The sequence below is a fragment of the Paenibacillus sp. FSL W8-0439 genome (assembly GCF_038008995.1).
In the GTDB taxonomy this organism is placed as follows: Bacteria; Bacillota; Bacilli; order Paenibacillales; family Paenibacillaceae; genus Paenibacillus; species Paenibacillus polymyxa.
Genome location: NZ_JBBPAK010000001.1, coordinates 1 through 230686 on the forward strand (window position 1 = coordinate 1; position 230686 = coordinate 230686).

Here is a 230686-nt window from a genome sequence, read left to right on the forward strand (position 1 = left end):
GTGGACAGCCATACCTCTGAACTATGGCAGCAAATTCTATCCATCATACAAACCAAGCTGAGTAAGCCGAGTTACGACACTTGGTTTAAGGCTACCAAGGCAGCGAAACTAAATGACCACTCCATTGTGATTTCTGCACCGACAACTTTTGCCGTGGAATGGCTTGAAAGCCGCTATACCAAGTTAGTCGGAGCAACGGTTTATGAGATTTTGGGCAAACATTTAGAGGTCAAGTTCGTTATTGAAGAGAACAAGCCCGCCGAGGTCGACCTTCAGCAACAACCTCAGCAGCAGCCGGTCGTTCAAGAAGAAGCTGTATCCCATATGCTGAATCCCAAATATACATTCGATACATTTGTCATTGGATCGGGGAACCGTTTTGCCCACGCGGCATCGCTGGCCGTCGCCGAGGCGCCGGCCAAAGCTTACAATCCGCTGTTTCTATACGGTGGTGTAGGTCTGGGGAAAACGCATCTGATGCATGCTATCGGTCACTATATTTTGGAGCATAATCCGACCAGCAAGGTCGTTTATTTATCGTCGGAGAAGTTTACGAACGAGTTCATTAATGCCATCAGGGACAACCGCGGAGAGAGTTTCCGGAATAAATATCGCAACATTGATATTTTGCTCATTGATGATATTCAATTCATTGCGGGCAAGGAATCGACGCAAGAGGAATTTTTCCATACGTTCAACGCGCTTCATGAGGAACGCAAGCAGATTATAATCTCAAGCGATCGACCGCCTAAAGAAATTCCAACGCTGGAAGAACGGCTACGCTCTCGCTTCGAGTGGGGACTTATTACGGATATTCAACCGCCGGATTTGGAGACGAGAATTGCTATTCTTCGGAAAAAGGCGCGGGCAGAAAACCTGGATATTCCTAATGAGGCCATGATGTATATTGCAAATCAAATTGATACAAACATCCGTGAGCTGGAGGGGGCGCTCATTCGCGTTGTCGCTTATTCTTCCTTAACCAATCAGGATGTATCAAGCCATCTCGCGGCTGAGGCGTTAAAGGATATTATCCCATCCAGCCGTCCAAAAATGATCACGATTCAGGATATACAGCATCAAGTCGGGGAATTTTATAATCTACGGCTAGAGGATTTTAAAGCGCGTAAGCGGACGAAGGCTGTAGCTTTTCCACGGCAGATTGCCATGTATCTTTCCCGTGAGCTAACCGACTATTCCTTGCCGAAAATCGGCGAAGCTTTTGGTGGACGTGATCACACGACTGTCATTCATGCTCACGAAAAAATCTCCAAATCCATTCAAGTGGATCAGGATCTATTTAAAGTTATCAACAACCTAATAGAAAAAATCAAAAATCCAACCTGAACAAGTTCAGAGCCTATACACAATTTATACACATGTGGATAGGCTTGATTTTATTAGGGTTACAGATAGTTATCCACATATTCAGTGCGCCTATTACTATTACTAATATATTTTAAAGATATACATCACCTATATAAGGCCCGCGTCAACGCGTGCTTGCAGGATTAAAACCCGTAGGAGGAACTTATGAAGATTAGCATTCTGAAAAACGTTTTGAACGAGGCTATACAACATGTATCCAAAGCGATATCCAGTCGGACCACCATTCCAATTCTGAGTGGTATTAAGCTGGATGTGAATCACCAGGGAGTCACACTGACCGCCAGCGATACAGACATCTCTATTCAATCCTTTATTCCGATGGAGGATGGTGACCAAACTGTCGTTCAGATCGAACAACCTGGCAGTGTAGTGCTGCCCGCTAAATTCTTTGTCGAAATTATTAAAAAGTTGCCGTCTCAGGAGATCCGCATGGAGGTAAAAGACCAATTCCAAACCTTTATCTCATCCGGTGCTACTGAAATTCAAATCGTTGGTTTGGACCCTGAGGAATTCCCGGTGCTGCCCAACATTGAAGAAAATCAAGTCATCTCTGTGCCAGGTGATTTGCTTAAAAATATGATTAAACAGACGGTATTCTCCATCTCTACCCATGAAACGACACCTATTTTGACGGGTGTATTGTGGAATCTGGCTGAGGGTGAATTGAAATTTGTCGCCACGGACCGCCACCGCCTTGCCACCCGCAGCGCTCATTTGGAGACCTCTGAAGGCTTGCGTTTTAGCAATGTTGTCATTGCAGGTAAAACGCTCAATGAGCTGAGCAGAATTATTCCGGATCAAAATATGCTTGTGGATATCGTCGTAGCGGACAATCAGGTATTATTTAAGGTGGATCGCGTGTTATTTTATTCCCGCATCTTGGACGGCACCTATCCTGATACTTCTAGAATTATTCCGACTTCCTACAAAACAGAACTGGTTGTGGACACAAAAAGTTTGAGCGAGTCTATTGACCGTGCTTATTTGTTGTCCCGTGAGGAAAAAACGAATATTGTAAAAATGCAATCGTTGGAAAACGGTGATCTAGAGATTTCCTCCAGCTCATCTGAGCTTGGTAAAGTGCGTGAGGAAGTAAATGTGTCTAAATTTGAGGGAGAGCCACTCAAAATCTCGTTCAACTCCAAATATATGCTCGACGTGCTGAAGGTGATTGACAGCGAGCAGCTGACGATTGCTTTTACTGGCATTATGAGCCCCATTATTTTAAAACCGGCAGATTCCAGCAATGCGCTGTACATCATCCTGCCATATCGCACAACCAACTAGCGTCACCCACCCGAACAAGCGAAAGGATGAACAGGCCTTGAAACCAATATCTATACAGACCGAATACATCAAGCTCGATCAATTTTTGAAATTAGCCGATTGTGTATCCACAGGAGGCATGGCTAAAGCCCTGCTGCAGGAGGGACAAGTCCGCGTTAATGGTGAGCCAGAAGAACGTCGGGGGAGAAAATTGTACCCAGGCGATACCGTAGAAGTAGAGGACATTGGACGTTTCGAGGTTACGGCAGGAGCATGATCGCCTGAACGGCAAGGACTCCTTTTAGGTGCGGAATAACAAGGGGGACCCTATGTGTTTGTGAACAACATTGTTTTGCAGCAGTACCGGAACTATCAACAGCTGGAGCTGAATGAATTCGGGCCCGTTAATTTGCTGATCGGACAAAATGCGCAAGGCAAAACGAATCTGGTTGAGGCGATTTTTGTATTGGCTTTAACTAAAAGTCACCGAACGTCCCGCGATAAGGAATTAATTTCTTTCGGGGCTACTTCCACCCATCTAGCTGCCGATGTGGATAAAAAATACGGGAAAATCAGATTGGATCTCTCGTTATCCACACAAGGCAAAAAAGCAAAGATCAACGGGCTAGAGCAGCGAAAGCTGAGCGATTTTATCGGTTCGTTAAACGTGGTCATGTTTGCGCCCGAAGATCTGGAAATTGTCAAAGGAACACCGGGGGTTCGCCGCCGGTTTCTTGACATGGAAATCGGACAGGTTGCGCCAGGATATTTGTATCATTTGCAGCAATATCAGAAAGTGCTGGTTCAGCGAAATAATCTGCTCAAGCAAGCTTGGGGTAAAGATATGGCGTCCGTGCAGCTGATGCTGGAGGTATGGAATGAGCAACTTGTTGAGCATGGTGTTAAAATTGTAAAAAAGCGGAAACAATTTATAACAAAGCTACAAAAGTGGGCCCAAGCCATTCATGAAGGGATTGCAGGGGGGACAGAAGAGTTAAAATTAACCTATGTTCCCTCCTTCGGTGAGCCAGAGGAAGAAGATGAAGCTGTCTTATTGGAGCGATTTATGATAAAGTTATCCCAAATGAGGGAACAGGAAATCCGCCGTGGCATGACTTTGGCGGGACCCCATCGTGATGATTTGGCCTTTGCCATTAACGGCAGAGAAGTGCATACGTATGGCTCTCAGGGGCAGCAGCGGACGACGGCCCTGTCTTTGAAGCTGGCCGAAATAGAATTAATTCATGAGGAAATTGGGGAGTATCCTATCCTGCTACTGGATGATGTATTGTCTGAGCTGGACCCCTATCGTCAGACTCAACTGATCGAGACTTTCCAAAGCAAGGTACAGACCTTTATCACGGCAACCGGGATTGAGACGTTGAACGCAGAACGACTTAAGGGTGCCCATATTTATCACGTCCACGACGGGCATGTGGAACACTAAGGAGTGAGTGACTGCTATGTATATTCATCTGGGTGGAGAAAAGATCATCCGCTCGTCCGAGCTTGTGGCTATTTTCGATATCTCGATTGAAAAATCCTCTAAAATCTCCAAACAATACGTGAACCACGCCCAACAGCAAAAGCATGTCGAGATGATTGGCGAAGAGGAAGCCAAGTCCATCGTAGTGACTCAGAATACGGTGTATTATTCCCCCATCTCCTCAACAACACTCAAAAAGCGGGCAAACCAGTTTGTTGCCAATGCTTAACCATAGAAATCTATAGAAGTAGGTGAAAGGCATGTCTATGAATCAACCGTCTTATGATGCGGGCGAGATTCAGGTCCTCGAAGGCCTGGAAGCGGTTCGGAAACGTCCCGGGATGTATATTGGCTCCACGAGCGCCAAGGGGCTCCATCATCTGGTCTGGGAAGTTGTGGACAACAGTATTGACGAAGCGCTGGCGGGTTATTGTAACAGCATTCAAGTTGTCGTTCACAAAGATAATAGCATTACCGTTACAGATAACGGCCGCGGTATTCCGGTAAGTGAACACGCCAAAATGAAAAAATCAGCGCTGGAAGTCGTAATGACCGTACTTCACGCAGGTGGTAAATTCGGAGGCGGAGGGTACAAGGTGTCTGGTGGTCTGCACGGGGTTGGTGTATCCGTGGTGAACGCGCTCTCCAGCAAAATGATTGTTCATGTTAAACGGGATGGACATGTATATGAGCAGGAATACCATCGTGGTGCTCCACAGTATGATGTCAGAGTCATCGGTGACACTGAAGAGACAGGTACCCAAACGACCTTCTATCCAGACGAACAAATCTTTACCGAAACGACCGTATATGACTATGATACGCTGCAGACGCGGATTCGTGAGCTGGCTTTCTTGAACAAAGGCATTGCAATTAGCTTGACCGATGAACGGACAGGCGCCAGCGATACATTCCACTATGAGGGTGGAATCAGTGAGTATGTGCAGTTTCTGAATCAAAAAAGAGAAGCCCTGCATGAACAGCCGATTTATGTCGAAGGCTCTCGTGACATGATTCAAGTCGAAGTTGCATTGCAATATAACGACAGCTATACCGAGAATATTTATTCTTTCGCCAACAATATCAATACTCATGAGGGCGGAACTCATGAATCAGGTTTCAAGAGTGCATTAACCCGGATTATTAACGATTATGCACGCAAAAATGGCTTAATTAAGGACAACAATGCCAATTTGACTGGTGACGATGTACGCGAAGGTTTGACAGCGATTATCTCCGTCAAAATTCCTGAACCACAGTTTGAGGGTCAGACTAAAACAAAGCTTGGCAACAGTGAAGTTCGAGGAATTGTCGAGTCCCTGTTCGCAGAGAAACTTCAGGAATTTCTGGAGGAGAACCCGTCCGTCTCCCGCCGTGTAGTTGATAAATCGTTACAAGCAGCTCGTGCCCGGGAAGCAGCACGCAAAGCGCGTGAACTTACACGTCGCAAAAGTGCGCTGGAAATCAGTTCGCTCCCAGGTAAGCTGGCGGATTGCTCCTCTAAGGATGCTTCGATCAGTGAACTGTACATCGTCGAAGGTGACTCAGCAGGGGGATCGGCCAAGCAGGGGCGTGATCGTCACTTTCAAGCGATTTTGCCAATTCGCGGTAAGATCCTGAATGTGGAAAAGGCACGCTTGGACCGTATTTTGTCCAGTGATGAAATACGGTCAATGGTAACAGCAATGGGTACAGGGATTGGAGATGATTTTGACATCAGCAAAGCCCGTTACCACAAGGTTATTATCATGACAGATGCCGATGTCGATGGTGCTCATATTCGCACATTGTTGCTGACATTCTTCTATCGCTACATGCGCAAAATCATTGATGCAGGCTATATATACATTGCTCAGCCACCACTATTCAAAGTTGAGCGTAACAAAGTTGTGCGTTATGCGAACTCTGAAGCGGAACGTGACGAGATCATCAAGGAATTTGGAGAAAATGCGAAGTACAATGTACAGCGCTATAAAGGTTTGGGTGAGATGAATGCGACCCAACTTTGGGAAACCACGATGGACCCAGAGAGCCGTACAATGCTGCAGGTAACTGTCAGTGACGCGATGCTGGCTGATACACTGTTCAATACCTTAATGGGTGACAATGTAGAGCCTCGCCGTGACTTTATCCAAGAACATGCGAAGTACGTGAAAAACCTAGATTTCTAATGTGTGTTATTCCATCCTGATGGCTATGTTATCTGTTCATTAGGGTTGTATAAGCAAGAGTGTACAAGGGGCGCCCAAATGGGCGTCCCTTTTCTTGTCATTAACCAGCCCGGATGGATTTGAATATTTAATTTCAATGTTTTAGGCCTTTTTCTTAGAGCGTACAGGTTTACCTGTGGATGCCGTATACCGGCCGTAGCCTACTGCATATCTGAATATTTTATGATAGAGGCTTTTATTTGGGAGGGAAGCGAACACTTTGATGGCTGGTCTTGTATTGACCTCCAAAATCCATGGATAGTTTTGCTGGTCCAATCCCACATCTAACCCGATTTCCCTTAAACGAGGGTATCTTTTTTGTAGCTGCCAGGCTACTCGCTCTCCCATTTTCGATAATTTTTGCTCCAGTCGTACGGCTTCCTTTACATCCATATATGGAGCCACCAGTTCATTGAAAAAACGCGTTGTCCCACCGCTGTGATGATTGGTGACGACTTTGTCAGGAGCAGCTACACGTCCTACAATAAGCGTTGTTTCCCAGTGATGTCTCAAGTTCATCTGGGTCAATACCCTCAGATCGAAGGGACGGGCTTCATGCTGAAGAAGAGGAATTCCGCGCTGTATCAGATATGGACGTTTCTTTATACGAGAAGAAACCACCCTATGCAGCTCATCCAGGCTTTCAAAGGTGAGGATATCTACTTCATAGCGAAGTACATACCAAGTTCTCTCCTCGATGATTCCTTCTTCTGTCGGCGGAAGCTGCTCTGTCTGCCTTTCTGCACGCATAACCCCTTTGCCGTAGGTACCATTATCCGGCTTAATATAGACAGTTCCATACACCGCCAACATTTCATTCAGATGCTCAAACGTGTACAAACGTGTTTCCGGTATATAAGCGGCCAATGTCGGATGGGGAAGAATGGCATTTGTTTTGGCCCACTTACTGGATACTCGCTGAATAGACAAGTATTCTCATCCCTTTCTTTTCGAATTATGAGTCATGTACCTGGAATTCACACCCTTTAACAAAACAAGGGAAACTAAAGGACAAGCGCGTAAAACAATGATATAATAGAGAAATACGGCGTTTTTCGGAATTTTGCTAAGTAGAACCCTGACCGTATACGTATTGTATGTGGAAAAGGCCCTTAGGGTGGGGGCTAATCCCCAGTTCAGGGGAATTTGTTATAATCAGGGCTTGTAAGTTGTACAAGAAAATAGCAATCTGCTACAGGCAGAAGGGGAATGACGAGGGTTTTACGCTGTAAAGAGGACAAATGCGTTTAATTGTGCTCTTTTTGTGAAAGTAATATAATTATACAGATGAGGATTTCAGCCAAAATCCTGCGCAAGGAGCGGAGTATATAGGCAGTGTCTTGTTAGGCTTTTCACATAGAGAGCGCTGTATTGAAGGATGAGAAGGAGGACCAGCATGGCGGATCAAAATAACTCGCAAATCATCAATAGGGATATCGGAGTGGAAATGCGCGAATCCTTTATGGATTATGCCATGAGTATTATTGTTAGCCGTGCCTTGCCTGATGTGCGGGACGGACTGAAGCCGGTACACCGTCGTATTCTGTACGCGATGTCCGAGCTAGGCATGTCGCCAGATAAGCCTTATAAAAAATCGGCAAGAATCGTCGGTGAAGTTATCGGTAAGTATCACCCTCATGGTGATACGGCTGTATATGATACGATGGTGCGGATGGCGCAGGATTTTTCCTTGCGTTATATGTTGGTGGATGGACACGGTAACTTTGGCTCCGTGGATGGAGATATGGCAGCAGCAATGCGTTACACTGAAGCACGGCTGTCCAAGATTGCCATGGAAATGCTCCGTGATTTGAACAAAGAGACCGTTGATTTTATGCCTAACTACGATGGTGAAGAGAACGAGCCTGTCGTATTGCCTGCACGTTATCCTAACTTGCTGGTTAACGGTGTCGGCGGGATTGCAGTTGGTATGGCAACCAACATTCCTCCGCATAACTTGGGAGAGGTTATCGATGGTGTACAAGCACTGATCGAAAACCCTGACATTACGCCGATGGAACTTATGGATTACATTCAAGGGCCCGATTTCCCGACAGCAGGTTATATCTTAGGTCGCTCAGGCATTCGTCAGGCGTACCAGACTGGCCGCGGATCTGTGACTATGCGTGCGAAGACCACCATAGAGGAAATTGGCAATAAAGCACGGATTATCGTGCATGAGCTGCCTTACCAAGTGAATAAGGCTCGTCTGGTCGAGAAAATTGCTGAACTAGTACGTGACAAGCGTATTGAGGGCATTACGGATCTTCGCGATGAATCCGACCGTACGGGTATGCGTATTGTGATCGAGTTGCGTAGAGATGTGAACCCGAACGTCGTTCTGAATAATTTGTTTAAACATACGGCCATGCAGTCCAATTTCGGTATCAATATGCTTGCGATTGTAAACAATGAGCCGAAGATTTTGAACCTGAAAGATGTCTTGTATTATTATCTCAAGCATCAGGTTGAGGTTATTCGTCGTCGGACAGAATTTGATCTGAAAAAAGCCGAAGCTAGAGCACATATTCTGGAAGGCTTGCGTATTGCTCTTGACCATCTGGACGAAGTTATTTCCTTGATTCGTTCTTCCCAAACTGCAGAAGCAGCCCGTGAAGGACTGATTGAGCGTTTCTCACTGACTCTTGAGCAGGCTCAGGCTATTCTCGATATGCGTCTGCAACGCTTAACCGGTTTGGAACGTGAGAAGATCGAGAACGAATATAACGAGCTAATTCAAAAGATAATGGAATACCGCGAAATTTTGGCGAATGAGCATCTGGTACTCAACATCATTAGCGAAGAGCTGAATGAGTTGAAAGGACGCTTCGCCGATGAACGTCGCACTGAAATTACAGTGGGTGAAGAAAGTATTCTGGATGAGGATCTCATTCCGCGTGAAGACGTTATTATTACTGTAACCCATACTGGATATATCAAACGCCTCCCTGTTACTACGTATCGTAGTCAAAAACGCGGTGGTCGTGGTGTAGTAGGTATGGATACCAAAGATGAGGACTTCGTAGAGCATCTGTTCATTACGAATTCACATCATCATTTGTTATTCTTTACGGACAAGGGCAAGGTATACCGGATTAAGGCCTATGAGATTCCGGATTTAAGCCGGACAGCTCGGGGGACACCGATTATTAACCTGATTCAGATTGAGCAGGGTGAGTCGATCAATGCAGTAATTCCAATTGAGGAATTTGTGGAGGATAGTTATCTATTCTTTGCGACCCAACATGGGATTATTAAGAAAACACCTCTTGATGACTATGCGAATATCCGCAAAGGCGGCCTAATTGCCATTAACTTGCGTGAAGATGACGCCCTGATCGAAGTGAAGCTGACTGATGGACAGCAGGAAATGATTATCGGTACAGCACAAGGTATGTCTATCCGTTTCCCTGAAAGTGACGTACGATCTATGGGGCGTAGCGCTACAGGAGTTAAAGGGATTAGTCTTGACGAAAGCGATGCTGTAATCGGCATGGATATCGTCAATACCGACCTGGATATTCTGATCGTAACGGCCAAGGGTTATGGCAAACGTACCCCTGCTGTGGATTATCGTATCCAGAGCCGTGGAGGCAAGGGGATCAAGACGATTAACGTTACCGATAAAAATGGTCCAGTGGTCGGCCTCAAGGTAGTAAAAGCGGAAGAGGACTTGATGATTATTACAGCTAGTGGCACCTTGATCCGGACTAGCATGGGGGAAATCTCCACGATGGGTCGGAATACGCAAGGGGTAAGATTGATTAATATTCGCGATGATGATTCGGTTGCAACGGTTTGTCGGGCGAACAAGAATGAGGAGCAAGATGAACTGCTTGAGGATTTATTAGAGGATGGAGGAACTGGTGAGGAGCCAACTCTGTCATCTGCTGAACCAACTCTTGGAGCGAATGCAGAAGATACGGAAGGTAACGGTTCAGAATCTTCTGGGGACGAATAAGCCCTGAATATAGAAGCAACACATTTAGATTGAAGAGACTCTCTGGCTATTTGGTCAAGAGAGTCTTTTTTTCTTGTTCAGGTTGACCAATTCAGACTAGCACGTTTTAAATGGCATAAAATGAATGTACAGGATCATTTCCAAGTAATATAATGACATCATAACTGGCAGCTGGAGCAGCTGTTGTGAGAACAGAGAGGTTGACCATGACAACTGTACCCGTATCCGAATTAAAAGCAGGACTTAAATTGCAAAGCGACGTTTTTACTGAAATGGGCAGCTTGCTGCTACCGAAAGGTCGTATTTTGCTACCACGTGACTTAGAGATTTTAGAGGCGTTCCTGATTCAACAAGTAGAGGTAGGGACGGATGATATTGCAAAATCCAGTAGCGAGCCTGCCACTGTTCGATCTGGGACAGCTGAATCGCAGGGAGTTTCGTTAGATGGGCGAGATGAAGCCGAACAATTCCAGGATGAGTATGACAAAATGGTGATGCTTGTTAAGAATGCGTTTCAATCCGTACTTGTCTCTAATTTATCTATATATGAGTTACGCGGACAACTGGAGTCCTTGCTGGCACATATCCAACGCTATAATGTAATGACCTATACTCCGCCTGCTATGATCGAAGTGGACTATATTTTTCACAATGCCGTGCTAACCTCCCTTACCTCTTACTCCATTGCACAATGGATTGGGTTGCCTCAAAAGGATTGGATGCAGGTGGCTTTTGCCGGATTGCTTCATGATATAGGGAATGCTAAGATGGACCCGTCCATTCTGTACAAGCCCTCCCAACTAACACGAGAAGAGCAAGAAGAAGTACGCCTCCATACATCACTAGGATACCAATTGCTTAAAAATGTGAAGGCTATTAACGAAGGTGTACGTTTGGCAGCTCTTCAGCATCATGAGAAAGTGGACGGTACTGGATATCCATTGCGCCTTAAGGGAGAGCAAATCCATATATACGCTAAAATCGTAGGGGTGGCTGATGTATTCCATGCCATGACTCTAGAAAAAACATACCGACCTGCCCAATCGCCTTATCTGGTTCTAGAGCAAATTAAATCAGAATCATTTGGAAAGCTGGACCCAAGTGTCGTGCAAGTCTTCATACAAAAGTTAACCCAATTTAATAATGGAACCAAGGTGCGTCTGAATGATAACCGTACAGGGGAAATTATTTTTGCTGATCGAGATCACCCGACTCGTCCGTTGATTCAAGTAGAGGGGGAGATCATTAACCTTATGCTTCAAAGAGAGCTTTATATCGAGTGTATTGTTACTTAACTGGGTCTTTTCAAAAAAAAATAGTTGCGCAATATAGTGAAGATATGATATATTCTTTCTTGTCGCTTCAAGTGTTGAAATAAAGAAGCGAAAAACACTTTTAAAAAAAGTGTTGACACAAACCTGAATAGCATGATATACTATAAAAGTTGCTGAGGGGAACGAGAGTTACTCTAAGGCAAACAATGAATGTTTGATCTTTGAAAACTGAACAACGAGTGAGTAAAATGATTTTGTTCGCAAAATCAAACAATGAGATATTTTATCTCGTCAGTTTCAAAATGAGCTAATCGCTCTTTCTATAACCAACTTCGGTTGGTCTTTAATGGAGAGTTTGATCCTGGCTCAGGACGAACGCTGGCGGCGTGCCTAATACATGCAAGTCGAGCGGGGTTAGTTAGAAGCTTGCTTCTAACTAACCTAGCGGCGGACGGGTGAGTAACACGTAGGCAACCTGCCCACAAGACAGGGATAACTACCGGAAACGGTAGCTAATACCCGATACATCCTTTTCCTGCATGGGAGAAGGAGGAAAGGCGGAGCAATCTGTCACTTGTGGATGGGCCTGCGGCGCATTAGCTAGTTGGTGGGGTAAAGGCCTACCAAGGCGACGATGCGTAGCCGACCTGAGAGGGTGATCGGCCACACTGGGACTGAGACACGGCCCAGACTCCTACGGGAGGCAGCAGTAGGGAATCTTCCGCAATGGGCGAAAGCCTGACGGAGCAACGCCGCGTGAGTGATGAAGGTTTTCGGATCGTAAAGCTCTGTTGCCAGGGAAGAACGCTTGAGAGAGTAACTGCTCTTGAGGTGACGGTACCTGAGAAGAAAGCCCCGGCTAACTACGTGCCAGCAGCCGCGGTAATACGTAGGGGGCAAGCGTTGTCCGGAATTATTGGGCGTAAAGCGCGCGCAGGCGGCTCTTTAAGTCTGGTGTTTAATCCCGAGGCTCAACTTCGGGTCGCACTGGAAACTGGGGAGCTTGAGTGCAGAAGAGGAGAGTGGAATTCCACGTGTAGCGGTGAAATGCGTAGAGATGTGGAGGAACACCAGTGGCGAAGGCGACTCTCTGGGCTGTAACTGACGCTGAGGCGCGAAAGCGTGGGGAGCAAACAGGATTAGATACCCTGGTAGTCCACGCCGTAAACGATGAATGCTAGGTGTTAGGGGTTTCGATACCCTTGGTGCCGAAGTTAACACATTAAGCATTCCGCCTGGGGAGTACGGTCGCAAGACTGAAACTCAAAGGAATTGACGGGGACCCGCACAAGCAGTGGAGTATGTGGTTTAATTCGAAGCAACGCGAAGAACCTTACCAGGTCTTGACATCCCTTTGACCGGTCTAGAGATAGATCTTTCCTTCGGGACAGAGGAGACAGGTGGTGCATGGTTGTCGTCAGCTCGTGTCGTGAGATGTTGGGTTAAGTCCCGCAACGAGCGCAACCCTTATGCTTAGTTGCCAGCAGGTCAAGCTGGGCACTCTAAGCAGACTGCCGGTGACAAACCGGAGGAAGGTGGGGATGACGTCAAATCATCATGCCCCTTATGACCTGGGCTACACACGTACTACAATGGCCGGTACAACGGGAAGCGAAGCCGCGAGGTGGAGCCAATCCTAGAAAAGCCGGTCTCAGTTCGGATTGTAGGCTGCAACTCGCCTACATGAAGTCGGAATTGCTAGTAATCGCGGATCAGCATGCCGCGGTGAATACGTTCCCGGGTCTTGTACACACCGCCCGTCACACCACGAGAGTTTACAACACCCGAAGTCGGTGAGGTAACCGCAAGGGGCCAGCCGCCGAAGGTGGGGTAGATGATTGGGGTGAAGTCGTAACAAGGTAGCCGTATCGGAAGGTGCGGCTGGATCACCTCCTTTCTATGGAGAATCGTTTCCTGCAATGGAAACGTTCAAATCAGCAGGTACATGTACCTGCGACCGGATATTCAATTCGGTTCATCACGTTCGTGTGAATGAAATGGATATCCTGAACTTACTCACTCGTTGCTCAGTTTTGAGAGTTCAAACTCTCAAGTTTCGACGAATGTTTCATTCACACATCGTGTGGAACCGAAATATTCATCGGGCTTCGCTTCGATGAAGCGAATTGCACCTTGAAAACTGGATACCGAAACGAAATTGCGTTTTAGAATATTCCTTTAAGCTGATCTTGTGTAAACAAGTGAAATAAAGGTAGCAGATATCGACATTTTCTTTTTATGAAAGAAAAGTCTAGGTTAAGCTACAAAGAGCACACGGAGGATGCCTAGGCGCCAGGAGCCGACGAAGGACGTGGCGAACAACGATAAGGCCTCGGGGAGCTGTAAGCAAGCTTTGATCCGGGGATGTCCGAATGGGGAAACCCGGCTGTCTTCATCGACAGTCACTACTCACTGAATTCATAGGTGAGTGAGAGGCAGACCAGGGGAACTGAAACATCTAAGTACCCTGAGGAAGAGAAAACAATAGTGATTCCGTCAGTAGCGGCGAGCGAACGCGGATTAGCCCAAACCAAGGAGCTTGCTCCTTGGGGTTGTGGGACGTCTCACATGGAGTTACAAAGGAACCGGTTAGATGAAGAGGTCTGGAAAGGCCCGCCAGAGAAGGTAAAAGCCCTGTAGTTCAAAACCCGTTCCCTCCGAGACGGATCCCGAGTAGTGCGGGGCACGTGAAACCCCGTATGAATCCGGCAGGACCATCTGCCAAGGCTAAATACTCCCTGGCGACCGATAGTGAAGCAGTACCGTGAGGGAAAGGTGAAAAGCACCCCGGAAGGGGAGTGAAATAGATCCTGAAACCGTGTGCTTACAAGAAGTCAGAGCCCGATCTATGGGTGATGGCGTGCCTTTTGTAGAATGAACCGGCGAGTTACGTTCCCGTGCAAGGTTAAGGTGAAGAGCTGAAGCCGCAGCGAAAGCGAGTCTGAATAGGGCAAATGAGTACGTGGACGTAGACCCGAAACCGGGTGATCTACCCCTGTCCAGGGTGAAGGTGCGGTAACACGCACTGGAGGCCCGAACCCACGCATGTTGAAAAATGCGGGGATGAGGTGGGGGTAGCGGAGAAATTCCAATCGAACCCGGAGATAGCTGGTTCTCCCCGAAATAGCTTTAGGGCTAGCCTCGGAAAAAAGAATCGTGGAGGTAGAGCACTGATTGGGTGCGGGGCCCGCAAGGGTTACCAAGCTCAGTCAAACTCCGAATGCCATAGATTTAGTTCCGGGAGTCAGACAGTGAGTGCTAAGATCCATTGTCGAAAGGGAAACAGCCCAGACCATCAGCTAAGGTCCCCAAGTGTGTGTTAAGTGGGAAAGGATGTGGAGTTGCACAGACAACCAGGATGTTGGCTTAGAAGCAGCCACCATTGAAAGAGTGCGTAATAGCTCACTGGTCGAGTGACTCTGCGCCGAAAATGTAACGGGGCTAAACACACCACCGAAGCTATGGCTTGATGCTTGCATCAGGGGTAGGGGAGCGTTGAATGCGGGTTGAAGGTGTACCGGAAGGAGCGCTGGACTGCATTCAAGTGAGAATGCCGGTATGAGTAACGAAAAGATCTGTGAGAATCAGATCCGCCGAAAGCCTAAGGGTTCCTGAGGAAGGTTCGTCCGCTCAGGGTAAGTCGGGACCTAAGGCGAGGCCGATAGGCGTAGTCGAAGGACAACAGGTCGAAATTCCTGTACCACCGTAATCCGTGATGAGCGATGGGGTGACGCAGTAGGGTAGTGACGCGGACTGATGGATGTCCGTCTAAGCAGTGAGGCTGATGTGTAGGCAAATCCGCACATCGTAAGGCTGGGCTGTGATGGGGAGCGAAAATTATAGTAGCGAAGGTCATGATCTCAGACTGCCAAGAAAAGCCTCTAGCCAGGAGAAGGTGCCCGTACCGCAAACCGACACAGGTAGGCGAGAAGAGAATTCTAAGGCGCGCGGAAGAACTCTCGTTAAGGAACTCGGCAAAATGACCCCGTAACTTCGGGAGAAGGGGTGCCTCGGTAGGGTGAATAGCCCGAGGGGGCCGCAGTGAAAAGGCCCAAGCGACTGTTTAGCAAAAACACAGGTCTGTGCGAAGCCGCAAGGCGAAGTATACGGGCTGACGCCTGCCCGGTGCTGGAAGGTTAAGGGGAGTGGTAAGCCTTCGGGCGAAGCTATGAACCGAAGCCCCAGTAAACGGCGGCCGTAACTATAACGGTCCTAAGGTAGCGAAATTCCTTGTCAGGTAAATTCTGACCCGCACGAATGGCGTAACGACTTGGGCGCTGTCTCAACGAGAGATCCGGTGAAATTTTAATACCTGTGAAGATGCAGGTTACCCGCGACAAGACGGAAAGACCCCATGGAGCTTTACTGCAGCTTGATATTGAATTTGGGTACGATCTGTACAGGATAGGTGGGAGCCGTTGAACCTTGAGCGCCAGCTTGAGGGGAGGCATCCTTGGGATACCACCCTGATCGTATCTAGGTTCTAACTTGGTACCGTGATCCGGTACGAGGACAGTGTCAGGTGGGCAGTTTGACTGGGGCGGTCGCCTCCTAAAGAGTAACGGAGGCGCCCCAAGGTTCCCTCAGAATGGTTGGAAATCATTCGAAGAGTGCAAAGGCAGAAGGGAGCTTGACTGCGAGACCTACAAGTCGAGCAGGGACGAAAGTCGGGCTTAGTGATCCGGTGGTACCGCATGGAAGGGCCATCGCTCAACGGATAAAAGCTACCCTGGGGATAACAGGCTTATCTCCCCCAAGAGTCCACATCGACGGGGAGGTTTGGCACCTCGATGTCGGCTCATCGCATCCTGGGGCTGAAGTAGGTCCCAAGGGTTGGGCTGTTCGCCCATTAAAGCGGTACGCGAGCTGGGTTCAGAACGTCGTGAGACAGTTCGGTCCCTATCTGTCGTGGGCGTAGGAAATTTGAGAGGAGCTGTCCTTAGTACGAGAGGACCGGGATGGACGTACCGCTGGTGTACCAGTTGTTCCGCCAGGAGCACCGCTGGGTAGCTATGTACGGAAGGGATAAGCGCTGAAAGCATCTAAGCGTGAAGCCCCCCTCAAGATGAGATTTCCCAGTATGTAAGACCCCTTGAAGACGACGAGGTAGATAGGTTGGGGGTGGAAGTGCAGTAATGCATGGAGCTGACCAATACTAATCGGTCGAGGGCTTATCCTAAAGATAAAACGCAATGAAGTTTCGGATCCAGTTTTCAAGGTGTAACCTTGAAGGTATGTAGAAGTACATACAACAAGCGTATAGCTATTCATTCACACGATCCGTGATGAACCGAATAACCTTACGGAAGAATTTGCGAGGCAAATTCATGTTTGGTGGCGATAGCGGAGGGGTTCCACACGTACCCATCCCGAACACGACCGTTAAGCCCTCCAGCGCCGATGGTACTTGGACCGCAGGGTCCTGGGAGAGTAGGACGTTGCCAAGCAACAAGTAAAGAGGACCATGATCTTATTGAGATTATGGTCCTCTTTTTCGCATATAGATGTAATTTAGAAATATCCTTACAAAAGGAAGGTAACATTTTTGTTACGGAATGTAAGAGCAAACCCTGTATAATATAGGTATTGAATCCCATACACATACGCTGCTATATTGCAGAATTATGCAAACTCCATTATAGGATTTTGTATAGTCAATCAGGCTGGTAAGGAGGGAAGATCATGCGGCGAAATAAATGGCTTGCTCTATTGGTGCTATTCAGTGTCGCTGTCGCGATTCTTACCGGGTGCGTGGAAGAGGAGCCTTCTTGGACATCGTTTGAGGGTGCTGCTAACGAGAAGACGTTTCCAGTTCCCAAAGAAGCTAGTAAAACCGATCGGGCCAGCAGCAATTCGGACATGGACTATGTACGCTATGCACTGCCAGCGTTGAAGGAAAGCGATAGCCTACCTGCTCCTTATCTGGAGGAGATTGCAGCCTGGGGCTGGACTGAGGAACCGAATTTATCTACCTCGAATCAAAAGGTGTTCCAGAAAAATAAACACATGGTGCATTTGTCTGTGCATGATGGTTCTTTTACCGTATTGGTTCCAAAAGACAGAAAAGCTACTGTGAAGAGTAAAAGTGTAGACCTTAATTAAGAGTGCGATTTTCACTCAAGTATGCAACAAAGGATGTATTGTAAGGTCATAATTAACTCATAGCGTATTGGTTGCTGTGCGTATAATGATGAATGATAAGATGGGGAAGCACTTGAAACTGCCGTTGTGTAGAAAGTGACTTCCTTTTGTATATTTGTGTATAGATCGGTTTACTACTTTTATGACATAGATAATGTGGGTAAATCCTATGTGGGTAAAGTTATTTAATGAGAGAACTAAGGGAATATAATTGCTAAATTATAAAAAAGGAGCAACCCGACCCGGGTTGCTCTTTTTTATTGTTTTAAGGCTGGAGCGTTGGGGATGTATTAATTGAAGTTTCGATCTGTACAGATGGGAAGTGAATTGATTTACTGTTGATAGTAGGAGGCTTCTTCATCGGTGAACTTCAACATGCCGTCTTTTCTTTCGCCTATAAGCCGACTCAAGACGTATAAACGCGGTGCAATGAGCCATAGGTGCCAGAAGAGTAAGGATACGGTAAAGGCTGGCGGAGACCAGAGAATGAATACGGCTGAAAAGCAGATACCAATCCAGAGTGTATGTATGTGCACACGACGAAAAATCCTATAGCCTATGTATTGGTCTGTCATATAGCCTAGCCAAGGCAACCTGCGATGGAACGCCCAGCGTTTGCGGAAGGCTGTCCCACCACCTATGTATAGGACAGATCGCGAGATTACGAAGTGTACCCATAAGGTTAGGAAAAGGGCAAGAGCAAACAAAAATACACTAGTCCAGGAGAAGGCTAGAAGCAGAAAGAGAAGCATAATAACAGGCAGTGTGAGGTGACTCCATATCAGCTGACGTGGTATATTGATTTTTTTGATGAGCTTGTAGTGATAGTAGGTAGCTTTGGTTCCGGTTTCCTCTGTCATGCGAACAGTCCTTTCATTAATCTACTGCATCACAAGTGGCTTCCCGTCCACAGCCGGAAAAAGGGACGGTACTTCGCTCATGCGGCTTTAATAAGCATCAATTATTTTTTTGTAATAGTATAGAGCAAGGACATCTAGCGTTAGCTAACCTATTCTATAATTACAGGAAAAGCTCTCACTGATGAAGTGTGCAAAGGCTCCAATGAAAGGGCATCCATACATAGAAGCTTTTCTTATTATATCGGCATATGCGGCTGTTTTTTTAAACATACGGGGTACAAACACCATAATAGCCCAAGGGGAATATATATAGAGTATATCGTCGAATTGGGCTATGAAAAGGTTTAAAATACTAGAAAGTGACCCATACTAATAGTAAAAGAAACAAGGTGGGATGGATATGCATGATCAAGGTGACCACCGCTGCATCATATGCGGACAACACAAACATGAAGGCATTTTTATCGTTTCCGAGTTTATCTGTGATGCGTGTGAAGCCGAAATGGTGCACACGGATGCAACTGACGCCAAATATCATTTTTTTATTGATCAACTAAAGCAAATTTGGGTTCAGAAAAATGCATAATATCCTTCGCTAGCTAGCGTTTGAAGGATGGGCATTCCAAGGTCTGTCGATACGGGCCTTTTTTTCTGTGAGTAAAAGTAGGATTCCGCTTGATTTTACGATAAAATAGGGTAGATATAAAGCTTTGTTTGGAAGGATTGCAGAATGATGGGGAAAAAGGCGGTTCATGCACCATTAGTGGAAGCTCTAATACGTTACAGGTCTCAGGGAAACGCTTCTTTTCATGTACCCGGTCATAAAAACGGGCAAGTCTATAGGTATGAAGAAATGGCATCTCTGTTGCAAGAGGTGATGTCTATTGATGCGACTGAAATTACCGGACTGGATGATTTGCATCACCCAGAAGACGTGATTCGTGAAGGTCAGGAGCTGGCTGCGAAGTGCTTTGGTGCAGAAGAGAGCTTTTGGCTTATTGGAGGCAGCACGGTCGGTAATTTGGCCATGATTTTGACCGTATGTACGAAGCCGGGAGATGTACTACTGGTACAGAGGAATGTACACAAATCTGTTCTGAACGGTCTCATGTTATCGGGAGCCAAGGCCGTATTTCTAGATCCGGAAATAGATACACTAAGCGGGCTGGCGGTTGCTCCATCGACAGACACGATAAAGGCTGCTCTCAAGGCCTATCCATTGGCTAAAGGAGTATTACTTACGCTCCCTAACTATTATGGGATGGGGCATGATCTGACTGCTACAGCTAAAGTTTGTCATGCAGCCGATGTGCCGTTGATGGTAGATGAGGCACATGGTGCTCATTATGGACTGCATCCTCGTTTGCCAGTCTCTGCTCTTTCCTGTGGTGCTGATATAGTTGTCCAATCGACACATAAGATGCTTCCAGCTATGACCATGGGAGCCATGTTACATGTGCAAGGACAGAGAATTCATCGGGAGCTGCTCCGTCAGCGGTTGGCTATGGTGCAAAGCTCCAGCCCTTCGTATCCATTAATGGCCTCGCTCGATTTGGCAAGATGGTATATCGATGCTTATGGCACGGATGCCTTTACAGAGGGCCTAGCAGCAGCAGACGCTTTTAGAAAGGGGCTGGCGCAGCTCCCACGCTTTCGCTTGGTAGAACCTACACAGCAGGCAAGTGAACAGTGTGGCGCTCAGAAGGGGATCTCTGAGGCTCTGGAAAGGGCCGAGAAGAGAAGTGATGGGTACTCAACTCAGGATCCTTTTAAAATGGTGCTATATGATACATGGGGTGTATTAGATGGCTTTGGATTAAAACGTGAGCTGGAGACTTACAGTTGTATCCCAGAGATGAGCGACGAGAAACATGTGGTTTTATTGTTTACGTTAGGCTCTACAGCTAGGGATGCGAGTCACCTGTTGCAGGCTCTTGTGCATATAAATAATGATATAAGGTTTAAGTGGACGACTGATAAGCCGGAGTTAGCGGGGATAGAGCAGCAGAGACTAGAATTGGATTTTTCCACGTGGAACAATGAGGGAATGAAGGCTTACTCCAGTCCGGTGCAGTTTGGGCTTCAACCGATTAATCCAGATCAGATGGAGATCGTGCCTGTGGAGGAATCAGCTGGCAGGATAGCTGCTGAAATGATTATCCCGTATCCTCCAGGTATCCCGCTGCTATATGCAGGGGAAATGATCACAGAAGTGATTGCTCTACGGATGATTCGTCTACGTGAGCTAGGAGCTAAATGGCAAGGGATAGCAGATGAAAGTATGCTTACGATTCGGGTATTCCGTTTACAATAAAGATTAGATACTAGAGAATTAACAAATACAGAAGACTGGATAAAAGAAGCATACGCAGCCTGTGGATGACTTTTATTTTTCAGGCAGGAAAGCAGGGAATAACATGAATCGCAAAGGCATTTTTATTACGCTGGAGGGGGGAGACGGCTCCGGTAAAACAACCATGATCCAACGACTGGCGAAGTATATAGAGGAAGAAGGCTATCCAGTCGTCACGACGAGGGAACCGGGCGGCATTGAAATTTCTGAAAAGATTCGTTCTATCATTCTGGACCCTGCTCATACCAGTATGGATGCCCGAACAGAGGCGCTTTTATATGCGGCGGCGCGGCGCCAGCATTTGGTGGAGAAGGTAAAGCCGGCTATTGAGCAAGGAGCTATCGTATTGTGTGACCGTTTTGTGGACAGTAGCCTGGTCTATCAAGGGTTTGCAAGAGGCATTGGCATTGAAGAGGTAGCTTCGATTAATCGCTTTGCGGTGGATGATTGGGAGCCGGATGCCACGTTCTATCTGGATATTGAGCCCGAGTTGGGATTGGCAAGAATCAATGCGTCACGAGGAGAGGAAATGGATCGCCTAGATATGGAGAGCATATCGTTTCACCATAAGGTGCGAGAGGCTTATCTGGAGCTAGCTCGCGAATTTCCGGAACGAATTACGATTGTGGATGCCTCTCCCGCACCTGAACAGGTAGAGCAAGTATTGAAGGATTTGCTGAAAAAGCGGTTTATTCAGAATTTTAGCGTATAATTGTCGAAGGATATACGGTAAAATTGAGCTAGGGACAAGGCTGTCTCTAATATGACTTGAAGGAGGAATACAGGATGAAGCTGATTATTGCGATTGTACAGGATAAGGACAGTAATAGATTATCCAGCGGACTGGTGAAAGCTAATTTCCGTGCTACCAAATTGGCCAGCACAGGGGGATTTCTGCGTGCAGGTAATACGACATTTATGATTGGTGTCGATGACAATCAGGTAGACTCGTTGATGAATGTCATTCGCAGCAGTTGCAAGGTACGTGAACAGCTGGTCACACCCGTCACCCCTATGAGTGGGACGACGGACTCTTATCTGCCGTTGCCTGTTGAAGTGCAGGTGGGTGGAGCGACAGTTTTCGTGATGCCTGTAGACCGTTTCGAGCATTTCTGAATCTACACAATAGAACCTATTTTGCCGATATGATAGTGGAAATGCCTGTTTCTCGCTCATACGATGAGAATGAGAAGCAGATCCACTAAAACGGCAGCGCTACAGCGCAGCCCCCGGAAAGCCGAAGAGACTCCCGAGTTCTCTATTGAACTGTTCGTTGAGGCAAAGGAAAGCATCCGGGGAGAAAGCAGGTTTATATGAAAATAAATCCGGGCTACCGCCCTTTACACAGTACATTGTCTACAAATGAAACGAGTGCCAAGCCAATTCAGCCGAAAAGCTTCTCCGATGTTATGCAGCAAAATGGGGAGCAGGCTTCGAAGGAGGAATTGAACCGGCGCTTTAAGGAAATTCAAATGCAGGGAGATCGTCTTGCTCGCTCAATGACGATTCGTGAGTTGAAGGCTTATAAGATGCTGGTTAAACGGTTTTTGGAAGATACGGTTCGGCGGGGCGTGTCTATGAAGGATACAAAGGGATGGGATCGTCGGGGACGCAGCAAGCGTTATAAGCTGATTGATGAAGTGGATGAGCTATTGCTCAAAATGGCAGATGAGCTGCTCGATACCGAGCAAGGGAAGATTGAGCTTTTGCAAGGAGTCGGTGAGATTAGAGGCTTGCTGATTAATCTCTCATTTTAATGCAGTCTTATGTTATAAATGAATACAGACGGGCTGTTGCCACGAAGAAATAATCTGCTTGCTGATCATGCTGGCAGATTATTTTTGACTATGTACATGTGGGCAAACGTAATATGCGAATAGCGGCACAGCTATACTGAAGAACCATGATTTGAGGGTGAGAGCATCACAACATCAACAAACTCGCCCGGGAAAACAATGATTTGCTGATGATTCATCGTTGTTTTCAGTGGAGAAAGTGAGGAAATATGTCTTTCCAACATATATTGGGGCAGGATGTAGCCAAAAAAATGCTGCAAAGTGCATTGCGGAATCACACAGTCAGCCATGCTTATGTTTTTAGCGGACCGCAGGGAAGCGGACAGATGAACATGGCACAGACCTTTGCCAAGGCTTTATTCTGTGAAAAACAGACGGATGATGCATGTGGCGAGTGCTTGTCATGCCGCAAGGTAGAGCACGGGAATCACCCGGACTTGCACATTGTGGAGCCTGATGGAGCAACGGTTAAAATTGATCAGATTCGCGGGCTTCAACGAATATTTTCATACAAATCTGAAAGCTCCAACCCGAAGGTATATATCATTCGACAGGCGGATACCATGACAGTGCAAGCTGCTAACAGCTTGCTTAAGTTTTTGGAGGAGCCTCAGATTCCCGTGGTCGGTATACTCATTTCAGAGAATGGACAGGCGTTGTTGCCTACGATTCAATCGCGGACACAGCAGGTGCCTTTCCACGCTTTACAGCCGGAAATGATGATGCAGGTGTTAATTGGGGAAGGCTATACGGCAGGACTTGTCCGGTCAGTGGTTCATATGGCTTCAGGACTGGAATCATGTAGAGAAATTCTCCAGCAGAATTGGTTTGCAGAAATTAGAAACGTAGTGTTACAATTAGTGAAGGAGTCCATGAGCCGGGGGAGTTCGTCGATTATTCTGGCTCAACAGAAGATTTTTAAAACTGGACTTTCTGAACACCTGGATATTCTGTTTCATCTGTTTCATTTGTGGTTTAAAGATATGCTTCATTTCCGTTACGGAAGGCACGAAAGCATTGTTTTCATAGATCATTTGGAGTCCGTCTCCAAATTGGCAATCACCCGCAGCACGGAACAATGGGTCTCTTATATGGATTTGGCCGCGAATTGCAGGAAGAAGCTCCGTTTTCACGTCAACGGACAATTATGCGTGGAGCAGCTTCTGATTGGGTTGTCCGATACAAGCGGTTCTATCACCGGCTAACAGGAAGGCGCGCTTGTTCCACTCTGCACAATCCGCGACGCCAGGTTCCCGGTTTGTGCGACAGTGAGACTTCAATTGCGGCCATTCTTACAATGTCGGCTACAAATGAGGTTTAGTGGCATACAAGGGGGTTAATTTTTGTATAGTGTAGTGGGTGTCCGTTTCAAGAAGGCGGGCAAGACTTATTATTTTGATCCGCTGGACCTTCCAGTGGAGAAAGAAAACTGCGTCATAGTAGAGACCGCTCGCGGTATTGAATATGGCAAGGTTGTGGTGGGCAAAAAAGAAGTAAATGATTCGGATGTTGTCCTACCCTTAAAAAAAGTCATTCGTATTGCCGGAGATGATGACGCTCTTGTTGTAGAAGAGAATAAATTGGCGGCCAAGGATGCATTCGGTACGTGTTTAAATAAAATTAAAGACCATAACCTTAAAATGAAGCTGGTAGATGTGGAATTTACATTTGACCGCAATAAGATCATTTTTTATTTTACGGCTGAGGGTCGGGTTGATTTTCGAGAGCTTGTAAAGGATTTGGCCAGCATTTTTCGTACACGAATTGAGCTGCGGCAGATCGGAGTACGGGATGAGGCTAAAATGCTTGGTGGAATCGGACCTTGCGGACGTATTCTGTGTTGTTCCTCATGGCTGGGGGATTTTGACCCGGTATCTATTAAGATGGCGAAGGATCAGAGCTTGTCGCTGAATCCGACGAAAATTTCCGGGTTGTGCGGAAGATTGATGTGCTGTCTCAAATTTGAACATGATAACTACGAGAGCATGCGGGAAGAGCTGCCTCAGGTAGGTAAGATGGTTATCACCTCTCTGGGAGAAGGAAAAGTGGTAGGTGTCAATGCAGGCCATCGTACGGTACATGTTCAACTGTTTGAGATCAGTAAGGTCAAGGAACTTCCAATGGACGATGTAGTCGTCAAGTAAACCATTAGGTTGCTTCGGGGTGGAAACTTGGATAAATTAAATGTTTTTGCGCGTATTCACGAAATGGAAACCCAAATGGGACAGTTGCATAGCGATCTGGGTGAATTGAAACTGGCAGTAAAAGAGCTGCTGGAGGAAAATCAACGACTAACGATTGAAAACGAACAGGTGCGCAAGATGCTCAAACGTGAAACCTCTGGAGAAGAAAAGACGGCAAGCAAGCCGAAGCTTCCTCCTCCGATCGTCGTTAAGAATGAAGAGGAGACGGGTGAGGTCGTGGGCGAAGGCTACGACAATCTGGCAAGGCTGTATCATGAAGGATTTCATATATGCAACGTGTATTACGGACATTTGCGAACAGAAGGCGATTGCCTCTTCTGTCTGTCATTTTTGAATAAATAAAAACAAGCCGTAGGAGCAAGATGCCTACGGCTTTTTTGTAAGGAAGTATGAGTAAAAAGCGATTTAGGTTATAGGATAGGAGAGCATTATGTACGAAAATGAAAAGAAGTCTGAACGAATTGATGATCTGCTTTCACATAATCTGCGTATTATTCAGAGTGATGAAGTGTTCAGCTTTTCGATGGATGCGGTCTTGCTGGCACGGTTTGCTGGTATTCCGCTTCAGCGTGGTAAGATTCTCGATTTGTGTACGGGCAATGGGGTTGTTCCCATACTGTTGACGACACGCACCAAAGCATCTATTGAAGGAATTGAGATTCAACCACGCCTGGCAGATATGGCTAGACGGTCTGTCAGTTTGAATGGATTAGAATCTGCAATTGAGATTCGGGAAGGAGACTTGCGTGAGCTGGTTCAAATCACGGGACATGGCGTGTATGATGCGATTACCGTGAATCCTCCCTATATGCCGCTAAATGGTAGCGATATCAAGCTGAATCCTCACCAGGCCATTGCTCGTCATGAAGTGAACTGTACACTGGAAGAAGTCATCCAGGCATGTTCTCGGCTTGTCCGAAATGGGGGGAAAGTATCGATGGTTCATCGCCCACAGCGCCTGGGTGAGATTATATCCTTGATGCGCAGTTATAGCCTGGAACCCAAGCGGATACGTTTTGTTCACCCACGGATTCATATGGAAGCAAATATGGTACTTGTTGAAGCAATGCGTGACGGCAAACCGGAAGTTCGTCTATTACCCCCACTCATTGTATATCAGGAAGATGGGAACTATACTCAGGAAATAAGGGAAATCTATGGAGAAGTAAGCAAGGGGGATTCAGTGTGACAGCAGCTGTACAAAAAAGCTTTAGTAACCGTGAAGAGGAACGGGGAAAGTTATATCTCGTTGCTACCCCGATTGGCAATCTGGACGATATGACCTTTAGGGCAATTAACACCCTAAAGTCATGCAATATTATCGCTGCTGAGGATACGCGACAGACACGCAAATTGCTCACACATTTCGACATCACGCCGGAAATGCTCTTCAGTTATCATGAACATAATAAAGCTGCCAGCGGGCCTGAGCTGATACGTTATATAATAGAAGGAAAAAATTTGGCACTGGTTAGCGATGCAGGTCTACCGGCCATTTCTGATCCTGGTTCGGATCTAGTCAAGCTGGCACTTGAAGCAGAAATCAGTGTTATTCCTATCCCAGGGGCAAATGCTGCACTATCCGCTTTAATTGCCTCAGGACTGGATACAGAGAGGTTTACCTTCGCTGGATTTCCACCAAGGGAGAAAAAGGACCTAGAGAAGTTGTTACAATCATTTCAGGTATCCCATGGCACGATTCTTTTTTATGAGTCGCCCCACCGTATTGTAAAGACATTGACAGTAATAAAGGAAACATTAGGATCACGCAACGTAGTACTTGCCCGTGAACTGACCAAGCTGCATGAGGAATGGGTGCGTGGAACGGTGGAGCAATGTCTTGCAAAACTAGAGGAGAATCCACCGATTGGTGAATATTGTCTGGTCGTTGAGGGGAAAAACGAAGAGGAAGAGGAACAGGAGCGTCAGGCATGGTGGCAGGACTTATCTTTGGAGTCTCACGTCGCGCATTACGAGTCAGAGGGGCTTACGCGCAAGGATGCTATGAAGCGTACAGCTACAGACCGTTCAATTTCCAAGAGGGATGTATACAACGCACTCTTATGAGTACGTGTGTAAACAAAAAAGGGCCTTCCAACGGTTGGGTTCAAACCGTGGAAGGCAACAAGGAGTATATATGAAAAAGGTTAGAATTAACAATCTCTGATAAGTCTATTATATACTAAAATTCTCAGTTTGTCACAGGTGTTGGGATTTCGGAAATACAATCTTGGCAAACAATTTTCCCTTTGAAGTAAATTACGTTCTCAGCATTGCCGCAGAAGATACAAGCAGGCTCGTATTTTTTAAGCATGATGCGCTCACCATCAACGTAAATTTCCAAAGCGTCTTTCTCTCCGATTCCCAGGGTACGGCGCAATTCGATTGGAATAACAACACGTCCGAGCTCGTCAACTTTTCTTACAATACCAGTGGATTTCATCATAATAAATCAGGCTCCTCTCGCCGTTTAAAATAATATAAGTGTCATCATTCGACAAAATTTTCTCTTTTCTGATATTTACTATACCAACGATTCCCAAAACAGTCAACCTTAAAAAAGTAGTAACAGCCTAATTATGCAAAAGTATTTAGAACAAAGAGCTTTATTCATGTGAATTACCTTATTTTACGGATGATTTGTCTTGTGTGTCGATTTGGAAATGTCGAAAAGTGATAATTCGACATATTACGACAAACAATGTCGAATAAGGGAGGACGTTTAGGATTTTATTGTATTTTAATCCATTATTCCGAATATTAAAGGAGCTGATATCTTGCACCAGCCACTCAGTGAAGAAAAAGTTTTTAAGGACCCGGTACATAATTACATCCATGTTCAGGATACTGCGATATGGCGATTGATCAATACGCCGGAGTTCCAACGTTTACGACGCATTCGGCAGTTAGGCACATCTTATCTTACGTTTCATGGAGCGGAGCATAGCCGGTTTTCACATTCACTGGGCGTATACGAGATTACGAGACGCATCATTTCCCAATTTGAACGTGGAGACTTTCCCGACTGGCCAAAGGAAGAAAGACTGGTTGCTCTGTGTGCTGCTTTGTTGCACGATGTGGGGCACGGTCCATTTTCTCATTCCATTGAAGAAGCCTTTCATATGAACCATGAGGATTGGACATGCCGCATTGTACTGGGCGACACGAAGATTAACGCTGTGCTACGGCAAGTGGATGAGATGCTGCCCCACAAAGTCGCGGCGGTTATAGCCAAAACGTATGATAAGCCGATTGTTGTCAACCTGGTAACAAGTCCGCTCGATGCTGACCGTATGGATTATTTGTTGCGGGATGCTCATTCGACAGGTGTTAACTACGGAACGATTGATTTGGATCGTATTTTACGTTTGTTGCGTCCTCATAATGGGAGAATTGTCGTAAAAGAGTCGGGTATGCATGCTGTAGAGGATTATCTAATGTCACGCTATCAGATGTACTGGCAAATTTATTTCCATCCTGTAACACGCAGCTCGGAAATCCTGTTACGTAAAATTTTTAAGAGAGCAAAGGAATTGTTCAAAAACGGATATGAGTTTGGTTTTCTGCTTGATCCGCTGCCCGATCTGTTAAAAGGAGAACTAACAGTGGAGCAGTATTTGATGCTGGATGAGTCTTTGATTCAGACGGTATTTGGCCAATGGAAACGAGAAAAGGATGAAATTTTAAGTGATTTGAGTAGCCGTTTTATGGATCGTAGATTGTATAAATATGTAGAGATTGAAAATATGGATACAGATACCGTTGACCATATTCGAGAGGCTTTGAAAGAGGCTGGATTGCATCCTGAATATGATCTTGAAATTGATTTTCCAACAGATCTTCCTTATGATGTGTTTCGGCAGGGCGGCTCAACGGACAACCAGATTTTACTGCTTGGACGTCAGGGCGAGGTGCGGGAAATATCCGAAGTTTCGGAAATTGTGCGCTCAATAAGTGGCATTCACCGAGGAAAATATCACATGTATTTTCCCCAAAATAAATTGAATGGGGTAAAAGACAGGCTTCCTGCCGAAATAAGGAATTATTTTGTCAAACAATAGACAAATATATAGAAATGTAAGTAAAAAAAGGAGATGAAAACCTTGGATTTATTCGACACTCATACTCACCTGGATGCCCCACAATTTGACGAAGACCGTGAAGAAGTTATAGCACGTGCTGTCGAATCAGGAGTAACACGGATGATCAATATCGGATTTAATCGTGAGACCATTCCATCCACCATGAAGCTGGCTGAGACGTATGATTTTATTTATGCGGCCGTTGGATGGCATCCGCAGGATGCCATTACAATGCAGGAGGGGGATTTAGAATGGATTGCATCGTTATGCAGTCATAAAAAGGTTGTAGCGATCGGAGAGATCGGTCTGGATTACTATTGGGATACATCACCAAAGGATGTACAGCAGCGGGTGCTTCGAAACCAAATTGGTCTGGCACGTGAGCTCAACATGCCAATTGTTATCCATAACCGGGATGCGCATGAAGATATTGTGAGAATTTTACGTGAGGAAAAGGCGAGCGAGATTGGCGGAGTTATGCACTCCTTTTCTGGGAGCTGGGAGACCGCTAAAATGGTGCTGGATATGGGCTTTCACCTTTCCTTTGGCGGGCCCATAACGTTCAAAAATGCCAAGCAGCCAAAAGAGGTACTGGCCCAGGTTCCGCTGGATCGTCTGCTGATTGAAACGGACGCGCCATACTTGACGCCTCATCCGTTTCGCGGGAAGCGAAATGAGTCGGCCCATGTGAGATTGGTGGCAGAGGCAGCTGCCCAAATTAAGGGAATTAGAGTGGAGGAATTGGTATCCATTACGACCCAAAATGCTTTGGAACGATTTGACATTCAGTGAAAAAGCGAAGAAATCAATCAAAATAAAGAGATAGACGGAGCTAATTATGATTTTGTTGCAGGAAACTCAAGAATATTACAATTTTTTAACCGAATATTTTAAAAAATGTACTTGAAACCTGCTTTACAACATGCATGTAAACAGGATATCATCTTTTCAGTGAATTGTTGTTGAGTGTAAACATCAACAAATCATTTCATGAACCAGTCTCGCTGAGTCCCTTTTGCAGGGAACGGGGGAACCGATATGGCTTACAGTACGTCCGGCGTATGTGCAAGAGAGAATGTCTCTTCAGCAGCCGGCTCAACCGAAATTCATTTCCCGAATGGGATGAACAGGTAGAGAAGCCGTATTTCGATTTCTTTCTGGGTCTTCGGGGTGAATGTGAAGGCGACCGCCATGAGCGGTTGACCTAAGCTAGGGCGACTCTCTACGTCCGAACCCGACAGCTAACCCCGTAAGCGTAACAAGAGAGAAGCCATCTCGTGCATGAGTTTTCCCGCATATTCACACATGTCGGAAGCCACGAAAGAGCTCTCTAGTCTCTTTCTTTGGCTTTTTTTGTTGTGAATAAAAGAAAATCTGTCATCATACTGTGGTTAAACAGGGGAGGACAGCATGCCGCGAAGACGGGTACATGGTGCAGGACAGTCGCAGTACGGGCTTGTCTTGTAGAAAATCTGTTATAGTCACGTCAACGATCAACTATGTCTTACTCCAGACGGCGGGCTATGTAAGGAGGACGGAGGAAATGGGCATTTTCCGAAAAGAGGAGACCCATGAGTCACGCTCATCCAGCATGTCTTACGTATTACGTTGGAAGCAAGAGAATGTGCGCCAGGCTGCTTTGGTTGCTATTTTTCTAATCGCACTAACGATTATGATTTCAATTCTGATGTACACGCAATCTAAAAAACAAGTCTTTTTTGTCATCGATGGTAAGGCATCTGCGGTAGAAACCCGGGAATCCAAGCTCCAAGATTTGCTCAATGAGCATTCTATTTCACTTCAGCCGCATGATACAATTTCCATGCCGCTAAATGGGGCAGTACAGGATGGGGATCGCGTAGTCATTAAACGTGCCAATCAGGTTAAAGTATCCTCAGGCAATAAGACGAAAAAGCTGTACACAACAGAAAATACAGTAGAGGGTGCCATTCGCACTTCGGGCTATAAATTATCATCAACGGATAAAGTTTACCCTGCGTTGGATGCCTCTGTTTCAGCTAACATGGACATAAAAATCGTCCGTGTGAAGAAACAGCAGGTCGAACAGAAAAAACAAGTGCCTTATCAGGTCATCAAAACGGCAGATCCAAGTCTCTATAAAGGCGATAATCGAGTCATTCAAAGTGGCAAATCGGGTGTGGTAGTCCAGCATGTTCAAAAAGTATACCATGATGGAAAGTTGGTATCCAAACAGCTGGTCAACAAGGAAGTCGCACAGAATCGTGTGGATAAGGTAATTGCGGTAGGAACGAAGAAGAAACCGGTCGTTCTAGCTGCTTCCATCGGCCCTAAAGATGCGGTTAAGGCTACAAAGGTTAGTTCGGGCAGTGCTGTCCGTAAAGCAGGTATTAATTTTAATTATAGAAAAGTTTTACAAAATGTCTCCATGACGGCGTATTCCGCACAGGAGCCAGGTATCGGTACACGTACCGCCTCCGGCACGCGTGTCACGGAAGGACGCACCATCGCTGTCGATCCGAGTGTAATCCCAATCGGGTGGTGGGTGTATATTGAAGGGGTGGGCTTCCGCCGTGCGGAGGATACCGGTGGCGCGATTAAAGGCCACAAAATCGATGTGTATTATGAGAGTTTGAGCCGGGCCAACCAATTTGGTCGTAAGCACGGTAAAACCGTATATGTTATCGGACCTGTAAAGCCGGAAATCAACTAAAACAGGTTGTGTATGTTGAGGACAATGCGATAGTATTAACAACATAGTTATGCCATGCTAAGAAGAGGATACCCTCTTCTTATTTTGTTTTCAAAAGCAGGGAAAGATAAATATATGTTGCTGTGTAGCAGTGGAGGGAAACGAAGATGATCAAGGAAGTGATCGTGGTGGAAGGCCGGGATGATACGGTAGCCATTCGCCGTGCTGTCGAAGCAGATACGATAGAAACTGGCGGTTCAGCCATTAATAAAATGACGCTGCGGAAAATTGCATTGGCGCAGGAACGGCGGGGGGTCATTATTTTAACTGATCCCGATCATGCAGGGGAGCGTATCCGTAAAATCATCGCCTCCAAGGTACCAGGCTGCAAGCAGGCTTTTATACCTGAGGCAGAGGCGACGCGCAAAGGGGATATTGGCGTAGAGAATGCCTCCCCGGAAGCCATCAGACACGCTCTCGCGCGGGTACATACGACAGTGGAAGGTGCCGAACCGCTGATTGAATGGGCGGACCTGATTGACGCTGGACTTATTACCCATCCCAATGCTGCTGCACGCCGTATGGCCTTGGGGAATGTACTGGGTATTGGCTATTGTAACGGAAAGCAGCTACATAAGCGGCTCTCTGTATTTCAGATCAGCCGTGAGGAATTTGCCAGTGCGCTGGCACAAATCGAAAGTGAAGGATTGTGATATCCGTATGACAGGGATTCAAGATATAGCAACACCGCGGCGTACGAAGGAAATTATTCAAAAGCACGGTTTTTCGTTCAAAAAGAGCTTGGGACAAAACTTTTTGATTGATCAAAATATTCTGAGCAAGATCGTAAATGCTGCCGGTTTGGATGATACAAAGGGTGCGCTTGAGATCGGTCCGGGGATTGGAGCTTTGACTGAAAAATTGGCGCAATCGGCTAAGGCAGTTACCGCTGTCGAGATTGATCAGCGGCTGCTGCCCATTCTTGAAGAAGTGCTGGCCCCTTACGATCACGTAAAGGTTCGTCATGGAGACGTATTGAAGCTGGATTTGCGTGAGGTGTTCGCAGTCGATTTTGCAGACGTGAGCAAAGTGAGTGTCGTCGCTAATCTGCCGTATTACGTCACTACACCGATTCTGATGCGTCTACTGGAGGACAAGCTTCCTTTGGAGAATATCGTCGTTATGATTCAAAAGGAGGTGGCTGAGCGCATGGCTGCGTCTCCTGGTACGAAGGATTACGGCAGCTTAAGCATAGCCGTGCAATATTACAGCGAGCCTGAGTTGGTCTGTACGGTGCCGAATACAGTATTTATTCCTCAGCCGAATGTTGATTCGGCAGTTATTCGGCTGCGTGTACGAGAAGTTCCTCCGGTGGAAGTGGTGGACGAGAAGCATTTCTTTGAAGTGGTTCATGCCGCCTTTGCCCAACGTCGTAAAACCATTTCAAATAACCTAAAAAGCCGCTTCTTCACTAAAGAGAACAGGGACACGCTGGAGCCGCTGTTGCAACAAGCTGGTATTGAGCCTTCCCGTCGAGGGGAAACGCTGAGTATCGAGGAATTTGCGCGTCTCAGCGCCGTGCTGTTAGAGGCTGGAATATCCTAAATTGGAACCAAACTGTGCATTCACCCATACGATATAGGAGGGGTGATACAGTGTGATGAGTTTAGGAGACTTGGTCGTTCGGAAATCGTACGGCGGTGATGTCACGTTTCGCGTTGAGGACATCCAGCGGGATAAAGCGATCATTAAGGGGACGGAATTTCGGCTACTGGCTGATTCCCCGGTGAACGATTTGGTCAGAGTGCCGGCAGACCAGGTTAGCGGTAAGACTCAACAGGCCCACATTAAGGCCGGGGAGTCTCTTAATCTTTTGCAACGGGCACGCCAGCAGCAAGCTGCCCGTAGCCAGGCTGCTCTGATTGGAGAGTGGAGTGATCCGGTGGAGTCAACGTATTTTGAAATGCCAGGAAAGGTTCTTCATCTGGATGGAGACCCTGGCTATTTAAGGAAATGCCTCAGTCTATATGAACAGCTCCGTGTTCCCGCAGAGGGACATCACGTTCACGAATCGGCAATGGCGGATACGTTATACCGACTGCTTCCCCGCATTCGTCCTGATATTGTAGTCATCACTGGACATGATGGTGTGCTAAAGCAACCGCAGCCTTATGATTTGTACAGCTTGAAAAGCTACAAGAATTCGCAAAATTTTGTGGCAGCGATTCAGGTAGCGAGACAATATGAGCGTCATCTGGATTCACTGACAATTGTAGCGGGTGCGTGCCAGTCCCATTTTGAGGCGCTGCTGCGTGCGGGAGCCAACTTTGCCAGTTCCCCAGGGCGTATCTTGATTCACGCTCTGGACCCCGTTTACGTGGCTGCCAAGGCCGCATTTACTTCAATCCGTGATACGGTCAATATGGGAGACTTGTTTCACCAGACCATCAGTGGCAGCCGCGGAGTGGGTGGAATTGAAACAAGAGGAAGCTACCGCATCGGTTTGCCGAAGCTTGAAAATTTGTCAACGCTTAAAGTAACGCCTTCAGCGATCTGAGATTCAAATGTGCCTAATAGGATTTATCTGAACAAAAGCCTCTTTTTAGAGGCTTTTTGTCATTTTTTATGTATATTATTCCTGTTCGCAAAAAATTAAATTGACAACTTATTTTTCGTGTTGTTATAATATTTAGCTTGATTTGACAATCCCTCTAAAATTCGTTATAATGGACAAGGAAAGAGGTGGTCGTTAGGCAATGGCTAAAAATACGCTGTTGGAAATCAAACGCAGTCTCGACGCACATGTAGGGCAAAAGATTTTGCTGCGGGCTAACGGCGGACGCCGTAAGACCGTCGAACGAACTGGTGTCTTGGAAGAAACGTACCCTTCTGTTTTTATCGTCAAGCTGGATCAGGAGCAACAGACGTTTAAACGTGTCTCCTACAGCTATGCTGACATTCTTACCGAGTCGGTGGAGGTCAGTGTATATGATCCCGACTCTCACACAAGTGTAGTCGAATATTTCGAAACACCTTAATTCTTTTTTACGTGATTTATACCAGCTTTGCAGGTTTAACGGCGACCTCGTCATTTTTAATGGCGGGGTCGTTTTGTATTTGCAGAGCAGGATGAAGCATGATATCTCTGCACATACTAAGGCGGGAATGATCTTCCTTATTCCATTGCCGAAGGAGGCGTATGCATGAGCCGAAGAAGACGGAGTGTTATGTCGGAAGAGCTAAAGTACGAACTAGCCAAAGATCTGGGGTTTTACGACACGGTCAAGGAAGAAGGCTGGGGAGGCATTAAAGCCAAGGATGCGGGCAATATGGTCAAGCGGGCCATTCAGCTTGCGGAGCAGGCGGCTTCTCGCAAATCGTAGCTCTCGGTGGTGCTGATAAAAAGCGGGGATATCCGGGGTCATACCGGGGCATCTCCGCTTTTTTGAACCTCATGACTTGACAGGCTGAGTCTGATATAATATGTTAAGCTGTCTTGAGGGAAAAGTTGAAGGTGGGTGAACGCCTTGAAAATATATGAAAAAGCACCGGCGAAAATTAATTTAATGCTTGATGTTCTACGTAAGCGGGATGATGGTTATCACGAGGTCGAAATGATCATGACTATGGTTGATCTATCCGACCGATTGACGATGTCCGAGTTACCGCGTGATACCATTATCATTTCTAGTCAAGCCGGGTACATACCATTGGATGAAAAGAACTTGGCTTTTCAGGCTGCGCGTCTAATCAAAGAACGTTATAACGTGTCTACAGGCGTCCATATCCATCTGGATAAGCATATCCCGGTGGCTGCAGGATTAGCAGGAGGAAGCAGCGATGCTGCTGCAGCATTGCGTGGACTGAACAAGCTGTGGAAACTCGGTATCTCGGATGCGGAATTAAGGGTACTGGGTGCTGAATTGGGTTCAGACGTACCTTTCTGCATTACAGGGGGCACAGCTTTAGCGAGCGGGCGCGGAGAACTGCTCAAGCCACTGCCGAATCCGCCACAATGCTGGGTGATTCTCGCCAAGCCGCCGATTAATGTTTCGACGGCTGAAGTGTATGGTCGTGTCAAAGCGGATCAGATTACGCAGCACCCGTCTGCCCAGCAGATGGAACAGGCGATTCGTAACGCTTCTTTTACCGATGTATGCAACGCCCTGGGTAATGTACTGGAGGATGTGACATTAAAGCTGTATCCAGAAGTGGAGCATCTTAAAAACTCCATGATCCGTTTAGGAGCAGATGGCGTGCTGATGTCAGGCAGTGGACCTACAGTGTTCGGGTTGGTATCTAAGGAAGCCAAAGTGCCACGGATCTATAACGGACTAAGAGGCTTTTGTAAAGATGTATACGCAGTACGACTTTTGACCTGATTTTAGATATTTTCTTCATATTATAGTGGTAATTGTTGTACAAATACGTACGAAGATGATATATTTACTATTAAATATTCGGATTTTACTATATCACTTACATTCCGCCAGCAACCGGCCAGTCCGCCGGTGCTTTATTGTACGAAGCGGGCGGCAGGAGAATAGATCGCGAGGAATTGTTGTGAAAAAACTTAAAAGAAGCTCACGATTGGTGGAAATGACACAATTTTTGTTGTCACGGCCGCATACATTGGTGCCTCTTACTCATTTTGCAGATCGATACGGGGCAGCTAAGTCGTCGATAAGCGAGGATCTAGCTATTATCAAAGAAGTATTTGAGGATGAGGGTACTGGCGAGCTTCTGACACTGGCGGGAGCTGCAGGGGGCGTCAAGTTGATCCCACGGCTCTCCAAGCAGCATGCGCTTGCGTTTGCGAACGACTTGTGCGCGCAACTGGAGCAGCCTGATCGTATATTACCGGGAGGGTACCTATATTTATCCGATTTGCTGGGCCAACCAGCGATGATGAACGAAGCAGGTAAAATATTTGCGACCGCTTTTGCCGATCGTCAGATTGATGTGGTTATGACTGTAGAGACAAAGGGCATTCCGCTCGCATATGCAACCGGAGCACAGCTTAATTTGCCAGTCGTGCTTGTACGACGTGACCATCAGGTGACAGAAGGCTCAGCTGTAAGTATTAATTATGTTTCTGGATCACAAAAGAGCCTGCATACGATGTCTTTATCCAGACGTGCAATGCGTGAGAAATCGCGTGTGCTCATCGTAGATGATTTTATGAAGGCTGGCGGCACGATACAAGGAATGGTCGACTTGTTAGCAGAGTTTGATGCTGAGGTAGCTGGTGTCGGTGTTCTGGTAGAGTCGGGCGAGGTGGAGAACGAAGAGCGCCTGTTGCACGATTATATTTCACTGGCAAATCTGACCGCAGTCGATTCTCGAAGCAAGCAAATTACAGTCAAGCTGGGTAATTATTTTGATGAGTTAACAGGGCAGTAAATTGTCACAATTCATCATAAAATACCTAAATATGTCGAAAAGAAATCTTTTCAAAAAAATTACCTGAATTTAGGATACGAATTGTCCAAAAAAAGAAGGAATTCGAAATGCTGTGTGGAATGTATACACCAAGTCCTATTTGGAAAAAGGTGGTGAAACACACATGCAGATTACGGATGTTAGACTCCGCCGAGTGAACTCAGAAGGAAGAATGAAGGCGATTGCATCCATTACAATTGATAACGAGTTTGTTGTTCATGACATCCGAGTTATCGACGGTAACAACGGGATGTTCGTAGCTATGCCAAGCAAACGAACCCCTGACGGAGAGTTTCGCGATATCGCTCACCCGATATCTTCAGGAACTCGTGAAAAGATTCAAGCTGCTGTATTGACTGAGTACGAACGTGCAGCTGTTGATGAAGAAGTTGCTATTGAAGAAGGCGCTTAATTCGCCTAAAGCAGGATTGGGGTACAAAAGAAAAAGAGAGCCACTAACTGTGGCTCTCTTTTCTTTTTGTCTGGAATGAGATATATTCTTTAGTGAGTTAACAGTCAGTTTTAAGGCAACTTGGAGCCATCCGGGCTGCCGAAGCGGCTTTTTCATAAGACAGGGACTAGGCAGCGATGCGTCCTGGGGATGAACGTCCAGCACAAGCTGGCCTGAAAAAATAGCCATTAACCAAAGGTTCGCCGTTATTTTTCAGGAGGATTGTGAAAAGTTAAGCAAAATCTGATCTGGGAATTAACGTTTTAGCCGAGGGGTAACTGTTATTTTCAGGATAGGAGGTTGGACTTGTTGGAAAGGTTGGCAGTCATTCTTGCCGCAGGGCAGGGAAAACGTATGAAATCCAAATTATATAAAGTTCTGCATCCGGTGTGCGGAAAACCGATGGTCGGACATGTGCTCGACACGGTTCGTGCAATCGGTGTGTCCCGCAGTGTAGTCGTCGTGGGTCACGGAGCAGAGGCGGTACAGTCTTATTTGGGACCGTCGGCAGAATATGCGCTTCAGGCAGAGCAACTGGGAACGGGCCATGCTGTCAAGCAAGCCAAGGACCTGCTTGGTCAGGAGCAGGGCACCACAATTGTCATTTGTGGAGATACTCCTTTGATCACAGCTGAAACGCTGGAAGGTTTGGTGAAACTGCACGAAAGCCGCGGAGCGGCTGCAACGATTCTGACCGCCGAGTTGGACGACCCGAAAGGATATGGACGAGTTATTCGTGATACTTCCGGGGCCGTGTTTAAGATCGTGGAACAGAAGGATTGTTCACCTGAGGAAGATGCTGTCCGTGAGATTAACACAGGAACGTATTGTTTTGACAATGCCAAGTTATTTGCAGCGCTGGACAAGGTAACGAACGCCAATGCACAGCAGGAATACTACCTGACCGATGTCATTGGTATTTTGCATGGCGAAGGTGAGAAGGTTGAGGCGTATTTGACAGATGACGTGTCGGAATCTATCGGTGTAAACGACAGAGTTGCTTTGTCGGTTGCTGAAGGCTATATGCGCGAGCGTATCGTTCGCAAACATATGCTGAATGGTGTCACCGTCATTGATCCGTCTTCTACCTACATCGGAAGCGATGTTGTCATTGGTTCCGATACAGTATTGTACCCAAATACATGGCTGCATGGTCAAACACAAATCGGAGAAGATTGTGTGATTGGTCCGCAGGCAGAGATCCAGAATACGATTATCCACTCAGGAGCAACAGTGAAACATTCGGTGTTGAACGAAGCGGAAGTGGGAAGCAGTACATCTGTAGGTCCGTTTGCTTATCTGCGTCCAGGCGCGAAGCTTGGCGAACATGTGAAGATTGGTGATTTTGTAGAGGTGAAAAATGCGACCATTGGAGATCATTCCAAGGTGTCTCATTTGAGCTATGTCGGTGATGCCAAGGTGGGTACAAACGTAAATATTGGCTGTGGGGCAATAACGGTTAATTATGATGGATATAATAAATCCATTACAGAAATTGAAGACGATGCCTTTATTGGCAGCAATGTGAATCTGATCGCCCCGATTAAGATTGGAAAAGGTGCTTATGTTGTCGCAGGCTCCACTGTAACACATGCTGTCCCTGATAACGACCTGGCCATTGCCAGACCACGTCAAGAGAACAAAGCCGGATATGCGGACAAAATCCGCGCGCGTGCCAAAGCAAAGAAAAAAAGATCGGAATGACCTTAATCAGCAAGCTGTTGAATCTGTAATGAATGAACCAGCACGGAGGGTTTCTATTAATGACTTATTGCGATTCCAAACTCAAAATATTTACTTGTAACTCCAATCCGAAGTTAGCCCACCAGATTGCGGACTACATCGGAATCCCAATGGGGGAATCCCATACCACATCGTTTAGTGACGGTGAAATTCAGGTTAAGCTGTCGGAAAGTGTTCGCGGCTGCCATGTGTATATTGTACAGTCCACTTGTCTGCCAGTTAACGACAACTTGATGGAGTTATTGGTTATGATTGATGCACTTAAACGCGCTTCTGCCAAAAGTATCAATGTTGTTATGCCATATTACGGTTATGCTCGTCAGGATCGTAAGGCTCGTTCGCGTGATCCAATCACGGCGAAACTTGTCGCTAACTTGATTGAAAAGGCGGGGGCTCACCGCGTAATCAGTATGGATTTGCATGCGATGCAGATTCAGGGATTCTTTGATATTCCAGTTGATCATATGCTGGGAGCGCCAATTCTGGCCCAATATTTCCGTTCCAAGCAAATTGAGAACCCGATTGTCGTTTCACCCGATCATGGTGGGGTTGTTCGTGCGCGCAAGCTGGCGGACTTCCTGAGTGCGCCGCTCGCTATTATTGATAAGCGTCGTCCAGAGCCAAATGTCAGTGAAGTGATGAATATCATCGGGAACATTGAGGGTAAGACGGCTATTTTAATTGATGATATCATTGATACAGCCGGAACGATTGTATTGGGTGCAAATGCGCTTAAGGAAGGCGGCGTAAAAGATGTGTATGCATGTTGTACACATGCCGTGCTGTCCGGTCCTGCGATGGAAAGACTGGAGAATTCGCCATTAAAAGAGGTGGTTGTGACGGATACGATCCCGATCGTTCACCCAAATCCGACAAGCAAGCTGAAGGTACTGTCTGTGGCTCCATTAATGGGAGAAGCCATCATCCGTGTGCATGAAGAATTGTCGATCAGCAAACTGTTTGAAATCGAATAAGCGCTGGCTCATTAAAAAAGGGGTTGCTTTTTCCATATGGAAAAGGTAACCCCTATCAGCATGTCAGGCTAAAAGCCTGGCCGAGATATGAATGTGAAGCGTTGACGATTGTATAGTGTGTCCTCGATTTCGACGAAATGCTCATTAAAACGCGCAACGATGCCAATTTGAACATGTACATTCCCGTCATAAATTTGGACAGGAACGGAATGTTTTAAATGATATAGAAAATGGCTGTCATATAAGAGGATATCACCTTGATTGAGCATATCGGCACGCACCTTCCTGTTCACTAAAACTATTTTACCAAAAAATCAAGACTTCGAAAGAGGTGTCAAGGCTAATGAGGTGGATTGTAGGATTGGGCAACCCCGGTCCCCAATACGAGAAAACGAGACATAATGTCGGATTTATGGCCTTAGATGCACTTGCCTCACGCCATAATATCCAGATTACCCAAAGCAAATGTAAGGCATTGATTGGTGAGGGGCACATTGGTGGCGTGAAAACGGTATTGATTAAGCCTATGACATATATGAATCTCTCAGGCGAGTCTCTACGTGCATACATGGACTACTATAAGGCCGATATGGAAGATCTGATTGTCGTTTACGATGATCTGGATACAGAGGTCGGTAAAATAAGACTGCGTTATCAAGGTAGCGCAGGCGGGCATAATGGCATTAAATCGATCATTCAGCATACAGGGACGCAATCCTTCAACCGGATTCGCATGGGCATTTCCCGCCCAGAGCCTGGACATGCTATTGTCGATTATGTTTTGGGCACCTTTCCAAAGAAGGAAAAGGAACTATTGACCGGAATGATAGAAGATACGTGCAACGCTTTAGAATACAGTCTGAATCATCCGTTTGAGCGGACGATGGCTGAATTCAACAAGTAAGTTCTGACGTAGATAGACGGGCTTAAATGGAAGATTGTTGGACATACTGAAAGGTATAGAAAACTTTCAGGAGGCATATACATTACATGGTTGTTAATTATGTATGCAGACATTGTCGAACTTTCTTAGGGCGAATTGACTCCGCTGCAATAACCGAAGAAAGGTTGGGCTTCCATTCCTTGACCCCTGCTGAACGTAGAGATATAATAGCGTATAATTCGGGTGGTGAGGTGACCGTTAAGGTCATTTGCGAGCATTGCAGTCAGGCACTGGAGAATAATCCGGAGCTGAGTCTGCTCGTAAACCCGCTCCAATAACAGGTATTCAACTGGTCTTATGTACCAGCTTGAGAGGTGAAGCGGCAATTCCGCTTATGGAGCCTTGGCAGCATTGCTGAGGCTTCTTTTTCGGTTTACATGTAACTATTTATAAGCATAAAGGGGTGCCTTTTTTGTTACAAGCACTTATTCAGGCTTTTACGAAGGATGCTGATTATGCATCCATTGCGGCAGGTATTTCCTCAGGCATGAAGGAACAGCTGATATCAGGCTTGTCAGGCTCTTCAAGACAGGTCCTGATGGCCGCACTTGCTGAAGATACTGGACGGCCGTTAATGGTCATGACGCACAATATGTTTGCCGCTCAAAAGATAGCAGATGATTTGCAGGAAGCGCTTTCTCCTGATCAGGTTTTATTGTATCCAGCTAACGAGTTGGTAGCTGCTGAAGCAGCCATATCCAGTCCAGAGACGTTATCCCAACGAATTGATGTATTGATCCGATGTGCCCAGGGTTTTCGTGGGGTTGTTGTCGTGCCGTTTTCTGGAGTCCGGCGTCTACTACCAATCCCGGAAACATGGCGTGAGGCTCGTGTTGAGCTGAAAGAGGGAGAAACGATTCAGCTGGAAGCATTTTTGCTGCATATGGTGGAGATGGGATACCAGCGTGTAGAGCGTGTTGAATCCCGCGGGGAGATGAGTGTACGCGGGGGAATTGTTGATTTTTATCCAATGACAACCCGATGGGGCTATCGTGTGGAGTTGTTTGATGATGAAATTGACTCCATCCGTATGTTTGATCCGCAAGATCAGCGTTCGGTGGAAAAGGTACAGGAAGTTACTGTAACGCCATGTAAGGAAGTTATTGCAAGCCACCAGCGTATGGATCAAGCTGCTGATGCCGCTGCTCTGTTGTTGGAGGAACAGCTGGACAAAATGACAGATCGTCAGGCTAAGCAGCATCTGAAAGAGGAAATTCATCGTGAAATTGAGCTGCTGCGGGAGCATGTGTATTTTGACGAAATCTATAAATATATCTCCCTGCTGTATCCTGAACGCAAAACCTTGGCTGATTATATGCCGGAAGATACGATTCTAATCATTGATGAACCAGCACGGATGCTAGAAACAGCCAGGCAGCTAGAGCGGGATGAGTCTGAATGGAATTTGCATTTGCTTCAAAACGGTAAAACTCTACCGCAACTGGAGCTATCGGATAACTCGGATAATCTGCTGTATAATCGGAGATTTCAAACGCTGTTCCTGTCGATCTTTCTTCGCCAGGTTCCGCATACACAGCCGCAAAATATTTTGAATTTCATCTGCCGTGGCATGCAGGATTTCCACGGTCAAATGAATGTACTCAAGGCAGAGATGGATCGTTGGCGCAAGGCAGGCACACAGGTTATGATGCTGGCGAGCGGAGATGAACGTCTGGATCGGATGCGGCGAGTGCTTCAAGACTACGGTATTGATGAGCCGACGATGGCGATTGGTAATCTGCAAAGCGGTTTTGAGATGCCGTCTATTCATCTGGCGGTGATTACCGAGGGTGAGATGTTCTCCCAGAAGCAGCGGAAAGCACGTAAGCAGGGGCGACATGTAGACAATGCAGAGCGGATTAAGAGCTATAGCGAGCTGAAGGTGGGCGATTATGTCGTACACCAAAATCACGGAATCGGGAAGTACATGGGAATCGGTACGCTGGAGGTTGGCGGTATCCATAAGGATTACATGCATATCCTCTATGCGGGCGGAGATAAGCTGTCTGTACCGATTGAACAAATTGATCTGATTCAGAAGTATGTGGGCTCCGAGGACAAGGAACCCAAGATTTACAAACTGGGCGGCAATGAGTGGACACGTGTTAAAAGTAAGGTGCGCAGCTCGGTTCAGGACATCGCAGATGACTTGATCAAGCTATATGCGGAAAGACAGTCAGCACCAGGCTTTGCTTTTGAAAAGGATTCACCAGAACAGCAGGAATTTGAGGATATGTTCCCGTATGATGAGACACGTGACCAGATTCGGGCTATTGAAGAAATTAAAAAGGACATGGAGCAGAGTCGTCCGATGGATCGTTTGCTGTGCGGTGACGTAGGCTACGGCAAGACTGAGGTGGCTATTCGTGCTGCTTTTAAGTCTGCTATTGAGGGCAAACAAGTGGCTGTGTTGGTACCGACGACGATTTTGGCACAACAGCACTATGAGACTTTCCGTGAGCGCTTTTCCGGGTATCCGTTCAATATTCAGGTATTGAGCCGTTTCCGTTCGCGCAAAGAGCAGAATGAGACGACCAAGGGAGTTCGACAAGGTACGGTGGATATTGTCATTGGTACTCACCGTCTACTTTCCCAGGATCTGGTGTTCAAGGATCTGGGGCTGCTTATTGTCGATGAAGAGCAACGTTTTGGCGTAACGCACAAAGAAAAGCTGAAAAAACTGAAAACGAATGTAGACGTGTTGACACTAACGGCTACACCTATTCCCCGTACGCTGCATATGTCCATGCTGGGTGTACGTGATTTGTCAGTTATTGAGACGCCACCAGAAAACCGTTTTCCAGTGCAGACCTATGTAGTTGAGCATAGCCAGACTCTAGTTCGCGAGGCCATTGAACGCGAGATGGCACGTGGAGGACAGGTGTACTACCTGTATAATCGCGTACAGGGGATTCAGGAGATGGCTGCCGAGATCAATGCACTTGTCCCAGACGCCAAGGTGGGCGTAGGTCACGGACAGATGTCTGAAACGGAACTGGAGAAAACCATTTTGGATTTCCTAGATGGTGAATATGATGTACTGGTTAGCACGAGCATTATCGAAACCGGTGTGGATATCCCCAATGTGAATACACTCATTGTGCATGATGCTGATAAAATGGGGCTCTCCCAGCTTTATCAGCTGCGTGGGCGTGTAGGCCGTTCCAACCGGATTGCCTATGCTTATTTCACGTACCAGCGAGATAAGGTGCTTACAGAGGTGGCGGAGAAGCGGCTTCAGTCTATCAAAGAATTTACGGAGTTGGGTTCTGGGTTCAAGATTGCAATGCGTGATTTGTCCATCCGTGGAGCGGGTAACTTACTTGGCGCCGAGCAGCACGGATTCATCGCTTCCGTTGGTTTTGACCTTTACTCGCAAATGCTGGCTGAGGAAATCAACAAACGTAAAGTCAGTGTGCTTGGAGAAGAGGATCAATCCAACCGGAATTGGAGTACATCGATTGATTTGGGTGTCGATGCTTACCTGCCGGGAGATTATATTTATGACAGCATCCAGAAGATTGAGATTTATAAGAAGGTTGCAGCGGTCAGTACCTTTGATGAGGCTTCCGAACTGGAGGACGAACTGGTCGACCGATTTGGCGATCTGCCAGAGGCTGTTCGTCATTTGCTTGCCGTGGCTCGTCTTAAAGTATATGGACGGATGTATGGAATCGAGTCCATTGTGCAGCGGGATGACAATATAGTGCTGAAATTCCATGAAGGTCGTCAGCACGCGGTTCAGACGGCCAAACTTGCCGAGATTGGCAATCGCTTTGAAAGACGTGTACAATTTGAACAGGGCACTTCTATGAGCGCACGCATAAAGGGCAAAGGTCTAAATGATCCACAGTTGCTAGAACTGTTGGAGCAATTTTTGAGTGCATTGAAAGAAGCATTCACATTGAAGGAGGAACTGCAAAATGCCACAACTAAATAAAAGAAAACCTTGGAGAATGCTCTCCTTGGGCATGGCAGCGTTGCTAGCTATATCGGTGCTGGCAGCATGTACAAAGCAAGCGGATGAGAATAAGGTCAAGGATGAGCCGAAAGACAACAGCAAGATTGTCGTGACCTATAAGGGTGGAACGATTACCGAAAATGAGTTCAACCAAGAAATCAGCATGATGAAATTTCTGTACCCAGAGTATGAGGCTGCTTTAGCTTCTGATCAGGTACGTGAGCAAATTGTAAAGCAGGAAGTAGTGTACAAGCTTTTGGCGGCCAAAGCGGACGATAAAGCCAAGGAAGAGGGCGCCAAACAAGGAAACGAGCAGTTGGAGCAGTATAAAAAGTCGGTCGGCGAAGATAAGTTTAAGACATTTCTGAGTGATCAGAAGCTGACCGAACAAGGTGTGAAAGATTACTTCACGCGTGTCATGACGGTAATCAACAGCGAAACCAATAAAGTAACGGATGATCAGCTGAAACAGGAATTTGAGAAAAATAAAGATCAATTCACGACAGCAACCGTGCGCCATGTATTGATTAATTTCGAAGATCCAAAAACAAAGAAACAGCGTACAAAAGAGGCTACTCTCAAGCTCGCCAAAGAAGTAAAGACGAAGCTGGACGGTGGAGCGGATTTTGCGACGATTGCCAAGAAGTATTCGGAAGACCCAGGTTCCGCATCTAATGGGGGGCTGTATGAGAATGCATCTGTAGCACAGTGGGTACCTGCTTTTAAAGAGGCTGCCGAGACTCAACCGATTAACAAAATTGGTGAGCCTGTGGAAACAGAATACGGATATCATGTGATCAAAGTGGAGTCCCGCAATGAGCCAACATTTGATAAATTGAAGGACAACGAGAAGGCTGCCCTGAAAAATAAATTGGCAGGGGAAAGTATCCAAAACTTTACCGAAAATGATTTGGCGAAGCTTGATTTGAAAATCAATCTGCCGAAGGCACCTGCTACGCAAGAGAAAAGTGGTGCAACGTCCGGTGCGGGCAGCACAACTACACCGAGCGGAACAACAAGCGGTACGGGCGATAGTAAAGCTGGAACAGCCAAAGATGGAGCTGCAAACGAAGGTAAATAACTGAACATGCATAAGGAATTGGGAACAGATGAATACTATGGTCAGATATCACCATAAACACCATGACCGCGACGTTCTTCGTGACCGCTTCTGGGGGAGTGGAAGCGTCTTTCGATACCGTCAGTAGTTTACTAAATTCTTCTTGAGAAAGTGGGGCAACATGTGAAATGAAAGCTACTGGTATTGTTCGCCGTATTGATGATCTTGGGCGGGTAGTTATTCCAAAGGAAATTCGCCGCACCTTGAGGATTCGTGAAGGAGATCCGCTTGAGATTTTTGTGGATCGTGACGGAGAAGTCATTTTGAAAAAGTATTCACCTATTGGTGAACTTGGTGATTTCGCCAAAGAATATGCTGAGTCCCTGTTTGAAAGCACAGGCCATATTACGATGATTACCGATCGTGACACCATTATTACGGTGGCTGGAGGCTCGAAAAAAGAGTTTCTGGACAAGCAAATCGGTAGCATTATCGAAGGTAGCATGGATAATCGCAAGACTGTGCTGGAGACAGCCAGCGGCTCTTATGAGCTGACGCGAGACCACGAAGAAACACTCTCGTCCTTTGTGACGGCTCCCATTGTTTCGGGTGGTGATCCCATCGGATCTGTTATATTGTTGAACAAGGATGAAAATGTAAAAATGTCCGAAATGGAGGTCAAGATGGCTGAAACAGCCGCTGGCTTCCTGGGCAAACAAATGGAACAGTAACACCCCGTTTCACCCCTGTATGACGTACAGAACGGACAAAGCCGTTCAACGTTGTACAGGGATTTTTTTCTTTCCGGGAGAAGAGACGGTATAATAGGACTCATAAAAATGCTTATCCAGGTGGGAGTGGAGACGGAGAATGCAGGAAAATCGCGCCGCTTCGCGGCTGCTACGGGGTGCTGTCATTTTGACAATGGCAGCGGTAGCAAGCAAGCTGATCGGCACATTGCAAAAAATCCCGCTGCAAAATATTGGCGGCGACGGCGTGTTTGGCATTTATAATACGGTTTATCCTTTTTATACGCTGTTTATTACCATTGCAGCTGCTGGATTCCCGGTGGCCGTATCCAAATTTGTAGCTGAGTATGAGGCTGTGGGAAACCGGGCAGCAGGGCAACGTGTTGCCCTGCTATCTTCGCTTGTATTGGGCATCTTCGGACTGATTCTGGGGCTGCTGATGTATACGTGTGCGCCGCTAATTGGCCAGTGGATCGACAATGCTCACGTCATTCCATCGGTGAGGGCGGCGGCGGTTGCCTTCTTGTTCGTGCCGGTTATGGCGGGACTGAGAGGCTATTTTCAAGGTTTGCAAAATATGATTCCAACGGCAGTCTCTCAAGTGACGGAGCAGGCGATACGGGTAAGCGTGATGATCATATTGTTGCTGTTCATGCTGTCACAAGGAGCAGGGGCGGATATGATAGCCGCTGGAGCAGTGTTTGGCTCAGCAGCAGGCGGAGCAGCGGGCTTGGTGATCATGCTGTTGTATTGGCGAGGTCACAGAAAGAGACTTAGGCGGCAAGAGACGGCAATGACAACAGTGCAAGCCCAGACTGGTGAGCTTCACCCAGCGGAAAGCAACGGCGCTTTGCTAAAGGCGCTGCTACGTTATGCCTTACCTGTTTGCCTTGGAGCGCTAGCCGTTCCGTTAATTAACCTGGTAGATACATTTACCGTCCCTCGCTTGTTAAAGCAGGAGGGCTTGGACGATACGGCGGTTATGGTGGCCTTCGGCGTGTATAACCGGGGGCTTCCGCTAGTACAGCTGGTCATGATGTTTGCCACCACATTGTCGGCATTGTTCATACCCTCGCTGGCTGAGGCTCGGGTAACCGGAGGTACGGAGTTGGCACGTCGTCAGTGCGAGCAATCGCTGCGCTGGTTTTGGCTACTAGGACTAGCCGCTGCGACAGGCTTGATCGTGCTGGCCGTGCCCGTCAATGTGATGCTGTATGCAGACGATACCGGCAGCACGGTGATGCGCTGGATGGCGCTGACCGCCGTAGGAGGTACGCTCAGCATCATCTCGGCTGCGCTACTGCAAGGGCTTGGCGCGGTTCGTGCGCCAGCTCTGGCGATGCTCGCGGCCGCAGCAGCCAAGGCGCTGCTAAACTGGCTGCTCGTGCCGCAGCTAGGCACGGCTGGTGCCGCCATTGCGGGGGCTGTCGCCTATCTGCTGGCGGCAGTGATCAACATCGCGCTGCTGGCCCGCTTGGTGGGGCTGCGCGGGAGCTGGTCCGCCAGTGTACTCAAACCGGCGGCATTGCTTGTCGCCTTGGCTGGTGCAGCCGGGGCGGCGATGTGGGGCACCAGTGCTGTGCTGGGTGCCTTGGGATGGGCTGCCGGAGGTCGTGCCACGGCAGCGGTGGAGAGCCTGCTGGGAGTAGCAGCAGGCGCCGTGGTGTTCGTGATCGGCCTCGCACGCTTGAGGTTGATCACGGAAGCCGAGCTTGTGGCAGTGCCCAAGCTCGGACGCCCGCTGGCAGCCGTGCTGCGCAGACTGCGTGTACTGGCTTAGCCGGGGTTATACGACTTGCCGCGCGACAGCTGCGCAAGCCATTTTATGAGCCTATACAACTTTGTGGTATAGTAAATGCCAAAGCAAAGGAAGCGGAAGCTGGATTGGATTGCGCCGGGTGTTTTTTCCGAGCATGAATCCTGCTTTTGCGGAACGGAGGATTGGATATGAGCGTAACATTAACGATCGTAGGTCTGGGCTCGGGAGATCCCGATCAGCTTACGATAGGGATATTGAACAAAATGCGGGGGGCTTCAGCGCTATATCTGCGAACCAAGGAACATCCGGCGGTTCAAGTGCTGGATGAGTTTGAAGTGGCCTTTGAGTCATTTGATGCGGTATATGAGACAAAGGAATCTTTTCCAGAGGTATACGAGGAAATTACCAGTCAATTGATGGCAACAGCTGCTAAGGCGGCAGACGGAAGCGAAATCGTCTATGCGGTTCCCGGTCACCCGATGGTGGCGGAAGCAGCGGTGCAGTTGCTCAAGGAGCGTTGTCCTGCGCAAGGGATTGAACTAAACATCTTGGGGGGCGAAAGTTTCCTGGATGAGGCTTTTGTGCGTCTTGGTTTTGATCCGATTGAGGGTTTCCAGCTGTTGGATGCAGGTACACTGGATGCGAGCTGGCTCCAGCCTCAGTTGCACACGCTGATCGGACAGGTATATGACACCTTTACGGCTTCCGATGTGAAGCTGTGCTTGATGGAGCGGTATCCTGACGATTATGAGGTGTATGTCGGCCACGCGCTTGGGGTAGAAGGTGAGGAAGCAGTCCACAAGGTGCCGCTGTACGAGCTGGATCGAGTAGAGGGCTACGGGAACCTATCCTTGGTGTACATACCTCGCAGTGAGGATGAGGCGCTGAAACGGCGTTCTTTTGACCGTCTACATGAGATTGTCGATATTTTGCGCAGTCCAGAAGGCTGTCCATGGGATCGCGAACAGACACATCAATCGATCCGCAAAAATCTGATCGAGGAAACGTATGAGGTCATTGAGACTATAGATGAGGATGATCCTGAGCATATGAAGGAAGAGCTCGGCGATCTGTTGTTACAAATTTTGCTGCATGCCCAAATGGAAGAGGAAGTCGGAACCTTCAATGTCTATGATGTGATCCAAGGGCTGAACGATAAGCTTATTTTCCGTCACCCGCATGTGTTCGGTGATAATCAAGCGAATGATGCGGAAGAGGCGCTGCAAAACTGGGAACAGATGAAGGCTGAGGAAAAACGACTTAAAGGTACAACGGCAGCAGACCCTTCCGTGCTGGATGGGGTTCCCCGTGATCTACCTGCTCTTATGAAATCGTACAAGCTCCAGAAAAAAGCAGCTAAAGTAGGCTTTAACTGGGATAGCATTGAAGGCGTATTTGATAAACTGGACGAAGAAGTGGCTGAGTTGAAGGAAGCGGTTCGGGAAGGGCATTCCGTGGAAGCTCAGTTGCTGGAGTTGGGCGATGTGTTATTTGTTGCCGTGAATGCAGCCCGGTTCATGGAAGTAGATCCAGAGGAGGCGCTGTCAGCCACTAATCGCAAATTTGTGAGCCGTTTCCAGTATATTGAGCAGAAGTTACGCGAGCAGGGACGTCGTCCCGAAGACAGCAGCGTAGATGAAATGGAGACCTACTGGCAGGAAGCGAAAAAGCTCCTTGACAGAAATTGACTCCATAGATTTGATCTTTGGCTGTATGGGCCAGTAAAATGAGACATAAGCAGGGTTGAAAACACGCCCAGCTTGAGCAGACTTGCCAATGGGCAGAGTTTTGTAGTAGGATGTTGGCTTAACTGGGGGTCGAATAAAAAACGCCTGTCATTGCAGGATTTTTAAGGACAAGCCCGAATAACTTGTAATAATTCTGAAAATAACTGTAGCCTATAGTTAACATGTTACAGTAGTATTCAGAAAGGCTACGGCCACAGTTGGACCTCACGTCTGCTCCATTTATGGATATGTAGCGTGATGATTATTTTTTGACATTTAGGAGGCTTTTATCTTATGAACAAGACAGATCTGATCAACAATATTTCCAGCAAAAGCGGTTTGAGCAAACGTGACGTTGAAGCTGTATTGAATGGCGTACTTGGTGAAATTACAGATGCACTTGCGAGTGGCGACAAAGTACAACTGATCGGCTTTGGTACTTTCGAAACGCGCAAGCGTTCTAGCCGTACAGGCCGCAATCCACAAACCGGCAACACGATTGAAATTCCAGAATCGACCGTTCCTGCTTTCAAAGCCGGTAATAAGCTTAAAGAAGCCGTTAACTAATGCGTCTTGATAAATTCTTGAAAGTCTCGCGGCTGATTAAGCGTCGTACAGTAGCCAAGGACGTCTCTGAACAAGGGAGAGTGCTGGTGAATGGACGCGAAGCCAAGCCGAGCAGTGCGGTCAAAGTGGGCGATGAAATTACCGTCCAATTTGGCCAGAAGCTGGTGACCGTGCGAGTGGAACGGCTCGCCGACACTACACGCAAGGACGAGGCTGCAAGTATGTACACTTTGGTAAAGGAAGAGCCTATTGCCAGGGACAACGGTTTGAACTGGTAAGCAGACATCTGATTTTCTCATAACGTTGTACATAGAAGCATTCCTTCATATTTTATGAAGGGATGCTTTTTTCTTTTGGATAATGAGCTTTCGTCTAATATATGCTCGTGAATAACCAATGCGGTTCTAAATCATGCCCACCCCTTCATAAGCTAAGAACAGAAGGAGGGGTACATGCCATGATTGAACAAGGGAAGTCCAAGCACCATGATCTGCGCATGCAAAGCCGCAAGCAGCTCGACATTTCAGGCGTCAGCAATGTGGAGAGCTTTGACAGTGAAGAGTTTTTGCTTCAGACCGAGCTGGGCCATCTCACCATTCGCGGACAACATTTACATATCAAAAACCTCAGTCTGGAAGAGGGGCTGCTGTCCATTGAAGGTCTGATTACTTCCCTCGTCTACCTAGAGCCTGGGGCCCCGGCCAAAAACGGAAAAAGCCTATTCGGCAAGCTCTTCAAATGAACCCTTACACACAATGGCTGACATTGACGTGGATGCTATTGTCGGGCATAGCGATGGGAGTGGTATTTGACAGCTACCGGGTGCTGTCAATCCGCTTTCATTTTGCCCGTTGGAGTGTTCATATGTTGGACGTGCTGTATTGGGTGGCCTCGGCTTTGTTTATTTTCCGTGTGCTATACGCGAGTAATCGCGGTGAGCTGCGGTTTTATGTCTTTTTAGGACTACTTTTGGGGGTTTGGCTCTATTTTTGGGCCTTTAGTGTTACAACCCAACGTTTTGTGGTAATGTTAATAGAGATCGTTCGCAGACTGACGTTGATCGTGAACAGCATACTGCGCATCCTGATTGTTCTTCCGGTGTTAGCGCTGTATCGGCTGTTACGCAAGCTGGTCGGATGGACATGGGCACTTATTGTGTTCCTAGGAAGGATGCTGATATACATCCTGATGCCGGTTTGGAAGCCGATTCTTTGGTTGATCCGTCCGCTTATAGCGCGCTGGAAGACGCCAGATCCGCTCATAAAGCTAGGTATCAGACTGAAAAATACAGCAAAAAGATGGTTTGGAAGGGGGTAGTATCATGCGTAATTCGTCTGTAGATCGCCATTCATCTCCTACGTCCAAGTCCAATGCGGGCGGGCGCAGGCGAATCATGATTTGGTTGCTATCGCTTGCCGCCTTTGGTAGTTGGGCCATATTCACCTTTTTTTCTCAAGGCATGATCATGGCCGATCGAAGTGAACAGCTCACCCAGAAGGAAAAACAGAAGCAAGCTGCTACACAAACGGAACAACAGCTTCAAACCGAAGTGAATCGTCTCAAGGACCCTGAGTACATTGGAGAAATTGCTAGAAGCAAGTACGGTCTTTACAAACCGGAAGAGACGCCAATCATCGGAGATCAAAAATAGAGGCATTATCGGGCCAATGCTTAGTTGACCTTGGTTCCGCCATTTTGTATAATCAAATCACCACAGCGGGATTTTTTTGCAAAAAAATCGGTTGTATATTTTAAGGGAGGATCATTTTATTCTATGGCAATTGAAGTGGGCACCAAGTTAGAGGGCAAAGTGACAGGCATCACGCATTTTGGAGCATTTGTGGATTTGTCTGGAGGTGTCACGGGTCTCGTTCACATCTCGGAAATCGCCGATAATTATGTTAAGGATGTTAACGACCACCTGAAGATTAATGATGTTGTGACGGTGAAAGTCATTAATGTTGACAAAGATGGCAAAATCGGACTTTCCATTAAGCAAACGATTGATAAGCCGGCAAGTGAAGCCCGTCCCCCAAGAGCTCCAAGACCGGAGCGTACAGGAGGACCAGGCGGAGGAGACCGTTTTGGCGGCGGAGGTTCAGGTCCAAGTCAGGGACGCGGTGGTGGTTTCAACCGCGATCGTGGAGGCCGTTCTTTCAAGCCTGCACCGGGTAAACCTTCATTTGAGGATAAAATGTCACGCTTCCTGAAAGATAGTGAGGAACGCATTTCGTCGCTGAAAAAGAACACCGAAGGTAAACGCGGAGGACGCGGCGCGAAGCGTGTTTAATTCACTTTGACAACCGTATCAACCATACACGGAAAACCGTACAGTCGAAAGACTGCTACGGTTTTTTTGCGTTCTACCGACAAGAGATGCGACAAGCTGTGGCTGCGGGCAATACATTTGGGCGGAGGTGTACAGGCACATTTTTAAGATTAGTAGTTTCATGAAGAAGAGAAGAAGCATCGTACTGAAATGTTGGATGTTTTTTTTGTCGTGTGGACATAATCGTCCGACAAACTCCAACGGTTTTCCGTCTATCTTCTGTGCAAATCGCTAGTCTGGGCATCAGGGTGGACGACATACAGAGGCCGTGCAAGGCGTGGAGTGATACAACTTCCATCTGCTTCCATACGGGCGCAGCTTGATGTACAGGGGGATGCTCTGTCCTTTCGCGCGGCACGTTTTTTTGTCGGAAATTTCTTGGAATAAGACGTGAGGTTCTGACAAACTTTCTCAATCGTTCCGGTTTAAGATGGGAACATCAAATTGATGAATGGGGTGCCTGACGCATGATGGAGAAATGGAACGTGGTACATTTTCCGGGGTTAAAATCTAGAAAGTCCAAATCCAAAGAGCGTACGGAAGGTTGGCCTTCCAGACTCAAGAAACGGCTCGATTCACATAAAATGGTGCAATGGGTAACCGCGCAAAGATGGATGCTGCTATTGTCAGCTATGGGAGTTCTACTGGGACGCGCCACTATTTTGGACGAGCTTTCTCCTTTTGCCCTCGCTTATTTTGCGGTCATTACGTTCCTTCGGCGTGATCTAATGCTGCCTGTAGCTGTATCCGTTGTGCTAGGCAGCCTGTTAGCTCCTTACCCATCGTTGTTCATGATTGGTGGTGAGCTAATTGTATTTTATCTCCTGTATCGCGGGCTACGTACCTTCGATCGTCTGGAATTATCCTATGCCCCGCTTATGGTCTTCTTGTCTGTGTTTATGGTCAATTTATTTAACGCCGTGATGGCTCCGGCTTTTACATGGTATGAGCTTGTCATTGTGGGAACGGATGCGGTGCTCAGTTTTATGCTTACATTGGTGTTCACACAGGCCATACCGCTGTTTACGTACCGCAAGAAGGCAAGCCAATTGAAGAACGAAGAAATTTTGTGTCTGATTATTCTATTAGCCTCTGTGATGACGGGAGCAGTAGGATGGACCGTTCATTCACTGTCTGTCGATCATGTGCTTTCACGATATTTGGTCTTGGTGTTTGCTTTGGTGGGAGGTGCTTCGTTGGGTGCTTCGGTCGGTGTGATTACCGGTTTAATTTTAAGCCTGGCCAATATGTCCGCAATTGTGCAGATGAGTCTACTTGCTTTTGCAGGTTTGCTGGCAGGAATGCTACGTGAAGGGAGAAAAGGTGCAGTGGCCCTTGGCATGCTGTTGGGCTCCTCCATTTTGACGATCTATTTGGATGGGACTGGGGACGTGTTGACATCAACTTGGGAGAGCTGCGCGGCAATTCTATTATTTTTAATGACTCCAAAAAGTTTCTTTAAAGCGGTTTCTACCTATGTCCCTGGTACGCAGGATCACGCCAAGTCCCAGCATGAATATGCCAAAAGAGTTCGTGATCTCACTGCCGAGCGGGTGACGAAATTTTCCCGTGTATTCAGCCAGCTATCGCGCAGCTTCCATCAGATATCTGCGAGTGAGGGAGCAAAACCGGACGGAGAAATGGAACACTTTATGAATGCGGTGGCGGAAGGAACCTGTGCCTCTTGCTTTAAGTGCGAGCAGTGCTGGGACGGCAAGTTTATGCAAACCCATCAGTATATGACGGAAATGATGAGCGCCATTGAGGATAATCCTGATTTGGAGCCGGAGCAGATGCCGCCACAATGGAGCAAGGCATGTGCCAAGACGGGCGCTGTCCTGCAGGTAATGAAGCAGCAGTATAGTCTCTACCAACATAATATGCAGTGGAAGCGCCAAGTATACGATAGTCGTCAGCTTGTTGCTGACCAGCTATCCGGTGTATCGCAAATTATGGAGGATTTAGCGCGGGAAATTCAGCGAGAAGGGCAGACCATGCATCGGCAGGAAGAGCAAATCCGAGAGGCTCTTGATCGACTCGGCTTGTCCATTCAATCCATTGAGATTATTAGCCTGGATGCAGGTCAGGTTGAAATAGAGATTGTCCATGCCTATACAAGGGGATTTGATGAATGTCGGAAAATCATTGCTCCACTGCTGTCGGACATACTGGACGAGCATATAGCTGTCATGCGCGAAACGGTGGCAGATCGCCGCCAAGGCTTGGCTACAGTCATGTTCGGCTCTGCTAAAACGTATGAGATTGCTACAGGAGTAGCTAGTGCGGCCAAAGGAGGCGATTTCTTCTCAGGAGACAGTTACAGCATGATGGAGTTAGGGAATGGGACTTTCGCAGTCTCTTTAAGTGACGGTATGGGGAACGGAGAGCGTGCGCAGCAAGAGAGCAGTGCAGCACTTAACATTTTGGAAGAACTACTGCAATCAGGTATGGACGAAAAATTAGCGATCAAGTCGGTTAACTCTGTCCTGATGCTCCGATCACCTGAGGAAATGTATGCTACGGTGGATATGGCGCTGATTGATCAGTATACGGCTCGGACAACCTTTATGAAGATTGGATCTACACCAAGCTTTATTAAAAGGGGGGAGGAGGTCATTCCCGTATCTGCCAGCAATTTACCGATTGGCATTATACAGGATATCGAAGTTGATTTGGTGTCACTGCAACTCCAGCCAGGAGATATTCTCATTATGATAACAGACGGTATATACGATTCACCGGGTTATGCAGTCAATAAAGAAATATGGATGAAACGCATGATTCAAGAGATTGAAAGTGAGGACCCGCAGGAACTGGCCGACTGTTTGCTAGAACGGGTTATTCGATATCAACAAAATCAAATCTATGATGATATGACTGTAGTTGTTAGTAAAATAGATCACTTTCGCCCAGAGTGGGCCACCCTTCATGTACCTGGCATGAGGTGGTTGGAACGTCCGCGGACGGTGAGCTAGACTGACATTGCCCGGGAAATTGCTTATTCATTTTTAAAAATCTGCATCCTTCGTTTGAATCGTTCCGGATTAGGCAAAGATAGAATCTATCGGAATAGATTAAGAGGAAGCGGAGGTCAAAAAGCGATGAAGCAAATTTTGATCATTACAGATGGATGCTCTAACGTAGGGGTTAGCCCAGTGATGGCGGCTGCCCAAGCTTTACGTGAGGGAATTACAGTGAATGTCGCCGGAGTCATAGATTATGGAACCATCGGCGAGCTTGGGAGCGCAGAGATTCAGGAAATTGCTAAAGCAGGGGGAGGGTTTAGCCAAATCGTCGGTACGAAGCAGTTGGCACAAACCATGCAAATGATGACGCGCAAAACAGTGGTTCAAACGATTCAGCAGGCGGTTAATAGAGAGTTAACGCACATTTTGGGTGAGGGCGGCGCCCGGCATATCGGTGAACTGCCTCCGGCCAAACGAGCCCAGGTAGTTGAGGTAATGGATGAACTGACAGAAACAAGCCCTCTGGAAATTGCTTTACTCATTGATGCAAGTGCAAGCATGAAGCCTAAGCTGCCTGCTGTAGAGGATAGTATCCGCGATTTGCTGCTCAGTTTACAGTCCAGAAGCGGACTCAGCCGTATATCTGTATTTCATTTTCCGGGTGGACGAATGGGAGAAGACGCAGTCATGGATATCGGGTGGACCTCTGAGCTAGACCAGATCAAGTCGATATTCGGACGCTTGCGGATGAAAGGAGCGACACCGACAGGACCAGCCATTTTACAAGTGATTGATTATTACCGATATGTTACACTAGGGGAACAGAAAGATCTGGAAGAATCCTATGGCAAAGGAGAAGGGATGCTCGGTGACTACGTCGTCTGATCCCGTTCTTGCACCCGGAACGGTCATCAAGGGCAAGTGGAAGCGGAGTAGCTATGTCATCCAGCGCTTGCTGGGCCGGGGAGCGAACGGAACTGTATATTTGGTAAAAGAAGCACAGGCCGATCGGCAATTTGCTCTCAAAATGGGAAAGAACACGCTTGATCTGCAATCGGAGATTAATGTGCTGACCACATTACAGTCTCAAGGGACTCAGGCTGCCCTCCAGCGGAATGGAAATCCTTCCTTCTTGTTTGAAGTGGATGATGTAGTGTTACGCAATGGGGAGATCCCCTTTTATGTTATGCGATACGTTAAAGGAGATCCGCTTCATAAATTTGTGGCAGCCAAAGGGTCTGAATGGTATGGTGTGGCTGGGACTGGCATACTGAATCGTCTGGCCGATCTCCATCAGGCAGGATGGGTGTTTGGCGACCTGAAGCCTCAAAATATATTGGTCAATGCCTATGGAGAGGCTGAGTTGATTGATTATGGTGGCGTGTCCCTTGCAGGTCGGAGTGTTAAACAATTTACAGAATGGTACGATAGGGGATTTTGGAATGCTGGTAGCCGAAATGCTGATCCCCAGTATGATCTGTTTGCCTTTGCTCTTTTAACGGTTCATATATTGGAGAGCGAATCGTTAAAGGCGGCTGCGAGTAGGCTGCCGCAGCTACGTAATACGGCAGAATTGACAGTCATCATTCGTCGCAGTCGTGTATTACGCCCCTACGCCGAATGGCTGCTGGGTGCAGTACGTGGAGAATATTCCGATACTCGTGCAGCGGCCCGAGCTTGGTCGCGTCTGGCTTCCGCGCATGTCAGGCAATCATCTGTCAAAAGAGGAAATCCACGCTGGTTGGGATATGCTTTCACGGTATCGCTTTTGCTGCTTGCTGGAGCGCTCTGGATTGCGTTAAGGTAGCAGCATGACTTACATAAGATAATAGAGGATCATCATTTTAACGGTCGGGAGAAAAGAGGGTCGTGAATGGGAACAACAAAACCGACCGGTGTTGTACAGGAAGTGCTCGCTTTGGCGCGAGAACATTCCCTGTGGAGCCCCGGAGACCGCATTGTGGTTGCTGTATCCGGCGGACCGGATTCGGTGGCCCTTTTGCACATTTTACATGAAATATCCGTTATACATATGCCATTACAACTTGTCTGCGCTCATGTTCATCATGGCTTCAGGCCAGAGGAATCGGATGCGGAGGCTGAAGAGGTACGCAATATTGCCCGAAGGCTCAAGCTTCCATTTGAAATGATCCGGGTTGATGCACCCGCTTATATAAAGGAAAGCGGCAAGGGTCCACAGGAAGCGGCCCGTGAGCTACGGTACAGCTTTTTACATGATACGGCTACGAAGTGGGAGGCACAGCATATTGCTATGGCTCACCATGGCGATGATCAAGCGGAAACAGTCCTCTTGCACTTGCTGCGCGGTAGCGGACCGGCGGGTTTGGCGGGTATGCGTTTGGCACGCACCGAAAAAAATGTGCAACTCATTCGCCCGCTGCTTCGTATGTACAAGGCTGACTTGATTGAGTATTGTAACTTTTATGGTCTTTCCTATGTGACAGACAGCACTAATTTATCGACCAAATACCGTCGTAATGCCATCCGCATGGATGTGCTTCCTTTTTTGGGGCAATATAATGAGCAACTGACACCGTCCCTGAACCGGCTGGCCGAAACGATGGCTGACGAAAATGATTTTATGGAGGCAGCTACACTGTCGGTATACGAGAAAATGGTGCATTTCAATAATGGCAGGTACATGTTTTCCATCGCATCATACCGTAAGCTATCCGTTGCTTTACAACGGAGGTTGATTAAACTAATATTAAATTATCTGCCTTCGGACAGTGGAAATTTTGATTTTCGTAAAATTGAGACCGTTCGACTAAGACTTCTCCAGGAGACAACTTCTACATGGAGCTTGGACTTGGGCGGCGGTGCGGTTGGAGTCCGCGAATATGACCAGGCGGTTTTGTTTGACCGTACGCAAGTCGTTATGGGTGAATGGAGCTATGGACTGAGCGTATTGCCTATTTCCGGTGAGCTTGAGTTGCCTGAAGCGGGTGGTATACTCCGGTGGCAAAGAGCTTCCTATTTGGATGGACAACATCCGGCCAATGAGGAAGAAGCATGGTTCGACGCAGATGAATTGACTCTGCCGTTGACTGTACGCTCGCGATTACCTGGAGATACCATGTATGTAATGGGATTAAACGGAAGAAAAAAGGTTAAAGATATTTTTATTGATGAAAAAATACCTCCTTCAATGCGTTCCGTTATTCCCATCGTCTGCGACCATTCTGGAGTTGTTCTCTGGATTCCGGGCGTACGACGTTCTGTACATGCTGCGGTGCAAAAGCACACGTCTTCGGTTATATATATGTCATGGCAAAGACGAGAGAGTCCGGGGCACCGGTAATTGCGCAGGAACGGCTTTCATAGTATAAACTTAGGAGGTTTACACCGTTGCAAAATGATATTCAGGAAGTATTGATCAGTGAAGAAGAAATTCAGAGTAAAATCAAGGAATTAGGCGCACAGCTTAGCGTGAAATATGAAGGGAAAAATCCATTGGTGATTTGCGTGCTGAAGGGTGCGTTTATCTTTATGGCCGATTTGGTTAAATCCATTACAGTGCCGTTGGAACTTGATTTCATGGCTGTATCTAGTTATGGAGTATCCACCAAATCATCAGGCGTCGTTAAAATCATCAAAGATTTGGACGCTTCCGTAGAAGGACGCGATGTTCTGATTGTCGAAGATATTATCGACAGTGGTCTGACACTGACACATTTGATTGAATTGCTTAAGAATCGTAATGCCAATTCGGTATGTGTCGTAACTTTGTTCGACAAGCCTGCACGCCGGACAGTTAACCTTGAAGCTGATTACACTGGATTTACACTTCCGGATGCGTTTGTTGTCGGCTATGGTCTGGACTATGCCGAGCACTACCGGAACCTCCCATACATAGGGATTTTGAAGCCGGAAATCTACACCAGCTAATCTCAGCCTCCAGTCCTAGGACTAAATAGGGTCCTTTGTTGAGAAGGGCTTACAGGCTATGGTAAAATAACTTAAGTGTCTCGAGAGGAGGTAGGGGATGAATCGGTTCATCCGGAATTCTGGTTTTTATTTGATTCTTTTTTTAGTTGTGGTGGGTATCGTTCAGTTTGTTAGCAACAGTAACGAAGCCTCCGATCTCCCTAGATATGACCAATTACGGCAAGAGGTTAAAGCTAATAACATCTCTAAAGTAACGGTCCAATTTGACGGTTACGCCTATCTTGTAACCGGTGCATATAAGAAGCAGCCGGCTAATGCTAAATCAACCAATTTTTCCGTATACGTTCCGCCAACGGATCAAGCACTAAGTGAACTGGTGAATGCCAGCGAAACGAACGGGTTTGAATACGTACAGAAGAAAATGGAAGGCGAAAGCATTTGGCTGACATTTTTGACTTCTATCATTCCTTTGGTGATCATGTTCCTGTTGTTCTTCTTCCTGTTTAATCAGGCACAGGGCGGTGGCGGCAAAGTAATGAACTTCGGCAAGAGCAAAGCCCGTCTGTATAACGAAGAGAAGAAGAAAGTTACCTTCGAAGACGTAGCAGGGGCTGACGAAGAGAAGCAGGAGCTTGTCGAAGTCGTAGAATTCTTGAAGGACCCACGTAAGTTCGCAGCCGTGGGCGCTCGTATTCCAAAAGGTGTTCTGTTAGTGGGCCCTCCAGGTACGGGTAAAACACTCTTGGCGAGAGCTGTTGCAGGCGAGGCCGGAGTGCCGTTTTTCAGTATCTCAGGTTCTGATTTTGTAGAAATGTTCGTCGGGGTCGGTGCTTCCCGTGTTCGCGACCTGTTCGAGAATGCGAAGAAGAACGCACCTTGTATCATCTTCATTGATGAGATTGACGCTGTTGGACGTCAACGTGGCGCCGGATTGGGTGGCGGACATGATGAACGTGAGCAAACGCTCAACCAATTGCTCGTAGAGATGGATGGATTCGGCGCAAACGAGGGCATCATCATCGTTGCTGCTACTAACCGTCCGGACATTCTAGATCCAGCCTTGCTTCGTCCTGGACGTTTTGACCGTCAAATTACGGTTGACCGTCCAGATGTTAAAGGTCGCGAAGCAGTATTGCATGTACATGCACGCAACAAACCATTAACGAAGGATGTTAAATTGGACGTCATTGCGAAACGTACAACAGGCTTTACGGGCGCTGATCTGGAAAACTTGTTGAACGAAGCTGCCTTGCTGGCCGCTCGTCGCAACCGTAGGGATATTTCGATGCGAGAAGTAGATGAAGCTATCGACCGCGTGATTGTAGGTACTGAAAAACGCAGCCGCGTAATCAGTGACCGCGAGAAACGAATTGTTGCTTATCATGAAGCAGGGCATACGATTATCGGTTACTTCCTGGAGAATGCCGATATGGTTCACAAGGTAACTATTATTCCACGTGGACGTGCAGGCGGATATGTCATCATGCTTCCGAAGGAAGACCGCATGCTGACAACCAAGCAGGAATTGCTGGACAAAATCACTGGATTGTTGGGTGGACGTGTTTCCGAGGAGCTGTTTATTGGTGAGATCGGAACAGGGGCTTATAGTGACTTCCAACAAGCGACAGGCATTGCGCGTAGCATGATCGTGGAATACGGTATGAGTGAGAAGCTCGGCCCGATGCAGTTCGGAACTTCCCAAGGTCAAGTATTCCTTGGACGTGATATCGGTCATGAGCAAAACTACAGTGATCAGATCGCTTATGAGATTGACCAGGAGATGAATCGCTTCATCACTGACTCCTATGAGCGTGCTAGAGAACTCTTGACGAAGCATTCGAAAGAGGTTCATTTGATCGCTCAAACCTTGTTGGAAGAAGAAACTCTGGAGCTTGAACAAATCAAACGTTTGATCGAGACAGGTTCTTTGGACGGCAATACGAATGAGGGAGAAGGAACACCGGAAAACGGTGAGCCTGTGATCGACAACATCGGTGATGTTCGTGTACGTATTCAAGGTAAGGATGACGAGCCTAAGAATACAACAGATCAACCGAACGATATCCCTAATCTGCAAAAACCAGAGGATGATAACAATTCAGGCAATTCCGGCGGTACTCCACCGACAACAACCTGATCATCTGATGGATAGTTGAATAAGCATATATGTAAGCTTCGGGGAACCAGATCCTATTGGTTTCCCGAAGCTTTTTTAAATGTGGAAGATTATTGCTGACGTGATTTGACAGACACAGGAACGTTGTGTACATTTATTGTTAAATAAACGGCTGTCGCCTTCCTAGCTTAAAAGGCCAACAGCCGCTGCAATCGACTTACTATCATTTTGAACATATCCGTGAGCGCATACTGTACAATCTATGGTGTGCGCTATTCTTCTGTGAAATCAGGTGAAAGGCATGATTCCAAGATATCTAGTTGATTTTGATGTAGCGGAATTGACCCAATACGAAGCCGACGTCTTAATCATCGGCTCCGGTATTGCGGGCTTATATACAGCGATTAAGGCTGCGGAGAATCGGAAAGTGTTGCTGATTACCAAGAAAACTTTAATGGAAAGCAACACACGTTATGCTCAAGGCGGCATTGCTGCTGTCACATCGGACGAGGATACACCGGCTTATCATATGCAAGACACTCTGATTGCTGGTGCAGGTCTGTGTGAACCCGAGGCGGTCAGAACGCTTGTTCATGAAGGCCCAGAAGGTATTAAAGAGTTAATACGATTGGGGACAGCCTTTGACCGTGTGGATGGTGAACTAGCGCTAACCCGAGAGGGGGCGCATAGTCATCGTCGCATTTTGCATGCAAATGGAGATGCCACCGGTTATGAAATCGTGCGTGCCTTGTCACAGCAGGTTGTCGCCCATCCCGGTATTGAGGTGTGGGAAGAGTGCATGGTCATTGACCTGCTGACTGAGCATGGTGAGTGTATTGGGGCCCTCGTTCAAATGCCAGATGGAGAAAGGTCGTATATCATTGCCAATGCAACCATTTTGTGCTCAGGAGGTAGCGGGCAATTATACCGTTACACGACTAACCCGGATATCGCAACTGGGGACGGTATTGCTATGGCTTATCGTGCGGGGGCAGTTGTACGGGATATGGAATTCGTACAGTTTCATCCTACGGCGTTGTGCCATCCGGGCGCTCCAAGGTTTCTAATTTCCGAAGCCGTACGGGGAGAAGGGGCCGTGTTACGCAACATTCATGGAGAACGCTTCATGGACAAGTACGATTCCCGGCAGGAGCTTGCACCCAGAGATATCGTAGCTCGTGCGATCATCCATGAGATGGAACGCACTCAGTCTACGTTTGTATACCTGGATATTACACACGAGCCGCCTGAGCGGGTAAAGCAACGTTTTCCAACGATTTATCGGACATGTCTGTCATATGGGTTGGATATGACGACAGGCTGGATTCCCATTGCTCCTGCTGCCCATTATATGATGGGTGGTATCCAGACTAATCTATACGGGGAAAGCTCTGTTAGGCGTTTGTTCGCTTGTGGAGAGACTTCTTCCACAGGTGTTCACGGCGCTAATCGTCTGGCGAGCAATTCGCTATCTGAAGCTATTGTGTTCGCCAGTAGGATTATCGAGCGGCTGCATTCATTGCCACCGCTGGTCGGCCATACTTTGATATCTTACAGTGATAACCGTGCAGAGTTCCAGGCTTCATCCGTCGTGGGACAGCGACATAAGCTGCAAGAAACGATGGTTCATTATGCTGGAGTTCGTCGGCATAGTGAAGGGCTGCAAGCAGCTTTAGAAGAGCTGCACGGGCTAGTGCCTGTCTTTCAGGCTGTGATCACCAGCCGGGAAGAGATCGAATTCGCCAATTTGCTCACCTGTGCTTTATTAGTAGCAGATGGTGCGCTACTGCGTGAGGAGAGCCGGGGGGCACACTATCGTGAGGACTTCCCTGAGACAGATGATCGCATGTGGCGAAAGCATGTTCAGCAGCGACGTGAGCAAGGCATAACGGAGGAGAGCGTTCATGACATCTAACAGCGAGCTTTATGGAGAGTTTAGCGGGTATCAGGAAGAGCTGACGGCACAAATTCGCAGCTGGCTGCGAGAAGATACAGGTTCTGGCGATGTGACCACACGTTGGACGATTGAGCCGGGCCACCAATCCAAGGCTGTCATTCATGCCAAAGAGAGCGGCGTGATTGCGGGTTTACCTGTGGCGGAACTTGTATTTCGAGTAGTGGACCCTTCCTTGTCGTTCACTCCGTTGGTGACCGATGGCCAATGGATTGAAAAGGGGAGCGTTTTGGCAGAAGTGAATGGGAGTACTCATGCGATTTTGACCGGGGAGCGATTGGCATTAAATTTACTTCAGCGGATGTCCGGTATTGCAACGCGGACGCGGACTTTTATAGATCAACTGCATGGACTTTCTACGCGCTTGGTGGACACACGTAAAACAACGCCAGGACATCGACTGTTAGAGAAGTATGCTGTGCGTGTAGGTGGCGGCTCGAATCATCGCTTTGGTCTGTACGATGCGGTTATGATTAAGGATAATCATATTAAGGGCGCGGGTGGGATTGCACAGGCGGTCAGCCGAGCGCGCGCGCATATACCGCATACAATGACGATCGAAGTAGAGACGGAAAACATGACGCAAGTCCGGGAAGCTCTGGAGGCTGGGGCGGATATTATTATGCTGGATAACATGTCCGTCCCAGATATGAAGGAAGCCGTTCGCTTCATTCGTGAACAGGCCCCACACGTCAAAACAGAAGCCTCAGGCAATGTATCGCTGGATACAGTGCGTGAGATGGCTGAGAGCGGCGTAGATGTGATTTCTGTAGGCAGGCTGACATACTCTTTTCATAACCTGGATATCAGCCTTGACCTTAACGCTAAGAAAGATAGGTGACACCGATTGATTCTTGTAGTGGATGTAGGTAATACCAATATTGTTCTGGGGATGTATGAAGGGCGCGAGCTGTTGCACCACTACCGGATCAGCACCTCCAGACAGGCAACCGCGGATGAATACGGCGTACTCATACATAATCTTTTTAGTATGGGCGGCGTATTAAAGGATGACATTCAGGGAGTTATTATTTCCTCTGTCGTTCCGCCGTTGGTCCGTGTATTAGAGGAAATGTGCGATAAATATATAGGCAAAACGCCGTTAATCGTCGGACCGGGAATCAAGACCGGTCTTAACCTGCGTTACGAGAATCCGCGTGAAGTAGGTGCGGATCGGATCGTGAACGCTGTTGCGGCTGTAGAACGGTTCGGCGGGCCTCTCGTTGTGGTGGATTTTGGAACGGCGACGACGTTTGATTGTATTGACGATAAGGGAAACTATCTGGGTGGAGTCATTGTGCCGGGTATCGGCATTTCGACAGAGGCACTGTATCAACGGGCTTCCAAGCTCCCTCGTATCGAGTTGGAGAAACCCAAAAAGGTTATTGGTCGGAATACGGTCCATGCCATGCAAGCCGGGATTATTTTCGGTTACGCTGGACAAGTGGATGGCATTGTGAGGCGCATTAAGGAAGAAATGCAGGCAGAACCTACAGTTATTGCTACCGGAGGTCTTGCAGAGCTAATCGCATCAGAGACAGAGAGCATTCAGAAAGTGTTGCCGATGTTGACGCTCGAAGGATTACGCATCATTTACCAACGTAACGCCGAATAAAAAGTGGATATAAGCTGCCGCTGAGTCAAGCCGATGATCTTATCGGTTTGGATTAGCGGCGTTTTTCGTCTATACTGAAATATGTTACGTTTTTGAACAATTCGGTGATCTGTTAAGGCAGGTTGTTTATATAGTGGGAAATGATGTTTCAAGGATGAGGAAATACTAACGAAAATAAGCAGCATGGCTGCCTTGGATAATAGGGGAGGATATCAATATGGAAAATAAGCAGGATCGACTTATTCGCGGTACAGCCATGGATGGAAGGGTTAGAGCCTTTGCGGTTCGGACAACTCAATTGGTAGAAGAATTGCGGAGAAGACATGATACTTATCCTACGGCAACTGCTGCTTTGGGACGAACTCTCACAGCAGGTGCAATTATGGGTTCCATGCTCAAAGGCAAAGAAAGACTGACCATTCAAGTCAAAGGTGATGGGCCGATTGGTCAAATCGTCGTGGATGCCAATGCTGTAGGGGAAGTGCGAGGGTATGTTACTGAGCCCCATGTGCATTTGCCAAGCAATAGTATGGGCAAACTGGATGTAGCGGGTGCAGTAGGTACAGAGGGATTTATTCATATCATCAAGGATTTGGGATTAAAAGAGCCGTATCGCGGTAGTATCCCGATTATTTCAGGTGAACTTGGTGAAGACTTTACCTATTATTTTGCCAAATCCGAACAGACTCCGTCAGCGGTGGGTTTGGGTGTGCTGGTAGATACGGATAACTCCGTTATAGTGGCCGGCGGGTTTATTATTCAATTGCTTCCAGGTTTGAATGATGATGAGATTACTGCTATCGAAAATGCAGTCGGCTCCATTCCACCCGTTACCGCTCTGTTGGATCAAGGGCTAGAGCTTGACGAAATGCTGCGTTGGATGCTGCCGGACGTTCGAATCCTTGATGAAATGGATATCCATTTTCAATGTGAGTGCTCACGCGAGCGCGTAGAGAAAACATTGATCAGTCTGGGAGAAAGTGAATTGAAGCAATTGATTGAGGAAGAAGGACAGGCTGAGGTCGTGTGTCACTTTTGTAACGAGGCTTATCAGTTTAATAAGGATGAATTGCAAAATCTGTTAGATCAAGCCAAGGCCTAACCGGATAGGCGGTGTAAGCGATGACTACACGGGAAAAGGGATTATGGACAGCTGTCATTATTCTGACCGTTAGCGTCGCCGCCTTGGGTGGTCTTATCATGCTTCGGGGGCTGTTAAAGCCGGGTGATGTAAGCAAGGATGACGGCGATCATACTGTGGCGGAGATGGGTCAGGAAGGCATATCGGAGGAACAGTGGGTAGCGGAACTGAAAAAGCGATATGGAACGAATACGCTGTTGCAAATGTTGAATCGTAAAGCCGTGCAGGCTGAAACCAAGCGTCTCGGTATCAAGATCACCCAAGAGGATTTACAGCAGGTGCTGGAGCAGGATAGCAAAGGGTACGACTCAGAACACGCCTACTTTGAGGAAATGCAGCGACAATTTGGCCTAGATCCGGTTGACTTGCGGAATGAAGCGGAGTACCGAATTGGCTTGGAGAAAATAGCCACGCAAGGTATTCAGGTTGAGGAAACGGAGATTGACGAGTATTGGGAACAGCACCCTGAGGAATTTGCCGTTGGTAAGCAGATCAAACTGGCAGCTCTTTATGTGGCCAAAGCAGAGGAAGCAGAGGTGTTGCTGGATCGGGTTAAGCAAGGAGAAAGCTTCGACACGCTGCTTCGGGAACATTCAGGCTCAGGTAATCTTCTCGGCGAGGATCATAGCGGACAGCTAGGATGGGTGGATGAATATGACCCATATCAACCGGAGGCGATCATGAAGGCGGCAAGAGAACTAAGCTCCGGGGACGTTGCAGGTCCCATCTCCATTAACGATGGCTATGCGGTCATTTATGTACAGGATGTCAGGCTAAAGAGTTCTTCGGATAAGCGGCAGATTCGTCAGCAAATTCGCCGGTCGCTTGCGCTTGCACAAGCCGCTCCTTTGGATGAGGTCGAGAAGAGTCTGCGTGATAAATATGGAGCTCGTATTTTATCTGGGAAAGAGGTACCTTCCGCTTCTCTATAGCGTCGTAAAAGAATCTAGATTTGAAGGAAGCACGGTGCGGATAACGCGGGCGAACAGCATTGTAGCTTATTTACTCGTATTGACAATGGAATTGAAGATTGTTATGATTAGCGTATAAAACCAACTATTTTTATCGGAAATTAAATGAACGGCATAACACGAAGAATGATTTACCTAGAATCATCTACAATATGTTTTCGCAATTTTTAATATATCATCTACAGTCAGGGAGGAATTATCATGGCTAAAGTTGTTAATAACATCACCGACCTTATCGGGGAGACTCCCCTCGTTCGCCTCAACCGGATCGTACCGGAAGATAGCGCCGAAATTTATTTGAAACTGGAATATCAGAACCCAGGCTCCAGTGTAAAAGATCGTATTGCGATTAGTATGGTGGAAGAAGCTGAGCGTGAAGGTCTGCTTAAGCCGGGCGGTACTATTATTGAAGCAACTAGCGGTAACACAGGAATCGGCTTGGCTATGGTTGCTGCTGCGAAGGGGTATAAAGCAGTAATTGTTATGCCAGAAACGATGAGTATAGAGCGTCGTAATTTGCTGCGTGCTTATGGAGCCGAGCTTGTGTTAACACCTGGCTCAGAGGGTATGAACGGATCTGTTAAGAAAATGGAAGAGCTATTGAGCGAAAACCCGGATTATTTCGCTGCCGAGCAGTTCAAGAACAAAGCTAATATCAAAATTCACCGTGAAACGACGGGTCCTGAGATCGTAGAAGCGATTCGTTCCATTGGCGGCACTCTGGACGCTTTTATAGCAGGTATAGGGACTGGTGGAACTATTTCCGGTGCTGGAGAAGTGCTTAAAAAAGAATTCCCTGATATTAAAATCGTGGCTGTAGAGCCCGCTTCTTCCCCATTGCTAGCAGGCGGCAAGCCAGGACCTCACAAAATTCAAGGGCTGGGTGCCAACTTTATTCCTGAAATTCTAAATCGCGATATCTATGACGAAATTTTTCATGTAGAAAACGATGAAGCTTTCGAGGTAGCGCGTAGAGTGGCCAAGGAAGAGGGCATTTTGTCCGGTATTTCTTCTGGCGCGGCTGTTCACGCGGCCTTGAAGCTTGCTAAGCAATTGGGCAAGGGTAAGCGGATTGTTGTCATTATTCCAAGTAATGGCGAACGTTACCTGAGTACACCACTATACAATTTCGAGCTGTAATTATGTCGTAATTGTGTATACTATACGTAAGGAAACCCTCATTTCCCTGTAACCGGGGGATGAGGGTTTCTTTGTAAGGAGAAGAATGCAGACTTTTGGCAAAGTAATGGAAGGGGTAGCGCACACAGATGAAATGGACAGCTAGAGTGACGGAGGCGCAGTGGCAAGCCTGGCAGAAGGAGGGCTGGAGTATACTTCCCTATATTGCTGAGTACCCATTGCCCGGAGGCGGATTGCCTCCATCGTGGCGGAGGGCTTGGGAGGATTCGTCGCCATATGCCTTCTTGCTGGAGAGCGCTAAAGGTGGAAGATATACGTATCTGGCCTTGAATCCGGTTGCTATATTGGAAGGCAAGGGGGAACAAGCAGTTTGGACTGATTTGCAAAGCGGGGAGCATGGTGCTATACATGGACAACCTTTGACAGTCATGAACGATTGGATCGCCCCTTACCGTGCGCCACGTGTACCTGGCATGCCTTTTTTCTCTGGGGGATTTGCAGGCTACCTGGGCTACGATGTAGCTCGCTCGTTAGAGCGTTTGCCAACTCAAGCTGCAGACGATACCGATATACCTGATTATGTGTGGATGCGGGTGAATGAGCTATGGATTTATGATCATGAAACATCATGCTTATACTGTGCTGTTCATATGCCTAACCCTGTCCGCTTCGGTGAATTCAGTAGTCAGACTGATTTGGCAAATGAGGTTATGTTGAATGAGACCGCATCGATACTTGGCAAGCATTATGCGGAGGCGGTCCAACGTACAGAACGCATGTTGACTCAGTGGAAGAACATTATACATGCGGGAGAGACTGATCCAGCTTACCCTCTTCGTTGTGCTCGGTTGTCCGAAAAAGGATTAGAGGCTGTTCATCAGGAATCTGAAGGCTGGAAAACGGCATTCAGTCAACAAGATTTTGAACATGCTGTGAAACGTGTGCAGGAATACATTGCTCAAGGAGATGTATTTCAGGTGAACTTGTCGATTCGTCAGCAACGTACGCTTGCAGCCCTTCCTGAGAATATATATGAATGGCTTCGTCTGCTGAATCCTTCCCCTTATATGGGGATGCTGCGCATGCCAGATTTGCGGATCGTCAGTGGCTCACCGGAATTGCTGGTGAAGCTGGAAGATGGACGTGTGAGTGCTCGACCTATTGCAGGTACGAGAAGAAGGGGACTAACACCGGATGAAGATGCCGCTATGGCCGCAGAGCTTCTATCAAGTGAAAAAGAACGAGCCGAGCATATTATGCTCGTCGATCTGGAGCGTAACGATATCGGCCGGATTGCTGAATACGGATCGGTGCATGTTCCTGAATTGCTGACTGTCGAATATTATTCGCACGTTATGCATCTGGTTTCTCAGGTTGAGGGGAAGTTAGCCACGGGTCGTACAGCTATAGACGTAATTGCTGCTACCTTCCCGGGTGGAACCATTACCGGAGCTCCTAAGGTGCGTACGATGGAAATTATTGAAGAATTAGAGCCCGTCCGTCGGGGTCCTTATACGGGGTCCCTTGGATGGATTGACTATAATGGTAATATGGAATTAAATATTATAATAAGAACACTAGCTGTAAAGGGGAACACTGCTTATTTACAGGCAGGTGCGGGTATTGTCATTGATTCAGACCCGTACAGGGAATATCGGGAGTGTCGGAACAAGGCCAGAGCTGTCATGAAGGCGGTACAATGTGGGGAAGAAGAAGCCGCTTTGAGCAGGAGCGGTATCACAGGAGGGTGAGTCTAATGATTTTGGTGATTGATAATTATGATTCATTTACGTACAATCTTGTTCAATATCTGGGTGAACTTGGCGAAGAAGTAACCGTAAAACGGAATGATGAGATTGATGTGAAAGGCATAGAAGAGCTGGCACCAGATCACATTTTGATCTCGCCGGGTCCATGCACGCCGAATGAAGCGGGAATATCGCTGGATGTAATCAGCCATTTTAAAGGCCAGATTCCGATTTTTGGCGTGTGTCTCGGTCACCAGGCCATCGGACAGGCTTTTGGCGGTAAGGTTATCCGGGCTGATCGGCTCATGCATGGCAAAACATCACCGATTCTCCATCACAATACCTCGGTATTTGAAGGCTTGCCCTCTCCGTTTACAGCTACCCGATATCATTCATTGCTGGTAGAGCGCGAGAGCCTGCCTGAATGTCTAGAGATTACTGCTGAAACCGCAGAGGGTGAAATTATGGGTTTGCGGCATAAAGAATTTGCCGTAGAAGGAGTCCAGTTCCATCCCGAATCCATTATTACGGACTACGGGCATCAACTGTTGCGCAATTTCCTAAAACGCAAGGTAGGCGTCTGATTTATGAGATATATCGGAGTCAATGGCGTCCTCACGGAAGCCGCAAAAGCCGTGATTCACGTAAGTGATCACGGCTTTTTATACGGAATGGGCTTGTTTGAGACATTCCGCACCTATAACGGGGTTCCCTTCCTGCTGGATCGGCATCTACGTCGACTGGAGGAAGGCTGCCGAATGCTCGGCATTCCTTTTCAAGCGGATAAGGAGCAGCTTACGAAACACATCCAGCATCTGATGGTGGCAAATGGGCTGGATGAAGCCTATATCCGCTACACCGTATCGGCGGGTGAAGAGGCACTGGGCTTGCCATCTGGTGACTACACGCGGCCCAACCATATTTTGTTCGCCAAGCCGCTGCCCTCTACAAATACACAAACCGGGCAATCCTCTGCGCTTCAGTTGCTACGAACCTCCAGAAACACTCCGGAGGGTGAGGTTCGATTAAAATCGCTCCATTATATGAATAATATTCTTGCGAAGCGGGAACTTCAGCAGTATGCCGAGGCTGTCCATTATAAGGCTGAAGGAATAATGCTTACGGCCAACGGTTTTCTGGCAGAGGGAATAGTTAGCAATCTGTTTTTTGTGCGGAATAATACGCTGTATACCCCTGACTTGTCTACAGGAATTCTGCCAGGCATTACACGTGAGTTCATTTTGGAGTTGGCGGACCTGCGGGGCATTCCATGTGAGCAAGGATTATACCACTGGGATGAGCTGAAACAGGCTGATGAAATTTTTATGACCAACTCTATACAAGAAATACGACCCGTGGATTTATTGTTGGAGCCGGGAGGCGTAGCAAGTCATTTATCGGTGCCCTTGGCGCAGACCGAGTCCATAACAGCTTTGCTGTTGCATGATTATAGGCAGAAAGCAGGGATGAAGTGAATATACCAACTCTTTATGAACGCAGCTATCAAATGGGGGATGCCGAGCTTACACTCGGACATTCCACCCAGATTATGGGCATACTTAATGTGACCCCGGATTCATTTTCGGATGGAGGATTACATTATAATCCAGAGATTGCTGTTTTACATGCATTGAAGCTAGTGGAGGATGGAGCGAATATCATTGATATTGGTGGGGAATCTACCCGTCCGGGTCATGAACCAGTAGGTGTGGAAGAGGAGCTGGCTCGGGTCATTCCGGTCGTCCAGGCAATCCATCGTATTGCACCGCACATCCCATTATCTGTAGATACTTACAAAGCCGAAGTAGCCAGACAGGCGCTTGAAGCAGGCGCACACATCATTAATGATGTGTGGGGGTTTAAGGCAGATCCCGATATGGCACGTGTAGCCTCGAAATTCGATTGTCCGGTCATTCTGATGCATAATCGTCACGACCGTAACTATACCGATTTGGTTTCTGATATGCTGTCCGATTTACAAGAAAGTATCCAATTAGCACTGAAAGCAGGGGTCCGTAAGGAGCAGATCATTTTAGACCCAGGCATCGGTTTTGCCAAAGACTATGATGAAAATATTCATGCCATGACTTCTCTTGATACATTAAGTCAGCTGGGATTTCCGCTGTTGTTGGCTACGTCGCGCAAAAAATTTATCCGTACAGCACTGGATTTGCCAGTGGATGATGTAGTGGAGGGAACTGCGGCTACCGTGGCCTTTGGGATTGCCCAAGGGTGTCAGATTGTGCGTGTACACGATGTGGCACAAATCAAGCGCACTGTACGTATGTGTGATGCGATGGTGTACGGGTCTAAAAATCCACTGAGTTATGGTGGGTAAAGCCCGCTTCACGAATCCTTTATGTGGAACTTATATAGATAAAATCAAAAAAACAGGGGGACTTACCTAAGATGGATAAAATGAAATTGCATCGCATGGAGTATTACGGATATCACGGCGTTTTTTCCGAGGAACGTAAGCTGGGACAGCGTTACTATATTGACTTGGAACTGGAGCTTGATCTGCGTGAAGCAGGGGAGCAGGACGCTTTGGACAAAACGGTTAATTATGCTGAGGTGCATTATACCGTGAAAGATATCGTAGAAAAGGAATCTTACCAATTGATTGAAGCTTTAGGCGAACGTATTGCATCTTCCCTACTGGACACTTATACTAGTGTCAATGCACTGACTGTCAAAGTGACGAAGCCGCATCCGCCGTTTGATATTCATTTTCAGGGTGTGACGGTTGAGCTTTATCGCGCAAGAAAGTAGGAACGATACATGAATGCACATTCGACCTCTGAGGCATCAGAGGCTTATATTGCTTTAGGGGCTAATTTGGGGGAGCGTGAGCATACCCTGTATGAAGCCATTACCGAACTGGACGAACATCCGGCGATACGAGTGTTGCGCTGCTCCAGTCTGTATGAAACAGAGCCTGTTGGATATCTGGATCAGCCTTCTTTTTTGAATATGACGGTAGCCGTATCGACAACACTTGCTCCAGAGGAGCTTTTGTTTTATATGCTGGACGTGGAGAGTCGTCTGGGAAGGGTAAGACATATTCCTAACGGTCCACGAACCATTGATCTGGACTTGTTGTGGATGGAAGCGGAACAACTGGCTACGACGGATTTGGAGCTTCCTCACCCTCGTATGTTGGAGCGTGCTTTTGTGCTGGTTCCCTTGGCTGACATTGTTCCGAACCAAGATTCGTCCGGTCTGTACAGTATCGTGCATACTGCATTGAATTCTGTGGATGGAAAGGACGGCATACAGCTTTGGAAAACTTGCAGCTGGCGCAACGACTCCGCGCCTTTCGGAAGCTAAAAGGATTTACCCAGCAGGAGTTGGCAGACCGAACGGGCATATCTTTGACTGTATTAGGTGCTGTGGAGCGAGGTAATCGTACAGTAGACTCAGACATGCTGAACATCATTGCCCAAACGCTAGAGATTGAAGTCCGGGAATTGACGGAATGAAGATAAGTATACGATATATAAAGAAGGAGTAAAGGAGGGAACGGATATGCTGAAAATCGGCGACATTGAAATGAAAAACCAAGTCGTCCTGGCACCAATGGCAGGCGTGTGCAACCCTGCTTTTCGCTTGATCGCCAAGGAATTCGGTACAGGCTTGGTATGTGCAGAAATGGTTAGTGATAAGGCCATCATTCACGGCAACAAGCGTACACGCGAGATGCTGTTTGTAGATGAGCGCGAGAAGCCGCTTAGCTTGCAAATTTTCGGGGGCGACCGCAAATCTTTGGTGGAAGCAGCGAAAGTCGTAGACCAGGAGACGAATGCAGATATTATTGACATCAATATGGGCTGCCCGGTTCCCAAAGTGACCAAATGTGATGCAGGTGCTCGTTGGCTGCTCGATCCAAACAAGATTTATGAGATGGTATCCGCAGTAGTGGAATCGGTGAGCAAGCCGGTTACCGTGAAAATGCGTATCGGTTGGGATAGCGAGCATATTTACGCAGTAGAGAACGCTCGTGCTGTTGAACGTGCCGGAGGTCAGGCCGTCAGCGTACATGGCCGTACACGTGAGCAATTGTATACGGGGCATGCGAATTGGGATATTATAAAAGAAGTTAAAGAAGCAGTATCCATTCCTGTCATTGGAAATGGTGATGTGTTAACTCCGGAAGATGCCCGCCGAATGTTGGATTTGACCAATTGTGATGGCGTTATGATTGGACGCGGCGCTCTGGGGAATCCATGGATGCTGTACCGTACGATTGAGTATTTGCAGACGGGTAAGCTGTTGCCCGATCCATCACCGGAAGAAAAAATCCGTATTGCCATTCTGCATATGGACCGTCTGGTGGCGCTGAAAGGCGAAGCAGTAGCTGTTCGTGAAATGCGCAAGCATCTGGCTTGGTACCTCAAGGGGATTAAAGGTTCTGCACGTATTAAGGATGTAATTATGGAAGAAACAAAGCGCGACGATATGGTACGTATTTTGAATCAATTTGTATCTCAATTGCACATGGTGGAAAACGAAGGGTCTTCTACAAGTGCTGCTTCTCCTGTTACTGTTGCGCAATAAGGAAGCAGTTCGGGCTTGTGCATGCGATTGACTTTTCCAATTGCTTGCCCTATAATCGTTCAGTATAAAATCTTGATGTATACTACAAATTGTATGCAGCTCTCAAGACAACAGCAGGAAATGTTCTCATTCCCTCAGAGTGGCATATTATGTTTTGAAAGCGTGCATTCCGATGCACTTTTAAACTTTTCCCATGACAGGAGAATCGGTTGAGATGAGCGATAAAGAAGTCATTCTGACACAGGAAGGCCTTAGAAAGCTCGAAGATGAGCTTGAGAACTTAAAGTCTGTCAAACGCCGCGAAGTGGCTGAACGGATTAAGGTAGCCATCGGATACGGAGATATTAGTGAAAACTCCGAATACGAGGATGCGAAGAATGAGCAGGCCTTTATTGAAGGCCGTGTAATTACTTTAGAGAAGATGCTACGTAATGCCCGTATTATCAATAGCGATGAAATTGAAACCGATGTTGTGGGAGTAGGGGCAACTGTAACCGTTGAAGACTTGGAATTCGGGGATATTACAGAGTATGCTATCGTAGGTTCTGCCGAATCCGACCCGCTCCAAAACAAGATCTCCAATGAAAGCCCGGTTGGCAAGGCTATTCTCGGTAAGAAAAAAGGAACTGTTGTAGATGTAACCGTTCCAGCAGGTGTTATTCAATATAAAATCGTGGATATCAAGAAATAAAAACACGGACTTTGGAATTTAATGTAAAAGCTTCCTTGTGGAAGCTTTTTTTCTCTACACCCGAGACGGACCCCGGCCCGTCTATTCATATTGAAGGAGCTGATTTAGCACCATGTCGGATGAAACTACTAACCAGGAATTACAGGAAAATCGCGAGGAATTAAGTGAATTATTGCAAATTCGTCGTGCCAAATTGGACGAGCTTCGCTCATTGGGCATTGATCCTTTTGGACGCAAATACATACGCACGGATGAAGCGGGCGTACTACTGAGCAAGTATGACAGCTTGACCAAGGAAGAATTGGAAGAAAAAAATATTGAAGTTAGCATAGCAGGCCGCATTATGGCTAAACGAGTGATGGGGAAAGCCAGCTTTGCTCATATACAGGATCTTAGCGGACGTATTCAAATTTATGTTCGTCAAGACACTGTACCTGAAGCAAATTATAAAGCATTTGGTATTTTGGATCTCGGCGATATTGTTGGTGTTAAGGGCGTGCTCTTTAAAACCAAGACAGGCGAAACGACGATCAAAGTATTGGATATTGAAGTCTTGTCCAAATCCTTGTATCCATTGCCGGAGAAATATCATGGTTTGAAGGATGTTGAATTGCGTTATCGTCAGCGTTACGTAGATCTGATTATGAACCCAGAAGTACAAAAAACGTTCATTATGCGGTCCCGTATTATTCAATCCATGCGTCGTTATCTGGATTCGCTCGGTTATTTGGAAGTTGAAACTCCAACGTTGCATGCCATTGCTGGCGGGGCGGCGGCGAAGCCATTTATTACGCACCATAATGCATTGGACACGCAGCTTTATATGCGTATTGCTATTGAACTTCATTTGAAGCGACTAATTGTTGGCGGAATGGAGAAAGTATATGAGATCGGACGTGTATACCGTAACGAAGGTGTATCGACTCGTCATAACCCTGAGTTTACGTTGATTGAGCTGTATGAGGCATATGCTGATTATAAAGATATCATGCAATTGACGGAAAACATGATTGCACATATTGCGCAGGAAGTACTGGGCACACAGCACATTCAGTATCAAGGTCAGGAAGTCGATCTGACGCCGCAATGGCGCAGAGTTTCCATGGTCGATGCTGTTAAAGAAGTAACAGGTGTGGACTTTAGTGTACAAATGAGTAATGAAGAAGCTCATCGCCTTGCGAAAGAGCATAAGGTTCCGGTTGAACCGCACATGACATTTGGACATATCCTGAATGCATTCTTTGAGCATTTTGTAGAGGAAACGCTTATTCAGCCGACCTTTATTACTGGACATCCGGTTGAAATCTCGCCATTGGCGAAGAAAAATGAACAGGACCCGCGTTTTACGGATCGCTTCGAGCTGTTCATGGTCGCTCGTGAGCATGCGAATGCGTTCACTGAGCTGAATGATCCAATTGACCAGCGCCAACGTTTTGAATCGCAATTGCTGGAACGTGAGCATGGCAATGATGAAGCTCATCAAATGGATGATGACTTTATCCGCGCCTTGGAATATGGTATGCCGCCAACAGGCGGGCTGGGCATCGGCATCGATCGTTTGGTTATGTTGCTGACAGATGCGCCTTCCATTCGCGATGTGCTGCTTTTCCCGCATATGCGTAACCGTACAGTAGAATAACATCACATTATGAATATAGAGGATCAGCCGGGGTTCCCGTGTCTTGTTCCTCTTTTTCATAAGAACGGATGGAGAGGAATAGTTCTGATGAAACGCAGCGTCAAGCTTAGTCGGTTCGCATCGCCTCCTTTTATATTGGTCATCGGATATGTATTGATTATTGCATTGGGTACTTTGCTGCTGATGCTTCCTATTGCCAATCATGGTGGACATGCTCCGCATTGGATTGATTCGCTTTTTACGTCCGTCTCTGCTGCTTGTGTCACAGGATTGGTCGTCGTTGACGTCGATTCGACCTATACGGTATTTGGAGAAACCGTCATTTTGGTGCTGATGCAGCTAGGTGGGCTAGGGTTTATGACCTTAGCGACCTTGTTTGCGCTGTTGATGGGACGACGGCTATCGTTGAAGGATCGGCTGCTGCTTAAGGAAGCGATTAACGCCGATAGCATGGAAGGGATCGTGCGCATTATTCGCAAGGTGCTGATCTTTTCTTTTACCATTGAAGCAATTGCGGCTGTCGTCTTAGCTTTGCGGTGGATGCGAGAGATGCCGGTCGGACAGGCGATATATTATGGGATTTTTCATTCCGTATCCCTCTTTAATAACGGGGGATTCGATCTGTTTGGGACCAGCTTTCAACAATACGCTGGAGATTTTGTTTTCAATATGATTGCATCTGTGCTTGTGATTTCGGGAGGATTGGGTTTCCTTGTACTAAGCGACTTGTTCGATTTTCGTCGTACCCGGAGACTGACTTTACACTCTAAAATGGTGCTAAGCGTGTCGGGAGCACTCATTGTCATTGGTGCGCTGGTTATATTTATTTTTGAGTTTACCAATGCACGAACCTTGGGCGGACTGAACTGGGAAGGCAAAGTATATGCCGCTGTCTTCCAATCCGTCTCCACGAGATCATCGGGAACAAGCACGGTCGACATCAGCGGGTTAAGGCAGGCGAGTCAATTTTTTATTATGCTGCTGATGATTATCGGTGCTTCTCCAGGCTCTACTGGAGGAGGAATTAAAACAACTACGTTTCTGCTTATGGTAGGTGCGTTAATCGCCGTCATGCGAGGACAGAAGGAGATTGTGTTTTTCCGTCATAGGGTTCCTCAGGATATCATGATGCGGGCGTTGACCATTATTGTAATGGCGCTATTTATATTCTCGATTGTGGTTATACTGCTCTTAATGACCGAGGATGCCCCATTTCTCTCTCTTGCATTTGAGGCGGCTTCTGCCATCGGAACGGTAGGGCTGTCTGTAGGAGTGACGCCAGGATTGTCTGACGCAGGCAAGCTGATTATTTGTGTGACGATGTTTATTGGTCGAATCGGTCCTCTTACGATCGCTTATGCCATTCGCCCACGTTCGACCAAGACGTTGTACCGTCGTCCTGAAGGACATATTGTAATTGGATAGCTTATCTATATAAAAGATGCACCCGTGCTGATGACAGGGGAGCATCTTTTTTTATTGCACATAACATAATCCTTTATTTGCAGCATATTATGAAAAATGCCCAATTTGAGAATAAGAGGAAATGGACTAAATAGCCGCAATTTTATTGTAAAAAAACGGCTATTTGTTTCCTTTTATGTAATTATAGACAAAATACTAGGAATATTATGTATAATATTGTATGATAGTGGGCATGAAGGGGGGGACTTAGGGGAATACCAATTTCAAATTTGAAAGGAATCGTCCATTATGTATTTATTTATTATTAGTGCTGAGGTTTTATTTTGGGTTTTTGTTGTTGCAGGGTTAGTCGCAAGGTATATGTTTGGGTTGAAGAAATTAGGGGGCCTTCTTTTACTCTTTACCCCAATTATTGATATCCTGTTGCTGATTGCGGTGTTCATCACGGTGAGAAGTGGCATGGAGATTACGACTGCTACTGGCCTGGCAGCCTGTTATTTTGGTATTACAGTGGCATTTGGTCATAGGTTAATTAAGTGGGCCGATGTACGATTCTCTCATTGGTTTGGTAAAGGACCCAAGCCTGAACGCAAGTATGGTGCTGCTCATGCAAAAGAGGAGCGTATAGGTTGGTTGCTTCACCTGTTGGGCTGGGCTATAGGCAACGCTTTGTTGCTCGCCATCATTGTATATGTAGGTGATCCGCAGCGTACGGCGGCACTGGAGGGCATCATGCAAACATGGGCGATCGTTCTGGCAATCGACTTTGTTGTCTCCTTCAGCTATACCTTAGCTCCTAAAAAACATAAACATAAGGCTTAGCCAAGAGGAATAGAGCCGCAAGCTTGAAACGAATCAGGCTGGTCACTCAGGATGTTCAAATCGGGAGAGTCATTGACGGTGAAATGAAGTGGTTACTTTCAATAATGGGATGAGTCTATCGTTGGAATGGAAATATTTATAAGAATATGATATTTTTATATTAAAATCGCTTTGACAGTCATCTTATCGTTGCCTCACCACTTTTTTCACACGCATGGACTCCTTTCGATTTGAACACAGACCAACAGAAACCACATTCACAATTTTTAAAATATTCTTGTCATCTGCCTAAAACGGCGCCTATATAAGTTTGGCAACTGACGAGATAATATTCCAGGAAAGATTATATATGTCTATATATGTAGACAAACGCAATTAAGTTGTTATTATGTTTAAAAATGTAAAAAGGAAAGGTGGTTTCTGTGGCAGTACTACTGAGTGGAAAGAACATTTTGATTATGGGTGTGGCTAATAACAGGAGTATTGCCTGGGGGACAGCCCAATCTTTAGCTGCGGAAGGAGCAAATCTCATTTTTACTTACGAAAATGAGAGGGTTGCAGAACGGGTGCTAAAGCTCGCTGAAACCATTCCGGGTTCCATTGTTTGTCCTTGCAATGTACAGAGCGATGAAGAATTGGATGCACTGGCGGATTTTCTCAAGGAGAAGGTAGGCGTCTTGCACGGATATTTCCACAGTGTTGCGTTTGCTAAGGCTGAGGATTTGGAAGGCTCGTTCGTCGATACTTCTCGCGAGGGATTCGCGGTTGCTCAAGAAATCAGTGCCTATTCTCTGGCTGCTGTATCCCGCCGCGTATACCCGCTGATGACGGAGGGTGGAAGTATCGTCACCATGACGTATATCGGCGCAGAACGAGCCATTAAGAATTACAACATTATGGGTGTAGCAAAGGCCTCACTAGAAGCCAGCATGCGCTATCTGTCGAATGATCTGGGTACTTACGGCATTCGTGTAAATGCGATTTCGGCTGGTCCTATACGTACTTTGGCCGCCTATGGCATTAAAGATTTTAACACAATGCTAAAGCATATTGAAGAAACTACGCCCCTACGCAAGACGGTCGATACGTCTGAAGTCGGAGATACGGCGTTATTCCTATTTTCCCATTTATCGAGAGGCATTACGGGTGAAGTTATCCATGTAGATGCTGGATATCATATTACGGGGATGTAAGGAGGGAACGTTGTGCTTATTACGCATACGGATTGCCGTATTATCTCACCTGAAGGAATTATGAGCAGGGAACGTCTGGAGCGGGATGTGACGATCTTCTCACGGATGTTGGCTCTCAGAGGAATTCCTGAAGACGGTAGAGTGATTCTGAAAGCGGCCAATTCCTATTGGTTTGTTGTTTCTCTGTTTTCCCTGTGTCATCTCGCAGTTTCGGTAACTGTGGTGGACGAGCAGACTGTAATTGATGAGGTGGCCCAAATCTATGATGAAGCGGGTGCCTGTTGCATTCTGACGGATTCCGATTTAGAAGTTCCTCATGCTCTCGTTATTCTGATTCAAGATCTCATTCAAGAAGAAGCAGTACACCCGCATTGGGTGGGAGAGCCAAAGCCCGAAGCCCTCGACTTTAACAAGTGGTGCGAGAGACCGGATGCGCTCATTCTGTATTCTTCAGGTACGACGGGAAAACCCAAGGGAATCGTGAAAGCTGGTTCAGCTTTTATGGAGAATATCAGACATTCCATACACGCTATGAACTACATACCGTCTGACCATATGCTCCCCGTAGTGCCTTTCTCTCATTTTTATGGAATTTCACTTATCTTCTCCTGGTGGTTAACCTCATGTTCTCTCATCATCTGCAATCCAAAAAACCTCTGGAGCGTCATTGCAAGTATTACGAAAGACCGGGCGACGGTCGTAGACGCTAACCCCTCTGCTTTTTACACCTTGTTGCGTATGCTAAGCCGAAAACCCGAACAACTGGAATTGATCAAGCAATCCCCAGTCCGCATGTGGTGCGTAGGCGGTTCTCCACTTACTCAAGACCTCGAAGAGAAATTTAACAACATATTTGGACAGCCCCTGCTGAATGGTTATGGCCTTTCTGAACTGGGCAACGTCACGCTGGGGACGCTGGAGTGTCCGAAGGGGTGTGGCAAACCATTACCTGGTGTGGATTTGAAAATACTTGATTCTACTGGCAACCATCAGGTGGACGGTATCGTAGGCGAAGTGTGGATACGAAGTGCCGGATGCATGGAAGGTTATCTGAATCGTCCCGACCTGACACAATCTGTTCTCCAGGATGGCTGGTTTAAGACGGGAGATCTAGGCTATCTGGATGACGGAATGCTGTATGTTATTGGTCGCAGTGGTAAGACAGTCAACCGGATGGGCTACATGGTCTCCCCAGTCTATATCGAGGACCGGATTGGTTCACTAGGTTACCGATCCTGTGTGATTACTTTGGAGGATGAGGCAAAAGGGACTTTGCTTGTTGCATTCATCGAAAGTGAATCCTCACAGGTCTTACCTGTGCTCCGCAAAGAGATGAATCGGGTACTCCCTTCTTATATGTTTCCCGATCTTTTGCTTCCGCTCGACCATTTTCCTTTAAATCGCAATGGAAAAGTAGATCGTCTGGAGATGGAGCGCACTGCTCTAGAGAAAGCTGCTTCTCGCAAAGCATAACAAGATATTTACCAAAATCGCATATAGGAAAGGGAGAATGTGCCATGAGTATAAATCCAGAACTGGCAGAAAACACGCTGTTTTTGAAAAGGCATGAATCTATTCTGAAATGCCTCAATTATTTGATTGAAAATCGGCAAGAAGTGATGGATATTCTCACACAATTTTCATCCTATCGGGCCGCCAATGCAGAAATTGACTCCACGATCCTCACACTTCAAGGTGCATTGCAAGAAGTGCAGACCCATCAGCCAAGCTGGCAACGATCTATGGCTGTATTCATGCCCTCCAACGTCATTTTGTACTCCTATGCATTATACCTCTTGATTCCATCCCTGTACGTTGAAAATATAGACTTTCGTCCTTCTTCTCACGTAAACGAGTATGTCGATATGTTGCATGAAAAGCTGCAAGCAGTACACCAATTACCTATCTATATTCGCAAAGTTAGCCAGAAGGTGTTCATGGAGAATTCCGTGATGCCAGCTGATATTGTGGTGTTCACCGGGAGCTATACCAATGCGGAGAAGATCAAAAAACAGATTCGCAAGGATCAGCTCTACATTTTTTATGGACAAGGGATCAATCCTTTCATCATTGGACCAGATGCCGATCTGGAGCTGGCGGTTACCGATGTGATTCGCATGAGATTGTTCAACTCTGGACAGGACTGCCTGGGGCCCGACATCATCCTGGTACATCAAGAGGTGAGCGAGCCATTTAAAAACTTGCTGATTCAACGGATTGACGAACTCGTATTTGGGGCCAACAATGATCCGAACGCGAACTACTCCCCTATATTCTATAAAGACACGCTATATTCGGTTTCTGAATATTTTAATACGAACGATAAGTTTATTATTTACGGCGGCGGCATTGATTTCCGTACGAAAAAAATGGAGCCAACGGTTGTATATAGCGAATTGGATCAGAACTTGGAGATTATTGAGTATTTTTCGCCAGTGTTCAATGTAGTTAGCTACCAAGACGACGAGCAATTGATCAAGCGCATTTCCTCCAGTTATTTCAGCGAACGGGCAATGGGTTGCAGCTTATACGGGTCAGAGCATCTGGCAGACGTTCTACGAAAGAAGCACACATTGACCATTAATCAAACCCTTGAGGATGTGGATCAAGGCAATAAGCCTTTTGGTGGCTATGGCACGATGTCGAACTATATTTTTTACGATTATAAGCTCGTTTCGAAGCCGATCTTGATCTCGGAAATTGTCGCAGAATATTTGTCAGAAAAGAGGAGTTTGGTATGACCGCGAGCATATCCCCCTGGGATGCCATCATTGGCTACTTACAATCGGCTGGGGCCCAGCACCTCTTTGGATTACCAAGTGACGATCTCAATATTGTAGCGTCACTCCCCTCATCCGGTATGGATTTTATTTTGTGCAAAGATCAGCGTAATGCTGTGTTTATGGCTGCAGGCTATGCGCTCACAACTAACCAGATGTCCGTATGTGTTGTGGGGAAAGGTCCTGCGCTCAGCAATACACTTACGGGGCTACTGGAAGCCAAGAACCTGGGTGCCCCGCTCCTGCTCTTGGCGCTCGGCACCGGAGGAGACAAGCTGGGTACCCGATCCTTTCAGGAAGCCGATCAAATCTCACTCGTGAAGCCGCTCGTCAAATGGGCTTATCGTGTTGAGCATGTGGATCGGCTTGTATGGGCGATGGAGCGGGCTGCCTTTTTGGCTATCAATGGAGCACCAGGTCCTGTCTATATAGAATTACCCGAGAACCTGATGGACCAGTCTGTGCCAACAGGGATTCAGTTTGCCCCGCCAGAAAAGCTCTCGTGCTCTCCGTCTGTTCGGGAACTGGATGCGGCATGGAACATCATTGAGAATGCCCGTAGACCACTCGTTCTAGTCGGAGGCGGAATGAAGTCAGGGACAAGCGATGTGATTGAGCGGTTCGCTAACCAACATGGAGCGGCTGTGTTCGCAACTGCCTCGGGACGAGGTGTAGTGAATGAAGACCATGAACTTTTCTGTGGTGTTGCCGGTCTTTATACCGATCTTAGTCTGAGACAAATCTGGCAGGAATCCGATGTAGTCATTACGCTTGGCAGTCGATTGGAAGAAACGGCTACGTTCGAGTGGGATATTTTGCTACAGGATACGCCTTTAATTCAAGTCAATGTAGAGCTGGAGGATTTTGCGCACGAATTCAGAGGCATCAAGGTGCTTGGCGATGGATATGCGGCAGTGGAGCAATGGCTAGAACGGCGCGGACAGGAGCCCGATGGAGCGTGGCTTGAAACGATCAGAGGATGTAAACAGAAGGCTTTTTCAGAGAGGACTAATTATTTGGAAGGGTTGAAAAAGGCCCCCGGCATCCACGTTCCAGAACTGTTGGACATGATTCAGACGGAGTTTCCTGAAGACCTAGTGCTTCTACAAGAGAACGGATTGCAGGATATGTGGTCCTACTTTTATCCATATTTCCGTTTTACCACAGGCTCACTTTCCATTGTTCCTAGTGACCAAACGAGTCTTGGATTCGGTGCGGCCGCTGCTCTGGGGGCAAGTGTGGCGACAGAACGCCCGGTAGTAGCGCTTGTAGGTGACGGTGCATTCAATTTATTTTGTTCAGATTTTATGACGGCGGTACAGTATCAAATACCAGTAATTTATCTTGTACTTAATAATGGCGGCTACGGTTGGCTGCAAAACCAGATGAATTATAAGCATATCTCAGGACAAGCCTTCCCATTTGTTTCGGAGGCGGTCAAGACAGGAATCCAAATTCCCCAGTATGAATTTGTCGAAAGTCTGGTAATCCGCAGCAAGGGGGAGGCTCGGGAGCAGCTTCAGCTTGCTTGGCAAAAGTACAAGGAGAACAAGCTTGTGGTCGTCGAGGTGTTTGCTGATCTTGCAGATGTGCATGAGAAAATTAGTCATGTATATGGCGACTTTCCTCTCTACGAGCAACAGGCTTCCAAGAATTAATTTCAGCGAAGGACGTGGGTATGGTGAGAAGACGTGTTGTAGTGACAGGACAGGGAGTCGTAACGCCGATCGGGCTTCATCTTACAGATTTCTGGAATTCACTGCTGGAAGGAAAGAGTGGAATCGGACCTGTCACTGTTTTCGATACAGCAAATATACCAACAAAAATTGGTGCACAAGTTACGGGCTTTGACCCGTTGGAGTATATGAGCAAAAAGGAAGCCCAAAAGGTTGCACAGTTCACTCAATTCGCTTTGGCGGCTGCCCGTCAGGCAGTCGAGCAATCGAGGTTAGTCATAGACGAACGAAATGCAGGTCGTGTGGGTGTTATCGTCGGCTCTGGAGCAGGCGGCCTCGATGTCATAGAGGAGAACTACAGAAAATTAACGGAGCTTGGTCCTAAAAGGGTCTCTCCTTATTTTGTTTCCTCGATGATGATTAATTCCGCGCCTGGCGAAATTTCTATTGCCATTGGTGCTAAGGGACCTTCGTTTGCTGTGGTCACTGCTTGTGCCACAGGAAGCAATGCCATCGGTGAGGCATTACGTACGATCCAATACGGCACAGCTGATGTCGTAGTGGCTGGAGGAGCAGAGGCCAACTTTAGTCAGCTTGATTTGGCTTCTTTTGCGAATATTCATGCTCTTTCCAGACGTAATGAAGAGCCACAGAAAGCCAGTCGCCCGTTTGATACGGATCGCGACGGTTTTGTCATCGGTGGTGGGGCAGGGGTTCTAGTGCTGGAGGAGTTGGAGCATGCCTTGAACCGGGGGGCCACCATTTTGGCTGAAGTTGCGGGTTATGGATGCACAACGGATGCATATCATATCACGGCTCCAGATCCCTCGGGCTCCGGTCCGGCAGAAGCGATCAATATAGCGCTGCAAGATGGGGGCTTAACACCGCAGGAGATTGACTATGTCAATGCCCACGGTACGAGTACGCCATTTAATGATCGCATGGAGATTAATGCTATTCAAAAAGTATTCGGAGAGCATGCACCTCGGTTGGCAATATCGTCTATTAAATCCATGACAGGCCATTTAATGGGCGGTGCTGGGGCAGTCGAATTAATTGCAACGGTACAGAGCATGATCCACAGCAAAGTACCACCGACACTCAATTGTGACAATCCCGAAGCCCCTGAACTGAATTTTGTACCGCATGTATATCAGGAACGTGAAGTCCGTGCGGCGATTAGTAATTCTTTTGGTTTTGGAGGACACAACGTCTGTCTTGCCGTTCGTAAGTGGGAGGGGGTATAAGCCTGTGAGCGAAGAGCTAGTCCATATTCAGGATGTGCTTCCGCACAGGTACCCATTTCTTCTGCTCGATGGTGTGACCGGGTACGAAACGTCGCAATGGGCAAAGGGGTACAAGCTTGTTACCTCAAGCGAATGGTTTATTACAGAAGCTAATCCATACATGCCTCCTATGCTGATCGTGGAGTCGCTTGCACAATTAGCGGCATTCGCTGCGATTGACAAAAGAGGTATTTCATACCTAACCAACCTCAATGGCGTTCGCTTTCATAGCCTTGCGAAGCCTGGGGACCGAATAGATCTCTATTTTGAAGTGGTCAAGCGTCGGCGTGGTTATATTCTCGGAAGTGGCCGGGCTACCGTAGGCGAACGATTGGTGGCTGAGGCGCAAGAAATTGTTTCACTTGATCAATGACGGGGTGGAAGCGCGCGTTAAACTGTCTTTTTGTCCTCCTGACTGCCAAGTGCAGCGGGAGGATATTCACATCACGGAAATAGGAGTGAAATGAGATGAATAACATGCAGTTATTTGATTTAACGAATGCGCAAAAGCGTATATGGTATACCGAATTACTCTATCCAGATACATCCGTGTCACAGCTATCCGGTACAGCCAAGATGAAGGGTCACATCAATATCGCTGCCTTCATGCAGTCCATCAATTTGATTATCAAACAGTATGATGCGTTCCGCATTCGTATTACTTCAGTGGATGGAGTGCCCCAGCAGTATGTCGTTCCTTATGAAGAAAGACAGTTGGAGTGCTTGGATCTTACTCATATCGATAGTATTTCCGAGGTGGAAGCCTTACTTGAGCAGCACAAAAGCAAACCTTTGCCATTGCTGGACTCTGAACTCTTCCAGTTTTTGATTGTGAAGATTAGTGAGGAAGAGTATTGGATTAATATCAAAATGCATCATATTATTTCTGACGGGATCTCTATGGTGGTTTATGGAAATCAACTGACAGCCTTTTATATGGATTTAATTCAAGGAAATGAACCTAAGCTGAGCGATGATTGCTCTTATATTGAATATATTGCAGATGAGAACGCATATGAGCTTTCTGACAGGTACCAAAAGGATAAGGCATACTGGCTGGATAAGTTTTCTGACTTGCCTGAGCTGACAGGTTGGAAGTCATATAATCCATTATCGCTAAGTACCCAAGCTGTTCGGGAACATTTTACTGTGCCAGAGGCGCTATATCGCGAGCTACAGGCATTTTGCCAACAAAACAGGATTTCTCTGTTCCAATTCTTCATGGGTGCGATGTATATCTACATACACAAAGTGACGAATCAGCCAGATGTGGTGATCGGTACCTCGTTCGCTAACCGGGGGAACAAGAAAGAGAAGCAAAAGATCGGTATGTTTGTCAGCACGGCTGCCGCCAGAACATACGTTGACAAGGATGTAGAGGTGTTAAGCTTCCTGCAGGAAGTAGCCAGGGACCAAATGTCAGTCTTGCGGCATCAGAAATATCCATACAATCAGTTAATTCAGGATCTTAGAGAAATGCACGGCAACAAGGATATTCAGCGGCTTTTTGGTGTTTCCATGGAATACCGCCTTATCAACTGGGTTGACTTGGATGACGTGCGCATTTTGACGGATTATGATTTTTGCGGCGATGAAGTGAATGATTTCGTGCTTCATATCGTGGAAATCTTGGATGAAGGCGAGCTTGTACTGGATATCGATTATCGGACAGAGCTGTTCGAACGCAGTGAAGTAACGGACATGGTGTCCCAGCTGCTTACGATCGCCGAGCAGATCATTTATACACCGCAGCTTTCCATTGCAGAAGTAAATCTATTGGGAGAAGCAGAAGAGCAATCCATTCTGGCTCTTTCGGAAGGCGATGTAGTGGATTACCCGCGTGATAAGACCATTCATGGCTTATTCGAGGAACAAGCTGAGCGCACGCCGGACCACGTAGCTGTTCAGATGGGCGAGCAGAGCATTACATACCTAGCTCTAAATGAGCAGGCTAACCAGCTTGCGAGATATTTGCGCACCGAAGGCGTTGGTGCAGATGTACTCGTGGGGATTATGGCGGATCGTTCCCTAGATATGGTCGTCGGCATGTTGGCGGTTTTGAAGGCAGGAGGGGCCTATGTGCCAATTGATCCTGAATATCCTGAAGAACGCATTCGTTACATGCTAGAGGATTCAGGAGTCCGTCTATTGCTCACCCAAAGCCATCTATGGGAGAGTACCATTTTTGACGGAAAGCTTGTGAGTTTGGACGAAGCGGCAACGTATACAGGAGATGCTTCTAATCTGGAGAGCATTTCGGGACCGAGCCATTTGGCCTATGTTATCTACACATCGGGTACAACTGGCAAGCCGAAGGGAACGCTGATCGAGCACAAAAATGTAGTTCGCCTGCTCTTTAACGATAACAATTTATTTGATTTCAGTTCCCAGGATACATGGACGCTATTCCATTCGTTCTGCTTCGATTTCTCTGTTTGGGAGATGTATGGAGCGCTTCTTTACGGAGGAAAACTGGTAATTGTCCCATCCCTTACAGCCAAGAGTCCGGCAGCTTTCTTAGAGCTGTTGAGGGACAATCAAGTCACTATTTTGAACCAGACGCCAACATACTTTTATCAGGTTATACAGGAAGAATTGGCACAATCGTCCACAGAACTTAGCCTTAGAAAAATTATTTTTGGCGGAGAGGCTTTGAGCCCATCTCTTCTTAAAAACTGGCGGGCAAAGTATCCTGATGTGCAGCTGATTAATATGTACGGAATTACGGAAACGACGGTTCATGTCACTTACAAGGAAATCACAGAACATGAGATAGAAGCAGGCAAAAGCAATATTGGTAGAACCATTCCAACGCTTAGCGCTTATATTTTTGATGAGCACAGACGCTTGCAGCCTGTCGGGGTTCCGGGAGAGCTATACATTGCGGGGGATGGTCTTGCCCGTGGGTATTTGAACCGGCCAGATTTGACGGCTGAGAAATTTGTAGAACATCCGTATCGAGCGGGAGAACGCCTGTACCGAACTGGGGACCTGGCTCGCTGGTTGCCTGACGGCAATATTGAATATTTGGGCCGGATCGATCATCAGGTCAAAATTCGCGGCTACCGAATTGAGCTGGGCGAGGTCGAAGCCCAAATTCTCAAAGCTCCGGGCGTACGGGAAACGATTGTCCTCGCCCGGGACGACGAACAGGGACAAAAATTGCTGTGCGCCTACTATGTAGCCTCCAGCGATCTTTCGCCAGGGGAATTGCGTTCTCAGCTGGCAACGGAATTACCAGCTTACATGATTCCTTCTTATTTTGTTCGGTTGGAGCAAATGCCGCTTACACCTAATGGCAAGCTGGATCGCCGCGCGTTGCCGGCTCCTGAGGGTAGCGTACAATCCGGCGAGGATTATCTGGCTCCAAGAACTGCAGTGGAAGCACAGCTGGTGCTTATTTGGCAGGATATCCTGGGAGCTGCCCGCGTTGGCGTCCACGATAATTTCTTTGAGATCGGTGGTCACTCTTTGCGGGCAACATTGCTCGTTACGCGGATTCGCAAAGAGCTGGGATGCAGCATTTCGCTGCGTGAAGTATTTCAATCGCCTACGGTTGAATCCCTGGCGCGACTGGTGAAGGAACGCATTCCAACCATGTACGAGTCCATTCCACAGGCTGAAGAAAGCGAAGCATACCCAGTGTCCTCAGCGCAAAAGCGGTTATACGTGCTGAGACAGATGGATGGGGGAGAGCTCAGCTACAATATGCCAGGTGCCTTCACCGTGGACGGACCGTTGGATCGCGTGCGGCTGGAGTCTGCGTTCAAGGCACTGATCCAGCGCCATGAATCGCTGAGAACCGGCTTTTATATGCAGGATGGAGAGCTTGTTCAGCATGTGCATAAGGATGTTCCGTTCACGTTGGGCTATACAGAGGCTTCAGCGGAGGAGACGGATACGCTCATTCACAGCTTTACCCGTGCCTTTGATCTGAGCCAGGCTCCATTGCTTCGTGTTAGCTTAGTGAAGCTGCAGGAGGAGCGTCATCTGTTGCTGTTTGATATGCACCACATCATTTCAGATGGGGTTTCCATTCAAATACTAGTGGAGGAACTCACGCAATTATATCAAGGAGAACAACTACCAGAACTGCATATTCAATACAAGGATTATGCGGTATGGCAACGGGAACAGTCGGAAAGAGAATGGCAAGACCTTGAAGCGTATTGGCTGCAAACCTTTGAAGGAGAGTTGCCGGTATTGGATTTGCCTACGGACTTCCAGCGCCCTTCGGTTCGGAGCTTCGAGGGTAGCCGTATTGATTTTACATTGGACGAGTCTGGCAATAAGGCGATACAAGAGCTTGCATCCCATACAGGTACTACACTGTATATGGTATTGCTGGCCGCTTATTCGGTGCTGCTGCACAAATATACAGGGCAGAAGGACATCGTCGTAGGTTCTCCAGTAGCCGGCAGACCACAAGCGGAGCTTGAGGGCATCATTGGTATGTTTGTCAATACACTGGCTTTGCGCAGCTACCCGGCAGGAGAAAAAACCTTTCAGGATTATCTTCTGGAAGTCAAGGAAACAGCGCTCAAGGCGTTCGAGCATCAGGATTACCCTTTTGAGAAATTGGTTGAAAAACTGGGCGTAGGACGTGATGTCAGCCGCAATCCGCTCTTTGACACCCTGTTGGTATTGCAAAATACGGAGCAGGAAGAGCAAGACATGGATGGCGTGCACTTTACTCCTTACCCGATGGACACCGTCACAGCCAAATTTGACCTGTCCCTCAATGTAGAGGAGAAGGGCGCTGAACTAGCCTTTGGCCTTGAATATAGTACAGCTTTGTATCGGCGGGAAACTGTAGAGCGACTTGCAACCCACTTGCTTCGGGTTCTGCATGCAGTCGCGGCCAATCCTCAGTTGCAACTGGCTGAGATTGAAATGATTACACCGGAGGAGAAAGTACAGATCATTGAAGTATTCAACGCGACAGCTACTCCTTATCCAAGGGATAAGACCATTCATGCATTGTTCGCGGAACAAGCCAAGCATACACCGGAGCAGACGGCGTTGGTATTCGGCGATGTCCGGTTAACGTATCTTGAGTTGGAAGACAAGGCGAGCCGCTTGGCCCAAACACTGCGTCGTTTGGGGACGCTAAGGGAGCAACCGGTGGCTATTATGGGCGGACGGAGTATCGAGATGGTGGTTGGTATGCTCGCCGTGCTTCAGGCTGGTGGAGCCTATGTGCCGATCGATCCTGATTACCCAGAAGATCGGGTTCGTTATATGCTCGAAGATTCCGATGCCAAGCTACTACTGGTACAAAAGGGCGAGCTTATAAATGTAGACTACGGTATACCGATTGTTGACCTCAGCAGTGAAGAGGCTTATGCGTCTGATCCTGTCCAAGCTGAGGAGACAGTTCAGGGACCACAGGGACTCGCTTATGTTATCTATACCTCGGGTACGACAGGTAGACCGAAGGGCGTTATGGTTGAACATCGGAACGTGGTCCGTCTGGTCAAAGAAACCAATTATGTGGAGCTGAACGAATCCACGCGAATTTTGCAGACAGGAGCCGTGGCCTTCGATGCCTCGACCTTTGAGATATGGGGAGCGTTGCTTAACGGCGGACAGCTTTATTTCGTGGAGAACGACGATATCCTGATTGCCGATCGGCTCAAAGCAGCTATTGCCAAATACGGAATTACGACCATGTGGCTTACTTCACCGCTTTTCAATCAGCTTTCACTGCAGGACGAGTACCTGTTCAGAGGACTGAAAGCATTGCTGGTAGGTGGTGACGTACTGTCCATATCTCATATAAACCGTGTCATTGAGGCTAATCCTGATCTTGTCCCTATCAATGGCTATGGTCCGACAGAGAATACGACCTTCTCCACCACCTACAAGATTCCGGGTCGTGTTGAAGGGGGCGTGCCGATTGGGCGCCCGATTAGTAACTCGACCGCTTATGTAGTCAATGGATCGCTGCAATTACAGCCCATTGGTGCTTGGGGCGAGCTGATTGTCGGTGGTGAAGGTGTAGCGCGCGGATACCTCAATCGTCCTGACCTCACAGCAGAAAAATTTGTCCCTAGTCCTGTTAAGGAAGGGGAACGCTGCTATCGAACTGGTGATTTGGTTCGCTGGCTTCCAGATGGGAACCTGGAATTTAAGGGAAGAATTGATGAGCAGGTCAAAATACGCGGTTACCGTATCGAACTCCCCGAAATCGAGGCTCAATTAGCCAAGGTGGAGTCAGTAGTTGAAGCCGTAGTCGTCGTTCGCGCGGATGAGCTTGGAGAGAAGCAGCTTTGCGCTTATTATGTGGCAGATCGTACACTCACGGCAGGCGAAGTACGCCTTGCTCTATCGCAGGTACTTCCGGGCTATATGATGCCATCCTACTTTATCCAGATGGATCGTATGCCATTAACGTCAAACGGAAAAGTAGACCGCAGGTCTCTGCCAGCTCCGCAAGTAGGTGCGCATACAGGACGGAAGTATACAGCTCCTCGTACACCGGCTGAAGAAGCTTTGGCGTCTGTCTGGCAAGGGGTGCTGGGTGCCGAACAGGTGGGTATCCATGACAATTTCTTTGAATTGGGCGGAGATTCCATCAAGGCCATTCAGGTGTCGTCACGGTTGCTGCAGGCTGGCTATCGGTTAGAGATGAAGCAACTGTTCAAGTCCCCGACCATTGCCGAGCTAGGTGCAGAAATACAAACGGCTGTGCATATGGCTGAACAGGGAGTTGTGCGCGGAGCGGCTCGCTTGACTCCAGTCCAACAGTGGTTCTTTGGGCGGAAACAGGCAGAGCCTCATCACTTCAATCAAGCGGTCATGCTGTATCGTGAACAGGGATTTGAGGAAAAGGCCTTGCATCATGTGCTGAGAAAATTGGCTGAGCACCATGACGCCCTTCGCATGATTTTTCGGCAGACCGAGCATGGCTACGAAGCTTGGAACCGTGATCTTGGAGAAGGAGAGCTGTATAGCCTGATCACTGCTGATTTACGGAGCGAATCTAATCCGGTTGCAGCCATTACAACGCTGTCGGATGACATCCAGCGCAGCATCAATCTGGCAGAAGGTCCACTGATGAAGTTAGGGCTTTTCCATTGTCAGGATGGAGACCACCTTCTGATCGTGATCCATCATTTAGTGGTGGACGGAGTATCCTGGCGGATTTTGTTCGAGGACTTCGCAGCAGGCTATGAACAGGTGATCCAAGGACAAGCACTGACATTTCCGCAGAAAACGGATTCCTTCCGTGATTGGGGAGACGCTATTGCCCGTTATTCGGAAGGACCAGAAATCGAGGTGCATCGGGCGTATTGGAGCAAGCTTGGGGATCAGCCACTCGAGCAGTTGCCGAAGGATGAGGCTGTGGAAAGCCTTTTATTACAGGATAGCGAAGTGGTGACAGCACAATGGACGGTAGAAGAAACCGATCAACTGCTGAGAAAAGCCCATCGTGCTTACCAAACGGAGACGAACGATCTGCTATTGACTGCTCTAGGCATGGCGGTATCCAAATGGTCTGGTATTGGTAGGATCGCTGTGAATCTTGAGGGGCACGGTCGTGAGCCGATTATACCGAATATCGATATTACCCGTACTGTTGGCTGGTTTACAAGCCAATACCCAGTCATTTTAGACTTGGGAAATGATCTTGAGTTGTCAGCCTTAATCAAATCAGTGAAAGAAGAGCTGCGCCGTATTCCGAATAAAGGTATCGGATATGGGTTGCTCAAAACGATGGCGAGTCAGGAGGACGCAGACAGTTTCAATTTGCAGCCTGAAATTTCTTTTAACTATCTGGGGCAGTTTGATCAGGATTTGCAAGGAAGCTCGTTGCAGGTTTCTCCTTATCCGACCGGAAGCGCGCAAAGCCTGTTGGGAGAGCCAGCCTATACGCTAGATATTAATGGCATGGTGACAGACGGAGCCTTGACTCTGACGATGAGTTATAACGGAAAACAGTATAAGTCATCTACAATGAAACAGCTCGCTGGATATATTGAAGAAAGCCTACGGCAGCTTCTTCAGCATTGTGTAACCCAGGAAAGAACTGTATTGACACCAAGCGATGTGCTTGCCAAGGGGCTGAGCATTGCTGATCTGGAGGAGCTTTCTAAGCAGACCAGCCACATAGGCGATATTGAGAATGTATACAGCCTGACGCCGATGCAGAAGGGCATGCTGTTTCATGATATGTTCGAGCCGCATACAGGTGCTTATTTTGAGCAGGCCGCCTTTGACTTTAAGGGTAGTTTTGATCCGACCGCTTTCGGACACAGTCTGGATGCAGTGGTGGAGCGTCATGCCATTCTGCGCACGAACTTCTACAGTGGTTGGGGCAGTGAGCCTTTACAAGTCGTATTTCGGCACAGAGGTGCCAAACTGGTGTATGAAGACCTGCGTGAGATGAATGCACCGCAGCGTGAAGCTTATCTAAAGACATTTGCCGCTGAGGACAAAGCACAGGGCTTCAACCTGGCTGAAGATGAGCTTCTCCGTGTATCGATTTTGCAAACAGATGAAGAGAGCTTCCGTCTCTTGTGGAGCTTCCACCACATCGTCATGGATGGATGGTGTGTTCCATTAATTACACAGGAGGTGTTTGAACACTATTTTGCCCTCCTGGAAGGAAGAGAGCCTCAGCTGGCAGAGGTCCAGCCGTATAGCCGATATATTGAATGGCTGGAACAGCAGGATGAAGCAGCTGCGGCCGACTATTGGAGCCGATATCTGGCCGGTTATGAGCAACAGACGCTTTTACCTCAAGTCGGTGGAGCAGTCAAAGGAGAAGGCTATGTAGCAGAAAAGCTGAACTATCCTGTCAGCAGGGAATTGACTGAACGTCTGGAAAAGGTGGCCAGAGATGCTCATGTCACGATGAATATATTGCTGCAGTCCATCTGGGGCGTTGCGCTTCAACGCTATAACGGTAGTCGGGATGTTGTATACGGAAGTGTAGTGTCAGGCAGACCGGCTGAAATTCCGGGAATTGACCGGATGATCGGTTTGTTCATTAATACAATTCCAGTTCGTGTGAAGACGGAAGAACATCTCCCCTTCACAGTCCTGATGAAGCAACAGCAGGAGCAATATATGGCTTCTCATATGTATGACACCTACCCGTTGTTTGAAATTCAGGCTCAGACGGACCAAAAGCAGGATCTAATCTCACATATTATGGTATTTGAGAATTATCCTGTGGAAGAGGAAGTAGAGCGTCTAGGAGATGGCGAGGCTGCCTTTGAGATTGAGGAAGCGGAGCTTCTTGAACAAACGAATTACGATTTTAACTTAATTGTTCTACCGGGCAAAGAGATGAGATTGTTGTTCCAATACAATGCGCTCGTCTATGATTCAGCCACGATTGAACAAATCAAGGGTCACTTGTTTCACCTCATGGAACAAATTGTGGAGAATCCTGCAATTTCCGTGGATGCTCTGGAATTGGTTACGCCGCAGGAGAGAGAACAGATTCTGAGCGTATGGGGAGAAACGGAAGCCAGCTCCAAACACCGTACCACGTTTCACGGGCTGTTGGAGGAACAGGCGGCTCGAACGCCGGACGCGACTGCCATTCTGTTTGAGAACGAGATGCTGACCTATGCCGAGCTGAACGCAAAAGCCAATGGATTGGCGAGAAGACTGCGTGCTGAGGGAATCAAGACGGGAGACCTGGTGGGGCTGCTTGTTGAACGGTCAACGGATATGATCGTTGGGATGTACGGCATTATGAAAGCCGGGGGCGCCTACGTTCCAATAGATCCAGAGTATCCGAAAGAGCGAATCAACTACATGCTCGAAGATTCGGGGACGAAGATGATCCTTGCCCAAGCGCATCTTTTGGAGCATATAGGCTGGATGGGAAATGTCCTGTTGCTGGAAGAACCGTCGACCTATGATGCCGATGAATCGAATTTGAAGGATACGGCCGACTCTGATGATCTGGCTTACGTGATCTATACCTCAGGCACGACGGGTCAGCCTAAAGGCGTATTAGTGGAACACCGCGGACTACGAAATCTGTCGGACGTATATCGGGGACTCTTCGAAGTTACACCGCAGGATCGGATCGTTCAGTTTGCAAGTCTGTCGTTCGATGCATCGGTTTCCGAGATTATAACGGCACTGAGCCACGGAGCTACTCTATGCATTCCTTCTACGCAAGATATTTTAGATCATGCCCTGTTCGAGCAGTTCATGAACAGCAAGGCAATTACGATAGCGACTCTGCCACCAGCTTACATTATTCACCTTGAGCCGGAGCGCCTGCCAGCACTGCGATGCCTGCTAACCGCCGGCTCGGCCACATCGGTCGAGTTGATCGAAAAATGGAGGAAGCACGTACAGTACTTCAATGGCTATGGCCCAACAGAGGATTCTGTATGCACCACAATGTGGACTGTCCCGGACAGTGAAGAAACGATGGAACGGGTGTCCATTGGACAACCCATTGCTAACCATCGTGTGTATATCTTGGATGACCATTTCAGAGTGCTGCCTGTCGGCGTAGCTGGAGAGCTATGCATTTCAGGTATCGGGTTAGCCCGGGGCTATCATAACCAGCCTGCGTTAATGGATGAGAAGTTCGTGGACAATCCGTTTACTCCAGGAGAGCGTATGTATCGGACGGGTGATTTGGTTCGTTGGTTACCAGATGGAACTATCGAGTACTTAGGCCGGATAGATCACCAAGTCAAAATTCGTGGCTATCGGATCGAGCTGGGCGAGGTCGAAGCACACATGCTCAGAGTGCCGTTCGTTCAGGAAGTCGTGGCCTTGGCTGTGGAAAGTGAGGATGGCTACAAAGATCTAGTCGCTTACTTTGTAGCTGCTCAGAAGCTTGAGGTATCGGGGCTCCGGGCAGTTCTGTCGGAGATGTTACCTGGATATATGATCCCTTCCCGCTTCGTACAACTGGAGGACATGCCTCTGACGTCGAACGGAAAAATAGATCGAAAAGCGCTGCAGGGCGAGCAAGGATGGGCAGTTGCTTCATCTGAGGCTCCACAGACACCTGTAGAAATTCAATTAGCCGAAATCTGGCAAGAGGTGCTGGGTGTAGAGAGCGCGGGAGTAAAGGATAATTTCTTCCATTTTGGAGGCCATTCACTGCGTGCAGCTCTGCTAGTCTCACGAATTCGTAAGGAGATGAACCGCGAGATTAGCCTAAGAGAAGTGTTCGAGTCGCCTACCATTGAAGGCTTGGCTCGTGCCATTGAGGGCTATACACCGCTGAATTTTGAAGAAATTCCTACAGCGGGAGCGCGAGAGCACTACCCATTGTCCTCAGCCCAAAAACGGCTGTTTATCCTTAGCCAGCTGGAAGGCGGAGAGCTGAGCTACAATATGCCAGGTATCCTTACGGTTGAGGGAGCCCTGAATCGGGAACGACTGGAGCAGGCATTCCGTCGTCTGATTCATCGTCATGGTTCACTGCGCACCCGTTTTGTGACTGTTAACGGTGAACCTGTACAGCAGATCCTACCGGATGTTCCGTTTACGGTGGAATATGCGGAGTTGAGCGAGACAGAGGCAGAAGCTGCCCTTCAGCAGTTTGTTCATCCTTTTGACCTTGGCGAAGCACCATTGCTGCGGGTAGGTCTCATTCGAATTGCACACGAGCGCCATTTACTGTTGTTCGATATGCATCATATTGTCTCGGATGGGGTTTCTATGAATATTCTCATAGAAGAGTTCCTTCACTTCTACCAAGAAGAGGACGTATTGCCTGCGTTGCAGATCCAGTACACAGACTATGCGGTATGGCAGCAAGAGCAGCTCGGAAGCGAGCGCCTCAAAGCCCAGGAAGCTTACTGGCTGGATGCATTCCGCGGAAGCTTGCCAGTGCTGGATTTGCCAGTAGATGAAGTTCGTCCTGCGGTACGAAGCTTTGCGGGAGATCGGATTGACTTCCAGATTGATGCTTCTCTGAGCGCTTCACTCCAGGAGCTGGCTACCCGAACAGGTTCTACGCTGTTCATGGTGCTGCTGGCAGCCTATACGACGCTCTTGCACAAGTACACGGGGCAGGAAGATGTCATTGTCGGTTCACCAGTGGCGGGAAGATCCCATGCCACACTCGAGGGCCTTATCGGTATGTTCGTAGGCACAGTGGCACTGCGTACTTATCCAGAGGGCGAAAAGTCTTTCGAGGCTTACTTGAAGGAAGTGAAGGAAACAGCACTGCGGGCCTATGAAAACCAGGATTATCCGTTCGAGGAGCTGGTAGAGAAGCTGGAGCTTCAGCGTGACCTGAGTCGTAACCCACTATTTGATACTATGTTTGTTCTGCAAAATATCGAGCAGGGAGAACAAGAAATAGAGGGATTGCGTTTCACTCCTTACGATCAGGGCCATCCTGCTGCCAAGTTCGACCTCACGCTGACAGTGAGTGAAGCGGATGGGGCATTGAACTGCACGTTGGAATACGCGACTGCAATCTACAAGCGGGAGACCGCTGAGCGGATGGCAGGCCACTTTGTACAGCTTATTCAGGAAGCTATCACCAATCCGGGAATGTCGTTGTCATCCCTTGATATCGTGACACCGCAGGAAAAGTCGATGCTGATGAAAGATGCGGACGAAGCCAAAGCAGATTATCCTCGTGACCAAACGATTCATGCACTGTTCGAGGAACAGGCTGTCCGTAATCCGGATGCAGTAGCGGTCGTATGTGAAGAGGCAACCTTGTCCTATAGCGAGCTGAATGAGCGGGCCAATGGACTTGCCAGAACGCTCCGCGAGCGTGGTCTGCAACCAGACGGTTTGGTTGGAATCATGGCGGATCGTTCCCTTGAAATGGTCGTTGGGATTTTGGCCATCTTGAAGGCGGGCGGGGCTTATGTCCCTGTCGACCCTGAATATCCAGAGGACCGCATTCGCTTTATGCTTGAGGATTCGGGAGCCAAGCTGCTGCTGACACAAGCGCATCTGGAGACACGTATCTCCTTCACCGGAGACATCGTTAATCTGGACGAGGCGGCTTCCTACAAGGAAGATGTCTCAAATCTGGAGCCTACGGCTGGACCGAATCATCTTGCCTACGTTATCTACACATCGGGTACGACAGGCAAGCCAAAGGGAACGCTGATCGAGCACAAAAATGTAGTCCGCTTGCTCTTTAATGATAAAAATATGTTTGATTTCGGTCCTCAGGATACGTGGACGCTGTTCCATTCATTCTGTTTCGACTTCTCCGTATGGGAGATGTACGGGGCATTGCTGAACGGAGGTCGTCTGGTCATCGTTCCATCGCTTACTGCGAAGAGCCCAGAGCGTTTCTTGCAGTTGCTTAAGGACCAGAAGGTTACCGTGTTGAACCAGACGCCAACATACTTCTATCAGTTACTACAAGAAGAACTTAGTCATCGCGCGGCAGAATTGAGTCTTCGCATGATTATCTTCGGCGGGGAGGCATTAAGCCCGGCCTTGCTCAAGGACTGGAGAGCGAAATATCCGCAAGTACAGCTCATCAACATGTATGGCATCACGGAAACGACCGTGCATGTAACGTATAAGGAAATTACGGAACTGGAAATTGAACAGGGCCGCAGCAATATCGGTATCCCGATTCCGACACTACGTGCGTACATTCTGGATGAACAACGCCGTCCACAACCGATTGGCATTCCGGGTGAACTCTATGTGGCGGGCGAAGGCCTGGCGCGTGGCTACCTGAACCGACCGGAATTGACGGCAGAGAAGTTTGTAGCTCATCCGTTTGAAGCGGGCGAGCGCATGTACCGCTCAGGTGACTTGGCACGCTGGTTGCCGGATGGCAGCATGGAGTATTTGGGACGGATTGACCATCAGGTTAAAATCCGGGGTTACCGTATCGAACTGGGAGAAGTGGAGGCGAAGTTGCTCCATGCTCCGTCTGTGAGGGAGGCCGTTGTGCTTGCCCGGGAGGATGGAAGTGGACAAAAAGTACTGGTGGGCTATTTCACTGCCGATCAGATGCTGACAGTAGGCGAATTGAGAAAAGCCTTGGCTGCTGAGCTGCCGGCTTATATGATTCCGTCATACTTCATGCAATTGGAACAGATGCCGTTGACACCAAATGGTAAGCTGGATCGCAAAGCACTTCCAGCTCCTGAGACCAATGTGCAGACTGGAGCGGTTTATGAAGCGCCGAGGAACGCAGCTGAGGAAGCCTTGGCTTCTGTATGGCAAGGTGTGTTAGGAGCACAGCAGGTCGGCATCCATGATCACTTCTTCGATCTGGGTGGTGACTCCATCAAGGCGATTCAGGTGTCCTCTAGATTGTTCCAATTGGGATATAAATTAGAGATGAAGGATCTCTTCAAATATCCGACAATTGCTGAGCTAAGTCCGTATCTTCAAGTAGCCGGACGCACAGCAGAGCAGGGTGAAATCAAAGGTGCAGCGGAGTTAATGCCAATTCAGCGCTGGTTCTTTGAACGTCACACAGCGGAGCCACATCATTACAATCATGCTGTCATGCTCCATCGGAAAGACGGCTTTGATGAGGCTGCACTCCGGTTGACAATGGACCAAGTTGCGATTCATCATGACGCGCTACGTATGGTTTTCCGGTCTACAGAAGCTGGATATGCAGCTTGGAATCGGGGAATTGACGAAGGCGAACTCTACACATTGGACATCGTCGATATGAGACAGGTAGAAGACCAGGCAGCTGCTGTTCAAGCCCAGGCCGATGCCATCCAGGCAAGCTTCCACTTGGAAGACGGCCCTCTGTTCAAGCTAGGCTTGTTCCATTGTAATGATGGCGATCATTTGTTGATTGTCATTCATCACCTCTTGGTTGACGGCGTATCCTGGCGCATCCTGTTTGAAGACATTGCAACAGGATACGAGCAGGCGTTGAATGGACAAGCGATTGTTCTTCCGCAAAAGACCGATTCGTATCTTGTATGGTCCGAGCAAGCGGCGAAATATGCAGCAGGCCCTGCCCTGGACGAGGAACGTTCATACTGGCAGCAGATTGAGGAGACGATGCTGGCTCCACTGCCAAAGGATGAGGATCAGGAACCGGGCACCATTCGGGATACCGAGTCGGTTACGGTAACGTGGTCTGCTGAAGAAACAGACCTGCTGTTGCGACAAGCAAACCGGGCTTATCATACGGAGACGAATGATTTGCTCTTGACTGCGCTGGGAGCAGCTATTCAGCGCTGGACAGGCATGGAGCAGATTTTGGTTAACCTTGAAGGGCATGGCCGGGAAATGATCGTACCAGATCTGGATATTACCCGTACCGTGGGCTGGTTCACCACCCAATACCCTGTTCTGCTGAACGTGCAAGGTGGGCAGGAAGTATCTGCCCAAATCAAGCGCATCAAGGAGAATTTGCGAGAGGTTCCGCACAAAGGCATCGGCTACGGTTTGCTGAAGTATATGGCACCGGAAAAAGGTACTCGATTCAGCGTAGAACCGGAGGTTTCTTTCAACTACCTTGGACAGTTTGATCAGGATTTGGAAGGTAATGCTCTTAGCTTGTCTACACATTCAGTCGGTAAGGCGCTCAGTGATCACACACCACAGCAATATGCTCTGGATGTGAATGGCATGATTGCCGAAGGCCAGCTATCACTGACGATTACGTACAGCAACAGGCAGTACCGTAAGGAGACGGTAAGTCATTTTGCTGAATTATTACAGTCAAGTCTTAGCGAGGTCATCCAGCATTGTGTGACTCAGGAGCGTTCGCAGCTTACGCCGAGTGATGTTCTGTTCCAAGGACTGACCCTGGAGCAGCTTGATCGACTCACAGCCCAAACGGCCCATATTGGAGAGATTGAGGATGTGTACAAGCTAACGGCAATGCAGAAGGGCATGCTCTTCCACAGCTTGCTGGAGCCGGACTCCTCTTCATACTTTGAGCAGGCAACGTTTGAGCTACGTGGCAGCTTCGATGTAGATATCTTCTTCGAGAGCTTCCAGGCTTTGGCGCAACGACATGCCATATTGCGTACCGGCTTTTACAACAATATCGCTGATGTACCGCTGCAAGTTGTCTTTAAGCAACGGCCAATCCCTCTGAACTACGTAGATTTGCGTGCCGGTACGTTGCAGGAGCAAGAAGCCCAAATTCAGGCTTATACTACTGAAGATATGGCTAAGGGATTCAGCTTGTCAGAAGATCCGCTGATGCGAGTGACTGTTTTGCAAAAGGAACAAAGCTGCCTTGTATTGTGGAGCTTCCATCATATTGTCATGGATGGCTGGTGCATCCCGATTATTACACAGGAGCTGTTCGATTATTATTCTGCCCTGCGTCAGCAAGTACAGCCTGTACTACCACCGGCTCAGCCCTACAGCCGTTATATAGAATGGCTTGATGCACAGGACGATCAAGAGTCTTCAACATATTGGAGCCAATATCTCGAAGACTATGACGGTAATACTGTATTGCCGGAAGCTAAAACGAAATCTCAAGCTAAAGTAGAGGGTTACGTTCTGAATGAGCATGTTCTCCATTTGGGCGCGTCCTTGACCCATAAAATGGATGTTGTCGCGAAGCGCAATCATGTGACCGTCAACACACTCATGCAGACAGCCTGGGGCCTGATTCTCCAACATTACAATGCCAGCTCCGATGTTGTTTTCGGTGGCGTTGTATCAGGTAGACCTGCTGAGATCGCGGGGATCGAGAATATGGTGGGTCTGTTTATTAATACAGTACCTATCCGCGTACAGACATCCAAAGACGAGGCCTTTGTCGATGTGATGAAACGTACACAAGCACATTCGTTGGCTGATCGTGCCTACGACACCTATCCGCTGTATGAGATTCAGGGGAAAACAAGCCAAAAGCAAGACCTGATTTCTCATATTATGATCTTTGAAAATTATCCGCTCGACGAACAGGTAGAACAGTCGGGTAATCACACAGAGGACAATCTCGAAGTCGCCAACTTCGCCATGTTTGAGCAAACCAACTATGACTTTAACCTCGTTGTCATTCCAGGCGAGGACATTAGAGTCTGCATTCGCTACAATGCTTCGGTCTACGAGCAAGAAAGCATTGCGCGAATCGGAGGACATTTGTTGCAAATGCTCGACCAGGTAGCTACTCGTCCGCAAGCGACGATACAGGAGCTGGAGATTGTAACACCGGAGGAACGGACGAAGCTGCTTGACTGGGGTGGCAAGGCTCATGCCTATCCAAGTGATCAGGGTCTGCATACCTTGTTTGAGGAACAGGTTGTCCGTACGCCAGATAAGATCGCAGCAGTAAGCGGCGATATCCAGATCACGTATCGGGAGTTGAACGAGCGGGCGAACAGACTGGCTTCGACCTTGATAGACCAGGGACTGCGGAGTGAACAAGTAGTGGGTCTGTTAGCGGATCGGTCAGTGGAACTGCTGGTTGCCATCATGGGTGTACTCAAAGCGGGCGGAGCCTATGTACCGATTGATCCTGAATATCCGCAGGAGCGGATTCAGTATATTCTGAAGGACTCCGGCGCTGAGATTCTGCTCACACAGAGCCACCTGACGAAGCTGGCCTCCTTTGAGGGAATGGTTATGGAATTGGATTCTCCGCACATCTACGGAACCGGAGTGGATAATCCTAATATTCCTGTAAGAGGAAACGACCTAGTGTATTTAATCTATACCTCAGGTACAACAGGGAATCCGAAGGGAACCATGATTAACCATAAAGGGATCGTGAACTACATCTGGTGGGCCAATAAGGTCTATTGTGCAGGGCAACCAACGGACTTCCCGCTGTACTCATCCATTTCCTTTGACTTGACGATGACATCAATGTTTACTCCGTTAATAAACGGAGGGATAGTACGGATTTATGATGGTATAGATAAGGCAGAGGTCGTTCAGCATATTTTGCGCGAAAATGCGGTCGATATTCTCAAGCTGACGCCGACGCATCTCAGTCTCATAAAAGACATGACCATTCCAGCGGAGAGTCGTATTCAGCAGCTTATTGTGGGTGGAGAGAATCTGACCACGCATTTGTCCAAAACGATTACCGATCTCTTTGGCGGCAACATCAAAATTTACAATGAATACGGCCCAACCGAAACCGTCGTTGGCTGCATGATTCACCTGTACGATCCTGCGAAGGATACACGGGAATCTGTACCGATTGGATTGCCGTCCGACAACATATACATTCATATCCTGGATGAACAGCTTCGTCTTGTACCTTTAGGTGTGGAGGGCGAAATGTACATCGCCGGGGACGGAGTAGCCCGTGGATACCTGAATCGTCCGGATCTTACCGCAGAAAAATTCATTAGGGATCCGTTCGCTGCGGAAGGAAATATGTATCGGACCGGAGATTTGGCTCGTCGCCTTCCTAATGGAGACATTGAGTACATTGGGCGTATTGACCATCAAGTTAAAATACGGGGCTATCGTATTGAGCTTGGTGAGATTGAGGCCAAGTTGCTGGATATGCCACTTGTGGAGGAAGCTCTCGTTGTTGCGTGGGCAGACGCCAATGGACAGAAGTCTCTATGTGCTTACTTTGTAGCTGATCGGGAAATGTCTGTCAGCGAGCTGAGAAATGAACTTTCTGCCGAGCTGCCTGCATATATGATTCCGTCTTACTTTGTCCAAATGGACGTAATGCCTTTGACACCAAATGGCAAGCTGGATCGTAAGGCACTGCCTGAACCAAACTTAGGTGTGAAAGCAGGAGCCGCCTTTGCTGCTCCGCGGACGGATGTGGAGAATATTTTGGCTTCGATTTGGCAAGGTGTGCTCGGCGTACCGCTTGTTGGCATACATGATAATTTCTTTGAACTTGGAGGCGACTCGATCAAATCGATTCAGGTTTCATCAAGACTTCTCCATGCAGGCTACAAACTGGAAATGAAGAATTTATTCAGCTATCCAACAATTGCGGAACTGGCTCAGCGTGTTAGCGCAGTCAGCCGAATTGCAGATCAGGGTGAGGTACACGGAACGGTAAAACTGGGACCTGCCCAGCGCAGATTTTTCGAAGAGCAGTCAAAGGATCTACATCACTTTAATCAGTCGGTCATGCTGTACCGACGCGAAGGCTTTAATACCGATGCGCTCGCCAAGGTTATTCAAAAAATTGCAGAACACCATGATGCGCTGCGACTGGTATTCCGCCAAGGAGAGCACGGAGTAGAAGCGTGGAACCGCAGTTTGGGCGAAGGTGAGCTGTATAGCCTCCAAATCCACGATTTGCAGGATGAAAAAGCCCCGGCTTTGGCAATAGAAGCTGGTTCAGAAGCCATTCAGCGCAGCATCTCTCTGGAGGATGGGCCTCTCTTTAGACTAGGTTTGTTCCGCTGTGCGGAAGGCGAACATTTGTTGATCGTTATTCATCATTTGGCTGTGGATGGCGTATCCTGGCGTATTCTCTTTGAGGACTTGCAGGAAGGCTACGAACAAGCAGCACGTGGAGAAGCGGTCAAGCTCCCACAAAAGACAGATTCGTACCGTGCATGGGTTGATGGGATTACGCAATATGCCAACAGCCCGGCGGCTGAACAAGAACGTAGTTTTTGGGCAGAGGTAGAAGGAGAGGGATTTGCCCTTCTTCCAAAAGACAAGGTAGACGGCGCTCTTCTCATAAAAGACACCGAGGCTGTTACGGTAACATGGTCGCCAGAAGAGACAGAGCAGTTCCTGAAAGAGGCGAATCGCGCTTACAATACGGAAGTTAACGATCTGCTCTTGACGGCCCTAGGTATGGCTGTTCACGAGTGGACAGGGATCGAACGTGTAGGCATCGTGCTCGAAGGACATGGACGGGAGCCTGTTGTACCGGAATTAGATATCACTCGCACAATAGGCTGGTTTACAAGTCAGTATCCTGTCGCCCTTGAGATGGGAGGCGAAATGGAGATCGGCGCCAGAATCAAGCGTATTAAGGAAGGCCTGCGTCGTATCCCGAACAAAGGTGTAGGATATGGTATTTTGAAATATTTGAGTGACGTATCCACTGGCTCCTCCTTCTCGGCAGAACCGGAGATTACCTTCAACTACCTGGGGCAGTTTGACCAGGATCTTGCAGAAGGAACGATGGAGGTGTCCCCTTACTCGGCAGGGTCTGAGGTCAGTGAGGAGATGGTGCAGCATCAGGCCTTGAATATTAATGGACTGATTACCGAAGGACAGCTTCAGCTTTCGGTCAGCTATAACCATCAACAGTTCCATGTGGATTCGGTAGCGAAGTTTGTCGGTATCCTGAAGGAACGTCTCAGTGAAGTCATTGGACACTGTGCACGCAAGGATAGAACCGAGCTTACACCAAGCGATGTACTCCTCAACGATATCAGCTTGGAGGAAATCGAGGAGCTGGAAGAGCAGACACGGCACATCGGTAGCATTGAAAATGTGTATAAACTGACACCGATGCAAAAGGGAATGCTGTTCCACAGCTTGCTGGAGCCTCATTCAGAGGTCTACTTTGAGCAGGCCACATTTGAAATTCAGGGAGTATTCTATCCTGAGGATTTCAAACGCAGCTTACAGCATCTGATGAAACGGCATGCCATACTGAGAACGAATTTCCATGCTGGATGGGGCGACTTCCCTATACAGATTGTGTTCAAAGAAAGAGCATGCGATTTCGTATACGAGGAATTGCATGAGCTGGAACCGGGCGAAATGGAAACGCGTCTTGCAGCTTATATGGACCAGGACAAAGCGAGAGGTTTTGATCTTGCGAATGAAGCCTTGCTGCGTGTTGCTATTCTACGTACTGCAAAAGAGCATTACCATCTGTTGTGGAGCTCTCATCACATCATTTTGGATGGCTGGTGTATGCCTCTTGTGCTCCAGGAAGTGTTTGAAACGTACGGAGCTCTGCGTGAGCAAAGGGAACCTGAACTTCCTGCAGCTGTATCGTACAGCCAGTACATTCAATGGCTGGAGAAACAAGGCGAGGAAGAGGCATCCTCCTACTGGAGAGGGTATCTGGAAGGCTACGAGCAGCAAACGAAGTTGCCGCAGGCCGTCACACAGCCATCGGCAAAAGCAGAAGCCTACGTGTCGGAGAAGCTGGTATTCACGTTGGATGCGGATTTGACTGAGCGCTTGGAACAAGTGGCCAAACAGCATCAAGTGACGATGAACACGCTGATGCAAGCTGCTTGGGGAATCGTATTGCAACGCTACAATAGAAGTCAGGATGTCGTCTTCGGAAGTGTGGTTTCGGGGAGACCTGCCGAGATTCCAGGCATCGAAAGCATGATCGGTCTCTTCATTAATACAGTTCCAGTTCGAGTTCAGGCCGAAGGAAGCGAAACGTTCTCTCATGTGATGAAGAGACAGCAGGAATTATATTTGGCTGGGCATGCTTATGATTCCTATCCGCTTTATGAGATTCAGGCACAGAGCGAACAAAAGCAAGATTTGATTTCCCATATCATGGTATTTGAGAATTACCCGGTAGAAGAGCATCTGGAAGAGAAAATTGCCAATGATGAGGCTGAATACAAAATTACGGATGTTCAGATGTTTGAACAGACAAATTATGATTTTAACCTCATTGTGCTGCCGGGACGTAGTCTGGAGTTCTTGTATCGTTATAATGCCCGTGTCTATGACCGGGAGAGCGTGGAACGGATTCAAGGGCACTTGACGAAAATTCTGACAAGCGTATCTGTACAATCTGCTATCCGTATTGATGAGCTGGAGCTGATAACGCCAGAAGAGAAATCACAAATTATAGAGGTATGGGGAGACACAGCAGCTCCTTATCCGCGTGAGAAGACCCTTCACGGCATATTTGAGGAAAAAGCTGCACTCACACCGGATCATACAGCACTTATTTTCGGCGAAACGGAGCTTACCTACGGAGAACTTCATCAGCAGGCCAACCGCCTCGCACGTACGCTGCGTGCGCAAGGGGTCAGACCAGATCAGCCAGTCGGCATCATGGTCGAGCGTTCGCTTGAGATGATCATAGGTATCCATGCCATTCTAAAAGCGGGCGGCGCTTATGTTCCGATTGATCCGGAATTCCCTGAGGATCGTATTCACCACATGCTGGAGGATTCGGGAGCGAAGCTTCTGCTGACGAAGAGCCATCTCAAGGATCGTTTCCCATTCACTGGCACGATCCTGGCACTGGATGATCCGCAGGCGTATCATGCGGATGACTCCAATCTGGAGCCAATTGCAGGACCAGAGCATCTGGCGTATATCATTTACACGTCGGGTTCAACCGGCAAGCCGAAAGGTGTAATGATTGAGCATCGCTCCGCCGTCCATACACTGAGTCAGTTGGAAGCTGAATATCCGATGTTGGCAGGTGACCGATTCCTGCTCAAAACGACATTCACCTTTGACTTCTCCGTACCGGAGCTGTTCTGTTGGTTCTTTGGACAGGGGACGCTCGTGATCCTGCCGCAGGGCGTGGACAAAGATCCGGTGGCACTGCTGGAGGCTGTGGATGCGAACCGAATCACGCATCTTAATTTGGTACCTTCGATGCTCAGCGTGCTCGTTCAATATTTGAAGGAAAGCAGTACCCAAGGATTCCTTACTCTGAAATATCTGTTTGCCTGCGGCGAGACGCTGCCTGCCAAACTTGTGGAAGAGTACTATAAAGTATCACCTTATGCCGTACTGGAGAACATCTACGGCCCTACGGAAGCTGCTGTATATGCGACTCGATATACAACGAGTCGTGAGACTGCGACTCTAACGCATGTGCCTATCGGCAAACCGTACGCTAACGTCCAAGTATGGATGATGGATAGCGCTTCTCAGGTATCACCAGTAGGTGTGCCGGGGGAACTCTGCATTGCAGGTGAAGGGGTAGCGAGAGGGTACTTCAATCAGCCGGAACTGACAGCAGAGAAGTTTATTCCTCATCCGTACAAGTCGGGTGAACGGATTTACCGAACGGGCGATTTGGCTCGGTGGTTGCCTGACGGGAATATTGAGTACTTGGGACGGATTGATCACCAGGTAAAAATCCGCGGTTACCGCATTGAGCTGGGAGAAGTGGAAGCACAAATTCTGAAGGTACCATCGGTGCAGGAAGCGGTTGTTCTAGCACTGGCTGACTCCAGCGGAAGTACTCAGCTTTGTGCATACTTTGTGGCCGAGGAGGCGCTTGCAGCGGGCGTACTACGCGAGGCACTGGCCAGCGAGCTACCAAGCTACATGATTCCATCTGCTTTCGTGCAGTTGGGGCAAATGCCGCTGAATCCGAATGGCAAATTGGATCGCAAAGCGCTACCGGCACCGGAAACACTTCTGCGGAGCACAGCCGAGTATATCGCGCCGCGTACGCAGACAGAAGTAGAGCTTGCTAAGATTTGGTCCGAGGTGCTCGGAGTACAGGAAATCGGGATCAGGGATCAATTCTTCGAACTTGGCGGTCATTCCCTGAAAGTATTGGGCTTGATCCAAAGGATCTCGTCCAGTATGGGTGTTCATCTCCCACTTCAAGCCGTATTTAATCTGCCGACTGTGGAAGAGATGGCACATGAAATTTTCAAGCTGCAGGCAACAACTGCTGCAGATGAACAAGAAATGGAAATTATCCACTTCCCAGGAAAAGGAACGCTTAAAGTATTTTGCTTCCCTCCTCGGGTAGGTCACTCTCTGGGGTACTATGAGATGGCCAAGGAGCTGGATGGGCTTTGCGAGGTGTACGGGATGGAATTTATCGGCGACCGTTTCCAGGGTCAAGATATGTTGGATCGATACATCGATGCCATCGTAGATATTCAAGCAGAGGGTCCATATATATTCTTGGGATACTCACTTGGAGGAAATCTTGCCTTTGAGGTAGCTAAAGCCATGGAAAGCCGAGGTTACCATGTTGGGGACATTATTATGGTAGATGCTATGAGAAAGATGTCCAAGGATGAATCGACACCTGAGGAGCTTGAAGAGATTGTCGAGACGGTGCTGGACAGCATTAGGGAGCAGTACAAAGCATTCCTGGCCGATCCAGCCGACAGGGAGCGAGTCATGGACAAAATGTTGGTTTACTCCAGCTACCGCGATGAGCTTATTAACGCAGGTGAAGTTCATGCGAATATCCATGCTATGATTGCAGAGGATGATAGTGTTGGTCCGGATACATCATTAGATAAATTGTTATGGCAACAGGCAACACTTGGCCAATACAAAGAATACGGGGTCATTGGAACGCACGATGTGCTGCTTGATTCCGGTTTTGTTGGGGAGAATGCTAAAGTACTGAGACAGATACTTGGTAAAATTGCAGAAGCCTCAACTAAAAACAAGTCTATTTTGTCCTAATATCAATCAACCAGAATAGTAGTGGGCAACAAAGACGCCAGGGTTCCTTTATAAAGGAGGGACCCGGGCGTTCTTTTTATTTTATGAAATCCGCAACATGCAGAGAGTAGCGCCCCTAATGATCAGTGTTTGTTTTAGCAATGGTTGACCGAGAATAATGGATATTGGAGATGAGATCACGGATGACTTGAATGACGAGCTCAGGTTGATCATGGATAATCATATGTTCGCTCTTTTTGGCGACAATAAGCTTGCTGTTGTTAGAGATGTGGAGCATCTCGCGCTGCCCGATTTGCCAGCTTTGTTCGATCTGATCATTTCCACGCTTACTTATACCGAACTGAGTCAAATTTTGCTGAATGCCTCGGGCAATTACGCGTACAGGGAGGTTGCCCAAATGCTGGCCGCGTATGGCATCTTCGGTAGTGCTCGCCAGATCACCCTCCTCGGCAACAGAGCGAAAGTACTTGGGGGAAGCAACAATGTTCACGAAAGATTTTCTATCTCGATACTCCACCCGACCGTTTAGCATTAAGTTGGGGAACAGACGAAAAGCCCCCGATCTTTCTAGGAGAATGGATATGAGCGGCGAGGGATTAACCTTAGGCCGTTCTTTGGCATAGATCTTATTTGTCCGGCGGGCATCATTCTCAGGCCTAGCATCCACCAGAACCAATCCTGCGACTTCGTCTCTGTACGTCTGTGCATAGAGTCTTGAGTACATCCCCCCGAGGGAATGGCCTACAAGGATATATGGAGCTTGGATGTCTGCATTTTTTAGAGCGGTATGAAGCTCCCGAACGATGTTTTCGCCGGTACGTGGAGTATTTGCCTCTTCGCTCCATGCATAGCCTGCCCGATCATAGGATACAACGGTGGCAAAGGATGATAGCTTCTCGGGAATATCTCTCCAAGAAAGGCTACTTTCCCCGCTCCCTGATTCAAGCACTATCGTTGGAGAGCCGGCACCCATTTTATGAATATGGAGACGATAACCTCCAGCGTCGACCATTCTCCCCAGAGGAGGATGTTGCGACTTATCATGTTTGGATGCAATCCACTCATACACAAATCCAGAGATAACAACAAGCAGTAAGCAAGAGATAACCCAAAACACAACTTTCGTCCAGGTCAGCCTTCGTTGTTTCATATAACATCTACTCCTCTATAAGGTCATTATTCAATTCACAACATCTATTTCATATGAGGTAAAATTGCTTTGGTGTGGTTGGTTCATGATGAACTTTCATGTAAACATTAAGTTGGAGTTCCGTAGTATCTACCTTTTCACTATTAAAGGCTGGGGGGAATGGCGCGGGCGTTCCTTATCATTTATACCCATCCTTTGTTTGTCAAATCATCAATATTAAAGAAAAAATGAATATACAATCTAGGAACCATTTGAACAAAAGCCTAGGGCCCAGCTACAAACATAATAGGTGTGAAAACAATTTAATAAAAAAGCTTGCATTTAAAAATCAAGAATGATATACTCTAATTCCGGCCAAGAAGACATAGTGGTTGCGAGCGAGAGATACAAAAAAACGTTTTAAAAAATGCTTGCAAAGTTGGTTCGGAAGTGATATGATATAAGAGTTGATGAGGCGATGAGTTGATTCAACGAAAGAAATGTTTGATCTTTGAAAACTGAACAACGAGTGAGTAAATTGATTTTGTTCGCAAAATCAAACAAAGAGATATTTTATCTCGTCAGTTTCAAAATGAGCTAATCGCTCTTTCTATAACCAACTTCGGTTGGTCTTTAATGGAGAGTTTGATCCTGGCTCAGGACGAACGCTGGCGGCGTGCCTAATACATGCAAGTCGAGCGGGGTTAGTTAGAAGCTTGCTTCTAACTAACCTAGCGGCGGACGGGTGAGTAACACGTAGGCAACCTGCCCACAAGACAGGGATAACTACCGGAAACGGTAGCTAATACCCGATACATCCTTTTCCTGCATGGGAGAAGGAGGAAAGGCGGAGCAATCTGTCACTTGTGGATGGGCCTGCGGCGCATTAGCTAGTTGGTGGGGTAAAGGCCTACCAAGGCGACGATGCGTAGCCGACCTGAGAGGGTGATCGGCCACACTGGGACTGAGACACGGCCCAGACTCCTACGGGAGGCAGCAGTAGGGAATCTTCCGCAATGGGCGAAAGCCTGACGGAGCAACGCCGCGTGAGTGATGAAGGTTTTCGGATCGTAAAGCTCTGTTGCCAGGGAAGAACGCTTGAGAGAGTAACTGCTCTTGAGGTGACGGTACCTGAGAAGAAAGCCCCGGCTAACTACGTGCCAGCAGCCGCGGTAATACGTAGGGGGCAAGCGTTGTCCGGAATTATTGGGCGTAAAGCGCGCGCAGGCGGCTCTTTAAGTCTGGTGTTTAATCCCGAGGCTCAACTTCGGGTCGCACTGGAAACTGGGGAGCTTGAGTGCAGAAGAGGAGAGTGGAATTCCACGTGTAGCGGTGAAATGCGTAGAGATGTGGAGGAACACCAGTGGCGAAGGCGACTCTCTGGGCTGTAACTGACGCTGAGGCGCGAAAGCGTGGGGAGCAAACAGGATTAGATACCCTGGTAGTCCACGCCGTAAACGATGAATGCTAGGTGTTAGGGGTTTCGATACCCTTGGTGCCGAAGTTAACACATTAAGCATTCCGCCTGGGGAGTACGGTCGCAAGACTGAAACTCAAAGGAATTGACGGGGACCCGCACAAGCAGTGGAGTATGTGGTTTAATTCGAAGCAACGCGAAGAACCTTACCAGGTCTTGACATCCCTTTGACCGGTCTAGAGATAGATCTTTCCTTCGGGACAGAGGAGACAGGTGGTGCATGGTTGTCGTCAGCTCGTGTCGTGAGATGTTGGGTTAAGTCCCGCAACGAGCGCAACCCTTATGCTTAGTTGCCAGCAGGTCAAGCTGGGCACTCTAAGCAGACTGCCGGTGACAAACCGGAGGAAGGTGGGGATGACGTCAAATCATCATGCCCCTTATGACCTGGGCTACACACGTACTACAATGGCCGGTACAACGGGAAGCGAAGCCGCGAGGTGGAGCCAATCCTAGAAAAGCCGGTCTCAGTTCGGATTGTAGGCTGCAACTCGCCTACATGAAGTCGGAATTGCTAGTAATCGCGGATCAGCATGCCGCGGTGAATACGTTCCCGGGTCTTGTACACACCGCCCGTCACACCACGAGAGTTTACAACACCCGAAGTCGGTGAGGTAACCGCAAGGAGCCAGCCGCCGAAGGTGGGGTAGATGATTGGGGTGAAGTCGTAACAAGGTAGCCGTATCGGAAGGTGCGGCTGGATCACCTCCTTTCTATGGAGAATCGTTTCCTGCAATGGAAACATTCAAATCAGCAGGTACATGTACCTGCGACCGGATATTCAATTCGGTTCATCACAATATGTGTGAATGAAATGGATATCCTGAACTTACTCACTCGTTGCTCAGTTTTGAGAGTTCAAACTCTCAAGCTTGGACGAATGTTTCATTCACACATCGTGTGGAACCGAAATATTCATCGGGCTTCGCTTCGACGAAGCGAATTGCACCTTGAAAACTGGATACCGAAACGAAATTGCGTTTTAGAATATTCCTTTAAGCTGATCTTGTGTAAACAAGTGAAATAAAGGTAGCAGATATCGACATTTTCTTTTTATGAAAGAAAAGTCTAGGTTAAGCTACAAAGAGCACACGGAGGATGCCTAGGCGCCAGGAGCCGACGAAGGACGTGGCGAACAACGATAAGGCCTCGGGGAGCTGTAAGCAAGCTTTGATCCGGGGATGTCCGAATGGGGAAACCCGGCTGTCTTCATCGACAGTCACTACTCACTGAATTCATAGGTGAGTGAGAGGCAGACCAGGGGAACTGAAACATCTAAGTACCCTGAGGAAGAGAAAACAATAGTGATTCCGTCAGTAGCGGCGAGCGAACGCGGATTAGCCCAAACCAAGGAGCTTGCTCCTTGGGGTTGTGGGACGTCTCACATGGAGTTACAAAGGAACCGGTTAGATGAAGAGGTCTGGAAAGGCCCGCCAGAGAAGGTAAAAGCCCTGTAGTTCAAAACCCGTTCCCTCCGAGACGGATCCCGAGTAGTGCGGGGCACGTGAAACCCCGTATGAATCCGGCAGGACCATCTGCCAAGGCTAAATACTCCCTGGCGACCGATAGTGAAGCAGTACCGTGAGGGAAAGGTGAAAAGCACCCCGGAAGGGGAGTGAAATAGATCCTGAAACCGTGTGCTTACAAGAAGTCAGAGCCCGATCTATGGGTGATGGCGTGCCTTTTGTAGAATGAACCGGCGAGTTACGTTCCCGTGCAAGGTTAAGGTGAAGAGCTGAAGCCGCAGCGAAAGCGAGTCTGAATAGGGCGAATGAGTACGTGGACGTAGACCCGAAACCGGGTGATCTACCCCTGTCCAGGGTGAAGGTGCGGTAACACGCACTGGAGGCCCGAACCCACGCATGTTGAAAAATGCGGGGATGAGGTGGGGGTAGCGGAGAAATTCCAATCGAACCCGGAGATAGCTGGTTCTCCCCGAAATAGCTTTAGGGCTAGCCTCGGAAAAAAGAATCGTGGAGGTAGAGCACTGATTGGGTGCGGGGCCCGCAAGGGTTACCAAGCTCAGTCAAACTCCGAATGCCATAGATTTAGTTCCGGGAGTCAGACAGTGAGTGCTAAGATCCATTGTCGAAAGGGAAACAGCCCAGACCATCAGCTAAGGTCCCCAAGTGTGTGTTAAGTGGGAAAGGATGTGGAGTTGCACAGACAACCAGGATGTTGGCTTAGAAGCAGCCACCATTGAAAGAGTGCGTAATAGCTCACTGGTCGAGTGACTCTGCGCCGAAAATGTAACGGGGCTAAACACACCACCGAAGCTATGGCTTGATGCTTGCATCAGGGGTAGGGGAGCGTTGAATGCGGGTTGAAGGTGTACCGGAAGGAGCGCTGGACTGCATTCAAGTGAGAATGCCGGTATGAGTAACGAAAAGATCTGTGAGAATCAGATCCGCCGAAAGCCTAAGGGTTCCTGAGGAAGGTTCGTCCGCTCAGGGTAAGTCGGGACCTAAGGCGAGGCCGATAGGCGTAGTCGAAGGACAACAGGTAGAAATTCCTGTACCACCGTAATCCGCTATGAGCGATGGGGTGACGCAGTAGGGTAGTGACGCGGACTGATGGATGTCCGTCTAAGCAGTGAGGCTGGTGTGTAGGCAAATCCGCACATCGTGAAGGCTGGGCTGTGATGGGGAGCGAAAATTATAGTAGCGAAGGTCATGATCTCAGACTGCCAAGAAAAGCCTCTAGCCAGGAGAAGGTGCCCGTACCGCAAACCGACACAGGTAGGCGAGAAGAGAATTCTAAGGCGCGCGGAAGAACTCTCGTTAAGGAACTCGGCAAAATGACCCCGTAACTTCGGGAGAAGGGGTGCCTCGGTAGGGTGAATAGCCCGAGGGGGCCGCAGTGAAAAGGCCCAAGCGACTGTTTAGCAAAAACACAGGTCTGTGCGAAGCCGCAAGGCGAAGTATACGGGCTGACGCCTGCCCGGTGCTGGAAGGTTAAGGGGAGTGGTAAGCCTTCGGGCGAAGCTATGAACCGAAGCCCCAGTAAACGGCGGCCGTAACTATAACGGTCCTAAGGTAGCGAAATTCCTTGTCAGGTAAATTCTGACCCGCACGAATGGCGTAACGACTTGGGCGCTGTCTCAACGAGAGATCCGGTGAAATTTTAATACCTGTGAAGATGCAGGTTACCCGCGACAAGACGGAAAGACCCCATGGAGCTTTACTGCAGCTTGATATTGAATTTGGGTACGATCTGTACAGGATAGGTGGGAGCCGTAGAACTTTGAGCGCCAGCTTGAAGGGAGGCATCCTTGGGATACCACCCTGATCGTATCTAGGTTCTAACTTGGTACCGTGATCCGGTACGAGGACAGTGTCAGGTGGGCAGTTTGACTGGGGCGGTCGCCTCCTAAAGAGTAACGGAGGCGCCCCAAGGTTCCCTCAGAATGGTTGGAAATCATTCGAAGAGTGCAAAGGCAGAAGGGAGCTTGACTGCGAGACCTACAAGTCGAGCAGGGACGAAAGTCGGGCTTAGTGATCCGGTGGTACCGCATGGAAGGGCCATCGCTCAACGGATAAAAGCTACCCTGGGGATAACAGGCTTATCTCCCCCAAGAGTCCACATCGACGGGGAGGTTTGGCACCTCGATGTCGGCTCATCGCATCCTGGGGCTGAAGTAGGTCCCAAGGGTTGGGCTGTTCGCCCATTAAAGCGGTACGCGAGCTGGGTTCAGAACGTCGTGAGACAGTTCGGTCCCTATCTGTCGTGGGCGTAGGAAATTTGAGAGGAGCTGTCCTTAGTACGAGAGGACCGGGATGGACGTACCGCTGGTGTACCAGTTGTTCCGCCAGGAGCACCGCTGGGTAGCTATGTACGGAAGGGATAAGCGCTGAAAGCATCTAAGCGTGAAGCCCCCCTCAAGATGAGATTTCCCAGTATGTAAGACCCCTTGAAGACGACGAGGTAGATAGGTTGGGGGTGGAAGTGCAGTAATGCATGGAGCTGACCAATACTAATCGGTCGAGGGCTTATCCTAAGATAAGACGCAAGGAAGTTTCGGATCCAGTTTTCAGGGTGTAACCTTGAAGGTATGTAGAAGTACATACGACAAGCGTATGGCGATTCATTCACACGATCTGTGCTGAAGCGAATAAGCTTACGGAAGAATTTGCGAGGCAAATTCATGTTTGGTGGCGATAGCGGAGGGGTTCCACACGTACCCATCCCGAACACGACCGTTAAGCCCTCCAGCGCCGATGGTACTTGGACCGCAGGGTCCTGGGAGAGTAGGACGTTGCCAAGCAACAAGTAAAAAGGATCATGATCTCAAAAAGATCATGATCCTTTTTTGTATATAAGTGAATTTATTTATATTCTTACTCCTTTGGTACCTTTAAAGCCGTTTGTTTATAATAGTTGTCCTTCGTAGGAGTACAGTTGTTTGTACAGGGAAATACTACGGGTTAGGGCTGTTGATGAAGGCTTGACACCCCTATACCGCTTTGCTAAGATTGCAATAATATATTTTCAGAGAGCCTTGATTTGTCCATGTCGGACAGACAACAAGACCAATACAGACTAAACATTTTGAAGGAGGATCATCTTGGTGTGGGAAGATAAATTCGGTAAGGAAGGCCTTACCTTTGACGATGTTTTGTTGGTACCTCGTAAGTCGGTGGTACTGCCCAAAGAAGTAAGCGTAGCGACTCGTTTGAGTGATAACGTGAAGCTGAACATTCCTTTAATGAGTGCTGGTATGGATACTGTTACTGAGGCAGTGTTAGCAATTGCGATGGCTCGTGAGGGCGGTATTGGTGTTATTCATAAAAATATGTCGATTGAACAGCAAGCGGTAGAGGTAGATAAGGTTAAACGCTCAGAGAGCGGTGTTATCACCAACCCATTCTCATTGACTCCGGATCACTTGGTATCCGATGCTGAGGCCGTTATGGGTAAATATCGTATTTCCGGTGTGCCTGTTGTAAACGAAGAGAACAAATTGGTGGGTATTATTACTAACCGTGATCTTCGCTTTATTCACGACTTTGATCTTAAAATTAGTGAAGTCATGACGAAGGAAGAACTGGTAACTGCACCAGTAGGCACGACTTTACAGGAAGCGGAAGTCATTTTGCAAAAGCATAAAATTGAAAAGCTTCCACTGGTCGATGAAGGGAACTACCTCAAAGGTTTGATCACCATCAAAGATATTGAGAAAGCTATTCAATTTCCGAACGCAGCGAAGGATGCACAAGGGCGTCTTCTGGTCGGTGCGGCTGTCGGCATTTCCAAGGATACGTTTGAACGGACTGATGCACTTGTAAAAGCTGGTGTGGATTTGATTGTTGTGGATTCCGCTCATGGCCATCATATTAACATTATTGAAGCAGTCCGCGAGTTGCGTAAAACATATCCTGACCTGACGATTGTAGCAGGTAATGTAGCTACAGGTGACGGAACGCGCGAATTGATTGAAGCAGGAGCATCGGTCGTTAAGGTCGGTATTGGTCCAGGCTCTATCTGTACAACACGCGTAATTGCAGGGATTGGTGTTCCACAAATAACAGCTATTTATGATTGTGCAACAGTAGCACGTGAATATAATATTCCGATTATTGCAGATGGCGGTATTAAATACTCTGGTGAAATTACAAAGGCCATTGCGGCAGGGGCCTCTGCAGTAATGCTGGGAAGTCTTTTTGCAGGTACGGAAGAAAGCCCAGGCGAGTCGGAAATTTATCAAGGACGTCGCTTCAAAGTATATCGTGGTATGGGCTCTATGGCTGCGATGAAGCAAGGTAGTAAAGATCGTTATTTCCAAGATGACGACAAGAAATTGGTGCCGGAAGGTATTGAGGGACGCGTTGCTTATAAAGGACCACTTTCCGACACTGTGCACCAGCTGTTGGGCGGTCTTCGTTCTGGTATGGGATATTGTGGTACTGCTAATATTGAGGAGCTTCGAAACGATACAAGCTTTATCCGTATTACAGGTGCAGGTCTGCGCGAAAGCCATCCGCATGATGTGCAGATTACGAAAGAAGCACCAAACTACTCTCTATAAAGTTCGGCTGTAATAGACTTGACGACAGGCAGAGCGCATTTCGCTCTGCCTGTCTTTTTTTAGAGATACCCCTGTGATAGAATAGACAAGTGTCCGCCTTCTCATGAGGTTATTGATGAATTAGGACGCTTAGGTATTTTGGACGATTCCTACCAGTTAAGAAGATTCGGGCACAGAATGCTCATGACAAGCTATATCTTAGGAAACGAAATGACACTAAATTGTATAATACTAAAACATTAATTCTTTGGCCAAGTAAAGGCTGTAACCACCGTCTCGTTATACATAGCATAGCGGTTCGGGTTGAGGTACGAGAGGAGTTTGTATTCATTTGAAAGCGAACAATTTTAAGAAAAATAATAAACGCAGCATGATTAAAAAGAGTGTGACTGCAGTCATGGTGCTTAATATGATGTATATGTCGGCCTTACCTGTTGTAGGCAATTTCGATTCAAGCGTGGCTACTTTTGCTGCTGGAGCGGCAACAGAGGCAACGAATATCACGGGAACAGGTTCTATTAACCCCCCTAGTCTGGCACTTCGTTCAGCTATTTTGATTGAGCCTTCCACTGGGCAGGTTTTGCTTTCTATGAATCCAGATGAGCCGCTCCCGCCAGCCAGTATGACCAAAATGATGACAGAGTACATCGTAGCGGAGCAGGTTAAGCAAGGCAAACTTAAGTGGACGGATAAGGTTACAGTGAACGAGAATGCTTCTAAGAGTATCGGATCACGTATTTTTTTGGCTCAAGGGGATCAACATACGGTAGAAGAGCTTTATATTGCCATGGCAGTAGGTTCTGCCAATGATGCAACAGTAGCTCTTGCTGAACGCGTATCTGGAACCGAGCAGGATTTTGTGAAACTAATGAATGCAACAGCTCAGAAAATGGGTATGAAAAATACGTATTTTATCAACTCGACTGGCTTGGATCGCAAGGATATGCCTGCAGGGTTTCAACCGGACACAGACCGGGAAACTGTGATGACTGCGAGAGACGCAGCTACTCTAGCAGGTTACATCATTAAGGACCATCCAGATTATACACGGTTTACCACAATTCAATCGTACAAATTCCGTCCAACGGATAAAGCACCGATTATTAACTATAACTGGATGCTAGAAGCGAACAAAAATATTACTAACTTTAGAAAGTTTGCTTATCCAGGCTTAGACGGAATGAAAACAGGTCATACGGCTAATGCTGGAAACTGTTTTACAGGTACGGCTGAACGTAATGGAATGCGTCTCATCAGTGTAGTTATGGGCGCTGACTCTGATGCACACCGTTTTACAGAGACGGCTAAAGTGTTGAATTATGGCTTTGATAACTTTGAAGTGAAGCAGGTTGTGGCTCCAAAGACAGTGGTTAAGGGCGTTGAGAATGTGCCTGTGACCAAAGGTACAGAAACAGAAGTGCCGATCGTCACAAAAGATGCAGTAAGTTTTATCGTGCCCAAGGGTGCGAGCAATCCTAAGGTAACCTTTACAACGAATATAACACCAGCAAGCTCTCTCGTGGCACCTTTGAAGCAAGGGGCAAAAGTCGGAACGATTACGTACACATACAAAACGGATGGCGTGGATAAAGGCCAGACGAAAACTGTTGATTTGGTTACAACTACAGCAGTAGAAGAGGGTGGTTGGTTCCGAATGCTTTTCCGGGCAATTGGTGATTTCTTCGGCGATTTGTTCCAGGGAATTAAAAATCTCTTCTAAAGATGAAACGCTAACCGGTCTAACCTGTTCTGCATTACTTATTTTGCAACTTGAAATGATTGTGTATTTGGCGTTCGTACGGTAAAATCTTAAGTTAGAAATCTAAACGTAACCCTTACAGGAGGCAACGACATGGAAACGGGAACTTCACGTGTAAAAAGAGGTATGGCAGAGATGCAAAAAGGCGGCGTAATCATGGATGTCATGAACGCTGAACAGGCTAAAATTGCTGAGGCAGCAGGCGCTACGGCCGTAATGGCTCTTGAACGAGTGCCTTCGGATATCCGTGCAGCGGGTGGGGTTGCTCGCATGGCTGACCCTACGATTGTGGAAGAGGTAATGAAGGTTGTTTCTATTCCTGTTATGGCTAAGGCTCGTATTGGTCACTTTGTTGAGGCAAAGGTACTGGAATCTCTAGGTGTTGACTACCTCGATGAGAGCGAAGTATTGACACCTGCGGATGAGGTATTCCATATCGATAAACGGGAGTTCACCGTTCCATTTGTTTGTGGAGCAAAGGATCTAGGGGAAGCATTGCGTCGTATCGGTGAAGGCGCATCTATGATCCGTACAAAGGGTGAACCGGGAACTGGAAATATTGTTGAGGCTGTTCGTCACATGCGTTTTATCAATGGTCAAATTCGCAAGGTGCAAAACCTGTCAAAGGACGAGCTGTATGCAGAAGCGAAAAACCTCGGAGTTGCTTATGAGCTGCTGTTGGAAGTGCATGAGCTTGGTAAGCTTCCAGTGGTTAACTTCGCAGCGGGCGGTGTAGCAACACCTGCAGATGCTGCGTTGATGATGCATTTAGGCGCTGATGGTGTATTTGTAGGTTCTGGTATCTTCAAGTCGGATAGTCCTGAGAAATTTGCACGGGCCATTGTGGAAGCGACCACTCATTATACGGATTACAAGCTGATTGCAGAAGTGTCCAAGAATTTGGGGACTCCTATGAAAGGCATTGAAATTTCCAAACTGGCATCGCATGAGCGCATGCAAGATCGTGGTTGGTAAGAAAGAAGGGACCGGCATGAAAATAGGTGTATTGTCGCTGCAAGGCGCTGTAGCTGAGCATATACGAAGTGTTGAACGTGCGGGTGCTGAAGGTATAGCAGTGAAGAAGATCGAACAGCTCGATGAGCTGTCCGGTCTTATCATTCCTGGTGGTGAAAGCACCACTATCGGTAAGCTAATGCGCAAGTATGATTTTATAGAGGCTATACGCCAATTTTCCAATCAAGGGAAGCCTGTATTTGGCACTTGCGCGGGATTGATTGTACTGGCCAAGACGATTCAAGGACAGGAAGAAGCACATTTGGGACTCATGGATATTACAGTATCGCGTAATGCCTTTGGTCGCCAACGAGAAAGCTTTGAAACTGACTTGAACATTAAAGGGATTGAGGAGCCGGTTCGTGCGGTGTTTATACGCGCGCCTTTAATACAATCTGTCGGAATGGGAGTAGATGTGCTATCTGAGTATAACGGCGAGATTGTAGCAGCCCGTCAGGGTCATCTGCTGGCTTCATCCTTCCATCCGGAATTAACAGACGATTACCGGTTACATCAGTATTTTGTGGATATGGTCCGCGGATAGCGGAAAGTCAGGTTTGTAGTGTAGGAGGGATCACCTGTGTTAGATATAAAGATTTTGCGTAATGAGCTTGGTCGGGTTGAGAAAGCTTTACAGAACAGAGGTAAATCTCTGGATCTGATTAATGGTTTTACAGATCTGGATGTAAGCCGTCGTGAGTTGCTTCAGGAAAGTGAAGGACTCAAAAATCGTCGGAATGTCGTATCTGGTGAAGTAGCCAAGTTGAAGAAGAATAAGGAAAATGCGGATGATCTTATTGCTGAAATGCGCCAGGTCTCCGATCGTATTAAAGAATTGGATGAGCAAGTGCGGGAACTGGAAGTTCAGATCGACGAACTGGTGATGTCGATTCCTAATATTCCTAATGAGACTGTGCCTGTAGGCGCTTCGGAAGAGGATAATGTGGAAATTCGCCGCTGGTCGGAGCCGCGCGAGTTTTCTTTTACACCCAAAGCGCATTGGGAGTTGGCTCAGGATCTAGATATTCTTGATTTTGAGGCTGCAGCTAAGGTGACGGGTTCTCGTTTTACGTTCTATAAGGGACTGGGAGCGCGATTGGAACGTGCGCTAATTAACTTTATGATGGATCTGCACAGCAGTGAGCATGGTTATGAAGAAATGCTACCTCCATACATTGTAAATCGGGACAGTCTGTACGGAACGGGTCAGCTTCCGAAGTTTGAAGAGGATCTGTTTAAACTGCGTGATACCGAGTATTATCTTATTCCTACGGCCGAAGTTCCGGTAACGAACTACCACCGTGAAGAGATTATGAATGCAGATCAGCTTCCTAAATATTATGTGGCATACAGCTCTTGCTTTCGCTCAGAGGCAGGATCAGCAGGGCGTGATACACGTGGCTTGATTCGTCAGCATCAATTCAATAAGGTGGAAATGCTCAAGCTGGTTCACCCAGATACCTCTTATGAAGAATTAGAGAAAATGACGAATAACGCTGAGCGTGTTTTGCAGCTGCTTGGACTTCCATATCGGGTGCTGGCACTTTGCACAGGAGATATGGGTTTTACGTCTGCCAAAACGTACGATCTGGAAGTATGGTTGCCGGAGAGCGGCATGTACCGTGAGATTTCTTCCTGTTCCAACACTGAAGACTTCCAAGCGCGTCGTGCAAACATCCGGTTTCGTCCAGATGCGAAGGCAAAGCCTGAATTTGTACATACACTGAACGGTTCAGGATTGGCTGTAGGACGGACTGTAGCTGCTATTTTGGAGAACTATCAGCAAGAGGACGGAAGCATTGTGATTCCCGAAGTGCTACGTTCATACATGCGAGGCATTGAGGTTATAACTCCTAAACAGTAAGCCTTGCATTCTTAAAAATTCTGTGGTAAAATAATTTTGTTGCGCCTGAGTTGTTTAATAGAGGGAAGCAGCTTTATCCATTTACCACCTGGAGAGGTACCGAAGCGGTCATAACGGGGCGGTCTTGAAAACCGTTAGAGTGCAAGCTCACATGGGTTCGAATCCCATCCTCTCCGCCATATTCTAAATAAAACCAAGCCATTCGAATCTGATAGCTGGTACATTAGGCTCTATATGCTAATGATCAGGATCGTGAAGAATGGCTTTTTTGTTGTATAAAAAACCTGTTTTTTTCACACGTTATCAGATGTGGAGGTGCTGGCATGAATCGAGAAATGACAGTAGATCAGCAAAAGCTGGTAGAGGCCTGGCAGGAACAACTGCCGATTCTTTTGAATTCAGGGGATAAATCACAGGTACAGGCAGATGAAGCTGATAACCGGGCTATACGAATCCATATCGAGGTAGAAGGCCGACAAATGTACTCCTTTAACTTTGCATGTACGTATGTAGATTCTCGGGAGGTACAGGTTAGCTTAGTCGATGTAGAGCGTGACGGACGGTCTGTGGATGAACGAACAGATATCATTCAACAGCTGGTGTCCGATTATACGCGGCACATTCACCAATGCGCCCAAACATTACAGTCATTAACGCACTCGTAGTCATGAAGGAATGAGGAGGAAGGTTACATGACCAAGGCCAAAAACGGATTGGATAAAAACCTGTCCAACATTGTCGATGATTTGGAACAACGTCCAGTCAATAGTCATCAGGCACAGCAAGTGCAGCAGGATCGTAATGATCGTCGTCATCAGGATTCACTGAATCACGATAAAACGGAAGATCTGAACCATCTATAGTCCTATTTTAAATGGTAATAAACGGATTCGTTGATGTGCCAATAATTTAGACTGAGAATGGAGGATGCGTAAATGGGCAAACCTAGAGCTGTTCCTGTTCCCGAGGCTCAGGATTCTGGTGGAAGTAACGAAAAGCGTGAGCGTAGTCATCAACAAGAGCCGTTATCCGGTTCCAAGAAGGTGAAACAGCGCAATCACGTGGATCACCATAACAGACAAGGTTCATAAGCAGTCAGACTTTTCTCCTAAAAATATTAAGAAGTATAGTACACCCTGGTTAGAGAGCCAGGGTGTCTTTGTGCTTATTGCAAGAAAATTTTCCAATAAGTGTTTCGCCGTTTATGAATATGAGTTAAAATAGAGGGAGTGTATTTTTTTGTTAGCATAAAAAAAGGGGTTAATTATGAGAGGAGAGAATCTACACAATGAGTAAAAAATTATCCGTCTTGGTCCTCACTATGGTGTTGCTAATGACGGTAGCGCTGGTAGGTTGTAGCAAGAAGTTAGAACCGAAGGAAGCTGTTACGACTGGTACAGCAAATGCGATGAAGTTGAATTCCTATGAATCCAAAAGTCAATTTACCGTTAAGGAACTGACAATTACCTCCGCTTCTGTGCCAGCTGAGCAAAGTGCAATGGTAACTAGCATGCTGAAAAATGCTGATATTACACTGGATGGCGTATACCAAAAGGAGCCTTTCCAATCTGAAATGACGCTTGGCATTCATTTGAAAGGTGATCTTTCTACTAGCTTTACGATTCCAATGGTAATGACTAAAGATAAATTGTACGTTAAAATTCCTAATATTCCATTTTACCCGCTTCCACAGGATGTTGTAGGTAAATTCCTGCTCATTGATCCACAAGAACTGGCTAAACAAACGGGACAAGAATTTAACCCAGCAACCATGGATCAGGAAAAATCTCAGAAATTTGCGAACGAAGTGATTGCTGCGATCATGGGCGAGTATGATCAAGCTACGTATTTCTTTGATATTGATCCTAAAGATGCTAAATTGCCGCAAGGCGTTGAAGCTAAACAAGTGGTTCAGTTTAAAATCACGAACGATAACGTGAAGCAAGCGACCAATACATTTATCACTAAGGCGCTTCCTAAGGTCTTGGATATAATGTCTAAAGACGAATATGCTGGCATGCTTCAAGTGAAGAAGGAAGAACTGGCTGAAGCGAAAAAAGAACTGCAATCCAACACCAGCGAAGTTAGCAAAAAGCTGGATGAGTTGAAGAACTATTTGACAGTGAAACAGTTTGACATTAACACTGCTTTGAACAAGGATAACGTTCCTGTGTATCAAGATCTGAATGCGAACGTGGAAGTGAATGATCCTTCTACGAAAGATAATGTGAAGTTGTCTGTAACAGGCTACTCGCAATACAGCAAAATCAATGAAAAAGCATCATTTAAAGTGGGGATTCCAACAGCTGACCAAGTCCTCACTATCGAACAACTACAACAAAAAATGCAAACTGTATCTCCTTAAACAGAGGATGACAGGATTACAAACATCATTTCTTCGAATGTGATGTAAGAAAACCGCTCGGCATAGGCCGGGCGGTTTTTTTGTTCATGATTAAGTTGTCCTCTGTGCAGTTGTTCAGATTCGTCACACGTCATCTTCAGCTAGAATCCCGAACATCTGATGATCCTGCCATTCGCCCTGAATCTGTACCAGCTTGCGAGCAATACCTTCCGGTTGAAAGCCACACTTCTGTAATACACGTTGTGAGCGATCATTATGCAGAAGGGTACCTGCTTGGAGACGATGTAGAGATAAGGCACGGAAGGCATACTGTATGATCAACTTTAAAGCGGCCGTCATATGTCCCTTACCCTGCTCATGTTGATCCATCATATAGCCGACGTCGGCGAATTGTCCAACTCCACGCACCAGATTGGAAATGGAGATGTAACCTATCAGCCGTTCTTGTTTTAAGAGAAAGATACCAAACAAGTACCCTCGATCTTCTTCCGCTTGATGCAATCTCTCACGGATGTAATCCTGTTGTTTTTTTAAAGTGAAAAATGAATCCTCATACAGTGGCTCATAGGGCGCATGAGAGTCCCTATTTCGAAGTCTAAGGGCGAGAAGGGCTTCGCCATCCTCCAAGCTTAGGGGACGTAAAAAGATACCTTGAGGCGTATTATACAAGCTCATAGGCATAAGGTGATCTCCTTTCACGCGGAATTAGCAGTGAGATGAAGAGCTTTGGACTTTTCCTCCTCAGGATGGAGATGAAGGAGGAGACAATTTGGCAGCCGCTCTTTTTTGCCGGAGCTGCCGAAAGAAGTTTGTTAGCATGGAGGCACATTCCTCCTGAAGTACACCGCGGGTTACTTCTGTACAATGATTGAACCGAGGCTCCTGCAATAAATTCATTAGCGTGCCTGCACAACCCGCCTTGGGATCTGTGGTGCCGTATATTAGATGGGGGACGCGTGATTGCACAATGGCTCCAGCGCACATCGGACACGGCTCCAAAGTGACATACAGCCTGCAATCCAGCAGGCGCCAAGCGCCCAAATGCTCACTGGCCTGCCGGATGGCAACCATCTCTGCATGTGCAGTTGGGTCGGTGTCGGTCTCGCGCAAATTGTAGCCGCGACCGATGATTTCATTATCTTTTACAATGACAGCTCCGATGGGGACTTCACCCAACGCTTCTGCCTTGTACGCTTCCTGAATGGCTTCTCTCATCCAATAGGCGTGATCCATAATGGTCACTGGGAAAATGCTCCTTTCAAACGCGGAATTATCCAACGAACAAGTATTCCGTTGTTAACATGATGTGAATAAAATTGTGGATAACACCATACTTGTCCACAGATTTATCCACAGTTTATAATAACATCTGTGTATTTGTGGACTATATGTGGATGATTATCTTAATACATTGTAGGTAAATGCTCGCCTATTGACAACATTGTTCACAGGATGTGTATTTATGTATATCCGGTAAATGTAAATGCTGGTATCCCAGGCACTATTACGGTATCATTGAGTTAGCAATTGCCAGTAATCGCCAGCATACGGCAAGAGGTGAGAAATCAGTGTGTCGATAAAAATCAGAATAACGATCATTTTGTCGGGGTCGGTCCTGTTTATCCTATTGTTAAACATCGCACTCAATTACTACACGACCCACGAAAATCTAAGAAGTGATAGTGAAACCAAAATGGTTCTGACGGCTAAAATCATCGGAGGAGCTATCGAACAAACCCGACATAGCTGGGAGGCCGTTGACAAGCAGCTCGGATATAATCTGTGGCTTTCTGCTACGTTGGCTGCCAATCAGCTCGATCCCGATATTCGTAATATCCAGCAGGAACAGCTACAACAGATAGCTACACTCCACAGGGATATTAATATCTCTTTGATGATCCGAGATGGACAGGGATATAAGGTTGTCAAATCTTCGAATCCTAAAGAGCTAACGTCATCCGATCCATTAATGGGGTATTGGAAAAATGCAGTTGACCAATTATATAAACATGGACAGGTGGCCATGGCGCATGGTCAGAACCTGGATCATTTTTGGACCAGTTCTTTTGATTACACAGATTCAGGTTCCTCACATATTAATAAATGGGGATTTTATTATGATCAAAAACGTAACTACTTAATTCGAATATCCTTCCAGGATACTTCAGTCCAGGATTTTATACCTATCCTGAGCCCAGCTGAGATTGTGAAGCAGACTCAGCAAGTGGATTATCGCATTTTGGAGATAACAGGAATCAACCCTGCAACCTTTGGTGGCGCTACGATGGACAAGAACGGTAACGATCGAAAGCACTACTACATGTACAACGAACCGATCCAATTCGGCACGTATCAACTAACGAGAGTGCCTGAGGATCGTTTGGCCGTGTCCAGGGCGATCCTTTCGGGAGAGAGTATCGTACAAGATTGTTATATTAAAGGCGAACGGGTGCTTGTCAGCTACATACCTTTTTATCCGACAAACCGTGATTCCTATGTCATTCGTATTGTCATGAATTATGATACAATCGCTTCTGTTATATCCAAGCAATTAATCAGTTTAGTTGCTATTTCCATTGTTCTATTGGAGGTTGTGATCATTGGAAGCTATGTGCTCGCCAGCCTATTTGTCCGTCCGATTCAGTCGATATTGGGAAAAGTGAACGAGATGGCTGACGGCCATTTTGATACACGGCTAGAAATTAAGGGCGGCCATGAGCTTGCACAGCTGGGTGAGCGCATCAATGCGATGGCCTACAACCTGGGGATGTATACGAGAAGACTTGAACAAATGTATGAAGAAAACCGTTCTGTAAAGGAGCATCTAGAATCGGTTATTAATCAGACGGCAGATGCAATTCATGTAACCGATCAGGAGGATCGTGTTGTTCGGGTCAACCATGCCTTCGAAGCTTTGTACGGGTGGACCAAGAAAGAATTGGTTGGCCGTAAGCTGGAGTTTGTGCCTCCGCAGCAACAGGAGGAGTATGAATTTCAGAAGGAGAGCCTGCTTCAGGGAGAAAGCATCGTATCAAGCGAGACCCTACGAATGCGTAAGGATGGAAGTACAGTAGAGATTAGTATGAGTACTTCACCTATTCTGGATGAACAAGGCGAAATCTTAGGCTTTATCTGTGTCTCGCGTGATATCACAGGGCGTAACCGGATGGAGGAACTGCTACGTAGATCAGAGAAGCTGACAACCGTAGGACAACTGGCGGCAGGCGTAGCGCATGAGATTCGTAATCCATTAACCACGCTACGTGGCTTCCTACAACTACAGCAGCAAAATCAAGTGTTGAATATGAAACACAACGATATTATGATGTCTGAGCTGGATCGCATCAATTTGATCGTTAGCGAGTTTTTAATATTGGCAAAGCCACAGGCAGTACATTTTCAGAAAAAAGATGTTCGTTATATTGTGAGTGATGTTATTTCTTTGCTAGATAGCCAGGCGCATCTGTTGGGTATTGTATTCAACCTTCAGGTTACGGACGAGCCTGCCTTGGTATATGCTGAAGAAAATCAGTTAAAACAGGTATTCATTAATTTACTTAAAAATAGCATGGAGGCTATGAGTAAAGGCGGCATCATCACAATTCATTTGTTCTTAGAGGGAGAAAGCGTTAAAATCTTCATACGGGACCAGGGAACGGGTATTCCCGCAGAAATGCTATCCAAGCTGGGAGAACCTTTTTTCACAAATAAAGAAACAGGTACAGGACTAGGGCTTATGGTCAGCCAGCGTATTATACAGAGCCATAAAGGCACACTGGATATTGAAAGCATAGAGGGAGAGGGAACAACCGCCCTCGTGCAGCTTCCGATTGCCAAGCCCGAGTAACGGGCTGGGGGCAGGAGGAAGTGTGTTCGTAGAAATGGAGGGTACACAGGTTGCGCATTAACAAATTTATCAGCGAAACTGGCTTTTGCTCGCGCCGGGAGGCGGACAAGCTGGTAGAGAGCGGCCGCGTGACGATTAACGGCGAAGTGGCCGTGCTGGGCAGTCAAGCGGAAGAAGGCGATGATGTTCGTGTGAACGGCAAGCCACTGCGCGATAAGTCCGATCACGTCTATATTGCATTGAACAAGCCAGTCGGCATTACTAGCACGACAGAGAGTCACATTAGAGGCAATATTGTCGATTTTGTGGGGCACCCGCAACGGATATTCCCAATTGGACGCTTGGATAAGGATTCGGAAGGTCTCATTTTATTGACCAATGATGGGGACATTGTGAATAAGATTTTACGGGCAGAAGGCAAGCATGAGAAAGAATATATGGTAACAGTGGATCGTCCGGTCACGCCATCCTTTGTGCAGGGGATGTCCAGCGGTGTGAAGATACTCGGTCATCGGACGCTGCCCTGTGAGGTAACACGTGTATCTGAGTATGTATTCCGTATTATTCTGACAGAAGGGAAAAATCGTCAGATCCGACGTATGTGTGCTGCCTTCGGTTATGAAGTTAGAAAACTGCAGCGCCTGCGAATCATGAATATTCGATTGGGGTCCCTTCAGAAAGGCGCCTGGCGCGATTTAACAGAGGCTGAAAAGCTGGAACTGGGCCAGATGCTTGATTATACACTTAGCTAAGGCCAGAGGCCTTCTTATAGCCTTCAGCGCTGGGTTCTCCTATATGGCAGGGCTAGACAACAGGAATCACTAAATCAAAAGGCACCAGCTGCATAAAAAATGCGGCGGTGCCTTTGTTCATATAACATATTCATGATCAACCTTCATTCGAGCTTGAGGTAGGACTAATAACTTGTGTACCGTTCTGATATTTGCGAAGAACGGAAATTTCGACACGACGGTTTTTGGCGCGTCCTTCTCCAGTCTGATTGCTTGCCAATGGTCGATACTCGCCATATCCGATGGATACAAACTTGGTAGGATCGAGCTGCGGATTGAGCAGCAAAATACGCAAGAAATTGAGCGAGCGCTTGGCACTCAAATCAAAGTTGGACGGAAACTGACTATTGGAAATAGGTACATTGTCGGTATGACCGGATACGATAACATCATAACCAGGAAACTGCTGGAGCATGCTGGAAATGGATTTGGCTAGCTTTCTCGCTTCTGGCTTTACTTCGGCCTGCCCAGATGAAAACAGGGCATTATCACTAATGGTGATCATCAGCTGGGATTGGTTCAGCTTGGTGTTCAGTAGAGTGGACAGGCCGTTATTTTGAATATACTGATCCATTTGTTTTTTAAGCTTCTTTAAATCTTCTTCTTCCCGCTGGGCGAGTTGCTTCTGCAGATCAGAGGTAGAAGTGGCTTTTGATTTTAAAGGTTGCGATACCTCTTCTTTATTTTTGCCCATATCCATGGATTGTGACGACGGATTCGCGGCCGAGTGATCCAGCACGCCAGTACCGCCACTAAAAGCTGAACTCAAGGATTGAGCCATAGTTTCAAATTTTTTGGCATCGAGCGAGCTCATACCGAATAAGACAATGAAAAGAGCCAACAGAAGGGTCATTAAGTCGGAATATGGCAACAGCCAGCTTTCGTCAGCATGCTCTTCATGCGGTTCATGTCTCTTTTTACTCACTGGAATCGCCATCCTTCTGGGTCATCGAAGCCCGTTCGGTTGGAGTTAGGAAGATTGCTAGCTTTTGGCTGATGGCAATCGTCGAGATACCGGATTGAATCGAAAGCAGACCTTCGACCATCATTAACTTAAGTTCCACTTCTTTTTTGGATAGCCGTTTCAGCTTGTTGGACATTGGATGCCATAGGACATAACCTGTAAAAATACCGAGCAACGTTGCAATAAAGGCGGCCGCAATGGCATGGGACAGTTTTTCCATGTCACTAAGGTCGGCTAGAGCGGCAATCAGACCTACAACCGCACCGAGTACCCCGAGTGTTGGAGCGTACATACCGGCTTGGGAGAAAATTAGTGCGCCTGCGCGGTGTCTATCTTCGGTAGCGTTAATGTCTTCCATCAGAACATCGCGTACGAACTCCTGATCATTACCATCGATAATCATACGCATACCGCCGCGCATAAAGGGATCGTCGATCTCTTCGACCTTGGATTCCAGCGCGAGCAGACCTTCACGACGGGTAATGGATGCCCATTCGGTAAATGTACCGATAAGCTCCTTGCGATCCAGCAATTTCTGCTGGGTGAAAATAATTTTAAACAGCTTTGGCACCCGTTTCATGTCATCCATCGGAAACGCCATGAATATACTTGCTGCTGTTCCGACGAAAATAATCATGTAAGCAGCGGGATTATTGACCAGATTGACGACTGGCGCGCCCTTCAGGATCATCCCGACGACCAGTGACAAAAGCCCGAGCACAAGTCCAATAATGGTTGTAATTTGCATGATACACCTCATCCATGAGAATAGATTTTGAATCCTTTCATGCCGCATGGGTCGTCCTTGCCCCAAGCGCGTCATTATGAGACGGATTATAGTATTTATCGACAAAACTCTCTTTTTTGTTAAGGGCGAATTTCCGGTATAATAAAGTGATTATGTATTGAATCGCTGAACCACTGGAGGAAATAGCATGGGAGTAAAGCATGGGCGCGAGTATGAACAAATTTTGAACGATTTGACAGAGGCTGTGGGACGCATTCCAGATAGCTATGAATTTTTTGAAATGGAAGCAGAAGATTGGGACAGGCTGGACCCAGCGGGGTGCCAGGAAGTCAATGAGGCTTTGGCAGAAGACTTATTTTATGCACTGGGCACAGAACCTATAATCACTGTAGGCAGCGGTGTTGTGATTTATGAGCCGGAGCAGCACCGGATCTATGTACTCATCGGGGATGAGGAGCTGACGTCGGTCCCATTGATTTGATGGCCGTCTTATGGATTTATCAACGGGGCCGTGGTAATATGTACACCAATATATCGTAGTTTTGGCCGCATCTAAGCGGCTGAAAGGCTTCCGTATAAACGGGGAGGAGTTCGTAACATGCCTTTTACACAAGAAGAGATTGAAGCACATCTGGAGAAGCTGGAGGGCTGGGAACTGGAGGAAGGACGTTGGATCGTTCGGAAATATAATTTTTCCAGTTTTATGAAAGGAATTGCCTTCGTGGATGAAGTTGCCGCTATATCTGAGGCATTTAATCACCATCCATTTATTACGATTGATTACAAGACCGTGACTCTGCGTTTGACCTCCTGGGACGATGGCGGTATTATGGCCGTAGATATTAAGGAAGCCCAACAATATAATGAAGCTTTCGAAAAAATGCGCAGCAGTCATTGAGTTTGTAATGATCTGTCGTATATATGAAGAGCGCCTTCGTTATACAACATCGCGGTTGTATAGTGAAGGCGCTCTTATTTATAGAATCCGATTCTGTTGTTCAGGACGATATACCATACAATGGAACGGCTTTCTGCCATCTGGAGTCTGGCGTTCATAGGTATCCGTCAGCTCAAATCCAGCTGCCTTGTAGGCTCGGATAGCCCGCTGATTCCAAGTGAGAACCTCTAGGTCAATTTCATTCTGCGGATGACGTCGTCTGGCTTCCTCGGCAATGGCCCGGACAAAATTGGAGCCTGTGCCATGTCCGCATCTTTCGGGATGCATTCCAAGACCCAGCCGGGTCACACCGACCATAGGGAAATATTGAGCAAATCCCGTCAGCTCATTCTCTTCGTCCAGGACCGCAACATATTGCTCTTGGCGAAGCGTGGGACTTCCAAATTCGACTTCAAGTGCCTTCATTTGTTCCCAGGGAAGCCAGCCGTATATGTTGTAGGGGGGATCATAGCGCCACTCACAGATTTCAGCCGCTTGATGCTCGTCCATCGGTACGATCCGGTAGTTGGATATTGAGGCCGGCACTTTTCCATTCCTCCTTATGCAGGTACTTCAATCATTAACCACAGATTGTAGACAAGTTGTAGGAGAATGGCAAGCGTGTTTATTTCTTACCTAAGTCGGGTATACATTCAATAAGAAGGATTTACTGCTCATATGCTCCCCCAGCGGTGACGGTAAAACCGACGATGTTCGCTAAAATTGAAACCTTTTGAGGTGTCAGTTCGTCAGTAATGATAATCATTGCGATGTAGTGGACATAAAAAACCGCAATTCGATTCCGGCCAGAATCAAATTGCGGCTAGGGTTAGCTTGCTGTGCGGTAGTTATTCTACGTTGTCGTCATCAGGAATATCTGAAGCTACAGAATGGTAAGCGTCTGTGCTCATAATTCTTTTTGCACCGACATAACGGTTAGCGTAATAATTTTCGTTCAGTGAGCTAACTACTACACCACGTGAAGTCGAGGAGTGGGCGAATTTCCCTTCACCTACGAAGATACCTACATGGGAAACGCCTCTTCCTGTGGTGTTGAAGAACACCAGGTCGCCTGGTCTCATTTCATCGCGGGATACAGAAGAACCCATTTTGAATTGTGATCCAGATTGATGCGGCAGTTTAATTCCCAGTTTGTTGAATACATACATTGTGAAGCCGGAGCAATCGAATCCCTCGAGTGTAGTGCCTCCGCTTCTGTAGTTCGTTCCTTTGGCATCTTGGATGACCTGGTCCATCTTAGAGTCTGCAAATGCACTGCTGCCACCGAATGTAAAAGATGTAAAGGCAATGGCGAGACCCATGGCTGCGATCGTTAGCTTCTTCTTCAAAAAAAATATACCCCTTCCAATGCCTGCGAGGTTAGCTTAAGGATTCGGTAGAAGGTTCCCCTATGACCACTCTGTTGCGAGATCAATTCACCCAAACTGGTTCCCCCGCTTCCTAGGTGCCAGGAATTAGGCTTAACTTAAGATGTGCACCTTGGAGAGCAGTATTCACGACAACGATGTTTTTAAGATAAAGGTTACAATAAAGATTACAAAGTTGTTACTATCAGTTCACTGCGATTATTGTAACAAAGACAGCAGGCTTTGGCAAATGTTTCATCGCAAAAAGTTACAAAAAAAATCTGTTCCTAACGCTCTAGGAACAGATTCTGTTAACAGTATTCAGTTATGTGCCGTTTGCACGGGAAAGAAAAAAGTTTTTTCGACAGCTGAAAATACAGAAGAGAGGATATTGTGAGGGGTTAGCCTCTGCTGGAGATATCGATGTGCCATAGCCGATACTGTGAACTGATATGCCACAGCCTGACCAGACTGGTAACAAAATGATACGATTGTTGGAGAATCAGTGCCAACATACCGGTCCAAATCATCGCCACGGTGCCAAATAGACCGAAAACTAGCAACACACAAGTACCGAGCAACAGGGATACACCAACAGCCGGAAGAAGCTGGCGAAAGAAGGCGAGCAGGGAGGATAGTATGGTGTGACCACTGACAGTGCCCAGCTGCATATACAGGATGCACTGCCGAATGACCCAACCGTAAGCTATCCACCCCATGGCATAGGGCAACAAATGTAGCAGGTAAGAGGAAGATTGCAACGTTCCTACTACAATAGGATAGAGTCTCGGTACCACCCAAAAGGCGGGAAGCAGCAGCAAACCCAACTCGATGATGTAATACAATAGCGATGACATACCGTGGCGTTTCATCCCCTTGAAGAAGGACAGGCTTTGCGGTTCAGACGCATCGGTATGCAGGCTTTGATATATGCCAGCTCTAATGAAGGGAGTGATTAGTATGCGCAGTACGGTCGCCCCTAGTAATATCCACAAGTACACATGTACTTCCCGGCTGTCCATCAAGGCGATCTGTCCCTCCATCCAAAACAAGGTCTTTCCCAGTTCGTTTTGGCTCTGATCAGGATAACGTAGCAGCAGCGGGATAACGGCAGACTGTACCAGCCTATAGAGAAATACTCCCCACAGCAAACGATACAGAAATAAAATGATAACGATATAAAAGCGTATGCGTACCAGCGCCCAGCCTTCTTTTATAACAGTCCGCATCTATAGACACCTCACCATGACAGACTTCCAAGCAGTGTCTCCAACAGCTTGGTTACACTTACACTCCAACGGGTTTGTTGTTTTTCATCCAATTCAGCTTTCAGGCTATTATTAATATGCTTGTTCTCCAGTGCAATAGTGTATAGAGGATCTACAGTCACATAGGACACGGGGGAAGCGCTTTTGAGTCGGAAAGTTGTACTTTTGCCCGCACCATCCCATGCCTTGAATATCGTTGAGCCATCCTTGAAGGTAAATTGAACAGGGATTTTGGGATAATCTGCTCCTTTTTTGCTGAGCGTCACGACTGCTTCGTATCCATTCTCCAGCTTGTGGTTCATGATGCGATCGACTGAAAAGTCCGCCATCTGGCCGTCATATACATATTGTTCAAAATAGTGGCTCCATGATCGTCCGGTCACTCTCTCCACGACATGTTGAAAATCCTGTGAGGTAGGATGCTTGAATCGATAAGTCTGGACGTAGGTCCGCATAATCCGGTCCATTTTTTTCATACCCACCTGACGCTCAATACCTCGTAGTACTAATTTACCTCGAGAGTAGGCATTTTGTGCATATTCAGCTGCCGATCCATACTTCCAGGACTCACGGTTTAGCGGCTGTGGGGAAGCTACCTGTCCCGATTGTAATGGCAAGTTGGGGGTAAGCCCATACTCTTGTTCCATGAGCCGTTCCTCTGCATAGGAGGTGAAGCCTTCATCCAGCCAAGGCTCCTCAAATTCATTGTTGGCTACCATTCCGTAGAAATATTGATGCCCAATTTCATGAACCAGCGTCCGTTCCAGATTATAGCCAGGATTCAGTTGGTCCGCAGCTGCGGCCGTGATGAGTGTCGGATATTCCATGCCGCCGGCTCCACTGCCTGTTTTGGGTGGAACGACGATGGATAGAGTGGAATATGGATAAGGCCCGTACCATTTGCTGTAGTACGAAAGGGCAGCCTTGGCTGCGCTCATGTAACGTCCTTTGAGTTCCTTATGGGACGGGTCCAGATAGAGCTTGATTTTGACACCAGGAACCTCAGTAGAAGAGAAAGGTTCTTCTACGGCTACGAAGTTGGGTGAAGCAGACCAGGCAAAATCGTGTACATCATCGGCATAAAATTGATATATTTTCTGGCCGTTCTGTCGTACTGCACCACGGGTGGGAAAACCGGTCGCTGCTACGATGTGTGTTTCAGGCACCCGAATCCGTATACTGTAAATTCCAAAGTCGGCATAGAACTCGGAGTTGCCATGGTACTGATGGAGGTTCCAGCCCTCTTCGGCGCGTCCACGTTGTCCTGCAGTCTCATAGACGCTGAGCTTTGGAAACCACTGTCCAGCCATTACAAAATCATCTGTCGCACCCATACGAGCAAAAATGCCAGGCAGTTTGACTTCAAACTTCATATATAGTGTGATTTCTTCGCCACCTCGTACCGGCTTGGGTAGACGCACCTTTATGAGCGAACGGTCGCTTGCGTTACCGTCATCTGGTTGTACATATTGAGTGCGGTGCATGAGAGATAAACCGTCTTCTGTTTTTAGTTCGGTCAGCGTCATGGAGCCAAAGCCGTCCTTAGGCATGGTGTCTCCGCGCAGCTTTCCGCCGGATTCTTTCATAAAGGTGGTTTCCATGGAAGAGAAGGCATTCGGGTATAGATGAAGATACAGATCATTCACAGTTTTCTTACCCGGATGCTTCCAGGTCAGTGTCTCAGTGCCTCGCAAAACCCGTCCTTTTTCCAGAGATACATCAATGTGATATTCCACCACCCGTTTGCTGAGAATTTCTGAAGCGGGCTGTGGAGGGTTCTTGGGCAGATCGGGCATGATGTTGGCCCCTAGAGGCTTGCCCATATTTGGCGCAAGCGCAGACTCAGACTCGGAGCCGTATAGTGGTTTGCCTGCGGACTGAGAGACGGATTGCGATTGGGGTTGCCAGGCAAACCATAACGTCCCTGCGAGGAGTCCGAGGGCTAGTGTGGACAATAAAACGATTTTGGTGCGTGCTGGGGTCATACAATGGATACCTCCCGTTGACAAGCATCTACAGCATGTATATGTTTGCTTTCGGGAGATTATTAGTTAAAATATTTATAGTGTAGAATGAGTGTGAAGACGGAAATTGGAGGTCTAGTGACGCATGAGTGAAAATCAACCGGACGGCAAAAAGCAGATTGCACTGAATATTGTCAGTGGCAAGAGTAAACATAAGGGCTTCGGCGCAGGCTCAATCGACCTGAATAGCATGTCCCCGGTCATCATTGACCGCGGAGAGGCGAAAATTGATGTCGGTGCCATGCATGCCAAAAGTAAAGTAGAACGTGGAATCAAGTTCTCTACGAATAAAGAGGACGTACCGAACGGACGCCAGGTATGGCTGGTATGGGTAGCTGTGGACCGTACGCCCGAAGGACGTATGTATGGTGGCGCGACGGCCTGCGAGATGCTGATTGACGACGAAGCCAAACGCGGCTGGAAAATTCTTGCCGATCATGTTAATCGTATGGATTATGCACTCAAACGCCGTTTCATGCTGGATGATCTCGGCAGCGAAGATAAAGCAGCGCTCAGAAGCCTGCTGATTTCGCATAATCAGGAATGGTGGGACGCTTCGCCTGAGGAATTGAAGCAGGCGCTGGAAGGGTAAGCCTAGCGTTAACGAAGTAACAGTATTGTAGAAAAGCAGCCACTGTAGGCTGCTTTTTCCTATAAGAAGAACCGAATTGGAATCTCTATATAAGCTCTATGATGCCTTCAATTGTTAGTTTTTTGACCTCATAAAATATGTACCGGACAATAAAATAGTAGTCTACTTCCTTTTCATGTAAGTTATGAACATCATCGCCTTGACATCATGGAAAGGCATTCACTATAATTCAAATAGAAATCGGTTTCAATCCGGTTTTTATTTAATTCGTGGAACCGGTTCCTAAAAAGATGAAGTTTTTTCCTATTGCTGTTTATGAATGTAATCTCTAAATAAGGTGGCATCGTTATGTTTAAATGGTTGAAAAAGAAGGCGGCTCCCCGTATTGAAGAATTCGACATGGTAGCGCCGGTTAAAGGAAAAGTGGTTTCCCTGGAAGAGGTTCCAGATCCTGCATTCTCGACAAAAGCTATGGGGGATGGCATCGCTATTCATCCGTCTGAGGGTAGGGTCACCGCTCCTTTCGCGGGAAAAGTTGCTCATGTTATGGAGAAAAGCAAACACGCTCTCATTATTGAACATGAATCTGGCGTACAAGTTTTGATACATGTCGGCATTAATACCGTTTCCCTCAAAGGACAGGGATTTAATCCTAAAGTTCAAGTAGGAGATAGCATTAAAGCAGGGCAATTATTGATGGAATTTGATCTGGATGCAATTCAACAGGGTGGATTACCTGTAATTACTCCAGTAATCGTTCCAGACGGGCAAGATATGATCAGCCATGTCGAAATACTGGATAATCCATCTGCTTCTCCAGATGTACCTGTATTAAGAGTTCACTTGAAAGCATAGTTAGCATTTTTGTTTTCTACTATCATGCTCATAGAAAAAATTCTTTGAATGTAAAGGTAAAATATGTAGAAGAAGACTAACCAGGAGATCTTGGTTGGTCTTTTCTTTTAATAAGTAAGTCCAGTTTAGGATAATGTAGAATGGTTGTGAAAGGGGAAATGTATATTGAATGCAAACCGTATTTTAAAATTAGAAAAGGCGTTGTTTCAGGCTTGGTCTTTGGAGTCTAGCTCTAAATGGACAGCCAAGAATCCTGCCGCCGGACAATGTGGTGTCACAGCGCTTGTCGTTCAGGACAGGCTTGGTGGTGATATTTTGAAGACATGGCTGGACAGCGGCTGGCATTATTACAACCGAATCGGTGAGGATATTATAGATTTTACGGAGTCACAATTTTCAAGCCTTCCACAGTATCAGCATGTACAATCCAACCGGGAAGAAGCATTTTCAGACACCAACGCAGAGCAGTATGCAGCTTTAAGCCGGAGACTAGGGGAATCGTATATGGGTACATAATTAAAGCAACAAATTCGACTGGGCAAAGCTGGATATTGACTGCATACGAGGGGCCGGGTGGTCCAGCTATAGGGGGAGATACTGAGAAAGACTCAGGATTTGCTGAATCTAATTGAGGCCACAAAGCCCGCCAATTAAAAAAATGTGGGTTATTATGAGGATGCAGGATCTACTATTCAATATGGATGCAAGCATCAAGTCTGTTTTTATCAGGAAAGCACCACAGAGCAATATGCACCGGATGAGTGAAGTTACGGGGTGAACATTAAAATATCAGAAGTAGATCGGTACCTTGTCGAGGGCGGTCTACTTCTTTTTCGTTTAGGTAAGTATTGTTGCTCACGAATAAAACTAATGCAGCCAATGGCTGGGAACGCTTAGAGACGAGGGCAGCCTGGTCTTACAATTGCCCTTAGCCGAATTTAATTGCGCTTGGGTAAGAAAGATACTTCCCTCCAGATTAGCCCCACTTAAATCAGCATCTCTAAAGTCTGCCCCGATGAGGTCAGTCATGCTCAAATCAGCTTCTCGCAGGTCAGCAGCAATCAGTAGAACGCCTCTCAGGTTGGCACCTCTCAGATTAGCGCCTCTTAAATTGGCCCCGATCAGATCTCTACTTTTGATTTTTTTACTCAGTTTAGGGTTCTCCATGTTTTTCTTACATTTTTCTCGCACTAACTCACTTGTTTGTACAAGTAAATCATTGACTAGCGCCCTATGGGTGGGTACATGAAGATCTATGAGGGATTTTGGATCTTGATCCGTAAGCTGCTCGGTTTTGGCCATTGCTTCTTGTAACTCGGTATAGATGGAGTGAGTTTCTTGTAAGCTAAGGGCTTCATTTAGGTAATAGAGCATTTCATAAAGCTGCTGCATGATGGGAAATAGATTGAACATTTCATCAGCTATTGCCGGGTCGTCTCGCCAGCTTTTTCCGTTGTATGTAACTTGGGAAATTCTTTGACCTGCCCCAAAGCAATCATATACTGTACAGCCTCGCAAGCCTTTATTCCTCAGGTTCTTATGAATGTCACAGCGATAATCCGCATTTAGATGTTGACAGGGAGTTCCTCCATCCTTGTTAAAGGCAAAATCAGCAGATTTGGCATAAGGCAAGGCGACACAGCATAAACCAAAACATTTTTCACAATCGGCAGTATACAATAAATACACATCCTTTTATTAGCACCTACTACATGTAATAATACCAAAAAAAGATGCAGGATGGTGTATTGCTAAGTAAAATAGGTCGATTACCCTTTTGCCAAATTCAATTGCCATGAAACACCGTATTTATCTTCGACCCAGCCAAACTGTTGGCTTACGGGCGAGGCTTCAAGGGGCATCAAAACTCGGCCTTCCTGAGATAGCTGACCAAACACACGATGAATTTCTTCTTCCGAATCACAAGTGACGAATAGCGATAAAGCTGGAGTAAAAGAGTGTTTGTCCTGATGGTTATAGTCTATGGCCATAAAGGTTTGCCCTTTGAGGTTGAATACGGCATGTAACACGGTCCCATCTTCCTGATGAAAAATGCTCATGATACCAGACGGCTTAAATACAGAGGTATAATATTGCATGGCTTCCTCTGCTTGACCGGGGAACATGAAAAACGTTGTGATTTTTGGACTAGAATCCTGCATCAGATCAGCTCCCTTGAGTGGATTATAGATGATAACATTTTTTCTCTTTAGTAATAGAAATATTCATGATTAGAGAAGTACTTCATAAAGAAAGATAGGCATAACTGGGAAGGGGAAACCAGATGATAGATGCGACAGCAAAGCTTATTGAGATGGTGGGTTCAGGCAGGAAACTGGACGCCAGCATTATTTCGGCCTATACGGATGTAGTTGCCCAATACGGAACCGCGGAGGATGCTTGGGAGTTATATTGGCTTTTTGTAGAAGATCCTGATCACTATGTTAGGGGTTTGTTACTTGGGCCGATCATGAGATGCGGAGATGGTGCTCTGGCGCAGGATATGTACGAGCGTTACGTTCGAAATCAGACATCCCAGGAACATATACCTGATGGTGTGCTGCATGTGTTAGGTTATTTGGGTTATGTGGAAGCTGCGGCTGATCTCGTCGCATGGTTGAACGGGCCCTATGGGGCAGCATCCGTGGATGCTTGTTTGGGGCTCGTACATCTTCCATGCGAATCGTTTCGTGAACGATTGGCGACTGAATTGGAAAAAGCAGTAAATCAAAATCTGTTTAATGAATTCTTACCTCTACTGAGCTTTAAATGTACTACAGAGGATATGGTTCCGCGATTGGTGCATTGGGGAGAGCGGCATGCTTCCGTAGACTGTAATGCGGGAATTATTGCTGGAATTGCATTGTTTGGAGAAAAGCAGAAGGATACGATCCGATCTATTTTGTGGAATCCGCTTTGGGAGGCTCATGGAACGGCTACGGGAAGTTGTGTGTGGTCTTATATTGCTATGCAGCATGTAGGGTTGACCTTTAGAGAGCTTATTCAGGATATAAAAAGCTACGATGTATTCAAAGCAGGTGTACAGGCATTGGAGTACCGCTTGGATGTGTTATATGAAATGTTGGAACTAAAGCTCAGCTATAGGGCTCGGCCAATCCGGTTCGCTCGCTGTAACGAGGAATCATTTGCTCAAATCTATAGCGATTTGTTTAGCTGGTCGACGGAGCATAAGGATGACTCTATGATAGGTTGGATGAACGAACATTTGGGGTATGAGCACCGGTTGCTGGAACAGTATGATGAGATTAGGAAACGAATCGAGATCAAAATGGTGCATGAAATTGAGCTGGAGCATGTCCAGACGGGAGTTAACCGGGTTGAGATATAAGAAATTTTGGTATAAAAGGACGAAATGACGGAGTTTGGCGGCGATATAGGGATTCGCCCAGTCCACGGGCTGATGTCCCGCATAGGATACATCAGCCTAGAACACAAGGAGTGAAACACATGTCTTTACTGCCACAAGTTCCTTTCGGAACGCAACCGGGTATTCCGGGTCCATTCACACCGTCAGGTCCTTCGATTCCACAATTTCCTGATATACAGGATTCGTTTCCGTCTCCGGTAGGTCCGCCACCAGGGCCAGGCCCCTTTTCGCCCCAGCCTTTCTCACCGCCGCCGCAAGGGCCGTTCGGTCCGCAAGGTGGGCAACAAGCTCAAGCACCAACTTCCCCACCACCACCATTTACGCCACCAAGGCCGCTAGTTTCAACATTTGCGGTTGACCCTGGAGCCATTTTCGGTTGTTTGTTCCGCAATACGTTTGTATGGCTGACGAACGGAGAGCGTTTCTGGATGTACCCTGTCTTTGTAGGCAGAACATCGGTAGCGGGTTTTCGGTGGAGTGGACGTTTCTGGTTTTACTATGGTGTAGACACCAACCGTATTGAGTCGTTTAGTTGTTTTTGGTAATAGCGCAGCTTTAGGGAAGAACGGGGCTTAACTGGGGAATGGCTGATGGCACTGGCAAGAGAGCTATAATGGGCGAATGAAATAAGTGAAGTAAAGATAAAAAAGACTGGGAGAGCGCATCATGGCGTTTCCCAGTCTTTTTTTGCTATTACTCCATCCACCATCGCTTAAAATTGCCCCACCAGGATTTTTTTTCGGCCTGCCGTTCCGCTTGGTCAGTAGGTGCCGATGCCTGTGGGTTATTCTGCCCCGATAGGGTCCCTTTCGGCTCGGTACCGCTAACGAATACCTCCAGCCGCTTGTCGGGACTGTCCGGCGCAGCCAGCTTGCCGCTGGCCGGATCAATATAGGCGCTGACTACGCCGTCAGGGATCGGGAAGATTTTGGGCGGCACATTCTCCAGCGCTTTTTCTGTATATTGTGCGAAAATCGGTGCCGCCCGCCGGGCATCCTGCGTGCTGATGGCCTTGCCTTTGTCATATCCAACCCAAACAGCGGTGGATAGCTCGGGGGTGAAGCCGACCATCCATGCGTCCGTGTTGGTCGTGCCGCTCTTGCCGGCAACCGGGCGTTTGATCAGCTTCGCGACCCGGTTGCCGGTGCCGCCTTCTTCAAACACGCCTTCCATGAGGCGTGTGAGGACATAGGCGGAGGCGGGCTTCACGATCTGCACAGGTGCGGCCTGCGGTGCTTCGTACAGCGATCGCCCGGCCGCATCGGTGATGCGCAGCACCGCTACCGGAGCCACCTTTTGCCCGCCGCTGCTGATGACCGAGAAGGCCGAGGCCATCTCGAACGGGCTGACGGGCGACACGCCCAGCGCCAGCGAAGGCACGGGCTTGAGCTCGCTCGTAATGCCCATTTTGCTGGCGAGGTCCATGACCTTATCCGCTCCCACCTGCAAAATGGTGCTGACGGCATAAATATTATCAGATGCCGCAATGGCGCGCCGCAGATCTATTTCGCCCCAATATTTGTCTCCAAAATTCTTGGGCTTATAAGTTTTACGGTTGTTGTCGTAGTGGAACAACGTTGGTCGGCTTTCGAACTTAGACGTACTTGTCAATTCACCGGAATCGAGCGCGCTGAGATACATGATCGGCTTGAAAGAGGAGCCTGGCTGCCGGGTTGTGGCTAGCGCATGGTTATATTGATTCCCTACATAGTTCGTTCCGCCGACCATAGCCTTGACATGTCCGTTACGCGGGTCCATAGAGATTAATGCAGTTTCCAGTCCGTTGCTGTTCTTCATGCCCTCATTGACAGCCGCCTCGGCTGCCTGTTGCATGTGCATGTCCAGCGTCGTATAAATGCTTAGCCCGCCATGCTCAAGCACCGCTTCGCTAATCCCAAGTTGATGAGTCGCTAGTTGGCGAACGTAATCGCGAAACCAGGGAGCGGCTTCCACTGTCCGACGCTGGCTCTCGGGCCGCAAGGGCAGTATTTCTTCATAGGCCTTGCTGGCTTCAGCTGGTGTAATTTTACCGATGAGTGCCATAGAGTCCAGTACAATTTTCTGCCGATCCTTTGCGTTTTTCATATGATTATAGGGTGAATAGTAGGTCGGTCCTTTCGGAATACCTGCCAATAGGGCGCTTTCGGCCAAATCCAGATCCTTTGCGGATTTACCGAAATACATTTGCGAGGCCGCCTCAATGCCATAGGCCCCATGGCCATAGTAAATTTCATTCAAATACATTTGCAGCAGCTCATCCTTGGAATACTTCATTTCAAGCTGTGCAGTATAGATGGCCTCTTTAGCCTTGCGCGTCCAGGTTTTCTCGTGAGATAAGTACAGATTGCGCGCAAGCTGCTGAGTCAGCGTGCTGGCCCCCTGTGACATATCCCAGCGGGTCAAATTAACGATTACTGCCCGGCCCAGGCCTTTGAAATCAAAGCCAAAATGATCGTAAAACTTCCGGTCTTCCACAGCCAGTGTAGCTGCTATTAAATCGGGCGAAATATGATCAAGCTGGACAGGAATAGATTCCTTGCCTCCGGCAGAGAAGGTAGCAATGACTTGCCCCTGACTATCGAGCAGACGTGAATTCCGATCTGTATCGGCGAGTGGAAGACTGGTTGTGTACAAATAAGCGAGCAGAATGCAGGCGGCGATGACCGTCAGAATCGTGAGAGACATTAGCCCTTGAAAGCATCGAAGCCAAAGCGGTTTACGCTTGGAGGATCGCCCGGTAGTATCGGTCATCATGCCACCTCCTTCCATAGTTGATGTTCTCAGTATAGTCAATCCGAAAGCGTCTATTCATCAGATGCGCATACGTATCTATTTTAAACAAGATTAAGCCCTAAAAATGCTTTTGCAGTCCATTCAGGTATCGCTTATAATGCAAAAAGTGTGAAATTCAAGTGTGTTTGGTACAATAAATATAGCAAACTCGGCGTTTGCGTGTTGCAGTTATAAGGGAAAGTCCATGTTTATGCTACCGGATTGCCGGACACATACTTTGATCAGAAAGAAGGTTGGAATGATGGACTTGTGGTTTACGGAGAAGCAGACTCCCTCTTTCGGCATTACAGCAAAAATCAAACAAACCTACGTCTCTGAGAAAACAGATTTTCAAGATCTGGCAATGATCGAGACGGAGGAATTCGGCAATATGCTTGTTCTGGACGGCATGGTGATGACAACGGTGAAGGATGAGTTTGTATATCACGAAATGGTAGCGCATCCGGCCTTAAATACACATCCGAATCCGAAAAAGGTTTTGGTTGTGGGTGGCGGCGATGGCGGCGTTATCCGTGAGGTCATCAAGCATCCTGAAGTGGAAAAGGCTGTATTGGTTGAGATCGACGGTAAAGTCATTGAATATTCTAAAAAATATTTACCTGAAATTGCCGGGAAGTTGGACGAGCCTAATGTGGAAGTGCTGGTCAATGATGGTTACATGCATATTATCAAACACAAAAATGAATACGATGTGATTATGGTCGATTCGACGGAGCCAGTGGGTCCGGCAGCGCCGCTGTTCGAACGTGGGTTTTACCAAGGTATTTTTGAGGCGCTGAAGGAAGACGGCATTTTCGTGGCGCAGACGGATAATCCTTGGTTCAAGGCTGACCTGATTCAGAAGGTCAACAATGATGTAAAAGAGATTTTCCCGATTGTGCGTGTGTATGGTGCAAACATTCCAACCTATCCAAGCGGTCTATGGACATTTACATTGGGCAGCAAGAAATATGATCCGCTCGAAGTGGACGAGAACCAAATTCCAGAGATGGACACTCGATATTACAGTCCGCGTCTGCACAAAGCAGCGTTTGTACTGCCTAAATTTGTGGAAGATTTAACAAAGTAAACATTTTAAGAAGCGTCGTAGTGATCTTTATCGCCAGTATAGAGCGAAAAGAGCGCTATAGACGCTTTTTTTGTGTTAAATCAGAATGTAGTAGGGATGAGAATATAGTGGACACTGAATTTCCTTTTAAGATAAAAGAAGGAAATTTAAGGGTGCGTGTAGAACATACAAAAAACCAGACATTTAACAGATTTGTAATCGACAGGGGAGGTTTGGTTATGGAAATACATAAATTGGCGATGTACCAAAGAGGGGGAAACTTTTTTGATCAGACGCTCTTTTTATTACCTGTTGGGGTCTCAGACGATCTCCAACGCAGCAGATATCATCTATATGTTGAGTGTGGTGGTGTTGGTGTTCAGTTCAAGTAATTCCTTAATGACGACTATTTTAATCCCGTTGTTCCGGTTGTCAGCTCAAGTGCTTAGTGGGCTTGTTGCACCGATCGTGCTCGGTCGATTTCGGCTGACGCAGGTTCTTCTATTTTCCCAGTTTGGGCAGTTCGTCATTTTTACGTTGCTGCTGCTTTATTTGTGGATCGTACCTGAGCAGAGGTCGTTTCTGTTTATTTTTGTAATGGTGTTCGGTATGTCTTTCCTAGATGGCTGGACCAATCCTGCGCGTAATGCGCTTGTACCCCGTTTGGCTACGGGTGAAGGACTGATGCGTGCCAACGGCATGGTAGCGGTCAGTGATCAGGTGGTAAGGTGTGCAGGCTGGGCATTAAGCGGAATTATTGTGGCTTGGCTGGGTTCCCTGAATACGCTTGCAATTGCCTCCTGTTGTTATCTCGTGGCTGTAACTGTCACGTCCTTCATTCGTGATCCGCTGGATCAGAAGCAACTAGGTCTTGAAGCTTCGAATTCCCCAACAAATGCGGAAGAACCCGCAAAGGAAAAGGAAAGAGGCTCCCATTGGAAAGAGCTTGGGGAAGGCTGGAAAATCATTTGGCACAACCGCCGTATTCGTTCTCTGATGATCGTCGATAGCGTGGACAGTATTGGGGGAGTCTCCTGGCTCGGTGTATTTATTTTGGCGTACGTCAGCCAAGTGTTGCATCGTGATGAGAGCTGGTGGGGCTTTATGAATGCGTCCTTTTTCTCCGGCACGATTTTGGGTGGGTTAATTGTTGTTGGCTTGGTTAAGCGGTTGCAAAAGAACAGCTTTTTGTACATGCTCGGAGCTTTGCTGGTGTATGTACTGATTACCATTGTATTTGCGCTAAATACCATTCCCGTGGCTGCGCTTGTTCTTTTTGCTGTATCAGGCTTACCTGTTCAAATGGCGGGCATTATTCGCCGCACCTTGCTACAAAGCAGTGCACCGGCAGCCCAACTACCCAAAGTGATGGCAGGGATTGATGTAATTACCAATCTCGCTTTTGGCCTGGCTTTATTATTCATGGGCTGGTATGCTGACCGATTCGGCATGGTGCAGGTGTATTTGCTGGCTGCGGCTATGACTACCATTGCTGTTCTGATCGGCTGGTGGTATCGGCGTGATTTTCAGGAAGACGAACCGATTGATCATCCGACCGCTACAGGAGCAGGGATATGAATTACATAAGCAATAGATCCTTTCTGTGCCACAACAAAAAAGTCGGTTGCATAAGAGCAACCGACTTTTAAGGAGAACGTTTTTTACGAACGTAACGTCCTGTTACCATAACTGCAATGTTAGGCCGTAGTGAACTGGCTGTTATAAAGCGAGGCATAATGGCCGCCGCTTGCGAGCAGTCCTTCATGGGTACCGCTTTCGACGACATCGCCGTTTTTCATATATAAGATCAGATCCGCTTCGCGGATGGTCGATAGCCTGTGGGCGATGACGAAGCTGGTGCGTCCATCGATCATTTTCATAAAAGCCTTTTGGATACGGGCTTCTGTAAGGGTGTCTATGCTGCTGGTTGCTTCATCCAGAATGAGCATAGGTGGATCGACGAGGATCACTCTTGCGATGGTAAGCAGCTGCTTTTGCCCTTGCGACAGGCTGTCGCCTGACCCGCTGATGACCGTATCGTAACCATGAGGCAGGCGCTTGATAAAGCTATGCGCATTGGCAGCTGTCGCAGCCGCGATAACTTCTTCGTCTGTGGCCTCTAGCTTCCCGTAAGCGATATTGTCCCGAATCGTTCCGCTGAACAGCCATGTATCCTGAAGCACCATACCAAAGTTAGTCCGCAGGCTGTCCCGGCTCATATCGTTGATATTCACCCCATCGATGGAGATCGAACCGCTGTCCACATCGTAAAAGCGCATGAGCAGGTTAACGAGTGTGGTTTTGCCTGCTCCAGTCTGCCCGACAATAGCTACGCGGGTGCCTGGCTTGATCTCCAAACTAAAGTTCGTGATGAGCGTCCGTTCCGGATTATAGGAAAATTTCACATGATCAAACAGAATCGTACCTTTGCTACGCTCCAGCTGTACGGCGTTCGATTTTTCCGGTTGCTCCGGAGGCGAATCCAAAATAGCAAATATGCGCTGAGCAGAAGCCGTAGCAGCCTGAAACTGAGTCAGCACCCCTGTGATTTCATTAAAAGGTTTGGCGAACAAATTGGTGTAGATGAGAAAGCTCGATAAACCGCCTACCGAAATCCCACCCAAAATGATCGAAATACAGCCAATCATAGCGGTGACTGAAAAAGTCATGTTGTTGACCAAACGGGTAGAAGGGTTGGACAAAGATCCGTAAAACTGTGATTTAACTCCGGCTTGATACAACTGCTCGTTTCGGGCGGAAAATTCCTCAAGCGAGCGATTTTCATAATGAAAGGCAGTAACTACCCGCTGTCCGCCAATCATTTCTTCCACATAACCGTTCAGACTTCCTAAAATTTTGGCCTGTTCGCGGAACATACGTTGCGATCTTGTAGTAATGAACCGTGCAACGCCATATGTGATGGGGGCAGACACTAATACCACCAGCGTCATCACTGGACTGATATACAGCATGAGTACAATCGAACCAACAATAGTAATCAATCCGGTGATCAAGGTGGAAAAACCCTGCAACAAGCCATCCGAGACGGCATCCATATCGTTCACAAAACGGCTAATGCTATCTCCTTGCGGATGATTGTCATGAAAGCTTAACGGAAGGATATTAAAATGATCGAATAACTCCCGTCGCATATCATTTACAGTCTGAAAAGCAATGCGGTTCGTCAAATATGTGAGCAGCCAACTAAATAGACTGCCTACAACATATACAACGCCTAGTCCAGCTAAAATCTGTGCAATACCTCTAAAGTCCACCGTTCCCTTATTCACCATATGGTCGATAGCCCGACCAATCATATAGGGTCCGACCAGACTGGCGAGCACGCTGAGAATCGCACTGACGATGACCCAAAACGTTGTTGATTTATATTGTCCCACATAGGTTAACAATCTTCTCCAGGTTTCCTTGCCACTCATTGGTCTACCTCCTGCGTTGAGAGCTGGGAGCGATTAATTTCCTGATATACCTCCGAGCTGCTCATCAACTGATCATGTGTGCCGATCCCGACAATCCGGCCTTCATCAAATACAATGATTTTATCGGCATGCTGTACACTGCTTACTCGTTGTGAGACCAGCAGGACAGTCATGCGGGTGCTATTTTCCCGAAGCGATTTCCGAAGGGCGGCATCAGTTGCAAAATCAAGTGCGCTTGAGGAATCATCCAAAATCAGTATTTCCGGATTGCCTACAATAGCTCTGGCAATGGTAAGTCGCTGCTTTTGGCCGCCTGACAGATTAAGTCCACCTCGCGTGATCGGGGCGTCGAATTTTTCCGGTAAGTTAGAAATAAATTCATCCGCTTGCGCGATAGCGGCGGCCCGGGCGACTTCCTCATCGGTGGCATGTTCATGTCCCCAACGGATATTATCCGCTATAGACCCTGTGAACAGCAGTGCCTTTTGTGGAACAATCCCGATTTTCTGCCGCAATTGCTCCAGCTTGTAATGCCGTACGTCGATGCCATCGACACGTACACAACCTTCTACTGCATCATAGAAGCGGGGAATCAGATTCACGAAGGTGGATTTTCCCGAGCCTGTTCCTCCTATGATTCCAACCGTTTCACCGGGATAGATGTCTACGACTACATCGCTAAGTGCCAGTTGTCCTGTCTTATTGTAGCCAAAGGAGACATGATCAAAAGAGATGGCTGGTACTGGGCTCATTTTACCCGTTCTTACCTGATCGAATGATGCAGAATTGGCAGTATCGGAAATCGAAGCTTCCGTGTCTAGGACCTCCTGAATTCTCGCGGCTGAAGTGGCCGCCTTGGTGAACAGAATAATGAGATTCGTCACCACAATCAGGGCCAGTAAAATCTGCGTAATGTAATTAATAAACGCAATAATCTCTCCTTGTGTAAGAGATCCATATTGGATATGGATACCGCCGATCCACAGAATGGCAATAATAGCTCCGTTGACCACCAGTAAGGTGGCTGGGCTAAGTAGAGCAGAAATACGGCCGACACGAATAGCGGTCTGGGTCAGGTCATCTGAGGCAGTATTGAACTTTACTCGTTCAGCTCCTCTTTTGGCAAATGCACGGATAACCCTTACACCTGTGAGATTTTCGCTTAGCACCAGAGCGATTTTATCGAGCTTTTTCTGGTATAGCTGGTACAGCGGAGAAGCCTTCGTAATGACTACATACAGAATCAAAGCCAGAACGGGTGTAGCCGCCAACAGCACCAAAGCAAGGCGGAAGTCCAGTATCATGGACATGATGATCGCCCCGATACAAATAAAAGGAGCACGAATAACCAGACGAATCAACATCGCTACAGCTGTTTGCAGCTGATTGACATCATTCGTAATTCGGTTGATGAGAGAGGGCGTACCAAATTTATCGAGATCTGCATAAGAAAACGATGAAATATGCTTAAACATCGTATTGCGCAGTGTGGTTCCGAATCCTTGGGAAGCACGGGCTGCGTAAAACTGGCACACTAGAGAACTGCCAAAGCCCAGTATAGTCATGAGCAACATTAAAAGACCCATTTGCCAAACATAATGGGTGTCTCCCTTACCAACGCCATGATTAATCATTAAAGCCACCATAGTAGGCAACAACAATTCCAGAATAGCCTCAATTAGTTTAAACAGAGGCCCAAGAATCGTTTCCTTTTTATAGGGTTTCAAAAAAACAGCAAATTTCAGCAAATCAACCATCACCTAACCTGAATATTGTATAAAATTTTCTATTGTAATTGCATATCTGAATATGATTATGGCATATCCTCAACCATATGAATAATATTTAATATATATTAGAGATATAGGTTTTACATATATCAGGACCGGAGGTTCATGATGGAATTGAGACATCTCAAATATTTTTTAGCGATTGCAGATGCTGGACAGATTACAGCGGCAGCCAAAAAACTGCAAATCGCACAGCCTCCCTTAAGTCAACAGCTTATGCAGCTGGAGGAAGAGCTGGGTGTAAAGCTTGTGCATCGAGGCTCACGAAGCATCCAATTGACAGAGGCGGGAATCATTTTACGGAACAGGGCCAAGCAGATTTTGGAGCTGACGGATGCTACGACAAGGGAAATAAACGATTTCGCCATGGGGATGAAGGGGACGCTCACCATTGGAACGGTTTCTTCCTCTGGGGCAACCCTGATGAAAGACAGGCTTTCCGAATTTCATAAAACCTATGCGGGTGTAAAATTTGAAATACATGAGGGAAATACCTTCCGGATTCTCGATCTTCTGAACAAAGGAATTGTAGAGGTCGGTATCGTCAGAACTCCTTTTAATACCACTGATTTAGGGTGTAGATATGCGTCCACTGAGCCGATGGTAGCAGTGATGACGGAAGAACATGATTGGAGTCCCGAACAGAAGAGCATATCATTGGCTGAGCTGAAGAACAGACCACTCATCGTATATCGTCGTTTTGAGCAATTGATCCACGACACCTGTATGAAGCATGGCTTTGAGCCAAACTACTTTTGCAAAAATGACGATGCCCGCACCACGCTTCTTTGGGCCAACGAAGGGCTGGGTATTGGCATGATTTCGAGCTCCGCATTGTCTTTGGGCAGCAATAATCATTTAATTGTTAAGGAAATTATGTGTGAAGATTTGCACACTCGTGTGGCTGCCGTCTGGTTGAAGGATAAATACATGTCTTCTTTGGCTTCCCGGTTCATTGAAAGTTTTAGCCAGGCATCCAGTGTAGCTGACCTACAGTAGTTGAATTTTTTAAGGGAGAAAGCATCTTTTTGTAAAAACTCATTTGAATTGCAATCGGGAACTGGATATAGTAGTACAGTAGGATAGCGATAGAATGGAGTTTGAACACATGCCACACAATGCAAAGGTTCGAATCCGTCTTCATAGTCATCATGACGGAGAAGATGTGGTACAGGAGCTTCCTGGAGAAGCAATCGTTCGCGGGAAGCATCTATATATAAGGTACGAGGAGCCGCAAGAGAGTCCTGAAGGCGGTACGACACGGAACACAGTCAAGATCGGACCGGATGAGCTAAAGCTGATTCGTCACGGTGAGGTACAATCAGAGCAGTCGTTTGCGCTGGGACGCAGGTTGCCTGGATTTTACCGCTCGCCTTATTTAAACCTGAACATGTCTGCGCATACGCAGAAGCTCGATATTCGGATGGATGGATTCATCGGACAAGTGAGCTGGACTTATGATCTATACGTATTTGAGGATTTCTCGGGGCATTTTGCCATCAGTTTGCATATACAGGAGGAGCAACAATCATGACAAGCAATCCACTGGAACTTATTAATCAAAAGGTGACCTCAGCAATCGAGGCAGCGGTGCTGGCTGCTGGAATCGTGGGTCGCGAAGAGCTGCCGACCATTACGCTGGAGGTACCTAAGGACAAGTCACACGGTGACTTAGCTACCAACGTAGCCATGCAGCTCACTCGCATTGCGAAGAAGAATCCGCGTCAAATCGCTGAAGATCTGATTGCGAATATGGACTTAGCTTCCGCTTCTATTGAAAGTGCTGAAATCGCGGGACCAGGCTTTATTAACTTTCGTTTGAACAAGAGCTACCTCTATGCAGTGATCGGACAAGTACAGGAGCAAGGAGCAGATTACGGTCGTGTACAGGTAGGTGAGGGCAAAAAGGTACAGATCGAATTTGTCAGCGCCAATCCGACTGGGAGTCTTCACTTGGGCCATGCACGTGGTGCAGCCGTAGGGGATGCGCTCTGTAATGTGCTTGATTTTGCCGGATATCAAGTCACTCGTGAATATTACATTAATGATGCGGGGAACCAGATTTACAATATGAGCCGTTCCATCGAAGCGCGTTATTTGCAGGAGCTAGGACAGCCTGCGGAGATGCCGGAGGACGGATACCATGGTGAGGATATCATCGGGTTTGCGAAGGAACTGGTGGCTGAGAAGGGCGATTCTCTGTTGTCTATGGAACCGGGAGATCGTGCCGCTTATTTCCGTGAATACGGTCTGGAAAAGGAACTGAATAAGATCAAGCGTGATCTGGAGCGGTTCCGTGTACCTTTTGATTCCTGGTTTAGTGAAACATCACTGTATGATAACGGTGAAGTGCTTAAAGCGCTGAATGAGCTGCGTGACCGTGAGGAAATTTATGATAAGGACGGAGCTACTTGGCTGAACACGACTAAGTATGGTGACGATAAAGACCGCGTATTGATCAAAAATGACGGTACTTATACGTATCTGACTCCGGATATCGCCTATCATCGTGACAAATATGCTCGTGGGTATGACACGATCATCAACATCTGGGGAGCGGATCACCACGGCTATATTCCACGGATGAAGGCCGCAATGGAAGCACTGGGCAATGACCCGGATAAGCTTAAAGTACTGATTGCCCAAATGGTCAGCTTGTTCCAAAACGGGGAAAAAGTAAAAATGTCCAAGCGTACTGGCAAGGCCGTAACGATGGAGGATCTGATGGAAGAAGTGGGCGTAGACGCGATTCGTTACTTCTTCACCATGCGTAGTATGGATTCGCATCTGGATTTTGATATGGATTTGGCGATTTCTACCTCCAATGAGAATCCGGTATTCTACGTGCAATATGCACATGCACGTGCATGCAGCGTATATCGTCAAGCCGAAGAGCAGGGTATTGCTGTACTGCCATTGGCAGAAGTTGACTTGTCGAAGCTGACGGCTGAGCATGAATACGATTTGTTGCGCAAAATTGGCGAGTTGCCAGAGGAAGTATCGGTGGCAGCTGCAAACTTTGCGCCGCATCGTATGATTCGCTATGTCTACGAGCTGGCATCCATGTTCCACAGCTACTATAAAGCAGAGCGTGTCATCACGGAGGATGCCGCTCAAACGCAAGCTCGCTTGGCGTTGTTTGGCGCGGTCCGCACGACCATTGCCAACGTACTGAAGCTGGTGGGCGTGTCTGCACCGGAACGTATGTAAGTAAACAACTGCAACATAATGATTTTGTAGTCATATGTATAAATGGTTAAAGGAACCGTTCGTGCTGCCCTCTAGGGAGGCTCGTTCGGTTCCTTTTTTGGTTTGAATACAATAAGTTTGAGTAGCTTAGTAGCGTTCCAGTACCAGATTCGTTTTCAGGGAATCGGCAGGAATCAGCCATCCTTTGGATTGTAGCAGATTCATCAGCTTGGTGCGGTTGCTTGCGGCAGTATTGTAATCCGAAGTTTTGAAGGAGATTTCGATGATATTGTCGGTACCCGATCCGTTGGCGCTGCGAATAGGCCATACTTCAACGTCAGTATCCAAGCCCTGAAAGCTGCCCTTATATTTGTTAACCTGTACAGGACCGCGTACTCTGGAGTTTGCCAAGGTATGTTTGCCCCAGTTGCTGCTTTTCCAGTTTTGCAGCTTGCCCGGAAGATTGTCCTGCAATTGTTTTAATGCCTGATCCGGGGAAGGCAGAGCTAATCCTTTGGAGGCGTTCGTTTTCTTGTCATTGGAAAAGCTTAATGTCTGCTTGCTGTATCCCCAATCCACCTCAGCCTCATAATTATCATCAGAGGCACTGAAGCCTTCTTTATTCGCTTGGGTAAGTGCTGCGTCGATATTCCCGTTTGTGATGGTATATCGCTTTTTGTAGGTTAACTCATAATTTTTTTTGTCCTCTTTTTTGCGAAATCTAACGTTCCAGCCCTCGTCATTCAATTGCAAGGAGTCTGTATCAAAATACTCGACGCTTAATCGTTGCGCATCTTCACTGATTCCGAACTCATTTACAATACCGCTTTTTAAAGAGCCATCCGCATTGAGGACCTGAGCTGTATCCAGCAGCAGCTTTACCTCATAGCTTGGTGTGGCATTGGCAGCGGCTTGTACGGGCTCTGCACCTTTCCATCCTGTTGCGAGCAGCACTGCACTCAGAGTTACTACTGACATGAATTTAGTGATACGCAGGCTTGTTTTCATTTCATCCTCTCCTGTTCGTCCGAATAGGTTACACGCTTCACTTTACGGGTGATTTGTCAGTCGTATGTCAAGCTAAGATGGTATTCTGGTTAAAAAATACCATAATTTTTATATGACAGCTAAGATTTAATCTTGGTTCCATCATAAATATTTAGTGAATCTGTGAATCAGCGCGGAGCGATGACGATCTTTGTTGCTGACCATATAAATATGCCGCTCAACAGGCTGTCCCGGAATAGGTCTTATGATCAGTAAACCCCGCTCAACCTCTGATTGAACAGCAAGGCGAGAGACAAAGGAGATGTGTTCTCCCAGCATAACCGCCTGTTTGATAGCTTCCAGTGAATCCAATTCCAGATAGGATGGAAGTCGGCGCCTTCCGCGCTCCAGCCATTTGTCAGTCACGTGGCGTGTGCTGGAATCCTTCCCATGCAACACAAAAGAGGAAGAAGCGATGCGCTCGGGTGTTACATCGGTTTCGCTAGCGAGCGGATGAGTGGGTGAGCAGATGAGCACCAGTTCATCTTCTCCCAAGGATTCTGAGAGCAGCGTTGGGGATTGAAACGGCTCTGCCGAAATAATGCCGAGGTCAATTTCGTGGCGAGCGAGCATGTCCTTGATCACGGGCGCTGTTTTCACGGACAAGGCAATGTGAATGCCCGGATGCTCGCGGGCAAACCGATGCAGCACGGCAGGAAGCAGATAGGTGGCAGGTACATAGCTTGCGCCAATCCGTATACTCCCTCGTTGGAGCGTATCGAACTCACGGACAACTCGCTCAGCCTCAGCCGCAAGTGCATTAATTTTGGTGGCATAGTGCAGCAGCGCATCTCCGGCATCCGTCAGGATGATTTTGCCCATACGTGTATCAAACAGCTTTACTCCAAATTCACGCTCCAGATTTTTCATATGAAAAGTAACAGTGGGTTGCTTTAGGCCGAGAACCTCGGCTACGGTGGTAATTTTATGGTGCTTGTTCAGCAGCTCTACAATATGTAACTTTAGAAGACTTAAGTTCACTTAGAATGCCTCGCTTTCGGTTAAGTCAAACAATCATGCTTATTCTCTGGGTAACAGCATCCACCGCCTCTATATAGATTTAATCTATGAGTGTTAACACAATTCATTGAAATAATTAATTTTGTTTTAACTTCCCAATAACACAGGTTGCGAATTCAAGTTTTACACTGGGGTCAGTCACAAGAACAGGCAGGTAATGCGATGAATCAGGATCTATATATTCGTGGAGTAAGTAAAATGTTCAGCCAAACCACCGCGTTGCATGAGACGAATCTGGTCGTACGACAGGGCAAATTCACCACACTGCTCGGACCGTCCGGTTGTGGGAAGACGACGCTCTTGCGCTTGATTGCTGGTCTGGAGACACCGGATACCGGCACAATCACGATGGGAGAGGAAATTCTTTTTTCGGCTGAACGCAAAAAGGATGTTCCCGCACATCTCCGCCACTTTGGTATGGTCTTTCAGGATTTTGCGTTGTGGCCGCATATGACGGTGTTTGAAAATGTGGCCTTCGGCTTGCGAGCGAGCAAGCGGGGAAAAGGGGCTGTTAGCGCTCAAGGCAAGGAACTGCGAGCAGTGGTGCTAGAGGCGCTCGATAAGGTGAGGTTGTCAGGGATGGAGGATCGCTATCCCCATCAGCTGTCCGGTGGTCAGCAGCAGCGGGTTGCTTTTGCAAGAGCAGTTGCTATCCGGCCTCGACTGGTTTTGTTCGACGAGCCGCTCAGTGCACTGGATGCCGTGCTACGGGAGGAGATGCGCATTGAGATGATATCGCTTGTGCGCGATCTGGGGCTGACCGCCTTATATGTCACTCATGATCAGATCGAGGCCATGTCCATGTCTGATGAAGTAGTGGTTATGAAAAGTGGACATATTTTGCAGACCGGAACACCAGAGGTGATCTATGGTTGTCCGTCTCATCCAGAGGTGGCAAGCTTTATCGGCAAATCCAACTGGATCGAGTTGGAACGGACACTATTTCGACCTGAACATGTCCGTTGGGAACAGGAACAAGCGGATCAGCACACTTTTACAGTAGAGATCCTGCATGTCAGCTATGTTGGCGATCGCTATGAAATCCGTCTAGTAGCCGAAAACGGCGAGCAATGGACTGCGTATCACTCCACCCGCTTGCCCATAGGCGAACAAATGCATATTTGGGTATCACCGCAATACATCCACCAACTTGAAACATAGGGAAAAGGGGTTATATAAGATGATGAATAGGCGTGTTTTTCGTACAGGATGGAAAAAAGGGGCTATGCTTGCTTTAACATTGACTTTTGGACTGGCTGTGGCAGGCTGCGGAACGGCTACGACATCGAAGGATGGGGCACAAGCCGATGGATCAGCAAAACCAGCGGGCGCAGCGGCGTCCACCGATCAGAAGCTGGTTGTTTACAGCGCAGGCCCGGATGGACTGGCGAAAAAGCTGGTAGCGGGGTATGAGGCGCAGAGCGGGGTTAAGGTTGAGTTATTTCAGGGAACGACAGGTAAGATTTTAGCCCGCATGGAAGCGGAGAAAACGAATCCGGTAGCAGACGTGGTTGTGCTGGCATCGCTTCCGTCTGTACAAGGCTTGAAAAAGGAAGGACTCACACTCCCCTATCCGGACGCTAAAAATGCGGACAAGCTAAACCCGGATTGGTCTGATAAGGAGGGTCACTATTTCAGCACAAGTGCTTCTGCTTTGGGTATTGCATATAACACGAAGTTAGTGAAAACGCCACCTGCTTCATGGGCCGATTTGGCGAAGCCTGAGTACAAGGATCAGGTTAACATTCCCGATCCATCGCTGTCTGGCTCAGCGTTGGATTTTATGACAGGCTATCTGAGCGCCAAAGGCGATGGAGGCTGGACGTTGTTTGAGCGGTACAAGGCTAACGGTGTGGCCATGGCCGGTGCCAATCAGGAAGCGCTGGATCCAGTGATTACGGGGGCTAAAGGTGTAGTCGTCGCTGCGGTCGATTACATGACCTACAAGGCTAAAGCCAAAGGCGAGCCGATAGACATCGTTTATCCGACAGAGGGAACGGTCATTAGCCCGCGTCCTGCCGCAATCCTCAAGTCCACACAGCATGAGCAAAATGCCAAAGCGTTCATTGACTATCTGTTGTCAGACGAAGCACAGAAACTAGTAGCAGATGCTTCCCTACTCCCTGGACGCACGGATATCAAAGCTGACAAGCGTGCAAACCTCGACGAAATCCCATTGCTGAAAACCAACTGGGAATGGATGGGTGAACACGGATCAGACGTGACGGAAAAGTTCACGCAAATGTTCAAATAATCCGATGGGAGGTTTGTCTGTTAAACACATCAGGGGATGGTCCCTGACACTTGCTCTGATCGCGCTTTTTATCCTAATTGTACTGCCGTTGCTGCAGATCTTCATCCAAAGTGTGTATGTTGATGGGACATTTCAATGGGCTGCGCCTTTTCGAACGTTAGCTGCTTCTCAATTTGCAGGAGTGCTATTCAACTCGATCTGGCTAGGCATCTGTGTGATCGCAGGAACGACAGTCCTTGCACTTCCGCTAGCCTGGATCATGTCCAACACCCGACTCGCACACTGGCGCTGGTTGGATGTCGTGCTGCTGATTCCGTTTATGACTCCGCCCTATATCGGTTCCATGGGATGGATCCTGTTTATGCAAAAAAACGGGTATATGGAGCAGTTGCTTCCGGATCTGCATTTCTTAACGGCTTCCTTCTTCAGCCTTGGCGGCATGGTGATGATCATGAGCCTGCATCTGTTTCCATTCCTGTACCTGCTGTTACGCGGGGCGCTGATGAGGATTGGCGGCAGTCTGGAAGAGGCGGGTGCTGTCATGGGCGGAGGCTTTCTGTACAGGTTCCGTCGAATCATTTTACCGCTGCTACTATCGGCATACGGAATGGGTGCGCTGCTCATTTTCGTTAAAACGATTGCCGAGTTTGGCACACCCGCTACCTTTGGGCGACGTATCGGGTATGAGGTTATGACTTCTGAAATTCACAAATATATTTCCAGCTGGCCCATCGATTTTGGCAAAGCGACGTCCATGGCCTCGGTGCTGTTAACGGCCTGCCTGCTTATGTGGTATGTGCAATCGGTGATCAACCGAAAGTTCACATACAGACTGGTAGGGGGTAAAGGTTCCCGTCCTTCCCGTCTTCGTGTATCCAGCTGGACTACAGCACTGAGTGTCATGTTCATCCTATTGCTGCTCATCGCAGCTATTGGCATCCCATACTTTTCAATTATTGCGGCCTCCTCCATGAAGCTGCGGGGAATCGGATTGGCATGGAACAACCTTACACTCGACTATTACAAGGAACTGCTGTCGTGGGGTTCAGAAAGCATGGAAGCGCTACTGAACAGTGTATTTCTCTCTTTGGGTGCATCGACGCTTGCAGTGGTGCTGGGCACCTGGTTTGCGCTTGTTATCGGTGGATCACGCACGAAAATCCAACGGACAGTTGATGCATTCAGTTTACTTCCGAATACAGTGCCGGGAATTGTTATGGTGGTGGGTCTGATTTTGTGGTGGAATTCGCCGTGGATGCCCATTCCATTGTATAACACATATGGCATGGTCATTCTGACGTATGTTATTTTGTTTGTTCCTTATACGGTGCAGTATGTCAAAAGCGCCTTTACACAGGTGGACACTGGTCTTTTTCAGGCGGGACAGGTATTCGGCGGGCGTCCGTCTTACATATTCCGCCGGATTGTACTGCCGCTGATTGGACCGGGGATGCTCGCTGGTTGGATGATGACCTTTACCATTGCTTCACGGGAGCTGGTAGGATCGTTGCTGATTTTACCGCCATCCGTCCAGACGTCTGCAACCTATATATTTGCCCAGTTTGAGCAGGGACAGGTGTCGCTTGGCATGGCGATGGCTGTTATATCGGTTGGTTTGACCACATTGCTACTGATCTTAATGGAAAGCTTAAACTCGCGGAGAAAGTGGAAATGATGATGACCAAGCTTAGGATTTGGGGTGGAGCGGGCGAACATGGCCGCTCCTGTTATGTTTTTGAAGGAAAGCAGCATCGTATCATGCTGGATTGTGGCGTAAAAAAGGAAGGAACCGGGCAATATCCGGTTTTTCCGCCACAGAAGGTGAAGGAGCTAACTACTGTTTTGCTGTCTCATGCACATGAGGATCATTCCATGGCGCTCCCCTTACTATACAAGTATGGATATCGGGGAGAGGTCTGGACGACCAAGGCTACCGCTGAGCAGCTGGGCTCCTATTTTCGCTCCTGGCAAACTTATGTTGAATCGAGAGGCGGCGAATTGCCCTACAGTGAACAAGATATCCAATCTATTACCTATCGCTATCTAGAAGACGAAACGCCGTCAGGAGTGTGGCATGAAGCTTGTCCGGGTGTGAGAATGATGTGGGGACGCAGTGGACATTTGGCTGGTGCAGTGTGGTATATCGTAGAAATGGAAGGGAAGCGGCTGTTCTTTTCTGGAGACTATAGCCGTGAATCTGAGCTTCTTGCTGCCGATGCACCGGACTTGTGTATGGGGGAGGGGGTAGATGACCTTCCTGGATGCAAGCCAAAGTCCAATCTAGTGGACATATCTATCATGGACAATGCTTATGGTATGGATATAGACCCGCAGCCTGTTAAGCTGGAGCGGCTGAGGGTCGAGATGGAGCAGGTATTATTGTCTGGCGGCCATGTGTTGTTGCCAGTGCCTGCCTTTGGCAGAGGACAGGAATTGATCGTATGGGCCAGCGAGCAATTTCCTGAACAAGCAATAATTATAGAGCCTGACCTGTGGCACGGATTGAAACAGTTAAATCGATGGAAAGAGTGGCTACGTCCGGGAGCTTCCACGCGAATAAAACATGTGTTGAACAGTGACAGGGTGTTTGTGCCTCGTGATACTGCGGGACGGATAAGTCTGCTGGAACGGAACACGGCCACTATTATCGTAACAAGAGACGGCATGATGGATTCCCCGCAGGCGCGTTGGTATTATCAATATCTTTCGGATCACCGCAGTATGCTGATCGATGTGGATAGCGGGGAGGATATTAGGAACAGTGTGATATTGACCGGGCATGCTTCCAATGGTTCTTTTGGTAAACATCTGTTGGAACGTGCAGACGCCAATGACATCTGTATAGCTCGGCATTTGATTTACAAGGTGCACCAAGGATTATCGGATGTACGGCAAATGGTGAAGGGGTTGCCTAGCAAACAGGTTGTACTCGTTCATGCACCCAAATTGCAGACCGACCTTGTACGAGATGAGTTAATAAGAGAAGGAAATAATGAACATGGAGGTCCTGCCAGAGAAGTTCACTCTTTGGAGCCAGGTGCAACGATAGAGGTTTAGTATTCATCAGATCGTGGTTCACTTTGTGCCCTCTTGCATCAATCGGAAGGCATCCACTTCTCCAAGCTTGGTGGAGATGGAAGTGCGTCCAGCACTTTTACGAAGGCGTAGCGGTGTGGCAGTGCGCTTAAGCAGCGCTTTAATTTCTCCAGGCTCCAGTTCCGGTCTCAGTGAAAGGAGAAGTGCGATGCTCCCGGTCACATGGGAAGTAGCCATAGAGGTGCCGCTCATTTCATGATGCTTTCCATGAATCCAGGAGGATCTGATCTTCTCACCAGGTGCGTACACGTCTACGAATTGCCCCCGATTGCTAAAAGGAGCGATACGTCTGTATTTGTCGGTAGCTCCGACTGAAATCGTCTGGGAATAGCGGGCTGGGTAGTCAATACTTCGACGCTTACCCTCATTTCCCGAGGAAGCCACGATTACAATGCCGTTATGATATGCTTTATTCACCATATCAAGCAGTGCCTTGCTACGCGACTTCATACCAAAGCTCATATTAATAATATCGACACGATTTAATACACACCAGTCGATACCAAGAATGATGTCAGAGACATAGGCGGCTCCATTATGATCGAATGCTTTTACAGGATGAATTAAAGCCCGTGGTGCTACGCCAACCATACCCTCGTCATAGTTGGATGCCGCGATGGTTCCAGCAATATGAGTGCCGTGGCCGTTGTCGTCATAGGGTAGCATGGTCCGGTTCAACAAATTGATACCTCTGGCAAGGGAATGGCGAAGATCAGGATGATGAAAATCCGCTCCTGTGTCGATCACACCGATTCTGACCCGATTCCCTGTCGAGGAAGGCCAAGCCTTGTATGCACGTACCTGTTTGACTCCCCATGGCATAGAAATGCTTTTCTCTGCTTTCGGTATATAAGCCGTTTCTGCGTGAACCTTTATGCGGGTATCTTCTTCAACGGTAACACCGTGGTGATATTTGCCCAGCCTGTCTCCCCCTGAAAGCGGAGCGATGAGAGCACGGATTAGCCTAGCCGGTTGTACTTGCCGTAATCCCGCAAGCTCAGGTTTCAGCTTCCTGAGATAGGACAGGCATTCCCGGTATTGGTGAGGCTTATCGAACGTGATAATCTGTTTGTTCCGTCCACTGCCGGACGGCTCCGAAATACCCTCATGCAAACGCTGCAAAAAATCCGGATAGTCCATTTGAGACGGTCCCCCTCCGATGAGCCATGCTGAGGTATTGTATGAGCAAGCGTCAGCTACGGCATGGGAAACTTGCCCCTTTTTTATGGAAATAGGCCTGCTTGTCGTGTCAAAGTAGCTATGGACACATACGATACATGGAGGGCATAAGCTCTTGTGCAACAACTTTGGGAGGCCTCTCCCGGAGCGGGTACAGTCGGAGGCGGGGGGAACCCCGTCTTTTTACGTGTGCCGTCTTGTGCAGAGGGATATTCTTGGAAATTATGACGATACCCATGTTTAACTTGCAATTTGCTTCCAAATAGGTTTTACTTAGTTTTGATAATGGATATGTTAGTATTGCATGTATCGTGTATGCTCTGAAACATGTTCTTGTGAATTACGTGTGAGAGGAAGTGTCCCTAGGTGAGTACACCACTCAACTTGAAGATTGACCCGGAGAAAGTCCACGAGACTCCAATGGTGGATTTGGCATTTATGGTATTGAAAGCAGCCAATACTCCATATTATTACCGTGACCTGATGAATGAAGTCGCCAAATTGCGCGGCTTGTCCGACGAAGAAATTAATGACGTTATTGCTCAGCTATATACTGAAATCAACATTGACGGGCGTTTTGCCTGTGTCGGTACGAATCTGTGGGGCTTGAAACGTTGGTATCCGGTAGATAAATCCGAAGATGCCCTGACAGGCGCTAAGCGTCCTCGTATCATTAACGATGAAGACGATGACGACGAAGATGACTATCATGAGGAAGAAGAAACATACAACTCCGATGACGACTTCGATGCAGATAGCGAAGACGAGGATGGCGAAGACGAGCTGTTCGACGGAGAAGATGACGATGATAGTGACGATGACGTAGTTATTGACGATGAAGACCTCAGTGATGAGGAAGATACAGATGATGAAAATGACGATGAGTCGATCGAAGACGACGACGATTCACTTCGTTAGGAACAGGTTGCAAGGGGAGATACGCTCTCCCCTTTTTCATGACCGTTTTCTTGAAACCCCTGCTGATTTATAGCTTTCAGATAGATTTATTCCAATCAGGTTCAAAGGACAAATTAACACAGATAACTTCCTTGACAGCGGATTGGACACGGGGTAAACTATTGCTTGGGCTTATGATTGATTCACTTATATGTTTGCTTTTTGTATAAAAGTGCCCCGTACTACGGGAGTGCTTTTTTGTTTTTTATAGGGGTGTTTTCACTCATGAAAGAGGGCTAAGGGCGGCGGATTGGAAAATATAACCGCTGCCTTCTTCATGGATGATAATCCGTGCAAACGGGTTACGATAACATCATAATGTCGCCTGAATTTTTGCATCTTATCTAGGAGGGTTTTGAACAGTGACGAAGTATATTTTTGTGACAGGCGGGGTTGTGTCTTCCTTGGGCAAAGGGATTACGGCAGCTTCACTGGGGAGGCTTTTGAAGAACAGGGGACTGAAGGTAACGATTCAAAAATTTGATCCTTACCTGAATGTCGATCCAGGTACCATGAGCCCTTACCAGCACGGTGAAGTGTTTGTAACGGATGATGGTGCGGAAACGGATCTCGACTTGGGACACTATGAGCGCTTTATTGATATTAATCTGTCCAAGAACAGCAATGTCACAACAGGCAAGGTATATTCCAGCGTGATCAGCAAAGAGCGTCGCGGAGAATATTTGGGCGGTACCGTACAGGTTATCCCTCATATTACGAACGAAATCAAGGAGCGCGTGTACCGTGCAGGCCGTGAAGCGGGTTCGGATGTCATTATTACGGAAATCGGCGGTACTGTAGGCGATATTGAAAGCTTGCCATTTTTGGAAGCCATTCGTCAGCTTAAAAGTGAAGTTGGGCGCGAAAATGTGATGTACATTCACGTAACGCTCATTCCTTATATTAAAGCTGCTGGTGAGGTTAAAACCAAACCAACTCAGCACAGTGTGAAAGAACTGCGCAGCATCGGCATTCAACCGAATGTCATTGTTTGCCGTACAGAGCATGAATTGTCCTCCGATATGAAGGCTAAAATTGCATTGTTCTGCGATATTGATGCGAATGCAGTGGTAGAATGCCGCGATGCTTCGACTCTCTACGAGGTTCCGTTGAACCTACGTGAAGAAGGTTTGGACGAAATCGTAGTTAACCACTTGAAGCTGACAACACCTGCACCGGATATGACCGAATGGGAAGGGTTAGTTGATCGAATCAGCAAGTTGGACAAAACGGTTGAAATTGCTATTGTTGGTAAATATGTTGCGCTACATGATGCATACTTAAGTGTTGTTGAGTCACTTTCTCACGCTGGGTTTGATGCAAATGCGGACGTAAAAATCCGCTGGGTGAACGCTGAAGAAGTAACGGACGAGAACGTAGCTGACATGCTGGGCGGCATTGGCGGTATTCTCGTACCAGGTGGCTTCGGCGATCGCGGAATTGAAGGCAAAATCAGCACCATTCGTTATGCACGGGAGCAAAAAATTCCGTTCTTCGGTATTTGCCTGGGTATGCAGGTATCTGTTATTGAGGTTGCTCGTTCCCTGGCTGGTCTCGAAGGAGCCAACAGCTCGGAAATTAACCCGGCTACCGATTATCCTGTCATTGACTTGCTTCCTGACCAAAAAGACATCGAAGATTTGGGCGGTACCATGCGTCTTGGCCTGTATCCATGTAAACTGGTGGAAGGTTCCCTGGCAGAGGCTTGCTACAACGACGAGCTGGTGTACGAGAGACATCGTCATCGGTACGAATTCAATAACGAATATCGTGAAGTTATTGAAAAAGCAGGTCTTCGTATTTCTGGTACTTCACCGGATGGACGTTTGGTGGAAATTGTCGAGCTTCCTGAGCATCCATGGTTCCTGGCGGTACAATTCCATCCAGAATTTACTTCCCGTCCGAATCGTCCACAGCCTTTGTTCCGTGAATTTGTAAAAGCGGCATTGCAGCTTCAAGGTTAATGCTGCAGCTTGAAAGACCTCCTTTGGGAGGTCTTTTTTTATCCCATGCTTCCTGATTATGAAAGAATATTCCACAATTATGTATAAGAGCAGGATTTTCTTTTTGCAGGAGCGAATATAGTTTTAGGTATGGGACGGATATTGTACGTCATCGGACGCTGTTATGGCAATAGCTGCATGATCCTCGTTTTAAGATCTTAGGAGGTTAAAACATTGGAAAAGAAAAAAGTATTAATCGTCGATGACCAGAATGGAATACGGATTTTACTGATGGAAGTGTTCGGAAGTGAGGGTTATGAGACCTTTCAGGCAGCGAACGGGAAAATTGCTCTTGAGATTGTTGAGAAGGAACCACCTGATCTGGTTCTGCTCGATATGAAAATTCCAGGTATGGACGGACTTGAAATTCTGAAGCACCTAAAAAGCATGAATCCCGACATCAAGGTTATTATGATGACAGCGTATGGAGAACTGGACATGATTAAAGAGGCGACGGAGCTAGGTGCACTTATGCATTTTACCAAGCCCTTTGATATTGATGAAATGCGGATCGCCGTGAACAAACAACTCAGAGGTGACTAGGGAAGTCATTTTGGTTGAGAACTCTGTTAACAAAACAGGGTTTTTTGTTTGTGATTATGGGAAATACTGAAAGTAAATCCTCTCCTTATACAATTCTATGGAAAAACGGCGTCCTGAGCGTGATTTTTGTATGTGTTGATATGCAAAAGCTTGTTTAGTATTTAACATGGGTTGTGGTATAATAAGCCCGTATGTGATGTCGGCTAAAAATATAGACAAACCCAAACACCTTTAGGAGGACTGTAACCATGCCATTGGTATCTATGAAAGACATGTTGAACAAAGCACTCGAAGGAAAATATGCAGTAGGTCAATTCAATATTAATAACCTGGAGTGGACTCAAGCTATCTTGGGCGCTGCTGAAGAAGAAAAATCCCCAGTAATCTTGGGTGTTTCTGAAGGCGCAGCACGTCACATGGGCGGATTCTACACTGTTGTTAAAATGGTAGAAGGTCTTATTCATGACATGAAAATTACGGTTCCAGTTGCAATTCACTTGGACCACGGTTCTAGCTTTGACAAATGTAAAGAAGCAATCGACGCTGGTTTCACATCTGTTATGATTGACGATTCCCACAGCCCAATCGAGAAAAATATCGAAACAACGAAGAAAGTTGTTGAATATGCACATTCCAAAGGCGTTTCCGTTGAAGCTGAAGTTGGAATGGTTGGCGGTCAAGAAGATGATGTTGTAGGTGACGTAATGTACGCTAAGCTGGACGATTGTGTACGTATCGTTAAAGAAACAGGCATCGATACACTGGCTCCTGCACTGGGTTCTGTTCATGGACCATACAAAGGTGAACCAAACCTGGGCTTTAAAGAAATGGAAGAAATTCGCAATGCTGTGAAAATGCCACTCGTTCTTCATGGCGGAACAGGTATCCCTACACATGACATCCAAAAATCCATTTCCCTGGGTACTTCCAAAATCAACGTAAACACTGAAAACCAAATCGCATTTGCGAAAGTGGTTCGTGAAGTGCTTGCTGCAAAACCAGATGCTTACGATCCACGTACATTCATCCAACCAGGTCGTGAAGCAATCAAACAAACAGTTATCGGTAAAATCCGTGAGTTCGGTTCCAACAACAAAGCGTAATAAGTTCCAACTAGTCATGCCTCTGCATAGACTGTATGCATTTCTTCGTTGTAGCTGTAATTATGCTGCACAAAATATTTAAATCTGTACAGTTGAATAGTGTGGTATGGAAAGCACACCGCTTAGCCGGTGTCTTTCCATTTTAACCACTTAAAAAGTTGAAAGTTTATGGTTTCAGTTCATTGTTTGACCGACTGCAAAACACGTAGGGGGACCCTCAAGCTTATGGAAAAATTGATGATCACCGGTGGACGGCCGCTTCAGGGTACAGTTTCCATCAGCGGTGCCAAAAACAGTGCCATCGCCTTGATTCCCGCAGCCATTCTGGCAGAGTCGGAAGTCATTTTGGATAATTTGCCGCTGCTCAGTGATGTGGCGGTGTATTCCGAAATATTGGAGGAGCTTGGCGCAAAGGTTACCTGGGAAGGTAGCCAGATGAAGATAGACCCTTCCTCCATTAAATCCATTCCTATGCCGAATGGACCTGTTAAGAAATTACGAGCCTCTTATTATATGATGGGGGCCATGCTGGGCAGATTCAAGGAAGCGATCATCGGTTTGCCAGGAGGATGTAATTTTGAACCCCGGCCCATTGATCAGCATATCAAAGGTTTTGAAGCGCTGGGTGCCACGGTTACGAACGAGCACGGCGCTATTCATTTGCACGCCAAAGAACTGCGCGGCACCAAGATTTATTTGGATGTCAGCAGCGTAGGAGCAACCATTAATATTATGCTGGCGGCCGCACGTGCCAAAGGCGCCACAACTATCGAAAATGCGGCTAAAGAGCCTGAGATTATAGATGTAGCAACTCTGTTAAACTCCATGGGGGCGATTATTAAAGGCGCTGGTACGGAGACAATTCGTATTGAAGGTGTGTCGGAGCTGCATGGTTGCCGTCATTCCATCATACCTGACCGTATACAAGCAGGCACTTATATGATTGCTGCTGCGGCAACCCGTGGAAATGTATTGATTGACAATGTAATCCCCAAACATATGGAGGCTCTCACTGCCAAAATGCAGGAAATGGGCATCGGCATCAAGGAATATGATGAAAGTATTCGCGTACTGGGTGCGCCTTCCTATGGGCATGTCGACGTTAAAGCCTTGGTATACCCCGGCTTCCCCACAGATTTACAATCTCCCATGACCAGCTTGCTAACCCAAGCTCAGGGTGTCAGTGTATTGAGCGATTTTGTGTACAGCAATCGTTTTAAGCACGTCCCTGAACTGGTGCGAATGGGGGCTAAAATTCGCGTAGAGGGTCGGTCTGCCATTATTGAAGGTGGCCAACTGAATGCGGCTAAAGTGAAGGCTGCAGATCTGCGCGCCGGAGCGGCCCTTGTCATTGCTGGACTTACAGTAAGCGAAGGGGTAACCGAGGTGGCAGGTGTCGAGTATATTGACCGTGGTTATGATCATCTCGTTTCGAACCTGCGTCTTTTAGGCGCAGATGTGTGGCGGCAGACTGAGTAATTAAACCATGTACTTTGTTTGAATTTACTGTAACCAAAGCGGAATAACGGGTAACACCTATGCAGCCGCTGCTTGGTATAAGATTTGGTCCATACCTAACAATCTTTTATCAAAAAACCGGAATAATTCGGTATAATTCAGGCAGCTGGCTGCATAACTTTATTTGTTTTGGTTAAAATTATGTTGATGGTGTTTATGATATCATTGTCTATCATTTAATTGTATGAATGGACTTAATAATTGAATAGGTGGTTATTATATGGATCTGCAAATTTCCGATCTGGAAGAAATGAAGCTGACCGACCTGTACAAGCTGGCCAAGCAATACCAGATCCCGTACTACGGAACGCTCAAGAAGAAAGAATTAATTTTCGCCATCCTGCGCGCACAAGCTGAGAAGAGTGGATTAATGTTTATGCAGGGTGTTCTGGAAATACTTCCTGAAGGTTACGGCTTTCTGAGGCCGATCAACTATCTCCCGAGTACCGAAGATATTTACATCTCTGCTTCACAAATCCGCAAGTTTGACCTGAGAACGGGCGATCTCGTTTCCGGTAAATGCCGAACGCCGAAAGAAAACGAACGGTATTTTGGATTGCTTCAAGTTAACGCCGTCAATGGAAGAAGTCCTGAGCAAGCTGCTGAGCGGCTACATTTTCCTGCACTGACTCCACTGTATCCGCAAACCAAATTAGTCCTTGAAACTTCCCCCAACCATTTGTCTACGAGAATTATGGATGTACTGGCCCCTGTCGGACTTGGACAGCGCGGACTTATTGTGGCACCTCCCAAAGCTGGGAAGACGCTTCTCCTCAAAGAAATTGCCAATAGCATTTCTACCAACAATCCCGAGATTGAGCTATTTGTCTTGTTGATTGATGAACGCCCTGAAGAAGTGACTGACATGCAGCGTTCTGTCAAAGGTGAAGTTGTGGCCTCTACATTTGATGAACTTCCTGAAAATCACATCAAAGTGGCAGAACTGGTGTTGGAGCGTGCACTGCGTCTCGTAGAACATAAAAAGGATGTTGTCATCCTGTTGGATAGCATTACACGGTTGGCTCGTGCGTACAATCTTGTCATCCCTCCTTCTGGTCGTACTTTGAGTGGGGGTATTGATCCGGCAGCATTTCACCGTCCAAAACGCTTTTTTGGCGCAGCTCGGAATGTGGAGGAAGGCGGTAGCTTGACGATTCTTGCCACAGCGCTGATTGATACAGGATCTCGTATGGACGATATTATTTACGAAGAGTTCAAAGGCACAGGCAACATGGAGCTGCATTTGGACCGCAAACTGGCAGAACGTCGTATCTTTCCTGCGATTGATATTCGTCGTTCCGGTACACGTCGTGAGGAAGTGCTGTTGAACAAGGAAGAATTAGATACGATCTGGGCTATTCGTAAAAATATGACGGAAAGCCATGACTTTGTGGAAGGCTTCCTCAAAAAACTGCGTAACAGCAAAACCAACGCTGAGTTTTTAGCCTCGTTTGATTTGACAGCACCTTCTTCCAGCGGCTCGCAAGGTAGCTCTGGTGGCCAACAACGAAGAACTACGCGTTCTACCACAGCGTCGGTTCCCGCCACAACCAATTAAACCCAAACCATGTATTTTATCTGTTCCGTAAGTAGACAGCCATTACTATTCATTTGGTTAATGGCGCGTTTAATGGAACGAAAGGAGCTCCATAATGTATTTGGTGTATGCCGACGAAAAAGGCAATGTATATGATCATGCTTCTTTGTATGGGCTTGCCCGTAGTGCAGACATGATTGTTGAAATCATGGAGGATGAGCTTATTCCGTTGCCGGAAGGAGCCACACTGGTAAGCCTGCCCAGCACCCGCCCGGTCGGTATGAACCCTGAAACAGGGGAAATGGTCTCTCTTCCGGGAAATATGCAGGCAGTAGGGGCTTTGTTACCGCAAGGCTTTACACGCCTGTGTCTGCCGGGATATGTGAAGACGGATAAGGAGTATAAACTCCCCTTGTTCGGTTATTCAGCCGTTGTCTGGAAAGATGGGGCGTTTTATGTAACAGCAGAGCAGAGTGACAGTCCTTCCAAATGGAATCCCGAAAACTGTGACCGCAATCAAGTTAAATTGGGAGTTCAGCGGATGACAGAGCAGTATCCCGAAAATAGGCTGTACCAGCATTTGTCTAACTGTGCGCTGGGGTACGAATGCCTTACTTCCTCGAATACGTTCCTGAATCGCTGGGAGGGGGGAGTTCCGGTATCTTATTCTTGTAATGCGGGCTGCTTTGGTTGTATATCTGAACAGCCGGATGACAGTGGTTTTGTATCTCCTCAGACAAGAATGAACTTCCGTCCCCGCGTGGAAGAGATTGTAGAAGTTATGTTGGAACATTTGAAGACACCTGAGTCTATCATCAGTTTTGGGCAAGGTTGTGAAGGTGAGCCCTCCACTCAAGCCAAACTGATTATTGATGCGATCAAAGAAGTACGTTCCGTTACAGATATGGGATATATTAATATCAACACCAATGCGGGATTGAATGATCATATCCGGGGAATTGTGGATGCGGGTCTTGATCTCATGCGAGTAAGCACAATTAGTGCATTGGACGACCATTACAATGCGTATTACAAGCCGCGCGGATACACGCTGGCTAATGTGGAAAAGTCACTCCGTTATGCGTCCGATCAGGGAGTGTATACGTCCATCAACTATTTGATTTTCCCGGGTGTAACAGACCGGGAGGAAGAAATTGAGGCAATGATTGAATTTGCCAAACGCACTAAGCTCAAGCTGATTCAAATGCGTAATCTGAATATTGATCCTGAAAGCTATCTGGAGTTGATTCCACCGGCTCAAGGGGAGATACTTGGTATGAAGCAAATGCTTGAGATTTATCGTGAGGAACTGCCGGATGTGGTTATCGGTTCTTACACTCATGTGCCGCCGCAAGGGCTGGCACGTCCCAAATTTGCCAGAACCTAAACGGTCGGGAGTTATTTGAAACACACCGATCTTACACTGTTTTGTGTGCTAAAAAGATGTTGAAACACTTATATTCAAGTGCTATAATTTGAACATGTGTTCATACAACTCTGGGCTGATAGGACGTTCAGGGCGGAAAGAGGTGAAAGTTAATGCAACAGGCTATTCAACCGAAGTATAACGTAACTAATGTTACTTGCGCATGCGGGAATACGTTTGAAACTGGTTCTGTAAAGGAATCTCTGCGTGTGGAGATTTGCTCCGCTTGCCATCCGTTCTTCACAGGTAAGCAGAAGTTTATTGATGCTGGTGGACGTGTGGATCGTTTCAAAAAGAAATACGGTATGTAATAAGTTGCCGCAAGAGATAAAGTTATTAGAGCCTTCTGCAATTGCAGGAGGCTCTTTTTGTCGTTATTTGCTATTTGCATTTTGTGCAACCATGAGATATACTTATTTTCACCGTGCTAGATGGGGAGGTAGCGGTGCCCTGTAACTCGCAATCCGCTATAGCGAGGTTGAATTCCTGTTAGAGGTGTTGTTGATGTGAGGCTGGTCCCTGCGCACAATGTTGACGGTTGGGTCCTCCGCAATGAGTACTTGTGAACCTGGTCAGGTCCGGAAGGAAGCAGCCATAAGCAAGTCCACTCTTGTGCCGGAGGGTTGCCTAGCCCGAGTTGTTGCTCAGGGTTGCCGCTCGGATCACAACGATCAATAACAGGTGCACGGTATATACTTAGGGATTGAAACATCTTGGCGATTATGCGAAGGTGTTTTTTTGTGCTTATAATTTGAAATGTGTCTGGTTTAGATTCGGACGGGAGTATAGTATAATGAAGTGACCATAAATGGTCATGAAAGTGAATGGGAAAGAGGGAACGCGCATTGGAACATATAGCGTTGTACCGTGCTTGGCGGCCGCAGGCTTTCAAGGACATGGTAGGACAACAGCATATTATCCAGACATTGCAGAATGCCATCCGCGAAAATCGCACGTCCCATGCCTACCTGTTCAGTGGTCCGCGAGGAACGGGTAAGACCAGTGCGGCCAAAATTTTGGCCAAGGCAATCAACTGTGAGCATGGACCTGCGCCGGAACCTTGCAACGAATGCGAAGCCTGTAAACGGATCACGGCCGGAGCGGTCATGGATGTGCAGGAGATTGACGCAGCCTCTAACCGGGGTGTTGAAGAGATTCGTGATTTGCGCGATAAAGTCAAATATGCGCCCACAGAAGTGCGGCACAAGGTTTATATCATTGATGAAGTGCACATGCTGACGACGGAAGCGTTCAATGCGCTGCTCAAGACGCTGGAAGAGCCGCCGCCACACGTAATGTTTATATTGGCTACGACAGAGCCGCATCGGATTCCCGCGACAATTATTTCACGTTGCCAGCGTTTTGACTTTCGGCGAGTATCGCTGGAGGAGCAGACAGAGCGGCTTGACCTGATATGTCAACAGGAGAACATCCAGGCTGATTTGGATGCACTGCAATATATTGCACGTCTTTCAGATGGCGGGATGCGAGATGCGGTTAGCGTTTTGGATCAGATATCCTCGTTTACTGATGGCCGGGTTACGTATCAGCAGGTGCTGGATATGACGGGCGGGATCGCATCCGAGCAATTCGGTAAATTGGCCTTGGCATTACTGAAAGAAGATGTGGGCACAGTGCTCCAATTGATCGAGAACTTTATGCAGGAAGGTAAAAGTGCGGATAAGTGTATGGAGAATCTTCTGTACTATTTCCGAGATCTGCTAATGATCAAGATGGTGCCGCAGGCGACCAAAATGACAGAGCGAGTGCTGAATCCGGAGCAGTTTAAGGAAGTGGCAGATGCTTTTACCAAGGAGCAGCTCTTTGCAATGATCGACACCCTTAATCGTTATCAAGGTGAGATGAAATATGCCGTTCAGCCCCAAACTTTATTTGAGGTAGCTCTATTGAAGTTATGCAGCATTCCGGGGGAAGCGGGAACTGCTGCTCAGCCGACTGTACAGCGCTCTGGTGCTGCTGGTCAGGAAGAAGTGGCCATGTTAAAGCGCCAGCTTGCTGAGCTGGAAAAGAAGTTGGAACGTGCAATGCAAGGTGGCTTGGCCGCTGGAGCGGGTCAGGAGGCATCTTCAGGCGGTCGTCAGGCTTCTGGTGGTCGTGCCCCTGCTCCACGTCTTTCAGCGCCAGCTAAACTTCCTTCTCAGTTGGATCGCTATATCGCTGAGAAGTCAAGCGAAGCATTCGCAGCGGTGGGGCGCAAGTGGAGCCAGATTTTGCAAGGGGTAAAAGAGGCGAAAGTTACGGTTCATGCTTGGTTTATGGATGGTGAGCCGGTTTCTGTGTTAGAGGACAGTGTGCTGGTCGCGTTTAAAAACAACATTCATCGTGAAACTACCGAAAAGCCTGCCAATAAGCAGGTCATCGAGAAGGTTTTGCATGAGCAGTTGGGTCATCCTTATCGTTTGGTAACGATGATGCAAAAGGATTGGAATGCTGCGATTGAAGGAGTTTCTGACCAGCCTGCCGAAGAATTGCAACTGGAGCCGGAGCATGATGCGCCGGGAAAGTCCAAGGAGCCCTGGATTGATGAAGCGATTCAGCTGTTCGGGGAAGACCTGGTAGTCATTAAAGAATAATGAAATGTAGATGTATACTTCATTAAAGGAGATGATTGAAATGAACAATATGAACCAAATGATGAAGCAAGTGAAAAAAATGCAGGAACAAATGCTGAAAGCCCAAGAGGAGCTTGGTGGGAAAGTAATCGAAGGTTCTTCTGGTGGCGGTGTGGTAACTGTAGAGGTAAGTGGACATAAAAAAGTGTTGTCCATCACAATCAAACCGGAAGCTGTAGATCCTGATGATGTAGAAATGCTGCAAGACCTCGTACTCACTGCAGTCAATGATGCTTTGTCCAAAGCGGATGAACTGGCTAATGATGATATGGGTAAATTTACAGGTGGTATGAAAATTCCGGGCTTGTTCTAGTCTACTCATAAAGGAGAAACGCGCTATTGCATTATCCCGAGCCGATTGCAAAGCTGATTGATGCTTTTACGCGCCTGCCGGGAGTAGGCCCAAAAACAGCTGCCCGGTTGGCTTTTCACGTACTGAAAATGAAGGAAGATGATGTGATTGATTTCGCCAAAGCGCTGGTCAATGTAAAACGAAATCTTCACTTTTGTTCAGTCTGCGGCAATATTACGGACACGGACCCTTGTCGGATCTGTCAGGATAAGACGAGGGATGCTTCCGTCATTTGTGTTGTTCAGGATGCCAAGGATTTGGTGGCTATGGAGCGTACCAAGGAGTTTGATGGTTTGTACCATGTGCTTCACGGGGCAATATCTCCGATGGAGGGGATTGGTCCTGAGGATATCAAACTCAAGGAGTTGCTGACCAGGCTCAGTGATGAACGCGTCAAGGAGTTGATTCTGGCTACGAATCCGAACATTGAAGGAGAGGCCACGGCTATGTACATTTCACGGCTAGTGCGTCCTTTTGAAATCAAGGTTACTCGTATTGCTCACGGTTTGCCTGTGGGCGGGGATTTGGAGTATGCTGACGAGGTCACCCTGTCCAAAGCGCTAGAAGGCCGCAGAGAGCTCAATTAGTAGGTGTAGTTATACGTTATAAGTTCTGAGTCTAAAATGTCCTTGGGACATCCTTGATTTGCTTAGGGAGCCGTTACGGCTCCTTTTTTATTTGCATGAATAGATGGCTTTATAGTCGTTTCTGGTTCTAAGTTTGTCCTTTGTTCAATAAGTATGAATAAGGTGGTCTTGCAGACTGTACACATAATTCAGCTTGTGAGGAGGATGAATGAATGTGGGAACGGATGAAGCAAAATTTCCGTCGTCAGGAGAATGGGAAGACAGAAGCGGAGTATCGCCAGGAATTGTTTGCTCAGATTCGAGCTTCGCATGCGGAATGGTTAAGAGCACATCGTTTATTTCATGAAGCTACGGGTAAGGATGAAATCGACTACGCCATTTTTGTTCTGGAAGCTGCGGAGCGTAAATATCAAATACATTTAAAAAGCGCAAAGCAGCAAGGGCTACATCGTTTTCACCTGCCAGCAGATGAACCGGGGTATGCCAATGATGCTGACCGGGTTCACAAACGGAGAGCGGAATGAGAGGGGTAGTCTGGCTTGTCTTGATTGCCTGTGCCGGATTACTGATGTACCTAATCCTCAAAAAACGTCTGAGGATCGGTTGGTTTGTAGTATTCGGAGCGCATATGGCTCTGGCAGCTATTGCACTGTATGTTATCAATTATTCAGGGTGGATTACACAGGTGTACATTCCGATTAACCCAGTGACGATGGGAGCAGTAACGATATTAGGCTTGCCAGGAATTGCGCTTTTACTGGGATTGAAAATAATATTGTTCGGACAGGCTGTCTGAAAAACATTATTGTAGCAGTTGTTAGGGAAGGGGAGTGTGCAAAAAAAGATGGGTTTTGGTTAGTCTAATGCGGTATTGTTTTATTTTATAAATTATAGTTGACGACGAATTCTGAAATGTGATACATTAATTCTCGGCCTTTAAAGCCCGGGAATTTTTTGTGTGAGCAATGCTTAAATAGAATTGAAAAATAATTTTAAAAAAGTGTTGACTTAAATCCCGGCCGTATGTTATATTAATTAAGTCGCCGCTGAGATGCGGTGATGAAGCAAAGTAAGATATTATGAAGGTTTGATCTTTGAAAACTGAACAACGAGTGAGTAAATTGATTTTGTTCGCAAAGTCAAACAATGAGATATTTTATCTCGTCAGTTTCAAAATGAGCTAATCGCTCTTTCTATAACCAGCTTCGGTTGGTCTTTAATGGAGAGTTTGATCCTGGCTCAGGACGAACGCTGGCGGCGTGCCTAATACATGCAAGTCGAGCGGGGTTAATTAGAAGCTTGCTTCTAATTAACCTAGCGGCGGACGGGTGAGTAACACGTAGGCAACCTGCCCACAAGACAGGGATAACTACCGGAAACGGTAGCTAATACCCGATACATCCTTTTCCTGCATGGGAGAAGGAGGAAAGGCGGAGCAATCTGTCACTTGTGGATGGGCCTGCGGCGCATTAGCTAGTTGGTGGGGTAAAGGCCTACCAAGGCGACGATGCGTAGCCGACCTGAGAGGGTGATCGGCCACACTGGGACTGAGACACGGCCCAGACTCCTACGGGAGGCAGCAGTAGGGAATCTTCCGCAATGGGCGAAAGCCTGACGGAGCAACGCCGCGTGAGTGATGAAGGTTTTCGGATCGTAAAGCTCTGTTGCCAGGGAAGAACGTCTTGTAGAGTAACTGCTACAAGAGTGACGGTACCTGAGAAGAAAGCCCCGGCTAACTACGTGCCAGCAGCCGCGGTAATACGTAGGGGGCAAGCGTTGTCCGGAATTATTGGGCGTAAAGCGCGCGCAGGCGGCTCTTTAAGTCTGGTGTTTAATCCCGAGGCTCAACTTCGGGTCGCACTGGAAACTGGGGAGCTTGAGTGCAGAAGAGGAGAGTGGAATTCCACGTGTAGCGGTGAAATGCGTAGAGATGTGGAGGAACACCAGTGGCGAAGGCGACTCTCTGGGCTGTAACTGACGCTGAGGCGCGAAAGCGTGGGGAGCAAACAGGATTAGATACCCTGGTAGTCCACGCCGTAAACGATGAATGCTAGGTGTTAGGGGTTTCGATACCCTTGGTGCCGAAGTTAACACATTAAGCATTCCGCCTGGGGAGTACGGTCGCAAGACTGAAACTCAAAGGAATTGACGGGGACCCGCACAAGCAGTGGAGTATGTGGTTTAATTCGAAGCAACGCGAAGAACCTTACCAGGTCTTGACATCCCTCTGACCGGTCTAGAGATAGACCTTTCCTTCGGGACAGAGGAGACAGGTGGTGCATGGTTGTCGTCAGCTCGTGTCGTGAGATGTTGGGTTAAGTCCCGCAACGAGCGCAACCCTTATGCTTAGTTGCCAGCAGGTCAAGCTGGGCACTCTAAGCAGACTGCCGGTGACAAACCGGAGGAAGGTGGGGATGACGTCAAATCATCATGCCCCTTATGACCTGGGCTACACACGTACTACAATGGCCGGTACAACGGGAAGCGAAGCCGCGAGGTGGAGCCAATCCTAGAAAAGCCGGTCTCAGTTCGGATTGTAGGCTGCAACTCGCCTACATGAAGTCGGAATTGCTAGTAATCGCGGATCAGCATGCCGCGGTGAATACGTTCCCGGGTCTTGTACACACCGCCCGTCACACCACGAGAGTTTACAACACCCGAAGTCGGTGAGGTAACCGCAAGGAGCCAGCCGCCGAAGGTGGGGTAGATGATTGGGGTGAAGTCGTAACAAGGTAGCCGTATCGGAAGGTGCGGCTGGATCACCTCCTTTCTATGGAGAATCGTTTCCTGCAATGGAAACATTCAAATATGAAGCGTAAGCTTCAAAACTCAGGTTTAGGCCTGTTACTCACTCGTTGCTCAGTTTTGAGAGTTCAAACTCTCAAGCGTTTGGTGGCGATAGCGGAGGGGTTCCACACGTACCCATCCCGAACACGACCGTTAAGCCCTCCAGCGCCGATGGTACTTGGACCGCAGGGTCCTGGGAGAGTAGGACGCCGCCAAGCGCAACCACTAAAGAATAATTTTTTTGGTGGTTTATTATGGGCCCTTAGCTCAGCTGGTTAGAGCGCACCCCTGATAAGGGTGAGGTCGGTGGTTCGAGTCCACTAGGGCCCACCATATAATTTTATATTTCCTTTTGGGGCCATAGCTCAGCTGGGAGAGCGCCTGCCTTGCAAGCAGGAGGTCAGCGGTTCGATCCCGCTTGGCTCCACCAAAAGATTTATCATTGCACCTTGAAAACTGGATACCGAAACGAAATTGCGTTTTAGAATATTCCTTTAAGCTGATCTTGTGTAAACAAGTGAAATAAAGGTAGCAGATATCGACATTTTCTTTTTATGAAAGAAAAGTCTAGGTTAAGCTACAAAGAGCACACGGAGGATGCCTAGGCGCCAGGAGCCGACGAAGGACGTGGCGAACAACGATAAAGCCTCGGGGAGCTGTAAGCAAGCTTTGATCCGGGGATGTCCGAATGGGGAAACCCGGCTGTCTTCATCGACAGTCACTACTCACTGAATTCATAGGTGAGTGAGAGGCAGACCAGGGGAACTGAAACATCTAAGTACCCTGAGGAAGAGAAAACAATAGTGATTCCGTCAGTAGCGGCGAGCGAACGCGGATTAGCCCAAACCAAGGAGCTTGCTCCTTGGGGTTGTGGGACGTCTCACATGGAGTTACAAAGGAACCGGTTAGATGAAGAGGTCTGGAAAGGCCCGCCAGAGAAGGTAAAAGCCCTGTAGTTCAAAACTTGTTCCCTCCGAGACGGATCCCGAGTAGTGCGGGGCACGTGAAACCCCGTATGAATCCGGCAGGACCATCTGCCAAGGCTAAATACTCCCTGGCGACCGATAGTGAAGCAGTACCGTGAGGGAAAGGTGAAAAGCACCCCGGAAGGGGAGTGAAATAGATCCTGAAACCGTGTGCTTACAAGAAGTCAGAGCCCGATCTATGGGTGATGGCGTGCCTTTTGTAGAATGAACCGGCGAGTTACGTTCCCGTGCAAGGTTAAGGTGAAGAGCTGAAGCCGCAGCGAAAGCGAGTCTGAATAGGGCAAATGAGTACGTGGACGTAGACCCGAAACCGGGTGATCTACCCCTGTCCAGGGTGAAGGTGCGGTAACACGCACTGGAGGCCCGAACCCACGCATGTTGAAAAATGCGGGGATGAGGTGGGGGTAGCGGAGAAATTCCAATCGAACCCGGAGATAGCTGGTTCTCCCCGAAATAGCTTTAGGGCTAGCCTCGGAAAAAAGAATCGTGGAGGTAGAGCACTGATTGGGTGCGGGGCCCGCAAGGGTTACCAAGCTCAGTCAAACTCCGAATGCCATAGATTTAGTTCCGGGAGTCAGACAGTGAGTGCTAAGATCCATTGTCGAAAGGGAAACAGCCCAGACCATCAGCTAAGGTCCCCAAGTGTGTGTTAAGTGGGAAAGGATGTGGAGTTGCACAGACAACCAGGATGTTGGCTTAGAAGCAGCCACCATTGAAAGAGTGCGTAATAGCTCACTGGTCGAGTGACTCTGCGCCGAAAATGTAACGGGGCTAAACACACCACCGAAGCTATGGCTTGATGCTTGCATCAGGGGTAGGGGAGCGTTGAATGCGGGTTGAAGGTGTACCGGAAGGAGCGCTGGACTGCATTCAAGTGAGAATGCCGGTATGAGTAACGAAAAGATCTGTGAGAATCAGATCCGCCGAAAGCCTAAGGGTTCCTGAGGAAGGTTCGTCCGCTCAGGGTAAGTCGGGACCTAAGGCGAGGCCGATAGGCGTAGTCGAAGGACAACAGGTCGAAATTCCTGTACCACCGTAATCCGTGATGAGCGATGGGGTGACGCAGTAGGGTAGTGACGCGGACTGATGGATGTCCGTCTAAGCAGTGAGGCTGATGTGTAGGCAAATCCGCACATCGTAAGGCTGGGCTGTGATGGGGAGCGAAAATTATAGTAGCGAAGGTCATGATCTCAGACTGCCAAGAAAAGCCTCTAGCCAGGAGAAGGTGCCCGTACCGCAAACCGACACAGGTAGGCGAGAAGAGAATTCTAAGGCGCGCGGAAGAACTCTCGTTAAGGAACTCGGCAAAATGACCCCGTAACTTCGGGAGAAGGGGTGCCTCGGTAGGGTGAATAGCCCGAGGGGGCCGCAGTGAAAAGGCCCAAGCGACTGTTTAGCAAAAACACAGGTCTGTGCGAAGCCGCAAGGCGAAGTATACGGGCTGACGCCTGCCCGGTGCTGGAAGGTTAAGGGGAGTGGTAAGCCTTCGGGCGAAGCTATGAACCGAAGCCCCAGTAAACGGCGGCCGTAACTATAACGGTCCTAAGGTAGCGAAATTCCTTGTCAGGTAAATTCTGACCCGCACGAATGGCGTAACGACTTGGGCGCTGTCTCAACGAGAGATCCGGTGAAATTTTAATACCTGTGAAGATGCAGGTTACCCGCGACAAGACGGAAAGACCCCATGGAGCTTTACTGCAGCTTGATATTGAATTTGGGTACGATCTGTACAGGATAGGTGGGAGCCGTTGAACCTTGAGCGCCAGCTTGAGGGGAGGCATCCTTGGGATACCACCCTGATCGTATCTAGGTTCTAACTTGGTACCGTGATCCGGTACGAGGACAGTGTCAGGTGGGCAGTTTGACTGGGGCGGTCGCCTCCTAAAGAGTAACGGAGGCGCCCCAAGGTTCCCTCAGAATGGTTGGAAATCATTCGAAGAGTGCAAAGGCAGAAGGGAGCTTGACTGCGAGACCTACAAGTCGAGCAGGGACGAAAGTCGGGCTTAGTGATCCGGTGGTACCGCATGGAAGGGCCATCGCTCAACGGATAAAAGCTACCCTGGGGATAACAGGCTTATCTCCCCCAAGAGTCCACATCGACGGGGAGGTTTGGCACCTCGATGTCGGCTCATCGCATCCTGGGGCTGAAGTAGGTCCCAAGGGTTGGGCTGTTCGCCCATTAAAGCGGTACGCGAGCTGGGTTCAGAACGTCGTGAGACAGTTCGGTCCCTATCTGTCGTGGGCGTAGGAAATTTGAGAGGAGCTGTCCTTAGTACGAGAGGACCGGGATGGACGTACCGCTGGTGTACCAGTTGTTCCGCCAGGAGCACCGCTGGGTAGCTATGTACGGAAGGGATAAGCGCTGAAAGCATCTAAGCGTGAAGCCCCCCTCAAGATGAGATTTCCCAATTAGTAAGACCCCTTGAAGACGACGAGGTAGATAGGTTGGGGGTGGAAGTGCAGTAATGCATGGAGCTGACCAATACTAATCGGTCGAGGGCTTATCCTAAGATAAGACGCAATGAAGTTTCGGATCCAGTTTTCAAGGTGTAACCTTGGAATTACGCTTGGTATTCAATATCATTTTATTGGTAATCTGAATATCTTGTAGAATTTCACTAAGCGAGTCCGTTTATATGGAGAGATACCCAAGTGGCTATAAGGGGACCCTCTGCTAAGGGGTTAGACTGCGTAAGTGGTGCGAGGGTTCGAATCCCTCTCTCTCCGCCATTTAGGACAAGCTAGTAAATTATGTTATGGCGGTGTAGCTCAGCTGGCTAGAGCGTACGGTTCATACCCGTGAGGTCGGGGGTTCGATCCCCTCCACCGCTACCATACATACCCAGGAGGCTTAGCTCAGCTGGGAGAGCATCTGCCTTACAAGCAGAGGGTCGGGGGTTCGATCCCCTCAGCCTCCACCATTGTGCCGGTGTAGCTCAACTGGTAGAGCAACTGACTTGTAATCAGTAGGTTGGGGGTTCAAGTCCTCTCGCCGGCACCATTTTTGAAAAATATAGGGAACTGTGGTGTAGAGGCCTAACATGCCTGCCTGTCACGCAGGAGATCGCGGGTTCGAATCCCGTCAGTTCCGCCATTTTTCAGTTTAATATTTTCACCGTACTAAAGTGGGAAGGGGTATCCCTCCGCACTTTATTTTTTTGTCAATGGATATGGCTCGGTAGCTCAGTCGGTAGAGCAGAGGACTGAAAATCCTCGTGTCGGCGGTTCGATTCCGTCCCGAGCCACCTTTATATGGAGGATTAGCGAAGTGGCCAAACGCATCAGACTGTAAATCTGCTCCCTTACGGGTTCGGTGGTTCGAATCCATCATCCTCCACCAGTTTTACGAGCCATTAGCTCAGTTGGTAGAGCACCTGACTTTTAATCAGGGTGTCGAAGGTTCGAGTCCTTCATGGCTCATCAGAAGTCATCAACTATAAGTTGATGGCTTTTTTTGTATTGTTATAAGTTATGTTTTTATATAGCTTTTTATTTTAAGGTATCGACGGGTTATAATGAGTTCATTATGTTCGCTTAGTGTTTAATCTATATTCTAAAAAAAGTGAAGTGGTGATCGCGTGACTTTGGATACAGAATGGATTCAGCAACAGCTTCAGAATATAATTCAAGCGCCTTTTACCATAGTGCCTTGGTGCCCAGAAATGATGGCAGAAGGAGAAACAGCCGATTCAGTTATACCGGATAGATCGTTTGTTAGTGAGAATAAATTATATTTTCCGTTTCGTGCATCGGCAGGTGAACTGGCTGCTTTTGCGGTAGAGGACAGATATTTGACGGATCGAGAACGGAAGTTGATAGAAGTGTTACTGGGGAACATGGAACAAGTCTGGCAGAATGGTTCACGCTTGTCGATCAACCCAGCCTATAGCGAGGAAGAGCGGATGAATCGTTTTGGACAATGGCTCATACAGCAGGCTGCCGACCTAAACAGTGAGGAAGAAGTTCCCACTGAATTGGAGCTTCGTGATTCGTTATCAGCGTGTATGGTGCCTTTTTTACTGAATGGCGAGGGAACACAGGATGGGGCTATCACCTATACGCAGCTTCATCGATTGTTAGCGAGCTATTTTGGAGGGGAAGTGCTGCTTACTCCATTAGACGAACAATCTTGGCTGATTCTCGCAAAAAAGGAGCTGTTATTAGGAGCCGACGATGAACGGGATAAAGATCCTGAGACTAGAGAGGCAGATTTTGCGGAACCGCTGGAGGAGGTACTTACGGCTTTTAGCTTGGGGTTATATGAGCTTATCGCGAATGAATGGGTCGGTGTATTCCATTTGGCGATTTCCAAGCCTTCGGTCCCTTTGCAAAGTTTCCCCCACGAGCTGAATTTATTATGGGAGACGATCCATCTTGGCAAGCTTTTTCATGTAACAGAGCACATCCACCTTTCATGGGAGCTTCATTTGGAGAGACTGTTAAATCGGATTCCCAAGGAGCAGCGTGTACTATTTTTGGAGCAGGTAATGAAGTCATCTGTCATACTGGAAGACTCAGAAACGATGGCTACATTAGATATCTTTTTTCAACTGGATTGTAATGTGAGTGAGACAGCCAAGCGTCTGTATGTTCACCGTAATACGTTGATTTACCGTTTGGACAAGATTAAACAGGAGACCGGATTGGACGTGCGGACGTTTAATGATGCAGTTTTGGTCAAACTATATCTGCTATTGTACAAAGTGACAAAAAGGAAATAGCATTTTTGTGCAGTTTGCGAATAGCCAGGGTTTAGGTACTAGGGTAAGATACAAGTAGAAAATGTATTCGATTTCAAAACTTGACCTTGGGGAGGCAAAAGCTATGGCTGGCGTACGTTTAGAGCATATTTTCAAGAAATATCCGGGTGCAGAAAAAGCTACGGTTGTTGATGTCAATTTGGACATTCAAGATAAAGAATTTCTCGTATTGGTTGGTCCTTCCGGTTGTGGGAAGTCTACTACACTTCGTATGATTGCTGGTCTGGAGGAAATTTCAGACGGTAAATTATACATTGGTGATCGTGTTGTGAACGATGTGGCTCCAAAAGACCGCGATATCGCGATGGTATTCCAATCCTATGCCTTGTATCCGCATATGAATGTATACCAAAACATGGCTTTTGGTCTGAAGCTCCGCAAGGTTAAAAAGGAAGAAATTGATAAACGCGTACGTGAAGCAGCTAAAATCCTTGATATTGAGCATCTGTTGGATCGCAAGCCGAAAGCGTTATCAGGCGGTCAGCGTCAGCGTGTTGCCTTGGGACGTGCGATTGTGCGTGACCCACAAGTCTTCTTGATGGATGAGCCACTGTCCAACTTGGATGCCAAGTTGCGTGGTCAAATGCGTGCGGAAATCACGAAGTTGGCTAAGCGTCTGGAAACGACCGTTATCTATGTAACACATGACCAGGTTGAAGCCATGACGATGGGTGATCGGATTGTAGTTATGAAGGATGGTATCATTCAACAAGCTGCATCCCCGGATGAACTGTACAACCGTCCAGTGAATCTGTTCGTTGCTGGTTTTATCGGCTCTCCTACAATGAACTTTATCTCAGGTAAGCTGGTTGAAAAAGAAGGTGCATTGCATTTCACAGCACCAGGTCTGGATCTGTTTGTACCTGAAGGTAAGGGACAGATTTTGAAAGCGAAAGGCTACATTGGCAAAGAAGTGATCTTGGGCATTCGACCTGAGGATATTCATGAAGAGCCTGTATTCTTGGAGGCTTCTCCGAACACGATCTTTACATCCACTGTGGATGTAACGGAAAATCTCGGTCATGAAATGCTGTTGTACCTGAGCGGTGCTGGAAACGATACGATTATTGCCCGTGTAGACGGACGTTCCAATACTCGTGATGGTGTCAAAGCGAAGTTGGCTGTTGATATGAACAAAGTTCATATTTTTGATAAGGAATCGGAATTGAGCATTCTGGTTGGCGAATAAGATCAGCCTCTGGAAGAGAGTCGCAGTTTTCCCAAGCGGAGAACTGCGACTCTTTTGTATATCATATCCGCTACTAGCTTCGGCATTGCATTCAATGGAAAATTCCGATACGATGGGTGTACAATGGTGCAGGTCTAGATTTAGACAAGGCTCGTTGGCAGGAGTTCCAGATTGGGGCCTCCAACTGTCAGGATAGGGATAGCCTGGAATCCTATTGTTAAATCAAGTGAAGTGTAGACTCATTCAGGATAGACTGCGTGGGGTTGTATGGTTAATAGAATAATGCTACATAAATCAAATGGCGTATAGAATCCGGTTTTTGCAGATGAGGAGAGAATACAATGGCTAAACAGGTAAAGGTATCCGAGCTTGTACAGCAATTCCAAATGGAGGTTATTTCCGGTGAAAAGGGTCTGCGCAGACTGATCACCGTGGACGATTTGAATCGCCCAGGCCTGGAGATGGCCGGGTATTTTGAATATCATACACAGGAGCGGGTACAGCTTTTGGGAAGGTCTGAGCTGGCCTTTCTGGGTATGCTGCCTCCTGAGGAGCGACGGGATCGAATGGAGCGTTTGTGTACAGAGCTGACTCCATGTATTATCATCACACGTGGCCTGGAGGTACCGGCCGAGCTAGTGGAGGCAAGTACAGAGCGAGATATTCCTGTACTGCGAACTAATATGGCGACGACGATTTTATCGAGCCGTATCACAGGTTTTCTGGAAAGAAAGCTGGCACCTACGGCAACTATTCATGGCGTATTATGTGACGTGTATGGCGTGGGAATGCTTATTACAGGCAGTAGTGGAATTGGTAAGAGTGAAACAGCACTGGAACTTGTCAAACGTGGGCATCGCTTGGTAGCAGATGATGCGGTAGAAATCCGGCAAACGTCCGATTTTCAGTTGCATGGAACAGCACCTGAACTCATTCGTCACCTGCTTGAAATTCGAGGCGTAGGCATTATTAATGTGATGACACTGTTTGGTGCTGGTGCAGTTCGTAATAATAAGCGAATTACACTGGTTGTCCGCCTGGAGGCATGGCAACAGGACAAGCAGTATGACCGTCTCGGTCTCGATGAAGAAACTACACGTATTATTGATACAGATGTTCCACTCGTTACGATTCCAGTTCGTCCAGGCCGAAATCTGGCTGTTATTATCGAGGTAGCGGCGATGAACTATCGTTTGAAACAAATGGGCGTTAATGCAGCCCTGCAATTTACAAACAAGCTGACTGCCACGATTTCTGAAGATATGGAAGAGATGGATTAAGGTTCGTTCGGTTGCAAGGAAGGACAAGGAGTGAGAGAAACATATGTCAACGGCAACATTACTGCTGAATCCGATTGCTTTTTCGATCGGGGCAATCAAGGTCCATTGGTATGGGCTTATTTTGGGGCTGGCGGCGCTTGTGGGTTTATATCTCGCCATCCGTGAGGGAAAAAGATTCGGTATTCCGCAGGAATTCTTTATGGATATGCTGCTTCTGGGTGTTCCATCGGCCATTATTGGAGCGCGTATTTATTATGTAGCCTTCAAATGGGAAGACTACCGGGATAATCTATGGGATATCTTTAAAATTTGGAATGGCGGTATCGCGATATATGGTGCCTTGATTGGTGCCATTATATGTGCGGTTATTTATTTCCGTTATAAAGGGTATAACTTCTGGCGTGTTGCTGATATTTGTGCGCCGGGTCTATTAATCGGTCAAGCGATTGGACGCTGGGGTAATTTTGTCAATCAAGAGGCTTACGGTGGACCAACGGAAGAGACTTTTTTGCGCAGTCAGCTGCATCTACCGGATTTCATTGTGAATCAGATGAACGTTAACGGGGTGTTTCACCACCCTACGTTCCTGTACGAATCACTGTGGAGTATTGTAGGCGTGATTTTGCTGCTTGTGATTCGCCGGATGAAATTTGTACGTGCGGGTGAAATGTTTGCATTTTACTTCATTTGGTACTCTATTGGTCGCTTTTTCATCGAGCGGGTGCGGACGGACAGCTTGGCCTTTCAGGGACCGGACTGGCTGGCTTCCTTTGTGAATGCTCTGTGGTCCCCTATGGTGTGGCTAGGTTTTGAACCAGGATACTTGGACCCGAGTTACGGTAACGTACGGATTTCACAGTTGCTTGCTATTTTCATCATTGTAGCTGCCGTGATTTTCATCTTGGTTCGTCGTCGGAAGGGCTCAGCCGTTGCAAAATATAGCGACCCGATTGTCTCCAGCAAGACGGGGATTGATCAAGTACCTGATGTGACACCAGAGCAGGTGTCCCGTCCTGGGCAGGATACAGTTTCTCCAACGGCCGCGACAGATAAGCTATCTAAGGAAGACACGGATGAGGACAAGAAGGAGCATCTATGATAAATACGATTTTGTTTGATTTAGACGGTACCATTATGGATACGAATGAGTTGATTATCAGCACATTTCTACACATTTTGAAACATCCAGATGCTGATCCGCTGACGCGGGAACACATTATTCCTCATATGGGAGGAACGTTGGACGATCAGCTCCGTACTTTTACGGGATTAACGGATGTATCTGAGCTGGTTAAAGACTACCGTGCCTACAATCAAATTCATCATGATCAAATGGTAAAGCCATTTCCATATGTTATTGAGGTTATTCAGGAGCTACGTGCACGAGGAATTAAGTTGGGGGTTGTGACAACTAAAATACGACCATCCACGATACGTGTACTTAACCTGTTTAATCTGACTTCCTCTATGGATTATATTGTGACGGTAGACGATGTGGAGCATCCGAAACCTCACGCGGAGCCAGTGCTCAAGGCTTTGGCAGGTTTGAATGCTAAAGCGGAACATACGTTGATGGTTGGAGACAGTTCCTTTGATATTTTGTCAGCTCAGGCGGCAGGTGTGAAATCTGCGGGAGTGGCCTGGTCGCTCAAGGGTGAGGAAACTCTGCGCGGATATGGACCAGACTACATGCTATATGATATGAGGGATTTGCTGAAGCTGGAACTTCAAGGTGTCAATGTATCGTGAGAAAGGTGAACCGCTATCCTGTAGAAGGTCCCAATGCGTTGTGGCAAATTTATCGGACGGTGAGCCCTTGGAAAGGCGTTAAGAACTTCATTTTTATACAGATTGCCCGGTATTGTCCTGTGCTTTCTCTGAAAAATGTTATCTACCGCAGAATGCTGGGGATGAAGGTTGGGCAACATGCAGCCTTCGGTCTGATGGTGATGGTGGATGTTTTTTTTCCAGAGCATATTATAATCGGGAACAATTCGGTCATTGGATATAACACGACCATACTGGCTCATGAATACCTTATACAGGAGTATCGCATCGGTAAAGTGGTGATCGGGGATCGTGTGCTGATCGGCGCAAACACAACCATTTTGCCGGGTGTTACCATCGGTGACGGGGCTGTGGTAGCGGCCGGAGCGGTTGTGCATAAAGATGTACCGGCAGGTGCATTTGTAGGCGGTAATCCGTTGCGTGATTTAAGACGCTCTGGTGTGGATGAGTAGTCAATAGTATGATAAGAAGGGCCCCTTATATATTAAGGGGTCTTTCTTGTGCTGTTTTTCTGTATAATAAGTGGGGTAATGCATGTTGGTTATGTTTAAAAATTGATAATAGATATTTTTGCAAAGCGATATGGGAGCGTGTTGATTTGGTCAAAAAAGAACGTATACCAGAGCTTGATATTTACCGGGGAATATTAATTTCGGCCGTCATTACCATCCATGCAACTTCAATGGCTTTGATTGATGCGCGTCATTCTCTATTGTTTTATCCTTTCTTATTTTTAAATATGTTTAGCAGCTTTGCAGTGCCTGTATTTATTTTTGTGAGCGGTTTTGTTCTATTTTACAATTATGTCGATCGGCCACTTCGTGGAAAGAGTATGCTTTTGTTTTTTCGAAAAAGACTGATGTTTATTGTGTTACCCTACGTTTTATTTTCTCTTATGTACTATTTGACCTTGGTGACACGTGGGTTGATGCCGCTTAGTGATCTTCCGCTCGTGCTGCTAACGGGAAAAGCGTATACGCATTTGTATTATGTCATTATCATCATCCAATTTTATTTGGTCTTTCCGCTGTTGTTGTGGGGAGAGCAGCGTTTACGTCATTGGTTATCGAGTCCGCGGAGAGCAGCTTTTGTCATTTTGACAGTAGGGTTAGTCATTCAATGGGGGTTTGTACTACTGAACAAATACGTTTGGCAAGAGGAGAGAGGAAGCCTTGCGATTACGTATATCAGTTACTTTGCCTTGGGTGCCGCTGTAGCGATTGGATATGAAGGGTTTAAAAAGTGGCTTTTTCCAGTCCCAGGCACGGTAATAGGTCGCGGTCGATTGATCAGCTGGTGGGCCCTGTGGGCGGCTTGGTTATTACTGGGGGTCGTTTATGTACAAGTATGGTTTGTAGCCTACCGCAAAGCCATTTATGCAGACTCGCTGGTCTATGAACTGCTACATAATGCATATGCTCTCGTATCTGCATTGGTGCTGTTTCAGTTATCGGTTTTTTTATATCGTCATACTAGTGATAGACTGCGAATGTTCATCAGTTGGCTGGGAGCATGTTCTTTCGGTATTTATTTACTTCATCCGGCGTTATTACGAGTGTATCGCAAACTGGATTTGCATGGTACACCCATAGAATATGTCTTCTCTGTTGCTGGCGGATGGGTGTTGGCGCTGTTTGGAACATGGCTGATTGTGACGTTGTTTTTTCGATATGTACCATTTTCATGGATCGGTTTGGGGACAGTTCCGAAGTTTCCATCCCAGAGTAAAGATGAACAGGCAAACTACTAAATACTTTGACTTAGACTGTTGGCTTAAGGCTGACAGTCTTTTTTTAGGATTCATGTATTTTGCATTGGATAAAATATAGAGAGGGACAGCGACTTGTCCGGGCTGTAAAAATGGGCTGCTACGTTTGGTTGACGTTCATAAGTAGGGCATGATAATATATCGAATATACTTTAGTTTGTTAGCACTTTACCATGATAAAGATATTGTGAAATCATGAGGTGATAGAGATGTCTAAGCCAAAAGGATTTGAGATTCCTGTAGGGGTTCGAGATTATCTTCCACGTGCAGTGTCGAAGCTGCGGGCCATTGAACTGAATGTACTCGCATGTATGGAGCGTTGGGGTTACCGTCAGATTATGACGCCTACGATGGAATACTACGATACAGTGGGAGTGGCTAGTTCTACTTCTGATCGGAAGCTGTTTAAATTGCTCAACAACCGGGGGACTACGTTGGTACTTCGTTCTGATATGACTGCTCCGATTGCACGGGTGGTGTCTTCGTTGCTAAAGGAAGAAGAAGTACCGCTTCGCCTGTCCTATCACGCCAATGTATTTCGAGCGATTGAGGAAGAGGCAGGAAGAGAGGCGGAGTTTTTTCAAACAGGCGTGGAGCTGGTAGGGGATGATTCACCTGAGGCTGATGCAGAGGTTGTAGCATTGGCCATTGCATCATTGCAGGCAGCGGGTGTTAACTCTTTTAAAATTGCCATGGGACATGTGGGATTCCTGAACGGGTTATTTGAAGAGATCATTCCAGGTCGCCAGGCTGAACAGCAAGCACTAAAAGAACTGTTGCTCAGTCGTGATGTAGTGGGCTACCGAACGGCGATTGAAGCTTTAGGTTTGGCCCCCGCGCATCGGGATAAGCTGGAGGCCATTCTTCGGCTTCGTGGTGGGAAGGAAATTTGCGAGCAGGCTACTGGCCTTAGTGTGGAGCAGCAGACGATTCAATCCATTGCTCATTTGTGCGAGGTGTGGGAAGTGCTGGAGGCATACGGCGTATCTGAGCATGTGTTAATTGACCTTACCATGATCGGTGATTTTTCATATTATACAGGAATGACTTTTGAGGGCTATGCAGCGGAAATCGGGTTTCCGGTATGCAACGGAGGTCGTTATGACAATCTGCTTCAGCAGTTTGGGCGATCGGTACCGGCAACGGGATTCGCATTGAAGACGAACCGAATCGTTGATGGTGTGGATGGTATTTCAATTGAGACGAAGCGTCCGATATTTATCCGTTATGACGAGCAGGAACGACAAGAGGCGCTATCCGCCGCAGCACAGCTACGTGCAGAGGGTTTTACTGTGGTGACAGGACTCACGGGGGGACCGGAGGATCGACGTCGTGAGCAGCAGGATCTGTACGCAGAGGTATACAGCTATACAGCTGAAGGAAGACGGCCCGTACAAAGGGGGGAATTGTCATGACGGAAACATTGAAGGTAGCCATGCCGAAAGGACGGATTTACAAACAGGCTTCCAAGTTTTTCCGCCAGGCAGGGGTTCCAATTCCACTGGATGTGGACGAAACCCGCAAGTTGGTTATCCCATTGCCTGAGCTGGGAATGGAATTTATTATGGCGAAGCCCGTCGATGTTCCTACGTATGTGGAGTATGGTGCAGCTGACATCGGCATTGTCGGTAAGGATGTTTTGCTGGAAGAAAACAAGGATGTATATGAGCTGCTGGATCTGGGGATTGCCCGTTGCCGGATGTCGGTAATTGCTTTACCTGATTGGCAACCAGGTATTCGTCAACGGGTCGCTACCAAATATCCAAATGTGGCTTCCCAGTATTTTCGGGAGCAAGGTCAGCAGGTGGAGGTCATTAAGCTGAACGGCTCCATCGAGCTGGCGCCGTTAATTGGTCTGGCAGATCGCATTGTAGATATGGTGGAGACGGGACAGACCTTGCGGGAGAACGGATTGGTTGAGCAGATTAGCATACTGGATATTACCAGTCGTTTGATTGCCAACCGGGTCAGTTACCGGATGAAAAATGGTCCGATTCAGGCATTGTGTGATCGATTGCATCAGGTGATCCCAACTGAAGTAGTACCGAAGGATTAAAGGAACGGAGCAACGGTTCAGGAACATTCTGCAAGCAAGCAGCAGGTAGGGGGAATGAGCAAATGAAGATCGTAGCAGCCCGTGATTTCAGCCTCCAACGAGAGGTGGATTACGGAACACCGGAGCAAAACGAGGCTGTGCGTACGATTATTCAATCGGTACGCCAAGAGGGGGATGAGGCTGTCCTGCGGTATACGAAAGGGTTTGATGGTGTATCGCTGACAGCGGAGCAGCTTCGTGTGACAGATGAAGAATTGAAGTCGGCTTATGACAAGGTAGAGCCTTCATTTATACAGGCAATTCGAGAAGCGGCAGATCATATTCGCGCTTTTCACCTCAAGCAAAAGCGTAACTCATGGATGGATTTACAGCCGGACGGTAGCTTACTTGGTCAAATCATCCGGCCGTTGAAACGTGTAGGCGTGTATGTTCCGGGCGGTAAAGCGGCCTATCCATCCTCGGTGTTGATGAATGTCATTCCCGCTCAGGTGGCCGGAGTACCGGAGATCGTCATGGTGACACCCCCGGCGACAGGCGGCAAGGCAGGGATCGACCCCTATACACTGGTAGCTGCGGCAGAGGCTGGTGTAACGGAAATATACAGGGTTGGCGGAGCGCAGGCTATTGCCTCTCTTGCATACGGGACACATAGTATTGAACCGGTCGATAAAATTTGCGGTCCTGGCAACATTTACGTAGCGCTGGCTAAGCGAGAAGTATACGGTGCAGTGGATATCGACAGTATTGCGGGACCGAGTGAAATTGTCGTATTGGCTGATGACACGGCCAATCCCTCTTATGTAGCGGCTGACCTACTTTCACAGGCGGAACATGACGAAATGGCCTCAGCCATACTGGTTACGCCTTCACAACGCTTGGCCGAAGAAGTATCAGCCGAGGTAGAGCGCCAATTGGCGGAGTTGCCGCGCAGAGATATTGCTGCTGCATCGGTAGAGGCATACGGAGCCATCATTGTCGTTGACAATTTGGAAGAGGGCATCCGTATTGTCAATCGGCTTGCGCCCGAGCATTTGGAGATCATGACAGAGCAGCCGATGGAACATATGGGGATGATCGAAAATGCAGGAGCTATTTTTCTGGGAGCGTACAGCTCGGAGCCGGTAGGCGATTATTTTGCCGGACCTAACCACATCATCCCGACGAATGGAACGGCGCGTTTTTCCTCGCCAGTGGACATTGATGATTTTATCAAGAAGTCGAGTATGATCTATTACAGCAAGGAAGCACTGCTGCGAAATGGAGAGACCATTATGCAGCTTGCCCGGCATGAAGGGCTGGAAGGCCACGCACGGGCGATACAAGTTCGATTGGACAATGAGAAGAAGGCGGTGGATGGCGATGGGGAACGAAAATAACGAAGCAGGGCGTACAGGCAGTGTCAGCCGGAAAACGAATGAAACAGACATTCAGCTGTCATTTGCAGTAGACGGGACAGGGCAGGCAGAGATTGAAACGGATGTTCCTTTTTTAAATCACATGCTAGATTTGTTCACCAAGCACGGACAATTTGATCTTAATGTACAGGCCAGAGGGGATGTGGATATCGACGACCACCATACCGTCGAGGACATTGGGATATGTCTGGGGCAAACCTTGCTGGAAGCATTGGGTGATAAAAAAGGCATAAAGCGCTATGCCAGTGTCTTTGTACCGATGGATGAGGCGCTCGCGCAGGTTGTTATTGATCTGAGTAATCGACCTCATTTTGAGTATCGTGCAGAGTACCCGTCTCAGCAGGTAGGCAGCTTCTCGACAGAGCTGGTGCATGAATTTCTATGGAAATTTGCGTTGGAGGCTCGCATGACGTTGCACGTCATTGTTCACTACGGGCAAAATACCCACCATATGATTGAGGCGGTGTTCAAAGCGCTGGGGCGTGCTTTGGATGAGGCGACCTCCATTGATCCGCGGGTGACAGGAGTGCCTTCAACGAAGGGAGTGCTGTAGTCCATGTCCATTGCCATTGTGGATTACGGCAGAGGGAATCTGCATAGTGTGAGCAAGGCGGTTGAGCGCCTTGGCTTTGAGGCTGTAGTGACAGGAGATGCTCAAGTGATTCGTGCCTCCAGCGGTGTGATTTTGCCGGGTGTAGGGGCCTTCGGGGATGCGATGGAGCATCTGCGTTCCAGCGGATTGGATCGGGTTATGCAGGAGGTTGCAAGTGCTGGACAACCGCTGCTCGGTGTTTGTTTGGGAATGCAGCTATTGTTCACTCGTGGTGAAGAATACGGCAGTCATGAAGGACTTAATATTTTACCAGGCGAGGTCGTTCGGTTTGCTCCTGATCTGGGCGTTAAAGTGCCGCATATGGGCTGGAATCGTCTGCGTATGACTCAGCCGGAGCACCCGCTGTTGCAGGGCTTGGAGGAAGGGCATGTGTATTTTGTGCATTCCTATCATGCGAAGCCGGAGGTCGAAAGTGATCTGCTGGCGGTGACCGACTACGGTGGGCCCGTAACGGCTATCGTGGGCAGAGGCCATGTGTATGGCATGCAGTTCCATCCAGAGAAAAGCGGAGAAATGGGGATGCGCCTGCTTCGTCAGTTTTTGGAACTAGCGGAAGCGAAAAAGCGAGCGTAACGATTCGTGAGTCTGCATTTGGTGGTACGCCAACTTTGGTCACTGATTGATGTAAAGGCATATAGATGTTGAATAGCTCACAAGGGGGTCTTAACTTTGTTCACGATATACCCGGCGATTGATATTCGCGATGGCAAATGTGTACGACTGGTACAAGGTGATTATAACCAGGAGACGATATACAACGAAAATCCGGTGGAAGTAGCACGAGAATGGGAACGCTCGGGTGGCTCCTACATTCATTTGGTTGATTTGGACGGTGCCAAAGCAGGTCAACCAGTGAACGATGCGCTCATTGGGCGGATCGCTTCTGCGGTGCAAGTACCTGTACAAGTGGGCGGCGGCTTACGTACGCGCGAGCATGTGGAACGGCTGTTGTCGCTGGGCGTGAGCCGGGTGATTTTGGGCACGGCAGCTATTGAGGATCGTGCTTTTACGGAAGCGGTATTGGGTACCTACGGTGATCGTATCGCCATCGGTTTGGATGCGCGGAATGGCTATGTGGCTACACGTGGGTGGCTCGAAACCTCGGAGGTCCGAGCAGATGAATTGGCTGCTGAGCTGGCCTCCAAGGGAGCTGAAACATTTATTTTCACAGACATTTCCCGCGACGGAATGATGCAAGGCCCGAATGTGGAGGCGATCGCAGCGCTTGCCAAAAGCAGTGGGCGAACCGTGATTGCATCCGGCGGTGTCAGCAAGATGGATGATCTAATCACACTGAGCACCTATGCGAAGGAAGGCGTAGGCGGAGCTATTGTGGGTAAAGCATTGTATACAGGGAGCATTGATTTACAGATTGCCGTACAAGCTGTAGCAAAGGCATAGGGGGAGTAGGCATGCTGGCTAAACGTATTATTCCCTGTCTGGATGTAAAGGATGGCAGGGTGGTTAAGGGCGTTAATTTTGTGAACTTACGCGATGCAGGTGATCCGGTGGAGCTGGCTGCGCTGTATGACCGGGAAGGGGCGGACGAAATCGTGTTTCTGGATATATCCGCTTCGGTTGAAGGTCGCGCCACGATGGAAGAAGTAGTTCGCCAGACAGCCGGGGAAATTGCCATTCCTTTCACCGTAGGTGGCGGGATATCTCATGTCGATGATATGAAACGCATTTTGCGGGCTGGTGCTGATAAAATAGGCGTAAATACGGCAGCTGTCCGCAACCCGCAGCTGATTGCGGAAGGTGCGCGCAGCTTTGGTTCACAATGTATCGTTGTTGCCATCGATGCCAAGTACAATGATGCGTGGGGCGAATGGGAAGTATACACGCACGGAGGCCGCACGCCATCGGGTATTCGAGCCTTGGCCTGGGCTAAGGAAGCAGAGCAACTGGGAGCCGGTGAGATTCTGCTGACCAGCATGAATGCAGATGGAACCAAGGATGGTTTTGACCTGCCGCTGACTTCCGCAGTTTCGGATACCGTAGGGATTCCAGTTATTGCTTCCGGCGGTGCAGGCAAACAGGAGCATTTCTATGACGTGTTTACGTCAGGCAAGGCAGATGCTGGATTAGCAGCAACGATTTTTCACTATAAAGAAATCGGAATCCCTGAGCTGAAACGGGATTTGAAGCGCAGAGGAGTGGAGATACGATGAGCAGTGAATTGAACCAACAGCTAACTCTGGAGCAGATATTGGATAATGTCCGCTGGAATGAGGCGGGGCTTGTCTCGGCGATTGTGCAAGATGATGCTACGCTTCAGGTGTTGACGCTGGCCTATATGAACCGCGAGTCGCTGAAATTGTCTTTGGAGTCAGGAGAGACCTGGTTCTGGTCACGTTCCAGACAGGAGCTATGGCACAAAGGCGCAACTTCTGGGAATACGCAAAAGATCTCTTCCATCCAGCTGGATTGTGACGGCGATGCTCTATTGGTGCGTGTCATTCCGAGCGGTCCGGCCTGTCATACAGGCGCAACGAGTTGCTTTTCTCGTGATATTTCCGTGCCAGGAACAGCTGTAGCACCTGTGGCAGGAAATGCAGGCGCTCAAGTTTTGGAAGCTCGTACCAATGCTATTTCCAATGCTTCAGAAGGCCGCTTTGAGGTGCTCGCCCAATTGGAGGCAATTATTAAGGAGCGCGAGGAGACACGTCCTGAAGGAGCCTATACGACCTATCTTTTTGATAAAGGCGTAGACAAAATCCTGAAGAAGGTTGGCGAAGAAGCCTCCGAGACGATTATTGCAGCCAAAAACAAAGATAATGAGGAGTTGCGCCTGGAGATCAGCGACCTGATTTATCACCTGCTGGTGCTGTTGCAGGAGCGCAAGCTACCACTCGATGACGTGCTGGCTGAGCTGAATCGCCGTCATGAACGCCCTCGTCGTGATTAGGACGGGTATTGTAGGGTTTGAAAAGGGGAGGGCTACATGAAAATTGACTATCATACGCATCATTCCCGCTGCGGGCATGCGATAGGAAGTCTGGAGGAGTATGTACAGCAGGGAATTCGACTGGGGCTGGATCAGCTCGGTTTGTCCGATCATATGCCGCTGGTGCATGTAGAACCGGCTAACTATTATCCAGAAATGGCGATGCCTATGGGTGAGCTGCCCCGATACGTGGAAGAATGCTTGGATCTGAAGGAGCGCTATAAAGGACAAATTGATATTCGTGTTGGCTTGGAAGGCGACTATATCGAGGGCTGGGAACGCGAAATTGAAGATATCATCCATGCATACCCATGGGATTATGTGATTGGCTCCGTCCACTTTCTCGGTGAGTGGGATGTCACCGACTTCCGTCAGGTACACCATTGGGGAGGCAAAAATGTGCTGGAGGTATACCGCACATATTATGATGCGGTTTCCAAGGCGGCCGCTACGGGTTTATATGACATCATGGGTCATTTGGATGTCATTAAACGTTTCGGCTATCATCCGAAGCCGGAGGAAGAGGATGAGCTGCGTGAATTGGAGCGCTCCGCACTCTCAGCCGTAGCCCGCGGTGGTCGGGCAATGGAACTGAATGCATCGGGGCTTTCCAAACCCTGTGCCGAAATGTTTCCGAGCCGACGCATGCTAGAGGAAGCTTTCACGCTAGGTATCCCGTTGACCATCGGCTCGGATGCCCATGATCCGGCAAAGCTGGCTGAGCACTTGGAGAAGGCGCGGGCGCTTTTATATGAAGTCGGCTATCGCGAGCTCGCTGTATTTCAGCACCGTGAACGTTCACGGGTTCCGTTAGCGCTATAATACTTATTTATTGGGTCTTAATGTTATATCTAGTTGCTAGCCGAACGCGCCTTTCATACAGGGGAAATGCGCTCGGCTATTTTGCGTATTTTTGCATATGTATCTATTGGGGTACGAGTACGGAACCGTTTTTTGGAATGAGGTAGGATCGACTGTCAAGTCGTTTTGAAGTTGTGGTATACTGAAGGGTATGAACATGCCAGTTACTTTTAAAGGAGGTGCCTTGGTTATTTATGAAAGGGAAACATCTGCGAGTTTCGGAACCTAGCCCTAAGATTATTGCTTTGCGTTTCGACGCATCTTTCTTTTTTGAGAAAGCTGTGCGCTCGCTTGATCGCAATCATTATGACAAGGCATTGAAATATTTTCGCAAAGCCGTTGAATATGAACCGGATAATCCGGTGAATCATTGCAATATGGCGGGTATATTATCAGAGATGGGGGATTATGCAGGTTCGAATGAGATCCTGTCCTCTGTTCTGAGTGACGTAGACTCGTCGATGACAGAATGTTATTTCTATATGGCGAATAATTACGCTAATATGGAGCAGTTTGAAGAAGCGGAAAAAGCATTGGTCACGTACCTGGAGGAGGACGAAGAAGGCCAGTTTCTTGATGAAGCCGAGGAAATGATGGAGCTGCTCTATTATGAGCTGGACCGTCCAACGAAGCTGAACCGCATTAAGGCCCGGCAGGGAGTGGTCGAGCATGATCAGGCCCGTGTTCTGCTGGAGGAAGGAAAATTTGCTCAGGCAGCCCAACTGCTCAAGCAAATTTCGGAGGAGCAACCGGACATGTTCGCTGCGCGGAATAATCTGGCGCTAGCGTATTACTACATGGGATTGTTCCAAAATGCTAAGGCTACCATTATTCAAGTGTTGGAGGATGAGCCGGGTAATTTACACGCATTGTGCAACTTGGCGATTTTTTATCAGCACGAAGGCGGCGGCCCAGAATTGGATCGTCTGGTTCAAACCTTGGCGGTCACTATACCGTTTCAGGAGGAGCAGGTGTTCAAGCTGGCGACCACTATGGGGATTCTCGGGCGCCATGAGGAGGCCTACAGGCATTTCCGCAGGTTGCTTCATAGCAATGGAGAGAACAATGCGGACGCTTCTTTGTACCATTACACAGCGGTGGCTGCCAGCAATACGGGAAGATATGCGGAAGCTCGGCGGTTATGGAGTCACTTGCAAAAGCAGGATGCTTCCTCGGAGGTTCCAAGGTTTTTCCTATCCAGATTGGAAGAGCTTCAGCAGGAAGGTACACCGCTGCAAGTGCTCAGCTATCACTATCATCTCCCGTTTGAGGAGCAATTCCGCATGTGGGAGAAGTTTGGCGCTGAGCAGGTGCCTGACAGTATGAAGAAGGACCCGCTAATCCGATCATCTTTCTTCTGGGCCTTGCGCCACGGAGACCGAGCGACTCAGCTACAGGTTATTCAGGCGTTAAGCTTGATCGGTGACGATGAAGTGCGTCAGGCACTGGAGTCCTTCGTAGAAGATCCTGATCAGGAGGGTGAACTCAAACGCCGTGCTTTGCAAGTATTGCAAGAGCTGGCAGAGCAGGATGTGCAGCATACACACACGGAAACAGAACATCCTGAGCGGTTAGAGGCTGAGCAAGATCCGCATACAACTGAAGGTGACATCTCTGCTTCGCCAGTTGATCCACAATGGCAGGCCGTGCTGGACAAGGTACTAACCGTCATGAGCAAATCATCCGATCCGGCCATGCAGCATGATTTGAGATCACTTTGGCAGGAGTATTTGGATCGGCTTGCTCCAGAGGTCCCGATGGTTCAGCATACTGAGGGATGGGCAGCTGCACTGGAATATTTGACAGCCAAAATGCATCATCATTCCGTCACCTATCAGGAAGTAGCTGACCGCTATGGTATTTCCGTATCGACCGTAAGCCGCTACGCACGTCAAATTGACAGCGTGTGTGGTATCAAACAGAAGCTAAAGCAGCCGCTCTCCACGTTTAAAAAGCAGGTCTAACATCTGCTCCAAACATCACTTAAAGGAGGCAACAAACGTATGTATAAATCCATAATTATTGGTACAGGTCCTGCAGGCTACACAGCCGCTATTTATTTGGCACGCGCCAACATGAATCCGCTGATCATTGAAGGAATGCAGCCCGGTGGGCAGCTTACCACAACGACTGAAATTGAAAATTTTCCGGGTTTTGAGCAAGGTATCCTCGGACCTGAGCTGATGGATAACATGCGCAAGCAGGCCGAACGTTTTGGCGCTGAGTTTACTTCCGGTTGGGTAGAGGAAGTCGATTTCAGCAAGCGCCCTTTTAAAGTGAAGGTAGAGGGTAAAGGCATCATTGAGGCGGAGTCGGTTATTATTGCTACAGGCGCGTCCGCCAAATATCTCGGCATTCCGGGTGAGCAGGACAATGTAGGTCGCGGAGTTAGCACATGCGCAACTTGCGACGGCTTCTTTTTCCGTGGGAAAAAGATTATCGTGGTCGGCGGTGGCGATTCAGCCATGGAGGAAGCGAGCTTCTTGACCCGTTTCGCTTCCAGCGTAACCTTGGTCCATCGTCGTGACGAATTGCGGGCATCTAAAATTATGCAAGACCGCGCACGTGAAAATGAAAAAGTACATTGGGCATTAAATCGGACTCCTCTGGAAGTTGTAACAGGGGAAACTGGCTTAAAGGGCTTGAAAGTACACAATAATGAGACCAACCAGGATGAGCTGATTGAGGCAGATGGCGTGTTTGTGGCGATTGGCCATACACCGAACACAGGCTTCCTGAACGGACAAATTCATACCGATGAACACGGCTATATTGAAGTGAAGCCAGGCACGACGGAAACGAACATCCCGGGTGTTTTTGCCTGTGGGGACGTGCAGGATAACCGTTATCGACAAGCCATTACGGCTGCGGGAACGGGATGTATGGCGGCTATGGATTGCGAGAAGTATCTTGAAGGCAGCGCTGTCCACGACTGGAGCGAAACACTGGATCAATAAAGAGTGTCTATAATACACAAAGTGGCTCATGTGAGGGGCTAAGACCCCTCTGTTAAGCCCCGTTGTTTGTTCAGGAAGAGAAAGCCTGGTGCATTTGCACAGGCTTTCTCCTTTTTATGATTATTGAATTTATAAATTTTCAGCGGAGCTGAACAATTCTATAATCGCAAGAAAAATTCCGTTAAGCGTGGTCTGGCTTCCTTGAAAGTACGTCAATAGACGTTTTTCTTACGGAGGCATGAGTTAAAAAGTTCAGCTAATCGTACATTTTTCAACAGGTAAGTGTCCTTGACCGTAACGGGGGCTTCAATTATAGTTGGAACGTAGGATTACTCCTACGAGGCAGGAATTTTAAGCATATATTTTATACCAGATTTTTAAGTAAACATAAAGGTGGCTTGGAACATGTCTGAAAGTATCTATGTAGGTGTCGATTTGGGCGGTACCGCGATTAAAGTCGGCATTTGTAATGAAGACGGACAGCTTTTGCACACATATGAGGGACCAACCGAAACCGATAAAGGTGTAGACGTTGTCATCGGTAATATCGAAAAATATGTGCGGCATATTGTTGAGCAATCTCCTTATGAGTGGGATCAACTAAAAGGTGTCGGTGCAGGTGTTGCAGGTTTTACGAATGTTCGTGATGGTATTATTGTCCTCGCTCCTAATATTGGCTTTCGTGACGTACCGATCCGTGCGCTCCTAGAGAACCGGATTGGCAAGCCTGTAAAAATAGACAACGATGCGAATGTTGCTGCGCTGGGTGAGGCTTGGGCTGGCGCAGGCAAAGGCATAGAAAACTGTGTATGCTATACCCTGGGAACAGGTGTAGGTGGCGGTATTATTATAAATGGTAGAATATATCAAGGTTCTTCGGGTATGGCTGGGGAAATTGGACATATCAGCGTCGTGCCTGATCTGGAGGCTATTCAGTGTGGATGCGGCAAAATGGGTTGCTTGGAAACTGTATCTTCCGCAACAGGCATCATTCGTATGGCCAAGGATGCTGTGGAACGTGGCGACCGGACCTCTCTGGCGCTGGAAGATCACATTGCTGCCAAGGAAGTATTCGATGCTGCTAAAGCCGGGGATGAAGTCGCGTTGCGTATCGTGAACCGGGCTGCCTTTTATTTGGGGAAATCGATGGCAGCGGTTGCCGCTGTGCTTAATCCAGAATTGTTTATTATAGGCGGCGGTGTTTCTAAAGCAGGCGACTTTTTGTTTGAAGAGATGCGTCGCGTATACGCCAAGCTGGCACCTGAGCCGCTTCAAAAAGGGGTATATATCGTACCAGCGGTTTTAGGCAATGACGCGGGTATCGTAGGGGCTGCTGGGTTGCTGCTACGCTCTTAATCCGGGGTTGACGATAGGGGTACTGACATAGAGCAAAGAAGCAAAAGGAGAGGGAAGTCCATATGACAGATAATTTAAAAAATGCTGCACCGTGGGCAACGCTCATTATTATTACAGGGATGTCAGGCGCTGGGAAGACCATTGCGGTGCAAAGCCTTGAAGACTTGGGCTTCTTCTGCGTTGATAATCTGCCCCCTGTGCTGATTCCCAAATTTGCCGAGTTGATTGAGCAATCTAACGGTAAAATTGGCAAGGTGGCTCTCGTTATTGATCTACGCGGACGAGAATTTTTCACCGCCTTGTCAGAATCGCTAAATTATATTAAAGATCATTTTACGATTCATTGTGAAATTTTATTCTTGAATGCGAATGACGGTGTTCTTGTACAGCGGTACAAGGAAAGCCGTCGACGGCATCCGCTTGCTCCAGATGGTATGCCTTTGGACGGGATTCGATTGGAGCGTAAGATGTTGGAAGAACTCAAAAGCTCCGCTACACAGGTTATTGATACCAGTACGATGAAGCCCGCAACCTTAAAGGCGAGGATTATTTCTAGATTTTCCCATCTGGAGAGCAGTATGCTGTCCGTGAACATTACATCTTTTGGCTTCAAGTATGGTATTCCCATTGATGCCGATCTTGTATTCGATGTGCGTTTCCTGCCTAATCCCCACTATGTGGACCAACTACGTCCACACACGGGACAGGATAGCGATGTATATGATTATGTTATGAAGTGGCCGGAGACCCAGGCGTTTCTAACCAAGTTGTTGGATATGTTGCACTTTTTGATTCCGCAGTATCGCAAAGAAGGTAAAAGCCAGGTCATTATCGGTATTGGCTGTACTGGAGGTAAGCATCGTTCAGTTGCAATATCGGAGTATTTAGGAAAAATGCTGGGTGCCAGCGAGACAGAATCCGTTTCTGTTTCGCATCGGGATGCTGATCGGGACCGGCATTAATGAGGTGAAATCATGAAAGAGACCGGATCACAACGGGAGCGCCCACGTATTGTTGTTATGGGCGGCGGAACCGGCTTGTCCGTCATGCTGCGGGGCTTGAAGCAAAAGCCGCTGGATATTACGGCTATTGTTACAGTCGCTGACGATGGCGGAAGCTCCGGGATATTGCGCAGTGAGCTGCAGATGCCCCCTCCAGGGGATATCCGCAATGTGCTGACTGCCTTGGCTGACGTGGAACCAGTAATGTCAGATATGCTAAAATACCGTTTCGGTGCTGGATCAGGATTGTCAGGCCATAGTCTGGGGAATTTGATCTTAGCAGCGATGACTGATATATCGGGGGATTTTGTAACGGCGGTGCGTGAGCTTAGCCGTGTATTTGCTGTCCGGGGGCGTGTACTGCCAGCGGCTGAAGAAGGCGTTGTGCTCAGCGCCGAGATGGAGGATGGCACGGTGATCACCGGGGAGTCCAAAATCCCGGAAGCGGGCGGACGCATCAAACGTGTTTTTCTTGAACCGACTCACGTGGAGCCGTTGCCTGAGGCTGTGGAAGCCATTAATGAAGCCGATGCGATTCTGATTGGTCCCGGCAGTCTATATACCAGCATTTTACCGAATCTGCTTGTGCCAAAGCTTGCTGAGGCTGTGGTGAAATCAGATGCGATCAAAATATTTGTCTGCAACGTGATGACCCAGCCAGGGGAAACCGACGGCTATACAGTGGGAGATCACCTGCAAGCGATCTATGAGCATGTTGGGCATCACCTCTTTGACTATGTCATTGTGAATAACGGGGAAATTCCACCCCAAGTACAGGAGATGTATGCCGAGCAGGGAGCTAAGCCTGTTCAGGTAGACATGGGCGAGCTGGCTGATCGAGGATATAAAGTAGTGGCAGATACGTTAGTTCTGTTCCGTACGTATTTACGGCATGATGCCGACAAACTGAGCCAGCATATTTACCAATTGGTACAAAACTGGATGTTAAGAAGGAGGTGAGTCCCTTGTCCTTTGCGGCACAAACGAAAAAAGAGCTTACGATGATTGAAAGCCAGCCCTGCTGTGAAAAAGCGGAACTGTCTGCGCTCATACGTATGCTCGGATCCGTACAACTGTCGAATAAAAGGGTGATATTGGACGTGTCCACAGAAAATGCCGCGATTGCAAGGCGGATTTACTCCTTGATCAAAAAGCATTTTCAACTTCACATCGAACTGCTTGTACGGAAAAAAATGCGCTTGAAAAAAAATAATGTGTATATTGTCCGTATCCCCAATGGTGTACAAGAGCTGCTAAAGGAGCTTTATATTGTCTCAGAAGGTTTCTTGTTCACTGACGGGATTAATCGTGATATCATTCGGAAAAACTGTTGTAAGCGGGCTTATTTGCGGGGTGCCTTTATGGCAGGTGGCTCTGTGAATAATCCAGAGGGGTCGTCTTACCACCTTGAGATTTCTTCGATGTATGAGGAGCATTGTCAGGCGTTAGTTGATCTCGCTAATGAGTTTCATCTCAACGCCCGCTGTATTGAGCGAAAAAAAGGCTTTATCCTTTACATCAAGGAAGGCGAGAAGATCATTGAGCTGCTCAGTATCATTGGGGCGCACCAAGCCTTGTTCAAGTTTGAGGATGTACGCATTATGCGCGATATGCGCAATTCCGTAAACCGTATTGTTAATTGCGAAACAGCGAATTTGAACAAGACGATCGGAGCCGCTGTCCGGCAAATTGAGAATATCAAGCTGCTGGAGAGGGAAGTTGGTTTGGAGACCTTGCCGGATAAGCTGCGTGAAGTGGCAGAAATTCGACTCGCTCATCCCGATTTGAATTTGAAAGAAGTCGGGGAAATGCTCAAAGGGGTCGTGAGTAAATCGGGTGTAAATCATCGACTTCGCAAAATTGATGAGATGGCTGACAAAATCAGGGGGGAAAACGGCCTGATTCCGTAAAAAAGGGTCTGTGGGGCTCTTAGCCCCGGTTTTTTTAGTTTTTTTTCTAGTGTCTGTCCCGGGTTAATGTTATAATGTGATAAATAAAATGGAGTAAATAGCGTCCAGATTTATTTGATGAGGGGGTAAGCTGACATGTCAAAACATCCAGTAGTCGTACGCTTGAAAACAGGACTGCACGCCAGACCTGCTGCGTTGTTCGTACAGGAAGCGAATAAATATTCATCAGAAATTTTTGTGGAAAAAGAAGACAAAAAGGTTAATGCCAAGAGCATCATGGGTATTATGAGCCTCGCCATCAGTACAGGTACTGAAATCAATATTAGTGCCGAAGGTGCGGACGCCGAACAGGCTGTAAACGCTTTAGTAAGTCTGGTTAGTAAGGTTGAACTGGAAAATCAATAAACGAACATCTGCTTTGTGATATGATGTACTCTTAGTGAAAGCCCCCTCGGGGGCTTTTTTTGTATCCAGAGAAAAGCATTCAACCCGTCCCACCATTAAGCTATTGATGTATATTTATTTGAATATAGCACCGCATTAAGTCCAAGCTACAAATAATTAAAACCCCTGTGGTATGCCTTGTTTCGGAAATTTATACCGCTTGACTGCAACCTTTTACCGTTTTTTCCGTCTGGAAGGTACAAACATTTTCAAGAAAGAGGTTGAGTACGATGAGAGTTTGGACAAAAACAGTAAGCACAGCAATTCTTGCAGGAGCATTATTAGCTGGAGGAGTAGCAGGAGGGCTGTGGACGGGGGCTGATCGCGCTTATGCTGCAACGGCGACGACGGCGAATGGTGTAATTAACGTGAGTGGAAGTGGTGAAATAATGGCTAAGCCAGACATCGCTTATCTCTCCATTGGGGTGCAATCGGAAGGAAATACTGCTGCTGCTGCTCAAAAAGCTAATGCTGCGAAAATAAACAAGGTCACACAGCTGTTAAAAGAAAAATGGAGTATCAGTGCAGACGATATTCAGACAAGCCAGTTCTCTGTACAACCTAACTATACCTATAACGAGAAGGAAGGACAGAAGCTCAAAGGCTACATTGCTAACCATACACTTTCAGTGAAATATCGCAACTTGGACAAAATTGGTCAGCTGCTGGATGAGGCTACAAACTCCGGTGCAAACAACGTAGATAATATACAGTTTTCCGTAGAGAATCCTTCTTCTTATGAAGAAGCTGCTATTGCAAAAGCGTTGGATAACGCTCAATCCAAAGCCAGTGCCGTAGCAAAATCAGCTAAACGCGGCTTAGGGGCTCTGGTGAATGTGACAGTAGATGGCGGGGAAGCTCAGGTTTTCACACAACGTGAGAATGCCATGTCCAAAGCGCTCATGGATATGAGTGGCGGAACAGAGATACAGTCGGGCCAAGTAACGGTGAAAGTCCAAGTGTCTGCCCAATATGAGATGAACTAGTATAGACCATTAAAACGGAGCCGCAAGCGCCTGCAACATTGCAGGGTGACTTGTTGGCTTCTTTTGTCTATTGAAACCGTTTTGTAATGAGTCTGTCATAGCTAATGGCTGTTAGGTGTACAGATTGAAATCAGTGAGTGTACAGATTGTAAACTACATACAATGGGGTATAGATATAATAAGAAAAGTGATCAAAACACATAGATAATACAGATTCACAATAGGAGGAATACTTACGATGAACAAGCATACGAAAAAATGGGGCTCAGCACTGCTGGCAGCGGGAATCTTAGCAGGGGTTGCGGTCGTTCCCGTTTCCTATATTGAGGCAGCTTCGACCAAACAGCAGCAAGCGACAACACAGCAACCCGGGATCGCCATCCAATGGAATGGTAAAACGTTGGCCGCTAAAGGTGTACAAGTGAACGGGAACACAATGATTCCAGTGGCAGCACTGCGTGATAGTTTGGGAATTCCGGTGAGCTATGACACCAAGGAAGGGACATATACAGTGGGGAGCGGGTACAACAAGCTCTATATCGTGGTCTCCTCCTCGGATGCCTATGCCAATGTGAACGGGATCAACACGCGCAGCATGGATGCCAAAATGATCGCCGGGAAGCTATATATTCCTATGAGTCTGCTGAAAGACTATCTGGGTATCGATGCGCAGTGGAATGCAACTCAGAAAACAGTAACATTGAGTAAAAGCCAGCTAAATCCGATCACAATTGCATCTCAGACGCTTCCAGCTTCGAGTAATGCAAAGGTATCCTATAAGATTAAGTATCCGCAAATCAGCGGCAGCCAGCTGAATCCTGAGGCTCAACAGGCCATTAATAATGTGCTTAAAAAGCATGCAGAGACAGTATTGGCAGCAGGCAAAAAGATGGTGGCAGAGGGAGAGGTTACAGCAGAAAGACCGTATGATTTCGAAAATGATTTTGCAATTGCCTATAATAAGGACGGTATTCTAAGTGTGATTATGCAGGACTACTCGTATACAGGTGGCGCACACGGTATGACGGCACGTAAAGGATATACGTTCTCGCTTGCTGATGGTAAGCAGTTGCAATTGTCTGATGTATTGAAGGCAAATCCTAACTATAAAAAGTTCCTGAATACTGATTTGAAGAAAAAAATTGATGCGCTCCAGGCTGGCGAAGGGTTTGAGAAATTTAAAGAGTTGGCCGCAGATCAGAATTTTTATGTGACCAACAGTGGAGTAACCATCGTGTTTGATTTGTATGATTATGCGCCATACGCTTATGGAATTCCGGAGTTTACTTACTCGTTCGCTCAACTGCTGCCTCAGGGCGGTAAGCCTTTTGCGGGACAAAATCAATAATCTGGATTAGTTATATATTGAAAATTAATAGTAAATAAAAAAGACTGCCTACCGAATACGAAAATCCGAGGCAGCCTTTTTATTTACCAGCTATTCAGAAGAAAACCACTTTTCTTATACACCTTCTGGAGAGGAGCTAGTTAACACTTTATCAATAATACCGTATTCCTTGGCATCATCAGCGGACATGAAATAGTCACGGTCTGTGTCTTTTTCGATGCGTTCCAGTGGTTGACCTGTGCGATCTGCGAGAATGCGGTTCAACTTGTCACGCATTTTCAGAATGCGACGGGCGCGAATTTCGATATCCGTTGCCTGTCCTTGTGCACCGCCTAGTGGCTGGTGAATCATAATTTCACTGTTTGGCAAGGCAAAACGTTTACCTTTGGCACCTGCATTCAGCAAGAAAGCACCCATGGAAGCAGCCATACCTACACAAATGGTAGATACGTCAGGTTTAATGTATTGCATCGTATCGAAAATGGCCATACCAGCTGTGATGGAACCGCCAGGGCTGTTAATATACAAGTGAATGTCTTTTTCAGGATCTTCAGCAGCCAAAAACAGCATTTGGGCAATAATTGAGTTGGCTACAACGTCATTGACGTCCGAGCCCAACAAAATAATGCGATCCTTCAACAGTCTGGAATAAATGTCATAGGCGCGTTCGCCGCGGTTACTTTGTTCTACTACCATAGGAACATAGCTCACGTCAAAAAACCTCCCTTAAATCGTTAGTGGATTTGGTGGATATGCCGAATACACATCCCTATTTATAAACTGTTACCGTATTAACCACATGATAAACAATTTCAAACAAAAAGTCAAAGAAAGTCAAACTATTGATTAAAAAAAAGAACGCTTAGCGCTCTTTTTGGTTAAAAACATCATATGGAACATTTAGCCAATCGTATAAAACGACGCGCCCGCGAGGAATCGAACCTCGATCTCAGGCTCCGGAGGCCTACGTCATATCCGTTGGACCACGGGCGCAAAGATGAATCATTACAAGCAACCAACTAATTAATTGGAAACAAAGATGATTATATGATATACGGCATTGAATTGCAAGCTTTTATTACGTGCGCATATTCACATAAAAAGTTGAGAAATATAGGTTCAGATAGACTTGCATGTGAAGCAAATATTGGGTAAGATATACGTGGGACTTAAAAAGTTATCCCGGGACATTTTAAGACCAGTTAGAGATATAGCATAGAGACAGAACTTAGAAGTGTGCGGGAGTGGAAAGCATGCGAAAGATATTAGAAATACAGAAGCAGCTTCTGCCCGACCTCATGGATGTTTTGAAAAAAAGGTACACGATCCTGCATCAGATTATGCTGTCCGAAGTTATCGGACGCAGAACACTGGCAGCTTCACTGGATATGACCGAGCGCGTACTGCGCGCTGAGACTGATCTCCTTAAAGCGCAAGGGCTAATTGAGATTGAGAGTGTGGGCATGAAGGTGAGCAAAGCAGGACTGGATCTGCTGGAACAGCTGGAGCCGATCGCGAACAACTTGTTCGGCCTGTCCCAATTGGAGGATCAGATTCGTCAAGCCTACGGTTTGAGGAAGGTGGTTGTCGTTCCAGGGGATTCGGATGCTTCACCGTTAGCGAAGCAGGAGCTGGGCCGTGCTGGCGCAAAGGCGCTGCTGAGTGTTATGGATGACGAGGACGTGGTCGCTGTAACAGGTGGCACGACGATTGCAGATGTGGCGGAACAACTGGCATTACCTGCTAACGGCCCGCTTAAGGGCGGATGGTTTGTACCGGCACGCGGGGGTTTGGGAGAGAGCATGGAAATGCAGGCAAATACAATTGCCTCCACGATGGCTCGCAAGGTCGGCGCTCAATACCGTCTGCTCCATGTACCGGATTTGCTCAGCAATCATGCTTACAACTCCTTGCTTGAGGATACGAATATTCAGGATATATTAAGCCTGATTCGAGAGAGTCGTATTATCATTCACGGGATAGGCAACGCAATAGCAATGGCCCACAGACGCAAGCTTGACCCTGAAACCTTTGCCCAGATCAGCAATGAGGGTGCGGTCGCCGAATCGTTTGGTTATTATTTTAACGAAGACGGCGTCGTTGTTCACAGAATGCTGACGCTCGGACTCCGTTTGGAGGACATCAGGCGTACGGAGACGGTGTTAGGTGTGGCTGGAGGCAAGAGCAAGGCTGCTGCTATTCATGCAGTATTGCGTTTCGGACAGGAAGACATTCTTGTCACCGACGAAGGCGCTGCTGCCGAGATTGTAAGCCGTTATTTAAGAGATTGATAAGGTTTTTTAATTGTGTTGTCTTGACAGGCTTTCGGGTCTGTCTTGAATATATAAAACTAAACTAAACGAACTTTGGGAGGAACTCACTCATGACAGTTAAAGTTGGTATTAACGGTTTCGGACGTATTGGACGCCTTGCTTTCCGCCGTATTCAAGACGTAGAAGGTATTGAAGTAGTAGCAATTAACGACTTGACAGATTCCAAAATGCTGGCACATCTGTTGAAATATGATACAACACAAGGTACTTTCCAAGGACAAGTAGAAGTACATGACGGTTTCTTCAAAGTAAACGGTAAAGAAGTTAAAGTTTTGGCTAACCGTAACCCTGAAGAATTGCCTTGGGGAGACCTGGGCGTAGACATCGTTCTGGAATGCACAGGTTTCTTCACAACTAAAGAAGCTGCTGAGAAACATTTGAAAGGCGGCGCTAAAAAAGTTGTTATCTCCGCTCCAGCTACTGGCGACATGAAAACTGTCGTTTACAACGTAAACCATGAAATTCTGGACGGAACTGAAACTGTAATTTCCGGTGCTTCTTGCACAACTAACTGCTTGGCTCCTATGGCTAAAACACTGCAAGACAAATTTGGTATCGTTGAAGGCTTGATGACTACAATTCACGCTTACACTGGCGACCAAAACACTTTGGATGCTCCACATGCTAAAGGTGACTTCCGTCGTGCTCGCGCAGCAGCTGAAAACATCATTCCTAACACTACTGGTGCTGCTAAAGCAATCGGTCTGGTTATCCCTGAGCTGAAAGGTAAATTGGATGGTGCAGCTCAACGTGTTCCAGTACCAACAGGTTCCCTGACTGAGCTGGTAACAGTTCTGGAGAAAAACGTAACTGCTGAAGAAATCAACGCAGCGATGAAAGAAGCTTCCGATCCTGAAACTTACGGATACACTGAAGATCAAATCGTTTCTTCTGACATCAAAGGTCTGACTTTTGGTTCCCTGTTTGATGCAACTCAAACTAAAGTTCTGACTGTTGGCGACAAACAACTGGTTAAAACTGTAGCTTGGTACGACAACGAAATGTCCTACACTGCACAATTGATCCGTACGTTGGAATACTTCGCTAAATTGGCTAAATAAGAATTCCTTATCGAGCAACATCATAGAGCGGAAACAGGTGTTATTGTTTCCGCTCTTTATATATCAAAATGTGCCTTAAATTCCTGTTTCGTAAAATTATAAGGGTGCGGAGGAATATGGAGATGAACAAAAAGAGCGTACGTGATATAGAACTGAATGGAAAACGGGTGTTTGTTCGTGTAGATTTTAACGTTCCGGTTGAGGATGGTAAAATTACCGATGACAAGCGTATTCGCGAAACCTTGCCAACCATTAACTACCTGATTGAAAAAGGTGCAAAGGTTATTTTGGCGAGTCACTTTGGACGTCCAAAGGGTCAAGTTGTTGAATCCATGCGTCTGACTGCTGCTGGTGTGCGTTTGTCAGAACTGCTTAATAAGCCTGTTGTTAAGGTGGACGAAGCAGTTGGCGAGGCTGTTAAAGCGAAAGTGGCTGAACTGAAAAACGGCGATGTGCTATTGCTTGAAAATGTACGCTTCTACCCAGGAGAAGAGAAAAATGATCCTGAACTGGCGAAGCAATTTGCTGAGCTGGCTGACATTTTCGTGAATGATGCTTTTGGTGCAGCACACCGTGCTCATGCTTCTACAGAAGGTATCGCGCATCTTCTTCCGGCTGTTTCCGGCTTGCTGATGGAAAGAGAGTTGTCTGTTATTGGTAAAGCCCTGTCGAATCCAGATCGTCCTTTTACAGCCATTATTGGCGGTTCCAAAGTAAAAGACAAAATCGACGTAATCGACAACCTGCTGAACATTGCAGATAACGTAATTATTGGCGGCGGTTTGACTTATACATTCTTCAAAGCTCAAGGTCATGAAGTGGGTCAATCTTTGCTGGATGAATCCAAACTGGACGTAGCTCTTGGATTTATTGAAAAAGCGAAGAAGCTTGGCAAAAACTTCTACCTTCCTGTGGATATCGTTATTTCTGACGATTTCAGCGCTACAGCGAACACGAACATTGTGGACATCGACGGCATTCCTGCAGATTGGGAAGGCGTGGATATCGGACCGAAAACTCGTAAAATCTATGCAGATGTTATCAAAAACTCCAAATTGGTTGTTTGGAATGGACCAATGGGTGTATTTGAAATCGAGCCTTTCGCTGGCGGTACTCGTGAAGTAGCGGAAGCTTGTGCTACAACAGAAGCATACACCATCATTGGTGGCGGTGATTCTGCGGCTGCGGCTGAAAAATTCCACTTGGCTGACAAAATGGATCACATCTCCACTGGCGGCGGCGCATCCCTGGAATTCATGGAAGGCAAAGCACTTCCGGGTGTTGTTGCACTTAACGATAAATAATCAAACGCATTACGCGTAATAAAGGCTTTAGGGCACCTAATAGTTAGGAGTTGAAACCATTGAGAACACCGATTATCGCGGGTAACTGGAAGATGTTCAAAACCGTACCAGAAGCTAAAACCTTCATCGAAGAGATCAAAGGTAAAGCAGAGGTTGCAGGAGTGGAGAGCGTTATATGTGCTCCATTTACAAATCTTCCTGCTCTGGTTGAAGCAGTAAAAGGTACATCTATTAAAATCGGCGCACAAAACCTGCACTTTGCAGAAGATGGCGCATTTACAGGTGAAATCAGCGGCGGAATGCTGAAAGATCTGGGCGTAGACTACGTTGTGATCGGACACTCCGAGCGTCGTGAGTATTTCAACGAAACAGACGAAACGGTGAACAAAAAGGTTCATGCAGCATTCCGTCATGGATTGACACCAATCGTATGCGTAGGCGAAAAGCTGGAAGACCGTGAAGCAGGTCAAACCAAAGAAGTTGTAAAAGTGCAAACTGTAGCAGCTTTTGCTGGTCTGGCTAAAGATCAAGCGGCACAAGTTGTAGTTGCTTATGAGCCAATCTGGGCCATCGGAACAGGCAAATCCTCCACTTCGCAGGATGCGAATGAAGTGATTTCCTACATCCGTAGTTTGATTAAAGAGCTGTATGATGAAAATACAGCAAATGCTGTACGTATTCAGTACGGTGGTAGTGTAAAACCTGAAAATGTTACTGAGTACCTGGGTCAAAGCGATATCGACGGCGCGCTCGTGGGCGGTGCCAGTCTTCAACCGGCGTCGTACATCGCGCTTGTTGAGGGGGCGAAGTAAGATGACAGCACCAAAACCGGTAGCTTTAATTATTATGGACGGATTCGGACTGCGTGACACTGTGGAAGGCAATGCGGTTGCACAGGCCAATAAACCGAATTACGACCGGTATTTAAAACAGTATCCACATACTACTTTGACGGCTTCTGGTGAAGCGGTGGGTCTGCCGGAAGGACAAATGGGTAACTCCGAAGTAGGTCACTTGAACATCGGCGCAGGCCGAATCGTATATCAAGATTTGACTCGTATTTCGAAGTCCATCCGTGAAGGCGAGTTCTTCGACAATGAAACATTGGTTAAAGCCGTGCAGCATGCGAAGAAGAACAACACTAAACTTCACTTGTACGGACTTCTGTCCGACGGTGGTGTGCATAGCCATATCAGCCATCTGTTCGCTATGCTGGATCTGGCTAAAAAAGAAGGATTAACCGAAGTGTACATTCATGCTTTCATGGATGGACGTGACGTTATGCCTGATAGCGGCGTAGGCTTTATGCAACAACTGGTCGCTAAAATTCAGGAAGTGGGCATTGGCCAAATTGCAACCGTACAAGGACGCTATTATGCAATGGACCGCGACAAACGTTGGGAACGTGTTGAGAAATCTTACCGTGCAATCGTATACGGTGAAGGTCCTCAATATACCGACCCACTCGAAGCATTGAAGGAATCGTATGAAAAATCAGTGTTCGATGAATTCGTGGAGCCAACTGTTATTGTGAAGGCTGATGGAAGCCCTGTAGGGCTGGTTGAAAGCAATGACTCTGTCGTATTCCTGAATTTCCGTCCTGACCGTGCGATTCAATTGTCTCAAGTATTTACCAATGAAGATTTCCGTGGTTTTGACCGTGGGCCACAATGGCCTAAAAATCTGCACTTTGTTTGCCTGACCTTGTTTAGTGAAACGGTTGGAGGCTTTGTTGCCTATGAACCGAAAAACCTGGACAACACGTTTGGCGAAGTGCTGGTACAAAACAACAAAAAGCAATTGCGTATTGCTGAGACAGAAAAGTATCCGCACGTTACTTTCTTTTTCAGTGGCGGACGCGATGTGGAGCTTCCTGGCGAAACTCGTATTTTGATCAACTCGCCTAAAGTGGCTACATATGATCTGCAGCCTGAAATGAGTGCGTATGAAGTAGCGGATGCTGCTGTTAAGGAAATCGAAGCCGACAAGCATGATGCGATTATCCTGAACTTTGCCAATCCGGATATGGTTGGACACTCCGGTATGCTGGAACCAACAATTAAGGCAGTAGAGACGACGGATGAATGTGTTGGACGTGTTGTAGATGCAGTTAAAGCCAAAGGCGGCGTGGCAATTATCATCGCTGACCATGGTAACGCGGATATGGAAATTGATGAGCAGGGACGTCCGTTCACAGCTCACACAACGAATCCGGTTCCGTTCATTTTGACTGACGAAAATATCGTTCTACGTGAGCATGGAATTCTGGCTGACGTAGCTCCAACGCTTCTGGATTTGATGCAACTTCCGCAACCTGCGGAAATGACAGGAAAATCTATGATTGCATCCCGCAAGTAAGCTTGATTTAATAAGTATAGGCTTGACCAATAAATTATGAATTACAAAGGAGATTAAGTACAAATGACTATTATTTCTGACGTGTACGCTCGCGAAGTCCTCGACTCCCGTGGTAACCCTACGGTTGAAGTTGAAGTATATCTGGAATCCGGTGCGATTGGTCGCGCTATCGTTCCTTCTGGTGCATCCACAGGCGCTCACGAAGCTGTAGAGCTTCGCGATAACGACAAATCCCGTTACCTGGGTAAAGGTGTTCTGCAAGCAGTTAAAAACGTGAACGAAATTATTGCTCCTGAAGTAATCGGCTTGGATGCTGTGAACCAAGTAGAAATCGATACACTGATGATCAAATTGGATGGTACTCCAAACAAAGGTAAACTGGGTGCAAATGCAATTCTGGCTGTATCCATGGCTGTCGCTCGCGCTGCTGCTGAAGCTCTGGGCTTGCCACTGTACACTTACCTGGGTGGATTCAACGCTAAACAATTGCCAGTACCAATGATGAACATCGTTAACGGTGGTGCTCATGCCGACAACAACGTTGACGTACAAGAATTCATGGTTCTGCCTGTAGGCGCTCCTACATTTAAAGAAGCTCTGCGTGTTGGCGCAGAAATCTTCCACAACCTGAAATCTGTACTGAATTCCAAAGGCTTGAACACAGCTGTTGGTGATGAAGGTGGTTTTGCTCCTAACTTCAAATCCAACGAAGAAGCTCTGTCCACTATTATCGAAGCAATCGAAAAAGCTGGTTACAAACCAGGTGTTGACGTATTCCTCGGTATGGACGTTGCCTCCACTGAGTTCTTCAAAGATGGCAAATACACTTTGGAAGGCGAAGGCAAATCCTTCACTTCTGCTGAGTTCGTTGACCTGCTTGCTTCTTGGGTTGATAAATACCCAATTATCACAATCGAAGATGGCTGCTCCGAAGATGACTGGGAAGGTTGGAAATTGCTCACTGAAAAACTGGGCAACAAAATCCAATTGGTTGGTGACGACCTGTTCGTAACTAACACTGAGCGTCTGGCTAAAGGTATCGATGAAAACATCGGTAACTCTATCCTGATCAAAGTAAACCAAATCGGTACGCTGACTGAAACATTCGATGCTATCGAATTGGCTAAACGCGCAGGATACACAGCTGTAATCTCTCACCGTTCCGGTGAATCCGAAGACAGCACAATTGCTGATATCGCTGTTGCAACAAATGCAGGCCAAATCAAAACTGGTGCTCCTTCCCGTACTGACCGTATTGCGAAGTACAACCAATTGCTCCGCATTGAGGATCAACTGGGCGAACTGGCTCAATACCATGGCCTGAAATCTTTCTACAACCTGAAAAAATAATATTGCGAAAAATGCTGACAGCGTCTTAGATCGATGGTTTATGATCACGAAGTCTGACGCTCGAAGCTTTTACGCATGAATTAAACAGACCTGCTCGCTATATGCAAGCAGGTCTGTTTTTTGTTATGAATAATGTATCTTTTATCTACAGAAGCTTAATGGCTAAGTGTCTTACTGTAGCTGTTGTTATCTACTGGAAGCTGTGGTAGAATAAAAATAGTGTTTTGCGTTAATTTCCGGCTATTTAAAGCATGATATGTGCATGTTTTCATAAAAGAGGCTGTGTTGTTTTGCAAAACAGATGTATAAGCTCAGGAGGTGGGATTTTTCATGGAAATCTTTTTGAAAGTGCTGCTCGTTGTATTCTCGATTGCTGTTATAGCGGTTGTTTTACTGCAAAAGGGGAAAAGCGCAGGTTTGTCCGGTGCCATCTCTGGCGGTGCTGAGCATCTGTTCGGCAAGACCAAAGCTCGCGGTATGGATTTGATTTTACAACGCGTAACTGCTGTTTTGGGTGCATGTTTTATGATCGTTTCCGTTTTGGTTGCATTTTTCGCAAAATAAGATAAGTATATACCTTAAGCCTTCGTTTCATGGGAAACGGGGGCTTTTTTGGATTTTGGACAGGCAGGGATGCCGTCGATTAAATTCGTGTATACTAGGGTATGAGTATATTAAGAGCCTTGTATCAGGAACAAGGAACATGCGGATTTATTACTGAAAATTAAAGGTCACCCGAGGTGGACAAAATTATGATAACAGAGCAACAACTACTTGATTTCATGCGCGAGACCGCATACAAGCCTATGACATACCAGGAGCTGGAGCAACATTTTGATGTTAAGGATGCAGAAGAGTTTCGTGAATTCCTTAAGCTCTTGAACGCATTGGAGGAAGAAGGGAAAATTCTACTGACCCGCACAAACCGTTATGGTGTTCCAGAACGGATGGATTTGCAGCGCGGGCGTTTGCAGGCCCATGCCAAGGGCTTTGCTTTTTTGATTCCAGAGGACCGGGAGCACCCGGATGTGTACATTCATGCCAACGACTTAAAGAGCGCAATGAATGGAGATACGGTACTGGTAAGAGTGACGTCAAAGGGACCTGCGGGTGGCCGATTAGAAGGCGAAGTTGTGCGAATCGTGAAGCGCGCAGTGCTTCAGGTAGTCGGTGTGTTTCAGAGCCACGAAGCATATGGTTTTGTTTTGCCTGATGATAAACGTATTAATCGGGACATTTTCATTCCTAAGGACAGCTTCAACGGAGCTGTGAACGGGCAAAAGGTCGTCGTACGTATTGTGAGCTATCCAGAAGGACGTGCAGCGGCGGAAGGCGAAGTGCTGGAAGTGCTGGGTCATAAGGATGATCCGGGCGTTGACATCTTGTCCGTTATTCGCAAGCATCAGCTCCCGGAAGCCTTTCCGGATGAAGTGATGGCGGAAGCGGATCAGGCTCCTGATGCGATTACGGAAGAAGAGATCATACGTCAAGGACGGCGTGATTTGCGCGATAAGATCATTGTTACCATTGACGGTGAGGATGCCAAAGACCTCGATGATGCGGTTAATGTAGAGCGTTTGCCGAACGGAAACTACCGTCTGGGCGTTCATATTGCTGACGTAGGGTATTATGTGCGTGAGAATTCCAAGCTGGATCAGGAGGCATATAACCGCGGTTGTAGTGTGTATTTGGTTGACCGCGTCATTCCGATGCTTCCACATCGACTTTCAAACGGAATATGTTCATTGAATCCTCAGGTGGATCGACTGACTTTATCCTGTGAGATGGAATTCAATGAGCATATGAAGGTCGTAAAGCATGATATTTTCACCAGCGTGATTAAAACAAAGGAACGGATGACCTACACGAACGTTCGCAAAATCCTCGAAGAGGAAGATGCAGAACTGATGGAACGCTACAAGGACCTGGTTGATGTATTCCGTACGATGAAGGATTTGGCGTTGAAGCTGCGTGCAAATCGGATGCGCCGGGGTGCGGTTGATTTTGATTTTGATGAGGCCAAAGTGATTGTAGATGACGAAGGCAAAGCTGTCGATATTGTGAAAAGGGATCGTACGATAGCCGAACAAATTATTGAAGAGTTCATGCTGGCGGCCAATGAAACGGTAGCCGAACATTTTCACTGGCTTAAGGTACCGTTCTTGTACCGAATTCATGAGGACCCCGATCCAGAGAAGCTGCAAAATTTTATGGCTTTCGCAGCTAATTTTGGTCATCAGATCAAAGGTCGAGGAAATTCTATTCATCCGCGTGCACTGCAAACATTGTTGGAAGACATTCAGGGCACGAAGGAGCAAACGGTGCTTAGCACGATGATGCTGCGTTCGATGAAGCAGGCAAAGTATGATGCAGAGTCAACAGGACATTTTGGACTGGCCGCGGAGTATTACTCTCATTTTACATCACCGATTCGTCGTTACCCTGACTTGGTAATTCACCGTGTTATTCGTGAGGTGTTGGAGAATGGCGGGGCTTTGACAGATGAGCGTCAGGAATACTTGACTGCACGCATGCCAGACATTGCTCAGCAATCGTCCGAGCGTGAACGTGTGGCTGTGGATGCAGAGCGTGACACAGAGCAAATGAAAAAGGCTGAATACATGCTGGACAAGGTTGGCGAGGAGTTCGAGGGGATCATCAGCAGTGTAACCAGCTTTGGGATGTTCATTGAGCTAGACAACACTGTCGAGGGTCTGACGCGTCTGAGTGCACTTACGGACGACTATTATCATTTTGACGAGCAGCATATGGCGTTAATCGGAGAACGCACCTCTAAGGTGTTCCGCATTGGGGATGAGGTTAAGGTTCGCGTCGCACGTGTGAATATGGAAGATTACACAATTGACTTTGAACTCGTCGATATGAAGCAACGGCAACGCCGTGAACGGACGGGTGGATCGGGCCAGGGCGGAGATTTTGTACGTGGCGAGGGCCGCGGTAAAGGCAGGGGCCGAGAAGGACGTGACCGCAAGGGCGGCAAGGACAAGGCTGGTAGAGAGCGTAAAGGCGGTCGTGAGGCGGCTGGAAAGCCTAAAGAGGGCGGTAACGGAGGCATCAGCACCGCAGGGCGTTCAGGGCGCGGCAGTGCTAATGGAGCAGGAGCTGGTTCAGCTAGCAGCTTCGGCTTTGGCAGTGGCAAGGGCGGGTATAACTCGCCAGCAACGGGTGCAAGCAAGCGACGGAAGAAGACGTCTGCCAGCGGGATCTTCATTGGTGATGCAGCTACCCCAGGTAATGATGCCAAATCAGGCGGTGAAGGCGCAGCACGTCGCAAGCGGAAAAAAAAGGGCGCTAACGGTGGGAATAGCACCGCTGGGTTTGTACGGAAAAAGAAAAAGTAGGTTGAACCAACTTACTTTTTTAGGAGACTAGAGCTTCTCAAGAGCAGTAGATCATGCTAAATGAGGCTTAGGTATATGAGCGGTTTCTGTCTGTAGCAATGGATAGAAGCCGCTTGATTTTAGTGTGCTATTGGGGTAATTAGAAATGTAGAAGCCTTGACTTTTCTTGCTTTTACCATCCGAAATTTGTTACAATATATTTCTAGGGTAGCTCATTGTAGCGAGATTTCTAGATTGAATTAAGTTATGTATAAGGAGTGGTATTCATGGGTAAGAAGGCAGACGGGAAAGTGCTCGCCCAGAACAAAAAAGCTTCCCATGACTATTTTATTGAAGACACCTACGAGGCGGGCATGGTGTTAACGGGAACAGAGATTAAGTCTCTGCGGAATGGTCGCTCTAATATAAGCGATGCTTTTGCTACGATCCGTAATGGCGAAATTCATATTCACAATATGCATATCAGCCCTTTTGAACAAGGTAATCGTAACAATCCGACTGATCCGACGCGTACGCGTAAGTTGCTGCTGCATAAAGAGCAGATTCGTAAGCTTATTGGTCTCTCGAAACAGGAAGGCTACACCATCGTGCCGCTCAAAATTTATGTTCGCAACGGTTATGCCAAACTGCTACTTGGACTGGGTAGAGGTAAAAAGCAGTATGATAAGCGCGAAACAGCTGCCAAACGTGATGCACAGCGTGATATCCAACGTGCACTAAGAGAGAAGCAAAAAATTGCAAGATAAGTTACTGCTGATTAGAATGGTACAAATTACGTGGATAAGTTACATGTTCCTGTAATGGTGCTATTTTATCAAGCTATAATGGCTTCAATCCGTTTCGTTATGACATGTAATATGTTATACTAACGAAGTAGTAATTTTTCAATGCATCTTGATTTAACATGGTTCGAGTGTTGAATCTTAGGATTCAGCTTTTGATATTATGCACTTATGCTCCGGTATTTCCGGATTTATCCGTGGAGCCCTTTTATAATAAGGGGGCGTTTATGGATTCGACGGGGATAGTTCGAGCATGGGTAGCGGGTAGTGGGGACGCGTCCACTTCATCAACGCTAAAGCCTATTAAACGGCAAACAACAAAACAACTACGCTTTCGCAGCTTAATAACCTGTGAGCGTGCTCCTCTCCTGCATCGCCCATGTGCCGGATGTAGGGGCTAACCTATAGTGGGATACGCTGTCACATCTCCGCCTGGGGTGTGCTGAAGAAGACAATCAGGCTGACCCAACGTATAGCCGGTTACGGGGCGATACTCGGGTGACATCAAAACTGTGACTACACCCGTAGAAGCTTATGTGTCGTTATCTTCGGACAGGGGTTCGACTCCCCTCGCCTCCATTTGAAAAACCCGCTCATTGAGCGGGTTTTTGCTTTTTAATGAGTTCGATTGTGGACCATGTGTAACTTCAACTCTACAAACCCCCATTATCCAAACCGCTTGATAAAATCATTTTTATTATGGGAGCGACCTTTCCAAGTCATAATAACTGCTTTTATTCTGAGCAAGGAAGGATTCAATTCGATCCATTGTCCGTTCCGATATCAATCCCCTTCTCCATATTAATTTCAGAAATATACATTGAAAATAACACATGGGATGGTTCTTTCTGTAAACAAACTCTCTATTCTGGCCGATACATACATAAGATGGGTTATTGTTAAATATGCCCTTTTGCTTTTATATTTTGAATTAAATACTTATCTTTTTTACGAAGAAGGGACTAACCCTATGAGCTATATGGACGAGCATATTTTAAGTCTCAAAAATAGGCTTAATTATGATGTTGCATCTAATAACGTAAATACGAGTCTTTCTCAAACTGCTATATCCGAACGGGATCAATCCGTTTTCGGGAAAAATCAGGCGTTGCGGTTAGGTGATGAGTTCATTACGTTGGAATTGAGGATGATTTTGGACGGACAAATGCAGGTAAGCGTGCCGAAATCTTTTAGCTTGATGCCGCTGGAGCAGGCCCAATTTAAGTATCCTTCGGAGTATCGTCCAGAGGTCATTTATACCTCGGAGGATGGAACGGTGAATATCACCTTTAATCGGACAGAATCCACTTTGGCAGACGAGGAGCTTTCTGATTTTGTGGAGCAAATGGCGGACACTTTGCGAGCTGTACAACCGATCCGTAACTGGTTGGGCACTCAAGTGATCGTAAATCATTGCGGTCTGTCCATTGGAGTGATCCGTTTTATAGCTGCAGGCGTGGATACGAATTTGTACAACGAAATCCTGCTGTTCACCCATGCAGGACAGGTGATGATGGGGACGTTTAACTGTACGGAATCGGACATGGAGGTATGGATACCTGTAGCGGAAAATACAGTGCAGTCGCTTCATGCAGTTTCATTGCCCTTACAAACTACGCTTGAGAAAGGAGCGGATTCGCTATGAGTCTGGGCTACGATAATATCCAAATCCAGCCTTACGAGCTGGTTGAGCTGGAGCAGCTTACCCTCACGAAGAAAATCAACGAGCATACTCGGCTCTATTTTACAGGGATCATCCCGGAAGAGATGCAAGACAGCTATGTGGAAACGACGGAAAAGAACACGGTGATTGAGGTAAGCCAGCAGAATGAATTGGGTGAAAGTAAGCCGCTATTCAGCGGGATTGCGCTATCGGTCGAAGTGAAGGTTGTGCGGGATGTGTACTATCTGGAGGTAGAGGCGATATCCCATACTTATCGGATGGATATTCAGCAACGCACCCGTTCTTTTCAATATACCAAAATGACGATTCCTCAGATGCTGGAGCAGATTGGTAAGGATTATGAAGGGTTGGATGTGATTGATGGAGCGACAGGTGGAGAGCCCATTGGACGGATTGCCATTCAGTATCAGGAAACGGATTGGGCTTTTTTAAGACGCATGGCTTCCCGCTATCATACGAGTCTGATGCCTGTGGCGCGTTTTGACAGTCCTAAATTTTATTTTGGCATTGAAGACAGCCCTGCACAGACCGTGCTAGATCATACCCGTTATACGGTACGCAAGCAGATGCTGCCTTTTCGCTACTTTCAGGAAAATGAGCAGGCGAAGGTGAACGAAAATGATTTTATTTTTTATGAGGTGGAGACAGACGAGGTGCTGGATCTGGGCGCTCAGTTGACCTTTCAGGGACACAGTTTGTATGTCATTGAGGCTTATACGGAGATGAGGCAAGGGCTGTTGCGGCATCAATATGTGCTTGCCTCGTACAAAGGCTTACGGCAGAAAGGCTATTATCAGGAAAAGCTGGCGGGTGCTTCATTAGGCGGGGTGGTCGTAGACGTACGTCAGGATCAGGTACGTATCCATCTAGATTGCGACAAGAAGCAGGCGGTCGATCAAGCGCATTGGTTCAATTATTCGACGGTGTATAGCGGCGGGGGACATACAGGCTGGTACGTAATGCCGGAGAAAGGGGACCCGGTTTCACTCTATTTTCCGGGCAGCCGTGAAGAGGATGGGGTAGCAGGCAGTGCAGTCCGACGTGCAGACAGAGGAAGCGGGCATAACAAGTTTTCCAATCCGCAGATGAAAATATGGCGAACACCTCATGGAAAAGAAATTCGTTTGGGACCGGATGAACTGGTCGTGACGGGTAAAGATGGTGCTATTTTTATCAAGCTGGACGATAAGGAAGGCATTCATATTATGAGCAATAAAAAGGTAAGTATCTCGGCGGGTGGTAATCTGAGCTTGTCGGCTGGGAAAACGATGAATTTGTCGGCAGGCAGCGAGCTGCGTATGGATTGCAATGGCAGTCATATTCAATTGAGTGGATCAGCGGATATGAAGGGCAGTGAAGTGAAGTCGAATTAGGCTGTAGGGCAGCGGACGAATGACATCAGCCTGTAGATATGAGTATATGAAGAGCTTTGGGTGGTGGTTGAGTACAAATGGAGAAGCCTATTGATGAGTTAGAACCGCAATGGCGAGCTATATTGAATCAGGCATGGTTTCTCATCCGCAGAGACTGGGCACTGAAGTTCAAGGTGACGCAGGAGCAACGGATTCAGGCCTGTGTCGAAGAGTTTCGGGGATATTGCCAGCACATTCGGCAAGAGCAGCTTCAAGGAAGAAAAGGAAGGATCGGTTATATCACGTACTCTATGCTACGTACCATGTGGCTGGAAGAACGGCCTGGTTATCTCGTAGAGATTTCCGATGCTTTATGGATGCTTGATCTGCAGCCGATCCGTTTTGAATGGAACACAAGCTGGACATATTCCTACTGGACCGATTTGCAGCGACAATTGCGAGGGGAGGTAGAGAAGCAGCATGTTTCTCTATCGGAGCTTGAATGGGAGCAGATAATGTTGGAGGCAGCAGTACACATTCATGCGCTCGTTGTGAATGCGTTGCGTTTGGCGATGAAACAGGCGGTGTGCTTGCCGGAGTTTCAAGAGCTGGAGCGAGATGAGACGTTCGAGATTCGTGTGGGGGAATATATGGATCATAGTGTGTCGGTATATCGAGAAGATCGCAGAGCCATGGAGGCAAATGAAATCCAGTCGTGGTTGCAGGAAAGAGAAGAACATGCGTACAGCTATCAGGCATTGACCCAAGTTGAACTATCGGATGGGGATTACAGCCTGTTGGATTTCCGTTATACAGCCTTTCGCCAAATCAGAATGGAACACAGCCGTCTGCATGGTTGTATCCTGGTAGGAACGGTGTGGCAGGAAAGTCAGCTAAATGGAATCGATTTGACATACAGCGTACTTCATGGAGCCAATTTTAGCGGATGCTCGTTGAAAGAGGCCATATTGGATGTCGTTATAGGTAACGCCGGATATGGATCAGATGCTTTACTAGATTGGGAGCCATTGGGTTTTGCTGGCGTAGATTTCACAGGGGCGAGCTTGCAGGGGGCCCGTTTTCAAAATGCACAGTTGCGGGGAGCCATATTTCAAGAGGCGTTACTACAAAAAGCGTCCTTGGACGGGGCAGACCTCACGGATGCCTGCTTTGTTGGAGCAGATGTGACAGGTGCATCCTTTAAAGGGGCTTGCCTGATCGGGACTGATTTTACGGGTGCAAACGTACAAGGAGTCATTTTTACCAATGAACAGCGTAGAGGAGCCATTGGTTTGGAGTGGTCTACACAGGTCAGGGAGGCTGCTAGCAAAAGGGGGTGGCTGCACTGAGATATTTTCGACTGATGGTAGACGAGCGGGTAAAGCATCGGGTGGAGCCTGCTGCGCTGTCTCCTTTGCAAGTAGAAGATATCCTGACGGAGGCCGAGGGACAGCAACAGCAGGATGAACCTCTTTTTTTGGCTGTACATACCGATCCACGAACAGTGTACCCGGATTTTTTGGAATTTCCCCTACCACTGGTGTCCGATCGGATGAAAGTATTATTGGAGAAATATATGCCGGAACTGAAGTGGAAAGCAGCCATCCTTACCGATTTCCAGCAGGCCAGACAAGAGGTATACTGGGTGCTTCGTCCGCCAATGGTGGACTGTTTGTCCGTACAAACGGAATGGTACCCCAATGGTACGTTGAGGCGTTTGCTACTGAGACAGGGGGAGATAGAGCCTCCTGTTTTTCGGATTGAGGGACTGATCGAACCTTATATCTATATCCATTTGGCTGTGGCAGAAAGCCTGCTGCGCCGATCTTTTACAGGTATTCGAGTGCTAAGAGTTGAGATAGAAGCACTAAGGAGGATGGGGTAAGTGGGAGAAGCCCAGGTGAGACCGGGAACGGGTGCAAAAAAAAGCTATGTCGTGGCAGGAGCGATCTTAAGTTGTAGTTATGGCACACAACCTACCCGTTTGAAGAGACCTTTTAGCCATGGAGTCTACGTAAAAAACAAAGCACAAATGAACATTGGAGATTACGTTCCAGGGGTGAACATTCAGTCTTTTGGAAATTGCTCCAGTCCCTTAAATCCAGCTGTGCAGGCTAGTGAGATGGTAGACATCTATGGCGTGAAGAAGGCTCCGTGTGTTCCAGTCCTGACCATGCCGTGGCTGAATGGGAAAAGTGATGTGAAGATCGAAGGACAGCCGGCTTTGACACAAAACTGTACCCATCAATGTCTGTATTGTGGTCATATTCAAATTGAAAATGATGGACAGGAGCTGGACTAAGAGTCTGTTTCAAAGCTGTTAGGTTTCGAATTGTATTCGGGACGTGTATACAGTTGAACTGAAGGCTGCTTCGTATTCGTATCAGATGGATATCCAGATAAAGAAGCGATCTTATCAGGATATCCATCGTACCTACGATGGTCTGGTCACTGCAATAGTACGTTTAAAATACAAGTAATATCAGTATGGAGATGGCCTTGATATTATGGGGGTGAGAAGCAACTCAAGAGTTCATCATCTTCTTCTCTTTGTAATAAAGTATTGACAAGAATAAAAATGTATTATATCTTTATATCAAGATAAATAAATTAAAGATAAAAACAAACAGAAAATTTTGCATAGGGAGGTATACACATGATTGCGATTTTAGAAAGAATTAATCAGTTGGCAAACAAAGCAAAAGAAGTTGGGTTAACTGAAATTGAAAAAACGGAGCAAATGGATCTTCGCAAGGAATACCTTCAAATCTTTCGGGGATCTGTACAAAGTATTCTCTTGAACGCTACGATTTACGATCCAAATGGTGATGATGTAACTCCTGAAAAACTTAGAAGAGAGCAGGCTAAAATCGTTAAACCATGAATTTAGCTTTGCCAAATATCTCTAATTTAAAAATCTTTAAATAATAAATATAATATGGAGCGTGATTTTATGTTGGCGAGTGGACTGTTGTTGATACGTTTGGTAGTAGGATTGCTATTTGTGGGGCACGGGGCTCAGAAGCTTTTTGGCTGGTTTGGTGGTTATGGTCCAAAAGGTACCGGTGGTTGGATGGAATCAATCGGGATCAAGCCCGGAGTACTGATGGCCGTGGCCGCTGGATTGATGGAATTGCTGGGAGGAGCTCTATTTGCTGTAGGACTGCTTACTCCACTGGCAGCATTGTTGATTACGATGACGATGCTTGGAGCGATTGTCAAAGTACATGGTCAAAACGGGATCTGGGCCACCGCTAATGGCTATGAATATCCGCTGGTTCTTATTGCTGTCGTAGTCGGTATTGCGTTGATAGGCGCAGGTCCATATTCCATTGATGCAATACTTCATTAATACATGAACCTAAGTCATTAAAATTACCAATGATGAAAAATAGGGATTTCTACGATTAAAGGAGGATTTTATATGTCACTTCAAACTACAGGTATCCATCATATTACAGCTTTTGCTGGTAATCCGCAGGCAAATGTCGACTTCTATGCAAGTATTCTTGGACTTCGGTTAGTGAAGAAAACAATCAACTTCGATGCTCCTGAGGTTTATCACTTGTATTTTGGTAACGAGGCAGGAAGTCCTGGAACGATTATTACTTTTTTCCCGGCACCAGGAACTCCCAAAGGGCGAGTCGGAGGCGGTCAGGTGGGCATAACCTCGTATGTGGTACCGCCAGGTTCACTTGATTTTTGGCAGCACCGTTTGCAAAGCTTTGGTATTGAAGTTACGAAAACAAGCCGTTTTAATGAACAGTATCTTCAATTCGAGGATAATGAGGGCCTGCGTCTTGAGCTTGTTGAACGTGCAGAAGGAGCGAACAGTACTTGGTCTTACGATGGCATTTCGGCTGATAACGCCATTAAAGGGTTCGGAGGCGCCGTACTATTTAGCGTCAATCCACAGAAAACGATGGATGCATTGGAGAGCATACTCGGATTTACGAAAATCGCTGAAGACACCGAATATGCTCGTTATCAATCTGCTGGAGAAATCGGTAATATCGTGGATGTTCCGCTTGCGAAAATGGGTTTAGGCTTTGGTGGAGCAGGCACGGTACATCACATTGCATGGCGCGCAAAAGATTTCGAGCAACATGAAGACTGGAGAAGCACAGTTCAGAATTATGGCTATCAGCCGACCCCAATCATCGACCGCCAATATTTTAATGCGATATATTTCAGAGAAGCGGGCGGCATACTATTTGAAATTGCTACAGATCCACCGGGATTTGCTAACGATGAACCTGCGGAATCTTTGGGGCAGAAATTAATGCTACCAGAGTGGTATGAACCGCAGCGGGCTCAGATCGAGGCAAACCTGCATCCTATTGAAGTGAGAACATTAACAGATAAACAAAAGTAAATGAAATGACTGCTGTTTTGCATCCAGATGAAGTCACGTAAATCCACAATCTTTTTCGATTGTGGATTTTTCATCTAATGGATTACCACCTGAAAATGGAATCTCCCGCAACGACTTCTCAATCCAGGACAGAATCTGCCTCAACTTATGTGTCTCGTGACCTCCGCCCTCTTATTATTACACCAGCCTTTCAGACTTTACTAACATTTCTCGTAACACATGAGCGACTCGGCTTTTCCGGTTCTCAGCTTTCCTTTGTATCGCTCGTAATGATTGTTGGTATGCTGGGGTGTTGTTGTGATAATAAAACTGCTTGGCAGCAATGCGTAGTGTCCTTCTCAACAACATAGCTGATGAACGTGTTAACCTGGAACGGAGTCCCCTGCGCAATACTCGCAGCGTATTTTTGTAGGTCTCAAAATCCTCGGATGGAGGAATCAGAGCAAATAAATTTAACGAGGAGTCATTAAACCCGTAAGTTTCATACATGATTCTTAAATTTTCCGTATTTAAAACGTTACCTCTAAGATGGGTTGGATGCTCCTGATGATACCCGACCACCTCTTTGATGCAATAAAAAGGGATTTTTAAGCGATGCAGTCTATAGCCAAGATCCCAGTCTTCGAGTCCGTACAGCACAAACCGTTCATTGAAACCTCCAATACGAATTAAGTGGTTGCGTCTGATGGCCACACAACGAGTTACTAGCATCATCCAGGGAGCTACGTCCGTTGAGGCAAATTGTTTCTGCGTATTGGGAGGAACCCTTGTGGGACTAACGACTTTAGACAGTGCACCCGTTTGATGAAGGACATCATCAGGGGTGATGATCGGAACAATTTCATTCGCTGTTTCAAAGTCAGGATTCCATAAGCCGGATTGTGTAAGTATGCTCCGACAATGTTCTTTTTCTTCCACAGAAAAATCAGGGTGATAGTGGGTAAATGCATCGTCCCACGAGTGCGGAATGCCTGAAAGCACAGATTTGGGATACTTGCGGTGATAACGGCTCACGGTTTTAATGAAATGAGGCAGCACCAAAAAGTCAGCGTCACAGAAAATGATGTATAGCCCTTTTGCTCGGCGCAGTCCCAAATTTCGAACGGCAGATCGACCGCGTTGTTC

The 230686-nt window shown here is 47.4% G+C and carries 181 protein-coding genes, 12 tRNA genes, 9 rRNA genes, 2 other RNA genes and 2 riboswitches (1 of these 206 cut by a window edge); of the genes, 180 read left to right on the top strand and 24 right to left on the bottom strand.

Annotated elements, in window-relative coordinates:
- From dnaA to gyrB, 6 genes are all read left to right on the top strand, one after another.
- Complete coding sequence (gene dnaA / locus MKX36_RS00005) at positions 1-1347, top strand: chromosomal replication initiator protein DnaA (RefSeq protein ID WP_013368644.1); 1347 nt, start codon at positions 1-3, stop codon at positions 1345-1347.
- A 186-nt stretch (positions 1348-1533) separates the two neighbouring features.
- Positions 1534-2676 carry a DNA polymerase III subunit beta gene (dnaN, locus tag MKX36_RS00010; protein WP_016822441.1) on the top strand — a complete coding sequence of 381 codons (1143 nt, stop codon included), beginning with the start codon at positions 1534-1536 and terminating at the stop codon, positions 2674-2676.
- Positions 2677-2713: 37 nt separating this feature from the next.
- The gene (yaaA, locus tag MKX36_RS00015) at positions 2714-2932 is read left to right on the top strand and encodes a S4 domain-containing protein YaaA (RefSeq protein ID WP_016822440.1); all 219 of its coding nucleotides are present in this window, start codon (positions 2714-2716) and stop codon (positions 2930-2932) included.
- A gap of 54 nt (positions 2933-2986) precedes the next feature.
- Entirely contained in the window at positions 2987-4102 is a 1116-nt protein-coding gene (gene recF / locus MKX36_RS00020) for a DNA replication/repair protein RecF (protein WP_016822439.1), read from the top strand.
- Positions 4103-4118: 16 nt separating this feature from the next.
- Positions 4119-4370 (top strand): extracellular matrix regulator RemB, encoded by a 252-nt coding sequence (remB, locus tag MKX36_RS00025; protein ID WP_007433255.1) that lies wholly within the window; start codon positions 4119-4121, stop codon positions 4368-4370.
- A gap of 31 nt (positions 4371-4401) precedes the next feature.
- Positions 4402-6312 carry a DNA topoisomerase (ATP-hydrolyzing) subunit B gene (gyrB, locus tag MKX36_RS00030; RefSeq protein WP_016822438.1) on the top strand — a complete coding sequence of 637 codons (1911 nt, stop codon included), beginning with the start codon at positions 4402-4404 and terminating at the stop codon, positions 6310-6312.
- A gap of 141 nt (positions 6313-6453) precedes the next feature.
- Here the strand turns inward: gyrB and MKX36_RS00035 are convergent, their stop codons facing one another.
- Positions 6454-7281: a YheC/YheD family protein gene (locus MKX36_RS00035; RefSeq protein WP_016822437.1), complete on the bottom strand. Its 828-nt coding sequence runs from the start codon at positions 7279-7281 to the stop codon at positions 6454-6456.
- Positions 7282-7747: 466 nt separating this feature from the next.
- Here MKX36_RS00035 and gyrA point away from each other — a divergent pair, with 466 nt between their 5' ends.
- The 6 genes from gyrA to MKX36_RS00065 all read left to right on the top strand — a co-directional run bounded on the left by gyrA (position 7748) and on the right by MKX36_RS00065 (position 17688).
- Entirely contained in the window at positions 7748-10312 is a 2565-nt protein-coding gene (gene gyrA / locus MKX36_RS00040) for a DNA gyrase subunit A (protein WP_016822436.1), read from the top strand.
- Between the two features lie 206 nt (positions 10313-10518).
- On the top strand, positions 10519-11607 hold the full coding sequence (locus MKX36_RS00045) for an HD-GYP domain-containing protein (protein ID WP_031462543.1): 1089 nt from the start codon (positions 10519-10521) through the stop codon (positions 11605-11607).
- A 322-nt stretch (positions 11608-11929) separates the two neighbouring features.
- Positions 11930-13483, top strand: a 16S ribosomal RNA gene (locus tag MKX36_RS00050).
- Positions 13484-13840: 357 nt separating this feature from the next.
- Positions 13841-16765, top strand: a 23S ribosomal RNA gene (locus tag MKX36_RS00055).
- Positions 16766-16916: 151 nt separating this feature from the next.
- Positions 16917-17033: ribosomal RNA gene (rrf, locus tag MKX36_RS00060) — 5S ribosomal RNA — on the top strand.
- The 16S, 23S and 5S rRNA genes sit together here, the layout of an rRNA operon.
- A 235-nt stretch (positions 17034-17268) precedes the next feature.
- Positions 17269-17688 carry a hypothetical protein gene (locus MKX36_RS00065; protein ID WP_013368653.1) on the top strand — a complete coding sequence of 140 codons (420 nt, stop codon included), beginning with the start codon at positions 17269-17271 and terminating at the stop codon, positions 17686-17688.
- A gap of 371 nt (positions 17689-18059) precedes the next feature.
- Here the strand turns inward: MKX36_RS00065 and MKX36_RS00070 are convergent, their stop codons facing one another.
- The gene (locus MKX36_RS00070; RefSeq protein WP_016818935.1) at positions 18060-18587 is read right to left on the bottom strand and encodes a hypothetical protein; all 528 of its coding nucleotides are present in this window, start codon (positions 18585-18587) and stop codon (positions 18060-18062) included.
- A 400-nt stretch (positions 18588-18987) separates the two neighbouring features.
- Between MKX36_RS00070 and MKX36_RS00075 the strand changes: the two genes are divergently transcribed.
- From MKX36_RS00075 to rsmI, 10 genes are all read left to right on the top strand, one after another.
- Entirely contained in the window at positions 18988-19173 is a 186-nt protein-coding gene (locus tag MKX36_RS00075; protein WP_016818933.1) for a sigma factor G inhibitor Gin, read from the top strand.
- 144 nt (positions 19174-19317) lie between these two features.
- Positions 19318-20901 carry an aminotransferase class I/II-fold pyridoxal phosphate-dependent enzyme gene (locus MKX36_RS00080; protein ID WP_107735135.1) on the top strand — a complete coding sequence of 528 codons (1584 nt, stop codon included), beginning with the start codon at positions 19318-19320 and terminating at the stop codon, positions 20899-20901.
- Positions 20902-21004: 103 nt separating this feature from the next.
- Complete coding sequence (gene tmk, locus MKX36_RS00085) at positions 21005-21652, top strand: dTMP kinase (RefSeq protein ID WP_019685730.1); 648 nt, start codon at positions 21005-21007, stop codon at positions 21650-21652.
- A 74-nt stretch (positions 21653-21726) separates the two neighbouring features.
- Positions 21727-22056, top strand: a complete 330-nt coding sequence (locus tag MKX36_RS00090; RefSeq protein ID WP_007427998.1) for a cyclic-di-AMP receptor — start codon at positions 21727-21729, stop codon at positions 22054-22056.
- Positions 22057-22253: 197 nt separating this feature from the next.
- The gene (locus MKX36_RS00095) at positions 22254-22697 is read left to right on the top strand and encodes a YaaR family protein (RefSeq protein WP_013368659.1); all 444 of its coding nucleotides are present in this window, start codon (positions 22254-22256) and stop codon (positions 22695-22697) included.
- 248 nt (positions 22698-22945) lie between these two features.
- Complete coding sequence (gene holB / locus MKX36_RS00100) at positions 22946-23941, top strand: DNA polymerase III subunit delta' (protein WP_016818930.1); 996 nt, start codon at positions 22946-22948, stop codon at positions 23939-23941.
- A gap of 138 nt (positions 23942-24079) precedes the next feature.
- A complete protein-coding gene (locus tag MKX36_RS00105; RefSeq protein WP_013368662.1) occupies positions 24080-24880 on the top strand; it encodes a PSP1 domain-containing protein in 801 nt (266 codons plus the stop codon).
- A 27-nt stretch (positions 24881-24907) separates the two neighbouring features.
- On the top strand, positions 24908-25282 hold the full coding sequence (gene yabA, locus MKX36_RS00110) for a DNA replication initiation control protein YabA (protein WP_016818929.1): 375 nt from the start codon (positions 24908-24910) through the stop codon (positions 25280-25282).
- A gap of 88 nt (positions 25283-25370) precedes the next feature.
- Positions 25371-26129 carry a tRNA1(Val) (adenine(37)-N6)-methyltransferase gene (locus tag MKX36_RS00115; protein WP_016818928.1) on the top strand — a complete coding sequence of 253 codons (759 nt, stop codon included), beginning with the start codon at positions 25371-25373 and terminating at the stop codon, positions 26127-26129.
- Complete coding sequence (rsmI, locus tag MKX36_RS00120; protein ID WP_016818927.1) at positions 26126-27007, top strand: 16S rRNA (cytidine(1402)-2'-O)-methyltransferase; 882 nt, start codon at positions 26126-26128, stop codon at positions 27005-27007. Before MKX36_RS00115 ends, rsmI begins: the two co-directional genes overlap by 4 nt.
- Before the next feature lie 124 nt (positions 27008-27131).
- On the opposite strand, the gene MKX36_RS00125 is transcribed toward rsmI, so the two are convergent.
- Positions 27132-27386 (bottom strand): AbrB/MazE/SpoVT family DNA-binding domain-containing protein, encoded by a 255-nt coding sequence (locus MKX36_RS00125; protein ID WP_007428005.1) that lies wholly within the window; start codon positions 27384-27386, stop codon positions 27132-27134.
- A 331-nt stretch (positions 27387-27717) separates the two neighbouring features.
- On the opposite strand from MKX36_RS00125, the gene MKX36_RS00130 reads away from it, so the two are divergent.
- From MKX36_RS00130 to MKX36_RS00190, 13 genes are all read left to right on the top strand, one after another.
- Positions 27718-29001, top strand: coding sequence for an HD domain-containing protein (locus tag MKX36_RS00130; protein ID WP_123796604.1), 1284 nt, complete (start codon positions 27718-27720; stop codon positions 28999-29001).
- A gap of 42 nt (positions 29002-29043) precedes the next feature.
- Positions 29044-29814, top strand: a complete 771-nt coding sequence (locus MKX36_RS00135) for a TatD family hydrolase (RefSeq protein ID WP_340864007.1) — start codon at positions 29044-29046, stop codon at positions 29812-29814.
- Positions 29815-30014: 200 nt separating this feature from the next.
- Positions 30015-30294: riboswitch (cyclic di-AMP (ydaO/yuaA leader) on the top strand.
- Between the two features lie 271 nt (positions 30295-30565).
- Positions 30566-31714, top strand: a complete 1149-nt coding sequence (locus tag MKX36_RS00140; protein ID WP_016818924.1) for a 3D domain-containing protein — start codon at positions 30566-30568, stop codon at positions 31712-31714.
- 146 nt (positions 31715-31860) lie between these two features.
- On the top strand, positions 31861-32406 hold the full coding sequence (gene rnmV / locus MKX36_RS00145) for a ribonuclease M5 (protein ID WP_016818923.1): 546 nt from the start codon (positions 31861-31863) through the stop codon (positions 32404-32406).
- Between the two features lie 7 nt (positions 32407-32413).
- Complete coding sequence (gene rsmA, locus MKX36_RS00150; RefSeq protein WP_025363643.1) at positions 32414-33298, top strand: 16S rRNA (adenine(1518)-N(6)/adenine(1519)-N(6))-dimethyltransferase RsmA; 885 nt, start codon at positions 32414-32416, stop codon at positions 33296-33298.
- A 55-nt stretch (positions 33299-33353) separates the two neighbouring features.
- Positions 33354-34250 carry a sporulation peptidase YabG gene (yabG, locus tag MKX36_RS00155; protein ID WP_025363644.1) on the top strand — a complete coding sequence of 299 codons (897 nt, stop codon included), beginning with the start codon at positions 33354-33356 and terminating at the stop codon, positions 34248-34250.
- Between the two features lie 199 nt (positions 34251-34449).
- Entirely contained in the window at positions 34450-34731 is a 282-nt protein-coding gene (gene veg / locus MKX36_RS00160; protein ID WP_013308120.1) for a biofilm formation stimulator Veg, read from the top strand.
- A 165-nt stretch (positions 34732-34896) separates the two neighbouring features.
- Positions 34897-35076, top strand: coding sequence for a small, acid-soluble spore protein, alpha/beta type (locus tag MKX36_RS00165; protein ID WP_007428013.1), 180 nt, complete (start codon positions 34897-34899; stop codon positions 35074-35076).
- Between the two features lie 144 nt (positions 35077-35220).
- Positions 35221-36075 carry a 4-(cytidine 5'-diphospho)-2-C-methyl-D-erythritol kinase gene (ispE, locus tag MKX36_RS00170; protein ID WP_340864008.1) on the top strand — a complete coding sequence of 285 codons (855 nt, stop codon included), beginning with the start codon at positions 35221-35223 and terminating at the stop codon, positions 36073-36075.
- 181 nt (positions 36076-36256) lie between these two features.
- Complete coding sequence (gene purR, locus MKX36_RS00175) at positions 36257-37096, top strand: pur operon repressor (RefSeq protein WP_013368673.1); 840 nt, start codon at positions 36257-36259, stop codon at positions 37094-37096.
- Positions 37097-37259: 163 nt separating this feature from the next.
- The gene (spoVG, locus tag MKX36_RS00180) at positions 37260-37547 is read left to right on the top strand and encodes a septation regulator SpoVG (protein ID WP_007428016.1); all 288 of its coding nucleotides are present in this window, start codon (positions 37260-37262) and stop codon (positions 37545-37547) included.
- Positions 37548-37892: 345 nt separating this feature from the next.
- Positions 37893-39290, top strand: a complete 1398-nt coding sequence (gene glmU / locus MKX36_RS00185) for a bifunctional UDP-N-acetylglucosamine diphosphorylase/glucosamine-1-phosphate N-acetyltransferase GlmU (RefSeq protein WP_340864010.1) — start codon at positions 37893-37895, stop codon at positions 39288-39290.
- Positions 39291-39349: 59 nt separating this feature from the next.
- A complete protein-coding gene (locus tag MKX36_RS00190) occupies positions 39350-40303 on the top strand; it encodes a ribose-phosphate diphosphokinase (protein ID WP_013308125.1) in 954 nt (317 codons plus the stop codon).
- A 68-nt stretch (positions 40304-40371) separates the two neighbouring features.
- Here the strand turns inward: MKX36_RS00190 and MKX36_RS00195 are convergent, their stop codons facing one another.
- Entirely contained in the window at positions 40372-40572 is a 201-nt protein-coding gene (locus MKX36_RS00195; RefSeq protein ID WP_013368676.1) for a hypothetical protein, read from the bottom strand.
- A gap of 74 nt (positions 40573-40646) precedes the next feature.
- On the opposite strand from MKX36_RS00195, the gene pth reads away from it, so the two are divergent.
- The 44 genes from pth to MKX36_RS00415 all read left to right on the top strand — a co-directional run bounded on the left by pth (position 40647) and on the right by MKX36_RS00415 (position 111225).
- On the top strand, positions 40647-41207 hold the full coding sequence (gene pth / locus MKX36_RS00200) for an aminoacyl-tRNA hydrolase (protein WP_340864011.1): 561 nt from the start codon (positions 40647-40649) through the stop codon (positions 41205-41207).
- 86 nt (positions 41208-41293) lie between these two features.
- Positions 41294-41524 carry an anti-sigma-F factor Fin family protein gene (locus MKX36_RS00205; protein WP_007428020.1) on the top strand — a complete coding sequence of 77 codons (231 nt, stop codon included), beginning with the start codon at positions 41294-41296 and terminating at the stop codon, positions 41522-41524.
- 134 nt (positions 41525-41658) lie between these two features.
- The gene (gene mfd, locus MKX36_RS00210; RefSeq protein ID WP_016818917.1) at positions 41659-45186 is read left to right on the top strand and encodes a transcription-repair coupling factor; all 3528 of its coding nucleotides are present in this window, start codon (positions 41659-41661) and stop codon (positions 45184-45186) included.
- A complete protein-coding gene (locus MKX36_RS00215) occupies positions 45170-46288 on the top strand; it encodes a peptidylprolyl isomerase (protein ID WP_340864013.1) in 1119 nt (372 codons plus the stop codon). The genes mfd and MKX36_RS00215 overlap by 17 nt, the downstream gene beginning before the upstream one ends.
- Positions 46289-46455: 167 nt before the next feature.
- The gene (gene spoVT / locus MKX36_RS00220; RefSeq protein ID WP_013368681.1) at positions 46456-46998 is read left to right on the top strand and encodes a stage V sporulation protein T; all 543 of its coding nucleotides are present in this window, start codon (positions 46456-46458) and stop codon (positions 46996-46998) included.
- Positions 46999-47137: 139 nt separating this feature from the next.
- The gene (locus MKX36_RS00225) at positions 47138-48796 is read left to right on the top strand and encodes a putative polysaccharide biosynthesis protein (RefSeq protein ID WP_330721651.1); all 1659 of its coding nucleotides are present in this window, start codon (positions 47138-47140) and stop codon (positions 48794-48796) included.
- A 167-nt stretch (positions 48797-48963) separates the two neighbouring features.
- On the top strand, positions 48964-50463 hold the full coding sequence (gene mazG, locus MKX36_RS00230; protein WP_031462550.1) for a nucleoside triphosphate pyrophosphohydrolase: 1500 nt from the start codon (positions 48964-48966) through the stop codon (positions 50461-50463).
- A 333-nt stretch (positions 50464-50796) separates the two neighbouring features.
- Positions 50797-51069: an HU family DNA-binding protein gene (locus MKX36_RS00235; RefSeq protein WP_007428028.1), complete on the top strand. Its 273-nt coding sequence runs from the start codon at positions 50797-50799 to the stop codon at positions 51067-51069.
- Positions 51069-51347 (top strand): RNA-binding S4 domain-containing protein, encoded by a 279-nt coding sequence (locus tag MKX36_RS00240; RefSeq protein ID WP_016818913.1) that lies wholly within the window; start codon positions 51069-51071, stop codon positions 51345-51347. Before MKX36_RS00235 ends, MKX36_RS00240 begins: the two co-directional genes overlap by 1 nt.
- Positions 51348-51526: 179 nt before the next feature.
- Positions 51527-51811 (top strand): sporulation protein YabP, encoded by a 285-nt coding sequence (gene yabP, locus MKX36_RS00245; RefSeq protein ID WP_013368685.1) that lies wholly within the window; start codon positions 51527-51529, stop codon positions 51809-51811.
- Positions 51808-52386: a spore cortex biosynthesis protein YabQ gene (gene yabQ / locus MKX36_RS00250; protein WP_016818912.1), complete on the top strand. Its 579-nt coding sequence runs from the start codon at positions 51808-51810 to the stop codon at positions 52384-52386. Before yabP ends, yabQ begins: the two co-directional genes overlap by 4 nt.
- Before the next feature lie 4 nt (positions 52387-52390).
- A complete protein-coding gene (locus MKX36_RS00255; RefSeq protein WP_013368687.1) occupies positions 52391-52720 on the top strand; it encodes an FtsB family cell division protein in 330 nt (109 codons plus the stop codon).
- A gap of 123 nt (positions 52721-52843) precedes the next feature.
- Positions 52844-53359, top strand: coding sequence for a S1 domain-containing RNA-binding protein (locus MKX36_RS00260; protein WP_013368688.1), 516 nt, complete (start codon positions 52844-52846; stop codon positions 53357-53359).
- Positions 53360-53865: 506 nt separating this feature from the next.
- Entirely contained in the window at positions 53866-56373 is a 2508-nt protein-coding gene (spoIIE, locus tag MKX36_RS00265) for a stage II sporulation protein E (protein ID WP_340864015.1), read from the top strand.
- Positions 56374-56499: 126 nt separating this feature from the next.
- A complete protein-coding gene (locus MKX36_RS00270) occupies positions 56500-57249 on the top strand; it encodes a vWA domain-containing protein (RefSeq protein ID WP_016818910.1) in 750 nt (249 codons plus the stop codon).
- On the top strand, positions 57233-58171 hold the full coding sequence (locus MKX36_RS00275) for a protein kinase domain-containing protein (protein WP_016818909.1): 939 nt from the start codon (positions 57233-57235) through the stop codon (positions 58169-58171). The genes MKX36_RS00270 and MKX36_RS00275 overlap by 17 nt, the downstream gene beginning before the upstream one ends.
- Positions 58172-58237: 66 nt before the next feature.
- Entirely contained in the window at positions 58238-59686 is a 1449-nt protein-coding gene (gene tilS, locus MKX36_RS00280) for a tRNA lysidine(34) synthetase TilS (RefSeq protein ID WP_263559717.1), read from the top strand.
- Between the two features lie 47 nt (positions 59687-59733).
- The gene (gene hpt / locus MKX36_RS00285; RefSeq protein WP_013368693.1) at positions 59734-60273 is read left to right on the top strand and encodes a hypoxanthine phosphoribosyltransferase; all 540 of its coding nucleotides are present in this window, start codon (positions 59734-59736) and stop codon (positions 60271-60273) included.
- 97 nt (positions 60274-60370) lie between these two features.
- The gene (ftsH, locus tag MKX36_RS00290) at positions 60371-62410 is read left to right on the top strand and encodes an ATP-dependent zinc metalloprotease FtsH (RefSeq protein ID WP_340864016.1); all 2040 of its coding nucleotides are present in this window, start codon (positions 60371-60373) and stop codon (positions 62408-62410) included.
- Between the two features lie 280 nt (positions 62411-62690).
- The gene (nadB, locus tag MKX36_RS00295; RefSeq protein WP_340864017.1) at positions 62691-64304 is read left to right on the top strand and encodes an L-aspartate oxidase; all 1614 of its coding nucleotides are present in this window, start codon (positions 62691-62693) and stop codon (positions 64302-64304) included.
- A complete protein-coding gene (gene nadC / locus MKX36_RS00300; RefSeq protein ID WP_016818905.1) occupies positions 64294-65184 on the top strand; it encodes a carboxylating nicotinate-nucleotide diphosphorylase in 891 nt (296 codons plus the stop codon). Before nadB ends, nadC begins: the two co-directional genes overlap by 11 nt.
- A gap of 6 nt (positions 65185-65190) precedes the next feature.
- Complete coding sequence (locus MKX36_RS00305) at positions 65191-65958, top strand: type III pantothenate kinase (protein WP_013308148.1); 768 nt, start codon at positions 65191-65193, stop codon at positions 65956-65958.
- A 217-nt stretch (positions 65959-66175) separates the two neighbouring features.
- The gene (gene hslO / locus MKX36_RS00310; protein ID WP_016818903.1) at positions 66176-67060 is read left to right on the top strand and encodes an Hsp33 family molecular chaperone HslO; all 885 of its coding nucleotides are present in this window, start codon (positions 66176-66178) and stop codon (positions 67058-67060) included.
- Positions 67061-67080: 20 nt separating this feature from the next.
- Positions 67081-68031, top strand: a complete 951-nt coding sequence (locus tag MKX36_RS00315; protein ID WP_017427050.1) for a peptidyl-prolyl cis-trans isomerase — start codon at positions 67081-67083, stop codon at positions 68029-68031.
- A gap of 240 nt (positions 68032-68271) precedes the next feature.
- Positions 68272-69210, top strand: a complete 939-nt coding sequence (cysK, locus tag MKX36_RS00320; protein ID WP_016818901.1) for a cysteine synthase A — start codon at positions 68272-68274, stop codon at positions 69208-69210.
- Between the two features lie 128 nt (positions 69211-69338).
- A complete protein-coding gene (locus MKX36_RS00325; RefSeq protein ID WP_340864018.1) occupies positions 69339-70961 on the top strand; it encodes an anthranilate synthase component I family protein in 1623 nt (540 codons plus the stop codon).
- A gap of 5 nt (positions 70962-70966) precedes the next feature.
- Complete coding sequence (gene pabA / locus MKX36_RS00330) at positions 70967-71542, top strand: aminodeoxychorismate/anthranilate synthase component II (protein ID WP_102997558.1); 576 nt, start codon at positions 70967-70969, stop codon at positions 71540-71542.
- 3 nt (positions 71543-71545) lie between these two features.
- On the top strand, positions 71546-72433 hold the full coding sequence (gene pabC / locus MKX36_RS00335) for an aminodeoxychorismate lyase (RefSeq protein WP_113050366.1): 888 nt from the start codon (positions 71546-71548) through the stop codon (positions 72431-72433).
- Positions 72430-73296 carry a dihydropteroate synthase gene (gene folP / locus MKX36_RS00340; protein ID WP_025363656.1) on the top strand — a complete coding sequence of 289 codons (867 nt, stop codon included), beginning with the start codon at positions 72430-72432 and terminating at the stop codon, positions 73294-73296. The genes pabC and folP overlap by 4 nt, the downstream gene beginning before the upstream one ends.
- Before the next feature lie 71 nt (positions 73297-73367).
- On the top strand, positions 73368-73730 hold the full coding sequence (folB, locus tag MKX36_RS00345; protein ID WP_340864019.1) for a dihydroneopterin aldolase: 363 nt from the start codon (positions 73368-73370) through the stop codon (positions 73728-73730).
- Between the two features lie 9 nt (positions 73731-73739).
- A complete protein-coding gene (gene folK / locus MKX36_RS00350) occupies positions 73740-74288 on the top strand; it encodes a 2-amino-4-hydroxy-6-hydroxymethyldihydropteridine diphosphokinase (RefSeq protein WP_031462559.1) in 549 nt (182 codons plus the stop codon).
- The gene (locus MKX36_RS00355) at positions 74240-74440 is read left to right on the top strand and encodes a helix-turn-helix domain-containing protein (RefSeq protein WP_051517938.1); all 201 of its coding nucleotides are present in this window, start codon (positions 74240-74242) and stop codon (positions 74438-74440) included. The genes folK and MKX36_RS00355 overlap by 49 nt, the downstream gene beginning before the upstream one ends.
- Positions 74441-74486: 46 nt before the next feature.
- A complete protein-coding gene (gene dusB / locus MKX36_RS00360) occupies positions 74487-75515 on the top strand; it encodes a tRNA dihydrouridine synthase DusB (protein ID WP_019685747.1) in 1029 nt (342 codons plus the stop codon).
- 214 nt (positions 75516-75729) lie between these two features.
- Positions 75730-76206, top strand: coding sequence for a transcription elongation factor GreA (greA, locus tag MKX36_RS00365; protein WP_340864021.1), 477 nt, complete (start codon positions 75730-75732; stop codon positions 76204-76206).
- A gap of 112 nt (positions 76207-76318) precedes the next feature.
- A complete protein-coding gene (lysS, locus tag MKX36_RS00370; RefSeq protein ID WP_016818894.1) occupies positions 76319-77845 on the top strand; it encodes a lysine--tRNA ligase in 1527 nt (508 codons plus the stop codon).
- A gap of 87 nt (positions 77846-77932) precedes the next feature.
- Positions 77933-79270 (top strand): TrkH family potassium uptake protein, encoded by a 1338-nt coding sequence (locus tag MKX36_RS00375; RefSeq protein ID WP_017427044.1) that lies wholly within the window; start codon positions 77933-77935, stop codon positions 79268-79270.
- A gap of 288 nt (positions 79271-79558) precedes the next feature.
- On the top strand, positions 79559-80092 hold the full coding sequence (locus MKX36_RS00380) for a hypothetical protein (RefSeq protein ID WP_016818892.1): 534 nt from the start codon (positions 79559-79561) through the stop codon (positions 80090-80092).
- A gap of 422 nt (positions 80093-80514) precedes the next feature.
- On the top strand, positions 80515-81285 hold the full coding sequence (gene fabI / locus MKX36_RS00385) for an enoyl-ACP reductase FabI (RefSeq protein WP_017427043.1): 771 nt from the start codon (positions 80515-80517) through the stop codon (positions 81283-81285).
- Between the two features lie 12 nt (positions 81286-81297).
- A complete protein-coding gene (locus MKX36_RS00390; RefSeq protein WP_340864022.1) occupies positions 81298-82758 on the top strand; it encodes a class I adenylate-forming enzyme family protein in 1461 nt (486 codons plus the stop codon).
- Between the two features lie 44 nt (positions 82759-82802).
- Positions 82803-84026 carry an aldehyde dehydrogenase family protein gene (locus MKX36_RS00395; protein WP_016818889.1) on the top strand — a complete coding sequence of 408 codons (1224 nt, stop codon included), beginning with the start codon at positions 82803-82805 and terminating at the stop codon, positions 84024-84026.
- Positions 84023-85723, top strand: a complete 1701-nt coding sequence (locus MKX36_RS00400; RefSeq protein ID WP_340864023.1) for a thiamine pyrophosphate-binding protein — start codon at positions 84023-84025, stop codon at positions 85721-85723. The genes MKX36_RS00395 and MKX36_RS00400 overlap by 4 nt, the downstream gene beginning before the upstream one ends.
- Positions 85724-85743: 20 nt before the next feature.
- On the top strand, positions 85744-86988 hold the full coding sequence (fabF, locus tag MKX36_RS00405; RefSeq protein WP_016818887.1) for a beta-ketoacyl-ACP synthase II: 1245 nt from the start codon (positions 85744-85746) through the stop codon (positions 86986-86988).
- A gap of 4 nt (positions 86989-86992) precedes the next feature.
- Positions 86993-87400 (top strand): 3-hydroxyacyl-ACP dehydratase FabZ family protein, encoded by a 408-nt coding sequence (locus MKX36_RS00410; RefSeq protein WP_340864024.1) that lies wholly within the window; start codon positions 86993-86995, stop codon positions 87398-87400.
- 95 nt (positions 87401-87495) lie between these two features.
- Positions 87496-111225 carry a non-ribosomal peptide synthase/polyketide synthase gene (locus tag MKX36_RS00415; RefSeq protein WP_340864025.1) on the top strand — a complete coding sequence of 7910 codons (23730 nt, stop codon included), beginning with the start codon at positions 87496-87498 and terminating at the stop codon, positions 111223-111225.
- A gap of 115 nt (positions 111226-111340) precedes the next feature.
- Here MKX36_RS00415 and MKX36_RS00420 read toward each other — a convergent pair whose 3' ends face one another.
- Positions 111341-112375 (bottom strand): alpha/beta hydrolase, encoded by a 1035-nt coding sequence (locus MKX36_RS00420; protein WP_016818884.1) that lies wholly within the window; start codon positions 112373-112375, stop codon positions 111341-111343.
- A 612-nt stretch (positions 112376-112987) separates the two neighbouring features.
- On the opposite strand from MKX36_RS00420, the gene MKX36_RS00425 reads away from it, so the two are divergent.
- From MKX36_RS00425 to MKX36_RS00485, 13 genes are all read left to right on the top strand, one after another.
- Positions 112988-114541: ribosomal RNA gene (locus MKX36_RS00425) — 16S ribosomal RNA — on the top strand.
- Between the two features lie 358 nt (positions 114542-114899).
- Positions 114900-117825, top strand: a 23S ribosomal RNA gene (locus tag MKX36_RS00430).
- A 150-nt stretch (positions 117826-117975) separates the two neighbouring features.
- Positions 117976-118092 (top strand): 5S ribosomal RNA (gene rrf, locus MKX36_RS00435).
- A gap of 303 nt (positions 118093-118395) precedes the next feature.
- Entirely contained in the window at positions 118396-119853 is a 1458-nt protein-coding gene (guaB, locus tag MKX36_RS00440; protein WP_340866056.1) for an IMP dehydrogenase, read from the top strand.
- A gap of 331 nt (positions 119854-120184) precedes the next feature.
- Positions 120185-121573: a D-alanyl-D-alanine carboxypeptidase family protein gene (locus tag MKX36_RS00445; RefSeq protein WP_340864026.1), complete on the top strand. Its 1389-nt coding sequence runs from the start codon at positions 120185-120187 to the stop codon at positions 121571-121573.
- Positions 121574-121705: 132 nt separating this feature from the next.
- Entirely contained in the window at positions 121706-122587 is an 882-nt protein-coding gene (gene pdxS / locus MKX36_RS00450; protein WP_013368723.1) for a pyridoxal 5'-phosphate synthase lyase subunit PdxS, read from the top strand.
- A gap of 16 nt (positions 122588-122603) precedes the next feature.
- Positions 122604-123170, top strand: a complete 567-nt coding sequence (gene pdxT, locus MKX36_RS00455) for a pyridoxal 5'-phosphate synthase glutaminase subunit PdxT (protein ID WP_017427217.1) — start codon at positions 122604-122606, stop codon at positions 123168-123170.
- A gap of 36 nt (positions 123171-123206) precedes the next feature.
- Positions 123207-124490, top strand: a complete 1284-nt coding sequence (serS, locus tag MKX36_RS00460) for a serine--tRNA ligase (RefSeq protein WP_013368725.1) — start codon at positions 123207-123209, stop codon at positions 124488-124490.
- A gap of 90 nt (positions 124491-124580) precedes the next feature.
- Positions 124581-124669 (top strand) — tRNA-Ser (locus MKX36_RS00465).
- A gap of 144 nt (positions 124670-124813) precedes the next feature.
- Positions 124814-125155 carry a hypothetical protein gene (locus tag MKX36_RS00470; protein ID WP_017427219.1) on the top strand — a complete coding sequence of 114 codons (342 nt, stop codon included), beginning with the start codon at positions 124814-124816 and terminating at the stop codon, positions 125153-125155.
- Positions 125156-125182: 27 nt separating this feature from the next.
- Positions 125183-125353 (top strand): hypothetical protein, encoded by a 171-nt coding sequence (locus MKX36_RS00475; protein WP_017427220.1) that lies wholly within the window; start codon positions 125183-125185, stop codon positions 125351-125353.
- Positions 125354-125425: 72 nt separating this feature from the next.
- Entirely contained in the window at positions 125426-125581 is a 156-nt protein-coding gene (locus tag MKX36_RS00480) for a small acid-soluble spore protein P (protein ID WP_014599349.1), read from the top strand.
- A 197-nt stretch (positions 125582-125778) separates the two neighbouring features.
- Entirely contained in the window at positions 125779-126855 is a 1077-nt protein-coding gene (locus tag MKX36_RS00485) for a hypothetical protein (protein WP_031462570.1), read from the top strand.
- Positions 126856-126978: 123 nt separating this feature from the next.
- Here the strand turns inward: MKX36_RS00485 and MKX36_RS00490 are convergent, their stop codons facing one another.
- Positions 126979-127536 (bottom strand): GNAT family N-acetyltransferase, encoded by a 558-nt coding sequence (locus MKX36_RS00490; RefSeq protein ID WP_290410618.1) that lies wholly within the window; start codon positions 127534-127536, stop codon positions 126979-126981.
- A 60-nt stretch (positions 127537-127596) separates the two neighbouring features.
- Positions 127597-128097, bottom strand: a complete 501-nt coding sequence (gene tadA, locus MKX36_RS00495) for a tRNA adenosine(34) deaminase TadA (RefSeq protein ID WP_017427224.1) — start codon at positions 128095-128097, stop codon at positions 127597-127599.
- A gap of 328 nt (positions 128098-128425) precedes the next feature.
- Here tadA and MKX36_RS00500 point away from each other — a divergent pair, with 328 nt between their 5' ends.
- Both MKX36_RS00500 and rluF read left to right on the top strand, forming a co-directional pair.
- Positions 128426-130702, top strand: coding sequence for a PAS domain S-box protein (locus tag MKX36_RS00500; protein WP_019685757.1), 2277 nt, complete (start codon positions 128426-128428; stop codon positions 130700-130702).
- A gap of 50 nt (positions 130703-130752) precedes the next feature.
- A complete protein-coding gene (gene rluF, locus MKX36_RS00505) occupies positions 130753-131454 on the top strand; it encodes a 23S rRNA pseudouridine(2604) synthase RluF (RefSeq protein WP_123796616.1) in 702 nt (233 codons plus the stop codon).
- A 136-nt stretch (positions 131455-131590) separates the two neighbouring features.
- On the opposite strand, the gene motB is transcribed toward rluF, so the two are convergent.
- Positions 131591-132418: a flagellar motor protein MotB gene (gene motB / locus MKX36_RS00510; RefSeq protein ID WP_016818543.1), complete on the bottom strand. Its 828-nt coding sequence runs from the start codon at positions 132416-132418 to the stop codon at positions 131591-131593.
- Complete coding sequence (gene motA, locus MKX36_RS00515; protein ID WP_013368736.1) at positions 132411-133205, bottom strand: flagellar motor stator protein MotA; 795 nt, start codon at positions 133203-133205, stop codon at positions 132411-132413. Before motA ends, motB begins: the two co-directional genes overlap by 8 nt.
- A gap of 187 nt (positions 133206-133392) precedes the next feature.
- Between motA and MKX36_RS00520 the strand changes: the two genes are divergently transcribed.
- Together MKX36_RS00520 and MKX36_RS00525 are read left to right on the top strand one after the other, a co-directional pair.
- The gene (locus tag MKX36_RS00520) at positions 133393-133686 is read left to right on the top strand and encodes a hypothetical protein (protein ID WP_016818544.1); all 294 of its coding nucleotides are present in this window, start codon (positions 133393-133395) and stop codon (positions 133684-133686) included.
- Positions 133687-133803: 117 nt separating this feature from the next.
- Entirely contained in the window at positions 133804-134103 is a 300-nt protein-coding gene (locus MKX36_RS00525) for a 4a-hydroxytetrahydrobiopterin dehydratase (RefSeq protein ID WP_007428083.1), read from the top strand.
- A gap of 78 nt (positions 134104-134181) precedes the next feature.
- Here the strand turns inward: MKX36_RS00525 and MKX36_RS00530 are convergent, their stop codons facing one another.
- From MKX36_RS00530 to MKX36_RS00545, 4 genes are all read right to left on the bottom strand, one after another.
- Positions 134182-134688, bottom strand: a complete 507-nt coding sequence (locus MKX36_RS00530; RefSeq protein ID WP_340864029.1) for a GNAT family N-acetyltransferase — start codon at positions 134686-134688, stop codon at positions 134182-134184.
- 302 nt (positions 134689-134990) lie between these two features.
- Positions 134991-135491 (bottom strand): C40 family peptidase, encoded by a 501-nt coding sequence (locus MKX36_RS00535; RefSeq protein ID WP_016818546.1) that lies wholly within the window; start codon positions 135489-135491, stop codon positions 134991-134993.
- A 5-nt stretch (positions 135492-135496) separates the two neighbouring features.
- Positions 135497-135634, bottom strand: a riboswitch (cyclic di-AMP (ydaO/yuaA leader).
- 276 nt (positions 135635-135910) lie between these two features.
- Positions 135911-136738 (bottom strand): hypothetical protein, encoded by an 828-nt coding sequence (locus MKX36_RS00540; RefSeq protein ID WP_017427227.1) that lies wholly within the window; start codon positions 136736-136738, stop codon positions 135911-135913.
- 11 nt (positions 136739-136749) lie between these two features.
- Complete coding sequence (locus MKX36_RS00545) at positions 136750-138762, bottom strand: M1 family metallopeptidase (protein ID WP_193190161.1); 2013 nt, start codon at positions 138760-138762, stop codon at positions 136750-136752.
- A 124-nt stretch (positions 138763-138886) separates the two neighbouring features.
- Here MKX36_RS00545 and MKX36_RS00550 point away from each other — a divergent pair, with 124 nt between their 5' ends.
- The 3 genes from MKX36_RS00550 to MKX36_RS00560 all read left to right on the top strand — a co-directional run bounded on the left by MKX36_RS00550 (position 138887) and on the right by MKX36_RS00560 (position 140764).
- Entirely contained in the window at positions 138887-139393 is a 507-nt protein-coding gene (locus MKX36_RS00550) for a YwhD family protein (protein ID WP_016818549.1), read from the top strand.
- 348 nt (positions 139394-139741) lie between these two features.
- Positions 139742-140248 (top strand): PTS sugar transporter subunit IIA, encoded by a 507-nt coding sequence (locus MKX36_RS00555; RefSeq protein ID WP_019685763.1) that lies wholly within the window; start codon positions 139742-139744, stop codon positions 140246-140248.
- 165 nt (positions 140249-140413) lie between these two features.
- Positions 140414-140764, top strand: coding sequence for a YunG family protein (locus MKX36_RS00560; RefSeq protein WP_016818551.1), 351 nt, complete (start codon positions 140414-140416; stop codon positions 140762-140764).
- A 351-nt stretch (positions 140765-141115) separates the two neighbouring features.
- Here MKX36_RS00560 and MKX36_RS00565 read toward each other — a convergent pair whose 3' ends face one another.
- Together MKX36_RS00565 and MKX36_RS00570 are read right to left on the bottom strand one after the other, a co-directional pair.
- Entirely contained in the window at positions 141116-141928 is an 813-nt protein-coding gene (locus tag MKX36_RS00565) for a pentapeptide repeat-containing protein (protein ID WP_123796619.1), read from the bottom strand.
- An 89-nt stretch (positions 141929-142017) separates the two neighbouring features.
- Entirely contained in the window at positions 142018-142410 is a 393-nt protein-coding gene (locus tag MKX36_RS00570) for a VOC family protein (protein ID WP_016818553.1), read from the bottom strand.
- Positions 142411-142532: 122 nt separating this feature from the next.
- On the opposite strand from MKX36_RS00570, the gene MKX36_RS00575 reads away from it, so the two are divergent.
- Both MKX36_RS00575 and MKX36_RS00580 read left to right on the top strand, forming a co-directional pair.
- The gene (locus MKX36_RS00575; protein WP_340864030.1) at positions 142533-143597 is read left to right on the top strand and encodes a hypothetical protein; all 1065 of its coding nucleotides are present in this window, start codon (positions 142533-142535) and stop codon (positions 143595-143597) included.
- 119 nt (positions 143598-143716) lie between these two features.
- On the top strand, positions 143717-144181 hold the full coding sequence (locus MKX36_RS00580) for a transporter (RefSeq protein WP_340864031.1): 465 nt from the start codon (positions 143717-143719) through the stop codon (positions 144179-144181).
- Between the two features lie 148 nt (positions 144182-144329).
- Here MKX36_RS00580 and MKX36_RS00585 read toward each other — a convergent pair whose 3' ends face one another.
- A complete protein-coding gene (locus MKX36_RS00585; RefSeq protein WP_340866057.1) occupies positions 144330-146387 on the bottom strand; it encodes a transglycosylase domain-containing protein in 2058 nt (685 codons plus the stop codon).
- A 283-nt stretch (positions 146388-146670) separates the two neighbouring features.
- Here MKX36_RS00585 and speE point away from each other — a divergent pair, with 283 nt between their 5' ends.
- Positions 146671-147498, top strand: a complete 828-nt coding sequence (gene speE / locus MKX36_RS00590; protein WP_340864032.1) for a polyamine aminopropyltransferase — start codon at positions 146671-146673, stop codon at positions 147496-147498.
- A gap of 264 nt (positions 147499-147762) precedes the next feature.
- Positions 147763-149055 (top strand): MFS transporter, encoded by a 1293-nt coding sequence (locus MKX36_RS00595; RefSeq protein ID WP_340864033.1) that lies wholly within the window; start codon positions 147763-147765, stop codon positions 149053-149055.
- Between the two features lie 119 nt (positions 149056-149174).
- Here MKX36_RS00595 and MKX36_RS00600 read toward each other — a convergent pair whose 3' ends face one another.
- Complete coding sequence (locus MKX36_RS00600) at positions 149175-150914, bottom strand: ABC transporter ATP-binding protein (protein WP_340864034.1); 1740 nt, start codon at positions 150912-150914, stop codon at positions 149175-149177.
- A complete protein-coding gene (locus tag MKX36_RS00605; RefSeq protein ID WP_025363676.1) occupies positions 150911-152662 on the bottom strand; it encodes an ABC transporter ATP-binding protein in 1752 nt (583 codons plus the stop codon). The genes MKX36_RS00600 and MKX36_RS00605 overlap by 4 nt, the downstream gene beginning before the upstream one ends.
- Before the next feature lie 150 nt (positions 152663-152812).
- On the opposite strand from MKX36_RS00605, the gene MKX36_RS00610 reads away from it, so the two are divergent.
- The 3 genes from MKX36_RS00610 to argS all read left to right on the top strand — a co-directional run bounded on the left by MKX36_RS00610 (position 152813) and on the right by argS (position 155914).
- Positions 152813-153703 (top strand): LysR family transcriptional regulator, encoded by an 891-nt coding sequence (locus MKX36_RS00610; RefSeq protein WP_016818561.1) that lies wholly within the window; start codon positions 152813-152815, stop codon positions 153701-153703.
- Positions 153704-153797: 94 nt separating this feature from the next.
- Positions 153798-154238 (top strand): DUF1934 domain-containing protein, encoded by a 441-nt coding sequence (locus MKX36_RS00615; RefSeq protein WP_340864035.1) that lies wholly within the window; start codon positions 153798-153800, stop codon positions 154236-154238.
- Complete coding sequence (gene argS / locus MKX36_RS00620) at positions 154235-155914, top strand: arginine--tRNA ligase (RefSeq protein ID WP_016818563.1); 1680 nt, start codon at positions 154235-154237, stop codon at positions 155912-155914. The genes MKX36_RS00615 and argS overlap by 4 nt, the downstream gene beginning before the upstream one ends.
- Before the next feature lie 126 nt (positions 155915-156040).
- On the opposite strand, the gene MKX36_RS00625 is transcribed toward argS, so the two are convergent.
- Positions 156041-156901 (bottom strand): hypothetical protein, encoded by an 861-nt coding sequence (locus tag MKX36_RS00625; protein WP_019685772.1) that lies wholly within the window; start codon positions 156899-156901, stop codon positions 156041-156043.
- Positions 156902-157042: 141 nt separating this feature from the next.
- A complete protein-coding gene (locus MKX36_RS00630) occupies positions 157043-157921 on the bottom strand; it encodes a LysR family transcriptional regulator (RefSeq protein WP_016818565.1) in 879 nt (292 codons plus the stop codon).
- Positions 157922-158122: 201 nt separating this feature from the next.
- Here MKX36_RS00630 and MKX36_RS00635 point away from each other — a divergent pair, with 201 nt between their 5' ends.
- Genes MKX36_RS00635 through MKX36_RS00650 form a run of 4 tightly spaced genes read left to right on the top strand, consistent with a single transcriptional unit; the run spans position 158123 to position 163271 of the window.
- Entirely contained in the window at positions 158123-159121 is a 999-nt protein-coding gene (locus MKX36_RS00635; RefSeq protein WP_340864036.1) for an ABC transporter ATP-binding protein, read from the top strand.
- Positions 159122-159140: 19 nt separating this feature from the next.
- Positions 159141-160214: an ABC transporter substrate-binding protein gene (locus MKX36_RS00640; RefSeq protein WP_340864037.1), complete on the top strand. Its 1074-nt coding sequence runs from the start codon at positions 159141-159143 to the stop codon at positions 160212-160214.
- 4 nt (positions 160215-160218) lie between these two features.
- Positions 160219-161889, top strand: a complete 1671-nt coding sequence (locus tag MKX36_RS00645; protein ID WP_340864038.1) for an ABC transporter permease — start codon at positions 160219-160221, stop codon at positions 161887-161889.
- Positions 161886-163271, top strand: a complete 1386-nt coding sequence (locus MKX36_RS00650) for an MBL fold metallo-hydrolase (RefSeq protein ID WP_340864039.1) — start codon at positions 161886-161888, stop codon at positions 163269-163271. The genes MKX36_RS00645 and MKX36_RS00650 overlap by 4 nt, the downstream gene beginning before the upstream one ends.
- Positions 163272-163289: 18 nt before the next feature.
- On the opposite strand, the gene MKX36_RS00655 is transcribed toward MKX36_RS00650, so the two are convergent.
- Entirely contained in the window at positions 163290-164450 is a 1161-nt protein-coding gene (locus tag MKX36_RS00655) for a S8 family peptidase (protein ID WP_019685778.1), read from the bottom strand.
- Positions 164451-164855: 405 nt separating this feature from the next.
- Here MKX36_RS00655 and rpoE point away from each other — a divergent pair, with 405 nt between their 5' ends.
- From rpoE to MKX36_RS00915, 52 genes are all read left to right on the top strand, one after another.
- Positions 164856-165407 carry a DNA-directed RNA polymerase subunit delta gene (rpoE, locus tag MKX36_RS00660; protein ID WP_013368770.1) on the top strand — a complete coding sequence of 184 codons (552 nt, stop codon included), beginning with the start codon at positions 164856-164858 and terminating at the stop codon, positions 165405-165407.
- A 401-nt stretch (positions 165408-165808) separates the two neighbouring features.
- Positions 165809-167410, top strand: a complete 1602-nt coding sequence (locus tag MKX36_RS00665) for a CTP synthase (RefSeq protein ID WP_016818572.1) — start codon at positions 165809-165811, stop codon at positions 167408-167410.
- A gap of 213 nt (positions 167411-167623) precedes the next feature.
- Positions 167624-167992, top strand: a complete 369-nt coding sequence (locus MKX36_RS00670) for a response regulator (protein WP_014599366.1) — start codon at positions 167624-167626, stop codon at positions 167990-167992.
- A gap of 248 nt (positions 167993-168240) precedes the next feature.
- Positions 168241-169095, top strand: a complete 855-nt coding sequence (fba, locus tag MKX36_RS00675; RefSeq protein WP_025363685.1) for a class II fructose-1,6-bisphosphate aldolase — start codon at positions 168241-168243, stop codon at positions 169093-169095.
- Between the two features lie 225 nt (positions 169096-169320).
- Positions 169321-170574: a UDP-N-acetylglucosamine 1-carboxyvinyltransferase gene (locus MKX36_RS00680; RefSeq protein WP_340864040.1), complete on the top strand. Its 1254-nt coding sequence runs from the start codon at positions 169321-169323 to the stop codon at positions 170572-170574.
- Between the two features lie 259 nt (positions 170575-170833).
- Positions 170834-172171, top strand: a complete 1338-nt coding sequence (rho, locus tag MKX36_RS00685) for a transcription termination factor Rho (protein WP_019685779.1) — start codon at positions 170834-170836, stop codon at positions 172169-172171.
- A 94-nt stretch (positions 172172-172265) separates the two neighbouring features.
- Positions 172266-173537 carry a radical SAM protein gene (locus MKX36_RS00690; RefSeq protein ID WP_019685780.1) on the top strand — a complete coding sequence of 424 codons (1272 nt, stop codon included), beginning with the start codon at positions 172266-172268 and terminating at the stop codon, positions 173535-173537.
- A gap of 152 nt (positions 173538-173689) precedes the next feature.
- Positions 173690-173887: a 50S ribosomal protein L31 gene (gene rpmE, locus MKX36_RS00695; RefSeq protein ID WP_016818578.1), complete on the top strand. Its 198-nt coding sequence runs from the start codon at positions 173690-173692 to the stop codon at positions 173885-173887.
- A 111-nt stretch (positions 173888-173998) separates the two neighbouring features.
- An RNA gene (gene ffs / locus MKX36_RS00700) (signal recognition particle sRNA large type) lies at positions 173999-174265 on the top strand.
- A gap of 156 nt (positions 174266-174421) precedes the next feature.
- Positions 174422-176170, top strand: a complete 1749-nt coding sequence (gene dnaX, locus MKX36_RS00705) for a DNA polymerase III subunit gamma/tau (protein WP_019685781.1) — start codon at positions 174422-174424, stop codon at positions 176168-176170.
- 40 nt (positions 176171-176210) lie between these two features.
- Positions 176211-176522 (top strand): YbaB/EbfC family nucleoid-associated protein, encoded by a 312-nt coding sequence (locus tag MKX36_RS00710; RefSeq protein WP_013368784.1) that lies wholly within the window; start codon positions 176211-176213, stop codon positions 176520-176522.
- 26 nt (positions 176523-176548) lie between these two features.
- Positions 176549-177148, top strand: a complete 600-nt coding sequence (gene recR / locus MKX36_RS00715) for a recombination mediator RecR (RefSeq protein WP_016818580.1) — start codon at positions 176549-176551, stop codon at positions 177146-177148.
- 212 nt (positions 177149-177360) lie between these two features.
- Positions 177361-177672, top strand: coding sequence for a DUF2508 family protein (locus tag MKX36_RS00720; protein ID WP_016818581.1), 312 nt, complete (start codon positions 177361-177363; stop codon positions 177670-177672).
- Positions 177669-177944 (top strand): pro-sigmaK processing inhibitor BofA family protein, encoded by a 276-nt coding sequence (locus MKX36_RS00725; RefSeq protein WP_025363687.1) that lies wholly within the window; start codon positions 177669-177671, stop codon positions 177942-177944. The genes MKX36_RS00720 and MKX36_RS00725 overlap by 4 nt, the downstream gene beginning before the upstream one ends.
- 420 nt (positions 177945-178364) lie before the next feature.
- A 16S ribosomal RNA gene (locus MKX36_RS00730) occupies positions 178365-179918 on the top strand.
- Positions 179919-180036: 118 nt separating this feature from the next.
- Positions 180037-180153: ribosomal RNA gene (gene rrf / locus MKX36_RS00735) — 5S ribosomal RNA — on the top strand.
- Between the two features lie 38 nt (positions 180154-180191).
- A tRNA-Ile gene (locus MKX36_RS00740) sits at positions 180192-180268 on the top strand.
- Positions 180269-180289: 21 nt separating this feature from the next.
- Positions 180290-180365 (top strand) — tRNA-Ala (locus tag MKX36_RS00745).
- A gap of 140 nt (positions 180366-180505) precedes the next feature.
- Positions 180506-183430 (top strand): 23S ribosomal RNA (locus MKX36_RS00750).
- Positions 183431-183559: 129 nt separating this feature from the next.
- Positions 183560-183651 (top strand) — tRNA-Ser (locus MKX36_RS00755).
- 28 nt (positions 183652-183679) lie between these two features.
- A tRNA-Met gene (locus MKX36_RS00760) sits at positions 183680-183756 on the top strand.
- A gap of 10 nt (positions 183757-183766) precedes the next feature.
- Positions 183767-183842 (top strand) — tRNA-Val (locus MKX36_RS00765).
- A 4-nt stretch (positions 183843-183846) separates the two neighbouring features.
- Positions 183847-183922: transfer RNA gene (locus tag MKX36_RS00770), tRNA-Thr, on the top strand.
- Positions 183923-183938: 16 nt separating this feature from the next.
- A tRNA-Asp gene (locus tag MKX36_RS00775) sits at positions 183939-184015 on the top strand.
- 78 nt (positions 184016-184093) lie between these two features.
- A tRNA-Phe gene (locus tag MKX36_RS00780) sits at positions 184094-184166 on the top strand.
- Between the two features lie 9 nt (positions 184167-184175).
- Positions 184176-184261: transfer RNA gene (locus MKX36_RS00785), tRNA-Tyr, on the top strand.
- Between the two features lie 7 nt (positions 184262-184268).
- Positions 184269-184341: transfer RNA gene (locus tag MKX36_RS00790), tRNA-Lys, on the top strand.
- 158 nt (positions 184342-184499) lie between these two features.
- On the top strand, positions 184500-185642 hold the full coding sequence (locus tag MKX36_RS00795) for a PucR family transcriptional regulator (protein WP_340864041.1): 1143 nt from the start codon (positions 184500-184502) through the stop codon (positions 185640-185642).
- 103 nt (positions 185643-185745) lie between these two features.
- Entirely contained in the window at positions 185746-186870 is a 1125-nt protein-coding gene (locus MKX36_RS00800) for an ABC transporter ATP-binding protein (protein WP_019685783.1), read from the top strand.
- A gap of 341 nt (positions 186871-187211) precedes the next feature.
- The gene (hprK, locus tag MKX36_RS00805) at positions 187212-188150 is read left to right on the top strand and encodes an HPr(Ser) kinase/phosphatase (RefSeq protein ID WP_016820103.1); all 939 of its coding nucleotides are present in this window, start codon (positions 187212-187214) and stop codon (positions 188148-188150) included.
- Positions 188151-188193: 43 nt separating this feature from the next.
- Positions 188194-189249, top strand: a complete 1056-nt coding sequence (gene lgt, locus MKX36_RS00810) for a prolipoprotein diacylglyceryl transferase (RefSeq protein ID WP_340864042.1) — start codon at positions 188194-188196, stop codon at positions 189247-189249.
- On the top strand, positions 189246-189899 hold the full coding sequence (gene ppaX, locus MKX36_RS00815; protein WP_290410246.1) for a pyrophosphatase PpaX: 654 nt from the start codon (positions 189246-189248) through the stop codon (positions 189897-189899). The genes lgt and ppaX overlap by 4 nt, the downstream gene beginning before the upstream one ends.
- Positions 189896-190390, top strand: a complete 495-nt coding sequence (locus tag MKX36_RS00820) for an acyltransferase (RefSeq protein WP_025363689.1) — start codon at positions 189896-189898, stop codon at positions 190388-190390. Before ppaX ends, MKX36_RS00820 begins: the two co-directional genes overlap by 4 nt.
- A gap of 146 nt (positions 190391-190536) precedes the next feature.
- Complete coding sequence (locus MKX36_RS00825) at positions 190537-191688, top strand: acyltransferase (protein WP_340864043.1); 1152 nt, start codon at positions 190537-190539, stop codon at positions 191686-191688.
- Positions 191689-191915: 227 nt separating this feature from the next.
- Positions 191916-193121 (top strand): ATP phosphoribosyltransferase regulatory subunit, encoded by a 1206-nt coding sequence (locus MKX36_RS00830; protein ID WP_017427883.1) that lies wholly within the window; start codon positions 191916-191918, stop codon positions 193119-193121.
- On the top strand, positions 193118-193762 hold the full coding sequence (gene hisG, locus MKX36_RS00835) for an ATP phosphoribosyltransferase (protein WP_340864044.1): 645 nt from the start codon (positions 193118-193120) through the stop codon (positions 193760-193762). Before MKX36_RS00830 ends, hisG begins: the two co-directional genes overlap by 4 nt.
- Positions 193763-193824: 62 nt before the next feature.
- Positions 193825-195138 carry a histidinol dehydrogenase gene (hisD, locus tag MKX36_RS00840; protein ID WP_340864045.1) on the top strand — a complete coding sequence of 438 codons (1314 nt, stop codon included), beginning with the start codon at positions 193825-193827 and terminating at the stop codon, positions 195136-195138.
- Complete coding sequence (gene hisB / locus MKX36_RS00845; RefSeq protein WP_025363693.1) at positions 195122-195730, top strand: imidazoleglycerol-phosphate dehydratase HisB; 609 nt, start codon at positions 195122-195124, stop codon at positions 195728-195730. Before hisD ends, hisB begins: the two co-directional genes overlap by 17 nt.
- A 3-nt stretch (positions 195731-195733) precedes the next feature.
- Positions 195734-196363: an imidazole glycerol phosphate synthase subunit HisH gene (gene hisH, locus MKX36_RS00850; protein WP_340864046.1), complete on the top strand. Its 630-nt coding sequence runs from the start codon at positions 195734-195736 to the stop codon at positions 196361-196363.
- A gap of 96 nt (positions 196364-196459) precedes the next feature.
- Positions 196460-197191 (top strand): 1-(5-phosphoribosyl)-5-[(5-phosphoribosylamino)methylideneamino]imidazole-4-carboxamide isomerase, encoded by a 732-nt coding sequence (gene hisA, locus MKX36_RS00855; RefSeq protein ID WP_340864047.1) that lies wholly within the window; start codon positions 196460-196462, stop codon positions 197189-197191.
- An 11-nt stretch (positions 197192-197202) separates the two neighbouring features.
- The gene (gene hisF / locus MKX36_RS00860) at positions 197203-197961 is read left to right on the top strand and encodes an imidazole glycerol phosphate synthase subunit HisF (protein WP_017427880.1); all 759 of its coding nucleotides are present in this window, start codon (positions 197203-197205) and stop codon (positions 197959-197961) included.
- On the top strand, positions 197958-198698 hold the full coding sequence (gene hisIE / locus MKX36_RS00865; RefSeq protein WP_340864048.1) for a bifunctional phosphoribosyl-AMP cyclohydrolase/phosphoribosyl-ATP diphosphatase HisIE: 741 nt from the start codon (positions 197958-197960) through the stop codon (positions 198696-198698). The genes hisF and hisIE overlap by 4 nt, the downstream gene beginning before the upstream one ends.
- A 36-nt stretch (positions 198699-198734) precedes the next feature.
- Positions 198735-199559 (top strand): histidinol-phosphatase HisJ, encoded by an 825-nt coding sequence (gene hisJ / locus MKX36_RS00870; RefSeq protein WP_340864049.1) that lies wholly within the window; start codon positions 198735-198737, stop codon positions 199557-199559.
- 233 nt (positions 199560-199792) lie between these two features.
- Positions 199793-201562: a tetratricopeptide repeat protein gene (locus MKX36_RS00875; protein WP_107734403.1), complete on the top strand. Its 1770-nt coding sequence runs from the start codon at positions 199793-199795 to the stop codon at positions 201560-201562.
- Positions 201563-201601: 39 nt separating this feature from the next.
- Positions 201602-202555, top strand: coding sequence for a thioredoxin-disulfide reductase (gene trxB, locus MKX36_RS00880; protein ID WP_013368806.1), 954 nt, complete (start codon positions 201602-201604; stop codon positions 202553-202555).
- A gap of 405 nt (positions 202556-202960) precedes the next feature.
- Positions 202961-203911, top strand: coding sequence for an ROK family glucokinase (locus MKX36_RS00885; RefSeq protein ID WP_016820123.1), 951 nt, complete (start codon positions 202961-202963; stop codon positions 203909-203911).
- 62 nt (positions 203912-203973) lie between these two features.
- Positions 203974-204873: an RNase adapter RapZ gene (rapZ, locus tag MKX36_RS00890; protein WP_013368808.1), complete on the top strand. Its 900-nt coding sequence runs from the start codon at positions 203974-203976 to the stop codon at positions 204871-204873.
- Between the two features lie 12 nt (positions 204874-204885).
- Complete coding sequence (locus tag MKX36_RS00895) at positions 204886-205872, top strand: gluconeogenesis factor YvcK family protein (RefSeq protein WP_013368809.1); 987 nt, start codon at positions 204886-204888, stop codon at positions 205870-205872.
- A 5-nt stretch (positions 205873-205877) separates the two neighbouring features.
- A complete protein-coding gene (whiA, locus tag MKX36_RS00900) occupies positions 205878-206822 on the top strand; it encodes a DNA-binding protein WhiA (RefSeq protein WP_013368810.1) in 945 nt (314 codons plus the stop codon).
- 135 nt (positions 206823-206957) lie between these two features.
- Positions 206958-207227, top strand: a complete 270-nt coding sequence (locus tag MKX36_RS00905; protein ID WP_013368811.1) for an HPr family phosphocarrier protein — start codon at positions 206958-206960, stop codon at positions 207225-207227.
- Between the two features lie 269 nt (positions 207228-207496).
- Positions 207497-208252, top strand: a complete 756-nt coding sequence (locus MKX36_RS00910; protein ID WP_031462595.1) for an SIMPL domain-containing protein — start codon at positions 207497-207499, stop codon at positions 208250-208252.
- A gap of 238 nt (positions 208253-208490) precedes the next feature.
- Complete coding sequence (locus tag MKX36_RS00915; protein ID WP_340864050.1) at positions 208491-209600, top strand: PdaC/SigV domain-containing protein; 1110 nt, start codon at positions 208491-208493, stop codon at positions 209598-209600.
- Positions 209601-209714: 114 nt separating this feature from the next.
- Here MKX36_RS00915 and clpP read toward each other — a convergent pair whose 3' ends face one another.
- Both clpP and MKX36_RS00925 read right to left on the bottom strand, forming a co-directional pair.
- On the bottom strand, positions 209715-210311 hold the full coding sequence (gene clpP / locus MKX36_RS00920; protein WP_013368815.1) for an ATP-dependent Clp endopeptidase proteolytic subunit ClpP: 597 nt from the start codon (positions 210309-210311) through the stop codon (positions 209715-209717).
- Positions 210312-210521: 210 nt separating this feature from the next.
- Positions 210522-210593, bottom strand: a tRNA-Arg gene (locus MKX36_RS00925).
- A gap of 260 nt (positions 210594-210853) precedes the next feature.
- Here MKX36_RS00925 and MKX36_RS00930 point away from each other — a divergent pair.
- From MKX36_RS00930 to MKX36_RS01015, 18 genes are all read left to right on the top strand, one after another.
- A complete protein-coding gene (locus MKX36_RS00930) occupies positions 210854-211891 on the top strand; it encodes a sugar-binding transcriptional regulator (protein WP_017427871.1) in 1038 nt (345 codons plus the stop codon).
- 92 nt (positions 211892-211983) lie between these two features.
- Complete coding sequence (gene gap / locus MKX36_RS00935) at positions 211984-212994, top strand: type I glyceraldehyde-3-phosphate dehydrogenase (protein ID WP_017427870.1); 1011 nt, start codon at positions 211984-211986, stop codon at positions 212992-212994.
- A gap of 122 nt (positions 212995-213116) precedes the next feature.
- A complete protein-coding gene (locus MKX36_RS00940; protein WP_016820125.1) occupies positions 213117-214298 on the top strand; it encodes a phosphoglycerate kinase in 1182 nt (393 codons plus the stop codon).
- A gap of 59 nt (positions 214299-214357) precedes the next feature.
- Positions 214358-215110: a triose-phosphate isomerase gene (gene tpiA / locus MKX36_RS00945; protein ID WP_013308264.1), complete on the top strand. Its 753-nt coding sequence runs from the start codon at positions 214358-214360 to the stop codon at positions 215108-215110.
- 1 nt (position 215111) lies between these two features.
- A complete protein-coding gene (gene gpmI, locus MKX36_RS00950) occupies positions 215112-216656 on the top strand; it encodes a 2,3-bisphosphoglycerate-independent phosphoglycerate mutase (protein WP_340864051.1) in 1545 nt (514 codons plus the stop codon).
- Positions 216657-216719: 63 nt separating this feature from the next.
- Positions 216720-218006: a phosphopyruvate hydratase gene (gene eno, locus MKX36_RS00955; RefSeq protein ID WP_013368821.1), complete on the top strand. Its 1287-nt coding sequence runs from the start codon at positions 216720-216722 to the stop codon at positions 218004-218006.
- Between the two features lie 330 nt (positions 218007-218336).
- Positions 218337-218570 (top strand): preprotein translocase subunit SecG, encoded by a 234-nt coding sequence (secG, locus tag MKX36_RS00960; RefSeq protein WP_013368823.1) that lies wholly within the window; start codon positions 218337-218339, stop codon positions 218568-218570.
- A gap of 188 nt (positions 218571-218758) precedes the next feature.
- Complete coding sequence (rnr, locus tag MKX36_RS00965) at positions 218759-221368, top strand: ribonuclease R (protein ID WP_340864052.1); 2610 nt, start codon at positions 218759-218761, stop codon at positions 221366-221368.
- Between the two features lie 266 nt (positions 221369-221634).
- On the top strand, positions 221635-222114 hold the full coding sequence (smpB, locus tag MKX36_RS00970) for an SsrA-binding protein SmpB (RefSeq protein WP_007428162.1): 480 nt from the start codon (positions 221635-221637) through the stop codon (positions 222112-222114).
- Between the two features lie 253 nt (positions 222115-222367).
- Positions 222368-222732, top strand: a transfer-messenger RNA (tmRNA) gene (ssrA, locus tag MKX36_RS00975).
- A 388-nt stretch (positions 222733-223120) separates the two neighbouring features.
- On the top strand, positions 223121-223795 hold the full coding sequence (locus MKX36_RS00980; protein WP_340864053.1) for a hypothetical protein: 675 nt from the start codon (positions 223121-223123) through the stop codon (positions 223793-223795).
- The gene (locus MKX36_RS00985; RefSeq protein WP_039276512.1) at positions 223792-225207 is read left to right on the top strand and encodes a contractile injection system protein, VgrG/Pvc8 family; all 1416 of its coding nucleotides are present in this window, start codon (positions 223792-223794) and stop codon (positions 225205-225207) included. The genes MKX36_RS00980 and MKX36_RS00985 overlap by 4 nt, the downstream gene beginning before the upstream one ends.
- A 77-nt stretch (positions 225208-225284) precedes the next feature.
- Positions 225285-226535 carry a pentapeptide repeat-containing protein gene (locus MKX36_RS00990; protein WP_045244940.1) on the top strand — a complete coding sequence of 417 codons (1251 nt, stop codon included), beginning with the start codon at positions 225285-225287 and terminating at the stop codon, positions 226533-226535.
- Between the two features lie 14 nt (positions 226536-226549).
- On the top strand, positions 226550-227071 hold the full coding sequence (locus MKX36_RS00995) for a hypothetical protein (RefSeq protein ID WP_045244969.1): 522 nt from the start codon (positions 226550-226552) through the stop codon (positions 227069-227071).
- Positions 227072-227488, top strand: a complete 417-nt coding sequence (locus MKX36_RS01000; RefSeq protein ID WP_016820136.1) for a DUF4280 domain-containing protein — start codon at positions 227072-227074, stop codon at positions 227486-227488.
- A 354-nt stretch (positions 227489-227842) separates the two neighbouring features.
- Entirely contained in the window at positions 227843-228070 is a 228-nt protein-coding gene (locus MKX36_RS01005; protein ID WP_016820137.1) for a DUF896 domain-containing protein, read from the top strand.
- 69 nt (positions 228071-228139) lie between these two features.
- The gene (locus tag MKX36_RS01010; RefSeq protein ID WP_016820138.1) at positions 228140-228538 is read left to right on the top strand and encodes a DoxX family protein; all 399 of its coding nucleotides are present in this window, start codon (positions 228140-228142) and stop codon (positions 228536-228538) included.
- 72 nt (positions 228539-228610) lie between these two features.
- The gene (locus tag MKX36_RS01015) at positions 228611-229561 is read left to right on the top strand and encodes a ring-cleaving dioxygenase (RefSeq protein ID WP_340864054.1); all 951 of its coding nucleotides are present in this window, start codon (positions 228611-228613) and stop codon (positions 229559-229561) included.
- A gap of 177 nt (positions 229562-229738) precedes the next feature.
- Here MKX36_RS01015 and MKX36_RS01020 read toward each other — a convergent pair whose 3' ends face one another.
- A protein-coding gene (locus MKX36_RS01020; RefSeq protein ID WP_340864055.1) for a glycosyltransferase crosses the window boundary here: on the bottom strand, positions 229739-230686 show its 3' portion. 201 nt of this gene lie beyond the right edge of the window; only the last 948 of its 1149 coding nucleotides appear in the window; the start codon falls outside the window, past its right edge; its stop codon occupies positions 229739-229741.

What these genes read in the sequence shown, in the direction of transcription:
- dnaN (WP_016822441.1), top strand. Translation starts at nt 1,534, where the DNA reads ATGAAGATTAGCATTCTGAAAAACGTTTTGAACGAGGCTATACAACAT.
- remB (WP_007433255.1), top strand. Translation starts at nt 4,119, where the DNA reads ATGTATATTCATCTGGGTGGAGAAAAGATCATCCGCTCGTCCGAGCTT.
- gyrB (WP_016822438.1), top strand. Translation starts at nt 4,402, where the DNA reads ATGTCTATGAATCAACCGTCTTATGATGCGGGCGAGATTCAGGTCCTC.
- gyrA (WP_016822436.1), top strand. Translation starts at nt 7,748, where the DNA reads ATGGCGGATCAAAATAACTCGCAAATCATCAATAGGGATATCGGAGTG.
- MKX36_RS00045 (WP_031462543.1), top strand. Translation starts at nt 10,519, where the DNA reads ATGACAACTGTACCCGTATCCGAATTAAAAGCAGGACTTAAATTGCAA.
- MKX36_RS00065 (WP_013368653.1), top strand. Translation starts at nt 17,269, where the DNA reads ATGCGGCGAAATAAATGGCTTGCTCTATTGGTGCTATTCAGTGTCGCT.
- MKX36_RS00070 (WP_016818935.1), bottom strand. Translation starts at nt 18,587, where the DNA reads ATGACAGAGGAAACCGGAACCAAAGCTACCTACTATCACTACAAGCTC.
- MKX36_RS00075 (WP_016818933.1), top strand. Translation starts at nt 18,988, where the DNA reads ATGCATGATCAAGGTGACCACCGCTGCATCATATGCGGACAACACAAA.
- MKX36_RS00080 (WP_107735135.1), top strand. Translation starts at nt 19,318, where the DNA reads ATGATGGGGAAAAAGGCGGTTCATGCACCATTAGTGGAAGCTCTAATA.
- tmk (WP_019685730.1), top strand. Translation starts at nt 21,005, where the DNA reads ATGAATCGCAAAGGCATTTTTATTACGCTGGAGGGGGGAGACGGCTCC.
- MKX36_RS00090 (WP_007427998.1), top strand. Translation starts at nt 21,727, where the DNA reads ATGAAGCTGATTATTGCGATTGTACAGGATAAGGACAGTAATAGATTA.
- MKX36_RS00095 (WP_013368659.1), top strand. Translation starts at nt 22,254, where the DNA reads ATGAAAATAAATCCGGGCTACCGCCCTTTACACAGTACATTGTCTACA.
- holB (WP_016818930.1), top strand. Translation starts at nt 22,946, where the DNA reads ATGTCTTTCCAACATATATTGGGGCAGGATGTAGCCAAAAAAATGCTG.
- MKX36_RS00115 (WP_016818928.1), top strand. Translation starts at nt 25,371, where the DNA reads ATGTACGAAAATGAAAAGAAGTCTGAACGAATTGATGATCTGCTTTCA.
- MKX36_RS00125 (WP_007428005.1), bottom strand. Translation starts at nt 27,386, where the DNA reads ATGATGAAATCCACTGGTATTGTAAGAAAAGTTGACGAGCTCGGACGT.
- MKX36_RS00140 (WP_016818924.1), top strand. Translation starts at nt 30,566, where the DNA reads ATGGGCATTTTCCGAAAAGAGGAGACCCATGAGTCACGCTCATCCAGC.
- rnmV (WP_016818923.1), top strand. Translation starts at nt 31,861, where the DNA reads ATGATCAAGGAAGTGATCGTGGTGGAAGGCCGGGATGATACGGTAGCC.
- rsmA (WP_025363643.1), top strand. Translation starts at nt 32,414, where the DNA reads ATGACAGGGATTCAAGATATAGCAACACCGCGGCGTACGAAGGAAATT.
- yabG (WP_025363644.1), top strand. Translation starts at nt 33,354, where the DNA reads ATGAGTTTAGGAGACTTGGTCGTTCGGAAATCGTACGGCGGTGATGTC.
- veg (WP_013308120.1), top strand. Translation starts at nt 34,450, where the DNA reads ATGGCTAAAAATACGCTGTTGGAAATCAAACGCAGTCTCGACGCACAT.
- MKX36_RS00165 (WP_007428013.1), top strand. Translation starts at nt 34,897, where the DNA reads ATGAGCCGAAGAAGACGGAGTGTTATGTCGGAAGAGCTAAAGTACGAA.
- spoVG (WP_007428016.1), top strand. Translation starts at nt 37,260, where the DNA reads ATGCAGATTACGGATGTTAGACTCCGCCGAGTGAACTCAGAAGGAAGA.
- MKX36_RS00190 (WP_013308125.1), top strand. Translation starts at nt 39,350, where the DNA reads ATGACTTATTGCGATTCCAAACTCAAAATATTTACTTGTAACTCCAAT.
- MKX36_RS00195 (WP_013368676.1), bottom strand. Translation starts at nt 40,572, where the DNA reads ATGCTCAATCAAGGTGATATCCTCTTATATGACAGCCATTTTCTATAT.
- pth (WP_340864011.1), top strand. Translation starts at nt 40,647, where the DNA reads ATGAGGTGGATTGTAGGATTGGGCAACCCCGGTCCCCAATACGAGAAA.
- MKX36_RS00205 (WP_007428020.1), top strand. Translation starts at nt 41,294, where the DNA reads ATGGTTGTTAATTATGTATGCAGACATTGTCGAACTTTCTTAGGGCGA.
- MKX36_RS00215 (WP_340864013.1), top strand. Translation starts at nt 45,170, where the DNA reads ATGCCACAACTAAATAAAAGAAAACCTTGGAGAATGCTCTCCTTGGGC.
- spoVT (WP_013368681.1), top strand. Translation starts at nt 46,456, where the DNA reads ATGAAAGCTACTGGTATTGTTCGCCGTATTGATGATCTTGGGCGGGTA.
- MKX36_RS00225 (WP_330721651.1), top strand. Translation starts at nt 47,138, where the DNA reads ATGCAGGAAAATCGCGCCGCTTCGCGGCTGCTACGGGGTGCTGTCATT.
- mazG (WP_031462550.1), top strand. Translation starts at nt 48,964, where the DNA reads ATGAGCGTAACATTAACGATCGTAGGTCTGGGCTCGGGAGATCCCGAT.
- MKX36_RS00235 (WP_007428028.1), top strand. Translation starts at nt 50,797, where the DNA reads ATGAACAAGACAGATCTGATCAACAATATTTCCAGCAAAAGCGGTTTG.
- MKX36_RS00240 (WP_016818913.1), top strand. Translation starts at nt 51,069, where the DNA reads ATGCGTCTTGATAAATTCTTGAAAGTCTCGCGGCTGATTAAGCGTCGT.
- yabP (WP_013368685.1), top strand. Translation starts at nt 51,527, where the DNA reads ATGATTGAACAAGGGAAGTCCAAGCACCATGATCTGCGCATGCAAAGC.
- yabQ (WP_016818912.1), top strand. Translation starts at nt 51,808, where the DNA reads ATGAACCCTTACACACAATGGCTGACATTGACGTGGATGCTATTGTCG.
- MKX36_RS00255 (WP_013368687.1), top strand. Translation starts at nt 52,391, where the DNA reads ATGCGTAATTCGTCTGTAGATCGCCATTCATCTCCTACGTCCAAGTCC.
- MKX36_RS00260 (WP_013368688.1), top strand. Translation starts at nt 52,844, where the DNA reads ATGGCAATTGAAGTGGGCACCAAGTTAGAGGGCAAAGTGACAGGCATC.
- spoIIE (WP_340864015.1), top strand. Translation starts at nt 53,866, where the DNA reads ATGATGGAGAAATGGAACGTGGTACATTTTCCGGGGTTAAAATCTAGA.
- MKX36_RS00270 (WP_016818910.1), top strand. Translation starts at nt 56,500, where the DNA reads ATGAAGCAAATTTTGATCATTACAGATGGATGCTCTAACGTAGGGGTT.
- tilS (WP_263559717.1), top strand. Translation starts at nt 58,238, where the DNA reads ATGGGAACAACAAAACCGACCGGTGTTGTACAGGAAGTGCTCGCTTTG.
- ftsH (WP_340864016.1), top strand. Translation starts at nt 60,371, where the DNA reads ATGAATCGGTTCATCCGGAATTCTGGTTTTTATTTGATTCTTTTTTTA.
- nadB (WP_340864017.1), top strand. Translation starts at nt 62,691, where the DNA reads ATGATTCCAAGATATCTAGTTGATTTTGATGTAGCGGAATTGACCCAA.
- nadC (WP_016818905.1), top strand. Translation starts at nt 64,294, where the DNA reads ATGACATCTAACAGCGAGCTTTATGGAGAGTTTAGCGGGTATCAGGAA.
- hslO (WP_016818903.1), top strand. Translation starts at nt 66,176, where the DNA reads ATGGAAAATAAGCAGGATCGACTTATTCGCGGTACAGCCATGGATGGA.
- MKX36_RS00315 (WP_017427050.1), top strand. Translation starts at nt 67,081, where the DNA reads ATGACTACACGGGAAAAGGGATTATGGACAGCTGTCATTATTCTGACC.
- cysK (WP_016818901.1), top strand. Translation starts at nt 68,272, where the DNA reads ATGGCTAAAGTTGTTAATAACATCACCGACCTTATCGGGGAGACTCCC.
- MKX36_RS00325 (WP_340864018.1), top strand. Translation starts at nt 69,339, where the DNA reads ATGAAATGGACAGCTAGAGTGACGGAGGCGCAGTGGCAAGCCTGGCAG.
- pabA (WP_102997558.1), top strand. Translation starts at nt 70,967, where the DNA reads ATGATTTTGGTGATTGATAATTATGATTCATTTACGTACAATCTTGTT.
- pabC (WP_113050366.1), top strand. Translation starts at nt 71,546, where the DNA reads ATGAGATATATCGGAGTCAATGGCGTCCTCACGGAAGCCGCAAAAGCC.
- folB (WP_340864019.1), top strand. Translation starts at nt 73,368, where the DNA reads ATGGATAAAATGAAATTGCATCGCATGGAGTATTACGGATATCACGGC.
- folK (WP_031462559.1), top strand. Translation starts at nt 73,740, where the DNA reads ATGAATGCACATTCGACCTCTGAGGCATCAGAGGCTTATATTGCTTTA.
- dusB (WP_019685747.1), top strand. Translation starts at nt 74,487, where the DNA reads ATGCTGAAAATCGGCGACATTGAAATGAAAAACCAAGTCGTCCTGGCA.
- greA (WP_340864021.1), top strand. Translation starts at nt 75,730, where the DNA reads ATGAGCGATAAAGAAGTCATTCTGACACAGGAAGGCCTTAGAAAGCTC.
- lysS (WP_016818894.1), top strand. Translation starts at nt 76,319, where the DNA reads ATGTCGGATGAAACTACTAACCAGGAATTACAGGAAAATCGCGAGGAA.
- MKX36_RS00375 (WP_017427044.1), top strand. Translation starts at nt 77,933, where the DNA reads ATGAAACGCAGCGTCAAGCTTAGTCGGTTCGCATCGCCTCCTTTTATA.
- MKX36_RS00380 (WP_016818892.1), top strand. Translation starts at nt 79,559, where the DNA reads ATGTATTTATTTATTATTAGTGCTGAGGTTTTATTTTGGGTTTTTGTT.
- MKX36_RS00395 (WP_016818889.1), top strand. Translation starts at nt 82,803, where the DNA reads ATGAGTATAAATCCAGAACTGGCAGAAAACACGCTGTTTTTGAAAAGG.
- MKX36_RS00400 (WP_340864023.1), top strand. Translation starts at nt 84,023, where the DNA reads ATGACCGCGAGCATATCCCCCTGGGATGCCATCATTGGCTACTTACAA.
- fabF (WP_016818887.1), top strand. Translation starts at nt 85,744, where the DNA reads ATGGTGAGAAGACGTGTTGTAGTGACAGGACAGGGAGTCGTAACGCCG.
- MKX36_RS00415 (WP_340864025.1), top strand. Translation starts at nt 87,496, where the DNA reads ATGAATAACATGCAGTTATTTGATTTAACGAATGCGCAAAAGCGTATA.
- MKX36_RS00420 (WP_016818884.1), bottom strand. Translation starts at nt 112,375, where the DNA reads ATGAAACAACGAAGGCTGACCTGGACGAAAGTTGTGTTTTGGGTTATC.
- pdxS (WP_013368723.1), top strand. Translation starts at nt 121,706, where the DNA reads ATGGAAACGGGAACTTCACGTGTAAAAAGAGGTATGGCAGAGATGCAA.
- pdxT (WP_017427217.1), top strand. Translation starts at nt 122,604, where the DNA reads ATGAAAATAGGTGTATTGTCGCTGCAAGGCGCTGTAGCTGAGCATATA.
- MKX36_RS00470 (WP_017427219.1), top strand. Translation starts at nt 124,814, where the DNA reads ATGAATCGAGAAATGACAGTAGATCAGCAAAAGCTGGTAGAGGCCTGG.
- MKX36_RS00475 (WP_017427220.1), top strand. Translation starts at nt 125,183, where the DNA reads ATGACCAAGGCCAAAAACGGATTGGATAAAAACCTGTCCAACATTGTC.
- MKX36_RS00480 (WP_014599349.1), top strand. Translation starts at nt 125,426, where the DNA reads ATGGGCAAACCTAGAGCTGTTCCTGTTCCCGAGGCTCAGGATTCTGGT.
- MKX36_RS00485 (WP_031462570.1), top strand. Translation starts at nt 125,779, where the DNA reads ATGAGTAAAAAATTATCCGTCTTGGTCCTCACTATGGTGTTGCTAATG.
- MKX36_RS00490 (WP_290410618.1), bottom strand. Translation starts at nt 127,536, where the DNA reads ATGCCTATGAGCTTGTATAATACGCCTCAAGGTATCTTTTTACGTCCC.
- motA (WP_013368736.1), bottom strand. Translation starts at nt 133,205, where the DNA reads ATGCAAATTACAACCATTATTGGACTTGTGCTCGGGCTTTTGTCACTG.
- MKX36_RS00520 (WP_016818544.1), top strand. Translation starts at nt 133,393, where the DNA reads ATGGGAGTAAAGCATGGGCGCGAGTATGAACAAATTTTGAACGATTTG.
- MKX36_RS00525 (WP_007428083.1), top strand. Translation starts at nt 133,804, where the DNA reads ATGCCTTTTACACAAGAAGAGATTGAAGCACATCTGGAGAAGCTGGAG.
- MKX36_RS00540 (WP_017427227.1), bottom strand. Translation starts at nt 136,738, where the DNA reads ATGCGGACTGTTATAAAAGAAGGCTGGGCGCTGGTACGCATACGCTTT.
- MKX36_RS00545 (WP_193190161.1), bottom strand. Translation starts at nt 138,762, where the DNA reads ATGACCCCAGCACGCACCAAAATCGTTTTATTGTCCACACTAGCCCTC.
- MKX36_RS00550 (WP_016818549.1), top strand. Translation starts at nt 138,887, where the DNA reads ATGAGTGAAAATCAACCGGACGGCAAAAAGCAGATTGCACTGAATATT.
- MKX36_RS00555 (WP_019685763.1), top strand. Translation starts at nt 139,742, where the DNA reads ATGTTTAAATGGTTGAAAAAGAAGGCGGCTCCCCGTATTGAAGAATTC.
- MKX36_RS00570 (WP_016818553.1), bottom strand. Translation starts at nt 142,410, where the DNA reads ATGCAGGATTCTAGTCCAAAAATCACAACGTTTTTCATGTTCCCCGGT.
- MKX36_RS00575 (WP_340864030.1), top strand. Translation starts at nt 142,533, where the DNA reads ATGATAGATGCGACAGCAAAGCTTATTGAGATGGTGGGTTCAGGCAGG.
- MKX36_RS00580 (WP_340864031.1), top strand. Translation starts at nt 143,717, where the DNA reads ATGTCTTTACTGCCACAAGTTCCTTTCGGAACGCAACCGGGTATTCCG.
- MKX36_RS00585 (WP_340866057.1), bottom strand. Translation starts at nt 146,387, where the DNA reads ATGACCGATACTACCGGGCGATCCTCCAAGCGTAAACCGCTTTGGCTT.
- speE (WP_340864032.1), top strand. Translation starts at nt 146,671, where the DNA reads ATGGACTTGTGGTTTACGGAGAAGCAGACTCCCTCTTTCGGCATTACA.
- MKX36_RS00600 (WP_340864034.1), bottom strand. Translation starts at nt 150,914, where the DNA reads ATGAGTGGCAAGGAAACCTGGAGAAGATTGTTAACCTATGTGGGACAA.
- MKX36_RS00610 (WP_016818561.1), top strand. Translation starts at nt 152,813, where the DNA reads ATGGAATTGAGACATCTCAAATATTTTTTAGCGATTGCAGATGCTGGA.
- MKX36_RS00615 (WP_340864035.1), top strand. Translation starts at nt 153,798, where the DNA reads ATGGAGTTTGAACACATGCCACACAATGCAAAGGTTCGAATCCGTCTT.
- argS (WP_016818563.1), top strand. Translation starts at nt 154,235, where the DNA reads ATGACAAGCAATCCACTGGAACTTATTAATCAAAAGGTGACCTCAGCA.
- MKX36_RS00625 (WP_019685772.1), bottom strand. Translation starts at nt 156,901, where the DNA reads ATGAAAACAAGCCTGCGTATCACTAAATTCATGTCAGTAGTAACTCTG.
- MKX36_RS00635 (WP_340864036.1), top strand. Translation starts at nt 158,123, where the DNA reads ATGAATCAGGATCTATATATTCGTGGAGTAAGTAAAATGTTCAGCCAA.
- MKX36_RS00640 (WP_340864037.1), top strand. Translation starts at nt 159,141, where the DNA reads ATGATGAATAGGCGTGTTTTTCGTACAGGATGGAAAAAAGGGGCTATG.
- MKX36_RS00645 (WP_340864038.1), top strand. Translation starts at nt 160,219, where the DNA reads ATGGGAGGTTTGTCTGTTAAACACATCAGGGGATGGTCCCTGACACTT.
- MKX36_RS00650 (WP_340864039.1), top strand. Translation starts at nt 161,886, where the DNA reads ATGATGATGACCAAGCTTAGGATTTGGGGTGGAGCGGGCGAACATGGC.
- MKX36_RS00655 (WP_019685778.1), bottom strand. Translation starts at nt 164,450, where the DNA reads ATGGACTATCCGGATTTTTTGCAGCGTTTGCATGAGGGTATTTCGGAG.
- fba (WP_025363685.1), top strand. Translation starts at nt 168,241, where the DNA reads ATGCCATTGGTATCTATGAAAGACATGTTGAACAAAGCACTCGAAGGA.
- MKX36_RS00680 (WP_340864040.1), top strand. Translation starts at nt 169,321, where the DNA reads ATGGAAAAATTGATGATCACCGGTGGACGGCCGCTTCAGGGTACAGTT.
- rho (WP_019685779.1), top strand. Translation starts at nt 170,834, where the DNA reads ATGGATCTGCAAATTTCCGATCTGGAAGAAATGAAGCTGACCGACCTG.
- MKX36_RS00690 (WP_019685780.1), top strand. Translation starts at nt 172,266, where the DNA reads ATGTATTTGGTGTATGCCGACGAAAAAGGCAATGTATATGATCATGCT.
- rpmE (WP_016818578.1), top strand. Translation starts at nt 173,690, where the DNA reads ATGCAACAGGCTATTCAACCGAAGTATAACGTAACTAATGTTACTTGC.
- MKX36_RS00710 (WP_013368784.1), top strand. Translation starts at nt 176,211, where the DNA reads ATGAACAATATGAACCAAATGATGAAGCAAGTGAAAAAAATGCAGGAA.
- MKX36_RS00720 (WP_016818581.1), top strand. Translation starts at nt 177,361, where the DNA reads ATGTGGGAACGGATGAAGCAAAATTTCCGTCGTCAGGAGAATGGGAAG.
- MKX36_RS00725 (WP_025363687.1), top strand. Translation starts at nt 177,669, where the DNA reads ATGAGAGGGGTAGTCTGGCTTGTCTTGATTGCCTGTGCCGGATTACTG.
- MKX36_RS00800 (WP_019685783.1), top strand. Translation starts at nt 185,746, where the DNA reads ATGGCTGGCGTACGTTTAGAGCATATTTTCAAGAAATATCCGGGTGCA.
- hprK (WP_016820103.1), top strand. Translation starts at nt 187,212, where the DNA reads ATGGCTAAACAGGTAAAGGTATCCGAGCTTGTACAGCAATTCCAAATG.
- lgt (WP_340864042.1), top strand. Translation starts at nt 188,194, where the DNA reads ATGTCAACGGCAACATTACTGCTGAATCCGATTGCTTTTTCGATCGGG.
- ppaX (WP_290410246.1), top strand. Translation starts at nt 189,246, where the DNA reads ATGATAAATACGATTTTGTTTGATTTAGACGGTACCATTATGGATACG.
- MKX36_RS00830 (WP_017427883.1), top strand. Translation starts at nt 191,916, where the DNA reads ATGTCTAAGCCAAAAGGATTTGAGATTCCTGTAGGGGTTCGAGATTAT.
- hisG (WP_340864044.1), top strand. Translation starts at nt 193,118, where the DNA reads ATGACGGAAACATTGAAGGTAGCCATGCCGAAAGGACGGATTTACAAA.
- hisD (WP_340864045.1), top strand. Translation starts at nt 193,825, where the DNA reads ATGAAGATCGTAGCAGCCCGTGATTTCAGCCTCCAACGAGAGGTGGAT.
- hisB (WP_025363693.1), top strand. Translation starts at nt 195,122, where the DNA reads ATGGGGAACGAAAATAACGAAGCAGGGCGTACAGGCAGTGTCAGCCGG.
- hisH (WP_340864046.1), top strand. Translation starts at nt 195,734, where the DNA reads ATGTCCATTGCCATTGTGGATTACGGCAGAGGGAATCTGCATAGTGTG.
- hisF (WP_017427880.1), top strand. Translation starts at nt 197,203, where the DNA reads ATGCTGGCTAAACGTATTATTCCCTGTCTGGATGTAAAGGATGGCAGG.
- hisIE (WP_340864048.1), top strand. Translation starts at nt 197,958, where the DNA reads ATGAGCAGTGAATTGAACCAACAGCTAACTCTGGAGCAGATATTGGAT.
- hisJ (WP_340864049.1), top strand. Translation starts at nt 198,735, where the DNA reads ATGAAAATTGACTATCATACGCATCATTCCCGCTGCGGGCATGCGATA.
- MKX36_RS00875 (WP_107734403.1), top strand. Translation starts at nt 199,793, where the DNA reads ATGAAAGGGAAACATCTGCGAGTTTCGGAACCTAGCCCTAAGATTATT.
- trxB (WP_013368806.1), top strand. Translation starts at nt 201,602, where the DNA reads ATGTATAAATCCATAATTATTGGTACAGGTCCTGCAGGCTACACAGCC.
- MKX36_RS00885 (WP_016820123.1), top strand. Translation starts at nt 202,961, where the DNA reads ATGTCTGAAAGTATCTATGTAGGTGTCGATTTGGGCGGTACCGCGATT.
- rapZ (WP_013368808.1), top strand. Translation starts at nt 203,974, where the DNA reads ATGACAGATAATTTAAAAAATGCTGCACCGTGGGCAACGCTCATTATT.
- MKX36_RS00895 (WP_013368809.1), top strand. Translation starts at nt 204,886, where the DNA reads ATGAAAGAGACCGGATCACAACGGGAGCGCCCACGTATTGTTGTTATG.
- MKX36_RS00905 (WP_013368811.1), top strand. Translation starts at nt 206,958, where the DNA reads ATGTCAAAACATCCAGTAGTCGTACGCTTGAAAACAGGACTGCACGCC.
- MKX36_RS00910 (WP_031462595.1), top strand. Translation starts at nt 207,497, where the DNA reads ATGAGAGTTTGGACAAAAACAGTAAGCACAGCAATTCTTGCAGGAGCA.
- MKX36_RS00915 (WP_340864050.1), top strand. Translation starts at nt 208,491, where the DNA reads ATGAACAAGCATACGAAAAAATGGGGCTCAGCACTGCTGGCAGCGGGA.
- MKX36_RS00930 (WP_017427871.1), top strand. Translation starts at nt 210,854, where the DNA reads ATGCGAAAGATATTAGAAATACAGAAGCAGCTTCTGCCCGACCTCATG.
- gap (WP_017427870.1), top strand. Translation starts at nt 211,984, where the DNA reads ATGACAGTTAAAGTTGGTATTAACGGTTTCGGACGTATTGGACGCCTT.
- MKX36_RS00940 (WP_016820125.1), top strand. Translation starts at nt 213,117, where the DNA reads ATGAACAAAAAGAGCGTACGTGATATAGAACTGAATGGAAAACGGGTG.
- gpmI (WP_340864051.1), top strand. Translation starts at nt 215,112, where the DNA reads ATGACAGCACCAAAACCGGTAGCTTTAATTATTATGGACGGATTCGGA.
- eno (WP_013368821.1), top strand. Translation starts at nt 216,720, where the DNA reads ATGACTATTATTTCTGACGTGTACGCTCGCGAAGTCCTCGACTCCCGT.
- secG (WP_013368823.1), top strand. Translation starts at nt 218,337, where the DNA reads ATGGAAATCTTTTTGAAAGTGCTGCTCGTTGTATTCTCGATTGCTGTT.
- rnr (WP_340864052.1), top strand. Translation starts at nt 218,759, where the DNA reads ATGATAACAGAGCAACAACTACTTGATTTCATGCGCGAGACCGCATAC.
- smpB (WP_007428162.1), top strand. Translation starts at nt 221,635, where the DNA reads ATGGGTAAGAAGGCAGACGGGAAAGTGCTCGCCCAGAACAAAAAAGCT.
- MKX36_RS00980 (WP_340864053.1), top strand. Translation starts at nt 223,121, where the DNA reads ATGAGCTATATGGACGAGCATATTTTAAGTCTCAAAAATAGGCTTAAT.
- MKX36_RS00985 (WP_039276512.1), top strand. Translation starts at nt 223,792, where the DNA reads ATGAGTCTGGGCTACGATAATATCCAAATCCAGCCTTACGAGCTGGTT.
- MKX36_RS00990 (WP_045244940.1), top strand. Translation starts at nt 225,285, where the DNA reads ATGGAGAAGCCTATTGATGAGTTAGAACCGCAATGGCGAGCTATATTG.
- MKX36_RS00995 (WP_045244969.1), top strand. Translation starts at nt 226,550, where the DNA reads ATGGTAGACGAGCGGGTAAAGCATCGGGTGGAGCCTGCTGCGCTGTCT.
- MKX36_RS01005 (WP_016820137.1), top strand. Translation starts at nt 227,843, where the DNA reads ATGATTGCGATTTTAGAAAGAATTAATCAGTTGGCAAACAAAGCAAAA.
- MKX36_RS01010 (WP_016820138.1), top strand. Translation starts at nt 228,140, where the DNA reads ATGTTGGCGAGTGGACTGTTGTTGATACGTTTGGTAGTAGGATTGCTA.
- MKX36_RS01015 (WP_340864054.1), top strand. Translation starts at nt 228,611, where the DNA reads ATGTCACTTCAAACTACAGGTATCCATCATATTACAGCTTTTGCTGGT.